201 protein-coding genes, 1 pseudogene and 1 riboswitch (1 of these 203 cut by a window edge) are annotated in these 230,686 nt (G+C 45.4%); of the genes and pseudogenes, 103 read left to right on the top strand and 99 right to left on the bottom strand.

The genetic code is table 11. The features are described from left to right. Window positions 1-44: 44 nt before the first annotated feature. Window positions 45-1,676 (top strand): ABC transporter ATP-binding protein, encoded by a 1,632-nt coding sequence (locus KI742_RS07255; protein ID WP_213907562.1) that lies wholly within the window; start codon window positions 45-47, stop codon window positions 1,674-1,676. Window positions 1,677-1,918: 242 nt separating this feature from the next. Here KI742_RS07255 and KI742_RS07250 read toward each other — a convergent pair whose 3' ends face one another. Continuing rightward, a complete protein-coding gene (locus KI742_RS07250; RefSeq protein WP_213910485.1) occupies window positions 1,919-3,952 on the bottom strand; it encodes a prolyl oligopeptidase family protein in 2,034 nt (677 codons plus the stop codon). A 120-nt stretch (window positions 3,953-4,072) separates the two neighbouring features. Beyond that, entirely contained in the window at window positions 4,073-4,972 is a 900-nt protein-coding gene (locus KI742_RS07245; protein WP_005375112.1) for a LysR family transcriptional regulator, read from the bottom strand. Window positions 4,973-5,134: 162 nt separating this feature from the next. On the opposite strand from KI742_RS07245, the gene KI742_RS07240 reads away from it, so the two are divergent. Together KI742_RS07240 and lldD are read left to right on the top strand one after the other, a co-directional pair. After that, window positions 5,135-6,826 (top strand): L-lactate permease, encoded by a 1,692-nt coding sequence (locus KI742_RS07240; RefSeq protein WP_005375111.1) that lies wholly within the window; start codon window positions 5,135-5,137, stop codon window positions 6,824-6,826. 315 nt (window positions 6,827-7,141) lie between these two features. Further along, window positions 7,142-8,281: an FMN-dependent L-lactate dehydrogenase LldD gene (gene lldD, locus KI742_RS07235; protein ID WP_005383962.1), complete on the top strand. Its 1,140-nt coding sequence runs from the start codon at window positions 7,142-7,144 to the stop codon at window positions 8,279-8,281. Between the two features lie 90 nt (window positions 8,282-8,371). Here the strand turns inward: lldD and KI742_RS07230 are convergent, their stop codons facing one another. Then, a complete protein-coding gene (locus tag KI742_RS07230) occupies window positions 8,372-8,719 on the bottom strand; it encodes a helix-turn-helix transcriptional regulator (protein WP_005375109.1) in 348 nt (115 codons plus the stop codon). A gap of 301 nt (window positions 8,720-9,020) precedes the next feature. On the opposite strand from KI742_RS07230, the gene KI742_RS07225 reads away from it, so the two are divergent. Continuing rightward, the gene (locus KI742_RS07225; RefSeq protein ID WP_262631418.1) at window positions 9,021-10,124 is read left to right on the top strand and encodes a mechanosensitive ion channel family protein; all 1,104 of its coding nucleotides are present in this window, start codon (window positions 9,021-9,023) and stop codon (window positions 10,122-10,124) included. Window positions 10,125-10,196: 72 nt separating this feature from the next. On the opposite strand, the gene KI742_RS07220 is transcribed toward KI742_RS07225, so the two are convergent. From KI742_RS07220 to KI742_RS07170, 11 genes are all read right to left on the bottom strand, one after another. After that, on the bottom strand, window positions 10,197-10,916 hold the full coding sequence (locus KI742_RS07220; protein WP_213885291.1) for a carbonic anhydrase: 720 nt from the start codon (window positions 10,914-10,916) through the stop codon (window positions 10,197-10,199). Window positions 10,917-11,057: 141 nt separating this feature from the next. Continuing rightward, window positions 11,058-12,026: a spore coat protein U domain-containing protein gene (locus KI742_RS07215; RefSeq protein WP_213893269.1), complete on the bottom strand. Its 969-nt coding sequence runs from the start codon at window positions 12,024-12,026 to the stop codon at window positions 11,058-11,060. Beyond that, the gene (locus KI742_RS07210; RefSeq protein ID WP_373417452.1) at window positions 12,023-14,449 is read right to left on the bottom strand and encodes a fimbria/pilus outer membrane usher protein; all 2,427 of its coding nucleotides are present in this window, start codon (window positions 14,447-14,449) and stop codon (window positions 12,023-12,025) included. The genes KI742_RS07215 and KI742_RS07210 overlap by 4 nt, the downstream gene beginning before the upstream one ends. Further along, the gene (locus KI742_RS07205) at window positions 14,449-15,204 is read right to left on the bottom strand and encodes a molecular chaperone (RefSeq protein ID WP_054579350.1); all 756 of its coding nucleotides are present in this window, start codon (window positions 15,202-15,204) and stop codon (window positions 14,449-14,451) included. Before KI742_RS07205 ends, KI742_RS07210 begins: the two co-directional genes overlap by 1 nt. 20 nt (window positions 15,205-15,224) lie before the next feature. Further along, window positions 15,225-15,722, bottom strand: a complete 498-nt coding sequence (locus KI742_RS07200) for a spore coat U domain-containing protein (RefSeq protein WP_306309089.1) — start codon at window positions 15,720-15,722, stop codon at window positions 15,225-15,227. 39 nt (window positions 15,723-15,761) lie between these two features. Continuing rightward, window positions 15,762-16,307 carry a spore coat U domain-containing protein gene (locus tag KI742_RS07195; RefSeq protein ID WP_005375099.1) on the bottom strand — a complete coding sequence of 182 codons (546 nt, stop codon included), beginning with the start codon at window positions 16,305-16,307 and terminating at the stop codon, window positions 15,762-15,764. Between the two features lie 396 nt (window positions 16,308-16,703). Beyond that, window positions 16,704-17,735, bottom strand: a complete 1,032-nt coding sequence (tdh, locus tag KI742_RS07190; protein WP_005383983.1) for an L-threonine 3-dehydrogenase — start codon at window positions 17,733-17,735, stop codon at window positions 16,704-16,706. Window positions 17,736-17,779: 44 nt separating this feature from the next. Next, window positions 17,780-18,973 carry a glycine C-acetyltransferase gene (locus KI742_RS07185; protein ID WP_005375095.1) on the bottom strand — a complete coding sequence of 398 codons (1,194 nt, stop codon included), beginning with the start codon at window positions 18,971-18,973 and terminating at the stop codon, window positions 17,780-17,782. Window positions 18,974-19,185: 212 nt separating this feature from the next. Then, window positions 19,186-21,516: a bifunctional diguanylate cyclase/phosphodiesterase gene (locus tag KI742_RS07180; protein ID WP_064369624.1), complete on the bottom strand. Its 2,331-nt coding sequence runs from the start codon at window positions 21,514-21,516 to the stop codon at window positions 19,186-19,188. After that, window positions 21,513-22,445, bottom strand: coding sequence for a transporter substrate-binding domain-containing protein (locus KI742_RS07175; RefSeq protein ID WP_005375093.1), 933 nt, complete (start codon window positions 22,443-22,445; stop codon window positions 21,513-21,515). The genes KI742_RS07180 and KI742_RS07175 overlap by 4 nt, the downstream gene beginning before the upstream one ends. A gap of 62 nt (window positions 22,446-22,507) precedes the next feature. Next, the gene (locus KI742_RS07170) at window positions 22,508-23,917 is read right to left on the bottom strand and encodes an aminotransferase class V-fold PLP-dependent enzyme (RefSeq protein ID WP_238843709.1); all 1,410 of its coding nucleotides are present in this window, start codon (window positions 23,915-23,917) and stop codon (window positions 22,508-22,510) included. A 541-nt stretch (window positions 23,918-24,458) separates the two neighbouring features. On the opposite strand from KI742_RS07170, the gene KI742_RS07165 reads away from it, so the two are divergent. Further along, window positions 24,459-24,974 (top strand): superoxide dismutase family protein, encoded by a 516-nt coding sequence (locus KI742_RS07165; protein WP_104976434.1) that lies wholly within the window; start codon window positions 24,459-24,461, stop codon window positions 24,972-24,974. A 27-nt stretch (window positions 24,975-25,001) separates the two neighbouring features. Here the strand turns inward: KI742_RS07165 and KI742_RS07160 are convergent, their stop codons facing one another. From KI742_RS07160 to KI742_RS07145, 4 genes are all read right to left on the bottom strand, one after another. Next, window positions 25,002-26,375 carry a sensor histidine kinase KdpD gene (locus KI742_RS07160; protein ID WP_285385254.1) on the bottom strand — a complete coding sequence of 458 codons (1,374 nt, stop codon included), beginning with the start codon at window positions 26,373-26,375 and terminating at the stop codon, window positions 25,002-25,004. Window positions 26,376-26,490: 115 nt separating this feature from the next. Next, window positions 26,491-27,222 carry a response regulator transcription factor gene (locus tag KI742_RS07155; protein ID WP_285385255.1) on the bottom strand — a complete coding sequence of 244 codons (732 nt, stop codon included), beginning with the start codon at window positions 27,220-27,222 and terminating at the stop codon, window positions 26,491-26,493. A 146-nt stretch (window positions 27,223-27,368) separates the two neighbouring features. Continuing rightward, window positions 27,369-28,064 (bottom strand): spondin domain-containing protein, encoded by a 696-nt coding sequence (locus tag KI742_RS07150; protein WP_005383999.1) that lies wholly within the window; start codon window positions 28,062-28,064, stop codon window positions 27,369-27,371. Between the two features lie 9 nt (window positions 28,065-28,073). Further along, a complete protein-coding gene (locus tag KI742_RS07145; protein ID WP_005384002.1) occupies window positions 28,074-28,757 on the bottom strand; it encodes a spondin domain-containing protein in 684 nt (227 codons plus the stop codon). Window positions 28,758-29,032: 275 nt separating this feature from the next. Here KI742_RS07145 and KI742_RS07140 point away from each other — a divergent pair, with 275 nt between their 5' ends. The 3 genes from KI742_RS07140 to KI742_RS07130 all read left to right on the top strand — a co-directional run bounded on the left by KI742_RS07140 (window position 29,033) and on the right by KI742_RS07130 (window position 30,908). After that, a complete protein-coding gene (locus KI742_RS07140) occupies window positions 29,033-29,506 on the top strand; it encodes a hypothetical protein (protein ID WP_285385256.1) in 474 nt (157 codons plus the stop codon). Between the two features lie 77 nt (window positions 29,507-29,583). Further along, window positions 29,584-30,513, top strand: a complete 930-nt coding sequence (locus KI742_RS07135; protein WP_042601221.1) for a LysR family transcriptional regulator — start codon at window positions 29,584-29,586, stop codon at window positions 30,511-30,513. An 11-nt stretch (window positions 30,514-30,524) separates the two neighbouring features. Continuing rightward, entirely contained in the window at window positions 30,525-30,908 is a 384-nt protein-coding gene (locus tag KI742_RS07130; RefSeq protein WP_009704980.1) for a VOC family protein, read from the top strand. Between the two features lie 51 nt (window positions 30,909-30,959). On the opposite strand, the gene KI742_RS07125 is transcribed toward KI742_RS07130, so the two are convergent. The 6 genes from KI742_RS07125 to KI742_RS07100 form a co-directional block, all read right to left on the bottom strand. Then, window positions 30,960-32,399, bottom strand: a complete 1,440-nt coding sequence (locus tag KI742_RS07125) for a PepSY domain-containing protein (protein ID WP_285385260.1) — start codon at window positions 32,397-32,399, stop codon at window positions 30,960-30,962. A gap of 153 nt (window positions 32,400-32,552) precedes the next feature. After that, on the bottom strand, window positions 32,553-32,912 hold the full coding sequence (locus tag KI742_RS07120) for a hypothetical protein (RefSeq protein ID WP_285385261.1): 360 nt from the start codon (window positions 32,910-32,912) through the stop codon (window positions 32,553-32,555). Window positions 32,913-33,131: 219 nt separating this feature from the next. Then, window positions 33,132-33,521 (bottom strand): cytochrome b562, encoded by a 390-nt coding sequence (locus tag KI742_RS07115; protein WP_021035869.1) that lies wholly within the window; start codon window positions 33,519-33,521, stop codon window positions 33,132-33,134. 156 nt (window positions 33,522-33,677) lie between these two features. Beyond that, entirely contained in the window at window positions 33,678-34,430 is a 753-nt protein-coding gene (locus KI742_RS07110) for a phosphatase (RefSeq protein ID WP_005375066.1), read from the bottom strand. Between the two features lie 83 nt (window positions 34,431-34,513). Continuing rightward, complete coding sequence (locus KI742_RS07105) at window positions 34,514-34,960, bottom strand: SRPBCC domain-containing protein (protein WP_005375065.1); 447 nt, start codon at window positions 34,958-34,960, stop codon at window positions 34,514-34,516. 99 nt (window positions 34,961-35,059) lie between these two features. After that, window positions 35,060-35,983 (bottom strand): DMT family transporter, encoded by a 924-nt coding sequence (locus KI742_RS07100; RefSeq protein WP_213973105.1) that lies wholly within the window; start codon window positions 35,981-35,983, stop codon window positions 35,060-35,062. A 128-nt stretch (window positions 35,984-36,111) separates the two neighbouring features. Between KI742_RS07100 and KI742_RS07095 the strand changes: the two genes are divergently transcribed. Together KI742_RS07095 and KI742_RS07090 are read left to right on the top strand one after the other, a co-directional pair. Further along, a complete protein-coding gene (locus KI742_RS07095; protein ID WP_053307935.1) occupies window positions 36,112-37,005 on the top strand; it encodes a LysR substrate-binding domain-containing protein in 894 nt (297 codons plus the stop codon). A 73-nt stretch (window positions 37,006-37,078) separates the two neighbouring features. After that, window positions 37,079-38,137, top strand: coding sequence for a trypsin-like serine protease (locus KI742_RS07090; RefSeq protein WP_213875865.1), 1,059 nt, complete (start codon window positions 37,079-37,081; stop codon window positions 38,135-38,137). A 16-nt stretch (window positions 38,138-38,153) separates the two neighbouring features. Here KI742_RS07090 and fliJ read toward each other — a convergent pair whose 3' ends face one another. Genes fliJ through KI742_RS07050 form a run of 8 tightly spaced genes read right to left on the bottom strand, consistent with a single transcriptional unit; the run spans window position 38,154 to window position 46,177 of the window. Continuing rightward, on the bottom strand, window positions 38,154-38,594 hold the full coding sequence (gene fliJ, locus KI742_RS07085; protein ID WP_005384016.1) for a flagellar export protein FliJ: 441 nt from the start codon (window positions 38,592-38,594) through the stop codon (window positions 38,154-38,156). Window positions 38,595-38,618: 24 nt separating this feature from the next. Then, window positions 38,619-39,965: a flagellar protein export ATPase FliI gene (fliI, locus tag KI742_RS07080; protein WP_253657571.1), complete on the bottom strand. Its 1,347-nt coding sequence runs from the start codon at window positions 39,963-39,965 to the stop codon at window positions 38,619-38,621. Further along, entirely contained in the window at window positions 39,958-40,713 is a 756-nt protein-coding gene (gene fliH / locus KI742_RS07075) for a flagellar assembly protein FliH (protein WP_005375050.1), read from the bottom strand. Before fliH ends, fliI begins: the two co-directional genes overlap by 8 nt. A gap of 4 nt (window positions 40,714-40,717) precedes the next feature. Beyond that, window positions 40,718-41,731, bottom strand: coding sequence for a flagellar motor switch protein FliG (locus tag KI742_RS07070; protein WP_005375048.1), 1,014 nt, complete (start codon window positions 41,729-41,731; stop codon window positions 40,718-40,720). Then, the gene (fliF, locus tag KI742_RS07065; RefSeq protein WP_213973104.1) at window positions 41,700-43,451 is read right to left on the bottom strand and encodes a flagellar basal-body MS-ring/collar protein FliF; all 1,752 of its coding nucleotides are present in this window, start codon (window positions 43,449-43,451) and stop codon (window positions 41,700-41,702) included. Before fliF ends, KI742_RS07070 begins: the two co-directional genes overlap by 32 nt. Window positions 43,452-43,454: 3 nt before the next feature. Continuing rightward, on the bottom strand, window positions 43,455-43,811 hold the full coding sequence (fliE, locus tag KI742_RS07060) for a flagellar hook-basal body complex protein FliE (protein ID WP_005375045.1): 357 nt from the start codon (window positions 43,809-43,811) through the stop codon (window positions 43,455-43,457). 15 nt (window positions 43,812-43,826) lie between these two features. Further along, window positions 43,827-45,158, bottom strand: a complete 1,332-nt coding sequence (locus KI742_RS07055) for a sigma-54-dependent Fis family transcriptional regulator (RefSeq protein WP_031778880.1) — start codon at window positions 45,156-45,158, stop codon at window positions 43,827-43,829. Further along, entirely contained in the window at window positions 45,158-46,177 is a 1,020-nt protein-coding gene (locus KI742_RS07050) for an OmpA family protein (RefSeq protein WP_285385263.1), read from the bottom strand. The genes KI742_RS07055 and KI742_RS07050 overlap by 1 nt, the downstream gene beginning before the upstream one ends. 379 nt (window positions 46,178-46,556) lie before the next feature. Here KI742_RS07050 and KI742_RS07045 point away from each other — a divergent pair, with 379 nt between their 5' ends. From KI742_RS07045 to lafA, 9 genes are all read left to right on the top strand, one after another. Continuing rightward, window positions 46,557-47,375 carry a FliM/FliN family flagellar motor switch protein gene (locus KI742_RS07045; RefSeq protein WP_258509054.1) on the top strand — a complete coding sequence of 273 codons (819 nt, stop codon included), beginning with the start codon at window positions 46,557-46,559 and terminating at the stop codon, window positions 47,373-47,375. Beyond that, window positions 47,372-47,743, top strand: a complete 372-nt coding sequence (fliN, locus tag KI742_RS07040; protein WP_005375038.1) for a flagellar motor switch protein FliN — start codon at window positions 47,372-47,374, stop codon at window positions 47,741-47,743. Before KI742_RS07045 ends, fliN begins: the two co-directional genes overlap by 4 nt. Before the next feature lie 18 nt (window positions 47,744-47,761). Next, a complete protein-coding gene (gene fliP, locus KI742_RS07035; RefSeq protein WP_005375037.1) occupies window positions 47,762-48,520 on the top strand; it encodes a flagellar type III secretion system pore protein FliP in 759 nt (252 codons plus the stop codon). 12 nt (window positions 48,521-48,532) lie between these two features. Then, window positions 48,533-48,802: a flagellar biosynthesis protein FliQ gene (fliQ, locus tag KI742_RS07030; RefSeq protein ID WP_005375036.1), complete on the top strand. Its 270-nt coding sequence runs from the start codon at window positions 48,533-48,535 to the stop codon at window positions 48,800-48,802. Then, complete coding sequence (gene fliR, locus KI742_RS07025; RefSeq protein ID WP_285385264.1) at window positions 48,802-49,578, top strand: flagellar biosynthetic protein FliR; 777 nt, start codon at window positions 48,802-48,804, stop codon at window positions 49,576-49,578. The genes fliQ and fliR overlap by 1 nt, the downstream gene beginning before the upstream one ends. Further along, entirely contained in the window at window positions 49,575-50,702 is a 1,128-nt protein-coding gene (gene flhB, locus KI742_RS07020) for a flagellar biosynthesis protein FlhB (RefSeq protein WP_005375025.1), read from the top strand. Before fliR ends, flhB begins: the two co-directional genes overlap by 4 nt. A gap of 31 nt (window positions 50,703-50,733) precedes the next feature. Further along, a complete protein-coding gene (flhA, locus tag KI742_RS07015; RefSeq protein ID WP_005375024.1) occupies window positions 50,734-52,824 on the top strand; it encodes a flagellar biosynthesis protein FlhA in 2,091 nt (696 codons plus the stop codon). A 19-nt stretch (window positions 52,825-52,843) separates the two neighbouring features. Continuing rightward, complete coding sequence (locus tag KI742_RS07010) at window positions 52,844-53,614, top strand: EAL domain-containing protein (protein ID WP_005375023.1); 771 nt, start codon at window positions 52,844-52,846, stop codon at window positions 53,612-53,614. A gap of 301 nt (window positions 53,615-53,915) precedes the next feature. After that, complete coding sequence (gene lafA, locus KI742_RS07005) at window positions 53,916-54,767, top strand: lateral flagellin LafA (protein ID WP_005375019.1); 852 nt, start codon at window positions 53,916-53,918, stop codon at window positions 54,765-54,767. 70 nt (window positions 54,768-54,837) lie between these two features. On the opposite strand, the gene KI742_RS07000 is transcribed toward lafA, so the two are convergent. Further along, the gene (locus KI742_RS07000) at window positions 54,838-55,125 is read right to left on the bottom strand and encodes a hypothetical protein (protein ID WP_025768597.1); all 288 of its coding nucleotides are present in this window, start codon (window positions 55,123-55,125) and stop codon (window positions 54,838-54,840) included. A 416-nt stretch (window positions 55,126-55,541) separates the two neighbouring features. Between KI742_RS07000 and fliD the strand changes: the two genes are divergently transcribed. From fliD to KI742_RS06955, 9 genes are all read left to right on the top strand, one after another. After that, a complete protein-coding gene (fliD, locus tag KI742_RS06995) occupies window positions 55,542-56,888 on the top strand; it encodes a flagellar filament capping protein FliD (RefSeq protein WP_005375015.1) in 1,347 nt (448 codons plus the stop codon). A 32-nt stretch (window positions 56,889-56,920) separates the two neighbouring features. Beyond that, window positions 56,921-57,307 (top strand): flagellar export chaperone FliS, encoded by a 387-nt coding sequence (fliS, locus tag KI742_RS06990; protein WP_005375014.1) that lies wholly within the window; start codon window positions 56,921-56,923, stop codon window positions 57,305-57,307. Then, a complete protein-coding gene (locus KI742_RS06985) occupies window positions 57,291-57,611 on the top strand; it encodes a hypothetical protein (RefSeq protein ID WP_005375013.1) in 321 nt (106 codons plus the stop codon). Before fliS ends, KI742_RS06985 begins: the two co-directional genes overlap by 17 nt. Beyond that, on the top strand, window positions 57,608-58,681 hold the full coding sequence (locus KI742_RS06980; RefSeq protein WP_065275489.1) for a flagellar hook-length control protein FliK: 1,074 nt from the start codon (window positions 57,608-57,610) through the stop codon (window positions 58,679-58,681). Before KI742_RS06985 ends, KI742_RS06980 begins: the two co-directional genes overlap by 4 nt. Before the next feature lie 22 nt (window positions 58,682-58,703). Next, window positions 58,704-59,204, top strand: a complete 501-nt coding sequence (gene fliL, locus KI742_RS06975) for a flagellar basal body-associated protein FliL (protein ID WP_005375011.1) — start codon at window positions 58,704-58,706, stop codon at window positions 59,202-59,204. Window positions 59,205-59,216: 12 nt separating this feature from the next. Then, window positions 59,217-59,945 (top strand): FliA/WhiG family RNA polymerase sigma factor, encoded by a 729-nt coding sequence (locus tag KI742_RS06970; RefSeq protein ID WP_005375008.1) that lies wholly within the window; start codon window positions 59,217-59,219, stop codon window positions 59,943-59,945. A gap of 10 nt (window positions 59,946-59,955) precedes the next feature. Further along, window positions 59,956-60,813: a flagellar motor stator protein MotA gene (gene motA / locus KI742_RS06965; protein ID WP_005375006.1), complete on the top strand. Its 858-nt coding sequence runs from the start codon at window positions 59,956-59,958 to the stop codon at window positions 60,811-60,813. After that, window positions 60,813-61,808, top strand: coding sequence for a flagellar motor protein MotB (locus tag KI742_RS06960; RefSeq protein WP_115386813.1), 996 nt, complete (start codon window positions 60,813-60,815; stop codon window positions 61,806-61,808). The genes motA and KI742_RS06960 overlap by 1 nt, the downstream gene beginning before the upstream one ends. A 77-nt stretch (window positions 61,809-61,885) precedes the next feature. Then, on the top strand, window positions 61,886-62,173 hold the full coding sequence (locus KI742_RS06955) for a hypothetical protein (RefSeq protein WP_005375002.1): 288 nt from the start codon (window positions 61,886-61,888) through the stop codon (window positions 62,171-62,173). Here the strand turns inward: KI742_RS06955 and KI742_RS06950 are convergent. From KI742_RS06950 to KI742_RS06935, 4 genes are all read right to left on the bottom strand, one after another. Next, on the bottom strand, window positions 62,170-62,388 hold the full coding sequence (locus tag KI742_RS06950) for a DUF6500 family protein (protein WP_017634431.1): 219 nt from the start codon (window positions 62,386-62,388) through the stop codon (window positions 62,170-62,172). The two genes, KI742_RS06955 and KI742_RS06950, sit on opposite strands and share 4 nt — an antisense overlap. A 10-nt stretch (window positions 62,389-62,398) precedes the next feature. Continuing rightward, on the bottom strand, window positions 62,399-62,776 hold the full coding sequence (locus tag KI742_RS06945; RefSeq protein WP_005386881.1) for a PH domain-containing protein: 378 nt from the start codon (window positions 62,774-62,776) through the stop codon (window positions 62,399-62,401). A 112-nt stretch (window positions 62,777-62,888) separates the two neighbouring features. Continuing rightward, window positions 62,889-63,104 carry a TIGR02450 family Trp-rich protein gene (locus KI742_RS06940; RefSeq protein WP_005374999.1) on the bottom strand — a complete coding sequence of 72 codons (216 nt, stop codon included), beginning with the start codon at window positions 63,102-63,104 and terminating at the stop codon, window positions 62,889-62,891. A gap of 138 nt (window positions 63,105-63,242) precedes the next feature. Continuing rightward, window positions 63,243-63,716: an HPP family protein gene (locus KI742_RS06935; protein WP_285385265.1), complete on the bottom strand. Its 474-nt coding sequence runs from the start codon at window positions 63,714-63,716 to the stop codon at window positions 63,243-63,245. Window positions 63,717-63,814: 98 nt separating this feature from the next. On the opposite strand from KI742_RS06935, the gene KI742_RS06930 reads away from it, so the two are divergent. Beyond that, window positions 63,815-64,360 carry a TetR/AcrR family transcriptional regulator gene (locus tag KI742_RS06930; RefSeq protein ID WP_054574902.1) on the top strand — a complete coding sequence of 182 codons (546 nt, stop codon included), beginning with the start codon at window positions 63,815-63,817 and terminating at the stop codon, window positions 64,358-64,360. Between the two features lie 84 nt (window positions 64,361-64,444). Here the strand turns inward: KI742_RS06930 and KI742_RS06925 are convergent, their stop codons facing one another. Further along, window positions 64,445-66,868, bottom strand: a complete 2,424-nt coding sequence (locus KI742_RS06925; RefSeq protein ID WP_213897515.1) for a formate C-acetyltransferase/glycerol dehydratase family glycyl radical enzyme — start codon at window positions 66,866-66,868, stop codon at window positions 64,445-64,447. Window positions 66,869-66,870: 2 nt separating this feature from the next. Next, window positions 66,871-67,812, bottom strand: coding sequence for a glycyl-radical enzyme activating protein (locus KI742_RS06920; RefSeq protein ID WP_285385266.1), 942 nt, complete (start codon window positions 67,810-67,812; stop codon window positions 66,871-66,873). 254 nt (window positions 67,813-68,066) lie between these two features. Here KI742_RS06920 and KI742_RS06915 point away from each other — a divergent pair, with 254 nt between their 5' ends. Next, on the top strand, window positions 68,067-68,741 hold the full coding sequence (locus KI742_RS06915; protein WP_285385267.1) for a fructose-6-phosphate aldolase: 675 nt from the start codon (window positions 68,067-68,069) through the stop codon (window positions 68,739-68,741). Between the two features lie 506 nt (window positions 68,742-69,247). Here KI742_RS06915 and KI742_RS06910 read toward each other — a convergent pair. From KI742_RS06910 to KI742_RS06895, 4 genes are all read right to left on the bottom strand, one after another. Then, complete coding sequence (locus KI742_RS06910) at window positions 69,248-69,676, bottom strand: DUF2809 domain-containing protein (RefSeq protein ID WP_285385268.1); 429 nt, start codon at window positions 69,674-69,676, stop codon at window positions 69,248-69,250. Beyond that, complete coding sequence (gene creD, locus KI742_RS06905) at window positions 69,663-71,003, bottom strand: cell envelope integrity protein CreD (protein WP_285385269.1); 1,341 nt, start codon at window positions 71,001-71,003, stop codon at window positions 69,663-69,665. Before creD ends, KI742_RS06910 begins: the two co-directional genes overlap by 14 nt. 75 nt (window positions 71,004-71,078) lie before the next feature. Beyond that, a complete protein-coding gene (gene creC / locus KI742_RS06900; RefSeq protein WP_285385415.1) occupies window positions 71,079-72,521 on the bottom strand; it encodes a two-component system sensor histidine kinase CreC in 1,443 nt (480 codons plus the stop codon). Further along, window positions 72,521-73,231: a response regulator gene (locus KI742_RS06895; protein ID WP_086047228.1), complete on the bottom strand. Its 711-nt coding sequence runs from the start codon at window positions 73,229-73,231 to the stop codon at window positions 72,521-72,523. The genes creC and KI742_RS06895 overlap by 1 nt, the downstream gene beginning before the upstream one ends. A gap of 259 nt (window positions 73,232-73,490) precedes the next feature. On the opposite strand from KI742_RS06895, the gene KI742_RS06890 reads away from it, so the two are divergent. Beyond that, on the top strand, window positions 73,491-74,003 hold the full coding sequence (locus tag KI742_RS06890) for a DUF2799 domain-containing protein (RefSeq protein ID WP_005374970.1): 513 nt from the start codon (window positions 73,491-73,493) through the stop codon (window positions 74,001-74,003). Between the two features lie 34 nt (window positions 74,004-74,037). On the opposite strand, the gene KI742_RS06885 is transcribed toward KI742_RS06890, so the two are convergent. The 3 genes from KI742_RS06885 to KI742_RS06875 form a co-directional block, all read right to left on the bottom strand. Further along, entirely contained in the window at window positions 74,038-74,496 is a 459-nt protein-coding gene (locus tag KI742_RS06885) for a GNAT family N-acetyltransferase (RefSeq protein WP_285385270.1), read from the bottom strand. A 184-nt stretch (window positions 74,497-74,680) separates the two neighbouring features. Beyond that, window positions 74,681-75,763, bottom strand: a complete 1,083-nt coding sequence (locus KI742_RS06880; RefSeq protein WP_053303885.1) for a type I restriction endonuclease — start codon at window positions 75,761-75,763, stop codon at window positions 74,681-74,683. Window positions 75,764-75,881: 118 nt separating this feature from the next. After that, complete coding sequence (locus KI742_RS06875) at window positions 75,882-76,352, bottom strand: GNAT family N-acetyltransferase (RefSeq protein ID WP_285385271.1); 471 nt, start codon at window positions 76,350-76,352, stop codon at window positions 75,882-75,884. 132 nt (window positions 76,353-76,484) lie between these two features. Here KI742_RS06875 and KI742_RS06870 point away from each other — a divergent pair, with 132 nt between their 5' ends. The 10 genes from KI742_RS06870 to KI742_RS06825 all read left to right on the top strand — a co-directional run bounded on the left by KI742_RS06870 (window position 76,485) and on the right by KI742_RS06825 (window position 87,687). Continuing rightward, window positions 76,485-77,675, top strand: a complete 1,191-nt coding sequence (locus KI742_RS06870) for an MFS transporter (RefSeq protein ID WP_285385273.1) — start codon at window positions 76,485-76,487, stop codon at window positions 77,673-77,675. Then, on the top strand, window positions 77,650-78,618 hold the full coding sequence (gene yidZ, locus KI742_RS06865) for an HTH-type transcriptional regulator YidZ (protein ID WP_171345523.1): 969 nt from the start codon (window positions 77,650-77,652) through the stop codon (window positions 78,616-78,618). Before KI742_RS06870 ends, yidZ begins: the two co-directional genes overlap by 26 nt. 141 nt (window positions 78,619-78,759) lie before the next feature. After that, complete coding sequence (locus KI742_RS06860) at window positions 78,760-79,629, top strand: DMT family transporter (RefSeq protein ID WP_285385275.1); 870 nt, start codon at window positions 78,760-78,762, stop codon at window positions 79,627-79,629. A 388-nt stretch (window positions 79,630-80,017) separates the two neighbouring features. After that, on the top strand, window positions 80,018-82,195 hold the full coding sequence (locus KI742_RS06855; RefSeq protein ID WP_285385276.1) for an FUSC family protein: 2,178 nt from the start codon (window positions 80,018-80,020) through the stop codon (window positions 82,193-82,195). Window positions 82,196-82,205: 10 nt separating this feature from the next. Beyond that, the gene (locus tag KI742_RS06850; RefSeq protein ID WP_285385278.1) at window positions 82,206-83,849 is read left to right on the top strand and encodes a TolC family protein; all 1,644 of its coding nucleotides are present in this window, start codon (window positions 82,206-82,208) and stop codon (window positions 83,847-83,849) included. After that, window positions 83,849-84,052 carry a DUF1656 domain-containing protein gene (locus KI742_RS06845; protein ID WP_285385280.1) on the top strand — a complete coding sequence of 68 codons (204 nt, stop codon included), beginning with the start codon at window positions 83,849-83,851 and terminating at the stop codon, window positions 84,050-84,052. The genes KI742_RS06850 and KI742_RS06845 overlap by 1 nt, the downstream gene beginning before the upstream one ends. Window positions 84,053-84,064: 12 nt before the next feature. Continuing rightward, a complete protein-coding gene (locus KI742_RS06840; RefSeq protein WP_285385281.1) occupies window positions 84,065-84,955 on the top strand; it encodes an HlyD family secretion protein in 891 nt (296 codons plus the stop codon). Window positions 84,956-84,971: 16 nt separating this feature from the next. After that, entirely contained in the window at window positions 84,972-85,658 is a 687-nt protein-coding gene (locus KI742_RS06835) for a potassium channel family protein (RefSeq protein WP_047102392.1), read from the top strand. Continuing rightward, window positions 85,651-86,799 (top strand): AI-2E family transporter, encoded by a 1,149-nt coding sequence (locus KI742_RS06830; protein ID WP_285385283.1) that lies wholly within the window; start codon window positions 85,651-85,653, stop codon window positions 86,797-86,799. The genes KI742_RS06835 and KI742_RS06830 overlap by 8 nt, the downstream gene beginning before the upstream one ends. A 216-nt stretch (window positions 86,800-87,015) precedes the next feature. Continuing rightward, window positions 87,016-87,687: a DUF2057 domain-containing protein gene (locus KI742_RS06825; protein ID WP_017634411.1), complete on the top strand. Its 672-nt coding sequence runs from the start codon at window positions 87,016-87,018 to the stop codon at window positions 87,685-87,687. A 60-nt stretch (window positions 87,688-87,747) separates the two neighbouring features. Here KI742_RS06825 and KI742_RS06820 read toward each other — a convergent pair whose 3' ends face one another. Together KI742_RS06820 and KI742_RS06815 are read right to left on the bottom strand one after the other, a co-directional pair. Next, a complete protein-coding gene (locus KI742_RS06820) occupies window positions 87,748-88,194 on the bottom strand; it encodes an RDD family protein (protein ID WP_025768614.1) in 447 nt (148 codons plus the stop codon). Window positions 88,195-88,374: 180 nt separating this feature from the next. Next, window positions 88,375-89,139, bottom strand: coding sequence for a ferredoxin--NADP reductase (locus KI742_RS06815; RefSeq protein ID WP_005374935.1), 765 nt, complete (start codon window positions 89,137-89,139; stop codon window positions 88,375-88,377). A 210-nt stretch (window positions 89,140-89,349) separates the two neighbouring features. Here KI742_RS06815 and KI742_RS06810 point away from each other — a divergent pair, with 210 nt between their 5' ends. Then, complete coding sequence (locus KI742_RS06810; RefSeq protein WP_005374933.1) at window positions 89,350-89,802, top strand: thioesterase family protein; 453 nt, start codon at window positions 89,350-89,352, stop codon at window positions 89,800-89,802. 795 nt (window positions 89,803-90,597) lie between these two features. Here KI742_RS06810 and KI742_RS06805 read toward each other — a convergent pair. After that, entirely contained in the window at window positions 90,598-90,816 is a 219-nt protein-coding gene (locus KI742_RS06805) for a VF530 family DNA-binding protein (RefSeq protein ID WP_005396617.1), read from the bottom strand. Window positions 90,817-90,966: 150 nt separating this feature from the next. Here KI742_RS06805 and KI742_RS06800 point away from each other — a divergent pair, with 150 nt between their 5' ends. Then, window positions 90,967-91,890: a LysR family transcriptional regulator gene (locus tag KI742_RS06800; protein ID WP_140355243.1), complete on the top strand. Its 924-nt coding sequence runs from the start codon at window positions 90,967-90,969 to the stop codon at window positions 91,888-91,890. Here the strand turns inward: KI742_RS06800 and KI742_RS06795 are convergent. Next, a complete protein-coding gene (locus KI742_RS06795; protein WP_005499915.1) occupies window positions 91,887-92,177 on the bottom strand; it encodes a putative quinol monooxygenase in 291 nt (96 codons plus the stop codon). The genes KI742_RS06800 and KI742_RS06795 overlap by 4 nt on opposite strands. Window positions 92,178-92,246: 69 nt before the next feature. After that, entirely contained in the window at window positions 92,247-92,900 is a 654-nt protein-coding gene (locus KI742_RS06790; protein WP_005480118.1) for an oxygen-insensitive NAD(P)H-dependent nitroreductase NfsB, read from the bottom strand. A gap of 167 nt (window positions 92,901-93,067) precedes the next feature. Between KI742_RS06790 and KI742_RS06785 the strand changes: the two genes are divergently transcribed. Together KI742_RS06785 and KI742_RS06780 are read left to right on the top strand one after the other, a co-directional pair. Further along, window positions 93,068-94,531 carry an AraC family transcriptional regulator gene (locus KI742_RS06785; RefSeq protein WP_285385284.1) on the top strand — a complete coding sequence of 488 codons (1,464 nt, stop codon included), beginning with the start codon at window positions 93,068-93,070 and terminating at the stop codon, window positions 94,529-94,531. Between the two features lie 129 nt (window positions 94,532-94,660). Then, window positions 94,661-97,318, top strand: coding sequence for an alpha-amylase family glycosyl hydrolase (locus KI742_RS06780; RefSeq protein WP_285385286.1), 2,658 nt, complete (start codon window positions 94,661-94,663; stop codon window positions 97,316-97,318). 66 nt (window positions 97,319-97,384) lie between these two features. On the opposite strand, the gene KI742_RS06775 is transcribed toward KI742_RS06780, so the two are convergent. Beyond that, window positions 97,385-98,542, bottom strand: a complete 1,158-nt coding sequence (locus KI742_RS06775; RefSeq protein ID WP_285385288.1) for a D-alanyl-D-alanine carboxypeptidase family protein — start codon at window positions 98,540-98,542, stop codon at window positions 97,385-97,387. Between the two features lie 210 nt (window positions 98,543-98,752). On the opposite strand from KI742_RS06775, the gene KI742_RS06770 reads away from it, so the two are divergent. Beyond that, entirely contained in the window at window positions 98,753-100,048 is a 1,296-nt protein-coding gene (locus KI742_RS06770; protein WP_285385289.1) for an alpha/beta fold hydrolase, read from the top strand. A gap of 463 nt (window positions 100,049-100,511) precedes the next feature. Then, window positions 100,512-101,492, top strand: coding sequence for a rhodanese-related sulfurtransferase (locus KI742_RS06765; RefSeq protein WP_017634441.1), 981 nt, complete (start codon window positions 100,512-100,514; stop codon window positions 101,490-101,492). Between the two features lie 68 nt (window positions 101,493-101,560). Here the strand turns inward: KI742_RS06765 and KI742_RS06760 are convergent, their stop codons facing one another. After that, entirely contained in the window at window positions 101,561-101,866 is a 306-nt protein-coding gene (locus tag KI742_RS06760) for a DUF6482 family protein (protein WP_005374898.1), read from the bottom strand. 108 nt (window positions 101,867-101,974) lie between these two features. Here KI742_RS06760 and KI742_RS06755 point away from each other — a divergent pair, with 108 nt between their 5' ends. The 3 genes from KI742_RS06755 to gbpA all read left to right on the top strand — a co-directional run bounded on the left by KI742_RS06755 (window position 101,975) and on the right by gbpA (window position 105,967). Next, window positions 101,975-103,456 carry a cryptochrome/deoxyribodipyrimidine photo-lyase family protein gene (locus KI742_RS06755; RefSeq protein WP_248486121.1) on the top strand — a complete coding sequence of 494 codons (1,482 nt, stop codon included), beginning with the start codon at window positions 101,975-101,977 and terminating at the stop codon, window positions 103,454-103,456. An 80-nt stretch (window positions 103,457-103,536) separates the two neighbouring features. Continuing rightward, window positions 103,537-104,037: a fasciclin domain-containing protein gene (locus KI742_RS06750; RefSeq protein WP_005374896.1), complete on the top strand. Its 501-nt coding sequence runs from the start codon at window positions 103,537-103,539 to the stop codon at window positions 104,035-104,037. Between the two features lie 268 nt (window positions 104,038-104,305). Then, a riboswitch (cyclic di-GMP riboswitch) is annotated at window positions 104,306-104,406 on the top strand. Between the two features lie 97 nt (window positions 104,407-104,503). Beyond that, window positions 104,504-105,967 carry an N-acetylglucosamine-binding protein GbpA gene (gene gbpA / locus KI742_RS06745; RefSeq protein ID WP_285385291.1) on the top strand — a complete coding sequence of 488 codons (1,464 nt, stop codon included), beginning with the start codon at window positions 104,504-104,506 and terminating at the stop codon, window positions 105,965-105,967. A 53-nt stretch (window positions 105,968-106,020) separates the two neighbouring features. Here gbpA and KI742_RS06740 read toward each other — a convergent pair whose 3' ends face one another. Both KI742_RS06740 and KI742_RS06735 read right to left on the bottom strand, forming a co-directional pair. Continuing rightward, window positions 106,021-106,893 carry a patatin family protein gene (locus tag KI742_RS06740; RefSeq protein WP_285385294.1) on the bottom strand — a complete coding sequence of 291 codons (873 nt, stop codon included), beginning with the start codon at window positions 106,891-106,893 and terminating at the stop codon, window positions 106,021-106,023. Window positions 106,894-107,083: 190 nt separating this feature from the next. Further along, on the bottom strand, window positions 107,084-107,725 hold the full coding sequence (locus KI742_RS06735; protein ID WP_005374889.1) for a MarC family protein: 642 nt from the start codon (window positions 107,723-107,725) through the stop codon (window positions 107,084-107,086). A gap of 195 nt (window positions 107,726-107,920) precedes the next feature. On the opposite strand from KI742_RS06735, the gene nfsA reads away from it, so the two are divergent. After that, window positions 107,921-108,643 carry an oxygen-insensitive NADPH nitroreductase gene (gene nfsA / locus KI742_RS06730; protein ID WP_054728823.1) on the top strand — a complete coding sequence of 241 codons (723 nt, stop codon included), beginning with the start codon at window positions 107,921-107,923 and terminating at the stop codon, window positions 108,641-108,643. A gap of 69 nt (window positions 108,644-108,712) precedes the next feature. Here the strand turns inward: nfsA and KI742_RS06725 are convergent, their stop codons facing one another. Continuing rightward, a complete protein-coding gene (locus tag KI742_RS06725) occupies window positions 108,713-109,606 on the bottom strand; it encodes a hypothetical protein (RefSeq protein WP_047102404.1) in 894 nt (297 codons plus the stop codon). Window positions 109,607-110,064: 458 nt separating this feature from the next. Here KI742_RS06725 and KI742_RS06720 point away from each other — a divergent pair, with 458 nt between their 5' ends. The 3 genes from KI742_RS06720 to KI742_RS06710 all read left to right on the top strand — a co-directional run bounded on the left by KI742_RS06720 (window position 110,065) and on the right by KI742_RS06710 (window position 113,973). After that, entirely contained in the window at window positions 110,065-111,183 is a 1,119-nt protein-coding gene (locus KI742_RS06720) for a polysaccharide export protein (RefSeq protein WP_285385297.1), read from the top strand. A gap of 129 nt (window positions 111,184-111,312) precedes the next feature. Continuing rightward, the gene (locus tag KI742_RS06715; RefSeq protein ID WP_031780905.1) at window positions 111,313-111,753 is read left to right on the top strand and encodes a phosphotyrosine protein phosphatase; all 441 of its coding nucleotides are present in this window, start codon (window positions 111,313-111,315) and stop codon (window positions 111,751-111,753) included. A 51-nt stretch (window positions 111,754-111,804) separates the two neighbouring features. Next, complete coding sequence (locus tag KI742_RS06710; RefSeq protein WP_005374875.1) at window positions 111,805-113,973, top strand: polysaccharide biosynthesis tyrosine autokinase; 2,169 nt, start codon at window positions 111,805-111,807, stop codon at window positions 113,971-113,973. A 65-nt stretch (window positions 113,974-114,038) separates the two neighbouring features. Here KI742_RS06710 and KI742_RS06705 read toward each other — a convergent pair. Together KI742_RS06705 and KI742_RS06700 are read right to left on the bottom strand one after the other, a co-directional pair. Next, window positions 114,039-114,409, bottom strand: a pseudogene (locus KI742_RS06705) (hypothetical protein). Between the two features lie 7 nt (window positions 114,410-114,416). After that, window positions 114,417-114,725, bottom strand: a complete 309-nt coding sequence (locus KI742_RS06700; RefSeq protein WP_005374871.1) for a monooxygenase — start codon at window positions 114,723-114,725, stop codon at window positions 114,417-114,419. A gap of 109 nt (window positions 114,726-114,834) precedes the next feature. Here KI742_RS06700 and KI742_RS06695 point away from each other — a divergent pair, with 109 nt between their 5' ends. The 3 genes from KI742_RS06695 (at window position 114,835) to KI742_RS06685 (ending at window position 118,965) form a co-directional block, all read left to right on the top strand. Continuing rightward, window positions 114,835-115,725, top strand: a complete 891-nt coding sequence (locus tag KI742_RS06695; RefSeq protein WP_140132167.1) for a LysR family transcriptional regulator — start codon at window positions 114,835-114,837, stop codon at window positions 115,723-115,725. A 280-nt stretch (window positions 115,726-116,005) separates the two neighbouring features. Then, window positions 116,006-117,271, top strand: coding sequence for a DUF1835 domain-containing protein (locus tag KI742_RS06690; RefSeq protein ID WP_262661870.1), 1,266 nt, complete (start codon window positions 116,006-116,008; stop codon window positions 117,269-117,271). 389 nt (window positions 117,272-117,660) lie between these two features. Then, complete coding sequence (locus tag KI742_RS06685; RefSeq protein ID WP_017820133.1) at window positions 117,661-118,965, top strand: dicarboxylate/amino acid:cation symporter; 1,305 nt, start codon at window positions 117,661-117,663, stop codon at window positions 118,963-118,965. A gap of 104 nt (window positions 118,966-119,069) precedes the next feature. Here KI742_RS06685 and KI742_RS06680 read toward each other — a convergent pair whose 3' ends face one another. From KI742_RS06680 to KI742_RS06665, 4 genes are all read right to left on the bottom strand, one after another. Continuing rightward, window positions 119,070-119,444 carry a YkvA family protein gene (locus KI742_RS06680; protein WP_005458336.1) on the bottom strand — a complete coding sequence of 125 codons (375 nt, stop codon included), beginning with the start codon at window positions 119,442-119,444 and terminating at the stop codon, window positions 119,070-119,072. 211 nt (window positions 119,445-119,655) lie between these two features. Then, window positions 119,656-120,780: a M20 family metallopeptidase gene (locus tag KI742_RS06675; protein ID WP_285385302.1), complete on the bottom strand. Its 1,125-nt coding sequence runs from the start codon at window positions 120,778-120,780 to the stop codon at window positions 119,656-119,658. 9 nt (window positions 120,781-120,789) lie between these two features. Beyond that, window positions 120,790-121,257 carry a YjiG family protein gene (locus tag KI742_RS06670; protein WP_005374849.1) on the bottom strand — a complete coding sequence of 156 codons (468 nt, stop codon included), beginning with the start codon at window positions 121,255-121,257 and terminating at the stop codon, window positions 120,790-120,792. After that, window positions 121,257-121,994, bottom strand: coding sequence for a nucleoside recognition domain-containing protein (locus KI742_RS06665; protein ID WP_285385303.1), 738 nt, complete (start codon window positions 121,992-121,994; stop codon window positions 121,257-121,259). The genes KI742_RS06670 and KI742_RS06665 overlap by 1 nt, the downstream gene beginning before the upstream one ends. Window positions 121,995-122,442: 448 nt before the next feature. Here KI742_RS06665 and KI742_RS06660 point away from each other — a divergent pair, with 448 nt between their 5' ends. Beyond that, a complete protein-coding gene (locus KI742_RS06660; protein WP_049872671.1) occupies window positions 122,443-122,730 on the top strand; it encodes a hypothetical protein in 288 nt (95 codons plus the stop codon). Window positions 122,731-122,826: 96 nt separating this feature from the next. Then, window positions 122,827-123,543 carry a DsbA family protein gene (locus KI742_RS06655; RefSeq protein WP_285385304.1) on the top strand — a complete coding sequence of 239 codons (717 nt, stop codon included), beginning with the start codon at window positions 122,827-122,829 and terminating at the stop codon, window positions 123,541-123,543. 67 nt (window positions 123,544-123,610) lie between these two features. Here the strand turns inward: KI742_RS06655 and KI742_RS06650 are convergent, their stop codons facing one another. The 5 genes from KI742_RS06650 to KI742_RS06630 all read right to left on the bottom strand — a co-directional run bounded on the left by KI742_RS06650 (window position 123,611) and on the right by KI742_RS06630 (window position 133,908). After that, on the bottom strand, window positions 123,611-125,671 hold the full coding sequence (locus KI742_RS06650) for an alpha-amylase (RefSeq protein WP_262639556.1): 2,061 nt from the start codon (window positions 125,669-125,671) through the stop codon (window positions 123,611-123,613). A 180-nt stretch (window positions 125,672-125,851) separates the two neighbouring features. Then, the gene (gene mtgA, locus KI742_RS06645; protein ID WP_151515271.1) at window positions 125,852-126,529 is read right to left on the bottom strand and encodes a monofunctional biosynthetic peptidoglycan transglycosylase; all 678 of its coding nucleotides are present in this window, start codon (window positions 126,527-126,529) and stop codon (window positions 125,852-125,854) included. 151 nt (window positions 126,530-126,680) lie between these two features. Next, window positions 126,681-128,873 carry a 1,4-alpha-glucan branching protein GlgB gene (gene glgB, locus KI742_RS06640; protein WP_285385305.1) on the bottom strand — a complete coding sequence of 731 codons (2,193 nt, stop codon included), beginning with the start codon at window positions 128,871-128,873 and terminating at the stop codon, window positions 126,681-126,683. A 283-nt stretch (window positions 128,874-129,156) separates the two neighbouring features. Then, complete coding sequence (gene malQ, locus KI742_RS06635) at window positions 129,157-131,337, bottom strand: 4-alpha-glucanotransferase (RefSeq protein WP_005374838.1); 2,181 nt, start codon at window positions 131,335-131,337, stop codon at window positions 129,157-129,159. Between the two features lie 117 nt (window positions 131,338-131,454). After that, window positions 131,455-133,908: a glycogen/starch/alpha-glucan phosphorylase gene (locus tag KI742_RS06630; RefSeq protein ID WP_005374836.1), complete on the bottom strand. Its 2,454-nt coding sequence runs from the start codon at window positions 133,906-133,908 to the stop codon at window positions 131,455-131,457. Window positions 133,909-134,642: 734 nt separating this feature from the next. On the opposite strand from KI742_RS06630, the gene malT reads away from it, so the two are divergent. The 7 genes from malT to sstT all read left to right on the top strand — a co-directional run bounded on the left by malT (window position 134,643) and on the right by sstT (window position 143,365). Continuing rightward, on the top strand, window positions 134,643-137,351 hold the full coding sequence (gene malT / locus KI742_RS06625) for an HTH-type transcriptional regulator MalT (protein WP_005374834.1): 2,709 nt from the start codon (window positions 134,643-134,645) through the stop codon (window positions 137,349-137,351). A gap of 578 nt (window positions 137,352-137,929) precedes the next feature. After that, entirely contained in the window at window positions 137,930-138,847 is a 918-nt protein-coding gene (locus tag KI742_RS06620) for a DUF368 domain-containing protein (RefSeq protein WP_017820124.1), read from the top strand. 244 nt (window positions 138,848-139,091) lie between these two features. Then, on the top strand, window positions 139,092-139,517 hold the full coding sequence (locus tag KI742_RS06615; RefSeq protein WP_285385306.1) for a hypothetical protein: 426 nt from the start codon (window positions 139,092-139,094) through the stop codon (window positions 139,515-139,517). A 9-nt stretch (window positions 139,518-139,526) separates the two neighbouring features. Further along, window positions 139,527-140,141 (top strand): SCO family protein, encoded by a 615-nt coding sequence (locus KI742_RS06610; protein WP_285385307.1) that lies wholly within the window; start codon window positions 139,527-139,529, stop codon window positions 140,139-140,141. Continuing rightward, window positions 140,131-140,439 carry a PTS transporter subunit EIIB gene (locus KI742_RS06605; RefSeq protein WP_285385308.1) on the top strand — a complete coding sequence of 103 codons (309 nt, stop codon included), beginning with the start codon at window positions 140,131-140,133 and terminating at the stop codon, window positions 140,437-140,439. Before KI742_RS06610 ends, KI742_RS06605 begins: the two co-directional genes overlap by 11 nt. Before the next feature lie 275 nt (window positions 140,440-140,714). Then, window positions 140,715-141,791: a ribosome small subunit-dependent GTPase A gene (gene rsgA / locus KI742_RS06600; protein WP_285385309.1), complete on the top strand. Its 1,077-nt coding sequence runs from the start codon at window positions 140,715-140,717 to the stop codon at window positions 141,789-141,791. Between the two features lie 356 nt (window positions 141,792-142,147). Beyond that, window positions 142,148-143,365, top strand: coding sequence for a serine/threonine transporter SstT (sstT, locus tag KI742_RS06595; protein WP_005374821.1), 1,218 nt, complete (start codon window positions 142,148-142,150; stop codon window positions 143,363-143,365). Between the two features lie 65 nt (window positions 143,366-143,430). Here the strand turns inward: sstT and pdxY are convergent, their stop codons facing one another. The 6 genes from pdxY to KI742_RS06565 all read right to left on the bottom strand — a co-directional run bounded on the left by pdxY (window position 143,431) and on the right by KI742_RS06565 (window position 150,881). Further along, the gene (pdxY, locus tag KI742_RS06590; protein ID WP_137282992.1) at window positions 143,431-144,300 is read right to left on the bottom strand and encodes a pyridoxal kinase PdxY; all 870 of its coding nucleotides are present in this window, start codon (window positions 144,298-144,300) and stop codon (window positions 143,431-143,433) included. Window positions 144,301-144,401: 101 nt separating this feature from the next. Then, entirely contained in the window at window positions 144,402-144,590 is a 189-nt protein-coding gene (locus tag KI742_RS06585; RefSeq protein ID WP_017634469.1) for an AbrB/MazE/SpoVT family DNA-binding domain-containing protein, read from the bottom strand. Between the two features lie 147 nt (window positions 144,591-144,737). After that, window positions 144,738-146,048, bottom strand: a complete 1,311-nt coding sequence (gene potE, locus KI742_RS06580) for a putrescine-ornithine antiporter (RefSeq protein ID WP_053307967.1) — start codon at window positions 146,046-146,048, stop codon at window positions 144,738-144,740. Window positions 146,049-146,109: 61 nt separating this feature from the next. After that, the gene (gene speF / locus KI742_RS06575; protein WP_033906657.1) at window positions 146,110-148,290 is read right to left on the bottom strand and encodes an ornithine decarboxylase SpeF; all 2,181 of its coding nucleotides are present in this window, start codon (window positions 148,288-148,290) and stop codon (window positions 146,110-146,112) included. Window positions 148,291-148,700: 410 nt separating this feature from the next. Further along, on the bottom strand, window positions 148,701-149,147 hold the full coding sequence (locus KI742_RS06570; RefSeq protein ID WP_005374797.1) for a helix-turn-helix transcriptional regulator: 447 nt from the start codon (window positions 149,145-149,147) through the stop codon (window positions 148,701-148,703). Between the two features lie 537 nt (window positions 149,148-149,684). Further along, complete coding sequence (locus KI742_RS06565; RefSeq protein WP_132936243.1) at window positions 149,685-150,881, bottom strand: tetratricopeptide repeat protein; 1,197 nt, start codon at window positions 150,879-150,881, stop codon at window positions 149,685-149,687. 546 nt (window positions 150,882-151,427) lie between these two features. Between KI742_RS06565 and pulA the strand changes: the two genes are divergently transcribed. Further along, window positions 151,428-155,417, top strand: a complete 3,990-nt coding sequence (gene pulA, locus KI742_RS06560) for a pullulanase-type alpha-1,6-glucosidase (RefSeq protein ID WP_285385312.1) — start codon at window positions 151,428-151,430, stop codon at window positions 155,415-155,417. A 99-nt stretch (window positions 155,418-155,516) separates the two neighbouring features. Here the strand turns inward: pulA and KI742_RS06555 are convergent, their stop codons facing one another. The 5 genes from KI742_RS06555 to KI742_RS06535 form a co-directional block, all read right to left on the bottom strand. After that, entirely contained in the window at window positions 155,517-157,133 is a 1,617-nt protein-coding gene (locus KI742_RS06555; protein WP_285385313.1) for an endonuclease, read from the bottom strand. Window positions 157,134-157,464: 331 nt separating this feature from the next. Then, window positions 157,465-159,078 carry an alpha-amylase family glycosyl hydrolase gene (locus KI742_RS06550; RefSeq protein WP_213967509.1) on the bottom strand — a complete coding sequence of 538 codons (1,614 nt, stop codon included), beginning with the start codon at window positions 159,076-159,078 and terminating at the stop codon, window positions 157,465-157,467. A 120-nt stretch (window positions 159,079-159,198) separates the two neighbouring features. Then, window positions 159,199-159,705 carry a hypothetical protein gene (locus KI742_RS06545; RefSeq protein ID WP_005374788.1) on the bottom strand — a complete coding sequence of 169 codons (507 nt, stop codon included), beginning with the start codon at window positions 159,703-159,705 and terminating at the stop codon, window positions 159,199-159,201. Window positions 159,706-160,021: 316 nt separating this feature from the next. Then, window positions 160,022-160,831 carry a MalM family protein gene (locus tag KI742_RS06540; protein ID WP_005374786.1) on the bottom strand — a complete coding sequence of 270 codons (810 nt, stop codon included), beginning with the start codon at window positions 160,829-160,831 and terminating at the stop codon, window positions 160,022-160,024. A 100-nt stretch (window positions 160,832-160,931) separates the two neighbouring features. Further along, entirely contained in the window at window positions 160,932-162,203 is a 1,272-nt protein-coding gene (locus KI742_RS06535) for a maltoporin (RefSeq protein WP_005374784.1), read from the bottom strand. A 446-nt stretch (window positions 162,204-162,649) separates the two neighbouring features. Between KI742_RS06535 and glgX the strand changes: the two genes are divergently transcribed. Next, a complete protein-coding gene (gene glgX / locus KI742_RS06530) occupies window positions 162,650-164,641 on the top strand; it encodes a glycogen debranching protein GlgX (RefSeq protein ID WP_065275519.1) in 1,992 nt (663 codons plus the stop codon). Window positions 164,642-164,719: 78 nt separating this feature from the next. Here glgX and KI742_RS06525 read toward each other — a convergent pair whose 3' ends face one another. Beyond that, on the bottom strand, window positions 164,720-166,090 hold the full coding sequence (locus KI742_RS06525) for an L-serine ammonia-lyase (protein WP_213873737.1): 1,371 nt from the start codon (window positions 166,088-166,090) through the stop codon (window positions 164,720-164,722). A gap of 11 nt (window positions 166,091-166,101) precedes the next feature. Continuing rightward, window positions 166,102-167,643: a sodium:solute symporter gene (locus tag KI742_RS06520; protein WP_285385315.1), complete on the bottom strand. Its 1,542-nt coding sequence runs from the start codon at window positions 167,641-167,643 to the stop codon at window positions 166,102-166,104. Window positions 167,644-167,982: 339 nt separating this feature from the next. Here KI742_RS06520 and KI742_RS06515 point away from each other — a divergent pair, with 339 nt between their 5' ends. From KI742_RS06515 to KI742_RS06505, 3 genes are all read left to right on the top strand, one after another. Next, window positions 167,983-169,278 carry an MFS transporter gene (locus tag KI742_RS06515; protein ID WP_053307975.1) on the top strand — a complete coding sequence of 432 codons (1,296 nt, stop codon included), beginning with the start codon at window positions 167,983-167,985 and terminating at the stop codon, window positions 169,276-169,278. Window positions 169,279-169,379: 101 nt separating this feature from the next. After that, complete coding sequence (locus tag KI742_RS06510; RefSeq protein WP_005374772.1) at window positions 169,380-170,396, top strand: nuclear transport factor 2 family protein; 1,017 nt, start codon at window positions 169,380-169,382, stop codon at window positions 170,394-170,396. A 177-nt stretch (window positions 170,397-170,573) separates the two neighbouring features. Continuing rightward, entirely contained in the window at window positions 170,574-171,659 is a 1,086-nt protein-coding gene (locus KI742_RS06505) for a porin (protein WP_062730895.1), read from the top strand. A gap of 63 nt (window positions 171,660-171,722) precedes the next feature. Here KI742_RS06505 and KI742_RS06500 read toward each other — a convergent pair whose 3' ends face one another. The 4 genes from KI742_RS06500 to hisD all read right to left on the bottom strand — a co-directional run bounded on the left by KI742_RS06500 (window position 171,723) and on the right by hisD (window position 175,596). Next, complete coding sequence (locus tag KI742_RS06500) at window positions 171,723-172,442, bottom strand: alpha/beta fold hydrolase (protein WP_053350176.1); 720 nt, start codon at window positions 172,440-172,442, stop codon at window positions 171,723-171,725. Window position 172,443: 1 nt separating this feature from the next. Further along, window positions 172,444-173,448, bottom strand: coding sequence for a cupin domain-containing protein (locus tag KI742_RS06495; RefSeq protein ID WP_285385318.1), 1,005 nt, complete (start codon window positions 173,446-173,448; stop codon window positions 172,444-172,446). 119 nt (window positions 173,449-173,567) lie between these two features. Beyond that, a complete protein-coding gene (locus KI742_RS06490; protein WP_025768659.1) occupies window positions 173,568-174,302 on the bottom strand; it encodes an SDR family NAD(P)-dependent oxidoreductase in 735 nt (244 codons plus the stop codon). Window position 174,303: 1 nt separating this feature from the next. Then, entirely contained in the window at window positions 174,304-175,596 is a 1,293-nt protein-coding gene (hisD, locus tag KI742_RS06485; RefSeq protein ID WP_285385319.1) for a histidinol dehydrogenase, read from the bottom strand. Between the two features lie 289 nt (window positions 175,597-175,885). On the opposite strand from hisD, the gene KI742_RS06480 reads away from it, so the two are divergent. From KI742_RS06480 to KI742_RS06425, 12 genes are all read left to right on the top strand, one after another. Further along, entirely contained in the window at window positions 175,886-176,635 is a 750-nt protein-coding gene (locus KI742_RS06480) for an HpcH/HpaI aldolase/citrate lyase family protein (protein ID WP_285385320.1), read from the top strand. Window positions 176,636-176,785: 150 nt separating this feature from the next. Then, window positions 176,786-177,742 (top strand): LacI family DNA-binding transcriptional regulator, encoded by a 957-nt coding sequence (locus KI742_RS06475; RefSeq protein WP_005383428.1) that lies wholly within the window; start codon window positions 176,786-176,788, stop codon window positions 177,740-177,742. 267 nt (window positions 177,743-178,009) lie between these two features. Further along, window positions 178,010-179,005 (top strand): TRAP transporter substrate-binding protein, encoded by a 996-nt coding sequence (locus KI742_RS06470; protein ID WP_285385322.1) that lies wholly within the window; start codon window positions 178,010-178,012, stop codon window positions 179,003-179,005. A 58-nt stretch (window positions 179,006-179,063) separates the two neighbouring features. After that, window positions 179,064-179,627 (top strand): TRAP transporter small permease, encoded by a 564-nt coding sequence (locus KI742_RS06465; protein WP_213960563.1) that lies wholly within the window; start codon window positions 179,064-179,066, stop codon window positions 179,625-179,627. Beyond that, complete coding sequence (locus KI742_RS06460; protein ID WP_017634488.1) at window positions 179,624-180,904, top strand: TRAP transporter large permease; 1,281 nt, start codon at window positions 179,624-179,626, stop codon at window positions 180,902-180,904. Before KI742_RS06465 ends, KI742_RS06460 begins: the two co-directional genes overlap by 4 nt. A gap of 513 nt (window positions 180,905-181,417) precedes the next feature. Continuing rightward, on the top strand, window positions 181,418-182,392 hold the full coding sequence (locus tag KI742_RS06455) for an ester cyclase (protein ID WP_054574863.1): 975 nt from the start codon (window positions 181,418-181,420) through the stop codon (window positions 182,390-182,392). 49 nt (window positions 182,393-182,441) lie between these two features. Continuing rightward, entirely contained in the window at window positions 182,442-183,437 is a 996-nt protein-coding gene (locus tag KI742_RS06450; protein WP_285385324.1) for an ester cyclase, read from the top strand. Further along, window positions 183,430-185,163 carry a sodium/solute symporter gene (locus KI742_RS06445; RefSeq protein WP_005383442.1) on the top strand — a complete coding sequence of 578 codons (1,734 nt, stop codon included), beginning with the start codon at window positions 183,430-183,432 and terminating at the stop codon, window positions 185,161-185,163. Before KI742_RS06450 ends, KI742_RS06445 begins: the two co-directional genes overlap by 8 nt. A 217-nt stretch (window positions 185,164-185,380) precedes the next feature. Continuing rightward, entirely contained in the window at window positions 185,381-186,388 is a 1,008-nt protein-coding gene (locus KI742_RS06440) for a LacI family DNA-binding transcriptional regulator (protein ID WP_285385326.1), read from the top strand. Window positions 186,389-186,535: 147 nt separating this feature from the next. Continuing rightward, on the top strand, window positions 186,536-187,180 hold the full coding sequence (locus tag KI742_RS06435) for a recombinase family protein (RefSeq protein ID WP_262627939.1): 645 nt from the start codon (window positions 186,536-186,538) through the stop codon (window positions 187,178-187,180). Further along, entirely contained in the window at window positions 187,177-188,361 is a 1,185-nt protein-coding gene (locus KI742_RS06430) for a multidrug effflux MFS transporter (protein ID WP_213973071.1), read from the top strand. The genes KI742_RS06435 and KI742_RS06430 overlap by 4 nt, the downstream gene beginning before the upstream one ends. A gap of 77 nt (window positions 188,362-188,438) precedes the next feature. Further along, the gene (locus KI742_RS06425; protein WP_213866681.1) at window positions 188,439-189,083 is read left to right on the top strand and encodes an START domain-containing protein; all 645 of its coding nucleotides are present in this window, start codon (window positions 188,439-188,441) and stop codon (window positions 189,081-189,083) included. A gap of 80 nt (window positions 189,084-189,163) precedes the next feature. Here KI742_RS06425 and KI742_RS06420 read toward each other — a convergent pair whose 3' ends face one another. Continuing rightward, window positions 189,164-190,918, bottom strand: a complete 1,755-nt coding sequence (locus KI742_RS06420; RefSeq protein WP_174844535.1) for a hypothetical protein — start codon at window positions 190,916-190,918, stop codon at window positions 189,164-189,166. 427 nt (window positions 190,919-191,345) lie between these two features. On the opposite strand from KI742_RS06420, the gene KI742_RS06415 reads away from it, so the two are divergent. Then, entirely contained in the window at window positions 191,346-192,299 is a 954-nt protein-coding gene (locus tag KI742_RS06415; protein ID WP_005374721.1) for a M23 family metallopeptidase, read from the top strand. Then, window positions 192,203-192,655 (top strand): polymer-forming cytoskeletal protein, encoded by a 453-nt coding sequence (locus KI742_RS06410; RefSeq protein ID WP_080276973.1) that lies wholly within the window; start codon window positions 192,203-192,205, stop codon window positions 192,653-192,655. Before KI742_RS06415 ends, KI742_RS06410 begins: the two co-directional genes overlap by 97 nt. Window positions 192,656-192,741: 86 nt before the next feature. Here the strand turns inward: KI742_RS06410 and KI742_RS06405 are convergent, their stop codons facing one another. Further along, entirely contained in the window at window positions 192,742-195,492 is a 2,751-nt protein-coding gene (locus KI742_RS06405; RefSeq protein WP_285385328.1) for a pitrilysin family protein, read from the bottom strand. Window positions 195,493-195,855: 363 nt separating this feature from the next. Here KI742_RS06405 and KI742_RS06400 point away from each other — a divergent pair, with 363 nt between their 5' ends. Beyond that, on the top strand, window positions 195,856-197,742 hold the full coding sequence (locus KI742_RS06400) for a methyl-accepting chemotaxis protein (RefSeq protein WP_285385330.1): 1,887 nt from the start codon (window positions 195,856-195,858) through the stop codon (window positions 197,740-197,742). A 118-nt stretch (window positions 197,743-197,860) separates the two neighbouring features. Here the strand turns inward: KI742_RS06400 and fecE are convergent, their stop codons facing one another. From fecE to KI742_RS06370, 6 genes are all read right to left on the bottom strand, one after another. Next, window positions 197,861-198,625, bottom strand: coding sequence for a Fe(3+) dicitrate ABC transporter ATP-binding protein FecE (gene fecE / locus KI742_RS06395; protein WP_262628621.1), 765 nt, complete (start codon window positions 198,623-198,625; stop codon window positions 197,861-197,863). A gap of 2 nt (window positions 198,626-198,627) precedes the next feature. Beyond that, entirely contained in the window at window positions 198,628-199,599 is a 972-nt protein-coding gene (locus tag KI742_RS06390; protein WP_047102431.1) for an iron ABC transporter permease, read from the bottom strand. After that, a complete protein-coding gene (locus KI742_RS06385) occupies window positions 199,596-200,555 on the bottom strand; it encodes a FecCD family ABC transporter permease (RefSeq protein WP_373417454.1) in 960 nt (319 codons plus the stop codon). Before KI742_RS06385 ends, KI742_RS06390 begins: the two co-directional genes overlap by 4 nt. 74 nt (window positions 200,556-200,629) lie before the next feature. Further along, the gene (locus tag KI742_RS06380) at window positions 200,630-201,553 is read right to left on the bottom strand and encodes a Fe(3+) dicitrate ABC transporter substrate-binding protein FecB (RefSeq protein WP_169628466.1); all 924 of its coding nucleotides are present in this window, start codon (window positions 201,551-201,553) and stop codon (window positions 200,630-200,632) included. A 101-nt stretch (window positions 201,554-201,654) separates the two neighbouring features. Continuing rightward, window positions 201,655-203,793 (bottom strand): TonB-dependent siderophore vibrioferrin receptor PvuA, encoded by a 2,139-nt coding sequence (gene pvuA, locus KI742_RS06375; RefSeq protein ID WP_025768677.1) that lies wholly within the window; start codon window positions 203,791-203,793, stop codon window positions 201,655-201,657. 120 nt (window positions 203,794-203,913) lie between these two features. Continuing rightward, a complete protein-coding gene (locus KI742_RS06370; RefSeq protein WP_005383467.1) occupies window positions 203,914-205,950 on the bottom strand; it encodes a TonB-dependent siderophore receptor in 2,037 nt (678 codons plus the stop codon). 250 nt (window positions 205,951-206,200) lie between these two features. Here KI742_RS06370 and KI742_RS06365 point away from each other — a divergent pair, with 250 nt between their 5' ends. The 5 genes from KI742_RS06365 to KI742_RS06345 are packed head-to-tail and all read left to right on the top strand — an operon-like array spanning window position 206,201 to window position 213,449. Further along, window positions 206,201-207,412: an acetyl-CoA carboxylase biotin carboxylase subunit family protein gene (locus KI742_RS06365; RefSeq protein WP_205391323.1), complete on the top strand. Its 1,212-nt coding sequence runs from the start codon at window positions 206,201-206,203 to the stop codon at window positions 207,410-207,412. Next, window positions 207,409-209,241, top strand: coding sequence for an IucA/IucC family protein (locus tag KI742_RS06360; protein WP_285385337.1), 1,833 nt, complete (start codon window positions 207,409-207,411; stop codon window positions 209,239-209,241). Before KI742_RS06365 ends, KI742_RS06360 begins: the two co-directional genes overlap by 4 nt. A gap of 6 nt (window positions 209,242-209,247) precedes the next feature. Continuing rightward, window positions 209,248-210,453, top strand: coding sequence for an MFS transporter (locus KI742_RS06355; RefSeq protein WP_285385339.1), 1,206 nt, complete (start codon window positions 209,248-209,250; stop codon window positions 210,451-210,453). Continuing rightward, window positions 210,425-212,254 (top strand): IucA/IucC family siderophore biosynthesis protein, encoded by a 1,830-nt coding sequence (locus tag KI742_RS06350; RefSeq protein ID WP_285385341.1) that lies wholly within the window; start codon window positions 210,425-210,427, stop codon window positions 212,252-212,254. The genes KI742_RS06355 and KI742_RS06350 overlap by 29 nt, the downstream gene beginning before the upstream one ends. Next, window positions 212,247-213,449, top strand: a complete 1,203-nt coding sequence (locus KI742_RS06345; RefSeq protein WP_285385342.1) for a type III PLP-dependent enzyme — start codon at window positions 212,247-212,249, stop codon at window positions 213,447-213,449. Before KI742_RS06350 ends, KI742_RS06345 begins: the two co-directional genes overlap by 8 nt. Before the next feature lie 82 nt (window positions 213,450-213,531). On the opposite strand, the gene KI742_RS06340 is transcribed toward KI742_RS06345, so the two are convergent. After that, window positions 213,532-213,978, bottom strand: coding sequence for a DUF302 domain-containing protein (locus tag KI742_RS06340; RefSeq protein ID WP_285385343.1), 447 nt, complete (start codon window positions 213,976-213,978; stop codon window positions 213,532-213,534). A gap of 232 nt (window positions 213,979-214,210) precedes the next feature. On the opposite strand from KI742_RS06340, the gene KI742_RS06335 reads away from it, so the two are divergent. The 9 genes from KI742_RS06335 to KI742_RS06295 all read left to right on the top strand — a co-directional run bounded on the left by KI742_RS06335 (window position 214,211) and on the right by KI742_RS06295 (window position 222,445). Then, a complete protein-coding gene (locus KI742_RS06335) occupies window positions 214,211-216,202 on the top strand; it encodes a U32 family peptidase (RefSeq protein ID WP_285385344.1) in 1,992 nt (663 codons plus the stop codon). Window positions 216,203-216,244: 42 nt separating this feature from the next. Then, window positions 216,245-216,631: a hypothetical protein gene (locus KI742_RS06330; protein WP_213886405.1), complete on the top strand. Its 387-nt coding sequence runs from the start codon at window positions 216,245-216,247 to the stop codon at window positions 216,629-216,631. A gap of 519 nt (window positions 216,632-217,150) precedes the next feature. Further along, the gene (locus tag KI742_RS06325) at window positions 217,151-217,891 is read left to right on the top strand and encodes a hypothetical protein (RefSeq protein ID WP_246542880.1); all 741 of its coding nucleotides are present in this window, start codon (window positions 217,151-217,153) and stop codon (window positions 217,889-217,891) included. Next, a complete protein-coding gene (locus KI742_RS06320) occupies window positions 217,833-218,360 on the top strand; it encodes a hypothetical protein (RefSeq protein WP_285385345.1) in 528 nt (175 codons plus the stop codon). The genes KI742_RS06325 and KI742_RS06320 overlap by 59 nt, the downstream gene beginning before the upstream one ends. Next, window positions 218,320-218,973: a hypothetical protein gene (locus KI742_RS06315; RefSeq protein WP_285385346.1), complete on the top strand. Its 654-nt coding sequence runs from the start codon at window positions 218,320-218,322 to the stop codon at window positions 218,971-218,973. The genes KI742_RS06320 and KI742_RS06315 overlap by 41 nt, the downstream gene beginning before the upstream one ends. Continuing rightward, the gene (locus KI742_RS06310; RefSeq protein ID WP_373417453.1) at window positions 218,921-219,355 is read left to right on the top strand and encodes a hypothetical protein; all 435 of its coding nucleotides are present in this window, start codon (window positions 218,921-218,923) and stop codon (window positions 219,353-219,355) included. The genes KI742_RS06315 and KI742_RS06310 overlap by 53 nt, the downstream gene beginning before the upstream one ends. Before the next feature lie 168 nt (window positions 219,356-219,523). Continuing rightward, the gene (locus KI742_RS06305; protein WP_285385348.1) at window positions 219,524-220,477 is read left to right on the top strand and encodes a lysylphosphatidylglycerol synthase transmembrane domain-containing protein; all 954 of its coding nucleotides are present in this window, start codon (window positions 219,524-219,526) and stop codon (window positions 220,475-220,477) included. A gap of 23 nt (window positions 220,478-220,500) precedes the next feature. Continuing rightward, the gene (locus KI742_RS06300; protein WP_213886403.1) at window positions 220,501-221,307 is read left to right on the top strand and encodes a class I SAM-dependent methyltransferase; all 807 of its coding nucleotides are present in this window, start codon (window positions 220,501-220,503) and stop codon (window positions 221,305-221,307) included. After that, on the top strand, window positions 221,291-222,445 hold the full coding sequence (locus KI742_RS06295) for a glycosyltransferase (RefSeq protein ID WP_285385349.1): 1,155 nt from the start codon (window positions 221,291-221,293) through the stop codon (window positions 222,443-222,445). The genes KI742_RS06300 and KI742_RS06295 overlap by 17 nt, the downstream gene beginning before the upstream one ends. Here the strand turns inward: KI742_RS06295 and KI742_RS06290 are convergent. From KI742_RS06290 to KI742_RS06265, 6 genes are all read right to left on the bottom strand, one after another. After that, entirely contained in the window at window positions 222,436-223,449 is a 1,014-nt protein-coding gene (locus KI742_RS06290; RefSeq protein ID WP_285385350.1) for a glycosyltransferase family 2 protein, read from the bottom strand. The two genes, KI742_RS06295 and KI742_RS06290, sit on opposite strands and share 10 nt — an antisense overlap. A 30-nt stretch (window positions 223,450-223,479) precedes the next feature. Then, window positions 223,480-225,246 carry a glycosyltransferase family 39 protein gene (locus KI742_RS06285; protein ID WP_285385351.1) on the bottom strand — a complete coding sequence of 589 codons (1,767 nt, stop codon included), beginning with the start codon at window positions 225,244-225,246 and terminating at the stop codon, window positions 223,480-223,482. A gap of 218 nt (window positions 225,247-225,464) precedes the next feature. After that, window positions 225,465-226,430, bottom strand: a complete 966-nt coding sequence (locus KI742_RS06280) for an aldo/keto reductase (RefSeq protein ID WP_285385352.1) — start codon at window positions 226,428-226,430, stop codon at window positions 225,465-225,467. Between the two features lie 178 nt (window positions 226,431-226,608). Further along, entirely contained in the window at window positions 226,609-226,911 is a 303-nt protein-coding gene (locus tag KI742_RS06275) for a hypothetical protein (protein WP_038894661.1), read from the bottom strand. A gap of 50 nt (window positions 226,912-226,961) precedes the next feature. Further along, the gene (locus KI742_RS06270; RefSeq protein ID WP_285385353.1) at window positions 226,962-227,630 is read right to left on the bottom strand and encodes an NAD(P)H-dependent oxidoreductase; all 669 of its coding nucleotides are present in this window, start codon (window positions 227,628-227,630) and stop codon (window positions 226,962-226,964) included. Beyond that, window positions 227,630-228,577, bottom strand: coding sequence for an ankyrin repeat domain-containing protein (locus tag KI742_RS06265; protein ID WP_285385354.1), 948 nt, complete (start codon window positions 228,575-228,577; stop codon window positions 227,630-227,632). The genes KI742_RS06270 and KI742_RS06265 overlap by 1 nt, the downstream gene beginning before the upstream one ends. Window positions 228,578-228,682: 105 nt before the next feature. Between KI742_RS06265 and KI742_RS06260 the strand changes: the two genes are divergently transcribed. The 3 genes from KI742_RS06260 to KI742_RS06250 form a co-directional block, all read left to right on the top strand. Continuing rightward, the gene (locus KI742_RS06260) at window positions 228,683-229,585 is read left to right on the top strand and encodes a LysR family transcriptional regulator (protein WP_285385355.1); all 903 of its coding nucleotides are present in this window, start codon (window positions 228,683-228,685) and stop codon (window positions 229,583-229,585) included. A gap of 95 nt (window positions 229,586-229,680) precedes the next feature. Then, the gene (locus tag KI742_RS06255) at window positions 229,681-229,926 is read left to right on the top strand and encodes a DUF3297 family protein (protein WP_005383498.1); all 246 of its coding nucleotides are present in this window, start codon (window positions 229,681-229,683) and stop codon (window positions 229,924-229,926) included. A gap of 226 nt (window positions 229,927-230,152) precedes the next feature. After that, window positions 230,153-230,686, top strand: partial view of an ABC transporter ATP-binding protein gene (locus tag KI742_RS06250; protein WP_130545675.1) — the 5' portion only. 177 nt of this gene lie beyond the right edge of the window; 534 of the gene's 711 nt are visible here — the first part of the coding sequence; the start codon lies at window positions 230,153-230,155; the stop codon falls past the right edge of the window.

Here is a 230,686-nt window from a genome sequence, read left to right as displayed (position 1 = left end):
CATTGCTTGAGTATCATTTGCTTTATCAACCACAAGGATCTGTGATGTCTTCTAAAACCATTCTTTCGGTGAACAACCTATCAGTCAGCTTTACGACAAACGATGGGATCGTCGATGCAGTAAAGAATGTTAGCTTCGATTTAAAAGCAGGCGAGACGCTGTCCATCGTTGGCGAATCTGGCTCTGGCAAGTCAGTATCAACCAATGCACTGATGAAACTACTGCCAGACAACGCTATTTTGCATGAAAGCTCATCCATCATGTTTGAGGGTAGCTCCATCTTGGATAAAACAGAGCGTGAAATGCAAAGTATTCGCGGTGATCGCATTGGCATGATTTTTCAAGAGCCGATGACCTCACTAAACCCGTACATGCGGGTGGGTATCCAAGTCGCTGAGGCCATCATGTGTCACCGCCCGGTCGACAGACGAACAGCAAAAGCAAAGGTGTTAGAGCTGTTTGAATTGGTTCATATGCCAAACCCAGAAAAAGCGTACAACAAGTACCCACACGAATTTTCTGGTGGTCAATTGCAACGCATCATGATTGCGATGGCACTGATTAACGAGCCCGATATTTTGATCGCCGACGAACCTACAACAGCGTTGGATGTCACAGTTCAAGCAGAAGTGTTGCACCTGATTAAAGAAATTCAGGCTCAGATGGGCATGGCAATCCTATTTATTACTCATGACTTAGGCGTCGTAAAACACTTTGCAGACCGCATCATTGTGATGTGTAAAGGAGAAGTCGTCGAAGAAGGCGAAACGCAAATACTCTTCGAGGACCCAAAGCACGAATATACACGTATGCTAATCAACTCGATTCCTAAAGGCAGTAAGGAGCCTATTAGCGAAAGTGCTACACAGCTTTTAAAGGCCGACGATATACGAGTCAAATTCTTGGTAAAGTCGCATTTTATTGCGAGCAAGAATGAGTACTTCGAAGCGGTAAAAGGCATTTCTCTTGAGCTTAAACAAGGAGAGACCCTCGGGATCGTTGGGGAGTCCGGTTCAGGTAAGTCTACACTCGGCCGAGCTTTGATAGGTCTACTGCCCTCAACTGGCAAAATAGAATACAAAGGCCAAGATATGGCCTTGCTGACAAACAAAGAACGTTTTGAGCTGAAAAAAGACGTTCAGATGGTATTCCAAGACCCTTATGGTTCGCTTTCTCCTCGTATGACTATCGGCGAGATCATCACAGAAGGATTAACTGTCCACCAACCAATGTTGAGTAAAAAAGAACGTATGCAGAAAGCGCGCAACGTGCTCCGTGAGGTCCGCTTAGATCCCGCGTCCATCAACCGTTATCCGCACGAGTTTTCAGGAGGCCAGCGTCAGCGTATTGCTATCGCGCGAGCACTGATCCTTGAACCTTCGTTTATTCTGCTTGATGAGCCAACCTCTGCATTAGACCGCTCGGTGCAACTGACAGTGATTGACCTTCTGAAAGATTTGCAGAAAAAACACAATATTGGCTACTTGTTTATTAGCCACGATCTATCAGTAGTTAAAGCACTCTCTGATCGTGTTCTAGTCATGCAAAAGGGCGAGGTCATGGAACAAGGTACGGCCGAAAAGATTTTCCAAAACCCTAAAAATGACTACACGAAAAAACTGATAGATGCCTCATTTGATCTTGAAAACAGTGAAAATCAGCACAATGCGGCTTAGGTTCATCACAGTTTCATATTCATAAACTAGGATTAAGAAAAGGTGATGAATTCATCTTGTCTTAAGAATGGCGTAGCTGCCTTTCGGTTTGGCCGCCGAGACTGGTTGGTTCAAGAGTCAGACTTAGTCAACCTGGCTCAAATACTGGCAAACAGTATGAATTGAGTTCCCCCAACCATGAAAAATGCCGCGACACTGTCGCGGCATTTTTTTATTCTCAGAAGCTTCGAACAACTAGGGCATTAAATCGACTCAATACCCATATTATGTAACGTAAATGCATACACGTCTGTGGTGAGGTCAATTTGCTTACTCAGCGGCATTCCTGCACCATGACCGGCATTAACATCAATGCGTATCAATACTGGATTAGCGCCTTGCTGTTTGTCTTGCAGCTCCGCAATAAATTTGTACGAATGTGCTGGCACAACTCGGTCGTCGTGATCAGCAGTTGTCACCAAGGTAGCAGGATATTGCACGCCTTCTTTTACATTGTGAACAGGAGAGTAACCAAGCAAGTATTGGAACATCGCTTCACTTTGCTCCGACGTGCCATAGTCATACTTCCAGCCTTCTCCAGAAGTAAACGTGTGATAACGCAGCATATCAAGCACGCCAACCGCAGGCAGCGCGACTTTGAATAGTTCAGGGCGTTGCGTCATACACGCTCCAACTAACAAACCACCATTAGAACCACCGCGAATCGCTAGGCGATCCGAGCTAGTGTAGTCGTTTTCAATCAGGTATTCCGCCGCCGCAATAAAGTCATCAAACACGTTTTGCTTTTGCTGCTGAGTGCCTGCGTTGTGCCAGGCTTTACCGTATTCACCGCCGCCTCGCATGTTGGCGACAGCGTATATACCACCCAACTCTAGCCAGTTGGCTACATTGCCAGAAAACATTGGAGTAAGGCTGATGTTAAAACCGCCGTAACCATACAACATGGTTGGTGCTCTACCATCAAGTGCAATGCCCTTCTTGTATGAAATGATCATCGGAACTTGCGTGCCGTCTTTTGAGGTGTAAAACACCTGTTTTGATTCATACTCATTACGATCGAACGGTGCCTTTGATTCCTGAAACAGTGTCGATTCACCAGATTCGACATCAAATGAGAAGATCGTCGGAGGCGTCACGTAGTTAGTGAATGTGTAATAAAGTGTGGTTTCTTCTTTTTTACCCGCCAGACCATAAGCCGTGCCTTCTCCCAGCAATTGTACATCTCGAATCCACTCACCTTGGTAGTTAAACTGCTGCACTTTAGAAAGCACATCTACCATATAAGTCGCAAACAGATAACCGCCACCTTTGCTGATTTCTAACGGCTGTTCTTGTTCAGCAATCACGTCAGCCCATTGTTCTGTCTGAGTGTTGTAGCTGACAACTTTGCCGTTCGGCGCATCTAGGTTGGTGTAAAGCAGCAAGGTCTCGTCTTGACTATCAATCAAGTAGGTGTCGCCTTGCGTTGTATCGCGCAGCGTCACAATTGCTTGGGAGTCAGACTGTAAATCGATATAAAACAGACGATTACCCGATGTAGATTCTGCGCCAGAGATAATAAGGAAGCGATCATCTGTCGTCGTCGTACCAGACACATAACGATGAACTTGCGTATCCAACTCACCAAAAATCACTTTATCTTCAGATTGAGGGGTACCAAGTTCATGATAATAAAGCTTGTGATGCTCAGTTCGAGCAGACAACTCGCTGCCTTGCGGCTTATCGTAGCTTGAGTAATAGAAGCCTTTGCTGCCCAGCCAAGAAATCGACGTAAACTTCGCATCAACAATCTCAGGCTCTAACTGTTCTTTGGTTTCCGTATCAATGACAAAGATCTTACGCCAATCACTACCCCCTTCTGAGATGGAATACGCGACCAAACGGTAGTCTTTAGAGAAGCTGACTTCGCCAAGAGAGGTCGTGCCCTCTTCGGAGAAAGCATTTGGATCAAGGAAAACCTCGGCTTCTCCCTCGCCTTTACGTCGATACAATACGCTTTGGTTTTGCAAACCGTCGTTTTTGTAGAAGTAGGTGTAGTCACCACGTACAAATGGCTGGGAATATTTTTCGTAGTTTTGACTGTTCGCCACTAAGTCACGGATTTGTTGGCGGTACGGTATCTGACCAAGGAAATCGAAGGTGACCGAATTTTGACCCGAAACCCATTGTGCGGTTTCTTCACTGCGATCATCTTCTAACCAGCGATAAGGGTCGGCAATGTCGTGACCAAAATAAGTGTCCACGACAGAATCTTTACGTGTTTTTGGGTAATGCATAACGTCCGTGTTACTCCGTTGTTTTTATTAAGTTGTTTATCTTCAATCGTTTTATTGCGGTGATTACCTTAGAGCACCCAATTTTGATTTCAACGACATTGTTTTAAATCTATGAAGAACCTAGAAATAATGAGATATCGTTAAGTACCGGTCACGAATGTGCTCAATAAGCAGCTTCACTTTGTTCGGTGGTTGACGAGTAAACGGATACACCGCGTAGATACCCAACTTTTTACCTACTAATTCAGGAAAAATATCCACCAGTTGACCATTACGAATATCGTGATACACCAAGCAGCGCGGGACGTAAGCAATACCATGGCCGCCCAGAGCGGCTTTACGTAATGCGGTCGCGTTATCAGTAGAAAAGCAGCCCGATACTTTGACGATGTAATTGCCATCTTCTCCTTTAAACTCCCAATCCGTTGCACCTGTGGTTTGGTAAGCGTATTGCAGACAATTGTGCGTGGTGAGATCAATCGGCTCGATCGGTTTCCCATTTTTAGCGATATATGAAGGGGACGCGCATACCACCCATTGGGAATCGAGAATATGTCGTGCGATCAAACTGGAGTCGGCTAGGTAGCCAGTTCGAATGACTAAGTCGTAACCATCAGCCACTAAATCGACAAAGCGGTTATCCAATGACATGTCCACGGTCAGACCCGGATGAAGGTTACAAAACTCGGCAACAGCATCAGCAAGTATCAAATCTCCAGAGATACACGGCACGGACATTTTTATATGACCGCTCACATTCTCTCCAAAGCCTGCAACAGCATCCATAGCCTCCTGAGTGGCCTGCTTCACATTTTTAGCACTGTGGAGTAACACCTTACCTGCCTCGGTCAAGGTTAATTTGCGCGTTGTTCGATATAATAGCTGAGCCCCTATTTCTTCCTCCAACCTCGCCATTCTTTTGCTAACTACCGAATTTGTAAGGTTATTTGCCTCTGCAACCTTACTAAAGCTGCCAAGTTCGATTACTTGAGAAAATAGGATTAAGTCGTCTGCTCTCATACCATTATGTCACTTTTGGAATTAATTATTTTCATTATTTCCCTATATCAACAAAAAATAAAGGAGTAAATTCACGCCAAATTAACAAAACCATTACAACAAAAAGTCACCTCTACAGCGGATTGACACCGTTCGAGAAGTCAGCGTACGAAGGATGTACAAATGAGTGAAACCCTACTTGCCCTAGTGGCATTTTCGCCAATTGTTGTTGCCGCCATCTTATTGGTTGGTCTCAACTGGCCTGCTAAAAAAGCCATGCCTGTTGCGTTCGGTCTAACCGTCGCTATCGCACTTATGTTTTGGGATATGTCAGCCAATCGCGTACTGGCTTCCGTATTCCAAGGACTCGGCATTACTGTCTCTGTTCTATGGATCGTGTTTGGTGCCATCTTCTTGCTCAACACTTTAAAACACACTGGAGCGATCACCACAATCCGTAATGGATTTACCGATATTTCGGCTGACCGCCGTGTACAAGCCATCATCATTGCTTGGTGCTTTGGCTCGTTCATTGAAGGCGCATCTGGGTTCGGTACCCCGGCAGCAATCGCTGCACCACTGCTGGTTGCAATCGGCTTCCCTGCGCTAGCCGCTGTCCTAATGGGCATGATGATTCAGTCTACGCCTGTTTCATTCGGCGCGGTAGGCACGCCTATCATCGTAGGTGTAAACAAAGGTTTAGACACCCATAACATCAGTGAGTCGTTGGCCGCACAAGGTGCAACGTGGGAAATGTACCTGCAAGATATCACAGCGCACGTTGCTGTCATTCACGCAGTCGTAGGTACGATGATCCCAGTATTAATGGCGATGATGTTAACACGCTTTTTCGGCAAGAACAGAAGCTGGAGTGAAGGCCTGGATATTCTACCATTTGCGCTATTCGCTGGTGTCTCTTTCACCGTTCCATACGCGTTAACCGGCGTATTCTTGGGCGCAGAGTTTCCTTCACTTATCGGTGGTTTGGTTGGTCTGTCTATCGTTGTTACCGCAGCGAAAAAAGGCTTCTTAGTACCAAAGACTAAGTGGGATTTCGAAAGCGAAGACAAATGGCCTGCAGAGTGGTTAGGCTCGCTAAAAGTCGATCTAAACGACAATCCGGGCAAGCCAATGAGCATCGTAAAAGCTTGGGTTCCATATGTAATGCTGGCAGTTATTCTCGTCGCAAGCCGCGTTAGCCCTGAGCTGAAAGGCTTTGTACAAAGCGTAAGTTTGTCGTTCAGCAACATTCTTGGTGAGACTGGCGTTAGCGCTGCGATTCAGCCGTTATACCTTCCTGGTGGCATTCTGGTGTTTGTCGCACTACTTGCTGCAATGTTACAAAGCGGTAGTGTAAAGCCATTGCGTGAAGCGTTTGGCGAGTCAAGCAAAACACTGATTGGGGCGGGTTTTGTCTTGGTATTTACCATTCCGATGGTTCGTATCTTTATCAACTCAGGCATCAACGGTGCTGACCTAGCAAGTATGCCCGTCACAACCGCAAACTTCGCCTCTGACCTTGTTGGTTCTGCGTTCCCAGCGCTGAGTGCCACCGTTGGTGCACTGGGTGCGTTCATCGCTGGCTCAAACACGGTATCAAATATGATGTTCAGCCAGTTCCAATTCGAAGTGGCACAAACGTTGTCTATTTCGAGTGTGATTGTTGTATCACTCCAGGCCGTCGGTGCTGCTGCAGGTAACATGATTGCGATTCACAACGTTGTTGCCGCATCAGCCACGGTAGGTTTGCTTGGTCGAGAAGGCGCAACATTGCGTAAGACGATTATCCCTACGTTCTACTACATTGTAATGACAGGCATTATTGGATTGGTGCTGATTTATGGCTTCCAAATGACAGATGTCTTAATGAAGTAACGCGAAACGCAGGGTTTACAACCCTGCCTAATTTGACACAGCTGTCTGCACTACTACCCCGACATGTTGATTTAGCTTGCTACATCAATTCCCCCGACAGCTGTGTCATCCTTTCCAGTTTGCATAACTGATTGAGTGATTTAATAAAATTTTTCAACCAATTATGTAAATGGGTTACCAACATCACCGGTTCAAACGTAAGTGAACCATAGGTAACTATACTCATTTTGATGTCTTCACTGCTTTGCGATGAAGACTCAACGAAAGAGCAAATTGCTCCACAACTTTGCTTAGAATAACCGCTAGGACACCATTATGATTATCTCAGCTTCTACTGACTACCGCGCTGCCGCGAAAGCCAAGCTTCCCCCGTTTCTATTCCATTATATTGATGGCGGCTCTTACGACGAACGCACGCTGAAGCGTAATACTGACGATTTAGGTGATGTCGCTCTTCGCCAACGCGTCCTACGCGATATGACAGATTTGAGCCTCGAAACCGAGATCTTCGGTGAGAAACTGGCAATGCCAATCGCGCTAGCTCCTGTTGGTCTAACTGGTATGTACGCGCGCCGAGGCGAGGTGCAAGCAGCAAAAGCAGCCGAGAAAAAAGGCATCCCATTTACTATGTCGACTGTTTCGGTTTGTCCGATTGAAGAAGTCGCACCTGCAATTGAACGTCCAATGTGGTTCCAGCTTTACGTGCTTAAAGACCGTGGCTTTATGAAAAACGTACTTGAGCGTGCAAAAGCAGCAGGCGTAACAACGCTGGTGTTTACCGTTGATATGCCAGTTCCTGGCGCACGTTACCGTGACATGCACTCAGGTATGAGTGGTCCTAACGCAGCCATGCGTCGTGTATTCCAGGCGATGCGCCACCCAAGCTGGGCGCTGGATGTGGGTCTACTTGGTAAACCGCACGACTTAGGTAACATCTCAACTTATCGTGGCGAACCAACAAAGCTAGAAGATTACATCGGCTGGTTAGGCGCAAACTTCGACCCTTCTATCTCCTGGAAAGATCTTGAGTGGATTCGTGATTTTTGGGATGGCCCAATGGTTATCAAAGGCATTCTAGATGAAGAAGACGCGAAAGATGCGGTACGTTTCGGCGCAGATGGCATTGTGGTATCTAACCATGGTGGCCGTCAGTTAGATGGCGTACTTTCAAGTGCTAAAGCACTACCAAGCATTGCGGATGCGGTAAAAGGTGATCTTAAGATCTTCGTAGACTCTGGTATTCGTACTGGTCTTGATGTCGTTCGTATGCTCGCACTTGGTGCAGACTGTACGCTTCTTGGCCGTTCATTTGTGTACGCATTGGCAGCACAAGGCGGAGCAGGCGTTGAAAACCTACTGGATCTGTACGATAAAGAAATGCGTGTAGCAATGACGCTGACTGGCGCTAAGTCTATCGCGGATCTTTCACGCGATTCGCTAGTGAAAATCCCATAATCTTTGCAATCGAGCAAAACAGAAACGAAAAAACGAGCCAACAGTGGCTCGTTTTTTATTGCTCTTCAACCCGATAATTTGACGAGCAAGCTAGCTAACTTGGTGAACGTACTCGATCACGACTTGGTTTCCGTCGATAAACACGTTACTGATATCGCCATCCACCGTCACACGATTTTGTAAATAAACGGTACCAGATGCAGATAGATCACGCTCCGTCAAAGACGGAATCACCTGACCAGGACGTACATGTAGCTGCTCGCATAGCTGTTTTACAAAACCTAGCGTCAGTGGAGAATTACCACGTAACAAGCCAGAAAACTCGTGTAGACTCAAACCAAGGCGCTTCGCCATTTCCATTTGAGTGATGTGCATTTTGGCTTTTTGTGACATCCAGATGTCGTAGAGCGCGTTTCGATCCAGCTCTGTAAATTCCATATCTGCCTCCGCTAATTCAAGAGCCAATACACTCTCACACTTACTTAAGATAAATGTTAGCGATAAGTCAGAGAAGTTATAATTGATCGTCCAAATATCAACCCTCAATCATTGTTAGCATACCTCTGAACGTGCATGAGGCGGTAGCTCAACAGAACATTGAGGTGACTCTCTTGTCATCGGAAGGAAAAGTCCATCTCGGACGGTTTAGACATAAGTAAATGATTTAAAGGAAATCACTGGGGTGAAGGAGTAATATCTGCTACCTTTCCTTCCATGGTTCACTAGAAATAAGTTACATATGCCACAGTGGTTTACCGAATTACAAAGCTACATTGAAACGTCTCATCAAAATTGGAGTGGGAGCGTCCTTTTCATTACGCTCGCTAGCTTTATAGCTTGGATAGCTTGGCGGCTGATCCGCTCTCGCCTCGCTGCGCTCGTAGAGAAAACGCCCTTCCACTGGGATGATATGTTGCTTGATGCGCTAAAAGCGCCAGTCAGTACACTCATTTGGTGTTGGCCAGCAACCGTCTCTATCGGCATCATATTGGAGAGCGAGCTCAACGATAAAATAAACTGGTTAAGTACGCTGAAACTGATTTTAATCATCAGCATCTTCGTATGGACCGTTATGCGGCTCATTACCAATGTTGAAGAGCATGTTCTCGAACAAAAGAACCGAGATGAAACAACGGTACAAGCGATAGCTAAGGTCGCGCGCCTGTTCTTTATTACCGTCGGAATTCTAACCGTAATGCAGGCATTTGGTCTGTCACTATCGGGCCTACTTACCTTCGGTGGTGTTGGTGGTTTGATCGTCGGTTTAGCGGCGAAGGATTTGCTGTCTAACTTTTTTGGAGGTCTTATGATCTACTTCGATCGTCCATTTAAAGTTGGCGATTGGATCCGTTCTCCAGACCGACAAATAGAGGGGACAGTAGAACGCATTGGCTGGCGCATGACCATTATCCGAACTTTCGATAAGCGTCCACTGTATGTACCAAACTCAGTGTTTAGCAGCATTGTCGTAGAAAACCCATCTCGCATGCTGAACCGGCGCATCTACGAAAAAATTGGACTTCGTTACGACGATGCAGAAAAAATGCCGCAAATTATCGCCGCGGTAAAAGAAATGCTGAAAAATCACAAAGACATTGATGCACGCCAAACACTAATCGTCAACTTCGATACATTCGGTCCATCATCGTTGCACTTCTTTATCTATACCTTTACTAAAACCGTGAATTGGGTGAGATACCATGAGGTTAAGCAGGACATACTGCTTAAGGTAATCAACATCATTAAAGAGCACGATGCAGATATCGCGTTCCCTACTCAGACGCTTAAGCTCGACCCTATACAAATGGTAAAATCGGAAGAGCAAGAAGATCACGGCTTCTAGTTCTCACCAATACCCCAATAATCAAGCCCGCTGTGTTTAAGCGGGCTTTTTATTTTTCTTCGCATGAAGTGGTTATTGTTGCGTTAACACCATACGTGCATTCAGCGGTTGGATTGGGCGATTGTTTTTCCCCATTACTTCCGAAAAAGATTTTATCTGCTCAGGAGAAATAGTTTGTGCTTCTTTCATCACCAACCAACGCACACCTTCAGAGCATGGTGGTGTCGTTAGTGAGCCGTTAAAGCGGTAGTAGTCTTTATCACTTGGGATAAGGGCATCCGCATCAAATGGAACCTTGATGGTAACATCTTGATCTTTAGTTGGAATGTTAGCTAGCATCTTAGCTAAATCTGGGTTCGCGTCACCCAGTTTAAAGAACACCGCGACAACAGCTAGATGACCTACTTTGTCGGCATGCACAAAGTGTACTTCTAGTGGGTATTCTTTACCATCCACATGGTTTTCAGATGGCGTATGGAAGTGGAACTGTTTCAACGTAAACTCTTTACCATCAATGGTGAGTGTGTTTTTACCTTCTAAACCAGTCTGTAAAGTGTGACCGTTGTTCAGCAGTGAAATTGCCTTACCTTCGTAGTCGAAATTCAATTTTTCTAGCTTCGCTTCGGTCGCCGATTCAATGTTGATTGGGCTCTGGTTTTGACCTTTCGCGCACTCAGATGCAAACTCACCCCAATGAGCTGGCCCATGGTTTCCCTCGTAGCCCCAGCTTGCTGCATAAGCTGTTCCTGTAAATACCAGTGCCAAACCTAATGTTGTTAGTGACTTCTTCATCATTTTCCTTATTTCTGAAAGTTAAATTCCGTGAGAATAAAGCCATACTAATCTCACAAAATTAAGCAGTGACAGAGTGAAAACTATGATTACAAAAAATTTTTGGAATAGAAGCCTCTAATGATGTAATTGACATGATGCTCAAAATTGAACGTCAACGATTATTGAATCGGTGTAAGTACCTGCAGGAGGGGTCGTTTGGCTGGTTAGTATCTGCGCGCGATAATTATAATTCTGTGGAGTGATACCATCCGGAATGGAGCCGCCAGTATCGACGTCACCGTGTTCACGACGTTCAGAACTGGTGCCTCCCCAGCGCTCCATCGTTGATGACTTATAGATTTCATATTCCAAATAGTGACCACTAGAAATCATTCGCCGCTGACCACCGGACGCATTTAGGCCGTCATTCAAGCCAATGGAGAAGGAACTATTCTTGGTACAAGTTAACGATATAACCTGACTGACTGGTTCAAAACCGGCCACTAATGGGGACGAACCAAAATCAATATCTGGCGCTGTGATCATACAATCAGGGGTCACTTCCAACTCAACCGTAATCACGCTTTGAGCGCTGCCATTGGCGCGGCCAATGCATACCCCTAGAACCCCGATACCCTTACAGTAATCCCAAATCCAGGATACGGTGATTTGGTCTTTGTAAGTCCCAGCGGAAAGATTACTACCCACTCCCGTCCGAGCATAGAGCGGAAACTCGGCTTGAGTGCCAAACAACCCGAGTAAATCGAGTAACCCGATTTCAAAAAAATTGTAAGTTTGGCCGAATACATACTCTTGTGAAAGACCTGGATCGCCAAAAATCTGATAGCTGAGCTCCGAACTCGGATCATCCTCATTTAATAGCAAACCATTATTTATACTGTTAAACGTTGCTGATACGTAGTCGCCACTTAACAAAGACACAAGTGTAGAAAAGTCACACGTAATCCCCGCATGAGGCTGAGCTGAGCTTTGCTGCTGAGAGCTTGAAACAGTAAACGAAGAAACATTGCCAAACAAGATTAAAGGTGCTGCCGCCGTGAGCTGACAAGCCATTGTCGAGCACGAGAAAAAGAGAAGTAGGCTAGCAAACCAGCTGCGCAAAATCATAGTGCGGTCTCTTCTTCGGCTTTGATACAAACCTGCTCAGGCAATGTTTGTATTTTTTGACTGTCACGCTGATACAACCCCTCAATAAACACTTTACATGGCGACTGTCCTTGAGGATAAAACTGAATATAGCGGCCTGGGTCAACGCCTTCAAAGTACGTAAAACCATCCCAACCAATTTGGCTTGTTAAGCCCGTTTCTGAGCGGCCATATGTACCAATCGGAAGGAACAAATGATTTTCGTCTACCACCGTCATGCTCAGTGCAATTTGTAGCTCTATTGGGAACTCTAACAGGTAGCCGTAGCCCGAATGTATCGAAGCAAACTGCTCTGTTGCGGAAAACGCAGCATTGGCAGGTAAATTAAGTGGATCGATTTCATATTTGGCGGTGTAATACGCCGTAGCCCAAGGAACAAGTAAGTAACCTTCATCATCTGTCACTCCGACAATTTGATTTTCATATTTAACCGGAATACCTTCAAAACCACTGGTGCTCACCACAGCGAAGCTGTCATACACTTCATTCGCTGGGAATATTTCTCCATCCAACGTAGAGACCGAACCTGCCATTTCCGCAAAATAATCATAGTCGCCACTGGTGCCATTTAACCCCGCTCTGAACTGCGCCCATGACGCACGGTAGGTCAAATCAGCCTGTTTACGGTTTTCTGGGTGTTCGTTAATATCATGCGCTAAATTGACGCCCCATCCACCTCGTATTGGCGCAAGGCGGCTGTAACCCACTCGCCCTCGCACATCGCCATCGTCCTCTCTTTTCAGCGTTAGCCCCGAACTTCCCCCCAAAGAACTGAAAGGTAGAGAGAATTGAGCCAACGTAACACTCTGACCACCAATACTATGGTTGTAAGAAAGGGACATATTGATATTAAAAGGCAGAGCGTAGCTATAAGTAAGATTTAGGGTACGTGAATCTGAGTCGGATTGTTGAATATCAAAGTACCCACCAGAAAGTGAGCCCCAATCTCCCAAACGGACTCCCATATTGATTTGTGATAGATGGCGCGACGCGAGTGAAGCGTCCTTGCCTTCATCGAGCATTTCGTAATTTGGTAAATGAGATAAGGTATAAAAGTCGGCTTGTTCTACTTGAGTTCGAGCAGCGAAGCTAAACAACCGAGACTGATAACTATAACCTAGCGCATATGAGGTAGATTGATCCTGAAAATTACTCACACGAAACGAGGCATCCACCGTACCTAAGTTGAAAGCATTAGTGACAAAGCCCAGCCCCGCAACGATCAGGTCATCTTTTGCTTCAGCTTGAGCTTCTAATGTTAACCAATCAGTCATGCCATGACGCAGAGCGGTAACCACGCCACTGTCTCCATAGTCGTTAGATGCATTACCGAAATATTCTCTGATCGCACCAATACTCGCACTGTAAGATGTAAATCCGGTCTTCAGTAGATCGGAAGAGAGAAAAAATGGGCTGGTCATGACCGTTTGCTTACCTTGAGCATCCGTTGCAATTACCGTTGCTTCCCCAGCCCCAGAGAGCATTGGAATATCGTTAATAATGAAAGGACCGGGCCCAACATTCATTGAGTCAGTTTTAAAGCCATTGATAAACAAATCTAACGTAGTGGGCGCTGTGACCTCACCATAAAATGCAGGTAACGGCGTCGTCACGACATCCGGACGCATAGAGAAATCATGTGACAACTGAATACCCGCCAGTCTTACTGGTTGGCTCCAAGATAAAGGGCGAACAATATAGTCCCCTACCTCCATACGAATTCGCTTCTCTTGATTGACGTACTCGTAACTCGTATCAAAACGAGTGTACTGGCTGCTTTGCTGGGACTGAACATCGCGATGAAAGTTAGATTTAAATATCCCGGTAGTAGAAAAAACGCCAAACTCAGAAAAGGCTCTGACTTCATGATTTATAGAAACCTCCTTTTGTCGGCTTTCGTTCTCGTACACACCAAATACGTTGTAGTTAAGCAGGCCACCACGCCCAAACTGAGCCGGGGAAAATCGCCCCATATCCTGCGCTGATAAGCTCTGCATCGGTAACCAATTAGGCGGTACGTCAATTGCAAGTTGCAATGACGATTGCAAGTAACGCACGTTAACACCTGGGATAGACGTAACCTCAAGTCTCTCTTCGGTTCCAGGCAACGACTTGGCGGTAACCCCAACTGAAATGAGGTCCTCCCGGAGCAAAAAGAACTGATCGCCAACTCGCTCAACTTTCGCAACAAGCCCGGTTGCTCTTTGATTGATCACCAACTCCAGATTGAGGCTAATATTCTCAAACTTTTCTAAAGAGAAATTTTCAGGACTCGGTAGCTCAGAGAAGTGGTTTGCTGAATTTGCACAAAGACCAATACTGCTCCACGTTACGCTAAGTAATACCAACCAAAAGAAAGCATTCATTGTATTAAATCTATTCATTATTGCTTCAATGGTATTTGGTAACGTTTACCTCCAATATTCGCGCTCAAACTCAAGGGTCTGACATTACTATGGGGAATAGACCAAACCTTATACTGTTCAGGAAGAATATAGCCAGCTAGTCCATCGGAAACAACGACAGGATCTTTATTTGGTAGATTCAACTGTAAATTCACTAAGCGAACATGGTGTTTTCCTGAATTTTTAATGTGAACAAAACGCTGATTATTTTTCTTAATAAACTGTGCCTGTAAATCACCCCATAATTCACTGTCACGGTTTGGTTTTTGAGTATCAGTCAGCCCTTTCCCGTAAATAAACAAAGGTATCGAGTAACGCATTCGGACTTTTACAGCGAGTTCATTTTCCGCCAATTCTGTTTGAGGGTTTTGAGTTGGCGGTAATTCATCTATGATCACTCGGTATGCATACTCCTTACCCGCAGAGGCCTCATCTTGGTTGATGATGCGGATTAACTGCTTTTCACCTGGTTCAATTTTGACAAACGGAGGGGTTGCAATTAACTGGCTTTGACTTGAATAACTATCTTCTCCTTCGTTTTGTTCCCACTTAAAAATTCTCACTTGCAAATAAGAATCAGCACTGCCTTTATTTACCATCCAAAGTGATGTTGCATTACTCTCCTCTGATATTTTGGGGTAAATCGGCCAAATTAATAATGAGTTAGCATTGGCATTTGAGAAAAAAACAAAAAGGAAGGTTATTAATAATAGTTTTTTGAGTATGAATTCCATTTCACCCCTCCAAAGTTCACTTACCACTCTAATGTCAGCGTAAGCGTATCCATATAAATTCCAGCCATTTCATTCCCATTTATTGTCGCCTTTGCCCAGATAGGAAACTGAATATTATCTGGGTCTTGGTCGGTATCGACGGAATATTGCGTGTCAATATCAAGCACCTGCGTATAATTTAGATCCTGAAACAAAAAGTAATCTACCGTTGTCGCTTCTTCACTGTGCTTTAGCTTACGTACACCGTCCGATTCATTCATCCCGCCATTTACGGAAACATTCATCGTAATACCCGGAGTACAACTTAATGTGAGTGATGAACTGTAAGTGATGCTGCCTTGTACTTCCGTCGCGTAAACTGAAGAATGCTCACCAAAATCTAACGTACCTATTTGCCCGGCTTGGGTTGGGCTTTCTTCTTGTACTGAGCCGTTAATCAAACAACCTGTATCTACGATGGCAGACACCTGAAAAGTTTGTGTCGCATCAGCCAGCACAGTTAAAGAACACAAACTCATCGCGACAAGTGAAAAGCTCCTAACAACCAGCGTCACGTTTTACCAGCTTAGCGTCACACTGATGGTATCGGAGTATGTACCGGCAATGCTGCTCGTACCGTAAGCTTTCGCAAAAAGCTCAATAGTTTGCGATGTTGCACTAGTAAATTCAGACAGAGCTACCGTCCCGCCTTGTATAATTTGTGTGCTTCGGTCTGAGTCGGTAAACAACGTATAATCAATAAATTGCGCGCCATTTGACATCGCATAGGTACCAACGGTCGCACTTGCATCATACAATCCGGTGCCCAATGTAAACGTCGGTGTCACACCGTTACTACAAAGCACTTCAATACCCGTCGCACTACCACCATTTACCACACCATCTTGTTCACTGAAGATTGCAGGCACGTCTCCAAAGGCGAGTGAGCCAAAGCCAACGCCAGAAGCTGCATCTACCGCATTATTTCCATTAATCACACAACCTTGTACAAGGTTAATTGAAACATCAATCGTACCGCTCACTGACGCTCCACTCGCTTGCCAACTAAATGAGGTTAAGAGCAGAGGCATCATCAGATAAAATCTTTTCATATAAAGCTCCATTTTTACATTCCACTGTATACTGTATATCGGTAACCTTTTTATTAGTTATAGCTCAATTATGACAAACCAAATGCATATAAAATGTAAAACAATAAAAAGAAGCAGGATAAGGATAAAGACGAACAGCAAATAAAAACATTAAACTTAAAAATTACGCTTTTTAAGCATATGATGCTGAAAAATAACCACCAAAAACAAATGGTTATTATCTTGTTCCAAATACAGAATCGACAATGAGTTAGAAGGTAGGGTGAAGTTGAGTGGAAAAAATCTAAAAAAAGTAGCAGAACGATACGAGAAGTTTAGAAAAGATTGGCGACCATTTCTTCCCGAAACAAGAATCTTCATGAAACAAAAATGCGCCCCAAAAAGGAGCGCATTTCTTACTTGAATAAGTTATTCCCAATCAAGAATAACCTTGCCTGACATGCCGCTGCGCATTACGTCGAAGCCTTCTTGGAAGTCATCAATCTTGTAGTGGTGCGTGATGATTGGCGATAGATCCAGACCAGATTGGATCAGTGAAGCCATCTTGTACCAAGTTTCGAACATTTCGCGACCGTAGATACCTTTGATCACCAAGCCTTTGAAGATAACTTGGTTCCAGTCGATACCCATGTCTGACGGTGGAATACCTAGTAGTGCAATGCGACCACCGTGGTTCATTGTGGTTAGCATTGAGTTGAATGCTGCTGGGTTACCAGACATTTCTAGACCAACGTCGAAGCCTTCTGTCATGCCTAGCTCAGCCATTACGTCTTCTAGCTTCTCTTCAGCCACGTTTACTGCGCGTGTTACACCCATCTTACGAGCAAGTTCTAGACGGTATTCGTTCACGTCTGTGATCACTACGTGGCGAGCACCAACGTGCTTTGCTACTGCCGCTGCCATGATACCGATTGGGCCAGCACCTGTGATAAGCACGTCTTCGCCTACTAGGTCGAAAGAAAGTGCTGTGTGTACTGCGTTACCAAACGGGTCAAAGATAGACGCTAGATCGTCAGAGATGCCTTCAGGGATCTTGAACGCGTTGAACGCTGGGATCACTAGGTATTCTGCGAATGCACCTTCGCGGTTAACGCCCACACCAATCGTGTTACGACATAGGTGAGTACGGCCGCCACGACAGTTACGACAATGACCACACGTGATGTGACCTTCGCCAGATACGCGGTCACCGATTTCAAAGCCACGAACTTCCTGACCAATCGCAACCACTTCACCCACGTATTCGTGACCGACAACCATAGGCACTGGAATTGTCTTTTGTGACCATTCGTCCCAATTGTAGATGTGTACGTCTGTACCACAGATAGCGGTTTTCTTAATTTTGATCAGAATGTCGTTATGGCCAACTTCAGGTTTATCAACCTCAGTCATCCAGATGCCTTCTTCAGGCTTTAGCTTTGATAATGCTTTAATTTTCATAATGTAACCTTAATTAAAGGCCCTATTGTCTAAGGCCTAGAATCTTAAATAAGACCCATGTCCTTACCAACTTGGATGAACGCGTCGATTGCACGGTCTAGTTGCTCGCGAGAGTGCGCCGCAGACATTTGAGTACGGATACGTGCTTGACCTTTTGGTACTACAGGGAATGAGAAGCCGATTACGTAGATGCCTTTCTCCAGCGCACGCTCTGCAAATTCTGCTGCTACTTTTGCGTCGCCAAGCATGATTGGGATGATTGCGTGGTCAGCACCACCCATTGTGAAACCCGCGTCTTCCATACGAGTACGGAAGTGTGCTGCGTTTTCCCATAGACGATCACGTAGGTCACCGCTCTCTTCTAGTAGATCTAGAACGCGGATAGAAGCGCTTACGATTGCTGGTGCAACAGAGTTAGAGAATAGGTATGGACGAGAACGCTGACGTAGCCAGTCAATCACTTCCGCTTTACCAGATGTGTAACCGCCTGAAGCGCCGCCCATTGCTTTGCCTAGCGTACCAGTGATGATGTCGATACGGTCAACCACGTTGTGGTGCTCGTGCGTACCTGCACCTGTTTTGCCCATGAAGCCAACAGCGTGAGAGTCATCAACCATAGTCAATGCGCCGTACTTCTCTGCTAGGTCACAGATAGCCGGAAGGTTTGCTACTACGCCGTCCATTGAGAACACACCGTCCGTTACGATAAGAATGTGGCGAGCACCTGCTTCTTTCGCAGCGATCAGTTGTTGCTCTAGCTCTTCCATGTTGTTGTTTGAGTAGCGGAAACGCATTGCTTTACATAGACGAACACCGTCGATGATTGACGCGTGGTTTAAAGCGTCAGAGATGATTGCGTCTTCTTTGCCTAGAATAGTTTCAAATAGGCCCGCGTTTGCGTCGAAACATGATGTGTAAAGAATCGTATCTTCTTTACCTAGGAACTTAGAAAGCTTCTGCTCAAGCTCTTTGTGGATGTCTTGCGTACCACAGATAAAACGTACTGAAGCCATACCAAAGCCGTGCTCGTCCATGCCTGCTTTACCCGCTTCGATAAGTGCCGGGTGGTTAGCAAGACCAAGGTAGTTGTTCGCACAGAAGTTTAGTACTTCTTCACCAGTAGAGATTTTAACAGCCGCTTGCTGTTGAGACGTGATGACACGCTCTGATTTGTAAAGGCCTTCCGCCTTTACTTCTTCGATTTGCTGCTGAATCTGTTGGTAGAATGCAGAAGACATTTGAAATTCCTTCCTAGTTATTTTGGCGAGTATTTACTCGTTTAGAATTAGGCTTAGCCTTTATGTGACGGGCGTCACGGGCTATCACTCATCAATTAATTGTAGTGTAATTCAAGGAAGGAGGAAGGATTATACCTTAAGGTGGAAAAGCATTAATGAATCCTAGGCACAAATTCAATTAATGCTTTTCTATGAGGTTGTTATAAAAGGAATTATAGCCAGGTAGGCTTAGCCAAAAGTGCTTCAAAGTCCTTAGCAGGTAATGGTCGGCTATAGTGGAAACCTTGTCCGAACTCACAGTTTAGGTTTTTCAGGTAATCCACATGACGCTGTTCTTCGATGCCTTCTGCGACGATCTTAAGATCCAGCGCTTTCGCCATTGCTATGATTACGTTGACAAGCTCGCGGTCTGAGTCGTTCTCGAACATATTTTGCATAAAGCTACGATCAATCTTTAAGCGGTCGAACGGAAACTTCTGCAAGTAACTCAGCGCAGAATAACCAGTACCAAAATCATCAATAGTAAGTTTGGTGCCTAACGCTCGTAAGTTATTAAGCATGTCTAATAGCTCAGAATCGTGATTGAAGAGGAGACTTTCTGTCACTTCAATATCGAACTTATTTGACGGAAGACCAGACTCCTCAAGGCTGTGTTTAATAAACGTAAGTAAGCGCTCGCAGTACCTAAATTGAACACTAGAAAAGTTTACAGAAACAAACAACGGAGTCAGACTTTGCCATTGTGCCGCTTGTCGACACGCTTGTTGAATAGCAAACTCACCAATTTGATGAATTAAACCATTTTTCTCTGCAATAGAGATAAACTCTTCAGGGTTTACAAATCCGTACTTGTCATCATTCCAACGCATTAGCGCTTCTGCACCTACGATTTTACCACTACTCAGCTCAATAATTGGCTGATAATACAGCTCTAATAACTGATTGGAGATCGCACTTCTCAGACGATTTTCCAGATCCAAATAGCGTTGCAAATCTTGGTTCATATTATGGTTATAAAAACAAAAGCCATCACGCCCATCTTGTTTCGCCCGATACATTGCCATATCAGCACATGCAAGGAGCTGCTCAGCGTTGTCTCCGTCATCCGGGAACACAGACATTCCGACGCTGCTACTCAAGAAGAATTCATGGTTGTTCCAAACAAACGGATCGTTAAACGCCGAAAGTACACTTGAAGCAACTCGCTTTGCAGTATCATTATCAGGCAAATCAGGGATGACGAGTAAAAACTCATCCCCACCAATTCTCGCCAATAAGTCTGTTTTTCTCGCGACTTGATACAGTCGCTGAGCACTGAGTTTAAGGATTTCATCCCCAACAAAGTGTCCCATTGAATCGTTAATCTGCTTAAAGTGGTCTAAGTCGATGAACATCACCAAAACTTTAGACCCACTACGCGATGCCCTAATTAACTCCAAAGCCAATCGCTCGGAACCATAACTACGATTAGGTAAATTGGTTAATGTGTCATATTTAGCTTGGAAGGCGAGTTCTTTTTCAGACGCTTTTCGACGTTCAATTTCGTTCGTTAATTTTTTATTCTGTTGAGAAAGAATATCTTTACGCTTTTTTTCTTCCTCAAGCTTAATTTTCAATTCAATCCTATTATTGTTCGTGATGAATGCATAACATAAAGCAATGACGATCATAACGGCCAGAATACTCAAACCAATAATAAAGAGCCGTGATGTAAATATATCTCGTTCACTCAAAGGCTCGAACCACGCCATCAATTTGAAGTGATGTTTATCCACAGGCACTTCAAAGTAAATTTTTCCGTCTACAGCCTCAGAAACGAAATAATTCTCATCCTTATTGTGAGAAGGTGTTTTATTTATGGTATCCCATACAACCATTTCCACGTCTTTTATTTTTAGCACCATTCGGCTATAACTATCTTCATGTTCTTGGTTAGTAAGTTGGTCAATAACAATATTCTTATTAAGATCGGCAATTAAAAAGGCAACAGGCTTTCCGGAGAACTTAACTTGCTTAATGACTTGAATGCGAACGTCATCATTGTATCGCGTCGCACAAACCTCTTCGGGATGCCCGTGTTGAGTCATTAAGGTTTGTATGTCCATTTTGTGCTCGGCAAGGTTTTCAGATCCAGTGGTGACAATGGTGACTCCATCACTGCCTACCAGCGTGAGCTTCTTATAGATTTGGCTGCTATTAATTAGCTTACTGTCTATCTTCTCATCGAAGCGACGCTTTAAATTAATTAGACTGGCACCTAATCCATACTCCATTGACATTCCAGAAGCTAAATTACCAAAGAATGTTTGTATTGTTTTATCTGTAGCTAGATTATCAACATCTTCACTCGCTATGGTAAATAAATTATCGAGTGTGCTTGCATAACTTTTAACTTTTAAATCTAGTTCTCTGTATTGAGATTCTTTTAATTTATTTTGACCTACGCTAGTCACAGTAATAAGCATAGCTAGGTAAATTGAAACTAATATTGCGCTTATTGTAATAAATCTTTTACTGGAAAATTTTTTAACGGCCTTATTCATCGGACTTTCTTTTTATCTTCTATAAAGTAATCGTTATAAAAGTAGTAAATAGATGGATAGTATTTTTTTACTAATTTTTCGTATGAACCGTCTTTTTTTATCGAGTCTAAATAACGATCAAATGCTTTGCGTAATTCAGGGGAATTTTTACGGAATGCAACAGCCATTTTTTGATTTTCAGATATAGGGCCAATGACTTTTATTTCGCCCGGCCATTTTTCGAGGGCAATTAGCGTATCCGCAACATCTAATAATGTGCTTTCCGCATCATTTTTCATTATCGCTGGAACCATCTCATTAAGGAGACGCGCCCCATCAGGTAATATAACTTTTGCACCTGTGTCATATAAGTCATAAAGGTTAGGATCCAAGCAAGAATGTTCTAAAGCTAACACTTCGCGACCATCGATCAGCTGCTTGACGTTTTTAACATCTTCATCGACCGACCCACTTGGTTTAATCGGGCTCAGACTAGAGTCGGATCTGGAAACCAACCATACACCTGAAGGAAAATAATCTTGTGAAAAATCGACAACCTCAGAGCGCCAATCAAGAATAGTAACGCCATTTGCGATCAAGTCGCCTTCAATTGGAACACTTTCTCCGACAACAGCCTGCTTGTTGTGATATTGCACATTTTGCCCTGTCAACTTACCAACCACGTCGCTCCACTGTGCTGGAACATACTGGTACTGAACACCTAACGACTTGGCAAAACCTTTTATTATCTCTACATCCAAGCCAGTCAAAGTTTCCACTTCACCTTGTTCAATATAGGAGACAAAGTTAGCGTACGGGACACCAATGTGACGCAGTACACCGCGTTCACGGATTTGTTGTAAATCGTCTGACCAAGCGGCAGACGACGCAACAGAGGTAACCATGAGCGCCACCGTCGCTAAAGTTCTTTTGAATGTTATGACTGACATAATAATATCCTTACCTTTCACAAAGCGCCCAATAATGGGCGCTTGAGTGATAAACAACGATGTTAGAACGACGAGTAATACAAATTCGTCATCGCCACTACGAGCCCTTCCACATCTTGTTCGTCATGGAACAAATGCGTAGAGATACGCAGCGCGTAAGTATCAAAGTCATCATCCTTATGCAGCTTAAAGCTAGTCGTACGGATGATGTAACCATACTCTTCACGTAAACGATCTCGGAATTCCGTCAGTATCTCTTCATTAGTTACATCGGAGAACGGGTTAACCGTCGTTAAGCCACTGGTTAAGCCTTCCACGTTTGGTGAATACATTTTGGCTTGTGGTAAGTACTCTTGAAGCAAGGTTTTACATAAACTACCAAGGCTTACAACTCGCTCTTCGATACGGTCTCGACCAATCTCATCCCACATTTTGCAACTATCAACTAGTGCTTGTTTCGCAGGATAGTTATCGTTACCAATGTATTGCATTTGCAGCTGTTTACCCAGGTAATCAGCATGAGAAAGTGAGGAGTTGATCAACCATAACGGGTTCTCTCGGTCACTCCAATACTCATTCAAACGGTTACCGTTATCACGAACATACAGAATACCCGTCGCGCCCGGACCACACTGCCACTTATGACCAGATCCTGCATAGAAATCACAATCCATATCGTGGAAATCAAGGTCAAACATACCGACCGTATGCGCGCCATCAACAAGAGTAGGTACACCATACTCTTTTGCTAAAGCACAAATGGCTTTTGCTGGTAGCGCGGTTCCTGTTTTGTATGTGATATGAGAGAAAACAATTAGGCGAACGTTTTGATTCGCATCAAGCGCGTCTCGGAACGCTTGAATGTAATCTTGCTCAGAAACGTTTTCGGTACCAGTAAATACTGGTAGTTGAATTTCTACCACATCCACACCAAAACGATGTTTCGCTACGTTCATAGGTGATGTTGCAGCAATATGTTCATGGTGTGTCGTTAGAATCACATCACCTGGTTCAAAGTGTAAGCCATTAATGATCGAGCATAAGCCATCAGTAGTGTTGCGGCTGAGAATGATCTCTTCTGGGTTAGCACCAAAACCTGGTGCGACGTCTTTAACCATCTCAGAAACATACGGCCAAGAGCCAAATTTGCCTTTCATATCCCAAGGGTATTTAGCCACCAGCTTGTTGTTATGCTCGTAATCTTCAAGAACATGTTTTGGCATTGAACCTGTTGTACCAATGTTCATGTAAGTGGTTCGTTTATCCAAAACGAACTGTCTTTGCACTTTACGCCAGAAGCGCTTATCGTGTTTTCTACCTAGCCCGCGGCTGCTCCAATCAATTTTCTGTTCTCGTGCTTGAGCTACGCCTGAGAAAGCGGAAGCACTCACACCAGCAACAACAGCTCCTGTTGCGCCTTTCAGAAAATTACGGCGGCTGCTATTAGTCTGAATAGATTCCTTGTCTTTCATCTTTTTCAATCCTTGTCGGAAATTAGCCATATTATTAATTTTAAGTGCGTAACTATCTGTTACTAAAACATTATTACCCATTACAATCAGAGTTTAATTTTTTCCTCTGCCATTAAGTGACTTTAGTTCCAATTTTTTATCTTATTTGATGATATAAGCAACAGTTTGACCACAAATCTATAAACAACAATGTTCACATTAATATATTCGTTAATTTGATTATTCTTTATTGCGGACAATTCCACCAAATTCTTTATAAAACAATTATGAGCTTTGTTATAAAGTCATTAAAAATTTAACTTTGCGTTAATTTAAAAATATTCAGGCTATTTTAAGATTGGCGTCTATTCTTTTTATATCTTAACGATCTCAACATGTTAAGACTAAATAAAAGAAAGCTGATTTCGGATCGAGATATCAGTTTAAGACCATAAAGTGATACACATCACTCTATGACATAAACTCACCGCTCAACATACATAAGTAAAACAGGTTTTCACTAATATGTGCTTGAGCGTACACCCTAAAAGAAGGAGGTCCCATGTTAAAAGGATTGCTATGCATTTCAGTTGCATCCGCTCTTGTCGCCGCCCCTAACGTGCTAGCAAAAACGGTAGAAATGACTGCTCTCAACACCAATGAGAGTGCGGGTACCATTGAGATTTCACAAAGTGATTATGGCGTTGTTTTTACGCCTCAATTATCAGGTTTGTCAGCAGGTGTGCACGGTTTCCATGTTCACACTAATCCATCTTGCGATAGCATAGAAAAGGATGACAAAACCGTATTAGGCGGCGCAGCAGGTGGCCATTATGATCCTAACAACACAGGGAAGCATGGCTATCCTTGGACCGATGACAATCATTTAGGCGACTTGCCTCCACTCTATGTGGACATGGACGGCAATGCCAATCAGCCCGTTGTCGCGCCTCGCCTAAAATTATCGGATTTAAAAGGTCGAGCGTTAATGATCCATGCAGGTGGTGACAATCACTCCGATCACCCAAGTAAGCTAGGTGGTGGCGGCGCTCGCGTCGTATGTGGTGTTATTGAATAAACATTAACTTATGTCTCACACTTCTCTTTAGATTGCGAGAAGTGTGAACTTCTGTTGATACTTAGAGGATGTCGCATTGGTCTCAAGGTAGCTGTGGTGAAGCATTAAGATCGATTGGACAATCTTCGTCCCGATCCCCAAAGAACCGCCCCCCGCTTCTTCCTCGATGTGATTGACGAAGGTAAAGTGGATACGCGACTTATCTTCACTCAAATGCGCTTGGCAATGCACTTCTGAGCCGATTGGGCTGTGGCGCAATGCATTTTCAAGCAGGTTCAATACCAACCGCTCTAAGAGTCCTTTATCACCCACGGTTTGGATTTCACTATCGATATCCACTTTCAACACCACTTCTTTACGAGAAAACTGGCTCTGCATCGTTTCAGCACATTCTGCCATCAACGCGCCAAGATCTACGGGGCGGTACTCGTAGTTTGGCATTGGAGCTTCTTTGCGCGCGGCGTCTAACAAAGAATGCAATTGAGTTGAGAGCTTCTCACAATTTCGGAAAGCGACGTCAATCAAAGGATCAGATTCCGGATGTTGCAAACGCCACGTTTCCAAATAGCCCAGCACGCTCGATAACGGCGTTTTTAAATCATGACTAAGCTGCAACAAGCTTTGACGACGATGAGACGATTGATACTCCAACTGTAAAAACTGTTGCTGAATGTGCTTCGCCATCATCTGATAAGAGTGCGCAATCGGCACGAGCTCCGGCACTTGGTGAGTAAAATCAGGTTGCAGGCGGAAATCATGTTCAGCTTGCTGTTGAAGTTGCTTGGTCACACGCTCAATCGGGTTCAATAGGCTACGTTTGACCAGCACATAAGCTCCAAGAGCAAAGCCTAAAATGGAAACTAAGACCAATCCTGCCAGCGCGATGTAAGGAGTATCGACTTGAGCATTGGCAATGGCGTCATGTCGGGTACTACCAATCACCACGTAGAGATAACCGACCGTAGAGCCTAATTCCTCTATCGCGGCGACAGAAAAGACTTTGTGTTCACCACGATTACGTGGGTCTTCACCCAGAATAGGAAAAGGCTGGTCATTTAAGAATTGCTTAATGGGATTGAGATCCACCTTCCCCATGATCTCCGCCCCTTCCGGTGCTGCATGGGTGGTGATATTGCCTTGGCTATCGAGGAAGTAGATTTCAAAATCAGGGCCAATCAGCATGAGCGTGTGAAAGATCGACTTAAGTGCTTTAGGGTTGTAATCCGTCCCGATCATCAGCGGATTATCGTCACGCATATGACTTGCCAGCTCTTTATGCAGGCTTTGCTTAGTGCGTAACTCAATGGTTTCTTTTTGCCAATTGTAAGTCAGTGCAATCACTACCGCCGCGAGGCAGAACCACAAGCTAGTAAATACTACCAAGCGAGATTTGAAGCTCATCCTATCGCCTCCTTAAACAGCGGTGTTTTTGCAACACCCGTGATGATTGAAAAATGACGGTGAAAACAACTACCGACTTACTGTCTGGCTTGATGTTTTGACTTACTTTCTTGCATTAGTGTCTTGGCTGAAACTTATATCCAACACCCCACACGGTTTGAATGAAGTGATGATCAGAGTCAGACGACGACAACTTGCTGCGTAAACGATTTATGGTGCTACACACCGTGTGGTGATAACCAGAATGACTGGTGTTCCAAACGTGATCGAGCAATTCATCTTTACTGTAGACTCTGCCCGGACGAGTCGCGAGAAACTGCAGCAAAGTAAACTCTGTCGCGGTGAGCGTGACATCCTTGTCGTTTAGGGATACTTGGTGCAACTCCGGAATAATTCTCAGCGGGCCAAAATCCATCGCATCGTCGAGGACTTCATTTGCTACTTTGGCTTCTACGGTTTGGTTGACTCTGCGCAGCACGTTTCGCACTCGTGCTTGGAATTCTAATACGCTAAATGGCTTAGTGATGTAGTCATCAACGCCTGCTTCTAAGCCGTCAACCTTGTCCATTTCACCGTCTCTGGCTGTCAGCATGAGCACTGGGCTCCAATCTTGTTGCTGACGCAAATAATGGCAGATGTCTAGACCATCGCCATCTGGTAAACCTCGGTCAAGGATCAATAAATCAAAGGGTTGTTGCTGATATTGCGTTTTAGCATCGGAGACATTTGTGGCTCGCAATACTTGATGTCCTTGAAACTTGAGATGCATCTGAACCAGTTCTGCCAAATCATCGTCATCTTCCACCAACAAGATGTTCGCGACTAAATTGATTGCCTGTTGTTCCATGGTCCTTTCCTTGCCTTCGAGTATCCTCACTTTGCACATGACCGGAACAAATTAGAAATTCTTTCAAAAAAGGTTCCGATGACGCCATGAGGGATAAAGCGCTCGGCTACAAGCGCTTTGGAAAGGAGACGTCATCGGAGCCTGTGTTACTCGACTCGAGTGATGGTGACTTTCGCACCTGGGTTCAAGAAACGATGGTTCGCAGAAAGTGCTGAGTTTGCTAATCCGTCATCTTGGCTAACAACACCCGCATGGAATGCAACAACGTCATTGCTGTCATTACGCGCGGCATTGAAACCCTCACCGCCACCTGCTGGGCCCGGAATGGTTGCAGCAAGTTCATCGTTCAGTTCTGTGCCAGAGTCCCAAACGTTCATGCTCATTTCATAGCTTTCACCTACTGCGAGCGATTTGAGCGATAACCCCGTTTCGCCAACAAAGGCATCATTGGTATTCACAAACATAGACGCCACAGACAAGTAACCGTAACGACTAGGGTCAACCGTGATGGTGACTTCGTCCGATGCACCCGGCAACACCAATCCATTGCCCGAAATACCTTGGTAAACACTGTCATTGCTGTTCATCAACTCAATCAGCTCAGCGTTACTACCGCCTTCGGCAAGATGCTCAAGTTCAACAGATGCAGCTTGGCCAATTTCAAACAGTTGGTAGTCACCATTGTGAGTAAGTACCGCAAGCGGAGACATAGGTTGATTCGCAGTCAAGTTCGCAACGTTGACGGTGTAGCGGTACGATTTCACTACATCGTTATCATCATCGCTTGGACAACCGGCGAGCAAGCCGACTGAAGCTGCTACTAGTAAGATTCTGTATTTCATACATCCCCCTTACTTCACAACGATTGTGATGGTTGCGACTGGGTTTAACCAACGATGGCTGCTGCTGTCTAAGTCACTGATGCCGCCAGTTGGATCGCTATCACCAAGGTTACCCGGATGCACGTGAACTTTGTCGTTAGTTACCGTTGCTTCAACGCCTGTGCCGCCAGTACCAAAGGTAATGAAAGGTGGGTTTGGCATGCTAGACGCAAGTTCATCGTTCGCTTCTGTACCGGCATCGTAACTTCTTAACGTTGCTCGGTATGTACCCGCTTCCGTTGGAATCTTCCAGCTATCTAGACCGACAAAACCGTCATTGGTTGGCAGCAACATCGCGCTCAGAGAAAGATAACCGTGGTCGCCACTGTCCAAGGTGAAGGTGGTTGCAACACCCGGATTCAAAATACCACCAGCAGGGTTCTCAACCACCGCACCACCAGCGTTACCAATCACACTCGCAAGACCAGAGATATCACCGCCTTCTGCCATTGCTTCTAGTTCTGGAGTCGCTGCTTGACCCGTTCTGAACATTTGAAGGTCGGAGCCATGTGCGGCAACAATAAGTGGCGTAAAGTAGATGCCTTTGGTTGCGTTTGTCACGGTGATTTCCAATTCCGCCGCATTCACTGATGCAGAGCCTAGTGCCATAGCTACTGAAGTCATGACGAGTCCGAGTTGGGTACGTTTTTTCATTGTGATTCCATCCTTTAATGAGGGTTGAACTACCCAAGCCCATGTGTACGGCTTTACTTCATTGTTCGTGACTTGAGTAGGTTAAGCATTACGTTTCGAACGTTTTGCGTTCTTGCCTCTAAGAATGACGAGCAAATCTATCAGCAACTTCATCGAATTCTCATAAAATTCTCACAAGTTCTGTTCGAATTCTGTCAACAGCACTTTTTGTATTTACACGTCGCGCTTTCCCCTCCTAAAATGCAGTATTCCCTGTTTAAATCACGATTCTCACCATGATTCATAACGTACTGGCTGCCTACCATGGCGAAATCTACGGCAACGCTTTTTTCAACCACTACTTGAGCCATTACGCCCAAAGTGAACAACAAACGCTGTGGCAAACCTTGATTGAAGTGGAAGAACTCACCGCAGAAAAGCTCAAACCTGTACTGCTGACAAATGGCATGGATATCGAAAGTCGATACCAAGAGATGCTAGATAAAGGCTTGGCAGATGCAACCAAGTGGATTGGTTTACCATGGCAAGAGTTGGTGGCGACTCTTCTGAAGTGGGTAGAACCTTATGAGGTCAAATATCGAGAATGGCATGAAGAAGTGAAAGCTTCACAGCATTATTCAATCGCTGAGCGAGAAGCTATCGAGTTGATTGCAGACCATGAAACGGCCATTTATCACTGTTGGCAGCAATACCATACTGGTGAGTCTGGCTTGCCTGCACTCAATGCATTTTTGGCAAAATATAGTTAAAGCGAGACGGTGATACTTGAACCTCGTGAAACCGTACCAGACAATATCGTTATTCCGCTGCGCAGAACTGAACAATTATGGTTAATCCAAAACTCATAGCCCTACTTCCTGATCTTGCTTCGTTTATCTTGGTGGTAAACGAAGGCAGTTTTACCGCTGCAGCCAAACAACTCGGCGTAACGCCATCGGCTTTAAGTAAGTTGATCACACGGTTGGAACAAGCCCTCTCGGTCAAACTGTTTGAACGCACAACTCGTAAGTTGATCATCACTCAAGCAGGGCAAAAGGTTTACGACCAAAGCATCGCAATGGTGAATGCCGCGCAGCAAGCCGTTGAGCTATCTGCGGAAGATCATGCTGAGCCAACAGGCGCACTCACAGTGGCAGCCCCCGAAGCGTTTCTTAATTCGGTGCTTCAGCCATTTGTGTTGCCATTCCTAGAACGGTATCCAAATATTCAGCTTAAGCTGCGTGCAGCAGATGGTGAGATCGATTTGTTCCGCCAAGGAATTGATGTCGCCTTTAAGCTCACCGACAAACCCGATGAGAATCTGGTACTTAAAGAGATCAGCAAGACCAATCTCGTTTTATGTGCTTCTCCAGATTACCTCACCAAACACGGTATGCCTGAGCACCCCACTGAACTTGAGCAGCACGACTGTATTTACCTTGCCGAGAACGACAAAGACAACATCTGGTCGTTCTTTAAAGAGGAAGCCTTTCATTCGATTGCCGTAAGTGGACGCTACGCCGTCAACCATTCTCAAATGCGCTTGAACGGGGTTAAGTCTGGCTTGGGAATTGGGATCTTCCATGACTTCGTGATCAAAGACGCGTTAGAGCAAGGTGAAGTGGTGGAGGTACTACCGGATTGGATGATTAAGAGTAACTACCACGGCGCTATCGCGATGCAGTATGCGCAAACCAAATACATGCCTGCTCGTCTGCGCGTGTTTATCGACTTCGTTAAGGAGCATTTAGTCTCCGAGGACACTAACCATGCTTGAAGAGGCTAACCATGTTTAATGCCATTCATCACGTCGCGATCATTTGCAGCGATTACCCAAGGTCAAAACGCTTTTACACTGAAGTGTTGGGATTAAAAGTCATTGCTGAAAACTATCGTGAAGCCAGAGACTCATACAAGCTTGACCTCGCTTTACCTGACGGCAGCCAAGTGGAACTGTTTAGCTTTCCGGGCGCACCAGAGAGACCGAGCTTTCCTGAAGCACAAGGGCTACGACATCTCGCATTTTTGGTTGATGATGTTGAACAGGTGAAAGCCTACCTAGAATCGAATGACGTTGAAGTTGAGCCAATTCGTATTGACGAATTCACAGGTAAAGCCTTTACCTTCTTCCAAGACCCAGATGGCTTGCCGCTGGAGATTTACCAGAAATAAAAAGAGCCAGCACGTCGCTGGCTCTTTTACTATTCCATTCTTTGTCTGTTACTAATTCAACGCCGTTTTCAGCTTCTCGACGCGGTTAAACAACAGCCAATCCAGTGCGAGAACCGTAACAATCGCCAAACCGCCCATCGGGAACGCGAGACACAATATCACTAACGTTACTAAACCAAGCTTCCAAATACTGTCTTGCTGAAACTTAGGTGGCGCGCCCAATGCGGCACTGCGACTTGGTCTACGAATCCACCACATCACAACTCCAGTGATTGAGATCAAAATGAACGCTAAACAGAACACTACGTTGAGCACTTTGTTAAGCACACTAACATCACCTTGGTGCAATGACACACCTGCCGCCATGAACTTGGCAAATAGGCTGTAATCTTGCCACGTTACATCCACCAACAAGCGACCGGAATATTGGTCAAAGTGACTGGTGCGATCTTGTCTTGGGTCGGCAATATCGCCGCCCATAGTGTTAGCTGCAACGGTATAAACGCCCGTCTCAGAGCGCGGCAAAAACAGCTTATAACCAGTGAAGCCCATCATTTCAGCCTTGAGGATGATATCATCAATGGAGAGCGCATCATGACTGCCTGCGTATGCCATCTCTTCCTTCATATTGGCATGATCATGAGCGGGCTTATCTTTCGATTCTGGCACAGCAGCGAGCTCTAAGTTCCATGGCATCTCTTCTGAAGCACCGTGGTTAAGATCTTTATGTGTCAGTGTAGATTCCGGTTTCTCACCCCATGTGTAATAGGTTGGGAAGGTATTCCAAGCTTGCACCATTTTCGCACCCCAGATCCCTGCCCAAGATAAACCTGAAATCAAAAAGAACAACAGAACAATTGATAGCACACCACCTAAATTCGCATGCAGATCTCGCATCAAAATACGAGTTCCACTGCCAAAACGAATTTTCAAAAAGCCAGCACGGCTTGCGTTGTCTCTTGGTAACCACAGGTACAAACCAGACACCAACAGTAAAATGCCTAAACTGGCGGCGATTTCAATTAAACGGTCGCCTAAGTCTCCGATGAGCAACGTACCGTGAATGCTGTTCATCAGTTCATAGATGCTATCACCACGATTAATGGTGCCTTGTACGTCTCCTGTATAAGGATTTACTGCAACAATCAGTGAGCGGCCTTCTTGGTTTTGAATCGAGAAGCGGTTGGCAATATCGGCCGTTTTAGCAGGTACAAATTGAGTGACATTAAAATCGGGGCAGGCCTGCTTTACGGTTTCTAATTGTACAGAGACGGGAACCATTTGCTCTTGTGGTGAAACTTGTAATGTCGCTTCGTATCGAGCCAATTCGATTTCGTCATCAAACAACATCACCAACCCCGTGAGGGAAAGCATGAGCATAAATGGAATGACGAACAAACCTGCGTAAAAGTGCCATCGCCACGTCATAAAGTAGATGGATTTTAAGCGTGAGGCTTCCTTGAGTTGAGGCTTTGCCGAGTTTCTCAACATGTGTATTTTCCTTTTTCATTGTTGAACCCCCAAATTCAGCCAAACGCATCCTGCACATACGTATTCGTATGCGGCGTTATTTGACTTAGATTTGGGAGTACCACTGCTCGAAGTGGCAGTGTTGTTGGCTTTATTTACTTGTAATTGTTTTTGTTATGAGAAAAAGGAAACTGGCGGCGCTCGAGGAACTGGTGTTTCAAATCGCACACTTAGAGCCAAATAAGCGTAGCTGTCAGAAATCACCAAGGTCAGTCTTGAAAGTATCGGTGTCGTTGGAAGTGTATCGTGATGAAAAGTCGAGAAGTGGCTAAACGGACAAGGCTTGCCTTTGTGACTGACCGAATTGTCGCCCTCTTCTATTTGAACCAACTCAAAACCGTTAAGCGTACATAGCGTCGCCCACACGCCCATGCTGTTACCATGAGCATTGATAACAGGCATCAGCGTCACTAGCACCCAACTGAGAGCACTAGCAAATAACATCGAGCGGTAAAAAGGAATTAATCTACGCATAACGGTGACTTAACAAATTTCACACAGCGTAACCAATTTTGAGTGATAGCTCAAAAAACAGTATCAATAAGTGGTTGCTACCTCACAGGTTTTCTTGAATGCATCGATTGACAGGCGCAAAAAAGCCCGCCGAAATGGCAGGCTGATAATGTGTTCATTCATTACTTAGAGATAACGCGTAACCCACTGCCACGAGCAAATGCTCCGCTCAGTAGATAATTAGCCGAACAACTTGCTCCAAATGCTTGGATTGCGCTTGTCGTGGTACTCTTCACGAAGACTATCGATTTCACGCAGTTGAGCTTTTGCTTCTTGTAGCTTGCCCGCATCAAGATCCGCTTCAATCTTATCTAGCGTTACCGTCAGCTTGTTAAAGCCTTCTAAGTAAGTATCAAACTTCTCTGGTGGGTAATTACCACGCTTAGATTGTTCAACGATCGCTTGCAAGCTATCAATCGCAGATTTCATGGTTTCAACATCAGACGCTTCCGCCGCCTGTTTGAATTCCATCTTCATCTGTTTCATGTTTTGTTTTAAATCAACCGCTTCTGCCATTGCGTATGTTGAGCCAAACGCAATCGCACACCCTAGGACTAAAGGACGTAACATTTTTCACTTCTCCATTTATAGTGCCGAATTCTGTGTCGGCTTTATTCACCCAAATAACCTACGCCATAAGAGGCGAAAAACCAGCTTAGTTGAGTATTTCCGGGTCGCAGTGTAAAGCAATCTGGCGTCGGGTGCATACCTTAAATGTAATCAAGTTTATGCGTTGAGAATGCTGTCATATTCTGCAATTGGTTTACGGCCTCTCAAAGCTAAGAAAGACAAAAACTGCTGAGCGGTGTGAGTAATCACTTTCTTGCTATCAATACCCACTTTGTCCATTAACTCTCCAACCAAATCCAGATTACCAACATCGTGACAGAAATGCGCGTCACTGCCCGTGGTGAAGAAAACACCGAGATCTTTCCCGATTTGTGCAATCTCGTGGCAACGGTCTACGCTGCCTACTCGGCTGTTGCCTTTCAGCGTGGTGTTATTAATTTCAATCGCGACATTGTGCTCTTTCGCGCACGCTAAAACGGTCTGAAAATCAAAGTCGAAATTTGGATTACCAAGATGACCGAGCGCATCAATACGACCACTCTGAATGACATTAACAAGTGCTTCCGTGTGAGTTTGCTTGTTTGCAGGACGAAAAACGGGTTCATGAAAACTCGCGATCACCCAATCTAAGTTGCGGTCTACACTCAGCGGAATATCAATGTCGCCTTCGGTATTCATAATGTTAGATTCAACGCCGCGAATAATCGCAACGCCTTCAAGAAAGCGAGGCAGAATTTTCTGGTTAGAGAAGAACCAGTAATGAGGCGCACCCGGCATTGATTCTGCGTGATCGGTCGTGCAGAACATATCCAGCCCGTTCTCTTTTGCCAACTTTGCATTTTCAATCAAGGTACTGTACGCGTGACCACTGGCGTACGTATGTGTATGGGTATCAACTTTAAATTCCATCATCCACTCTCTTAGGTGCGCTATCTTGCGTGCTATTGTATACCTTCAGGCAACGCATCGTCAGCCCAAGATAAGCAAGAACCCTAAGCTTGCTCTTCACTAATGGCTTTTATCAAGGGTAAGGCTTTTTCCCATCCGTGATTAAACATGGAAACAAAGTCATTGTGAGTATGAATGGTAACATTGAGTAGTAAACGATCGTTGTTGGTATCGATCTGGTAGATCTCTCGCGATCCGATCCACCTAGATGCTAGGTCAGCATCGAGTTGTTGACGATTATCCGGATTAAAAATGGCAACATGATGAAATTCAAGTTTTTGAAGGGGTAGCACCGTATCTATGATTGCCCTTGTCCCGCCCATATCTGGATCAAAAAAAGTGATGCCACCTCCTTCTTCCCAAGCTCCTTCAAATTGAGACTGCGGTGAAAAGGCTTGTGCCCAACGTTTATACAACTCAACATCGGTTAGCACTTCCCACACTCGTTGCGGTGTCGCCGAAATTTCGACGTAATAATTTAGCGTAAGCATGATTTCTCTCCCTGAACCTTTCTTGACGCTAGCCCATACTCAAGAAAAATCAAACCACACGACCAATTTATCTACCTGCCCCCTTCATTTTCCGACAGACTAAGAAGTTCTCGCTTGTAAACCGCCACTGCGATGCGCCGTAAAGCGAACCCAACATGTGTTCAGTATGATTGCGAGCACTATTAAACTCATCCCAACAATTTGACTTTGACTCATTCGGTCTTCAAAAAACAGGCTCTGCCAAACCGCAGTGAACAATAAGTTAGTAAAAATGAGTGGCGCAAGTTGAGAGCCACTGCTTGCCAGTTTATATGCTTTGGAGCGAAAAACTTGGGTGTTAATGATCATCAGAGACATCATACCGATCCACAGCGTATTTGAAGAAATCTCAGGCGTCATAACACTCATATTAAGTAACGCGTCGAAGTCATTAAACAAAGTTAGCGGCAACAGAAATACGGCAGCAAAACCAAACGCCCAAAAGTTGATTTCTAGCGGCGACATATTTGTTTTACTCACTTTATATAACGTAAGCTGAGAACCAGAATTGAAGAGTCCACCAGCCAAGCCGAGCAATAAATCCGCTCGCCATGTAATCTCACTTCCACCGCCCGCCAACATAACCACACCGGTGAACGCCATTGCTAAAGCCGCCAATGTTGAAACACGAATGCGCCCCCTCATGAACAGCTTTTCAACCAAGGGAATAAATAATGGGCCAGTAGCAAACAAAACGACCCCCTCAACGAGCGTTAACGTTTGTAATGACGCGATAAAGCAAAGTTGTGACAAACCGATACAAAGAGCACGCAATAAAATAGGCTTTAGCGTGCCCGCTTTAGGAAAGGTAAGGTTTTTCACACGAAGTAAGATAAGCAAGATAAGCGCAGGCACCAAAAAACGTAAGAAGCTAAATAGTGTGACGGAAAGTTCGCCTGACAACTGCTTTGCTAACAGTCCAGTAACAGATAAGCTTAACGTAGACATTAACATGAAAAGGATAGATTTATTTACAGCATTCATTCAATACTCCTTAATATATGGAGAATTTTAAAAGACATCACTTATAGTAAATAGCGAGTAATATTAACCATTGATGTAAGAAAAACTTACAGTTTAACTTATCTATCACCAGCTACGGTTTTTAAATTATGCGGAAACTAGTCCCCTTAAAGTCCATCTACGCATTTGTTGCAGTAGCTGAGTCTGGCAGCATGACAGAAGCAGCACAGATATTAAGTGTGAGCCACTCAGCCGTAAGTCAGGCGATTAAATCGCTGGAGAGTCAAGTCAACAAGCCTTTGTTTGATCGCATAGGCAGACAAGTTCAACTCAATGCGGACGGTAAAAAGTATTACCGAAAGGTGGCACCCGCTTTAGAGCAAATTGTCGATGCAACGGAAGCACTCATCCAAGATCAGAACTTGCAACGTGTTACGCTCAATATGGTGAATTCATTGGCTCTTCACTGGTGGATTCCTCGAATGTCAGATTTACAAGGGTTTGCTCCTCAATTAGACGTTCGTTTATCAAACCTGTCTGGCAGATTCAATTTAGAACAAGAAGGTATCGACGCGGCCTTGGTGCATGGAAATCCCGAAGAATGGCAGGATTACTACTGCGAAAAGCTCAGTGAAGATGAACTGGTTTTGGTGTGCAGTCCTGAATTGATAGCGAAGACAAAGGACTCAAACATCACTCAACTCTTAAAGCAATATCCCATCATTGAAGTTACTAACGAGCGAAGAAAAAATGACTGGAACGTGTGGCAGGACGCGACGGGTATCCAGCGACCTAAAAATAAAAAACCAATCACTTTTAACATGTCGATACAAGCCGTCCAGGCCACAACTCGTCGTTTGGGGTTATTGGTCACTCATCGCTTGTTTGTGAAGGATGACATCAAATATGGTCAGCTAATCGAGCTGGGTGAACCCGTCATTAATCCTCATCAACAGCTTTACTTTGTATGTCCGCCACACAAGCTAAAGCTTGAATCGTTTCATCTGTTGCGATCTTGGCTACAACAATCATTCAACTATTAGAAACTTTTGTTAAGCACATTCACTGAAAAACTAGTATAAAGTTAGAAGAGCACTTTTCATCCAAGGATGGTTTATGAAGCAGTATCAAATATGGCTAAGCGCACTCTGTTTTGCAGTATCTTTGAGTGCGACCGCAGAAGCAGAAAATGATAACCGCCTTTCAGAACAAGGGATCTCCACGGCAATTATTGGGGGGCAGCAGGCGACCCAAAACCAACTTCCTTTTTTTGCACGTCTTATTCTACATAAAACTGGCGCTAATCAGTTTGCCAATATTTGTGGGGGAACCATTGTAAACGACCGCTTCATTTTAACTGCGGCTCACTGCGTAGAACCAAGCGTTTTCACTGACGGGTGGACAATCAACGATCTACGAGTGCTAGTCAAAAACCCTACGATGAATGACGTGTTTGTTGAAGAATTCAAAGATGTTCGCTCTATCACGATTCATCCTGATTATGTGCCTAGCGATTTATGGATTAATGACATCGCTGTCCTTGAATTGACTCGCCCTATTACCGATAACGTTCAATCCATCACTTTACCGCAAGACTTTGGAGACTACAGCAGCAAGACGGTTTATCAGATATTCGGTTTAGGTCAGACCTCGACTAGTGATGAAAACGGGCCAAACTATTTGCGCTGGGCAGAAGTGAAACCCCTTACCGACACCCAATGCGCTTCGCTGGTAACAGGGTTTAATGCTCAGGAAAGTTTGTGTGCGAATGGATTTCCTGAGCGAAGCTACACTGGTATCTGCCGCGGTGACTCAGGCGGTCCCCTCACTTATCAAGACAATAATGGCATGTATCAGCAAATCGGTATTGTTAGCTATGGTTCTTCTGTTTGTGAATCTGCTGCGATTCCGAGTGTGTTTACTGAGGTTCTAAATTATACAACGTGGATTGAAGCCCAAACCAGTTCGGGAGTGAAAACTCGTTATAACGCCCTCTTAGCAAGTACAGAAGATTATCATAGTGAAGGCGATTCCGGCTTTGAACCAGAAGATACTAACACGTCGGGCTTTGACGATAACGGCAGCGACGGCGGCGGTGCTCTCGGATCAGGGTTGATCATGCTTGGAGGCTGGTTTGGTTGGCTAAGACACCGCAGAAATGATTCGCGCTCCTAGTTGCGTCAACAAGACATCATAATATCTTGCGCTTAACGCGAGAGTTAATGATGTCTTCAATCATCTTTTGCTCTTTTTTCGCTTTTTCATAGTTCTGCTTAGTACGCCAACGCTCAAGCACTTTTTCTAACCCTTGAACGCGTGCGTGCTTGTGTTCTAGCGTTTTCTGTACAGATGCACATTCCGCTTGCATAACGGCTTGCTCTTGCTCGTGGTGACGAAGCATTCTTTGTAGCATTTGGTCAACACGATTAAAGTTCATCAAAGCCGCGCTCGTCAGCGTCGGGCCGGTTCGGGTTGATTGTCCAGCGTGGCCTTTCAACGCCGATAACTGTTCCAATTGCATTGAAAGATGGGAGTGACGCTGACGCATGGCATCAAGTTGTTGACCCACACGATCACGCTGTTTTTCTTCCATTTGCTGTAACTTGCCTACGGCTTTTAACTTGGATTTCATTTCAGCCTTGTCACTCCCATTTGATTAAGCACTTTGAAAAAGCTGAGCGAGCTCGGTCAAACTGGTTGGGTAATCTACAGACTCATTGGCAGCTTGTTGTAGATATGCACGCAAGTTTGGATACATAGCAACAGATTGATCTAACTCAGGATCTTGTCCTGGTTGATAACCCCCTAATGGCAGTAACTCTTTAACCTGAAGGTAGTTGGAGTACATTTGACGGAAGTTATTCGCAATCGTGCTGTGTGCGTCCTGCGTACAAGTATTCATACAACGGCTAATAGACGCGTTGATATCTATCGCGGGATAATGCCCTTGCTCAGCCAGTTGACGCGATAAAACAACATGCCCATCTAAGATGGCGCGCGCGGAATCCACGACAGGATCTTGTTGGTCGTCCCCTTCTGCCAATACGGTGTAAATTGCCGTTAAGCTACCATATTGATTTTCACTGTTACCCGCTCGCTCTAGGAGTTGAGGTAACACGCTGAAGACAGAAGGCGGATAACCACGAGAAGCTGGAGGCTCACCGAGCGAAAGAGCAATTTCGCGCTGTGCCATGGCGTATCGGGTTAGAGAGTCCATCAGAAGTAGAACGTCTTTGCCTTGGTCTCGGAAATACTCTGAAACGCGATGACAAAGTAGTGTCGCTCTTAACCTCATTAGCGGGGATTCATCAGCAGGAGCCGCGATAATGATCGCTTTCTTGCGCGCTTCTGGGGTTAAGTTTCTCTCAATGAACTCACGTACTTCTCTGCCTCGCTCACCGATAAGCCCGACCACAATTACATCGGCCTCCGTGTTTTTGGTGATCATCCCCATTAACACACTTTTACCGACGCCACTGCCAGCCATCAAACCAATACGTTGGCCTTTGCCTACCGTCAATAGTCCATTAATCGCTCGCACGCCTACGTTGAGTGGTGTATCAACTGGGCGTCGCTTCAGTGGGTTAATCGGTTTTGGTTCAAGTGAAACTCGATCTCCCCCCTTAAGCGGTGCCCCATCATCTAACGGCTCACCTAAACCATTCAGTACGCGTCCTAACCACTGAGAGCTTAGCTGTACGGTACTGTCACCATCAAGAGGGATGACTTTTGCACCTGCAAACAGGCCGCCTAAACGGCGAATAGGCATGAGGTAAGCAATGGTATGTTCAAAGCCCACAACTTGCGCTTCGATCATATCGCCTTCCGCGGTTTCTACGAGACAACGCTGCTCAAGCTTAAACCGACACCCTACGGCTTGTAACATTAAGCCGTTTACTTTTATCAATCGCCCTGTTACGCGAGCAACAGGGATTGAATCGAGCGAAGCCAAGGCTTCGCTCAAACGCTCACTTAATAGTTCATGGCTTAGGGTATTACTCATGCTCAGACTCTACCTGTGGAATACTGACTTCATCCAAAAGGTGTTGCTTTACATTGTCCATACAGGCTTCCAAACGAGAGTCGCAGCTCGCATCCGCTTCTGCGTCATCAGTCACTAACTGACAGCCACCAATAGGAAGCTCCGTATTAGGGACCAGTTTCCAAGATTGCGGCAAATCAGCATTGATGTGAGTAATGCGCTCTAAATCTTGCGGATTTAAATGCACAGTTACTGTTTCCGCTTTACCAGGCATGGCAGACAATGTCTCGTCCACCAAAGCTAGGATCTGCTGAGGCATTAGAGTGAGCTCGGCACGAATCACTTGCTGAGCAACCTTTTGTACCAGTTCACAAATCATATGGCGTTGTTGCTGTTCTTTTTCATCTTGCCAACGAGAAAGGGCGTGAAAAAGTTCATTGACAGGCTTCGCCGCCTCCAAAAAGCCTTGCTTTCCAGACTGCTCACCGGAAACAAAGCCTTTTTGGAAACCTTCTTTTTGGCCTTCCAACAGACCTTGTTGCTTGCCCTGTTCGATACCTTGGCGTAAGCCTTCCTCATGTCCTTGTTGCAAACCTTGTTGAAAACCTTCTTCAAGTTGCTGTTGGATATCTATTTGAGGTTCTTGCCAGCCTTGGTTATCTAGCCCGAATTCGTCTTCGATAGTCTTAGGTTGCGCTAAAGGAGGAAAACGGTGTAAACGATACCCGCTCGGAGGCAATCGCATAGTACTTGATTTTGTCTCTAGCATGACCTTACTCCACCGTTGGCTCTTCATAGAGAAGCAGCTGAACTTCACCAGATTCATCCAGCTCACGTACCATTTGCATGATGTCTTGACGTGCTTTTTGAACTCGACTTAACGCAACAGCGCCGCGTGCGTCCATGTCATCTTCTAGCGCTTTCACCATACGTTGCGGCATTGAACGCTTAATAGCTTGTTGTAAGGTAATATCGGAACCTTTTAGCGCGACTGCCCACAACTCTAGCGGAATCTGCTGCACCAACATGTCCATAGTTTCTTCGCGTTGTCGGCCAAGAACCATAAAGTCGAACATGTTTTCTTCAATTGCATTAACAACATCTTCATCATGCAACTTCAGCATTTCCATCAATGAACCACGGTCACCTTCAAAGCGGTTAATGATATCTGCTGCTTGCTTAACACCTGATAACGGCGTGCTTTGACTTGCGGATACTTTTTCGATGCAACGCTCAACGAGTTCATGCAAATCAACGGCAACTTGATGATCGATATCTTGCAATTGAGCAATACGGAACAAGATTTCGTCATGGTAATCTTGTGGCAAGTGCTTCAATACCGCTGAAGAGCTGTCTGCTGGCAAATACGCTAGAAAAATTGCTTGCATTTGTGGGTGCTCGTTCACAATGAAACGAGCGAGAGTTTCTGCTTCCACCCACTGTAAGCGCTGCATATTGTTGCGAATTTCATCGCCATATAAGGTATTTAATAACCCTTTTGCCAAATCGTTACCCAATGCTTTACGCAATGTATTAGATAGGTATTCCTTAGAGGCTCCTCGAATACCGCTGTGCTCACGGAAATCTTCAAAAAAAGTTTGAATAACACCACGAGCAGAATCGCTCTTAATGCCATTTAACTTCGCCATTGCACGAGTCACACGCTGGGTTTCATCACGGCTAAAGTGTTGCAAAACCTTCGCTGCGGCATCCTCGCCCATGCCTAATAGCACGAGCGCGGTTTGTTCAACATAACTAAGCGTCTGCTTTGATAGAACTGTGTTCATTGATGTTTACCCATTGTTTCAGTATTTCGGCTACGCGCTCTGGCTCTTCATTAGCAATAAGCTGTAGGTGTTTCAATTGAATTTCTAATGGCGAACCTGCTGGTGGTAGCATGTCGCTGTTTACATCTAAACCTGAAGAGGCTGAGATGCCTTTTTCAGATAGGCGGCGATCAAGTACTTCTTCATGCTCGCGCTCTTCACGCGTTTGCAAGTTTTCGTAGTCAGGTTCTTCCTGAGGCTCAGCAAAATTTAGCTCAGGCACAGGTTTATCAACGCCAGTTAGGTGCATGATTAATGGACGCAGTACGAAGAAGATCATCGCCAAGCCTAACAAGCCACCAATAACGTAGCGTATTGGCTGCTGTACTGTAGGGTCTTGCCACCACGGCAGTGCAGGAGGAGCATCAATTTCAATTGGGGTGAAGTTGAAACTCATTAAACTTAAGCTGTCACCACGTGTGGCAGAGATACCAACAGCATCCATGATCATGTTTGAGATTTGCTCTTTATCGGCTTCACTCCACGCCACACCATCTGGCGAAGCTTTGGAGTTCAACAGAACCGATACACTAAGCTTTTCTATTTGGCCTTGTTGGTATTGAGTACGACGAACACTGCTCCCTACAGCGTATTGACGATTCACTTCAGATCGCGCATTCGTGTTTTGGCTATCGTTCGTTTCCACTTCACCAGATCCTGTCACTGGCGGTTGGTTACTTAGAGAACCAGGAACACCCAACGCAATTTGATCAACCGAGTTGTTATGAATGGTGTGCTCATTACGCACAACCGGTGCGTTATCCAAAATTTCTTGTGTTTCTTCAACTTGGCTAAAGTCCAGATCGGCAGCGACTTGTACGCGGAAGTTACTCGGCCCCACAATCGGCGTAAGCATGTCTGCTGCGCGTTGGATGATCTGTTTTTCAACACTCTTCTGGTATTCAAGATATTTCGCGTTTACTTTACCGGCTTCCGCAGAAGCGACATCCGCACTAAGAAGACGGCCATACTGGTCAATGACAGAAACAAATTCTGGCTTCATTGCCGTGACACTGCCGACCACTAGGTTAATGATCGCTTCAACTTGTTCAGGCTTTAAGTCTTCACCAGGTTTGAGCTCAAGCATGACAGATGCTGAAGGATTCTCACTGTTTTGGCGGACGAATAGAGTTTGACGAGGTATTGCTAAATGAACACGCGCGTTCGCTACTGAGTTCAAAGACATGATAGTACGTACTAACTCACCTTCTAAACCATGACGATAACGCGCCGTTTCCATAAATTGGCTCGTACCAAGAGAGCTATCTTCCTTGAGCGAATCCAAACCTGTCGGCAGCTTAGCTTTAACACCTTTTGATGCAAGCAACATGCGCACCTTCGCAACCTCACCTTCTGGTACAAGAACTTGTCCATTTTGCTCTTGCATGCGGTAGCTTACGCCTTCGCTTTCTAATACCGACACAATTTCGCCGATATCAAAACGCTCTTGTTGGCTATATAGCGGACGAAAGCTCTGCGAGGAACTCCATAGTGCAACCACAATAATCGCTGCAACAATCGCAGCTAACACCGCAGATAGCACTAAGTTTCTCTGACTGCTAGACCAGATTTGCTTCAGCTTCGTTGTCACATCGTCTATGCCGTTGGCAGTAGAAAATGTCTGTGCTGTGCCGGTAGCCATAGCTGTGTTTCCGGCGACTTGGGGGGTTAGTTCTGACATGAATTACACCGGCATCTTCATAATATCTTCAAATGAGGTCACGACTTTGTTGCGCACTTGCATCAAAGCATTAAAGGACAAGCTGGCTTTTTGGCTCGCGACCATTGCACCAACTAGGTCATCACTTTTTCCTGTTTCTACGGCCGTCATTTTTTGACTAGCCACTGATTGATGTTGATTCACTGTATCCAACACATTTGTCATCGCTTGTGAGAACGATAAAGGTGCGTTTAGTGATTGTTGATCTAAAGGATTTGCACTCACGATAAACTCTGGCGGCTGCACTTGTGCCTGCATCGCCTGCATTTTTGACAACATAAGTTGCTCTGCCGAGACCGCATGAGTAGGTTGACTTGCCATCTATTTTTTCTCCTATTAGGCAGCCGAGCCTAGTGCCGACTGTAAATCAATACCATGTTCTCGCATTGCTGCGAGCTTGTAGCGTAGCGCTCGAGTAGAGACTCCAAGCGCGTTTGCGGTTTTCGTTCGGTTTCCACCAAACTGACGTAACTTTTCCAAAATAAACTGATATTCAGCTTGCTTCTTCGCTTCTACATGACCAAAACTTGAAGTTGGCTCTGCTGTAGGAACTGACGCAACAAGCTCAATAGGCAGCATCAGGTCATGGGCTGTAATGTAATCACCATGACGCATGACCAAAGCGCGTTGAATGACATTTTCCAACTCACGAATATTGCCCGGCCAGTGATACTGACTCAGCGCACTAATCGCATCTTGGGATAGGTGACAGCGGCTGCTATCTTGATACTTTTCAATAAAGAATTGGCTAATCGGTAGAATGTCCTCTTTTCTTTCACGCAAAGGCGGCCAGTGCAGAGGCAGCACATCTAATCGATAATAAAGATCTTCACGGAACGTGCCTTTTTGAACTTCCTCACGTAAGTCTTTGTTGGTTGCCGCAATAACACGAATATCGAGCTGAACGGCTTTATGGCTACCAACACGTTCTACTTCACGCTCTTGAAGGACGCGTAACAATTTCGCTTGAACCGCAGGTGACATTTCACCAATCTCGTCAAGCAGAATCGTCCCGCCATTTGCTTCTTCAAACTTACCGCTTTGAGAATTTGTCGCTCCGGTGAACGCGCCTTTTACATGACCGAATAGCACAGCCTCTAACATTGACTCTGGAATGGCGGCACAGTTAACCGCCACAAATGGACCATTGATACGCGGAGAGTGCTCATGCACATATCGCGCCAGCACTTCTTTACCCGTTCCCGATTCACCTGTAATAAGCACACTCGCGTTAGTACATGCTGCACGATGCGCCAATTGCAGAACTTGTTTGCTTCTCCAAGACTCCGCAACAATGTTGGCCATTGGCTTACCTAGCGCTTCAACACGTTTAAGCAGATTAACCAACTGATTAGATTCAAATGGGCGTAATAGATAATCAGTAGCGCCCGCTTTCATCGTCTCAGCAGCCAAGATGCCTTGCTCTTGGTCGACAATCGCAATAACAACACCCGAATTTCGCTGCTTTTGGTGACACGCGACAAACTCACGAACGCACATATCCGGCAGCGTAGAGCTCACTAAAGTGATTTCTGCTCGCTCTTCAAGCAAAGCGCCTCGACCAGTACGAGTGTGTTTCGCGGTGTAACCTGCATTTTGCAACACATCCAATACTGGTTGAGCAAGAGCTTCATTTGGCTCAACCAACAAAATTTTCGTTTTCGTCATCATTGAACCTTAACTTTCGTTTGTTGATTTTGTGATTGTAGATCTGGGTGGTGTTTCGCAGCCGTATACTCGTTGTCCCTCACTAAACGCAGGGTGACACGTCGGTTTTTTGCTTGGCCATTAACCGAGTTATTGCTGGCAATTGGGTAACGTGAACCATGAGCTCGTGTTTCGATCATCGACTCGTCGACCCCAAGATCAATCAAAGCATTGGTGACTTGCTCTGCTCGAGTACGTGACACAGAAAGGTTCGTTAAACTTGAACCAACGTTATCGGTGTGACCGTCGATGAGGATTTTGGTCACTCGATCATCCACAGATACATAGCTATACAGCGCTTCTAGTGTTGCTTTCTGTCCACGACTTAACGTCTTCTGACCAAACTCAAATGAGAGCGCCATATCCCTTGCCTCTGAAAAAGACAATTTAGGCAATCGCGCGCGACACGCATTAAATGATTTCAATGCGTTTTGAATTTGAAGAGTAGGAATCACAATCTCTGAAACAGAGGAAGCATTACTTCCTTTAAGTGACAGCGTCACCCAACTACCCGAAGCAATTGAATCCATGAATTCTTCAGCGCCTTTATTAAAGATGAAACGCTGAGACGGCTTAGTAAATTCAAGGGAGCCAAATTCTTTTCTATAAAGCTCATCACTCCAAGGAGCATTTTGAGTTGTTAAAGCAATCGTTTTCCATTTATTGTTTTCATATTCTATATCGGAAATAAAATAGAATTTATTATTAGGTTCCGCTAGGAAATAAAACTTCCCATAGTCATTATTTGATTGCAACAAGTTGCATTTGAATTTATTTCCCTCATATGTCCATTCAGAGAGGTCCATAGGGATTGTTAAGACTTCTTCTGAATATGACACTTTTGAAAAAATAAAACTGATAACAATAATTGTGTTACAAATTATCAAACGGACATGATTCATGTATATCTTACATTCCCATGACTTAAACCGTTTAATTAAATATGCCACCAAGCCGAGAGAACTGGCATAGCTAATCATTTTAATTACCTATTCTGAATATTAAAATTGTTTACAAAACGCTCAAGAGAGCACGCTTAGCCTCCGTCGGAAGCTTTAAGCATAAAAAACAGTATCTTATAATTTATTTATTTGAAGTTATTGTTACGCCATAAAGGCAATTTAAAAAATCCATAACAACTAAAACGCTCAACATTGTTATTTTATTTATTAAGCGATTTATAAAGAAAACTAACTCTTTTTAAATTTCATTAAAAGATTATGACTATATGAACAAAGCAACATGTGAACTAAAGTCACAATCTTAGAGTTTGGAGCTAAAAGATCATTAAAATTTCTGTGTAGACTACACGCCATTAAGTTAAAACACTTTCGATTGTTAACGCACGGTAAAATATAAATGGAAAATAGAGTTAGCGAGCCTATTTCTGATAGTCAACTACTTGATGTAGAATTATTAGGCAAACCTATTCATATCATTCGTGAGAAGCTCGATAATTTAATTTCAGAATCTTGCTCAAACCTTACGACTGAATTACAAAATTGGCTCAGCACAGGAAAAGTGGAAGCTAGCTTAACCTCAGTAGACTTGCACCGCTTTACATCGGTTGAGATGGACAAAGAGCAAACGTCGACCTATCAACATCAGGAAGGCGGCATGGTATTCATCCATGGTAACCCCCACACGCTAATAAAGTTGGCTGATAGATTTTATGGTGCAAGTGCAGAGCGTTCAGCCGCTACTCTGACGGCCAGTGACTTACGTTTACAAGAGCGCATCAGTCGAATCATCATCGGTTGGCTTGCTCCTGGTGAAATGTGGGACACGGGTGAGTATGAGCCCCCTAGAGGTATTGGCATTAACGTTCAATTAAACATTGCATTTGACGATCATCAAGGCTCAATTCATCTCAAGCTAGATGGTCATCTTATTCAAACGCTGATCGAGCAGCTTGAACTGCAGCCTGATACCGATTTGTTTCAACCTTTCTGTCGTTCTTTAGAGACGACCCCCGTTCGACTGAACGTTGTTCTAAGTAAAAAGAAGATGCCTTTAAGTGATGTGGTTGGCTTACAACCCAACGATATTTTACCTATTGAGCTTCTTAACACGGTTCCAGTAAGCATTGGCAACCAATCTCTATTTACAGGTCGTATTGCCGAGCAAGACGGCCAACTTGTTTTGATCTTTAACCCTGATAAGGAACCGCAGCGATGAGCGAAGCGCTAGAAACTAATGCATTCGACGCAGAAGAACTGAACTTTGATGATTTTCAATTAGAAGACTTTGAAGCCGAAGATACGCTCCAACAAGAACCAGCCACTGCGGAACGTGACCTTAGCTTTTTCAAAAGCATTCCTGTCACAGTCACGCTGGAAGTTGCGAGTAAGGAGATCCCACTTGGGGACTTAATGAAAGCGGGTGAAGGCACGGTTATCGAGTTGGAAAAGCTCAATGGCGAGCCTTTAGACGTGAAAGTAAACGGTTCTCTTATGGGCCACGCTGAAGTTGTCGTTGTCAATGATAAGTATGGACTTCGTCTGATCGATGTACATGACTCTGCATTGAGTGGCGTTGGTCAATAATCTTAGGTAGGCATCACAATGAAAAATCTGAGCGCTTGGCACCGTTGGTTACCTCTTTTGGTATTGGTGTCACTTTTGTTTGCTTTCCCAACAATGGCGGCTGACAACGGCTTAACTATCTTGTCCGTTTCTGATGGCGACACACAACAAGAATACAGCGTTAAACTGCAAATTCTGTTGTTGATGACGGCGCTCAGTTTTCTTCCAGCATTTATTTTGATGGCGACGAGCTTTACTCGAATTGTCGTTGTCCTTGCGATTTTGCGCCAAGCTCTTGGTCTTCAACAAAGCCCACCTAACAGAGTGTTGGTCGGGATCGCTCTCGCATTGACGTTACTGATTATGCGCCCTGTCTGGAGCGATATTTATGAAAATGCGTTTCAGCCATACGACAACGGCGAAATCACGCTAATACAGGCTTTTTCTGTTGCAGAGAAACCAGTGAGAGAGTTCATGCTGGCACAGACGCACCAAAGCTCTCTTGAACAAATGTTACGTATTGCCAATGAGCCTCTCGACCAAAACGTTGAGGATATTTCATTTGCCGTTGTCTTGCCTGCATTTGTCATTAGTGAACTAAAAACCGCCTTCCAAATTGGTTTTATGCTTTTCATCCCGTTTTTGGTCATCGACTTGGTTGTCGCCAGTGTCCTGATGGCAATGGGTATGATGATGCTATCACCTTTAATTGTCTCACTTCCCTTTAAGTTGGTGGTATTTGTACTCGTGGATGGTTGGGCAATGACAGTTGGCACCTTATCTGCCAGCTTCGGTTAACTAGGAGCAGTTATGACCCCAGAACTAACCGTAACGTTATTTTCCGATGCAGTATGGCTGATCATTTTGATGGTTGCCGTATTGGTTGTTCCAGGCTTAATTGTCGGTTTGTGTATCGCCGTATTTCAGGCTGCCACACAAATCAACGAGCAAACACTCAGCTTTTTGCCACGTTTGCTCGTTACCTTATTAATGGTGATTTTTGCAGGTCACTGGATGCTCCGTAAGATCATGGAACTGTTTGATTTCTTGTTCCACAACATACCAGGGATGATTGGCTAATGGCCATCACATTTGCAGAGCTCTCGGCGATACTCGGTCAACTCTGGTGGCCGTTTTTTCGTGTGGGAGCCGTATTTATTTCAATGCCTTTCTTTGGTGATGCGATTATTCCAGTTTGGGTTCGTACTTTACTGGCCCTCTCGATCGTTGTCATTACTGGACCGTTAATGCCACCCATGCCACAAGTCGAGTTATTCTCTATGACTTCCCTGTTCCTTGCTTTTGAGCAAGCTATTTGGGGGGTAATGTTTGGGTTAATTTTGCACATGCTCTTTAACGTTTTCACCATGCTTGGTCAGGTGATTTCTCTGCAAATGGGCTTAGGTATGGCGATGATGAATGATCCTATTAACGGGCTTTCTGTCGCCATTTTGGGACGCATATTTCTGATTTTCTCAACCTTGTTGTTTCTTGCGCTAGAAGGACACTTACTCGTCATAGATATCGTGATTCAAAGCTTTGTTGTTTGGCCAGTCGGATCTGGTATCACATCGCTTTCTCTGCAAGGTGTTGTCAATATTTTCGGTTGGATGTTTGCCTCTTCACTAGCTTTGGCTTTGCCCGCTATTATTTCCATGCTTCTAGCCAACATCAGTTTTGGTGTAATGAACCGAGCCGCACCATCACTTAATGTCTATGCGTTAGGTTTTCCTATGACGATGCTACTGGGTCTATTCAGCGTATTAATCTCAGTTTCTGGTGTTCCTGGTCGCTACACGGCGCTCGTTCACGACACCATTAGACACTTGAGTAACTTTATGTTGGGGGGAGCATGAGCGATCAATCTTCTCAAGACAAAACTGAAAAAGCCTCACCGCAGAAGGTAAAGAAAGCCCGTCAGGAAGGACAAATTCCTCGCGCGAAAGAGTTTACTACTGCGGTGATATTTCTGGCGGTGGCGCTCTACTTTTACTCTCAGCTTAATAGTATTTGGGAAAGCATGTCGGGTATCTTTCGCTACAACATGATGCTGACGCGAGCCGACCTAGAAAATCCTAAACAACTTGTCGAGCAATTGGGACAAAGTTTAGCGGTCATCATCGACATGCTATTACCATTGTTTACCGTCATTATTATCGTGACCTGTGGTAGTAGCCTTGTGTTAGGCGGTTGGATGTTCCGTCCAGCGAACGTGATGCCAAAGCTGAGCAAAATTAATCCTTTGAGCGGGATAAAGCGCATTTTTTCGACCCGTTCAGTGGTTGAGCTCTTAAAGTCGACGTTCAAAGTAGCCGTGATCTTCGGCATCTTATATGGCTACTTAGACAACCACTTACAGCCATTACTTGGCATGCAAAATCTCCCGCTCAGCCAAGGTTTTTCTCTAGTAATGTCAATTCTGTTTGAAGGCTTACTCTTAATGGGCTTTGCATTGTTGTTATTTGGGGTTATCGACATTCCTTATCAGCGTTGGGAACACCTAAAAGAACTCCGCATGACGAAACAAGAATTGAAAGAGGAATTTAAAAATAATGAAGGTCGTCCGGAAGTAAAGCAACGTATTCGTCAAATACAGCAACAGTTTGCGCGCCGTAAGATCGATAAAATGGTGCCGACGGCTGACGTGATCATCACAAACCCAACGCACTACGCAGTCGCACTGAAATATGAGCCTTCGCTTTCTGACGCGCCCTTTGTCGTCGCAAAAGGCGTAGACGAAACTGCTATGCACATTCAACGTATCGCCCGAGAAAACAAAGTGGAAATCATTAACTCCCCGCCACTTACCCGTTCGATTTATCACACGACGGCGATTGAACAAGCAATCCCAAGCCAACTGTACATCGCAGTGGCACATATTCTTACTTACGTTTTGCAATTGAAAGCCTTTCGTAAAGGTGAGGGAAAAGAGCCAATTCCTTTACCTCATTTTTCGATTCCAAAACATTTGCAGCACTGATTAACCCGCGTTTATCCAAGGACACGAAAGTATGCTTAACCGGTTAAAACAACTTCAAACATCAACCAAAGGCTACGTTGGCATTCCAATCGTCTTGCTAATGATATTAGCAATGGTGATTCTTCCTTTGCCTCCTCTGCTACTGGATGCGCTGTTTACCTTTAATATCGTCTTAGCAATCCTAGTATTGCTGGTCAGCACAACCGCAAAGCGACCATTAGATTTCTCTGTTTTTCCAACTATTTTGCTGGTCGCAACATTATTACGTCTCACATTGAACGTGGCTTCTACGCGAATTGTACTCCTAGAAGGACATAATGGTGGTGACGCAGCGGGTAAGGTCATTCAAGCATTCGGTGAAGTCGTCATTGGCGGTAACTACGTCGTTGGTATGGTGGTGTTCGTCATCTTGATGATCATCAACTTCGTCGTAATCACCAAAGGTGGTGAACGTATTTCTGAGGTTTCAGCCCGCTTTACGTTGGATGCTTTACCAGGCAAACAAATGGCAATTGATGCCGACTTAAACGCTGGCCTTATCGATCAGGAAACGGCTCGCTTACGCCGTAAAGAAGTCGCCAACGAAGCCGATTTTCATGGTTCGATGGATGGTGCATCAAAGTTTGTGCGTGGCGATGCCATCGCAGGTTTGTTGATTCTGTTTATCAATATCATTGGTGGTATCAGTATTGGTGTCTTCGAGCATGGACTCGCTGCGTCTGACGCCTTTAAAACTTATGCCCTACTCACAATCGGTGATGGTCTAGTTGCTCAAATTCCTTCACTACTATTGGCAACGGCTGCCGCGATTATCGTTACGCGAATTAATGATAGCGATAATGGCATGTCGGAAACCATGCAAAAGCAATTACTGGCAACTCCTGCAACGCTATTTACTGTCGCAGGTATTATGGCGGTAATCGGTATGGTACCGGGTATGCCACACCTAGCCTTTTTTGCGTTTGCTGGCGCATTAGCGTTCGCAGGGTGGCGTCAAACCAAGAAGCCAGTGCAAGACTCCCAGATTGAAGAGGTCGAAGCACTTTCACAAGCAATGCAAGACGATGATACACCGCTGACATGGGATGATATTCCTCACGTCCAAACATTATCACTTGCGCTTGGTTATCGACTCGTCCATCTAGTCAACAAAGAACAAGGGGCTCCTTTATCACAACGTATCCGCGGTGTGCGTCGAAACCTTTCTGAACAAGTTGGCTTTTTATTACCTGAAGTTCGTATTCGTGACAACCTGAGCCTCAAGCCAAACCAATACACAATTTCTCTAAATGGCGAAGTCATTGAGCAAGGTTTTATTGAACCAGAGCGTTTAATGGCGATAGCGGTTGGCGAAACTTACGGTGAGGTAGATGGCATTTTGGGTAGCGATCCTGCTTATCAGTTGCCAGCTGTGTGGATTGAGCATCAAGATAAAGCAAAAGCACTTAATATGGGTTACCAAGTTGTCGATGATGGCACTGTTATTGCCACTCATATTAGTAAAATCATGAAGACAAACCTTGCAGAATTGTTTACGCACGACGATGTGGAAGCAATAACCCAGCGTTTGACACAACAAGCCCCGAAACTAGCAGAAGCATTAGCAGCAGCACTTAATCCAGCGCAGCAGCTGAAAGTATATCGTCAGCTTTTATTGGACCAAGTGCCACTAAAAGATATTCGCACGATTGCCAACACAATGTTGGAATCCGCGGAAAATACAAAGGACCCGATCCTACTTGCATCTGATGTACGCTGTGCACTAAAGCGTACGCTTGTTAACTTAATTGCAGGACAAAAGAACGAGTTAAATGTCTACGCACTGTCTGATGAGCTAGAACAAATGCTACTAACTTCACTGCAACAAGCACAATCTTCTGGTACGGTAACACTAGATAGCTTCCCAATTGAGCCAAACATTCTTGGTCAGTTCCAACAAAACTTGCCATTGATCAGACAACAGCTTAAGCAACAGGGGCTACCTCCGATCCTTCTCGTTATGCCACAGCTGCGCCCTCTTCTAGCGCGTTACGCTCGTACATTTACACAAGGGCTGGCAGTATTGTCTTACAACGAAATCCCAGAAAACAAACAAATCAATGTGGTAGGAAACCTTGGTTAATCTTATTTCAACACATGCGATGTACGAACATTTGGTTGGTCTCGCAGTACAACATATCGTCACGGATGACGATCAATTAGTCTTTGATGCTTTAAAACACAATGATGTCCAACACGCATGCCAAGCAATTAGGGAAGCTCAATCAGGGGAAGTAGAATTCCAACACCTGACGTTGAGATTTGGTATGCGTGGAGAACAAAGTGTCTATCAATTCAAACTCTCTGAACAAATGCAGTACTGCCTGGATTTGTTCAGTCTTTACCTTGCACTAAGACAAACACAATTTCAGTTAGAAGCCTTTCACCACGACTTGATTAGTAATGTTGTCGTGCCGATTCGCGTTGATGCATTACTGTGGGAGCCTGGGGTTTATTTTCTCGAACAGACGATTCAATTCCACTCTTCTGCTTTTCAACATGTGATTCCTTCTCTTCAAGCTGATGAAACGTTATGTGATCGTGATAAAGTCGCCACACTCACCAAAAAGTTAAAAGAGAATGCATATTCACTTTGGTTTGAAGTCGCGACATCGCAAGTGAACTTCGAGCGCGTCGCAGACTTTAGTCCCGATATGATCAAATTGTCAGTCACACTAGAAGATAAAGAAGAAAGACACGCTTTCCTACCTATTGCTAAGTTCTTAAGAAAGCATAAATATACTTGGGTTGCCGGACGTGTAGCGAGTCAAACGGAACTTAACCGTTATCGTTTATTGGGTGCCAGTTATTATTTTGGTTATTTCAGCGATATCCCAACCTCTCTCTCCTTTCAGTCTTTTGATGAGGAATAGTTGAAACTCAACCATTTATATTTAAAACAGCACGATTTATTCGTGCTGTTTTTTTATTTATAACGGATAACCACAAGATCATTGGGCAATAGTTTCTTTAACTTAACTAAAAAATTTAGGCTTATATGATGATTTCCCCGGTTTTCATGGAATACAAATCACTAAAAATCATCAATTTTTATCTTTTTTAGAAATTTTTTAATTTTCAAATTAATCATTAAAGCCGACCGACCGCCTCTAGTTAGTGACAAGGGAATATCCCGAGGCCTGAAAGATATAGTGACTAACTAAGGAGACTAAGATGGCTTTATCAATGCACACTAACTACGCTTCGCTTGTAACTCAAAACACAATGAACACAACAAGCGGACTTCTAAACACAGCAATGGAACGTCTAAGCACAGGCTACCGTGTGAACTCAGCTGCTGATGACGCTGCTGGTCTTCAAATTGCTAACCGTCTAGAAGCGCAAACACGCGGCATGTCAGTAGCAATGCGTAACGCACAAGACGGCATCTCTATGATGCAAACTGCTGAAGGTGCGATGGATGAAATGACAAACATCGTTTACCGTATGAACGACCTTGCTACACAATCGTTGAACGGTTCAAACAGTGCAACAGACCGTGCGTCTCTTAACAAAGAGTTCACACAGCTTACTGCAGAACTAAACAACATCGTAGACAACACTAAGTTCGGTGGTCAAAACCTTCTTAAAGGCGGCGGCTTCGGTGCAGGTGACGTAACATTCCAAATCGGTGCATCTTCTGCTGAAACATTGACTGTAAGCGCAAGCGCAGGTATCGGTGAAATCACTACTATCCTTGCTGATGCAGCAATTACAGATGGTATCGATGACGCGACTAAAGCAAAAGCAGCACTAGACAAAATCAGCGGCGCTGACGGTCTAGTAGAAAAAATTGGTAGCTCTCGTGCAGACTTCGGTGCGAACATCAACCGTCTTGAGCACACTATGGCTAACCTTGGTAACATGGTAGAAAACGTTACAGCATCTAAAGGTCGTATCATGGATACAGACTTTGCAGTAGAGTCTTCAAACATGACTAAGAACCAAATGTTGATGCAAGCAGGTACAACTGTTCTGTCTCAAACTAACCAGCTTCCAAGCATGGCAATGTCACTACTACGCTAATTACTTAGTTAATAGTGCGCTTAATTTAAATCGTCTTAATTATAAAGCCTTCCTATGGAAGGCTTTATTTTTATCTACGAATATAAATAGAGCTCGTATTATCTTTGTGAGGTTCAGGCACTCTGAATCCGAACTTCAACATAATATTGAATAAAACCTTATTAAACAGTTCTAATTCTATCGTCTCTAATTTACTTCCTATTTTACTATCTCTAAGTTCAGGAAAATTGAACTTAGCTTCCTTTAAGATACTAGCTATCTCATCAGAATTGATGCTCTGTTTACTTAATAGTTTTTTGTTAATGAACTCTTCATATGCACGAGCACATTTCATCAATCGTAACGCAAATTCATTCATAACTGACATTCTTTGAAACGTAAAAAATTTAATTTTTAGTGAGAACACTTGCACATCGCACTATCAAAAATAATATCAGAACGCAATTAATGCACTCTGTAAGAATTATCTGAATCAAGCTGAAGTAAAGGCTGAATATAACGTCTAATTAAAACATCTCTCCTAATTAGAACCGTCAATACAATTAAATATTTTCTTTGTTTAGGTCGCCTTTTCTTATAAGGAAATTACTTTTTCCATGGAGGAAGGCGGAACAAACAAGGTGGAAACACCACTTCCTCCCAAGAAAACAAAATAGCTTTAAACCTTTGTTTTAATTGAATTTAATATACGGCACGCATCTTGCCACTGATAATTAAACTAAGGCGTAGCATTCAAAGTATTCAAGCCAATAAGAGATGAGAGGAGCACACCTCATGAGTTCTTTAGACCCAGTAAAAATGGCAACCCAATTCGCACAATTGGACACAAACCCATTCAAAAACCGTTACCAAGCGCAAGCTAATGTGTACCAGTCACAACTGTCAGCTTTTAATAAAGTTGAAAGCGCACTACGTGATTTTCGTACTGCAATGAAAGAGATGAATAACAGCACAAACAGCATCATCAAAAACAGTGCGACACTCTCTCAAGAAGGTAACTTTACTGCAAACGCGGATGCTAAAGCGCTAACGGGTAACTATCAGATTTTTGTAGAAAAAGTGGCAACGGCGCATCAAGTATCTACAGGAATGCCTGCAGACCTTGAGGCGACGACAGAAGTACCAACAACTGGATCTTTAGAATTCACCATCAACGGTGAAACAATGACTCTAGACTTGTCCTCCGTTGATGTTAATGGTGACGGCACTGCAACGATCAGTGATTTAGCCAGTGCGATTAACAATCACACGGATAACCCTGGCGTTAACGCCACTCTAGTTCGCTCGAATGGTCAAACACACTTTATGCTATCGAGCACTGAGACTGGTGTCGAAAATAAGATCAACGTATCTGCATCGGGTACTGGCCAAGCGTGGTTTGAAGACGCCTTCACCAACCTCAAGCAAATCAACGCTCCGCAAGATGCGGTTATGTGGCTAGGTGCAAAAGACTCAGGCCTGAAACTAACCAACGCAAGTAATACTTTTGAAGGTGTCATCGACGGTGTTGACATTACCGTATCTAAACCGCAAGCCGCGGGAGATTCGCCAATCGGTTTAAAAATTGGAGCTGATAGCGAAGGCACTAAAGAACAACTAGATAAGTTTGTGGAAACCTACAATGCCCTTGTTTCGACTATCGATCAGTACACCCAAATTGGCGGTGAAGATCAGAAACGCGGCGTGCTCGCTAGCGACTCGACATTGCGTTCTATTGAGAGTCAGTTAACGGGGTTAATCCGAGGTGAACACAATGGTATGCGCCTAAGCGAAATCGGCGTGAGCCTAGACCGCAACGGTAAAATGAAAGTTGATCAAGAAAAGTTCAAAGAAGCTCAACAAACAAACAGCGCAGGCTTAGAGGCGTTGTTTAATGGGGATGACGCTTTGCTAGATTCTCTTGACGCGATGGTAGAGCCTTTCTTGAAGTTCTCATCAGGAACCTTCAGCACGCGTAAAGACGCAATACAGTCAAGCTTAGACCGAATCAAAGATAAACAAACCAATTTAGAGCGTAAGTACGAAATGTCGTACAACCGCTATCTCAAACAATTCACTCAAATGAATTCAATTATGACCCAAATGAACCAAACCATGTCCATGTTTAATGCTCAAAAATAAGACATTTGGTTCCAAATTTAGGAGAAATATTCATGCTTATGGATTCTGGTTACGATTCGTACCAACAAGTCGATCTCGACGCTCAAGCGGCAGCAGCAAATCCACACCAATTGGTCATCATGTTAATCGATGGCCTACTCGATGAAGTTGAACGTATTCGCGGCCACCTAGCCGCAAATCGTTTGGCCGAGAAAGGGAATGGAATCAACAAATGCATGAACATCTTGATTGGACTAACAAGTGCTTTAGATGATGAAAACGGCGGTGAAATTGCGGAAAACCTACGCCAGCTGTATGACTTCTGCCAAGTCGAACTTTATTACGCTAGCGTGCAAAACGATGCAAATCGCTTGGTTAACGTTGAGCGTGTAATGGGTAACATTCGTGAAGGTTGGATGAATTTTGGACAACAAGCATAAAGTATCGCCAGAGCGATTCCGTCATTTATCTCAGCTCATCCAGTTCGCCGCAAAAACGGCCGATTGGCATGCGCTCAAGCGGTACGACTTGCAGTTGCGAGAGCTTTTGATCAGTCACAAGCCTTTTTTGAAAGATCCTAAGCTTGCACCTGAAATCCAGCGAGCGAAAACAGTGCACGCTAATGCCTTCGCAGTATTAGAGAAGTCGACCAACGAGTTGAAAAAAGAGATGAACATGGTCAATGACCATCAAGAACGCGCTATGGCCTATCAATTAGCAATGACCATGGAGCTAACTCAATGATCATACCTTCTTCAACTCAGCACTCGGGTAATTCGCCAGCTAACAATGAGGGTCACATCAAGCAAGCGAACTCGGTACACGGCTTTTCTCATGGTTTTAAATCAGGGAACAAGCAGAATGGTGAGCAAGACTTTAACTCTGCGTCAGCGGTACCGAGTTTTCACCTTACGGCCTCTACTTTGAACAGCGCAAACAAAGTACAAAGTCATGGTTTTGATACTGATGACCGCTCAGCTTCAGATCCGGATGCCAACTTGACCAGTACACCAGGGTTAACAGAATCGACTGATCTTGCAGCGCAAGCTCAAGCTTTAACCCAGGGTATGATTACCATGGCAGAGAAGCAGGCTGAGAAACTAGGAAAAGCGTCATCTTTAATGACTGCGAGCGAAGTTAAGTCTGTTACTCAAGATTCGTCTAACGCTATGTTAAACACATCATCAAAACAAGATGTGAAGCAAAGTCTGCCGACTTCATCGAGTTCGCGTTTGCCTATCTCCGGTGCTGAGTTTCAAACTCTTTTGAATCAACCTGTTCAAGGCCAACCAACCGCATCTCTACTTCAAGCACAAGCTCCTACAACACAACCTGCACATTCACCGGTTGCGACGAGTCATGTTCAAGCTCAAGGCTCTGAGTGGGCAGCGGTGCGTGTTGATACCACTGCCGGAAAGTGGGGGGAGCAAATGATGCAAGTTTTACATGATCGCGTGACGCTCCAAGCTCAACAAAATGTACAAGAAGCAAAAATCCGCCTAGACCCACCAGACTTGGGGAAACTGGATTTACTTGTACGTGTTGAAGGTGACCGATTGAGTGTCCACATCAACGCCAATGCCGCAGCAACACGAGAAGCTTTAATGCAAGTTTCGGAACGATTGCGTACTGAGTTACAAGAGCAAAACTTCGTTCATGTCGATGTCAATGTTGGCTCTGATCAAAACCAAGGTCGAAATGACCCACATGCAAACGAAGAAGACGCCAATATTTTCGCCGCACGAGAATCTGGTGCATTCCAAACCACGACAACAACTAACTATTCAGAACACTGGCTAAGCACTCAAGCTTAGTGAATCTTCGAGGAAAAAGGTTATGACCAAACAACAAATGATCGCCCTGTTTATCGCCATGATCATCACCAGTGCCCTCGTTTCGGCCGTCACAATTATGGGCGGAATCTGGTACTTAAACAAACACGCTCAAGAGTCACCTGACTCTGGTTCACTGATCGAAGACTCTCCACTGTCTTTTTTGGTCACAGAACAACCGACAAGTAAAGGTCCTAGCTTCCATCCTTTGGACAAAGTCGTTTTGACCGTTAAAGGCAAGAAACAGACTCACTTTGTGATGCTAGAACTGGCAATTGAGACACGCCGTCCAGAGCGTATCAAAGAGATCGATGAATACATGCCTATGGTACAAAACTCTCTATTAAAACTGTTTAGCGACAAAACGTTTGATCAATTACAGCAAGCGGGTGCCATCGATATTCTGCAAGACGAAGTGAAGCAAACGCTTCTACTCGCTTTTGCTAAAACAGACATCGTCCGAGAAATCGACGATGTTTTGTTGACTAAATATGTTGTGCAATAACGGAGCACAACCATGTTAGACATGAATGTACAAGACACTTACACCACAGAAGAGGAAGTGACAACACCGTCACGACCAATTGATGAAAACGCATTGCTACAACGTCATCAGGTCATGGTAAAACGCGTAGTTAACCAGCTGCGCGTTCATGCCACTTCTCACTGTAGTATTGAAGATATGCAGCAGATAGGCCTTATCGCTCTAGTCGAGGCTGGACGCCGATATGGCGATGTTGACGATCCTCACTTTCCTGCTTTCGCCGTTTGTCGAGTTCGGGGAGCTATTTTAGACGAATTACGCCGACTAGATTGGCGTTCACGTAAGACTCGTCAACAAGCCCACGAGCTCAACGACGTGACTCGAGATCTCACTCGAACGTTAGGTCGAATGCCAACGGATGCCGAAATCATCCAGGCTTTAGGGACGAATGAGCAAGATTATTACAACCGCCAAAATGCCGCTCTCGCAGGCGAGATGCAAAGCCTTGACCAACTGATGGAGAGCAGCGGTGATAGCTACATTGGCGGGCAATACGATGGCATGGAACATGAACATATTCGTCGTAGTTTAGACAGTGCTTTGGGTAAATTACCTAAGCGCGATCAACTGCTCCTGACTCTGTTCTATCAACATGAACTCAACTTACACGAAATAGCTCTGGTATTGGATCTGACACCACCTCGTATATGTCAGCTTCACAAACAAGCGCTGAAACAACTCAACCAATTAATGTCCTCTTAGGAGTCACAAGATGCAAAAGTTTTTTGGAGTGCTCACTATCCTGGTGTGCGTCTTCGGTGGATATATGTGGGCCGGTGGTAGCTTAGGTGCTATCTGGCAGCCAGCCGAATTCCTTATCATTATTGGCGCCGCTGCTGGTTCTTTGATCATCGGTAATCCGCCTCATGTACTAAAAGAAATGCGTCGCCAAGTGCCAGCGACCATTAAAGGTCCAACAGAAGAGCATGAGTACTACATGGAATTAATGGCACTACTCAACAACTTGCTAGAGACAGCGAGAAACCGCGGATACAAGTTTCTGGATTCTCATATTGAGGCTCCGGAGCAAAGCTCTATGTTCCTCGCTTACCCAACGATCGCAGAAGATCATCGCCTAATTTCTTTCATTACTGACAATTTACGTTTAATGGCAATGGGACAGATGTCGCCTCATGAATTAGAGGGACTGCTAGAGCAAGAAATCGAAGCAATACAGAACGAAATGCTTTTACCTTCACGCTCACTACAGCGTACAGCTGAAGCACTACCTGGCTTCGGTATTCTTGCAGCAGTTGGTGGCATCATTATCACCATGCAAGCTATTGATGGCTCAATCGCTATGATTGGTTATCACGTTGCGGCAGCTCTCGTTGGTACATTCATTGGTATTTTCGGTTGTTACTGTGGCTTAGATCCACTAAGTAACGCCATGGCTCAGCGAGTAAAACGTAATATGACTGCTTTTGAGTGCGTTCGTGCAACCTTGGTTGCCTACGTAGCGAAAAAGCCGACATTGCTCGCCATTGACGCTGGTCGTAAACATATTCAGCTAGACATCAAACCAACATTCAACCAAATGGAGAAGTGGTTAGCTGAACAGGAGGGATAATGCAAAAACAAGAGCATGTAGTGTTCAAACGTGCCAAAGTATACAGCCATGATGAGTCGTCTCATGGCGGCGCGTGGAAAGTCGCGTTTGCTGACTTCATGATCGCCCTAATGGCGCTGTTTCTTGTACTTTGGGTTATGCAGGTGGTAGACAAAGAAGAGCGTAAAGCGATTGTTGCCCACTTGCATAGTTCAAGCGTATTCGACAAGAGTTACGGCAACCCATTTGATACGTCACAAAGTATTTCTCCTATCGACTTGGCACAGGACTCTTCTGTGCCAAGTAAACACAACTCCAACCATGTAGTAAGCTCTTACTTTAAAGGTGATGGGGATGGACCAGAAATTGATTCTTTGATTCCTGGTAACTTCGATACTCAAGAGCAACTTGCCGCACTAGCGAAAGTAATTGAGCAAATGACTGCCCAAATTAATGCGCAGGGAAATGTAAACGTCACGGTGACACCACAAGGTTTGCGTATCGTCCTTCAAGATGATTACAAACAGCATATGTTCAGCCGTGGTGGTGCAGAACTTACTCCTTTTTTTGAAGATTTACTGCTCGCACTAGCACCTGTATTTCATCGTGTTAACAACCCTCTGATCATCAGCGGACACACAGATGCAATTCCATTTAAAAAGCGTTTTGGTCGTCAATCTAACTGGGCGTTATCAGCCTCTCGAGCAGACGTAGCAAGAAATACGTTAGTTGAAGGCGGTATGCCGGATGATAGAGTAATGCAGGTAACGGGTATGTCAGATAGAGCGCTGCTTAATCCTGATGAGCCAGATTCTAGCGAAAACCGTCGTATTGAGCTGTTTGTTTTAACGACTCCTGCCGCTAAAGTGCTTGAGACCCTTTTTGGCAACCACCAAGAAAGCGAACTGCAAAAAGCGAAAGAGAAGGCTGAATTCAACCAACCAGTCATTCGTCAAGAAGTCATCAATTACTCCGGCGATACCGCCACCAGCGAAGTAAAAATTCAAGAATTATAATCTTAAAAGGTCACCACTCTGATGGTGACCTCTCTAACCAAAGCCTCTGTTACTGTGACTTTTTAGTTGAGTTCTATATGCACATAACATCATCCGAAAAAAGAAAAAGCGACTTACTAAAGAAAGCCTTTTTATGGCTCATTGTCTTCGATTACCTTTTATTGGCGTTTTTCTTAACTCAGCTATCAAGTATGACACTAAACAGCGGAACCATGATCAGCTTGTTACTTGTTGTTTATAACGTCTTACTTGTTTCGCTATGTTTTCAACGAACCAACAAGCAGGACTCTTACATTATCTACCCTGTTTTGTCCGCAACGTTATTAGCATTTGTCTGCTTTCTTTACTTCTTTTTTTTAATTTAGCTCCCCGACTCGACCATTGATTTTATTTTTACTGCTTTTTCGAAGTGGTCGAGCTGATGAGTCTGAATCCACCACGTAGCCGCTTCCATCAACAGCTCTGGGTCGTCATTTTTATTAGCGAAAAACGCATAAAATGAGAGACCAACCAATTCACCTTTACTCGCGATCTTTTTGTCACAGACCTCTATAATTTTGTCTCTCAGCGAAGCTCTCATTTCTAATCCCTTAACCTAGTACATACTCACTAACCATACGGTTGAAAGAAATCAAATCAAACGAGCCTTTAATTTCAAAACGCACTCTTCCCACCTCACTCATGAAGAACTCGATTTCACAATCCAAATCAAAAGTACCAGAGGTCTCGATAGAAAATGCATTGATCTTACTGTAAGGCAAAGAAGTGTAATCCACTTTTGAGCCGGTAATCCCTTGCACATTTGCCGCTATCACTCGCTTGTTCGTAAACACCACTTGGTCACGAACTGTTTTAAAAGCAGCGAAAATAGTCTCACCATCAATCAAGAACTTAAGGAAGTCTTCTCTGGCATTAGAAACGTCAATCGGCTTAAGCTTAAATACAGAGGAATTGTCGAAATCAATCATAATTAATCCTTTGAGTGGGCGTTAGAACGAATTATCAACGTATCAGATAGCACCACTTTTGCCTACTCGCAACGCACGTTTCTGCTTGATTCGCCCAACAACGAAGCGTCACTCACTTCCACCCTTGCATCCATTGCTCAGAGTCTTTTAGGTCTTGCCAGTTCATCTCTCGGTCGCGTTTACTCATGACTGCCTCGATGACACATCTCACAACGTTACCATCTTCATCTAGTTCCATTTCCGTCACAACAAAATGCTTCTCTTTGTTTTTAGGTGAAATTGCCGTCCATTTACTGTGCAATAGTTTCTTAGGGTGGATTCTGTTCATCGCATTGTACCAATTTAACTACCATGTTGATGTATACGACTGAATACCAAGAGAGAATCAGATTTTGTTTTTGCAAACCGACAAAAGATAAAACCGCAAAAGAGATCACTCCCTTTCGCGGCTCTAACTACAATCCGACTAGGTCTTCTGACCATTCAATCGAGGGTTTAAGTACTGACTTTGTAGCAACTGTAACCCTTTACCGACCAGAACAATCACTATCGCGCCAATCAGGACAGGCGTGAAGAGAAAACTCCATCCCTGCCCAGACGCCATGATCAAAATTGGATTTGCACCCGCAGGTGGATGAGTGGTCTTCGTAATCAGCATCGCAGACACACCTAGCCCCGTCGCAATCGCTAGCGTGACCGGCGTGACGTCAACATACTGGCTAAACGCAATACCGATAGAGGCCGTGATGAAGTGACCAATGATCACGTTTTTGGGTTGAGCAAGAGGGCTGCCTGGCACCCCAAACACCAGTACTGCGGTAGCACCAAATGGTGCCATCAGGAGTACAACCTCCGTCAGTGATACCTCAACGTAGGACAATACGCCAATAGCCAACGTAGCGCCAAGCCCGGCAACCAACGATAAAATTAAATTATTCATAAACACCTCAAAGTAGACCAAATTGTCTACAAAATAAAATAGACAAATCTGTCTACCTTTGTCAATATGTGTTTATGGAACTTTTTGAGGACATAGTTATGAACAAAAAGAAACAGTTATTGATCGACACAGCTTTGTCACTGTTTTACAAACAAGGCATCAACTCTATTGGCATCAATGAAGTTCTCAATGTTTCAGGCGTGGCTAAACGCACGCTATATAACCATTTTGAGAGCAAAGAAGCGCTTATCATCGCCGCATTAGAACAACGCCACCAAGTATTTATGGAATGGTTGGAGGAAAAGCTTTCTTCAGCACAAACGTGCGCGGAGGTGATCGATCAGTTATTTACAGCACTCAACGGCTGGTTTCATGGCTCTGAAGAAAAGCTGGGCGAGTTTCGCGGTTGCTTTTTCATCAATACGTCCGCGGAATTCAGTGACGACAGTGGCGAGATCGCAACGTATTGCCGCTACCATAAGCAGCAAGTCAGAGAGCTAATTCAACGCTATCTCAAATCAGACAACGCTTCATTACTCGATGCCATTTGCATCATGAAAGAGGGCGCGATCACTACCGCTTACATGACGAAAGAATACGACAACGTCACGAAGAAATGCGTGACCATTTTGCACAAGCTGTAATGCGGTCAGGTATAGTCATTCGCGAATTAAGTATTCAAACCAAAGGCACCTATCGGTGCCTTTTGTTTTACTTAGTGAGTGTACTTACAGCTCGTGCTCAGTACGTGCGATGATGTCATCTTGCGCATCTGGTGATAGTGCGGTGAAGAAGGCCGAGTAGCCTGCGACTCGCACAACAAGATCACGATATTGTTCAGGGTTCTTCTTCGCAGCTAGCAAGGTCTCACGAGAGACGATGTTGTACTGCACGTGCCAACCTTTGTGGTGGTTGAAGAAGGTACGAATCAACATAGAAAGTTTGAGCTTATCCCCTTCAGACTCAACCGCTGCCGGGCTTAATTTCTGGTTAAGCAGCACGCCACCAAGAATCTTGTTCGCTTGGATCTTACCGACCGAGTTGTACACAGCTGTTGGACCTAAACGGTCTGAGCCAGAGGATGGGCTTGCACCTTCTGCCAATGGCGTTTTCGCTTTACGACCGTCTGGCGTTGCCATAGTTGAAGCGCCAAATGGGACGTTTGCCGAGATACTTGATGTACCTGCGTAGTAACCTCCGCCAATTGGACCACGCCCATGACGCGTATTAACGAACTGCTCTAGCTCATCAATGTACACTTGGTAAGCGTCTGCCAGTAGTTGGTCTACTGCGTCATCATCATTACCGTATTTTGGTGCAAAGTTGATAAGACGTTGGCGAAGCTGTTCGTTCTCCATGCCATCGAAATCTTCTGCCAATGCTTTTGCTAGCTCAGGCTGAGTAATCTGCGCGTCATCGAAAACAAGGTGCTTGATGACGGCTAGGCTGTTACCCAAGTTCGCGATACCGACTTGCAAGCCAGATACCCAATCGTATTTCGCGCCACCTTCTTTCACGGTTTTACCGCGAGCCAAACAGTCATCCACCAGCGTTGAACAGAAGATGTCTTGAGCTTGCTGTTCAAGTACGCTGTCGACTACCGTATCAATCTCAATCGATTTACGGGTGTAGTAGCGGATTTGCTCTGCCCAAGAAGCTGTCACTTGCTCAAAGTTCTCAAAGTTACCTTTTGCTAATGACTTATCGTGTGGCAAGAAGGCTTTACCCGTTGTTGCATCCACACCTTCGTTCAATGAAGCGAGCAGGATACGAGCGAAGTTAATGAAGCTCATGCCCGTACAACGGTAACCCCATTTGCCCGGAACCGCCGTCTCGATACAGCCGATAGATGCGTAGTTGTAAGCGTCTTCTTTCTCTACGCCAAGCTTGATGAATTCAGGAATAACAATCTCATCGTTGTTGAACGCTGGCATACCGAAGCCGCATTTAATCACTTCGATACAGCCCATTAAGAACTCTTGGTTCAAACCTTCGTGGTAACGCACACTCAAGTTAGGTTGCGTCGAACGCAACTGACCACAAGATTCCAGAATCGCCCAAGAAAGAGGATTCACTGCGTCTTCAGGCTCACCCTTTTCATTCAACTTCTGACCGCCGATACAGACGTTTTGATACAACGGAGAACCTGCGGAGGCTTTTGAGTGTGCGCCAGAGCGAATCTTGTTTACTTCAAGCAGCTTCAACCAGCAGCTTTGTAAAAGCTCTAGTGCAAAGTCTTTTTCAATCGCGCTGTTTTCGATATCGCGAACATAAAATTCGTTTAGGAATTGGTCCATACGACCGAAAGAAACCGAGTGACCGTTCGATTCGATTTGTAACATCAACTGAACGAAGTAGCTCAATTGCAGTGCTTGCCAGAAGTTTTCTGGTGCGTGGCTTGCTACATGACGACAGTTTGCCGCAATACTTTCTAACTCAGCTTTGCGCAGCGGGCGTGTCTCTTCTAGCGCCATTTTTGCCGCCAATTCAGCGTAGCTTAATATGTGATCTTGAATCGCAAGCAGTACGATTTCGACCGATTTGTAGAACTGCTCTTTCTTCAAGCCTTCAAAGGTCGAAACATCATTGTTAGCACGGTGCTGACGAACATCCTCTAACAAACCGTTCATGCCTAGCTTAAGGATTTTCTCGTTATCCACCGCAAGGTGCGCATCACCCGAAGTCATGTTGCCTTCAGCTTTAATGATGGTGCTGGCTAAGATTTCTTGCTGCTCATCAGTAAACAAGCCATAACAACGGTCTTGAACGGTTTTACCGCGCCAGTACGGTGTGATGCTGTGGATGCTTTGCTTATCTTCTTCAGTGACCGCAAAGCCTGCACCAGGGCGGTCGGCTAGCTCATCAATTTCCGCTTCAATCCAACGTACAGTGTATTCTGGGAAAATAGGCGCAGCGCGCACTTTGCTCGCTTGGTTACCGACGATTAGCTCATCGTGTTTAATCCAAATCGTACGAGTGCGTAAGTGCTCTTGCAGTGCTAGCGCACGTTGGACAATCACAGGTTTGTCTTCGTTTGCTTGATAAGCACGAGTGTATGCCTCTGCACGCTCGGTACAGACAGGTGGCGTTACGATATTTACCAGTGCCGATTTGTGCGCTTTGATACGCTCAGGAAGGTAATTTAGGTCCATAGTTAACCTCTTACAATCACGTTAAGTTGGGTGTTTTCGCTTGCGTATTGCATGGCGCTTTCTAGCAGTTCTGGTTTGTTTAATGGCTTGTCAGAACACTCGTAAGGCATATCGAGCAAACGGTATTTATTGATGCCGAGCGTGTGGTACGGCAGCAAGTGAAGTTCTTGGCAGCTTTCTAGTGAAGCCGCAAAATCGATGATGTCTTTCAACTCTTCGATGGTGTCATTGAACCCCGGCACCACGGGAACGCGAATCACAATGCGTTTCGCGATAGGTGCCAGTTTTCGGAAATTGTCTTTGATGCGTTTTAGTGAACCTTTCGCCCAGTTAAGAAACTTTTCTTCATCGGTGTGTTTTAAATCCGCCAACCAACAACCAATATGCGGCGCGGCTTTTTCGACGTTCTTCCACGGCACATGCATACACGATTCAATGGCGGTAGAGACTTGGTTGTCATGCAGACGCTGTGCGAGTTCTGCCACCAAATCCGCTTGCATGAGTGGCTCACCACCGGAGAAGGTCACGCCACCTTGGCTTTGGTCGTAGAAAGGTTTGTCTTTCATTAAGGTGTCGAACAGCATGTCTGATTTCGCCTCTTCACCACAGACGGTCAGTGCTTGCGTAGGACAGACATTGCGCAGCGCGATCAGTTGGTCTTCTTTGATGGCTTTGCGATTGATGATGATCTGGTTGTCGATGCGTTGAATACCATAGCTCACCGTTTCACTACCCGCAGTAGATTGAGTTGTAGCTTGATAAGCAGAAACGCACAGCTGGCAATCTTCCATGCAGCTTCGCTGATCAAACAACAGTGAATGCTTTTCGCTGCGGCTTTCTGGGTTTTGACACCAAGGGCAAGACAAGCTGCATCCTTTAAGAAAAAGAATGGAACGAATGCCATCGCCATCATGGGTAGAGAATCGTTGAATATTGAAATACATCTCTGCTTGCCTCTTGGTCTGTGCTACCGCTGTGTACTTAATCCGTTTCTTGCTGGTTAAGTCTTATCAACGGCTTTTCTTTGTTCGAACTGAAAGCTTCATTTGAGCGTTTACAAGTTTCACTTAACTTTCATTTAATGAAATTATTATAGTTTCAAATGAAATTTCAATTGATCGAGGTCAAGATCTCGTTCGATTGTCAGATCTATAGTGATCCCATCATCAAAACGAAGATTTTGTTTAAGGTAGAAACCATGATTGAACTTTATTTAGATACTGCTGATGTGGCAGAAGTAAAACGCTTTAACCAATGCCTACCGCTAAAAGGCGTGACGACAAACCCAAGCATTTTGGCGAAGTCAAAACAGGGACTGAATGAAACCCTAGCAGGCATGCAAGAAGCACTTGGCGGTACACCTCGCTTTCACGCTCAAGTCGTGAGTTCAACCGTCGAAGGTATGGTGGCAGAAGCACGCCAACTGAATGAATTGCCTTACGACATGGTGGTAAAAGTGCCAGCAAAAGAAACCGGCTTAGCAGCAATTAAGCTAATGAAAAAAGAGGGAATTCAGGTTCTTGCCACCGCTATCTATTCAGCTCAACAAGGTTTCCTTGCAGCACTGTGCGGTGCAGACTATCTAGCACCTTACGTAAACCGCATTGATGCGATGAACGGCAACGGTGTTGAAGTGGTCGCAGATCTTCAATTGTTGCTCGATCAAAACCAACTACCAACGAAGATTTTGGCAGCCAGTTTCAAGAACACTCAACAAGCGATGGAGGTGATGAAACTGGGCATCGAAGCCATTACATTGCCAACTGATGTGACGGCACAAATGTTCGCACATCCAGCAGTAAAACCGGCGGTTGAGCAGTTCGATAAAGACTGGAAAGAGACGTTCGGCGAGAAGCTTTCATTTGAAAGCTAATTAAAAATAGCAGCTAGATGTCTTAGTTAGGGTCTATTGAACTTTCATGGTTAAATTTTGTTCGAGATAAAAGCGTTTTAATCGCGGCGAGAGGTTTGCCGCCTAGTCATTCTAAGCAATTACCTCTCAACAAAGAGTAAAACGCTTTTAGCCGAATCCTTCGGGCAGCGTTTGTGGTTCATTTTTACTTCATTACCGGCTTGTCAGTTACACCAACTACATTTCAGATGTCTCTACCTCATATAAATTACCCACAAATAGCTGCAAAAATCAGCTTGAAAGCTCAATAGACCCGATTAATAAGGGAATCTTAACTCACCCTGTGCGCCGGTGAACTTAAAGTTCCCTTTTGTATTTCATATAAACAGGTGAGGTTTACAGCAGTTCTCTATTGGTCAGTGACCAAAGGTACACGCGCTTTAGTAAACAGATTTTGATCCTTTTACGAATACCTCGTTTGGAATGGCGGAGTCGGTTTGGTAGCACAATGGCTTTCATCTCGTTTTTCATTTCTTTTCCATCCACCAACACAGTAGACCTCCGATGCAGTAAGCCAGCAGATCTTTCCAATCAAATGTGGTGCCCCAAATTACAGCCAGCGGTGATGAAGGTTCGATACCAAGCCAAGCTGCGACCTGTAACAGTTGCCCTAACTCAACAGCAAACGCAATCAACACCACCAGTGAAACCAGCCAGTTAACGGGCATGGAGAACAAGCTTGCAAGAAAGTAGTAAAGCCAAACCACAACCAGAACATCACCAAATGTCGGTCGAATAAAGCTGTCTCGAACATAGAGCGCAATAACGACCAATGCGATAAAACACACCAAGCTTTTCAGTCCATTTTTTGCAGAAAATCGCAGGAGGATAGCGCACGTTTCTTCCACCATATCGCTTGGCTGACCAGTAAGAGTGACTCGTTTAAACATCTTCATGATTCGCCTTTGCACTTTCTTCTGCTTTCTTATTTCGTGCGTACCAGTCGATGTTGCGTGTAATAACCATCGTGAAGCTCAAAATCGCGAAACACAGCAATGTCCCCATAACCAATGCGTAGCTTTCTGCTTGTAGCAAGCCAAACAGTAATCCGTAGAGAGTAAGTAAACACGCTCCGAATATCGCGCCGTGTTTGGTGTTGCTCAACATACCGCTCACGTACACACTTAATAGCCCAGTCGATGCGACTGCCGACACCACATACGCCCAGTTGAAGCCGAGGTGTTCACTCATCGAAATCAGCAACAGATAGAAAAGCGCTAAAGCCAGACCAATAAAACCGTATTGTACTGGGTGAACCGGACGCGCTTGGAACAGCTCCAGCAAGAAGAAACTCGCAAATACTAATGTGATAACCAACAGTGAATAGTTCACTGCTCGGTGAGATTTCAGATAGTGGTCCACGGGATCAATCAAATCTACGCCCATTTGTCGCTGTTCAAGCTCATGACACGCGTGATTCGATGACAAACAGCTTTGGAACAGTTGCGCGATATTGGTAGAGAAGTTGTTGCTCGCCCATTGTGCATTAAATCCATCTTCAGAGACTTCTGATGACACCGGTAAGTAATCACCAATAAAGCTTGGATGTGCCCAAGTTGAAGAAAGTTCAACCGTTGTTTGACTGCCGATTGGTGTGACTTGAAGCTGCCCCATCCCTTGCAGCAAGAAGTTAAGATCGAATGCCAAAGGTTGTTCTGCGTTTAGGTCTGCGAGTATCAGAGCACTGTGGAAGCCTTGTGGTAACTGATCTAACCCCGTTCCCGGTGCGACTTCGATTTCAGAGCTCGCCATGGTCATGTCATCCAAACGAATCAATCCACGGCTGTCTTCAATACCAACCACTAGGCTCATGTTTTCAATATCAAGCCCCTGCAATGCCGTGAGATCGTCTGCATCAAAAGTGCCTTTCAGCGCCACTTGTGCTTTGTATAAACGCGCGCGGTAAATGCCTCGGTACTTTTCAAAACTGTCCAGATTTGCGTTCATATCAAAAGTGCTGGGTAGGAGGAATTTACGACGCTCTTTAATCTGTACTTTGTCATCTCGGTAACTGGTTTCGGTGTAGTTAACCATGATGAATGGACCAATGATGCGCTGTTCGCCGCTGCTGCTGCGTGCGATGTCGTTTCTGACTTCATCTTGGCGATATGAGCGCTCTGAGATCAACCCTGTGACCATTGAAAGCGGGATTTGCAGTAAGACAAACAAAAACAGCACGAAAGCGAACTTCGTGCCGAGTTGGTTATTGAGGATCTTTTTCATATTTCATTCTCCATTTGCTGATGGAAGTAATCTAGATCAGCAATTTGGAGAACGAATGGAGCTAATGTGGAGTTTCTATGGAGTTGGTAAGATCAGGGTCACTTTCACACCAGAATCGACGTTTTCGACTTGCAACTTACCTTTGTGCAGCTTGACCACTTGCTCAACAAAATTAAGCCCAAGCCCAGTACTCTTAACACCATTTTCCCGAGCTAGGGAGTAGAAGCGCTCGGTCAAACGAGGCATCGCGTAGTCGGGAATGTGAGGACCTGAATTGAAAATCGATAGGCACAGCTTCTCTTTCGTGACCTCAGCCTTCCATTCAATACGTCCCTCTGAATGAACAAAATCCAGCGCATTATCCATCAGGTTAAAAACGGCTTGCTTCAGTAAGAAGGCATCACCAAGCACGGCGAGATGGTCATCAATTTGGATGTTGGCAATCACCGACTTAGCACTCAAACGCGCATCCGCCGATTCAACCACTTCATTGACCATTTGTTTTAGCGAGATAGCTTCGACTTGTTCTAGCTCAGGACGCTTTTCAAGACGAGCCAGTTCGAGCAACTTATCAATCAATGACTGCATGCGGTCGCTCTCTCGCTCAATGTTGCCAGCAAAGCGCGTAACCTTTTCTTCAGGCAACGGCATTTGCAATATTTCACTCGCGCCTTTAATCGCTGACAACGGGCTTTTCAGCTCATGAGTCAGCGTCTGTACGTACTCTTCCACATACTGTTTACCATCAAGCTGGTTGCGCATTTTCTCCAATGCGTCGCTTAGCGTGCCGTACTCATAAAAGATACGAAATGTTGGCTTAGAAACCTTTTCGCCCTCACCCATTTTGGTCGCGTAGTCTTCTAGCTTGTTCAGTGCCGAGTGAATTCGCCAAGCAAACAATGCCCCTGCCAATAGCACTAAACCACTCATCCACACCATCCAAAACAATACATTGCGTTTAGAAAGATCGATGAAGGGTTGTACTGAGCGATTAGATTTTGCCACCGTCACGCTGCCAATGATTTCGCCTTTGTGGTAGATGGGCGCAGCAACGTGCATGACGGTTGAAAGCGGATCTTTCGGGTCTTCGATGGTACTGCGCGCGCCGTATTGACCGCGCAACGTGAGATACACATCATTCCATTGTGAGTAGTCTTTGCCAACGTCTTGCTGCCAAGAATCCGCAATCACAATCCCTTGTTTATCGGTGATGTAAATTCGATGATTAATCGCTTTTTTGCCAATTTCCCAAATGCGCGCTTGAGGTTCTCGCTGCCCATAAGCCGCTAGCAGTTTGGAGAAGCGACTCTCAGACAACTTTCCGTTTGCAACGTCCTCTTCTGCCAATACCGCGAGCAAGTTCGCCATATCCACCAGCGTCTCTTCAGTGGTTTGACGCACGGTTGGCTTAAGTTCTTGGACAACGGTTTTGCTCACCATGTAAGCCGTCATTCCGACTAAGATGAAGTAGAGAAAAAACAGTCTGAGTCCAAGCGGGATCTTCGGCCAGCGATTCATCATTCACCTTTAATGCAGTAAAAGTAACCAAAGCCACGTTTGGTACAGATGCGTTCAGACATCTCAAACGGCTTCAACTTATGGCGAATGGCTTTGATGTGGGTATCGATATTGCGCTCGTATGCAGCCTCTGGCGCCATGCCTGCCGCGACCATGAGCTGCTCTCGGCTCAATACATTGGAAGAGACGGAAATCAGCTTATCGAGAATCTTAAATTCGACCGCAGTTAACCCAAGCATTTGCCCGCCAACACCGTAGTCAAAGTTTTGCGCAACCAAATCATGGCTCAATTGAGATTGTTCTGGAACAGCAACAGGCTCTGGTTTGTGCTCCATCATTGGCGCTTTAGCTTTGATTCGAAGTTTAATGCGCGCCAGCATTTCTCGCGGGCTAAATGGCTTAGTTACGTAATCATCTGCGCCAATCTCCAAGCCCACTACACGGTCAATTTCATCGCTTCTTGCGGTGAGAAAGATAATGGGAATATCAGAAAACTCACGGATGGTTTTGCACAATTCAAAACCATTGCCATCCGGTAAGCCTACGTCTAACACAAGTAACGATGCTGAGTTATGCTGCAAAAAGGCTAAGCCCTCTCCTGCTGTTGCAAACCACTCTGCGTGGTAGCCATCCATCTCTAATACATGAATCAGGTTCTCTGCGATAGCAGATTCATCCTCGATAATAAGGACGGTGGGTTGTTCGCTCAATGTCTTAGCCTCATTGACGGTGTTTATCTTTATGTTGGTATTATCACTTAATTTGGAGCCAAGGCTAGTGGATTGATGCAGCAAAGGCGCAGTTCGTGGATAATACTAATCAAACACACTTCTATTCAGCATAATAAATTTATCACTTAGATTAATGGGTCACCACAATTGTGAATACAATGATTTCAACCATTGATATGAACAGTGTTCATTTTAAACTCAAGTTATCAATTCGATTTTATTTAAAGGATAGTCACTGATGAAAAGAGCGCTAATCCCCCTGGCTTTACTGACTTTGCTCTCAGGTTGCGCCAGCATGTCTCCGGATGAGTGCAAAACGGCAAACTGGTACAACGTAGGTTATCAAGATGGCCGAGATGGCAACGATCCAAACATTATCAATAGCTATACCGAAGACTGTGGTGAAGCGGGTGTGACACCCGACCGAGCGAAATGGAAAGAAGGCTTTGATAAAGGCACTATCCAATATTGCTCACCAGACAATGGGTACACTGTCGGTATCGAAGGCAAAGAATATTACGGTGTATGCAGCAGCAAAGAGTTTATTGAGAACTACCAGTTAGGTCATCAAGAATATCAACGCCAGCAACGCATCCAACAAATCGATACTGAAATCTCGGTCATCGATAATCAGCTTGATGGCAATCCAGACAAAGATAATGCCAAGAGACTGAAAGAGAAGAGAAAGCGATTGGCTGACGAGCGTTCAAGCCTCTTGTCGCCAACCATCAACTTGAATCTGAATTTCTAAATCGATTGGATTTAGCTTCTAAAAATTCATGGCCCTAACTCAGTTCTAGGGTCATGAATTGACTGTTCGGATCGAGTTCGTAATCCCCGAACGGCTCGCAGTACACAAAGCCATGCTTTTCATACAACAGGCGCGCTGGTTTAAAAAACTCCATCGAGCCCGTTTCTAAACTCAAGCGCTGCAAACCTTTTTGCTTCGCTTGCTCAATCACATGAATCAATAATTGAGATGCCACACCTTGGTTTCTTGCCGTAAGCGTGGTGCGCATGGATTTCAGCTCCGCGTGTTGGTCATCCAACTCTTTAATCGCCGCACACCCAAGCAGTTGCTCACCTTTCCATCCGGTCCAAAATGTCACTTCTGGCGCTTTGAGCTTATCTAAATCTAACGCATGCACGCTTTCTGGTGGTGACGTGGCGTACATGTCCTGTAAATGTCCTTCCAACAGCGCTATCACTTGCGACCGTTCTAAATTGTCGATTTCAATCCTCATCTTTCCATCCTTGGTTTTTAACTATCTAAGTCACCTTAAGTATATGTTTTAAAATTAAATGTCCATCCCAAAACTCAAAGATACCTAGGTTTGTACAAAACTAAGGCGATTGAATAATAGAAAAGCCCCAGCACAGATATCAAAACATCATGTGTTGGAGCTTCATTTGCATTTCTATGTAAGCCTATTCGTAAAGTTCTGGCGTACTTTGTAACTGTTCACTAAATTTGAAAATATCGTCAATCGAGTCGATTGGATGGCGGGTTTCTGTTTTAGCTTCATCAAAGAGGCCAATGTACTTTTGTTTGGTATTGAACCAAAGGCGACATAATGGCTTCCGATTGTTGTCATCAAGCAGGATACCAAAATAACTTTGCGTATCACGGGCGCACACTCGCTGTACATCAACTTGTTGTCGCAATATCGCCTTAACTACATTAAAACCCTCGATCTCTTCATCTGTCGTTTGAACTTTGGGCTTATCTTGAGCAGGTTCGACGGATTCTTCAAAGGTGTTAACGCTATCGTCTACCTTGATCGGTGCTTTATCATCTCCACCAATTGCAGATTTCAATCGAGCATTAATGCTGTCGTTCAAGAATTGTTTTAGAGCCTTCGTTGTAATATCCATGAACTGTGCTTTGACTTTTGCGGTTTGGACGCCATCGTACACTTTTGAAGTAAAGAATTTTACAAACTCCTCTTCAGGGTTCTGAAACTGTTCATGAAGTGCTTTTTTAATTTGATTGAGGTACTTGAGCTCACCGGCAGCATCAACTACAGACTCAACATCAAAAGAAGACTTGGTAAGCTTTTTCACTTCGGGAATTACGTGCTCATCAAGATTGGCAAGATCCAAAGTCAAAAACGGCTTTTCATCCATTTTATTTGGAGCGTCTAAGTCCGTAAAAAACTGATATTCAGATCCATTAGTTAAAATCGCAATACGAGCATTGGTTACTGAAAAATACCGAAACAATTGATTAGCATGTTTAGTGGCCAATGGCTCACCAAATTTTTTACACTCGATAAGAATTTGTACAACCCCATCTTTAATGAGTGCGTAATCTACTTTTTCTCCCTTCTTCGTAGCAATGTCAGCAGTAAACTCAGGGATAACCTCATTTGGATTAAAGACATCATAACCTAATACAGAGTGCAAAAATGGCATTACTAATGCGTTTTTTGTTGCTTCTTCTGTAGCTAAACTCGCTGATACTTGCGGAATTTTTTTGGAAAGAGCTTGAACTCGTTCTATAAAATCCATAAGACACTCCATCATATTGTTCATTTAAACACTTAAAGTATATATGACACTGGTATCTTAAAATGTTGTGTAGTTAAAAGTTTGAATGCCATATGCAAACACTCACCCAACAGCGAACTTAAAGCGATTGTCTCATAATGTGCTGCGGTCCAACGGGGCCGCCGTGGTAAAGCTCATTGATATCTTCAAACCCTGATTTTAAATAGCACTGATAAGCGGGTATGTTGCGGCAATTCACGGTGAGATAAAGCGCATCAAACTCGGGATAATGGCGTTTGGCGAAATCGGCAAACTGTTGAATGGCTTGCTTGGCGATGCCTTTGCCTTGATGACGGTGATCCACCAGCAAAGCACGCACGCCTAAACTGTTTTTCGGGCAAAAATCGTATTTCTCGCTGTAAGCTGCATCAAATAGAAAAAAGCCAACCACGTCATCGTCTGCCAAAATCAGATGCGGAAGTTCTGTAGGTTCAAGACATGTAAGCATTTCACCCACATCCGCGACCGTAAACTGCGATTGCTCTTCTAGCACGCTAAGTTCGCAAGTTTGTTTATGTCGCTCAGGCGAATACTTTTCAATAGTAATCATAATCTTCCTTGTTGTTTTTATGCTCAATTCATACAGGGTATGTCGTAAATAGAAATACCTAGTGTCGTATTTCCCACTCGCAGGCAAACGTTTAGCACTCTATTATCCTCACCATTCGATAGAGAGGTTTCCATGTCCCGTTTTTTACTTTGTAGTTTTGCACTCGTTTTACTCTACCCTACTGCCATTGATTTGTATCTTGTTGGTTTGCCTCAAATTGCGTCAGATCTCAATGCCAGTGAATCTCAGTTGCATATTGCGTTTTCGATCTATTTAGCTGGCATGGCTACCACCATGTTATTCGCGGGGAAAATTGCAGACTCTGTGGGACGAAAACCTGTTGCCGTCGTCGGCGCGATGATCTTCGTGCTCGCATCCTTTCTCGGCGGGATGGCTGAGCACCCAAACACTTTTTTGATTGCTCGCTTTTGCCAAGGCATCGGGGCTGGATCTTGCTATGTCGTCGCATTCGCGATTTTACGCGACACGTTAGACGATGAACGCCGCGCGAAAGTATTGTCGATGCTCAATGGCATCACCTGTATCATTCCAGTGATCACCCCCGTGATTGGTCACTTGATTATGCTGAAATTTCCTTGGCCGAGTTTGTTTACCACGATGGCAGGAATGGGCATTCTCGTCAGTGTATTGGCCATTTTTGTTCTCAAGGAATCACTACCCAGCCAACAACGTGAAGAACAGACAGCGCCAGAGAGCCATCAAGAGACTTTCTTCGAGCGATTTTTTATCAGTAGGCTGATCATTACTGCGCTTGGAGTGACCACCATTCTGACCTTTGTTAACGCTTCACCAATTGTCGTGATGAGCATGCTTGGTTTTGATCGCGGCGGCTATTCTTCCATCATGGCAGGGACTGCGACGATCAGTATGTTGATTTCGTTCTCGGCGCCATTGGCATTGGGGATTTTTAAGCAGCGAACCTTAATGATCACCTCTCAAGTATTGCTCGCTTGCGCAGCCATCGTGCTCAGTGCTGCCCATTTCCATGATGGACAATCTCTTTACTATGTATTCGGACTTGGGCTGATTTGCGCTGGCTTCGCTTGTGGCTTTGGCGTGGCCATGAGCCAAGCGCTCAGCCCATTCTCTCAACAAGCTGGCGTGGCGAGCTCGTTACTGGGCATTGCTCAAGTTTGTAGTTCAGCGTTCTATATTTGGTTTATGGGTTTCATCGGCGTTAGTGCTCTGAATATGTTGGTGTTTATCTTAGTGTTAGGTAGCGTAATCAGCCTTGCTCTAATACTATTGATTCCAAAGCCTGTTCACGATACCCATTATGAAGAAATCCCTAGCGCGACTTGACTTAAACTTACTGTTCACTCTGCAATTATTGCTGCAAGAACAAAGCGTCTCGAAAGCCTCAAAAAAGCTGAACGTTACGCCCTCTACCGTAAGTAAGTCGCTCAACAAACTTCGTCATTGGTTCGATGATCCTTTGTTTGTCAAAACACCTAAAGGTCTTGCGCCAACGCCTTTGGCACAAAGCATGGAGCAAGATCTTGCAGAATGGCTGCAAATTGGCAGCCAGATTGCAGAAAAACGCAGCGATATTACGCCTAAAGGAGTGCGTTTTGATATCACGATTGAGTCGCCATTAGTGCTCACAGTGCTGGACAGACTCATCGTCGCTATCCACCAGCGATACCCTGAAGCGAAAGTAAAAACCAGTAACTGGGATTACGATTCACTCGACGCCATCATTCGGGGCGAGGCGGATATCGGTTTTACCGGCCGAGAGAGTCACCCGAGATCGAAAGAGTCGTTGGATCTTCTGCCTTATTTCTTGGATTTTGAGATTCTATTTTATGACCTGCCGATGGTGTATTTACATAAAGATCATCCGGCATTACAGCAAGAGTGGAATCTCGAGACCTTTCTGAGCTACCAACACATCAATATTGTTTGGGAAAAAAGTGAAACTTGGGCGTTGGATGAAGTATTAACGGAACTAGGGCTACAGCGCTCTATCGGGCTGACGATGTCCAACTTTGAGCAATCTCTTTTTATGGCAGCGCAGCCGACGCATGACATGATCACCACCGCGCCGCACTATTGCAAAAGTTACACAGAAAAGCTGCATCTCGATTTGGTGTGCTTGCCAATTCCGTTAGACAAAACTCAACAAGACAAGTTACTGATTCCATTTACCATGATTTGGCATAAACGCAATGCGTACAACCCCAAATTGCTATGGTTGAAAAACACCATTAAGTCATTGTACAAACAACCTTCCCAACCACAGTAAGACTCAGGCTAAGGTCAGGTTTTCTCTGGTTATTTTTAATGACTTTCTTGCTCTGATAGCTATAACTAATCACTTTATCAACTAATAAAAATGTTCTTTTGGATCTACACTAGCTGTTCATTTACACGCTAAGGATCAAGGATGTCGACCTTCTTACTCACTGCTATTGCAATGCTGGCGTTCGCTGCCAATTCATTATTGTGCCGACTTGCCTTGGCAGAAGGGTTAATTGATGCGGGAAGCTTCACGCTCGTTCGATTGATATCTGGCGCGATTACCTTAATCACAATGCTTGTCGTGAGAGGTCAGTGGAAAACCGATCGGCCAACTTCTCGCTTTCGCTTTTTTGCTGGCGTGGCGTTATTTGGTTACGCAGCCCTTTTCTCTTTCGCGTACTTACAACTGGCGACAGGAACTGGTGCTTTGCTTTTGTTTGGTGCCGTGCAACTTACATTACTGGCGATCTATTGGTTGCAAGGTGAGCGCTTTCAGTTTCTCGAAATCATCGGTATCGGCCTTTCAATTGTTGGATTTGTTTGGTTGATGTTGCCATCTGCCACTCGCCCCGATATTAGCTCTGCACTTCTTATGTTGATTTCTGGCGTTTGTTGGGCTGCGTTTACTGCGCTCGGTAAACAAGCACCTTCTCCAAGTAGTGGCATCACGTGGGGATTCATCGCTGCATCAATAATTGGCGTGCTCCTTTCGCCATTAATCTTGTCCTCAATCCACCTTTCTTGGAGCGGAGTGTTGCTCGCTATCGCATCTGGTGCCATTGCCTCTGGCCTTGGTTATACACTTTGGTACCAAGTCGTACGTAAGCTCTCTTTACTTCAAGCCGCCGTCAGCCAACTTTCCGTGCCAGCCATTGCTTTGCTACTCGGCACCGTCGTACTCCACGAGCCTCTTTCACTGCATATTCTTTTAACCAGCGGCATCATTCTTGGTGGCATCGCTTTGGTTTTTTTATCTCGATCCAAAAAAACAAACGAACAATCGGCAAGCCGATAAAAAGTAATAACTTTCCCTCTCAAGTACCCATTCATCATCTATGCTTTTTAAAGCAGTAAAGCTCATTGCAGATGGTACAAGTGGTCTGCTTTGGTACCAGGCGAAGAATATAAGGTGAGAATTGGCTCACACAATGCAGCGATTTTGTTTCAAAAGTGAGAATCATCACAGATCGCGAATTTGCTCGTTTTAGGCGTTTCACCAATAACGCCAAGGGCTAGCACGAGATCAAGCCAAATACGCACTTTTTGTTTTGACAAAGGGTTTACAAAGCACACTTTTTCACCCGCTATATTCCGCCCCCCGAATTTATTCAGAACAAGAGTCTGATTATTCATATAAGAAATTCATCAACTTATAACGATAAGCCTGAGCAAACTTTGACACTATGAACGACAAAATAAAATTCGCTATTAAAGTATCGCTTAGCCTAACTCTGGCTTATCTGATCCCGTTTGCCATGGGTTGGCCGCAAGCATCGACGGCCGCAACCACAGTGATGCTGATTGCATCCACAGGCAGTCGTCGTGAATCCCTCGCCAAAGGTACCTTACGCGTGTTAGGTACATTGGTTGGTGCCGTGGTTGGCTTGTTACTGGTGGGGTTGTTTGCTCAAGACCGCTTGCTGTACATGCTGAGCGTGTCGGTTGTGGTCTCATTCATTTTTTACTTCCGTAATGCCTATCAAAAAGATCCTACGCTACTCATGCTGACCGGTGTGATGACACTGATGATGTCCAATGGCGGTGACGCAGAAGGTGCGTTCCTTTATGGCGTTGACCGCGCCTATATGACGGTGTTTGGGGTGGTGGTTTACACACTCGTGGGAACTTTCTTATTCCCGACCAAAACAGAACAAAACCTAAGACAGCTCATCGAACAACTCAACCAAGCACAACGCGCGTTGTTCACCGCTATCTTGCAAAATTTCGAGCAAAAATCGGCAGGGCAAATCTCTCCTCAAGAAGGCGGAGAAGAAAATCCAGAAGCGGAAGAGCCACAACCTCCTAGCGTGGACACTCTCATCGAACAGATGTTTGCCGCTCAAAATGCGCTCGAACAGCGTTTTTCCACGGTCAGTGTGGAATGCAGTGACGTGTCGGCCTACATGAAAGAGTGGCGCTTGGCAGTTCATTTGAACAAGCAGGTAACGCAACAATTGACCGTCGCGGCGCACAGCCACTTTAGCCACCAGCAAGACCGTGAAAGCATCAGCAACTTTGATCAAGCCGTGGCGGAAATTGACGCGCTATTTGATACCAGCCAACAAGTCTGGGACGAAAAAGAACCCGCTTATCGTGCTCAGGAATTCAAAGTCAAATACAACCAAGCGTTGCTAGAAGACGCAGCGCACCTAGAGAAAGGCTCTGCGCTTACGCTTGGTCACCTGTTGGAACTGATGCATCAAAATTTGTCGCGTTTAGCGGAGAGCATTAGCTGTATTGACTCTGTGACGAACAATGTCTCCTTTGACGTGCCACTGCCGAAACCGAAAGGCAAGTTTCTATGGTGGGACGCAGAAAACTTTAAAACTGCGGTCAAAACCTTTGTTACCTATTGGGTTGCAGGACTGATTTGGATTTACTTCAATCCACCAGGCGGCTACTCATTCGTGGTCTTCTCGACCATGTTTATGTCTTTGCTGTCGTTCGTGCCTGTGCACCCAATTTTGTTGCTTGTGCTGTTCACTTTCGGCTTCTTGTTCGCGGTACCTTCTTACGTCTTCATCCTTCCGCAATTGGATCTCGGATTAGAACTTGGCCTGTTTATCTTTATCTACACCTTTATCGGTTTTTATCTGTTTAACGGGCCAGTGACGATTTTCTATATGATTGGCTTGTTTGTTCTTGGTTTAGACAACAACATGTTTTATCACTTCGGGATCCTCATGACGATCATGCTGTTGTTCTACATGGTGGTGTTCATGATTATTTTCGCGCACTACTTCCCGTTTAGCTCACGACCAGAACACCTCTTTTTGACCATAAAAGAACGCTACTTCCGACATACCCGAGAGCTGTTCACTACCTATAAACAGCAGTCCAGCTCGGTTATTACGCCGCTCAAACGGGCCTTGCACTTGGTGACGCTCAATGTCTCATCGAAAAAGCTCAAAGTCTGGGGTTCGAAAATCAACCACAAACACTTTGATAAAACCACGCCAGAAGCGATTGGCGCGTTTAGCAAAGCGTGTGATGTACTCAGTAATCACATCAACATCTTAATGGCCGCCGAGAAAAAGTTGATGACCAATCCGCTGATTACTCAACTTCGCCAACAACACCGCGATTCCATCATTCCTTTGATGGCGGGCGCTTTAGCCAGCCACCAAGCAACACAAGAACTCGACTCCGTATTCGACCAATACAGTCAGGATTACCAAACATTCGAAGATAAACTGGAAGATTTTTTTAGTGAGTTGGATTTATCTGACTACGCTTATTCTGAGATAGCCGGTTTTTATATCTTGCTGAATTTAAAACGGAACGTGTTCGAAGCAATCAAGCATTGCAAGCAAACCTACGAGGATATCGATTGGGTGAACTTACAACAGAAGCGGTTTTAAAGGTGGGGATATGATGCTTCCAAAACTAACCAAACCAAGCCTCGCCATACTTTCCCTGCTCGGGCTCAGTGCGTGTACCACTGTGGGGCCAGACTATGTCCACCCACCGCAAACGCCATTGCCAAGCGATTGGTCGTTGCAAAAAGCCGCCAAAGATACGCAGCAATCCGAGCAACAATTACAACAGTGGTGGCAGCAGTTTAACGACCCGACGCTCAATCAATTAGTCGAGTTGGCGAATGAGCAAAACCTAGACATCGAAGCCGCAGGGCTACGAATTGTCCAAGCACGTTCATTGCTTGGTATTTCGACTGGCTTGCAATACCCACAAGTTCAAACCGTGTCAGGAAACCTAGCGCGTGCCTACGTAAATGATCAGGGCGTGAATAACGCCACTTTGTCGTTTGATGCTGCTTGGGAAATGGATGTTTGGGGCAAATACGCTCGTGGTATCGAATCTGCAGAAGCTGGTTATTACGCATCCATCGCGTCGTATCACGACATCATGGTCACCATAACCGCCGAAGTGGCGCGCAATTACATCAACTATCGCACATTCCAAGAACGTATTTTGCTGTCTCGCCGCAACATAGAGATTCAAGAGCGTGTCGTACGTATTACTCAGGTGCAGTTCGACTCTGGCAACGTTACAGAATTGGACGTTCAACAAGCTAAAAACCAACTCTACACCACCAAAGCAGCGTTACCGAGCCTCGAAGTGGCAATGAAGCAATCACGTACTGTGTTGGCTTTGCTACTGGGTCTGTTACCAGAAGAAGTAGATCGACTGCTACAGTCGGATGGGATGCACAAGCAAATCGCTGAGTACGAAGCCCAGTTCAAATCGACGGGCAGAAAATCGGCGCTATCGGGCACCGACGAGCGTTCCATTGTGCCACGTCCACCGCTTTTGGATACGCAAGTGGATGCTAACTTAGTGATGCGACGTCCGGATTTGCAAGTCTCTGAGATGCAAGCTCGCGCGCAAAGTGCGCAGATTGGCGTGGCAGAAACCGCTCTGTACCCAAGCTTTTCGTTGTTCGGTTCCATCGGTATCGACAGTACGGTTCCCGATGGCAGCAGTTTCAGTTTTAGCGATTCGCTCACCATGGTGGTTGGCCCAACGTTCAGTTGGAACATTTTCCAATACGGACGCGTGAAAAATAACATTCGTTTCGAAGATGCTCGCTTCCAAGAAACGCTGACGAACTACAACAAAAAGGTACTGCAAGCCGTTAATGAAGTCACCAATGCAATCGAAGCGTATGACCTGTATTTGCAACAAAAAGATTTACGCTTGCAATCGGTCAACTCTTCCATTCGTGCGTTCAACATATCCATGACACAGTACGAAAACGGACAAATTTCATTCGAACGTCTGCTTAACTCGGTAGAAAAAATGACCCGTGCGGAAGACAGCTACGCAACGATCAAAGGGAACGTGGCGAACCAAGTTGTTGCACTCTATAAAGCCCTCGGTGGAGGCTGGCAAACCCAAACAGGCAAACCCTTCCTCAGTGAATCTATTGCCAAGCAAATGACAGAACGAACTGACTGGGATGGTTATTTAAATGAAGAAAACCGCGTATTGCCGCCTTTGCGCCTCGAAACTCCGGCTGAGACCAGTGATGAAAACAAAACGGAGGATCTCTAATGCCTCATGAACTTTCTTGGGGAGACGTTTACTTTTCTCCCACGTTACTGGTGCTCTTTCTCGCCGTCACGGCCACGTGGATAACGGTGATGATATTGAACAAGACACGTTTGTCTCGCTTCATCACTTTTCCGTCTCTGACGTTTATTGCCATCATGGTCGGTTATGTGGTGGCCATCGACAGCTTTTATATTCAATTTTAGGTGCCAAACAAGATGAAAAAACTATTCGTAATCGCACTCAATCTTGTCATTCTTGGTGGCGCAGCTTGGCTCGGCTATCAAAAGTTTGAGGAATACTTTAATAACCCATGGACACGAGATGGACAAGTGCGTGCTAACGTCATCAAAGTGGCTCCTCGCGTTTCAGGCCCAATTGTAAATGTCGCGGTGCAAGACAACCAAGAAGTAAAAACGGGGGATTTACTGTTTGAAATCGACCCTGCTACTTACCAGGTTGCGTTATCTCAAGCCGAAGTAGCACTGGATCGCTCCATTGTTAGCTCTCGCGGTAAAAAAATCGAATATGACCGCCTAAAAGACATTCGTGCCAAAGACCGTGGCGCGGTTTCTCACAAGGATCTGATTCGTCGTGAAATCGCTTACGAAGAATCGCTACTGCAAATCAAATCTGCAGAAGAACAACTAAAATCAGCACGCCTAAACCTCAGCTTTACCAAAGTTTATGCGACCGTCGATGGTTTTGTATCTAACCTCGATATTAGAAACGGTACGCAAGCGGTCGCAAACCAACCACTGCTCGCACTGATCGACAAAAACAGCTTTTGGGTATTTGGTTTCTTCCGTGAAAACCAACTTGCGCAAATCGAACCTGGCAGCCAAGCGCGTGTCACTTTGATGTCTCACCCAGACACGCCAATTGACGCGACGGTTGACTCGATTGGTTGGGGTATTGCGCCCAAAGACGGCACGGTCGGCTACAACCTTCTTCCAAACGTAAACCCTGTTTTTCAGTGGATTCGCCTAGCACAACGTATTCCGGTGCGAATCTCCCTACAAGAACTTCCTGAAGATGTTGATCTTCGATTCGGGCTTTCTGCGTCCATCATGGTGATGAAAGAGTCATCCGCAGAAAGTGAACAATAACTAAGTGAGAAGAGCCATGGTCATTGGTAAAAACCTCAAAAACATTAATGAAGAAAACAACTTCTTCTATCTAACCTTAGCGCTAGTGATTTTGTTGTTAGGAAGTGCGATGGCACAAGTCGTAGGTGAAGGGACGATTGAACACATACTTCAGGCTTTCACGGTTCTGACGTTTATCGTCTGTTTTGCGAGCCTTCGCTTTGACAAAACCTGGTCTCGTTTCCTCTATAGCCTGTTTGGTGTTTGGGTTCTTGTGATTGTGATCAAGACCGTTTTCAACATCAGAGAGATGAATGTGGTGATGCTTGCCCTCACCTTTGCGTTCTTTTTCGGCACTTTTAAATCCATCGCAAGACAGATTCTTTTCACCGGCCATGTCAACAGCAACAAAGTCATTGGCTCGGTAGCGCTTTTCTTGCTACTTGGTCTGATGTGGGCGATTGCCTACCTCATTCTGCTTGAGTTTTCGCCTGAAGCCTTTACCGGTATGGAAGCGATTTCTTGGGGGCAGAACTTCTCCAATGCAGCGTATTTCAGTTTCGTTACCTTAACCACGCTCGGTTATGGCGACATTAGTCCTCTAACACCACTGGCTCAAGTCGTGGTGTATTTAGAGGCCATCACAGGTGTTTTTTATATGGCGATTGTTGTTTCAAGTCTCGTCAGTTCTAACATTGATCATCAGGTAAACAAAAATGGATAAACAATCGGTAAAAATCGACAGTAAGCTTTTCATCAGTAATATGGTGGAATCAGCAATACGCATTGGCTTGATCTTTGTCTTGCTGATGTTTACGTACGACATCATCAAACCCTTCATACTTCCGGTTATTTGGGGCGCTATTATAGCCGTCGCTTTAATGCCGCTTACCCAAAAATTGCAGCGTGTATATGGTGGTCGCAGAGGTCTGGCAGCCACAACCATTGCTTTACTTGGTATTGCCCTCCTTGTCACGCCACTTGTTATGGTATCAGGCTCCATTGTGGATGGTGCAACGCACGCGCTTGAAGTACTACAAAATGGTCAAGTGAAAATACCAGGGCCAAAACCTTCCGTAGCGGATTGGCCTATCGTGGGTGATAAGCTCTACGAAGTGTGGACCCTATTCGCTACTAATCTTGAGCAAGCGATTCAAACCTTTATGCCACAAATAAAGGCAGGACTCACATCTTTACTGGGTACACTGGGGGGCGTATTGGGAAGTTTACTGCTTTCAATCTTGTCACTTGCGATTGCAGCAGGTTTCATGACGTACTCTGAATCTGCGGCATCAGGCCTAAGAACCATCGCGATTCGTACCGCTGGTGAAAACGCAAAAAGCTGGACCACGCTTATCGCTGCGACAATTAAAAGCGTACTGCTTGGCGTAGTCGGTGTAGCGGCGATTCAAGCACTGTTGATCGGTGCTGGTTTCTTCGTATTTGGCGTTCCGGCAGCAGGTTTACTCACACTGCTTCTAATGATCTTATGTATCGCTCAGCTCCCGGCGTTGCTCGCAGTGCTACCTGTGATTGGCTTCATGTACATGACCCAAGACACCTCAACAGCAACCATGTTTACTGTTTGGGTCGTAGTTGCGGCTCTTTCTGAAAACCTGTTCAAACCAATGTTAATGGGACGTGGCGTCGACGTGCCAATGCCTGTGATTCTGCTCGGTGCCATCGGTGGTATGCTTTTCTACGGCATCGTTGGTCTGTTCTTAGGTGCCGTTATCCTAGCAATTTGGTATGAGTTATTTGTTTGGTGGTTGAGCATTGAGAAAGCACAACAGCAAGAAGAAATGGCAGAACAACAAGGCGCTTCTGATGACCAATCAGAACCTGGACACGGTGCTGGTATTTAATAAATCAATAAGTTAGAAAGAAATTCAATCTATAACTTATGATATCAAACCGCTGCATTTCAGCGGTTTGATTCTATTTGGATCACAGTTTCGTCGTAATAAATGCGATAAAAATGACGTTCTTGTTAAATTTTCATACTTATTACACTTGGGAGTTGCAATCGGGCAATGAACGATGCACTCTCGATGACCACTAATTTGCTTAGGATAAAAACAATGAAATTGATCAAGCCTTTAACTTGTGCGCTTGCTCTCGCAATGAGTGGCATGGCATTCGCAGATGTAACCGTGAGTGTTCCTGACAACGTTTCAGTATTGGCGGCTAACGGTGAAAAAGCAGATCTTTCGGGTGGTTTTTTCGCCTCTGAAAGAACACTGACGTTACCTGATGGCCTTAACCAAGTCGTATTTCGTTTCGCCCCTTACTTCAACCAAGGTAATGACCGTTTAAGTGTTGAAAGCGATGTTATCGTTACACGATTTGACGCGACCAATGCCGAACTCACTCTACAAATGCCAGAATACCGCAACCTACGTGATGCGGAAGAGAAGATCAAAGACTTAGATTGGAAACTGGTTGATGATTCAGGCAACGCAATCGCGGTTGACCAGGACAAGTTGCTCAAACCGGGTATGCAAATCGGTCGTGATTACGTACGTGAAATCGAAGATTATAACCAAGCTGGCGGTGCAGCAGCCGTGGCTTTTGCTGGCGCAGCGACCATGCAGCCAGTCACGCTTCCTGCAAAGGTTCCTGCGGATATGAAGCAAGTGAGAGCAACTGCGGTTAAAGCGGATTCGACAGCTGAAGAGATGCTGCACTTCTGGTACCAAAAAGCAGACGCAGAAACCAAAGCTCGCTTTAAGAAATATGTTAATCAACAGTAAATCTGGTTAACTTTATCGATATTAAAAAAGCCACTTCACGTGGCTTTTTCGATCAAAAAATTAGGAAACTTGGACAACTTTAGTATTGGCGATCAAGTCATGCAACAAACGTCGCTCCGGATGAAAGAACAACAATGCCAAATTTACCAACGGGATCCCCGGAATGAGCATCTCCAGTAAGTAGCTAATAACAAGCCTTAACCCTGCTGTAACTTTCGTTGCCTTACTATCATTTTTCATTACAACTTTAATACCAATCATGCGCATACCAATGGTTTGCCCATGACTCAATGCATTCCAGTTGATCATTAAAACCGTTGGTAAAGAAAGCAAGTAAAACGCCTGAGTTTCACGAACAAGCGTGAGGTTATCTGCTAAAGAGAGCTGAAAGTCGTTAAGAAAAGAGTTAATACTCAATGCGATGATTAACACGACCACCATCGTAAAGAGCAGGTCGATAAAACCAGCAATGATTCTCTGTTGCTTGCTCGCGATAAAAGCATACATGGACTTCAGTCACCTCAATGTAATTGGTTAAGCGAGAATGACTGAGTGTACAGACGCGCAATGGTGAGCGCAGTTTAGGTATTGCCAACATAATATTCAACTAAGAACATACTAAATCGCGGTCGTATCTCAAAAGTAATCATTACATCTTGAGCATAACCGTATCAATTTAACAAAATGCTACCAGTAACGTTCGTAAATGATATTTCCCCCAGTTTGATGGCGATACTTTTCCAAGCCTAGCTCTTGTAAAACGGGCACGGTATCTTTGATCATTTGTGGATTCCCACACATCATGACAAAGCTACGCTGAGCTGAGAATGGCGCATCAGCGGCGTTGGACAGTAAACCCGATTCGATGAGTTCAGGAATTCGGCCTTGTAATTTACCATCAACCACTTCCCTGCTAACTATCGGTATATACTTTAATCTGCCTTCATATCGTTGCTGAAGCTGTTCAATTAGGTATTTATAAACCAGATCTTTTTCGAAACGAACGGCATGAACCAGCACAATGCGCTCATTGTGAGGCGGTAAGTTTATATCATCCAGCAGCGACAAAAACGGTCCAATCCCCGTACCTGTAGATAGCAGCCACAGGTCATGAGCCTGTTTAGGAATAGAATCATGGATTAAATCGCCATGTGCGGTGGCACCGACATAAATGCTATCACCAGATTTAAGCTTTTGGAGCCGTGGAGAAAGTTGTCCTTGAGGGTCGGCTACTATTAGAAATTCCAACCAATCGAATTGCTCGCTTGGCGCATTAACCACAGAGTAAGCACGGCTGATCGGCTTACCTTCATCATCAAGCAAAGCAAGCTTGGTGAATTGGCCAGCTTTAAAGGAAAGAGGCGCGCCAGATATTCTCAAACTGAACAGCTCACCTGTCCAATCAATGCGTTTCTCAACTCTTGCGAGGTTGAAACCTTTGAGTTCAATCATGAGACACCTCCTATCTGGTTACTCTTAGTTAAACTTACGCCTTCAACTCGATTATGTAAAGTTTCTAGTTTACATAATCAAACCACTATTTCATTTCACATTTTAAAAACAATTTTATTACATATTAAATGATTACATCTAGAATAAATGCTCAAAGTGATAAGTCGCGTCGCAATTTGTGGCAAAGCAGATGAAAAAGGAGCAATAAAAATGGACACACTGTTAAAGGACTTTCCCGTTATCACAGAGATAAAAGTCGCATGGGGTGAAATGGATGCTCTGCAACACGTTAATAACGTGGTCTATTTTCGCTACTTCGAGACCGCACGTTTAGATTACTTCAACAAAATTAACCTGCTGGTCGACCTGCAGACCTCGCAAATTGGGCCAGTACTGAGCGAGACTCAATGCCGCTACAAATTGCCTGTTACTTACCCAGACACGCTATTAGTCGGTTCTCGCGTAATCGACATGCAAGAAGATCGCATCACAATGGAGTACCAAGTGCTGAGTAAGAAGTGGGGTAAAATTGCGACCATCGCGACCGCCACTGGTGTGATGTTCGATTTTAAGAACAACGTTAAAGCTGCGATTCCAGATCACGTTCGCCAGTCGATTTTAGACTTGGAAGGAACCGTGGGTAGTACGCATCATTTGGAGTAGCAAGAAACGAGAGATTAAAGGCGAGGTTCCCGACTGCGCTTCTTCATCGCTATCGGGAATGATGCTGAGGTACCATTCCAACTTACGCAATAAGAAAACTAGCGTCATTCTAATGAGCCTAAAGTGAATCATTCGAAACCTCGCTAAACGTAACAGTAGAGCGACTCTTTCAGCCTACGCGATAAGAAAAGCTACGTCATTCTAGCGAGCCAAAGTGAGACTAAGAATCTACTTACCGCTTGCTGCAGACCATAAAGCCATGAATAAACTCAATACAATCTGAGAGTAGATTCTGAATCACGCTCGTTCCTCGCGGTTCAGAATGACGGTTCGAGTTTGGCTCTGACCTCTACAAAACCATCTAAAAAAGCGATTCCAGATAAGCCTAAGTGACCATCCGGAAAATCGCTTTAGGCGTATCAGTAGAGCGACTCTTTCAGCCTACGCGATAAGAAAAGCTGCGTCATTCTAGCGAGCCATAGCGAGACTAAGAATCTGCTTGCCGCTTGCTGCAGACCATAAAGCCATGAATAAACTCAATACAATCTGAGGGTAGATTCTGAATCACGCTCGTTCCTCGCGGTTCAGAATGACGGTTCGAGTTTGGCTCTGACCTCTACAAAACCATCTAAAAAAGCGATTCCAGAAGAACCTAAGTGAGTCACTCGGAATCTCGCTTTAAACGTATCAGTAGAGCGACTCTTCTAGCCTACGCGATAAGAAAAGCTACGTCATTCTAGCGAGCCATAGCGAGACTAAGAATCTGCTTGCCGCTTGCTGCAGACCATAGAGCGGTTAGCAGAATGTCTCGATGTACAGCGCTTCCACCTTATCTCTGGCCCATTGCGTTTTACGCAAAAACTTCAGAGAAGATTTGATCGACGGATCTTTCTTAAAACAGTTCACTCGAACGCGCTCATACAGGCCATTCCAACCAAAGTGTTCAACTAGTCGGGTGACGATTTTTTCTAAACTCAACCCATGCAGAGGGTTATTCGGCTGTTCGTTGCTCATGTTGTTAATCCAGTAACGATGTAAGTGGCGGGCTAATCTAACTCAAAGTGACCACTTAACCTAATGTTTTCACCTTCAAAGGCGTTTAGCTTGAATTACTTTGCTCATCTCCCCTATAGTAGCTCAAACTTCACAAACATCCTTTTCACGATGAAAGCCCTCAACGACCTCAATATTTTTGTCGAAACCGCGCGCCAAGGCAGCTTTTCAAAAGCCGCTAACAGCATGGACATGACACCTGCCGCCATTAGCGCATCGATTAAGCGTCTTGAAGGGCAAATCGGTTTCCCGTTGTTTGTGCGTTCCACTCGAAGCCTGCGTTTAACCTCAGAAGGCGAACTGTTTTTAGACAAAACCACGCAAGCGTTGGCAACATTGCAAGAGGGGTTGGATCAGATCTCAAGTGCGCGTGGCGAGTTATCTGGTCAACTGCACATTACTGCGCCCTCCGATTTTGGTCGCAATATGTTGCTCGATTGGGTGGATGAGTTCATCGTTCTCTACCCAAATGTTTCCATAAAACTAGAGCTGTCCGATAGCTTGACGGATATGTACACCAAGCCTGTCGATATTGCGATTCGCTACGGCGAGCCGGCCGACTCTAATCTGGTCGTGTTGGCATTGTGTGGGGCAAACGAACGGATCTTATGTGCATCGCCAGAGTACGTAGCCACACATCCAGAACTCACCTCTCCTGCCGATTTAACGCAACACAATTGCTTGTGCTACATGGTCGCGGATTCGGTCTACAACAAATGGACGCTCACGCGTGACGGCGAGAAAGAACAAGTCGTGGTCAGCGGTAACTTGATGAGCAACGATAGTGACTTGCCACATCGGTTAGCGATCAAAGGCAAAGGCATTGCGAATAAATCGTTGATGGACATCAGCCGAGACTTAATCGAGGGAAGATTGGTGCGAGTGTTACCAGAGTGGGATTGCGGCCCAGTACCGCTCTACATGGTGTGCGCCGATCGTCGCTTACTGACGCCAACGATTCGGACTTTCCGCGACTTTATCCAACAAAAATGCTGCCAACAACGCGCCAACGTGCTGGCAACCTTCTGTCATTAGGCGATAAATCGAAGAGGACGAATCTGGGTATACTCAACCCAATCGTTCTCTTCCAATGTTTCAAGAAACGCCGCCATGTGCGGGCTTTGCAAATGCTTATCCAAGGCCTCTTGCGATGCCCAAATTTCTTGGAACATAAATAGGCCATCAACTTTTTCGTCGAGATACAACTCGTATTGGCAACAGCCTTCTTCTTGACGAGTTGGCTCTAGTAAACCAGCAAGCAAATTCACCACCTGATCCTTGCTGTCTGGATAGGCTTTCACTTCTGCAACTAAGTGGATCATCGTTTTATCACTCTTTTGCGATTTATATATTGATTACAGGGTTCTACGTAACCTGCAAGTAAGCTCGAATTAGATCTCGGTGAATACGGTTTCTGCGTCCCAGCGAGACTTTGGCGTTTTCGCGTTGAAGTCATCTTCCGCGTGGTAGCCAAGCGGCACGATCACAACGCTGGTGTAACCTTTTTCACGCAAGCCAAATTCTTCATCCAGCACTTTGGGATCAAACCCTTCAATTGGCACTGCATCAATTTCTAGCGTCGAAGCACCCAACAACAACGTACCCACGTTGAGGTAAACTTGTTTCTCCATCCAATGATTCGCATCTTTCAGATCAAAGCGGTGCATGTTCACAAAGTAGCTACGACCACCACGCACAGCCGCTTTCGCTTCTTCGGTTGGGAATCGGCCATCTTTTTCTTCTTGCGCCATTAGCGCTTCAATGTAGTCGTTATCAATGCCTGTTTTCGCACAAAACACCAATACGTGAGAAGCGTTGAGAATCTTCGCCGCGTTAAACGCGTAGTTCTCTTGCGCCGCTTTAGCGATGCGCTGTTTGCCTTCTTCTGTGCTTGCCAGAATGAAATGCCAAGGCTGGGAGTTCACACTCGATGGACTAAAACGAATCAGCTCTTTAACTGCGTCGATTTTTTCTTGAGGTAGCTTGCGCGTTGGGTCAAACACTTTCGTTGAGTAACGAGATTTTGCAGCTTGTACGATATCCATGAGGTTCTCCAATTAATGAACTTAAGCTGTGTAACAGCATAACCTCATGAGATAAAGGGAAAAACCGATTTCGATTAAAAACATTTTCAAAATAAATTTGAAAATAAAACGATAAGAAAGGCTTTGAGCGTTCTCACTGAACTTCTTCATCTTTTGGGCAATAATGCATGTTTGCTCGCAACCAAACTCAACTCATGCTGCCTCAAGATAACGTTATTACATCCTTTCTGTGCAAAAAGCTCGGTCACAATCATCTGAGAATTGCCGGCGAATATTGGCACATTGAGAAGTTGGTTGCCTTGCAATGCATGATGTTGAAAGAAGCGCCTAACCTCCAAGAAGGGCTGCTTTGGTGGAGTAAAAGTGTTTCATTATTCGACCGCCGTTTGTACGTCACATTTCAACATGGTGATGCCCAAATCCATCTGCAAGTCGAATGCAGAACGGCCGATATGCCAAATTGGGCAGAGTCGGTGTTTGGCTTGCTCAAAATGCAATTGGAAATGCTTGAGCTAAGCGAATCAATACAGGTACAAGTTCCAGCCAGCAATCCACTCGCGGCCGATATTTTTCTAGGGGAAACGCGAGATTCTAAAACGAGCTCAAGTGTGTTTGACTTGGTGAAACATGTTTATTTGCTGCTTTCTCACCAACCAATTGAACAACCAGAATTGCTGAGTGTTTTGAACGCATTGTTCATCAAAAACAGCAATTACGCGCTCAAGTTAGAGCAAGCGGCAAGGCAACTGGGCGTCTCCAAACGCACCTTGCAACGTCGACTGCAAGAAAAGCAAATGAGCTACTCTCAATGCGTTGATTTCGCGAAAAGAAAGCAAGCACTCACTTTGCTTGCCGACACCCAACTCACGACGCAGCAAATCGCCTATCAACTTGGTTACGAAGAACCATCGAACTTTCACCGCACTTTTCGTCGTTGGTATCCGTTTTCCCCCATGCAGTATCGCCAACAATGTTTGGATAACCGAACTCAACTAAATCAACAACCGATCCGCTTGTACTACGCCAAAGCCAATACCTTCGACGATAACCACATCGACCAACCTGTCGGCAAAATCTGGATGGAAGTGGACAATATTGCGTTTGAAAAAGTGGTCTCGGTAGAATGCCGTGACCGTGATGGCGCATGGCGGCGCTACCCCGCCTTCTTCGAGCGTTTTTTAAGTCATGGCACCGAACTCTGGGCAACGACCGAACTTCCGGTGGCGCATCCCCTTACCTTTCGCCTGTGTTATGAAGTCGATGGAGAGCGTTACATTGAGAACAACCACCAGCGTGATTATGTGGTTTCTAAAGGGCTTTTAATTGGCGCAGCGGAATATATTGTCCCGACTCGGCAACTTATTAACATTGGGGCGCAATATACGCTCTTTATCGAACTGGCATGCCGACTTGAAAACGTTGCGAGGATTGACTGTTACGCCGATGATGACCCCACACCTCACGCAATGCGCTTGACCCAACACTCGCTACATTATGCTTGTTGGGTGCTGCAATTATCGCTCACTCAAACTGCAAAGCAGTGCCGTTTCCGCCTTTATGATGAATCCGGCAACGAGCTCGCGAAAGAGCATTACCCGATACAATATCCTATTGTGCAACCGCTCAATTAAAACTGTCGGTCAGATCAAAATCGTCTCTTCGTGACATCATTTCACGTCTTTTTTGGCGTGAAATGACACTCTCCATTTCAAACCTTTGCTTTATCGTTTCTGCATTACTGCATAACGGAGGCAGAAACTGTGTTTGAAACTCTACCTAACCCAATGAATAAAATAAAAATACTTCCTTTAGCGATCGCTCTTGCTCTCTCTGGCTGTGGAAGCGACGAAACCACACCAATCGATACAGGCAGCCACGTGGCATCTCCTGATTGGCAAGACCAGATCATTTACTTCTTGATGATCGACCGTTTTAACGACGGCGACAACACGCTTAACGATCAAGGTCAGAATGAATACGATCCTACCTCAGACAAGAAATTCAGTGGTGGAGACCTGGTTGGTGTAAGTGACAAACTGGGCTACATCGAAGACCTAGGCGCTACCTCTATCTGGATTACACCGCCAGTGGCAAACCAATGGTGGGATGCAGAACAAAACTATGGTGGCTACCACGGTTACTGGGCGCGTGACTTCCAAAAAGTGGATGAGCACTTTGGTGACATGGAAAGCTACCAAGCGTTAGCGCGAGAAGTGCACGCTCGTAACATGTTCTTGATTCAAGACATCGTGACCAACCACGTAGGTAACTTCTTCACTTACGATGACCCATACAATTACGATCCTAGCCTACCTTGCCAAGGTTTCCGTTTGATTGAAAATGCGCTACCAGCAGGACAAGAACTGCCTTACCCGCTCAACAAGAATGAGTGTAAAGAAGATGGCACAGGCAGCTACCACTGGACGCCAACCATCACCGACCACAACGATCCGGTACAAGAAAAAACCTGGCAACTCTCTGATTTGGATGACCTTAATACGTCCGATCCTGAAGTACGCGCTTATCTAAAAGAGAGCTACCGAAAATGGATTCGCGAAGTCGGCGTCGACGGATTCCGTATCGATACGGTGAAGTTTGTTGAACACGATTTCTGGAACGATTTCCTATACGCCGACGATGGTGTGATGACGCAAGCGGTTGATACCGGTCGTGACAACTTCCTCACTTTTGGTGAAGTATTCGAAACATCTACGCCTTACCACACCGAAGGCGAAGAGAAGATGCTGACTTACATCGGTGAAAGTGGCTCGCCGAAACAGCTAACCTCGGTACTGAACTTCCCATTGCAATCGACCATGACGCGCGTATTTGCATCAGGGCAACCGACCGACTATTTGCGTTTCCGTCTTGAGAAAATGATGGAGATGTTCCCGAATCCATACATCATGCCGAACTTCATTGATAATCACGACATGCCGCGCTTTCTGTCGCAAGGTAGCGTGAATGACATGAAACAAGCATTGATCACCATGATGAGCGTACCGGGTATTCCTGTGATTTACCAAGGTACAGAGCAAGCAATGTCAGCAGCGCGCGATGCGATGTTCGCCGGAGGGTATCGTGAAGATGGCAACTACGTAGACTCATTCGACCAAAACAGTGAGATGTACTTGTTTATTCAAGAACTTGCCAAGCTACGCACTGAAAACAAAGTCATGACACGCGGCGAAATGAAAGTGATTGGCAGCGATAAAGCGGGTGCGGGCGTGTTCGCCTTTACCCGAACGTTGGATAACGACGAAGTCTTGGTTGTGATGAACACATCCAACTCGCCGATGTTGATGAACCAACTCGATGTAGAACAAGTTGGCGGCACCGTCTTCCAACAACAAATCATGTCGAACTGGGCAGAAGCTCCAGAACAGTTAATCGCAGATGAAAATGGTCACGTAACCCTTGAGCTACCAGCCAAGTCTGCAGTGATTTACTCAAAAACAAGCAGCAATCAATCTGTAGATACGCCAGACCTCAACATCCAACTAGCGCAGGATTGGGAAGGACAAACCATCACTGGTGATATTGTTATCGCGGGTAGTGCGAACGCCAACGAGAAGTTGAACCTCGTCGTCGATGGTAACTTGGAAACAGCGCAAACCATTACTGTAGGCGATGATGGTCAGTTTAGTGTCACGCTGTCGACTCGTCATTTTGCGATTGGCGAGCAACAGCACCGCTTCGCGATTTATTCCACCGAGAAAAAAGCAGGCATCGAGGACGTGAATTTTGTCTCCAACCTAAGCTGGTCAAGCTCGCCGGATGACACCATTGATGATGCGGGCGATGCACAAGACGGCATGGGCGGTCCAAACGGTAACTACTCATTACCAACCGATCCAACGTTCGACAAAGACAACAGCCAACTCGCAATCAACAAGGCAGAAGTGTTTACCGTTGGCAGTAACGTACGTTTGACCTTCACTATGGACAAAATCACCGACACTTGGTTGCCACCAAACGGCTTCGACCACGTGGGTTTCACCATCTTTATTGATTTACCTGAAGAAACCGCAACCAACTTGTCTGAGCTACCGAAGATCAACGCTTCTATGCCAAACGGAACCTGGAGTCGCAATGCGGTTGTTTTTGGCTGGCAAAGCTCGATTTACAACACCAAAGGAGCAAATGCGACGACATGGGGAGAAGCCGTAACGCCAGCACCAATGGTCACGGTAGACAAAGCCAACAACACCATTTCGATGGACTTTGCTAGCGATGCACTAGGCCGCCCAGATTCGCTCGATGGTATCCGCTTCTATGTCACGACTTGGGACTTAGACGGCCTTTCGGCAACTTACCGTCCGCTAGAACAAGACAAAGGCCCTTGGAACTTCTCCGGTGGCGCATCGGATGAAAGTAAGATTTGGGACGATTTACCAATCATCACCTTGTCGGAATAAACGGTTAAATAAAACACCGCCCAGCGTTTAGCTGGGCGGTCATCAACAAAAAAGCTCGTTTTTATTCTAGTTAAAGAACGATTTCACCCACAACACCAGACTGTCCCAAAGCTGACCGAACCACGAGCCCTCTTCTACCGCTTGGCTGCTGACCAAGGGATAACTCGCCACGGTACTGTCATCGCTTTTCCAAACGACCTTACCAATCTCATCTCCTTGCGCGATCGGCGCAATCAACGGTTCATTTAACACCACACTCTTATCAAGCCCAGCCGTCATTGAACGAGGCAGAGTGAGATAGGCATCTTTAGCAAAGATCGCCTCAACTTGATTAGCATTTCCCTTCCAAACGCGAACTTTAGACTCAACTTCCCCCTGTTTAGCAACTTGCTTGGTGTCATAAAAGCGAAAACCATAGCTGAGTAGATTCTTCGATTGGCTGATCCGAGCCTGTTTACTTGGCGTACCCATCACCACCGAGATAAGGCGCATTCTTCCTTCTTTGGCCGAGCTCACCAAGCTGTATCCGGCATTGCTGGTGTAGCCGGTTTTTCCCCCGTCGACATCAATGGAATTGTCCCACAACAACTTATTGCGGTTGTACTGCGTAATGTCGTTCCACTTGAAGACTTTCTCACTGTATAGCGCGTACACATCAGGAACATCGCTGATGATCGACTGCATGAGTCTTGCCATATCGGTTGGTGAGGTTTGGATGCCATCACTATCAAGACCATGGGAGTTCACAAAATAGGTGTCTTGCAGTCCTAATTTCTCCGCCCAACCATTCATCAAGGCAACAAAGCCGCGTTCACTGCCTGCAACATGCTCAGCCAGTGCAACGCACGCGTCATTTCCTGATTGGATGATCACGCCGCGCATTAAGTTCGCAACACTAATTTCATCTTTCGGTTTGATGAACATTTTAGAAGAACCGGGAAACTTGGCCGACCACGCGTTTTCGCTCACGGTGACAACATCATCCCATTTCAAACGCCCCGCTTTGATTTCTTGTCCAACTACATAAGCGGTCATCAACTTGGTTAAACTCGCCGGAGCAAGGCCTGCTCGCCCGTTATACTCGGCAATAATGGCACCGGATTGAAAGTCCATTAATACGTAGCCTTTTGCCTGTAACTGAGGTGGGTTGGGCGTAACAACGGCAAAAGTAGGTACGCTTATTAAACAAGTCACAATTGTCCATCGAGCCAGTGACACTTTCATCCGACTTCCTCCATGCTCTTACTTTGTCGCAACTCTATTGAGCATAGCTCACTCAACCAGTTGCACCAGTCGCTAATCGTTTCATTTTCTTGAACTTACATTGATTTGACCAAGGTATAGAACTGAAGAGGCAATTGGGAAATAGCGTTGGTTCTTCGCGCCATTCGCAGTAAAGTAGCGCTACCCCTCAATAAGGAAATAAAGATAACAATGAACGCTCAATCATTTATCGACGCAGGATTGCATTACACTCCCCACAGTTTTACCGTTCCTCTGGATTACCAAGACGCAAGCAAAGGCACCATTAGAGTCTTCGCCCGTTCGGTTTGCCTAGTTGGCGATGAAGAATCGACCAAACCTTGGTTGGTTTACTTTCAGGGCGGGCCTGGCTTTCCCTCTCCACGTCAAAACGGCAATAATGGCTGGGTAAAACGCGCCCTGCAAGAGTACCGAGTTTTGCTTCTCGACCAGCGCGGTACGGGCAACAGCAGCGTAATTAATCACCAGACGCTTGCTCACCTCACGCCAGAGCAACAAGCAGACTACTTGAGCCACTTCCGAGCGGATAACATCGTGCGCGACGCGGAATACATTCGTGAGCAATTTGGCGTCGAAAAATGGGCGATCTTAGGTCAAAGCTTTGGTGGGTTTTGCTCCCTCACCTATTTGTCTTTGTTCCCAGACAGCTTGCTACAAAGCTACATCACAGGTGGCGTGCCATCAGTCTCACGTCATGCCGACGATGTGTATGAAGCCACTTTCAAACGCACCATGGAGAAAAACCAAGCGTTCTTCCAACAATTTCCAAGTGCGCAACAACTTTGCCAAAACATTGCGAATCACTTGCTAGAAAATGAAGAGTACCTACCAAATGGTCAACGCTTCACGGTGGAACAATTTCAACAAATCGGCATCAACTTTGGTGTGAGTGATACTTTCTTACCAACTTACTATTGGCTAGAAAGCGCGTTGATTGAAGTGAACGGCAAACCACAACTTCGTTATGAGTTCTTAAACGATATGTTGGCGCAGCAAAACTTCCAAACCAACCCGATCTACGCCATTTTACATGAATCGATTTACTGCCAAAGCTTCGCGTCGAATTGGAGTGCGCACCGCGTTCGCCAAACCCGACCAGAGTTTAATTATGAATCTGGCAAGCCATTTTACTTTACGGGGGAAATGGTCTTCCCATGGATGTTCGACCAATACGTTAACCTCAAGCCACTAAAAGACGCCGCAGAAATATTAGCCGCGAAACAAGATTGGGCTGCGCTGTACGATCAAACTCAACTGGCTCAAAATAAAGTGCCTGTCAGTTGCGCCGTTTACGCCGATGATATGTTTGTTGAAATGGATATCAGCCGAGAGACGCTCGCGTTAATCCCAAATTCAAAAGCGTGGTTCACCAACGAGTACGAGCACAACGGTTTGCGTGCCGACGGTGAACGTATTCTCGATAGGCTCATAGCCATGGGCAAACAGACCGCAGCTACGTTGAAATAAGCACGGCAGACGTTAGAAAAACGCCTTTTCAGTATGTGGTGAAAAGGCGTTTATAGCGGTTTATGAACAATGGCGATCAGTCATTCACTCTTTGTCCCTAAACCTTTATCCCTCACCACCTCATGTATAAAACTGCGACATGTCCTTTCCTTGTCAATGACTCCGGTGATTATTTGGTGCTTCTTGCGCCTAACTTTTTTGAAGGGCCTAAAACAGAATAACAACATAAATTTAAACCAAAAGTATCGGCCCCAACCTACCTGACTCACTATAATTAATGCTTATAATTTGAACACATAGCGGCTTCACCTGCGGACATGCACCCCCTATCAAAGACCGCCAGGCCCCGCCTACTCATAATATCCGTATAATTTGTCCGTATTTCCGACTAGTTTAGTCAGGTATACTTCGTGCCGCTAAAATTTTAAGGTCGTTGACCACCTGTATTTTTAAAGGAAACCTCATGAGTCAGTATGTAGTTTGTGCGCTGTACAAGTTTGTTGAGCTGAATAACTATCAAGAGCTACGCGAGCCATTACTTGCGTTGATGGAAAAACACCATATTCGCGGAACATTACTACTGGCAAGTGAAGGTATCAACGGTACTGTTGCATCTGATCGTGCAGGTATTGATACGCTACTGGAGTGGCTAAACAACGAACCTCGTTTGACTGGCACCGTATACAAAGAGTCGTATTCTGAGACCCAGCCATTCAATCGCACCAAAGTGAAATTGAAAAAAGAGATCGTAACATTAGGTGTTGAAGGTATAGACCCTCGCCACGTAGTGGGGACTTACGTGAAACCTCAAGAGTGGAACGATCTTATTGCTGATCCTGAAGTGTTTGTTGTCGATACACGTAATGATTACGAAATCGAGATCGGGACATTCAAAGGCGCTGTAAACCCAAATACTGAAACCTTTCGTGAATTCCCAGACTATGTAAAAGAAAACATGGACCCGGCAAAACACAAGAAAGTTGCGATGTTCTGTACCGGTGGTATCCGCTGCGAAAAATCAACTGCTTACATGAAAGAACAGGGCTTTGATGAGGTCTACCACCTAGAAGGCGGCATTCTTAAATATCTTGAAGAAGTTCCTCAAGAAGAGAGCATGTGGGAAGGCGATTGTTACGTATTTGACGGTCGTGTTGCCGTGAACCACCAGCTAGAAAAAGCAGATTACGATTTATGTAACGCTTGTCGTCTACCGATCACTGAAGAAGACAAACAGTCAGAATTGTTCGAGCAAGGCGTGAGCTGTCCAAAATGTCACGGCACACACTCAGAAGAACAAATTGCTCGATTCCGCGAGCGTGAAAAACAAATTGTTCTTGCAGAGCAGCGAGGCGAGCAGCATGTTGGTGGTGAAAGTGCCAAGCAAAGAGAAGCCCGACGTGCCGCTAAGTACGCGCAAAAAGAAGCGCAGCGTAAACAAGACTAAGCCCAACTCTCCTTATATTTAGCGAGCTGCCGTATGGTGGCTCGCTTTTACTACGCACCAATACTCTTTCAATACAATTTTGTATCCCTCACCAATACCTCTAGTTGATTGTCTCTTTTGCCTTCGGGTAGCCCCACCATTTCATCATAAGCACTTTGATGCACTAGAACCTGCTTATTTGCTTTGATATTCCTGCACTTCTTTTGCATCTCGATCAGGGAATGAGCCCTCAAAAAGATACCGTTGTCATCAGTGATAAATTGCGCTTCTCCATCAATCACGACAGATGCCTGGTACAATGCGAGATCAAGCGAATGAATGACCAATTTGTCTACATAGAAGTATTTTTGTAACTTACTCAATGGTATTGCCATGTGTCACCTCCCTGAAAGTTACCTCTACGTTTTGTAGAATAAAACCGATCATTGGATGAGATTTCTTCGGTTTACTTGCGTACAACATCGGAAACAAAGAGGATTCCGATGCAAACAATCAATGTCGTGTGGTTAAAGCGAGATTTGAGGCTGACTGACCATCAACCACTAACTCAAGCATTATCAACAAAGCACCCAACTGTGCTTTTGTATATTGTTGAACCATTGCTATTGAACAACCCACACTATTCTGAGCGCCACTGGCGATTTGTTTGGCAATCACTGCAAGACATGGATGAAACGCTCAAAGCGTATGGGCATCGAATCACGGTGCTGTTTGACGATGCCTTAGCATGTTTCCAATCAATTCAAGCGCAATATCAAATCAACGCTGTTTTTTCTCACCAAGAAATAGGACTCAACTGCACCTTTGAACGAGACCGACAAGTTGCCGCTTGGCTGTATGAGCAGAACATCGACTGGTTTGAGTTCGAACACGGTGCTGTTATCAGAGGTGCAAAAAACCGGCAAGGTTGGGACAAACATTGGGACTCTGTCATGAGAGCCTCAATAAGCCCTATTGAGATCCAAACCGACTTATTGCATTCATTGGATGCAGAAGCTCTCGGCTGTTCGTTTTCGCCACCATCATCCTGGCTATCAAAATGCAAAGGAATGCAAACGGGAGGAAGCCGGCTCGCTTGGAAAACACTAGAGGACTTTTTTCATCGTCGAGGTCGTGATTACTATCGAAGCATTTCTAGTCCCACAGCCTCACGCACAGCCTGTACTCGACTTTCTCCATACCTCGCTTGGGGTAACATATCCTTGCGTGAAGTTTATCAATACCTTTTGAAACACTGGCAAGTCGCTGGATTTCGTCGCAGCTTAATTGCATTGTCTTCACGGCTTCATTGGCACTGTCACTTCATCCAAAAATTCGAATCGGAATACGACATGGAGTTTTACTGCGTTAATCGGGCTTACGAACCATTGATTAGACAAAGTAGTACTTTCGATGAAGAAAAGTTAGCAGCATGGAAATCCGGGCATACTGGCGTACCTTTGATTGATGCCTGCATGCGCTGTTTGCACCACACTGGTTACATTAACTTTCGCATGCGTGCCATGCTGGTTAGCTTTCTTACTCACCACATGAACATGGATTGGCGAGTAGGTGTAACGCATTTAGCGCAACTATTTCTCGACTTTGAGCCTGGAATTCATTACCCACAATTCCAAATGCAAGCAGGAGTAACCGGGACTAACACAATCCGTATTTATAATCCGATCAAGCAAGCCCAAGAACATGATCCTAACGGTACGTTCATCTACAAGTGGGTGCCTGAGTTACAAATGGTTCCTCCCCCTCTTTTATTCGAGCCCTGGACAATGACCCAGATGGAAGCTGTCATGTATCAATTGCAGCCAGATAGCCGTTACCTTGCACCTATTATCGCACCAGACAACGCAGCTAAGGCAGCAAGAGAGCGCTTATGGACGTGGCGGAAACGAGCTGATGTGAAACAAGAAGGCAGACGAATTCTTGCGCGACATGTTAGACCCTCAAAAGAAAGTAGGACGCGATGATCATCTTTCAATCACGATGCGTACAAATGCAAACACACTCCAGGGAATCCGTTGTACCCTCAACTAGTAAGGAACACATTATGTTCAAACGTATCTTAGTTATCGCGGCGACACTGATGGCGACATTATCTTTTATGCTTCCCGTTCAGGCTCATGAGCATGGCATGATGAAAGCCGATATTGTCGACGTTGCCGCTGAAAATGGCTCTTTCAATACGCTTGTTGCTGCGGTGAAAGCAGCGGGCCTGGTTGACACTCTCAAAGGGGAAGGCCCTTTTACTGTTTTTGCACCAACGGATGACGCTTTTGCAAAACTGCCAGACGGCACAGTCGACATGCTCTTAATGCCGGAAAACAAAGACAAGTTAGTATCTGTTTTGACTTATCACGTCGTCCCAGGGAAAGTGATGGCTGCCGATGTTGTTAAGCTAGACAAAGCGACTACGGTTCAGGGGCAAGATGTCATGATTAAAACCATGGGCGATAAAGTCATGGTTAACGATGCAAATGTCATTGCAACCGATGTGAAAGCTAAAAACGGTGTCATTCACGTGATTGATACTGTCATCATGCCGAAATAACACCATTCAGAGGGCGGTACAATCCGCCCTTTAGACAGAACTTCTTCCACCCTTAGCACGATTCCTCTCCACTTATCCCCAATCCCCACTCATTCACCATGACTATAAAAAGGATAAAAACAAAATTAAAATCAATACCTTGCAATACGACACTGCACAATATTGACGAGGTTAAGATATCGTTATCTTTCAATTTGAGAACAGGATTCCATGTCAGTGACGTTTACTTTTCCACATGTAAATTCTTAAGCTAAATTTTGGCTGCTCAATCACATTTCGGCAAACCATTCGAAAGGGTGGGACGCAAAGCTTCCGGTCTGTCAGCATTTAAAAATCTAAAAGAATGCTCATGATAGCGGGGTTACCATAACGCAGTGTTACGAAGTCCAATTGCTGTAGCGTTGCTTTATGCTCAGCATGCGCCGGGGTGTGACATTAGTTTGTCAGCCATAACAGAGGACATGTGATGAAATCATTTCCAACCAAATCCGTACTCGCGTTAGCACTTGCGAGCATTAGCTCAGGTGCTGCGGCTCACGGTTATGTATCAGAAACCAATGGTGGTGTCGCTGCAAGTCGCTCGGCACTATGTAAGTATCCAACGCCAGATACTAACGAAAAAAATAATAACTGCGGTGCGATTCAATATGAACCGCAAAGCGTTGAAGGCCCTGATGGCTTTCCCGAAACAGGGCCTCGCGATGGTAAAATAGCGAGTGCCGAAACCGCTTTAGCAGCTGCCCTTGATGAGCAAACTGCCGACCGTTGGGTAAAACGCCCTATTCAAGCAGGTACACAAACTTTTGAATGGACATTTACCGCTAACCACGTGACGCGCGACTGGAAATATTACATCACCAAGCCTGATTGGAACCCAAACGCTTCACTATCACGAGACTCTTTTGATCTAACTCCTTTCTGTGTCGTCGACGGCAATATGGTTCAACCCCCGAAACAGGTAAGCCATCAATGTAATGTGCCTACTCGCGAGGGATACCATGTCATCCTGGCAGTATGGGATGTTGGCGACACTGCAGCCTCATTTTATAACGTGATCGATGTGAAATTTGATGGTGACAGTCCCGTTATTCCAGGTTGGAAGCAAGGCGGTCAAATTATTCCTACAATGGATTTAAATATTGGGGATTCGGTTTATACACGCGTATTTGATCAAGCAGGTGAAAACGTGGCGTATAGAACTGAACTAGAAATTACCGATGCAGCAATGGGCCAAGCGAAAAACTGGTCTTACGCACTCGCGACTAAGCTAAACCAAGAACAAGCAAAACTGCAAGCCGGGCAGTATGCAGAGGATAAATTCACTCCTGTTTATGGTACTAATCCGGTGTATCTGCAAGCAAATAGCGGCCTTGAGCGAGTAGAGATCGGCTATAACATTGAAACTCCTGTCCCAGAATACTCACTCACAGTAGATGGCTTAGCAGACGAGTATATCATTGAGTCAACACCGACAACGTTGGATCTGACACTAACTGCTGAAGGCGATTTAAATGCAGAACTCACCGTTTACAATCACCATCGCGAACCACTTGCAAGTTGGGCAAACGAAATGAAAGACGGCTCGGTAGAGGCGATATCGCTCGCTTTAAGTAAATCAGAGCCGGGGCACCATATGCTCGTGACACGTATTAAGGACAAAGATGGCAACTTGGTGGATCAGCAAACACTCGACTTTCACTTAAAAGAAGAGTCAGTTATTCCACCACCATCTGGTGAGTACGATTTTGTCTTCCCTGAAGGACTATCTAGCTACACTGCGGGCACAAAAGTGCTTGCCAGCGACGGGGGCATTTATCAATGTAAACCTTTCCCATACTCTGGTTACTGTATGCAGTGGAAAGAAAGCGCAAACCATTACGAGCCTGGAATAGGTTCACACTGGGAGATGGCTTGGGATAAAGTCAACTAAATCACCCTTCGAACGTTAAGTAAAAAGAGCCTCACTATGAGGCTCTTTTATAATCAAACGCAAAAATGACAATTTTCCCGGTCTAAACCATGAACACCAGATAAACTAGTGAGATGCGCTCGCCCCTCAATCAGTCCCATTTCATACCCTTCTAGTAAAACGGATTGTCGCATTGATAAGCGCTGAACATGAAAATTATCTGGTGGGGCAATTACCCTAACATGTGTTCCTGGTGGAGGGTTACGAATAAACTCTAATGATTGATTATAGTTATCTGCACGTCTTAACATCGCATCCGCCATTTTGGGGTGCTCCGCAAACAGTTTCTTCATCAGCCATGTGGTCTTAACTGGCTTTTTGGCATAATTCAGCGGGTGAGAGAGTACTACGGTTATGTCGCGAGCCCCTCGACGATAAGCTTCACGCACTGGGATAGAATCAGCGACCCCACCATCGGTATAACAACCACCAGAAAAACAAGGGGTATGCTTGTAGGCAATCGGTAATGCTGTTGTCGCTTCAATCGCATGGTGAAAATTATCACGTGTCACGCGATAGTAATCTGCCTGCCCTGTATCTACATTTGTTGTCGCTGCGAAAAAAGGAACGCCATTAAACAGTTTATTTTCATCGACGGGATACAAGCGATTAGATTCTTCAAACAGCCACTTCACATCGATGAGGTCCCCACCTTTAACGAAGCGAGTCGGGTCAAAAAAGCGTTTGCTTGTGGCCAGCTTAGTAATGACGTTAATACTGCGATGCGGGTAGTCGGTCAAATACCCAATCAAATTTGATGCACCAGCAGATACACCGATTGCAAAATCAAACGGTTTATAACTCTGCTCTAAAAACGCATCTAACACTCCGCTTGCGAAGACGCCTCGCATCGCGCCACCTTCTACTACAATTGCTTTTGTTGCCATATTTCCCCCATTCTCCTTGCCAAAAGAGTAATGAAATTCGTGCAATCACAACAATTGAATATTCTTATTATTGAAATAGGTGAAGTCTATTTATTTCTCTCTTAGAAAATGAAAACTAAAGTTCAAAAAATCCGTACCCGTTAGAAATGTAATTGCGGGCTTAACCAAGGTGGCAAGGTCCAAGAGAAATCTAGGAGAAAACCGTTTTATAGGCTTCGCCCGCGCCATCAATAAACATTTGAGTACCAATAACCGCTAGAATTAAGCCCATCATTTTAGTCACAACATTTAGAGCACTTGGTCCAACCGCTTTGACCAATTTGTCTCCAAACAAAAACAGTACATAGGTGATCACACAAAGGACAGCGAAAGAAACGATAGTAATAATGGTTTGATCGAAACCACCCGCTGTCGCAAAGTTCATCGCGGTAGCAATCGTTCCGGGCCCAGCTAATATTGGCATCGCCAATGGAGACACTGCAATACTCAATGCCGCCCGTTGCTGAGCTGGTGAATACGCCTTCTCTTTGGTTTTCTGATGCGTCGAATCACCTTGAAGCATGTTAAAACCTATCAAAAACACCAAAATACCGCCTGTTATTCGCAATGCATAAAGCGTGATACCAAACAAATCAAAAATTAACTTACCTGCAATAGAAAATATCGCGATGATAATAAATGCAATAAAGACTGAGCGGAGCGCAATGGAACGGATGGTTTCTTTATCTTCATCAGCAGTTAAACTCAAAAAGATGGGGATATTGGCGATAGGGTTCATGATGGCAAAGAAGCCCATAAACACCGTAACTGTATGAACAATGAGTTCTTTCATATTTTCCACTGCATTTAAATTATTGATTCTAAAAACAGTATATACGCTCTCAAACAGAAAGAGTGGTGTATTCTCGATTCGCCTTCACACTTATGCGCCAAGCATTGTTTTTCTTTTGAGATAGTTTACCGACTCATCAAATGTCGCTAAGGTGAGTCTTCAGCCTTTACACGTAACAGGGGATGTTAAGTCACCATGAACAGCACGATTCAAACAATTCTCAATCACCGCTCAATTCGAAAATTCACCTCACAACCGATTGAGAGCGAACAATTAGATGCCATTCTTCAAGCCGGCCTTGCGGCGTCCTCATCAAGCATGTTGCAAGTCGTTTCAATTATCCGCGTGACCGACAAAGAAAAACGTACACTATTAGCTCAATATGCCGGAAATCAAGGGTACGTTGAAAGCGCGGCTGAGTTTTTGGTGTTTTGTATTGATTACCAGCGCCACGCCAGTATCAACCCAGATGTTCAAGCTGACTTTACCGAGTTAACGCTAATAGGCGCTGTAGACTCGGGTATCATGGCACAAAATTGCTTGCTAGCGGCGGAGTCGATGGGACTAGGAGGTGTGTATATTGGTGGTTTACGAAACAATGCCCAAAAAGTAGACGAATTATTAGGTTTACCTAAAAATACTGCCATTTTGTTTGGTATGTGTCTTGGTCATCCAGATCAAGCCCCTGAAGTAAAACCTCGCCTACCTAAGCATGTCGTGGTGCATGAGAATCAGTATCAATATCTAAACTTGGATGATATTCAGACGTATGACCAAACTATGCGAAACTACTATGCAAACCGTTCGAGCAATCAAAAACAGAGTACTTGGTCACAAGAAGTCACCAGTAAACTGGCTGGCGAATCACGTCCGCACATCCTGCCTTACTTAAACAGAAAAGGGCTCACTAAAAGGTGATGACTACAATACGATAGGATCAAAAAAGGCCTCTGAAGAGGCCTTTAGAATTTATCAGCAAAAACTTGCTTAGTTACCGCCTGAACCGCCTGATGGTGGAGCAACCGGATCAACTGGCTTACCAGGCTTCGCATCTGGAACTGGTGGAACGGTAGGTTTGATTTGGTCTACAGGCTTACCTGCAGCAATGTCTTTTTCAACCTGCTCAACAACGTTCTTCGTATCTTCTTCAGAGATTTCTACGTAAATCACTTCTTCAGAATCCGCGCCTGCTTTAGGGTAATGCGGGTATTTCGCAATCACTTCTTCTGCCATTGATTTTGCAGCTACAGCTACGGCTTCAGGTGCAGCTGTTGGGTTCGCTTTAATGATATCAGACACGATATTTGCCGTAGCAACTAGCTTCGTAGCAAGTTCGCTATTGCCGCCTTCACTTTGAAGGTTAGCAACTACAGACTCTGTATCACGAAGGATTTCGTCAACTGTTTTACCACTTGCATTGATATCGATACCTAAATTGGCAAATACTTTTTCAGCAGTATCTGATGAGTATACCTCTCCGTCATCTAGAGAGTTAGCTACCAACGTTGTAAATGGAGAACCTGTAACTAAAGAGTCAGCTTGGGCAAGACCTTTAGGAATCTTGTAATCAGACGTAATAGGTTTTCCGTTAGATGCATCTACACTCTTATCAGTATGCTTCAATGTGAAAGTACATTCACCTGGTGCACTCACTACGTCGATATGGCTAATGCGAGCTTTACCAACCATGCCTTCATAGTTTGTTGTTAGCTCATCAGCCTGACCTTTTAAGTCTCCACCACAGTCATAAGATACTTCCATGCCGATAACAGCTGGGTCATAAGCCTGTACTGAGTATGTTTTTACCTCAGGATCGCTGTCACTACCACAACCTGCTAGTAGAACAGCAGCCACACTTGCCGTTAAAAGTTTGATTTTCAAAATTAGCTCCAATATTTGTTGTTATATCCGACCGCAACACGAAGCATAACGGCAGTTGCATATAGTGTAAATAGGATGCATACAACTTTGGCATGAGTTTTTTCACATTACTGCCTGTTTGCTTGTGCAAAATCATGCATTCATCTCAATAACGCTAAATAGACACAATTTTGTCATGTATTCGTCAGTATTTTTTCGAGTAACTTGTTGCCTTTATTGCAACCAGATGGATAATAGTTGACTATTTTTTGTGGGTCGGATTTTCACACCTTCATTAATAAAACTAAGAGCTCTAAGTCGCTAGCAGCCATTTGGAGTGTTTATTACACAAATAATTCTGAATGGACTCGCTTTCTAAAGGCTTAAAACTGCAGTAAATCGTCAATATTGATGAAACTCAGTTCAATTAGAATGAATCAATTTCAGTCGGCAAACTTTCTTTCGGTAGTTATAAACCAATGAACACATTTAATAAATTTTTGGGGATATCAGTACTTCCAATCCTTCTTACAGGGTGTACTTTGCCTGGTAGCCACCTTTCGGTCAGTGACAAAACAGTCATGAGCACTGAATCGAGTGATATAGAGTCTCAGGTTACCGTTTATCCCTTAACTTTGGAGCGCGTAACGTCTTTAAATTCAGTGGACCCTTTTTCAAAACCAAACCCAGAGTTAGATATTGAAATCGCAAAATATGAATACGAAGTAGGACCTGGCGATATCCTAAATATCACTATTTGGGATCACCCAGAGCTAACGATCCCAGCGGGCTCATACCGAAGCTCAGCCGAAGCGGGTAACTGGGTGCATTCGGATGGCACGATCTTCTACCCTTACATAGGTGTCGTACATGTTGAAGGCAAAAACGTACGTCAGATTCGTGCAGACATTGCAAGCCGCCTTGCAAAATACATTGAGAGCCCACAGGTCGATGTAAGCGTTGCGGCATTTCGCTCTAAAAAGACTTATGTAACTGGCGAAGTTAACAAGCCAGGACAACAACCAATTACAAACATCCCCCTTACACTTCTAGATGCTGTGAATAGAGCTGGCGGACTGGCTGCCGAGGCTGATTGGCGTAATGCGACACTGACACGCAATGGCGTTGTTGAAAACGTCTCTTTGTATGCTCTGATGCAACAAGGCGATTTAACTCAAAACCGCCTTCTAAAGCCTGGTGATATTGTTCATATTCCTCGAAACGATGCGCAAAAAGTATTTGTTATGGGCGAGGTTAACGATCCGAAATTACTCAAAATTGATCGTAGCGGCATGAGCCTTACTGAGGCTCTTAGCAACGTTGGTGGTATCAGTGAAATCTCCGCAGATGCTACCGGTGTGTTTGTCATCAGACGTTCAAAAGAAGAAGCTAAAATGGCGGACATTTATCAGCTAGATGTTTCTGACGCTTCTGCTTTGGTGATTGGTACTGAGTTTGATCTCAACCCTTACGACATAGTCTATGTGACGGCTGCACCTGTTAGTCGTTGGAATCGTGTGATTGCTCAGCTCGTTCCAACCATTTCCGGCTTTAATGAACTAACTGAAGGTGTACTACGAGTACGCACTTGGCCGTAAAACAACGTGCCGCAAGAAAATTATCTCTTGCGGCACGTAATCGATAGCTACTCAGCTCAATTGCGCAATATAAAGAAGCCAGCAATTCAGTTGAGATCATAAGCATACAACTTAAAGTAGGGTAAGCATTTGTTTTCTAATATTCTTGTCGTCTGTGTCGGTAATATTTGCCGCTCTCCAACAGGAGAGCGGCTTTTGCAGTCTTTACTACCAAACAAACATGTCGCATCAGCAGGAATCGCAGTAGATAAGAGCCATCTAACGGGAAAAGCTGCTGACGAGATGGCAACCACTATCGCGAACGAACATAGCGTAAGCTTAGATGGACACGAAGCACGACAATTAACACCTGAGCTTTGCGCTCAATACGATCTGATATTGGTTATGGAAAAAGGTCATTTAGAAGCCTTAACCAAAATCGCTCCTGAGGCACGAGGTAAAACGATGCTGTTTGGACAGTGGATAAATGAACAAAACATCCCTGATCCATACAGACAAAGTAGAGAAGCTTTCGAACATGCATATACGCTTATAGAAAAAGCAGCAAAAGCGTGGTCTCAAAAACTATAAGCCGCAAGGCTAAATAAACGCCAATGGCAAGGTATTTAAGAAGTTAAAGTAATGACAACACAAACTATTAAGCAATCACGTCAAGCCGACGATGAGATCGATTTGGGAAAGTTATTTGGGATCATTCTCGATGCCAAATGGCTCATTCTATGTACCGTAGTCCTATTTTCGATTATAGGCGTCGGCGTTGCCATTCTATCAACACCTATCTATAAAGCTGACGCTCTTATCCAAATCGAAAGTAAGAGTTCAGGTGGTATTTCAGCGATGGTTGGTGATATGGGAGAGCTGTTTTCAGCAGAATCATCAGCGACAACAGAAATAGAGATCATCAAATCTCGTATGATCTTGGGCGGTACTGTTGATAAGTTCAACTTAACGACTGTCGTTTCTCCAAACTACATGCCAATTATTGGTAAAGGCCTAGCTCGACTACAAGGTGAGCAAATCAGTCTGAGCGTTTCACGATTTAATGCTCCTTCTTACGCAGTTGGCGTTCCTTTAACTCTTGAAGTTATTGATTCTGAAAAACAGACGTTCAGGCTCTTAGAAGATGACAATAACGTCATTCTAGAAGGTAAAGTTGGTGAACTGCTTGAGAAGAATGGATACCAGTTTTTGGCGACTGAACTTGTGGCTCAAACTGGTGACTCATTCACGGTCAGCAAAATCAGTAAATTAGATGCAATTAATAAACTTCAAGAAAACTTATCGATTAGCGAACGTGGTAAGCAAACCGGGATTATATCTTTAAGCTTCTCTGGTGAAGACCGCGCTAAGATTCAAGATATCTTGAACGACATTAGCCAAAACTACTTCTTACAAAACGTTCAAAGAAATTCTGCAGAGGCAGAGCAAAGCCTCGAGTTCTTGAAAGGTCACCTCCCAGACATCAAAACAAAACTGACCGCTTCTGAAGACGTTTTAAATCGATTCCGTCAAGAAAATGAATCTATCGATTTAGGCCTTGAAGCTCAGTCAACGCTGAAAGTAATGGTTGAGTTAGAAGCACAGCTAAATGAGCTTACATTCAAAGAAAGTGAGATCAGCCAACGCTTCACACAGGATCACCCAGCTTATAAGTCGCTACTTGATAAACGTGAAACACTACTAAAAGAGAAAGAACGTCTTAATAAACAAGTTCAAAAGTTACCGAAAACACAGCGTGAAGTTCTACGTATGACACGCGATGTAGAAGTAAACCAACAAATCTACATCCAGCTATTGAACAAGGTTCAAGAGCTCAACATTATTAAAGCCGGAACAGTTGGCAACGTTCGAATCTTAGATAACGCTCAATCTTTCTCTAAGCCAATTAAGCCGAAAAAAGCGCTTATCGTTGTGCTAGCAACACTGCTTGGCGGTATGGCAGGCGTTGCTTTCGTATTAATTCGTGCAGCATTCCACCGTGGTGTGGAAACACCAGATCAAATTGAACAGATTGGCATGCCAGTTTACGCAAGCGTTCCAAAATCTATTCAACAACTGGAATTTGCAAACAAGCTTAAGCGCAACAAAGGCAGCAACAATGAGCTAGTCCTTCTAGCGGAAGCTAATCCAGCCGATCTTTCCATTGAGGCTCTACGTAGTCTTCGCACTAGCTTGCACTTTGCAATGATGGAAGCGAAGAATAACGTTCTTATGATTTCAGGTCCTGCACCATCTATCGGCAAAACATTTGTATCGACCAACTTTGCGGCCGTCGCTGCGAAAACCGGTCAGAAAGTGCTGCTTATTGATGCGGATATGCGTAAAGGTTATTTGCAGCAATGCTTCGGTCTACGCTGGGACAACGGTCTTTCTGATTACTTGAGCGGTAAGACATCCCTTAGCAACATCATTAAATCTACATCCATTGATAATTTAGATGTTGTGACTCGCGGCCAAGTACCACCAAATCCGTCAGAACTTCTTATGCACCCTCGCTTCAAGAGCTTTGTTGACGAGATGTCTGCACAATACGATCTAGTCATCATCGATACGCCGCCTGTACTCGCAGTTACCGACCCAAGCATTGTTGGCGCGCTTGCAGGAACAACTCTGATGGTCGCTCGTTTTGATCAAACGACTTTGAAGGAGATTGAAGTCGCGCAAGGTCGCTTCGAGCAATCAGGCGTTGAAGTTAAAGGTGTGATTCTCAATGCAGTTGAGAAAAAAGCATCTAACTCATACGGCTATGGATACGGCTACTATAACTACGCGTACAAAAGCGAATCATAACTTGAATTTAGATCGCTAATTAAACCAAATATGACAAAGCCCTGCTAGAAACAGCAGGGCTTTTTCTATTGCACTCTTAATTGCTTGTACGTAATCAAACTAAGCAAGACAAAGAATATTGGGTCACTCCAACCAAAACCGACAAATACTCCGATAATGCCGGCATAGGTAGTAATCACTGCCCCTAAGCCATTAGTGATCAATAATGCTTTAAACAGCTGTTTCGCAGTATGCCCTGATTCCACATTACGTAACATCAAACTCACCGCAGCGATTCCACCTAAAAAGATCGAAGTATGCTGCGATAAAAACAGCGCGTACTGGTCGTTAATTTGTACTCCATAGATCGGCCACATTATGGTTGGTACAAAAACAACGCAAAAGCGAATACCGTATATACGACACCATGAACGGTTAGAAAAGTGCGGTTGGTCATCATCTCCTTATCCTCTAATAGGCCCTTGATTGAGCGTAGTTAACGGCACATTGATATCGAAAATTTGACCTCGTACTTCGACTACGCCCATTTTTCGTAAGCGTGCGGCATGCATTTCGAGATAAGCTTGCGCCGTGGCTTCATCTTCAAAAAGATAGATACCACCACCGAGTTTGTCTTTTTCGCTTTCAGTCCAGATTTTCCAAATCATGCCCGGCTCTTGGTTAATCGACTTAGCTAAGTCGACCAGAGCATTCGACATCTCGTCACCAAACGGACCATGAAATTCAAAATCAACTTGCAATAATTTCGCCATCTTGAGTCTCCTCTTCTTATTGACTCGTTTTCGATGACAAGATTATTACCTTTATAAAACTGACAGAAAAGTTCATAATTTCGCCATTAACTGTCTAAAAAATTGACTCATGAGACTAAAAACGACCTTAGAACAATGGCAAACGCTACAAGCGATTAATCAAGAAGGCAGCATTCAATCCGCAGCTTTACTGCTCAACAAGAGCCATACCACATTGATCTACTCGGTGAGGAAGTTAGAAGACCAACTTGGTATTCAACTTATCGAAGTACGAGGGCGCAAAGCAGGTTTGACTGAGCACGGCAAAACCATACTGCGTCGTGCACAATCCATGCTTGAACAAGCGCGGGAACTGGAAGTCATCAGCGAGCAGTTAAAAAGTGGGGTGGAATCTCAAATCACGGTCGCAATAGATCATCTTTGTGACCCTTGTTGGCTTTATGCACCACTCAGTCAATTTTTGGAGGACAACAACACGACCTCCGTTCAAGTGGTTGAAACGTCACTGAGCAAAACAACCGAAATGGTCGTAAATGAGCTCGCTGACATCGCAATCATCAACTTACCGATAACCAACTACCCTGCCGAAGCATTTGGCGTAACAACCATGCTGCCTGTAATCGCAGCACACCATCCACTCGCTAAAAAGCCGCATGTTTCCATCGACGATTTTGCAACCACCAGCCAAATTGTCATCCGTGACTTAGGCAATTCAGACAAAACGAAAAGAGATGTGGGTTGGTTACGCGCACGTCAGCGTATTACCGTCGATAACTTCGACCACGCTTTTCACGCCGTAGAGCAAGGCGCTGGATTTTGTCGGCTACCAGCGCACTTAGTCGCAGCCCGCAAGAGCGATAAAATTAAAGTATTGGAGATCGAACACTCCCATCAATATCAAGTTGCGCTGCACCTCACTTTGCCCAAAGGAGCCAAAAGTGGTCCTGCGACTCAAGCGCTTTATCGTACTTTACTCAAAAGTGTAGAAACTCGAGCCTAGCGACAGTGGTATTGAGTTGAATCGCTAGTGTTATCGCCTATTGATTCTCCCTAAATATAGAGAAACGGCCATTTTGTGACGCTACACTCTCACAAAAGGTTGCACGAAGGATAGCGACCACCTACTATCACTATGCTCATGCCTAAAGCACCCAACACTCGCGGAAAGAACTCGGTTCACGGCAATATCCTCACCTGCTTGGTTTAGCAGGCACAATCTGTTTTTACCTTCTTTTTAGCTTCTATTTAGGCGAGTGTGGAAGAAATAAGAAAGGTGAAATATGAACTCTACAAATAGCTTCTCGATCAATATCAATCAGCAAAAATCCATTGCTAAAAAAAGGCTCAAAGCTATCCGCCTATACGATGACGCTACGTTGGAGTTAGTTAAGCGATGTCACTCCAAACCAGAGTCATTGACTCCCAATACAATTCAATTGGCTGACGTTCAACATGCACTCGCAAGAGAACTGGGCTTATCCAGTTGGAGTAAACTAAAAGCTCATGTCGAAGAGCTAGAAGCGCACAAACGAGCCATCAAAGAACAAAAACCGCCCCTAGATGCGAAAGTAAAAACGCTACACGTTCGTTGTGGCCACGACATTCAACAACAACTTAAAGCCAGCGGATTTGAAGGGACATTTTTAGCCCTGATCGATCCGCTTTCTATTGGCCCCATACCAGCAACACCACAGAACTTCCTTGCCATTCGTGCCCAATATGTCGTAGAGACTCTGCTGCCTGTGATGAAGCGTGAAGACTCGGTTCAAGATATAGTCACATTGGAACAATCAAACCTCGATCTGTTGCAAAGTGATGTATTTGAACGAATCGTCTTTTGGGTCGAACATGACAGCTATGATCAATTGATGCTAATTCGTGCTCTAACACTGTTAGAGAATGTAGAGAACAAAGTGATAGAGATCATTGAGTTGAACCAGTTTCCGGGTACTGAGCGATTCATCGGCTTTGGGCAGTTGCCTGAAGAAGCTATTCGTTCTTGTTGGCGATATCGTAAACCCGTATCTGCTAAGTTATTGAGCCAAGCAAAGCAGTGTTGGCAAGCAGTGTCATGTTCCTCACCAAAAGCTATCGTCAGTTTGATAGAGCAACATCAACTGGATTGCTTACCCAATATACTCGACGTGCTTAAACGCCATTTGCAAGAGTTACCTAATTCACAAACTGGATTGAGCTTGACACAACACCTCGCACTAAAGGTTTTGAACTCGCAAAATCGTTCAATTCCCATCAAAGATTGGTTTGAGCAATATCAACAACTAGAACCTCTTCCTTACCTAGGAGACGTGATGTTTTACGCGTTACTCCTCCCTCTAGCACAGTGTCAAACACCTTTGATCACGATTGAGTCACGTGAAAGGCACTGGTGGGAACAAAGCGTCCGTATCACTGAGGCTGGCAAGCAGTGTTTGGAGGGTTTAATACGAGCGAAACAATGCTATTGGGTTGGAGGGATTAAAAATACCAGTCAAAGTTATTGGAGCTGGGATCACCTCCAACTAACTACACTTGCCAACCATCATTGAGTTGACAAATATGAAAGCATAAAAGGTTCGTTGGCTCTGATGAACACTCAATACTAAAGTATCGCTAAAGAAGCGACCGCTAGTCTGAATACAACTTAAATAGTTATGCAGAAATGCATCCACTCAAAGAGAGTATGCACTCTATCTCTTATTAAAATTTATTGTAAATCCTCTTTGTTATCGGTTGTATATTCGATAAAAGTGTTAAAATACAAACTTTTAATCCGGCTAATTCGTTAATATTTGGTTAAAATCCCATTTTTATTAGTGATAAAGTTCACATCTATTAACCATTTAGAGGATTATTCTTTCGTATTTTCTCACTCCGCTGCTAATCTGCTCGCCGCTTTGAAGTGAACTCAAGGTGCATAACTATAAGGAGTGTTCTCATGAATACCAAGAAACCGATGTCGCTTACCAGCCGCGTAATTTTAGGTATGGTTGCGGGTATCTTGACAGGATTTGCAATTCGCACACTTTTTGCCGACAACGGATTTGTCGACGCATACATTGTTAATGGATTATTCGAAGTTGGTGGACAGATCTTCGTTGCCAGCTTAAAAATGCTTGTTGTACCGCTAGTATTTGTTTCGTTAGTTTGTGGTACTAGCTCTCTCAAAGACCTCTCTACACTGGGTCGCATGGGCGGTAAAACCCTCGCTTTCTACGTTACGACAACGGCTATCGCGATTACGCTTGCTCTAACTATGGGTACTCTATTCCAGCCAGGGGCAGGGGCAGATCTAACGGCAGCAAGTTCATTCAAATCAGCCGAAGCGCCATCTTTAGGTCAGGTGATCATCGATATGTTCCCGACCAACCCAATCAGCGCAATGGCAGAAGGTAAAACTCTGCAAGTTATCGTGTTCGCCGTGCTATTCGGTATCGCGATCAGTGCAGCGGGTAAACCAGGCGAACGCATCGCAGCATTCTTCTCTGATCTGAATGAAGTGATCATGAAACTGGTCGCGATTTTGATGAACTTGGCGCCTTATGGGGTATTCTTCTTAATGGCGAAGCTATTTACTGGTCTTGGTCTGGGCGCGATCGTCAATCTGGCAGAGTACTTCTTAGTACTGGCTGGTACGCTTGTCCTACACGGTCTAGTTACTTACAGCTTAATGTTAAAAGGTTTCACAGGTCTAAACCCAATTACGTTCCTACGTAAGATGGAAGACGCGATCATGTTTGCTTTTTCTACAGCATCATCGAACGCGACGATTCCAGTGACAATGGAAACAGCAAAGCACCGCATGGGTGTTGAGAACCGTGTATCATCGTTCACAGTACCACTTGGTGCAACCGTGAACATGGACGGTACGGCGATCATGCAGGGCGTAGCAACTGCGTTTATTGCTCAAGCTTTCAATATTGATTTAACTATGGGCGATTACCTAATGGTTATCATGACGGCAACATTGGCGTCTATCGGTACCGCAGGTGTTCCTGGTGTGGGTCTTGTCATGCTTGCTATGGTATTGAACCAAGTTGGTCTGCCGCTTGAAGGTATCGCGCTCATCATGGGTGTTGACCGTCTTCTTGATATGATTCGTACCGCGGTAAATATCACTGGTGACAGTGCTGTAACCGTCATCGTTGCAAAATCAGAGGGTGCATTGGATGAAGCTCGCTTCAACGACCCAATGGCAGGCGTAGCCGAAGAAGAAGTGCATCTTAAACGCGCTGACGCCTAAATCGTTCTACGATTACCATTCTGAAATTATATAGTCCTGTCTAAAAGAAAGCCCCGATGGAAACATCGGGGCTTTTGTTTTCTCCGCGTCTAGAAATACTCTTTCTAATCCGCCATCGAATTCAGTTTTTCTCTGGCTTGTGCTTCGTGTTCTTTAGTGATGGCATTACCGACTGAGTTCGCGGCTAAGGTAAGTGCCGCCATATCATCGGTAAAACCGACGCCAGCTAGTACGTCTGGCACCATATCTGTTGGTAGGACGAAGTAAGCCAGCGCGCCACCTAGTATAGCCTTGTGGCGAACGGCGGTGTTGGAATCTGTCATCGCGAGCCATGATTTAATGCCCATTACGGCAATTTCTTCACCCGCTTTCTTAACCGACCCTTTCATTTTTCGCCAGAATGTTTTCTCATCTGGCGCTTGCATCGTTTGATCTTTGGCGTCTTTCGGCGCCGATTTTACAGACATTGTTGTGGTCATCGTTGCCTCCGAAATTTATGACTATGTCCAACATATTAATAAATCGAACCTGAACGCAAGATTAATAACAAGAAATGATAGTAAAGTGAAACACAGACAGAAAAATCCCCAAACCGAAGTCCGGGGATTATTGCCTTGGAAACAAAAAGTCTTGCAAACCAAAAGGTTGAAGCCAAAAGCTTTGGGAACCAAGCTTTAAAAGCAGAATGCCCTATTGAGCAATCTTCTCCAATACACGCATCAGCATTTTGATACGTGGTTCGATAGACTCAAGCAACAAGTACTCTTGGTCACTGTGGAAACCTGCACCGATAGGCCCTAGACCATCCAAAGTTGGAACGCCAAGAATCGCCGTGTTGTTTGCATCAGAGCCGCCACCCACTTCCTTCCAATTGATGTCGATCGCCAGTTCACTTGCCGCTTCTTCAACTAGCATCATCAGGCTTTCTGTTTGTGGGCTTGGCACCATAGAAGGCTTATAAGCTTCACGAACCAATTCGATACTCACACCATCAACGAACGGTGTTTCCAGCGTACCGTTTAGCTTGCTGTCGACATCATCGTATTCTTCGTTGCTCCAGAAACGCACATCCACGATCGCTTCAGCGTGCTTAGGGACGATGTTCGCACCGTTACCGCCAGAAACAATACCGACATTCAGCGTGGTACCAGATTCAAAGTTGGTCATTGCGTTGACTGCTAGAATCCAATTCGCCATCTCAGTGATTGCGCTGCGACCATTTTCTGGCTCGTTACCTGCGTGAGCTGCAACGCCATTAAAGGTCATTTTGTAGCGAGCCATGCCTTTGCGCGCTTTCACTAAACCGCCGTCTGCACGTGCTGCTTCTGCAACCAGTACATTCTTTGCGTTTTTCGCTACTGATTGAATCCAATCCACAGAGTCCAGAGAACCCGTTTCTTCATCTGGGTTCATGCAGATAGCGATAGACAGCTTATCCAACACCGCTTGGTCTAGATTGCGCATCGCGTATACGATGTTCAGCAAGCCAGATTTCATGTCCGAGACGCCCGGACCGTAAGCTTTCTCTGCATCTTGAGACATTGGACGAAGCTCAGCAGTACCCACAGGGAACACGGTATCCATATGACCAATCAGCATCACATCGATTTGCTCAGCTTCCGGCTTATTTCGAACTTCGAGACCGATGCCCGCTCTGCCACAGTCGATGCGTTTTACGCTCCAATCTGACATCGCTTGGTACTTCTCTTCAAATTGAGAAGCGATAAACTCGATACCATCAGTAGTGTAAGTGCCACAATCCACATTAATTAGGGGACGTAGCTCTTCTAGATATTCATTTAGAGAGAATTGCATGACTCACTCCTAGACAAACAGATTCATCACCAGCATTGCGCCAAACGCGTTCAATACTGAGATTGCAATCATAACTGGGATGTAACGACCTTCAGTACCAATTGGCCCCATGATACGACCCATGTACTGAACTTGAGAGCCCATTAGGTAGATAGCAGGCGCAAGAATCGCAATGTGCGTGCCGTTCAGGATACCTTGGTCAAACAGCGTGATAACCACACCCACTGCGCCACCCATCGACATCCAAGCACCGATCAATACCGCTGCAGCTTCACCCGGAAGACCAAACACCGCCATGATTGGAGAGAACACCGTGCCCATCAGATCCAGCGCGCCAGTGATTTGTAGCGCCTTGATGATAACAAATGCCATCAATACGTTAGGCACCGTAGAGGTAGTCGCAATCACCCAACCTTTCTTAGCACCTTCGACGAAGATATCCGTCACCATTGGTTTTTTCGCTTTAACGTCACCCATTATGCCGTCTCCTCTTTTAAGTTCTCTGATTTGTTTTGGTCTTGCTTGTCTTCTTTACCTTCCGTCATGTTCAGGTAGATACGGAACAGGTTCGCGCCGATGATCTTAAATGCGAACATCACCACAACTGCTAAACCAATAGAAGACGTTACTGCTAGAGAGCCGTCAGCCATCGTCAGTGTGAACAGCACAGCACCCGATGAGAAGAAGTTCACGATGGTTGCACCTGCAGTGAACTGGAACATGGTAAATACGTCCGTTTCACGCTTAGTTAGGTGACCTTCATCTTTTAGCTGACGCGTCATTGCCGCACCTGCATCGGTACTTTGTAGAGAAGCAATTAAAGCCAGACCAGAGTTACCAGGGATGCCCATTAGAGGACGTAGAAGAGGAGTAAGAAGCTTACGAGCTGCTTCAAGTGCACCGTAGTGCTCAAGTACGTTGATCATACCTAAGGCGAACATAACAGTTGGAATCAAAGTAAGTGCGAAAATGAAACCGTCGCGAGCACCGCTACCACCATTACCGCGAAGCGACGTTGTTGCAACTTGCACACCGTCAGCCGTTTCGGTGACACCATACGCCACCTTGCCGAAAGAGCCATTGAGCGTTGTAAAATCGAATACACCGTACCATTCGCTAGATTGCATCAGGCCAGAAAAGAACACAACCGCAAACGCCAGAGCAACGTAGCACCCCAGTGTAACTTTACGCTCAGTTTGAACAGGAATTTTCATAACATTACCTACACATGTGGAACTTAACACATATGTTCACCTGAATAATGTGCTAGAGAGATGATCAAAATCAATCCGCCTGCCGAACATTATCGCGACTCAGTTATGAAGTTTTGTTTTATGATTCCAATCACAATTGAAAGATAATAAAAATTTGTGCCAACAATTAGGTATTTTAATCTATATCGATAGCTCACGACTTCTTCATCAACTCAACAAATGATTCTGACGAATATTGCTTTCTACAACATTCATGACGTACTTCATACTTTGGCATTGAGGCAATATCGATTAACTCGAAAGTAACATTCAGCCACGAAATTTAGGTTAGGATGGCCCGGTCATATGTAAACGGCATAAACCAGAATTAACAGGACTATACGACCCATTGTTACGCTCACAATATAAAATAGCCAAATGGATACTCGCCCTCGTGCTTTGGGTGGTGATGATATGCTTAAGCCAAAATTCTGGTTTCTCGAAAAGCTGCCCGAAGGCTCACCAAATACAGAGTCAGCAAGATGAGAGTGTGAATTTATCACCATCTTGCGACCTTTCAGAAAAGCTGGTTCAAGCGTACCAACATCAGTTTGATCATATTCTTATTCCATTTTTTCTGTTTGCTTTGATTGTGGCGCTGCCGATGACAACCACAGCAATTCGTTATCTGGAATACACAGAACCGATACCGGAAAAGTATCGGGTTCACCTAAAACTTTGCGTGTTTAGAGAATAAAGCCAGCAAGGCGAGAGACCTTTCTGCCTGACTTTTGTACATATTTTATTCACTTCACATAACAAACAACGAAATTTAAAAGTTTTAGGAAATATTATGACATTCACTCGTACACTTTTGGCGTTAACGATGGCTATCGTATCTGCCGTATCTTTCGCATCAGAAAAGGCCGCAGAACAAAAGCTAGAGGAAGTTAATCAGATACTAAAAGATAACCCTCAAATTCTTGATTCATTGCACCAAAACCTTCAAGAGTACATTGCGTATCAACAGTCATTTGGCGACACCTTGAAGGAGGTTCGTCAATATCTAAGTGATGGCAAACATTCCTCTTTTGGTGCTGAAAACCCTGAGTTAACCATTATTAACGTAACAGACTACAGCTGCCCTTTTTGTAAACGTTTAGAAGGAGAGCTGGTCAAAGTTGGTAAGGAATATCCGCAGGTAAAAGTGCTTAACCTCAATGTCTCTTTTAAAGAACAATACGAGAAAAACGGCTACAACTCGGCAAGTTACGCATTAAATGTTTGGCAAAACCAGCGAGATAAGTACGAACAAGTGCATGAGTTATTGGTGAAAAAACCGGGCGCACATGACGCACGTTCCTTAAATCAAATCGCGAAAAAAACGGGGACAGAAGCGCAGCTTGTCGACGACAAAGAGACCAAGGCGTTGCTTGATAAAAACTATCAGTATTTCACGCAACTTGGTTTACGCGGCACGCCTGCGTTGATCATTAATGATCAAGTCATTCCTGGCTATGTGCCGTTTGACGAGCTAGAAAAAGTCATCGACCAAGAACTGGCGAACTAAAACAACAAAGCCCTTCCCTGATAACTCAAGGAAGGGCTTTTTATTTATCGACATAAAGAGCGTTTAGTTACTTATCACGTCCTACAAACGCCACAACGACTTTGTCATTGCCAAGCGAGCGAGAGAACACGTACGCGCCTTCTTGTTCAATTACTTGATGCTGACCCGCACCAATCGCTGGGTGCGCTTTACGGAACTGACCAAGAGTTTGCCAGTGTTTGAGCAGCGCTTGCTTCTCATCAGATAGCTTCCATACCATGTCAGAACGAGTGCCTTGGTGGAAATCGTCCGCGTAAGGACCAATGTTACGACCAACTTCATCACCATAGTAAACCTGAACAGCACCAGGGCTCAGAAGCAGTGCATTCGCGGCGTTACGCTGCATGCCGTAATCTTTGAAGCGAGAGAAGAACAGCTCGGTATCGTGAGAAGACATGTAGCTCACTGGGTTGAAGTCTTTTTCATTGGCGATAGTATCTGCGTAACTTTGGTAGGTGTCTGCCATTTGGCTGAAACACGCCGCGCCTTTGTCTAACTTCTTCTGCATGTCGAAGTTAATCAACGCATCAAAGCCATCGTCAAAGTAAGGACTGCGATATGCGGTATGTCCCCATACTTCACCCATCATCCAGAATGGCTGACCTGACTTACCATTCTCTTTGCGCCACTGCTCAAGACTGCTTGAAGCCTCTTCTTTCAAGCGTTTCCACACATCGCCTTCAACGTGCTTCACCGTATCGACACGGTAACCATCAATGCCAAAGCGTTTCACCCAATCAGTTTGCCACTCAATTAGGTAGTCCGAGACGGTGTAATTGTCGCGCGCCTCTACGCGAGTACCAGGGTTATCCAATAGCCACTGCGCGGGCTTCACGGCTTTGTCTGATTCGGTGATAAAGTCAGGTAAACCCGCCAATGACATAGTGATATCACTGCTGCCCGGAGCTGGGTATCCCGGTAGACCTGTTCTTACCCAGTCACCGCCCCACCATTTCGACCAGTTTGGACTCTGGTAATCAATATTCTGGTGATAGCTATGCCAATTTTCACCCGCTTTTGGTTGCCAGTCACCCCACTTATTCGGTAAATCAGCGTTTGGTTTTAACACCTCAATACCGTCAAATTGCAAATCGGCTAACGTTGAGTAACCGGTGTGGTTGATTACTGCGTCCATCAAGACTTTAAGGCCACGTTTGTGTGCCTCTTCCACCAGCTTTTTCAGGTCATCTTCGTTACCGAAGTTCTCATCAATCTTGGTGAAATCACGCGTCCAGTAACCGTGGTAAGCGTAGAATGGGAATGAGCCGCTATCGCCGCCACCCACAAAACCGTGTACTTGCTCAACGATTGGCGATAACCAAATCGCATCGGTACCTAGGCTATTGATGTAATCTAGCTTTTCGATCACGCCTTTTAGGTCACCGCCGTGGAAGGTGCCGATCTCTTCTTTGCCGTCTTTCTTACGCCCATAGCTGTTGTCATTGCTGGTATCGGCGTTGTTGAAACGGTCAACCATCACGAAGTAAATGTTGGCATTGCGGTAATCAAACGGCACTGCTTCTTTGGTTTTCTTCACTGGCTCTAGTAGCACCAAACCGCCGGAATCTTTGCTCGGCGTCAGCGATACTTGCTGATCTTTTACTTCGACCATCTGCCCAGAGTAAGCATCACGCAACTTGGTGCCATCGGGGAAACTGTCACCCAGCGCAATGGTGACTTCGCCGCCTTGATAAACCTCACATTGCACTTGTGGGATTGGGCGTTTGAATTCTGTCTTGGCGGCTTTCTTAGGTTCACGCTTGAAGCGCAATGTTTTCGCTTCCGCATCAAAAGCAAAAGAGTAATCGCCAGTAAAGCGGATTTTTAATGGCAGTTCTGTTGGCTTTCCACAGTTCAGCGCGATAGGTTTGTTGAATTTGACCTTTTGACCGTCAGGCGCGACACAGTCGCCTTCAACACCCGTGATTTTGAGCGTATAGCCATCTTTGGTTAATGGCACAACCAAAGGCTGCTCTGCACTTAACGGAAAGTCACGGCTGTTGGTCGTGGTAGAAATGGTGATGTTTGGCTCGGCGATGGCACTTGCCGATGCAAGCAATAAGGTAGTCGTAATCAGATTCAGTTTCATCGTTCAGTCCATTGGTTGCGCATAGGCGCAGTATTCGTGTTGTATTTTTATTCACACTAATAGTAAATGGATGAAAAACTGAGCACATCATTCTGAAAGGCTACGCCCTAAAGCTTGTGACGCTTCACATTTTATTGATATAGGGGCGTAGTTCTATTTAAGTGCAATAGATTGAGGGAGTTAAAGTTGCACGCTGCCAAGATTGCTCATTTGATTCATCGCCCATCTTGTGCGGCGAGCAGTGTACTCACTTTGTGGGTAGACTTTGATTCGATATGGGTTTGGCAACACCACGGCTAAACGCGCTGCTTGCCACTTCGAGAGTTGCTTTGCACTGACACCAAAATAATTCTGCGCCGCCGCTTCAGCGCCGTAAATACCGGGACCAAATTCAACCACATTTAGATACACTTCTAGAATACGCTCTTTACTCCACATCAGCTCCATCAGTAAGGCAAAGTAAAGCTCGTAAGCCTTGCGAACGTAGGAGTGAGAAGGAAACAAAAACACATTTTTCGCAGCCTGTTGGGTAATAGTGCTCGCGCCTCTCGACGGACCATTATCACCAGCCTCGGAAATCACGTCGAATAGCGATTCGAAATCGACACCATAATGATGAGGGAATTTTTGATCTTCGGTCGCAATCACCGCTAACTGCATATTTTTTGAAATGCGCGACAAGGATACCCATTCGTGTTGACTATTGTCTGGATAGTTCTTTGGTGGCGCAACAATGCGGCTTAACTTCCATCCCCATATTGGTGGATCGACATATTTCACCAAACCAACCAAAACGACTGGGGCGATCAGCAATATCAACACCATTTTAAATAGAAATGACTTAAGCCTTTTCAACATGTGTGGTTCCCCAATGCATTAGCGATTGATGATAAACAAACCCGTGAGCTTGCCTGATTCAATCAAGAACAACAAGTTTTAGAGGTAAAAAATAGGTCAAAAAAAGCCCGATTTACAATGTAAAACGGGCTTAGAATTTGATTAGACTAAATTATTTGTGCAGCTTGTAGAACACGGTTGAAAGTGGAGGCAAGCGAAGCTCAAGTGATTGAGGCAGTGATTCACTTTCAACTTTTTCCGTTTTCACAATGGTCAGCACTTTAAAATCGCTGCCGCCGTATTTGCTGTCGTCCGTGTTCAGCAGCAGTTCGTATTGACCTGCATTTGGAACACCTAAACGGAAACGCTCGTGTGGTACGGGCGTAAAGTTGGTGATGATGAGAATACGCTCACCCTCTTTACTGATACGCTCGTGCGCTAGGATGCTTGCATCCGCTTCGTCTTGTAGACGCCACTCAAAACCAGCAGGAACACAATCTTGATCGTGCATCGCCGCTTCATTTCGGTACAAGTGGTTCAAATCTCGCATCAGCTTTTGGACACCTTGATGACGCTCATATTCCAGCAAGAACCATTGCAACTGATCATCGTGGTTCCACTCCGCCGTTTGGCCGATTTCCGCGCCCATGAAGTTCAGCTTTTTGCCCGGTTGACCATACATGTAACCGTAGTATGCACGTAGGTTTGCAGTTTGCTGCCATTCATCACCCGGCATCTTGTTATGGATAGAGCCTTTGCCGTACACCACCTCATCGTGAGAGAGAGACAAGACGTAGTTCTCGCTGTGCGCATAAACCAGCGGGAAGGTGATGGTATTGTGGTGGTATTTGCGGTGAACAGGATCTTCTTTGATGTATGAAAGACTGTCGTGCATCCACCCCATATTCCACTTGAAGCCAAAACCTAAACCACCCATAAAGGTTGGCGCAGACACCCCCGGAAACGCCGTTGACTCTTCCGCAATCGTCATCGCATTCGGGAAGTGCTTGTACACTTCTTCGTTCATCCATTTTAAGGTTGCGATTGCGTCGTAGTTTTCGTTGCCACCATCGACGTTTGGTACCCACTGGTCGTGGCTACGTGAGTAGTCGAGGTAAAGCATCGATGCGACTGCGTCCACGCGAATGCCATCAATATGGAATTGTTCAAACCAGTACAGCGCATTCGATACAAGGAAGCGACGCACATGTTCACGGCCTAAATCATAGATGTATGAGTTCCAATCTTGGTGCCAACCGCGACGTGGGTCCGGGTCGTGGAACAGCGGTGTGCCGTCAAAGTTTGCTAAACCGTGGCCATCCGATGGGAAATGCGCCGGAACCCAATCCAGCACCACACCGATACCAGCTTGGTGACACGCATCCACGAAGAATTTGAAATCATCAGGTGAGCCGTAACGGCTAGTTGGCGCAAATAAGCCAACGGGTTGATAGCCCCATGAGCCATAGAATGGATGCTCAGACACAGGCATCAGCTCAACGTGGGTGTAGCCCATATCCACAAGGTATGGCACCAACTGCTCCGCGAGTTCGCGGTAGTTCAGGAAATCACCTTTCTCGTCGCGCTTCCATGATCCAGCATGCAGCTCGTAAAACGATAACGCTTCATCACGCTTTTGTGTCACTGCGCGATTTTGCCATTTCGCATCTTGCCATTGGTAACGCTTGTGATCGTAAGTAATGGATGCGAACGATGGGTATTGCTCAGAGTAGAAACCCCAAGGGTCTTGTTTGTGTGGCAGCCCTTCCCCATTTGGCCCTTTGAGCTCAAATTTGTACTGAACGCCTTCTTCTAAGCCAGGAATGAATAGGCCCCAGATACCGTAGTCTAGGCGTTGCATTGGATGACGACGGCCATCCCATTGGTTGAAGCAACCCACAAGGCTAACAGCAGATGCATGTGGTGCATAAACAAGGAAACGCACACCAGAGATGTTTTCACCGCCACGTTCTAGCGTGACAAAGTGCGCGCCCATGTAGTGATACATATCTTTTGGCGTATGCAGATGCTCGTATTCTTGGTAAATATTGTGGTACTGATACGGATCATCAATAATTTGTTCAACACCATTCCAATCAACTGCCAAACGGTAGTGAGTCAGGTGTAAATCGCGTTGCTCTTTTAAGATGAAGCCGCTGTCGCCATCACGCTCAAGCGCCACGCGAGGCTCACCATTAACAAGCAGTTCAACCTTGTTTGCGCCCGGCATCCAAACTCTCAGCGAAGCTTCGTCGTCAATGAATGGACCCAGCGCCGCAAATGGATCTGAGTAAGCCGCCTCAGCAAGCAGTTCGTATGCGCGTTCGTGTTGTTTCTTTATTTTCTTGGTTTTGGTGGTTTTCAAATCTTTCTCCCTAGAGCCAACATCCTTTTCAAGACCAGAGATCTGAATCAAACATCGGTTTCTCCACAGCCAACGTTGTGAACTCACAAAAAGACTCCGCTTCTCACGTTCGTTGCGTAAACGGCGTCAAAATACAAAAATGCCCGCTATTGTCGCGGGCATAATAACGGTACTTCATCCTAACGGATTGTGTTTTAGGAATGAGTGACCTAGACGGAACTTTCGTACCTCTGAGCTAACAAAATTGGTAATCAGCTCGTCCATCTACACCACTCTAGGCATCTTACTTACTCGCCTGTGCACGAACTTCAGTAAGGCGTTTAGAAATACGATTCACATCTTCACGGCTGAAGATTTCATCTAGGTTCATCGACAATTTACGACGCCAGTTTGGATACTCATCCACCGTACCAGGAATATTGACCGGTTGATCCATTTCTAGCCAGTCTTCAAGCTGAACACTAAGCAGTGCAGAGTCACCCGCGGCTACGTGCAGTTGCAGCGCTTCGCTTAGGTATGAATCCATTGGCACATACTGAGCATCATGACCAATGCCTTCTGGCAAATAGCCATGCCAGCGAACGCTGTCTAGAATGCCTTGTTTGCACTTCAAGCGATCAGCGAATAGGCCTTCCAACTGCTGTTCATCAGGGTACAGACCAATCTCACGCCCCATCTTCAAGTCATCACAGTGCCAGAAACCGCGTAGTGTTGGCATATCGTGCGTACACAGTGCAGCCATAGACTGCTCAGCGTAGTGCTTCGGAGAAATAAAGCCACCGTCGTCTTTTGATGTTTCGAAGAAGAAGACTTTGTACGAATGCACACCCGCATCACGAAGGATATCAACGATTTCATCAGGTACAGTACCCAAGTCTTCACCGATTACAGAACACTGATGGCGGTGAGATTCCAACGCTAGGATTGCTAGCATGTCTTCAACTGGGTAGTACAGGTATGCGCCTTCTGTCGCTTTCTCGCCTTTTGGAATCCACCAAAGGCGAAGCAGGCCAAGTACGTGGTCGATACGCAATGCACCACAATGCTTCATGTTAGCACGTAGCAATTTGATGTAAGCGTCGTAGCCAGTCGCTTCTAAAACCTGAGGGTTAAGCGGAGGCAGACCCCAGTTTTGGCCTAGTGGACCAAGTACATCTGGTGGCGCACCGATGCTTGCATCCAATACTAGCGCGCCTTCGTCAGCCCATGTTTCGCTGCCTGAATCTGCAACACCAACCGCAAGGTCACGGTACAAACCCACAGCCATGCCTTTTTCTTCGGCTAGCGCTTGCGCTTCTTTGATTTGATCGTCTGCGATCCATTGCAGGTACATGTACAAGTGAACACGATCTTGGTTGTCCTTAATGTACTTCTGAGTACCAGCTGCGTCGAATGTGCGGTATTTCTCAGGGAATACTGGCCAGCCCCACATGTTTGCATCTTCTGCATGTAAATCAGCATGAAGTGCATCGAATGCAGCTTGGTGTAGCAAGCTGTCGCCGCCTTTTTCAACAAAGTCCAAGAAGGCACGAGCGCGATCGGTGTTCTTGTCTAAATGGCGAGCTTTAAACTCACTGAATAGCAGCGGAAGAACGCTCATTTTTAGTTGCGAAACTTCGGTGTAATTCACCCAATGAGAGTCTCGCGCTTTTTGTAGACGTTGTTGGAACTCTGCACTACCCACTCGCTGTTGTGCTTCTGCACTTAGCGCGAATTCAGGTACAGAGCTTACGTCGATGTACATGATGTTCAACCAACGACGAGAAGACGGGCTGTATGGGCTTGCCCCTTCTGGATTCGCAGGGAACAGCGAGTGAATAGGGTTCAAGCCAATGAAGTCACCGCCACGAGAGGCAATATCACTCACCAGTTGTTTTAGGTCGCCAAAATCACCGATGCCCCAGTTATGCTGAGTACGCAGTGTGTAAAGCTGGATACTAGGACCCCATAGCTTTTTGTGTTGGTTTAGATCGTCTTGTTTGAAACACGCTTTCGGCGTAATGATCAATGACATCTCGTAAGGTGTTTTACGACGCTTACGACTGATGATCAGTTTGTGATAACCCCAAGCCAAGTTCTTTGGCAATGCAAACACTAGAGGGCCACCCTCAGCACGCTCATCACGAACAATTTGGGACTGAAGATAGCCTTCAAGTACCTCTCCTTGTTCTGTTTCTAAACGCCAGCTGAATTCACTCTCACGAGCACTCGTACCTAGGTTTAGTTCCACTTCGACTGGTTCGCCGTCGCGTAAAACAAGAACAGGGGCTAGTACGTCTTTTTTATGTTTCTTTTCAGCAGAGGCCAGTAGTTTTTCATCACTGCTAGTATCGTAGCCAAGCGAAGCGAGCAAGCGGCGTAGCGTCTCCTCAGACACTTTAGCCTCATCTCCCCAAGCACTGACATAGCTATCAGCCAATCTCGCCATTTCCGCGACTTTCTTTAATGCTGTTTGTTCTTTCATCGCTTTCTCCGAAGGTAATACCAACACCTTCCATGTAGGGTTTTATTGTTATCAATAACTTCTTTTGGAAAATGACCAAAGGTAGCGCTTGGCTACCTTGGTCTTAACTAGGTTCTATTAGCGTTTCACCGCTTCAAGTTTCCAGATATTGTTCACGTAGTCGCGGATTGAGCGGTCTGACGTGAACTTGCCAACAAGGGCGGTATTAAGAATGGCCTTCTTCGCCCAGCCAGCTTGATCTTTATATTGTTCGCTCATGTCTTCGTGCGCTTTCACGTAAGATGCAAAGTCCGCAAGACATAAGTACGGGTCACCGCCGTCTAGTAGGCTGTCATACGTTGCACGCAGTAAGCCTGGTTGACCTGGTGTGAACTCTTCACCCAGTAGTAGGTCCATGGACGCTTTGAGTAGGTGATCCGCGTTGTAGTAGTCAAATGGGTTATAACCTTGAGCTTTTAGCGCTTTCACACCTTCAACATCTAGACCGAAGATGTAGATGTTCTCATCGCCTACTTCCTCACGAATCTCAACGTTTGCACCATCCATTGTACCGATAGTTAGCGCACCGTTTAGCGCCATCTTCATGTTACCTGTACCTGATGCTTCTTTACCCGCTAGCGAGATTTGTTGAGAAACGTCAGCCGCAGGGATAATGATTTCAGCCATGCTCACGCGGTAGTCAGGGATGAATACCACTTTCAGCTTGTTACCGATGCGAGGATCGTTGTTCACCTTGTCTGCAATCTTGTTGATTGCGAAGATGATTTCTTTCGCTAGGTGGTAACCCGGTGCTGCTTTTGCTGCGAAGAACACAACGCGTGGCGTACACTCAAAACCTGGTTCATTAAGAATACGGTGGTACAGAGACAGTACGTGTAGCAAGTCTAGATGCTGACGTTTGTACTCGTGCAGACGCTTGATTTGGACATCGAAGATTGCATTAGTATCGAGCTCGATACCCATGTTCTCTTTCACCCAAGTTGCTAGGCGTTCTTTGTTCTCTTTCTTCACTGCCATGAATTCTTTTTGGAATGTCGCGTCAGTAGCGTACTTCGCAATACCTTCAAGTTGCTCTAGTTTCGCTGGCCATTCTGGGCCGACTTTCTCAGTGATAAGCTGAGACAGACCTGGGTTACAGAACTTCAACCAGCGACGTGGCGTAATACCGTTCGTTACGTTGTGTAGACGTGTCGGGTACATTTCGTGGAACTCTGGGAATAGGTCTTTCTTAACCAATTCAGAGTGAAGTGCTGCTACACCGTTTACTGCGTAAGAGCCGATTACACATAGGTTTGCCATGCGAACCATGCGGTGGAAACCTTCTTCGATGATAGAAAGCTTCTGTTGTTTCGCGACATCACCCGGCCACATTGCACGTACGTCTTGTAGGAAGCGGTGGTTGATCTCGTAAATGATCTCCATGTGACGTGGTAGCAGGTGCTGGATTAGCGACTCTGGCCATGTCTCTAGTGCTTCTGGAAGTAGCGTGTGGTTGGTGTACGCAAATGTCTTAGAGCTGATTTCCCAAGCCGCTTCCCAAGCTAAACCTTTTTCATCCATCAGGATGCGCATTAGTTCAGGAATCGCAATCGTTGGGTGTGTATCGTTAAGCTGGATAGTCTCTTGCTTAGGTAGATCCGCTAGCGAGTAGCCCGCAGCTTCGTGGCGACGTAGGATGTCACGTACAGACGCTGCTGAGTGGAAGTACTGCTGCATTAGACGCAGTGTTTTACCTTTCTCGTGGTTGTCATTCGGGTAAAGCACTTTAGTGATGTTACCTGCGTCGATCAGTGCGTGCTGAGCTTCGAAGTAATCACCATTGTTAAAGCTTGCTAGTGAGAATGGTGCAATCGCCTGACATTCCCAAAGACGTAGCGGGTAAACCGTGTCTGATTCGTAACCCACAATTGGAAGATCCCAAGGCATTGCTCTTACTGTCATGCCTGGTACCCATTTGCGAACCTCTTTACCGTTCTCGTTAATCACTTCAACGTGACCGTAGAAACCGATCTCTTGCGCAAGTTCTGGACGCGCAATTTCCCAAGGGTAGCCTTCTACACCGCGCCATGCGTCAGGTGCTTCTTGCTGGCGACCATCTTTGAACGACTGCTTAAATAGACCGTATTCGTAATGTAAACCATAGCCGACAGTTGGGAATTCTTGTGCCGCACATGAATCCATGAAACACGCAGCCAGACGACCAAGGCCACCATTACCCAATGATGGGTCGCGCTCTTCTTCTAGCAGATCAGTTAGGTTGTAACCCAGTTCAGCCATTGCTTCTGTTACTTGTTCGTACAGACCCATGCTGATTAGGTTGTTACCAGTCAAACGACCGATAAGGAATTCTAGCGAAAGGTAGTTAACGCTCTTCGCACTTTTAATGCGTGGATCTTCTTCTGTCGCAAGCAAATCTAGAGTAGTAAATTCAGCCAGAGCATGCCCCATTGCTAGGTACCATGCGCGGCTGTCTGCGTTTTCAATCGTATGAGCGTAAGTTACAGATAGGTGTTTCTTTACGCTTTCTTGGAACGACTTCTTGTCAAATTGTTTTTGTTGAGTAGGTTTCATTACGAAATTCTCACGTCTTTTGGTAATTCATCTGCCATACATCGTGCATTTACCTCTGTGAATAAACATCCTCCTAATTCTCATCCTTTGAAGGAGGAGGGCTGAGGGCGTAGAGGGGGTACCATTGCTAGGTTAGTGATCCAAATCTCAACAAAGTGAACTTTGCACCAGTTCTTAGTGATTTTGATCACAATGGAATGTGAGAAAGGTTAAAACCCGTTCATGACGCTTTTTATAGTCCACTCATCTGATGATGTGAAAATTGTAATATCGGTCACATTAACTCGGTCAGCGTAGAAGAACTTTTCGTAATCTATGTGCAACGCGATCTTAACGCTAACGAAACAAACGATATTTAAGTGACGACAATCACAAATAAAGGGCGTAGTTGATGGTAAATCCATCAACCCTTGAGAATTAGGAAGTGGATCAAAGTAACGAACATTTCTGATGTCGTAACATCCCACTCAGCTCACAGGATTGTACGCTTTTTATACAAACTAGAATTAGGCGATGTGAGTTATTTCTAGTTTTCGCTAGCTTTTATATCTAAGTGACCGTATGGAATGGTTTTTCAGACGGACGCAAGCCCCAACAGTAGCGACATTATCTGGCATTCAAACAGTGTTTTTGATGCTGATGACATCATTCAGTAAGACGGCTTTCAAGGGGGCTTTACTAGAATGAACACGTTGCAGTCATTTGGGTATACATAAATAAGGACATAACTACTAATGTGGATTCCATCTAAGCTTACTCGACCAGGACGCCTGCACAATGCCATCGTGCGCCCACGAGTGTTGGACTTACTACAGCAAGCGCCTTACTACAAATTGGTTTTATTCCGATCCCCAGCAGGTTACGGAAAAACGACAATGGCAGCGCAGTGGCTATCCGATAAGCCAAACGTCGGTTGGTACAGCATTGATGACAGCGATAACGACGGCTTTCGCTTTGTAAACTATCTGCTTCAAGCATTAAACAAAGCCACCAACTTCAGTTGCGCTAACGCACAAAAACTGGCGGAAAAACGTCAGATCTCGTCTTTACGCTCCCTATTTAGCGAAGTATTCGCTGAAATGGCTGACTTTCATCAAGAGTGCTACGTGGTACTTGATGACTACCATTTAATCACGAATGATGAAATCCATGAATCCATGCGTTTCTTTTTAAAGCACATGCCAGACAACCTCACCGTTGTGGTAACCAGTCGCGCAGCGCCGCCTCTGGGCACTGCAAACTTACGTGTTCGTGATTTAATGATCGAAATCGGCAACGAGATGTTGGCGTTTGATACCGAAGAAACCACTCGCTTCTTTAACCAGCGTATCGCCGATGGTATTGATGAAGACATGGCGAACAGTCTAAGAACCTATGTTGAAGGTTGGCCATCGGCGATGCAGTTGATCGCATTGCAAGCCCAACATCAAAACCGCACATTGGCACAAACCGTAGAGTCGGTATCGCAGTTCAATCACGCGCATTTGTGGGATTACCTAGTCGAAGAAGTGTTTGACTTACTCGATCACGAAACTCGTCACTTTTTAATGCAAGTATCCGTGCTTGACCACTTCAATGATGAGTTAGTGTTTGCCCTTACCCAACGCGAAGACGCACTGGGAATGATTGAATCGCTTAACCGTTACGGCTTATTCATTTACCCGCTCGAAGGGGAACAGAACTGGTTCCGGTTCCATAACTTATTTGGCGAGTTTTTATCTCATGAGCGCCAAGCTCGTATTCCTCAGCAAGAAAAAGATCTCCACCGCAATGCTGCTATCGCTTGGTTACAACAAAAAGCACCACACCAAGCGATTCATCATGCACAAAAATCGAATGATAAGGACTTAGTGGTAGAGATCCTAAACGAATTCGGCTGGAAGATGTTTAACCAAGGCGAACTCAGCACACTGGAAAGCTCAATTAACAAGTTGGACGATGATCTGTTGTTCAGCCACCCAAAACTTACGATGCTCCGAGCATGGTTGGCTCAAAGTCAGCATCGTTATAACCAAGTGGGCCACCTGCTTGAAGAAGCGGAAGAGGAGCACAAAAAGCGTAACATTGCGTTAGATATTCATTATCAAGGTCAAGCAAACGCGTTGCTTGCTCAAGTGGCTATCAACAGTAACCAGCCAGAAAAAGCTCTCGAATTAGCGGAGTTAGCGCTTAGCCAACTTGATAACACAATTTACCGTAGCCGAATTGTGGCGACTTCGGTTGTTGGTGAAGTTAACCACGTGCTAGGTAAACTAGACCGTGCTTTGCCGATGATGCAACAAACTGAAAAGCTAGCTCGTCAGTATCAGGTATATCACCAAGCGTTATGGGCAATATTGCAGCAAAGCGAGATTTTAATTGCACAAGGTTACGTGCAAGCTGCCTTTGAACTACAAGATTCCGCATTCCGTCTGATTGAAGATCAGCAGCTTCAGCATGTTCCTCTTCATGAATTTTTGCTGCGTATTCGCGCGCAAGTACTTTGGTGCTGGAACCGACTTGATGAAGCGGAAGAATGCGCGTACAAAGGTCTGCAAATTCTCGAAAACCATTCACCAAGCAAGCACTTACATAGCTATTCGATGTTGGCGCGTATTGCGATTGGACGCGGTGAATTAGACAAAGCCGGTAAATTCATTGAGCATATACAGCACTTGATGAAACAGTCGACTTACCACGTAGATTGGACAGCAAACGCCTCACTATCGTTGATTCTATTTTGGCAAGCGCGCGGGAATACCGATGCAATGCAAGAATGGCTCAACACTGCGGTTCGTCCTGAATCGGCATGCAACCACTTTTCTCAATTGCAATGGCGTAACATTGCCCGCGCCCACATTAACTTAGGCCAATATACCGACGCTCGTGCTGCGTTAGATTTCCTCCAAGGTGAAGCTCGTCGCACTAACCTAATCACAGATACTAATCGCAACTTAGTGGTTGAAGCGGTCCTTTCTGCTCGCCAAAAAGATGAGGAGCAAGCCAAGGCTCTGTTAAAAGAAGCATTAGTAATGACGAACCAAACTGGCATGGTCGGAAACTTCCTGATTGATGGTGCAACCATTGGCGGTCTGCTGGAGAAGTTGAGCCTCCGCCATGAACTGGGCGATCTTGAGCGTCACCGTGCTCAGCAGTTAATGAAGGACATTTCATCGAATCAACGTAGCCGGTCGATTCACTTTGATGAAGACTTTATTGAAAAGTTGGTGAATCACCCTAATGTGCCAGAGCTAGTACGTACTAGCCCATTAACACAACGCGAATGGCAGGTTCTGGGGCTGATTTATTCAGGCTTTAGTAACGAGCAAATCGCACAAGAGCTGGATGTGGCAGGTACGACAATTAAAACCCACATTCGCAACCTGTACCAAAAGCTTAATATTGCTAATCGTAAAGAAGCCATTGTGACAGCTGAAAATTTGCTGCAGTTGATGGGATACTGAACTGCTCGATAAACGGGTTAAAACGTAAAGTAAAACACAAGGGTTGGCGTAACACGTCAGCCCTTTTTTATGACTGACAGTAAGAGAAGTGCAATTTGCAAAGCACGTAAGTAACGTTGTTCATATAAAAAAATAGCCAACCGCAATAATCGCGATTGGCTTATATTTAGTGTGAACAAATTGTATTCACTAACAACGTCAGTTGGCTAGGTGACCCTCGGCTTAAGAAGGGTCGAGCAGTATTATGCATTAATCATGCCAAAATGCAAAGACTTATTTTTGGGCACAAGATCTCATATAAGCTGGATTTATTCACGCGTAAATTATCAAAATGCAATTTTATAATGCAAATTGCAATTGCACAATGCAACCAAGATTGATAATTGATAGTAGAGTTAATCATCTCAAAAATGTAAACCAAGCATTAAAAGCTCGTTACGGCGGCATTGTCTCTTGGCGGGTAATAAATATAGGCAACAGATTGGATATAAAACCAAGTAGTTACAGCACTATTTCATACTTTTTTCATCGCAATGTTTGTATACTCTCTGCCATCGAAACGACTTAGCATTAGAGCAATGAACTACTTAATTACTTTCTTCAAGGGAATCGCCATGGGTGCAGCAGATGTTGTACCTGGTGTATCTGGCGGCACCATCGCGTTTATCACTGGTATTTACGATACGCTGCTTGAAAGCATTCGACGCATTAACCCCTCACTTTTCTCTATCTGGCGAAAAGAAGGGTTTAAAGCCGCGTTTAATCACATCAACGGATTCTTCCTAATCGCTCTGTTTGCCGGCATTTTCACCAGTATTGCAACGCTAGCAAAGTTGATTACTTGGCTTCTTGACACACACCCGATCCCACTTTGGTCATTTTTCTTTGGTCTAATTTTGGTCTCTGTGTATCACATTATTCGTCAGGTTGAGCAACGCGATCTTGTCCGCTTTGTCATTCTGCTCGTTGGTGTCGGGTTTGCTTATAGTATTACTGTGCTCAAACCTTTACACATGGAACCAACGGCCATTAACACCTTATTCGCTGGAGCTATCGCGATTTGTGCGATGATCTTGCCGGGTATCTCTGGCAGTTTTATTTTGCTGCTGATTGGCATGTATGCTCCTGTATTAGCCGCAGTGAAAGGTTTTCAAGTCGATACATTAGCGCTATTTTTGTCTGGCTGCGTGATCGGTTTACTGTCCTTCTCTCACTTATTGTCGTGGTTACTACGCAAGTTCCGTGATTTCACCCTGATGTTTTTGACTGGATTAATGATTGGTACGTTGCCAAAGATTTGGCCATGGAAAGAAACCATCACTTGGCGCACCAATTCGAAGGGCGAACAAGTGCCATTGCTACAGCACAACCTATCACCATTTGAATTTGAACACGTGACATCACAACCTTCTCAGTTAGTACTTGCTGTCGTAATGATGCTTGCAGCCATTGCTCTGGTTTTGGGTCTAGAGAAATTCGCAGATTCAGATAAATAACTTTGGTATCAAACACATACTGAACCAAATAAAAACGGAGCCAATTGGCTCCGTTTTTATCTATTGGCTAAGGGCAAAAACATCTCAATTGAAAACTCTGCTGTATTTGATGCAATAAAGTCCGTCGCATTACTAAGAAGCTGGTCACCGAGGTATAACGCACAATTTACCGAGGTCACGAGTTGGCGAGCGGCGCATCTGTGCTACGATGCTCGTAATGTTAAGTGATAAATGCTGAACCTTAATGAAACTGTTACAAATCGCCGCTGTTTCAGCCGCATTAGTTGCGGGATTTTATGCCCCGACTCTAATAAAAAGCTTTTCTTCTTCCACTCAAAGCAAGTCAATAGATGAATACTGCTTTCTCTCTACAACCTCTTGCGTCCAAGAAAATGTTACGATGACGCTAAACTCAGAAACTGCTCAACCCTTGGTTCCTACCACTCTAAATGTTGAGTGGCATACAAGCTATGCTAAGCAACTCATCCTAAGTCTTTCAGGAAGAGAAATGGAGATGGGTGAGCCTAAGTTTTTGCTGAAGCAAATCGCTCCTGGCCAATATCAAGGTGACATCATTCTCCCGGTTTGCACGGAGGATGCAATGACTTGGGTTGGTGAACTCAGTGATGGAGAGAATACCGTTTACCCTGCTATAAAAATGCAAAGATAAGGAATCGTTATGAGCCGCAATTGGTCCCTATTTCTCGTAGCTGCTTTCGCACTCGGGTTTGGCGTAAAGAGCTATTTAGATAACCAGAAAACGAAGCCAGAGCAAGTGGACAGTTCCACCTCTCAACAAACGGTATTGTTTGGGGAAAATAACCAAGCCGTCAATATCTTCGATGTGAATGACCCTCGCATCCGAGTCGTCTATTTTGGCTTTACTCGCTGCCCAGACGTTTGCCCAACTTCTCTTGCAATGCTGGCAGGAGCACTGACTCAAATTGACGACGCGCAAAAAGCACAACTACGCCCGATGTTCATTTCTTTAGACCCAGAGCGTGATGAGGCCGATGCATCAGCAAAATATGCCCATTACTTCCATCCAATGATTGAAGGCCTATCGGCACCACTTGATGTAACGACACCTTTGGCACACAACTATGGTGTCATTTTCCGCAAGACAGAATTGGAAGGCTCGGAACTAAAGTACACGCTGGATCATAGCTCTTACTTTTACTTCTTGAAGCCGGATGGCACGTTAATCACTAAAGTACCGCATACGCTCTCGCCGGCACCGATTGTTGAAGCCATTTCAAAACTAACGACCGAAGGCTCTTCAAATGACGGTTAAGTCAGTGCTGAAGCAATTTTTCAATTTCCTAACTCATACCACCCCCAATGTCGAACAAGACGTCGATACGATCATTGACGCCATTGGGGGCATAGAGAACCTGCTAGAAACTGGTGCATGTGCGACTCGGCTGCGTCTTACCCTCAGAGCGACGTCCGTCATCGATAAGAACGCACTCAAAAATCATGGCGCGCATGGCGTCGTGATATTGGATGATCGTCATGTCCAAATCATATACGGCTTAAAAGCCAACACGTATTCGCAGATTATGGAAGAGCGCATCACAAAACAAAGTTAATATTTTTGCAGTATAGCTACCCTCTTTAAAAAAGGGCAGCTATACTCTTTTGGCTTAATTAACTCACTTATTTATTAACCAACGAAGAGGACACAAGATGATTGTATTGAATAACACTAACTGGGCATCGCAAGGGTAATCCTAACAGCACCAACTCTGTGGCATAACCACAACTCCCCTTTTCTGCCCGGTCTTCACCGGGGTCAACTCTATCCGAATTAGACCCTAATGCGATTTGTATTAAGGCGCTTTGTTGCGTCTGGGATAATTCAATAATGAATCAAACACATACTTTTTGTGACACATTAGTTTCAACTTCAAACCCTCTAAAACAATTGGGTTGGAAACCATTTTTTCAGCAACAACTGACATTAGACGATTACGACAACACTATCTTTGCTCGTGTAATTGCGCACCACCGAAGTGGTTATTTATTGGCAACAGAAACTGGGCAAGTTCATCTTAATGCCCACCATTCTTTACCCAACATGACCGTCGGAGACTGGGTAATCTTAAATGAAGATCAGCAATTTGTTCGCTTACTGGATCGCTTGAGCCTCTTTAGCCGCAAAGCCGCTGGCAGCAAAGTGGCAGAGCAACTCATCACAGCCAATGTGGATACAGTGTTTATCGTCTGTTCCCTTAACGACGACTTCAATTTAAGTCGTATTGAACGCTATCTTGCCTTGGCTCATGAAGCCGAAGTCGAACCCGTCATCGTGCTTTCCAAAGCCGATTTGTGTGACAATACTGATGAACTAAAAAGCCAAGTACAGAAGCTCGACCCTCTATTAGCTATAGAGACAGTCAACGGCTTAGAAATAGAGAGTGCTTCTAAACTCATGACCTGGTGCAAAGAAGGACAAACCCTCGCTTTTATCGGTTCTTCAGGCGTTGGCAAATCAACTCTTGTTAATGCATTACTCGGGCAACAAGAACAGGCAACTGGGCATATTCGTGAAGACGATAGCAAAGGTCGACATACAACTACATCGCGCTCTATCCATCTATTACCTGATGGCGGCATCTTGATTGATACTCCGGGAATGCGCGAGCTTCAACTAGCAGATTGTGAATCGGGGGTCAGTGAGGCATTTTCTGACATTGAGGCTCTCGCTCAGCGTTGTCGCTTTGGTGATTGCCAGCATCAAACTGAGCCGGGTTGCGCAATTCAAACTGCGATTGAAAATGGCAAACTGGAAGTTCGTCGTTTCAATAACTATCAAAAACTATCGCGAGAACAAGCCTTTAACGGTGCGACTTTGGCAGAGCAACGAGCACAAAGTCGACGATTCGGTAAACTTGCTCGCAATGCCATGAGTGATAAGCGCAGGCGCCAACAAAGTTATTAATTTGTTGCGTTTGAGTTGTCAATAAAATCAAAGGAGACGAAAGTCTCCTTTTTAACAACTTTATTAAAAACCATTACTCATAACTAATGATAATTTTCAACATAAAAATCTTATTTAAATAACATTGAGCAAACATTTAATCCAAAAACAAACTAAAACTAGACACAAAATATTACCAAGCTAAGATATGTGATATTCAGCAAGAAAATGGCTGAATTTATAAAAACAGGATAATTGATAATCATGTGTCTTAGTGACCAGAAGCAATGCTCACCCCTTGTAATATAAGGGCATTATCGCCGTGTAATGATGGACTATTGCCCTGCCACTCTGGCATAAAATTGCAGGAATGATGTATGCAACACAACAGCCTCGTTGCCCGATATGCTCGTGGTAACCTCGTCGTCCAGATCCTTGTCGGTATCGTCTTTGGTATTTTGCTCGCGACAATTTCTCCAAGCCATGCCGAAAGCGCGGGATTAATTGGTAGCCTTTTTGTCGGTGCGCTTAAAGCGATCGCGCCAATTCTTGTGTTTATTTTGGTTGCCGCTTCAATTGCAAACCAAAAGAAAAACCAACACACTTACATGCGCCCAATCGTTGTACTGTACCTGATGGGTACATTCTTCGCGGCGCTATCAGCAGTGGTTCTAAGCTTCCTTTTCCCGACCAATTTAACGCTTGTCACCGGCGCTGAAGGTGCAACGCCTCCTCAAGGTATTGCTGAAATTCTACGCACATTGTTGTTTAAACTGGTCGACAACCCAGTAAATGCACTAGTAGAAGCAAACTACATCGGCATTCTTGCTTGGGGTGTGGGTCTGGGTCTTGCACTACACCACGCATCGGCAACAACGAAGGCCGTATTTGAAGATCTAAGCCACAGCGTGTCTCACATTGTGCGCTTTATCATTCGTCTTGCACCATTTGGTATCTTTGGCTTGGTTGCTTCAACGTTTGCGACAACGGGCTTTAGCGCACTAGCAAGCTACGCACACCTTCTGGCGGTTCTTCTTGGCGCAATGATGATCATCGCACTCGTTGTAAACCCAGCGATCGTGTTCGTTAAAACCAAACAAAACCCTTACCCACTTGTATTCCGTTGTCTACGTGAAAGTGGTGTAACTGCGTTCTTCACTCGTTCAAGTGCGGCGAATATTCCAGTAAACATGGCACTATGTGAGAAGCTAAAACTGGACGAGGATACATACTCAGTATCTATCCCTCTAGGTGCGACCATCAACATGGCTGGTGCTGCAATCACTATCACAACACTAACGCTTGCAGCTGTGCACACTATGGGTATCGAAGTTGATCTACTGACTGCGCTACTTCTAAGTATTGTAGCTGCGGTTTCTGCATGCGGCGCATCAGGTGTTGCAGGTGGCTCTCTACTACTTATCCCACTTGCGTGTGGCCTGTTTGGTATCTCAAACGACGTAGCAATGCAGGTTGTAGCGGTTGGCTTCATCATCGGCGTGATTCAAGACTCTGCTGAAACTGCACTAAACAGCTCAACAGACGTTGTCTTTACGGCAGCAGTTTGTAAATCAGAGCAGCAAAAAGCTCAGTAAGACTGACAGAACAAATAGAAAGGGGAGCCGATGATGGCTCCCCTTTTTTGTTTAATTGCGCTCAATTATGCGGTGACCAGAGCCACTTCTTCAATCGGGAAGTTTTTGCTTGGCTCAACAAACTCTTGCTGCGCCGCAATAGTTTGCAGCTCCCATTCGCCTGCATGGTACGTTGCACTTAACACCCCGTAGCATGCGTCATGACAATGTTGGAAAGCTTGCTTAGGAGACCAGTCTTTTAAGAGTCCCGCGGTAAAGATAGCTGAAATAAGATCGCCCACGCCAACAGGTTGTTTAGCAAACTCAAATTGAGGACGCTTCGCAAGGTAAATGCCTTCTTGCGTAGCCAATAGCATGTTAAAGCTGCCATTTTCTAGGCAGTAAAGGTGCTTAACTAGCACCACTTTTGGACCTTTCTCTAGCGCACGTTGGCATGCGGTGATCGCATCGTCTAGTGAGTGGATTTCCATCTCAGCAAATTGACTTAGCTCGAATTGGTTCGGAACGATCACGTCCGCCATTGGCATCAAACGCGTTAGAAGATTTTCAGCAATGCCCGGAGCCACAATGCAGCCTTTGTCTGGCGCGCCCATCACAGGGTCGCAAACGTAAAGTGCGTTCGGGTTTGCTTGTTTCACTTTCGTCACGGTATCTTCAACAGCAAGGCACTGCTCTGCGCTACCTTGGTAGCCCGTCAATACCGCTTGGCACTTTTCCAGCGCGTCGATGTTACCAAGTCCACGAACTAACTCGCTGATGTCTTCAGCCGCAAACGCTCGCCCAGTCCAGCCTTCTTGATACTGCGTGTGGTTAGAAAATTGAACGGTATGAATCGGCCATACTTCGAAACCCATGCGTTGCATTGGGAAAACGGCACTGCTGTTACCAGCATGACCAAAAGAAACATGAGATTGTATAGAGAGGATACCTTGCATAGTACCTTACCTCTTATTGTAGTTATCGATAGTTCAAAGACAGCGGCAAGCGCCAGTTTTGCGAAACCAGTAGTGTATCCGACAAACCAAGATTCTCTAACTCAATTCTCCTCAATATCTTCAGAGTAAGTTGGCGCGCTGGTTTTCAACACCATCTTCTTAATTTCCATTTTGTCTTTATTCAGTGCGATTTCTAGGGTATCTCCTTCCCTTATCCCGAGCTGAGCCAGGATTACGCTTGGAATGACTACGGCGGTGTCGTCACCGATTTTAACAGGTTGACTTATCATCTTTCGTCCTCCAAATGTCGAAAATGAGTTTTCACGTCATTGGATGTCTAGCCTCAAATACATTAAGCTGACTTGGATTTGGCGTAAATGCCTAAAAGCAAAGAGCCTTCCACACCGCGTTTGGGAAGGCTCTTTCAGTATTATTTTTTAATTTGCTAAAGGCTCATGCTTCGCAGCAATCAGACCGTAAGCACTCCAGCCTAGGAAGGTTACGATAGAGCCCCACATCATCGCTTCGTAGCCGGAGCCGTAAAGCGCATAGAAGCTGTACAGAGAGCCAATCAGAGCGATAACGTTGGTGGTTTTCATCTCGCGCTCTGGCACGTGCGCCACTTGCTGCATAATAAAGATTGCGCCCATACATAAGATGTAAGGAATAACGTTTGTTACTACCGCTAGGTTAACCAGTGCTTCGAACTGCTCGTTCAGCGTTGGAGAAATCGTCATTAGAGACAATACTGATTGGATGATAGTAATCGCGATCATACCTTTGATCGGTGTGCCGCGTTTGTCCACTTGAGAGAACAATTTAGGGAAGAAGCCCGCGTCAGAAGACGATTTGAACACTGACGCGATAGTGAATTGCCAACCCAATAGAGAGCCCGCACAAGCCAATACCGCCATACCCGCAACCACTTTACCAGCAGCAGAACCTAGCATCACTGTCCATACGGTTGAGAATGGCGCTGTAGATGCAGCAAGCTCAGAGTTTGCAACGATACCAGAACAGATGTTTGTCGATACAATGTAAACCACAGCCGCGATTAGCGTACCACCTAGCACTGCGATTGGTACGTTCTTCTCTGGGTTTTCTACCGCTTCAGAGTTCGCACAAGCTGATTCAAGACCAAGGAATGCCCATAGAGTCATCGCAATAGAAGCACTCACAGCTTCACCAAATGGTAGGTGGTGTGGGTTCCAAGCTTCGATGTACATGGTTGGGTTAAACCAGAACCAACCAACAATACCTAGCGAACATACCGGTAGGATCACACCCCATACCGTGAAGGTACCGATTTGACCTGTGATTTTCGCGCCACCGAAGTTAGCGAAAGTACAAATCCAAAGAATGGCGATAGTGTACAAACAGGTTTCGACCGGAGATAGGGTCACTTCAAAGAATGCGGAGCCGTAACCCACACAAGTAATCGCGATCGCAATGTTCGCAATAAGGAGTGACAAACCGTAAGTCCAGCCCGCCATAAATGCACCCGATTTACCAAATGCATAAGACGCGTAACCGTTCATACCGCCGTCACGTTTACTAAAGCGACCACATTTTGCGAACACGTAAGCCAACGCTAAAGAGCCCGCTGCCGTGATCAGCCAAGACAACACAGAAATGGTGCCCACTTGCGCCAGTTTACTTGGCAGCATGATGATGCCGGAGCCGGCCATGTTGATGAATGTCAGAATGGTTAACTGCACCACCGACATTTTTTTAGTTTCAGTACTCATAAATTATTCTCCACGAATAAGCGGTTCGCACCGACGCCGGAGCGTGGTGCGAACGGGTAGATTAATCTTTTAGGACATAACAATGTGCGGTAGTGCGACCGTTAACATCTTCAAGGTACACACCTTGAATTTCTGGCGCGAAGCCTGGGAAGCGGTTAATGCCTTCTTCTAGAGATAGGAAGTAATCCACCACCTGTTGAGTCCAGACTTCACCAGTGATCACACAGATAATACCTGGAGGGTAAGGAAGTGCACCTTCAGCGGCTACGCGGCCCACGGCCTCTTTAAGTGGTAGGTAATTGCATTCACCACGGAAGTATTTGCGTGTTGCTACGTCAGGTTTGTGAACCATTTGTGGGAAGTACTCGCTGCGGAACATCGCTTTTTGTAACTGTTTCACGTTCAGCTCTTTGTACATGTCATGCATTTCCTGACATAGCTGACGGATGGTGTAGCCACGGTAGCGTTCTTTATTCGCTTCGTAGACGCTTGGAAGTACGATACTTAAAGGGGCATCATCACGGATGAATTTTTCGAATCGGTTAATTTGAGCCACAAGGTGACGGATCTTACCCATATCTTCCGCAGGAGTGAGTAGGAACAAGATAGAGTTCAAGTCGCACTTTTCAGGGATGATGCCATTTTCACGAAGGAAGTTCGCTAAAAGCGTTGCAGGAATACCAAAGTCTGCGTAGCTGCCATCTTCAGCAATACCTGCTGTGGTTAGTAGCAATTTACATGGGTCAACGAAGTATTGACCTTCACCGTACCCCTCGAATTTGTGCCAGCTTGCGTTTGGCTCAAACATGAAGAATTTCTTGTTCGTTGCGATCACGTCAGTGTCGTAGCTGCCCCAAGGTTGGCCTTCGACTTCATCTGGAATGAACGGACGAATCAATTCACAACTCTTAAGGATTTCTTTACGCGCTTCGATACCTGTCTTAACCGCATCGCGCCATAAACGCAGACCTGCTTCGCCGTCGTGGATCTTCGCGTTCACATCAAGCGCAGAGAACAGTGCGTAGAATGGTGAAGTCGATGCGTGCATCATAAACGCGTTGTTAAAGCGTTTGTGGTTACAGTAACGAGCTTGACCTTTGATATGGCGGTCTTTTTTGTGGATTTGCGATGTTTGAGAGAAGCCAGCTTGTTGTTTGTGAACAGACTGAGTCACGATCACACCTGCGTCTTCTGGTTTCAAATCCAGCAGCAGTGGTGAACAGTCTTTCATCATAGGGATGAACTGCTCATAACCAACCCATGCAGAGTCAAACAGGATGTAGTCACAAAGGTGACCTATCTTGTCCATTACGTAGCGAGCGTTGTAGATAGTACCGTCATAAGTACCAAGTTGGATAATAGCAAGACGGAAAGGACGTTCATCGCGTGCACGTTCTGGGTCCACTTTCGCGATTTGAGCACGAATGTATTCTTCATCGAAACAGTGTTCATCCATGCCACCGATAAAGCCCCAAGGGTTACGCGCCGTTTCTAAGTAAACTGGCATACCACCCGCTTGGATTAACGCACCGTGGTGGTTCGATTTGTGGTTGTTACGGTCGAACAGTACCAAATCACCTTCAGTTACCAGCGCGTTACAGACTACTTTGTTTGAAGCAGAAGTGCCGTTAAGTACGAAGTAAGTTTTGTCCGCGTTAAATACTTTTGCAGCGTGCGCTTGCGCTTGGTGTGCAGAACCTTCGTGGATCAGCAAGTCACCTAAATCCACGTCCGCATTACACAAGTCACTACGGAACAGGTTTTCGCCGAAGAAATCGTAGAATTGTTTACCCGCTGGGTGTTTTTTGAAGAACTGACCACCTTGGTGTCCCGGACAGTCAAACGCTGAGTTACCCATCTCAACATAGTGCGTTAATTGCTTGAAGAAAGGAGGAAGCAGACGACATTCGTACTTGGTTACTGCTTCGTTGATTTGACGACAGTAGTACTCAATAGATTGTCTTTCTAAATCGATAACGCCAGTTAGCCAAACGTAATCTTCTGCCGAAACCGGGTTTTCATCTGTGACTAAGAAAACTGGAATACCGTAACCCGTTTCAGAAATCATTTTATGCAGACCTGCTTTAATGTCTGCTGAAGTAATAATAGCCGCACCAACGTCGGTTAATTCAACTTGCTCTAAAGGTTGTAAATGACGATTAAATTGTTCATCTAAAGATTCAGCTAATAAACTGAAGTCTTCTGGCATGTAATTACTAACACCTATAATTAAACGTTTCATTTGGAATATCTCTTTTTTGTTCTTTAAAATTGACAGGTACAGATATTACAAACGAAAACGATATTTAAAATTCAAAAAACAAATTTCGTGATTAAATTTTCATATTTAAAAGTCTTATTTTCTCGAATTAAAATTTCGCGATCTTCATCACTTTCCAATTGATAGGCCAATGATATTGAAACCAGGCTTAAAAGGAAAAATAATTAAAAATTGTGTGAACACAGCCATTGTTGTTAGAAATAAAATATCAAGAAAATAATTTTTTGAGATTTCCATCACTATATAATTATTAGGACTATATTATTGGGAATGATAAATATTTTAATTTTAACTAAATTTAAACACATAATAAAAAAGCCATCAACACATGTATTGATGGCTTTTTACTTTAGGTGCAAAGGAAACACAATTCAATTAAATAAATGACTATCTAGTTTGACTCCATCATTCGACCATTGCTGATAACGTTTTACAGACATGCCTGACGAGTACATAGTGTGTTTACAATCCATGCACTCGACAAAATACAAGCCACTCATGCCAGCCATAACGTGCAGTCTACGGCTATCGCAACGCTTACAGGACAAGCGTTTTACTTTGGTATTGACGTCAATACGACGAGCAAAGTTTAACGTTTCATGAGAGCATAAAGCATCAACAGCACTATCTTTAAATGGATGTTCACTCAACAAGTAATTAATGGCGTAATCATACACCGGGGGGATTGAAGATTTTCCACTTTCAATATTACTTATTTTAGCGACGGAAACACCTAATAAAGAAGCGAACTCAGCCTTACTGTACTCTAAGATAAACCTTGAAGAGATAAATTTATCTGCACTAATGATTCTCAACATACACAAATCTCTAATATAAATAAAAACAGGGATAAAAAATTACCTCTATTTATTATGAAACATGTAATGAAAAAGTTACTTCCTAGTGTAATTCTGCATATTAACTATGCTATTTTATTTTTACGTTATCTTGCGCCTAATTAATCATAAAATCAATAATCGACACCTAAATATAAAAGAACAATTTAAGATTTATAATACATTTTTTAATTTACATTATTAGATAAAGTAATGAGTACTATTCACCTATAAATCGGGGCATCAAGCATTGCTCTTCAATCATTATTACTATCAATTGAAAAGGCTTGATCTAAGCCCAATAGCGGAAGTAAATAAAGAGGGAAAAACCTCTTTTTTAAGGTACACAGATCCCATCTTAGTTAAGTACTAAAAATATGTTGAAAAATCGCATAAATAGTATGCACATCAGTAAAATGACTGCTTAAGTAAGTTTACATTCTGTTGTCGTGACTGATAGAGATACTGGCAAAAGAGCAAAAGAAAAGCCTCACTCTTGAGGCTTCTGGATAAGATAGGTTATGGTTGAAGGAAGTTTTGAGTGAAATCGAGCGCCTCTTTAGAAAGTTTTTTTTCGTTGGGCGATGTGCTTGCCTGGTCTTCTGCTGTTACCGTTGTCATGTTAGGCTGAAAATCTAGTGTTGATGCCTCCTCCCAAGCTTCGGAGGCGTCTTTATTCTCATCATTCAACACCGCATTGAGCTCCTCTTCCGCAGGAAAATACGCTTCGCGTTTGTACACTTTGTTAAGGGCTCGAATAATAGAGTGCTTTCTCACCATTCCTGAGGCCAGCTTTCTTTGCAACGGCTTCGCTATGGACTGCAATCCAACGACAACATCAACACCAATATTGGTTGCCACTTCATCACGTAACGTACGCGCAGGTTGGTAGCCCATATTGGCAGCAAGAAACAGCCAAACGTAAGCAATTGCATTACCCGTTTTACCTTTATCCTTCCACGCTTCGCCAGCATGATACATCGCTTTAGCACTGCCACCTTCCGCGGCCCGTTCCAGCCAGTAGCAACCTTTAACCATGCTTTTTTCTGTACCAATGCCATTTAGGTAACATAAGCCGACTTGGATCTTGCCATCTGCACTGTCTTTTTCCGCCGCTTTCATAAACCAGTAAAGCGCATCTGCACTGCGTCCTGCACTATTGTCTGGTGAAAGCTGCCATTCCCCCATATAAATCATGGCATCAATGCAGCCTTCTTCGGCGGCAGTTTCAATCAGTTGGTTACCTTTTGGGATATTTTTTTCAGTTCCTCGACCAAAGACCAAGGCCTTGCCCGTCGAAAATTTCGCTTCGGTATCCCCTTCCATTCCCGCAATTGCGGTACGCCAGAAGTTTGCCTGCTCTTTTAAAATCACATCTTCGCGCATGCGTTCACTTAAGCGAACAATGCCGTACATCCCCGTCACATTGTCCAGTTTAGCGGCTTTATCATACCAATACAGCGCTTGACGAATGTTGTCCTTTTCGGCTTCTTTCGCTAGAAATAAAATGGTGGGGATATGCCCGGTTTCTGCTTTGAACTCTCGCTCTTTACGCTCTTGCTCTCGCGCTTTATGCATCGCCTTTCGATAAGCGGCTTCGCGAGCTTTCCTCTCTGCCTCGAGTCTCTGTTTCCGCATCGACAACGAGATCATCCACACAAATATCAGGACGAGTGAAAGGCCAGTTGCCGCAATGGCAATGCCCATACTACTCATAAATAGCCTCTTTTGGTTTCAGGGCCCAATTCAACTCCCTTTCAGGGAAATCTTATGATTACGCGCCGACATAACGCCGACTACCTTCATTATATAACGACCACTTAGCGAAAATCTGAAGCTTGCGAAGACTTAATGGCGGTATTTTATTCAACATCACTGCAACTTATTTTTAAAAGAAAAATATAGCACTCATTTTTATAGAACTTAATCACGGTTTTGGGGCTGAGGCATTCTCATCCCCTATCATCCCCCCTTACTCATCCCATAAAAATTTACATTTTAATGATGTGCAGAATCTCTCACTATGCGCCTGTTTTATTATTTAATTTGTGAACAAAATCGACTGTGACAGAAAATTTGCATCTGTAAAAAACTTAACAGCCTGCTCTCACATTTTGCTGATGATTCAGTGTATTAGCATCTAATTGAACATTTCCTTTTTTGGCATCTGCCTTTCTAGCGTGTGCAAAACCTTCTTGATGATTGAGTCAGCGAAGGCAGCGCGCAGCTCAATATCAATTCAATAACAATGGATTTGTAAACGTGGACAATAAGACATTTAAATTATCAACAATTGCCAAAACCGTACTGCCTTTGATTTCCGTCGCGGTAATCAGCGGTTGTGGTAGTGATAGCACGAACGAAGATACGACGAACCCTGGCTCAGGCTTGTACCCTGCGGGAGAGAACGAAGTCGTCATTTATTACAAACGTGATGTAGCATCAGCTTCAACAGCAAGCGACTACGAAGGTTGGGGCTTGCACCTATGGAACGGTGAGGGCTGTACCAGCACAGATTTAGACGCAATGGGCATTCCGGGAACAGGAACGGATTGGTCTGCGCCACACCCATTCGATGGCATCAACGACACCTACGGTGCTTACTACGTACTGAAAGTGAACCCAGATGCCTCTGACCCACACGAATGCATGAACTTCATTCTGCACAAAGGTGATGAGAAAGCATTCGGCAGTGCAAACTCAAAAGTGGAGCTGACGAAAATCGGCGAATCTAAAGGGTTGTTTGGCTTCCACGGCAGCAGTGAGCTTTACTACGAGCCAATCGAAGAACGCCCTGTTGATATTGATGGTCAAAAAGCGCATTGGCTAGATGCCAACACCATCGCGTGGGAAGCGGCGGCCAATGCGGATTCCATGAAGCTGTTCTACAGCCTTAGCAATGACATCAAAATGGATGAAGATAAGCAAATCTCTGGCGGTACAGCGGTTGAGCTGACAAAGGCTGGTGAGTTGTCTGATGGTCTGAAATCACGCTTCCGTCACCTTGCTAGCCTTCAAGCTGCGGGTATCGATGTCGATGACGCGACCTTGCGTACGATCCTGAAGTCACAAATCGTTATGGTGGCTTACAACGCAAATGGTGACGTCATTTCTGCAACTGAAGTGCAAAAACCGGGCGTTTTGGATGCGGTGTTTGCCGATTCCAAGACAGGTAACGCGATCGGTCAAGAACTCGGTGCGATTGTGGAAGGCGGTGCCGCAACCTTCAAACTATGGGCACCAACTGCCCAAGATGTTGATCTGATAATCTACGATGAAAACTTAGCAGAAGAAGCGACCGTTGCCATGACGGAAGACCCAGCAACAGGTATCTGGGTTTCTGAGGCACAAAGCAACGTTGTCAACAAATACTATCGCTACCAAGTTAAGGTATACCACCCAACAACTGGCGTCGTTGAAACGCGTTTGGTAACAGACCCATATTCAATGAGCTTGTCTAAGAACTCACGATACTCGCAAGTGGTTGATTTAGATGATCCAAGCTTAATGCCTCAAGATTGGAAAAACTACGCACGCCCAACGGTTAAAAAAGACGAAGACCACGTCCTTTACGAGTCACACATTCGTGATTTCAGCTTTAACGACAGCAAAGGCACACCAAGTCTTGATGGCAAATATCTGGCGCTTACAGAACCTGAGCGTGAGTCTGTATCTCACTTACAAGCTTTAAAAGATGCTGGCCTAACAACGCTACATATCTTGCCAGCATTTGATATTGCAACCGTGGATGAAGACGCTGACCAGCGAGTCGATATCACCGACACCGTGGGTAAACTTTGTGGCATCAAGCCAGAAGCCTCCATTTGTGAGACCGAAGATGACGGCAAAGTAATTGAAGAGGTATTAAATAGCTACGACCCAACAACGGGCAAAGCACAAGCGTTGATGAACGATCTTCGCATGCTAGACAGCTTCAACTGGGGTTACGACCCTTACCACTACACCGTGCCGGAAGGCAGTTATGCGACCGATCCTAACGGGTCTAAGCGTATTCTTGAGTTCCGCGAAATGGTTCAAGCGACGCATAAAATGGATCTGAAACTGGTCATGGACGTCGTGTACAACCACACAAATGCATCTGGTGTGAACGAAAAATCAGTACTGGATAAGATTGTCCCTGGGTACTACCACCGCCTAAACGTCAACACTGGCGGCGTCGAAAACTCAACCTGTTGTGATAACACCGCAACCGAGAACTTGATGATGGGTAAACTAATGGTTGACTCATTGATGGTATGGGCGGATGACTATAAAGTCGATGGTTTCCGTTTTGACCTTATGGGCCACCAGCCGAAAGATGTGATGGTTTACGCACTTGAAAAAGTCCGTGAAATTGACCCGAATACCTTGTTCTACGGCGAAGGTTGGGACTTTGGTGAAGTCGCGCAAAACGCTCGCTTCGATCAGGCGACACAAGTCAACATGGCGGGGACAGAAATCGGTACTTTCTCTGATCGTCTGCGTGACGCAGTTCGTGGCGGAAGCCCATTTGATGGCGGTGTAGATTCTGAAGGTAAGCACCCACTTCGCTTTAACCAAGGCTTTGGTAACGCCGCTTATCCTAACGAAGAAACCAAAACTGACGCAGAGTCGGTGAATGGTCGTTTACACAACCAAGATCTGGTTCGTCTAGGTATGGCTGGTAACTTGGCTGATTACATCCTTCTTGATTACAAAGGCGAAACCAAACTGGGTAAGAACGTTGATTACAATGGTGCGCCTGCAGGCTACACAAAAGTGCCATCAGAGAACATCTCTTACGTGTCTAAGCACGACAACCAAACATTGTGGGATAACAACGCCTACAAGATTGCGACAGGCACTTCATCTGCCGAGCGTGCACGTATGCAGTCTGTGTCCCTATCAACGGTGATGCTTGGTCAAGGCATTCCATTCATCCACATGGGTTCTGAGCTATTGCGCTCTAAATCTATGCAGCGCGACTCGTACGATTCTGGTGACTGGTTCAACCGTGTATTCTTCGACGGAAGCGACAATAACTGGAACGTTGGTCTACCACGTGAAGACAAAGACGGTGCAAACTGGGAGCTGATCAAAACCATCGTTGGTGACAGCACGGCGAAACCAGATTCAACCGACATCGAGCTGACTAAGCAACAATTCCTAGAGCTACTTAAAATCCGTAGCACAAGCGAACTGTTCCGCCTAGATACCGCGCAAGAAGTGATGAACCGTGTGGACTTCCGCAACGTAGGGAAAGACCAAGTGGAAGGCTTGATTGTGATGTCTATCGACGATGGTACATCAGCGGGTGCCGATTTGGATTCGGACTACGATGCTGTCGTGGCCGTTGTGAACTCAACATCAACTGAGAAGTCTTTCAAAGTTGCTGGCGCAACTGGTTTCGAGTTACATGAAGTTCAACAAAACTCTGCGGATGACATCGTGAAAGGTGCAAGCTTCACCAATGAAACGTTCACAGTACCAGCACTGACAACAGCGGTATTCGTGCAGCCACAAAACGGCGCACAAGGTGCTGGCCTACCAGTAAACACGGATAACAAAGACGTATCGAGTATTCCTCCTTACGGCGAAACCGTTGTTTACGTGAAAGGCACGATGAACGAGTGGTCTGATAGCAGTGATTGGGCGATGACCTTTATTGGCAACGGTATGTACTCTGTAACTGGCGTTCTTGAAGCTGGTGAACACGAGTTCAAATTCGCGGACTCTGGTTGGGCAAATCCAAACATCGGTTGTGATGCTGCGAATATAGCTTCTGGTTCACTAGAATTAGGTTCAGAAGGTAACTGTAAGCTGTCTGTTGCTGAAACAGGTAAGTACAACTTCACTCTGAACGCGCTACATGTTCAAGATGAAAGCGTAGAAAAACCGGTCGTGTCAGTGACCAAGTCAGCAGATGCACCAACATTCGGTGAAACAGCACTTTACTTACGTGGCACTATCACTACATGGGATGCTCCAGCACAAGACTCAACAGCGAAGTTCAGCTATGTTGCAAATGACGTTTATTCGCTAGACATTGACCTAGCGGCGGGCAACTACGAGATGAAAGTTGCGAGCGCAGACTGGGCAGCAGACACCAACTTCGGTGGCGAAGGCAGTGTTGAGCTTGGTAAAGCGCTAACGATGGAAGTCGGTGGCGGTAGTGCAAACCTGAAAATTGCGATTGCAGAAGCAGGAAATTACAACTTCCACTTCAACGCGGCTGACAAGTCGGCGCCAATCGTGACGGTAACGAAAAACTAGTTTCATTTAAAAACATCCGTAATGAAAAAGGGGAAGCATCACGCTTCCCCTTTGTTTTGTTGGCGTCACTAAATGGTGGATACCAAAATCAAAAAGGTGTTAGTTTCCCCAAATCTGTTCAACAAACTCAGGATGATCAATGAATGGATTACGATTGCCCTGAAAATCAAACACTTGTTGATTGCGGTTTCGTTCTTTTTCACTAACGGGATCATTTTTGTGCCAACGTTTCAGCATGTTTAACATCCAAGGTTCAAAAACCGTTGAACTTGAACCATCAAGGACAGCATCCGCATTGCTTGAATTGCCTTCCCAGTTACCTACAATATTTTCATAGCGGGTTGCCATGTAGAAATAGGCACGAGCAAAATCGCCTTTAAACTCATCGATCGGCTCAAACACCGTACCGGAGTAGCCCAGACTAGTGCTTGCTTGGCCAAGTTTAGAGCCATTACTAGACACGTAGGTCGCGGTGCCCACTTCACCAAATGGCCAATTACTGCGCTTCGCGTTTACATAACCATCAGTTGCAAACAAGTGATGACCGTCTGAGTTCATCGGCTCAACCTTACCGCCAAACCAGCTTTTCGGAAAAGAGTGCTCACGGTTGTAGCAATCCCCTTCCGTTTTGTATTGGCCACATTGGTCTGTGACTTTGGTAAAGCTTACCGTATCGCTAGCAGATGGCTTTTCAGAGTACATATCGAGAATAGAGCCATCATTTTCATAATAACGATCAATATCGGCATCTTTTACCAAGGTCCAGACCGCAGAATAGCCTCGGCTGGAGTGATTATTGATAATGTTAAACAACGCTGTTTTTAGAGCGTATCCCGTCTTACCAGATGCCGCTTGATAATAACCATCAACCACTGGTGGGGTCGTCGTTGTGTCACCTAAGTTAAAATCGGTGGTTTCACTTTTAGAGAATTCAGCGCCAGAAGCAAGAGTCTTATCTCCCTCAGTCAGCGTGTACGACCCCGCGCCGCTGCCACAACAAATACCGTCACCATACTCGTCTTGAATCGTGAATTGGTAGTTACCGTCAGCTAGGCACATACTCTTTTCAATGGTGGTTGCTGACTCATATCCCTGACCAGAAAACAGTACTTCGGCTTGGTTGTTTTTTAACGTCCAGCTAGTTTCTGAACCATAATTATCTGTTGTGAGAGTCAAGACCACTTGGTGATCACTACAACTTTCTACAGGAGGTTGTGTACTCGTCTCAGTCGGTTGAAAATTATCGACGTAGACAACTTCTGAGCCATCAAAACTGGCTTCATCGTAAAAACGCAAACCGACGTTGATGGTCTTGTTCGAGCTCGCTGTGTAGTTGTGCGCGAGCTCTTGCCACTGGTTTATCTGTTGTGGGTTCGAGTAATTGTGATAACCATCAACCACCAGACGTGCTTTTACATTTCCTTCGGTATGATAAACCGAGACAGAAAACGGATAGGTTTTCCCTTGCTCCACATTAATGGTTTGCAAAAAGTCGGTGTTGCTTTGGGTACCTGTATTCACGACGACCTGGGCAGCCAGACCACCCGATTTGATTTGCTCGCTGCTTGGCGACACTGCAATGCCAGCGTCAATCTCTGACCACTGCGTAGGTACATTGCCATTCCACTGTTCAAAGTCACCGTTGATAATTTGGCTATATGCAAACGGCGAGCTAACAGCAGCAAGGAGACAGAGGGAGTTCGTTATGGATTTCATTATACTTTTCCATTAGTTATATAAATCCCAAACACGATAAACATATTAGCGGGGCATAAGTAATCCTTCAGTCACATTTTTACGTTGCACAAGTGTTAATTTACTTTTTAATGTGCAGCTTATCTCACAAATATCCATCTGCTGAAAACAAATGCCAATACAAAAAGCGAAGCAACTTGTTGGCTACATCGTCGTAAAACCATTAAGGGAAAAGTAAAACAGACAGAAACAAGCCAAGTGTGAGCCTATGGAGGTCAGCAACAACACTTGGCTTGTTTATAAGAAAGCTTGTGGTCAGCTCAACTGGTGAGCATCAATTCTGGATAATTCCTTAAGGTTTTACCGCAAAGAATCGTCCTTGTAGTGGCGACATCAGAATCTGATATTGACCATTACTCGGAGTAATTTTTTCATTCGTGAGCAAATCCACCAACTCACCAGTACCAACACTCTCCTGAGTAAGAGTGACGCTTCTAGCGCTCTCTAAGGTATTTAGCGCAAACAAGACTTTGTCCGAACCAGATTGTTTCAAGTCCACATAACTGCCGTTACTCGCAACTAAATTCGTGCGTGACCCTTGATAAAGTGCAGGATGCGCATCGCGCATTGTCATCAGCGATGTCACATAAGATTTGAGATCGGCTTGGTTTGCATCAAGCGTCGCCGTCACGCCTTCAATTTTCGCACTACTGCGCGCAACGTGATCATCGCACAAACCTTGAATGGCGCAGGTGCTGTTGTCTTCTTTTGCGGCAAAACCATCCACTTGATCCCCGATTTCATCACCGTAGTACAACGTGATTGGCCCGGTGTACGCCGCTTGGAAAGCAAACGCGGCTTTATGGCGTAACCAATATTCTGCATCATTCACATCCGCCAAGTTTCCGCGCTGTAACAAGTCACCAAAGCGCACTAAATCATGGTTGCCGATCATCAAATTCGGCTGCGCATGTGTTGGATATTGGTTGTGTGTGCTGTAGCCGTTGTCTAACCAATCCGCACCGCGACCACCCACGCCGCTCTCATTCACGGCCAAAGTTTCAACGATGCGATATCGCATAGGGAAGTCAAACGCAGAGCACAATGCTGGATCGCTGTTCGATCCATACGCCTCATTCGCGATTTCAGACTCCCCTTTCCAAATCTCTGCCACCATATAGCCCAACGGATTCACTTGTTCGCCTTTGCTATTGGTGTACGTCACACTTTGTGAGGCTTCATCGACGGCTTTACGAAGTTGTGTCCAAGCGTCTGTCGGAACTTGATAGGCTTGATCTAAACGCCAGCCGTCAATCTTCAGTTCTTTGATCCAATACGTTGCCACTTCTTTGTAGAAATCGAGACTGGCCGGGTAATCAACGGGATTGCTCGATCCCGATGGCAACAAACCGGAAGGAGATGGTTTGATCAAACCATCTTTGTGATGACCAAATACACCATCAAAAAACACGTATAAGCCGCGTTTGTGTGCTTCCTCGACCAAGGTTCTCGCCGTTTCTAAATCACCAAAACGTGGATCAATGGTGAAGTAATCCGTTGCAAAGTAGCCCGTGGCATCCAGACGATCGGCCCAGTGTTCTTGGCCCGCTATCGCTTCCGATTCAAAAACTGGCGTCAACCAAATCGCGTTCATCCCTAAATCTTGGATGTAATCGAGTGAATCAATCACTCCTTGCAAATCGCCGTTATGATGGCTGGTGCCATAACCTGTACCGTGACCAATGCTCGCATCACCATCCACAAAACTCTCTACCATGATTTGATAAGTACGAAGTTGGTTACTTTGCGCCATGACATTGGCTTGGCAAGCATAACTGGTATCCGGTAGCGGAGTGCTGCTATTAGTGTCGCCACCACCAGAAGAATTACACGCAGATAAAGCACCAATCACACTTAACGCAAGCAACGATCGAGGCAGGCGATGGTTACGTAGGATATTACGCATTTTATTCTCCCTAACTTACTCAAATAAACTACGGAAATTTGAGTAATAAAATTAACCCCGACATGTGTTTCATGCAGGGGTTAATAAATAAAAATAGATTTTAAATAACTGAATGGAATATTATTGGCACTTATTTACCATGACATGAACAGGTTTGCCTTTTCCTTCAAACTGAAGACTCCATACATATTTACCATCTTCTTTAATATCAACCGAAGTGTCCGTACCGTAACCACCAAATGTTAATGGTGTTAATTCACCAACGTTCATTCTATTACCTTTTGCGGTAAATTGTGGGAACCACAACTCGGTCGCGTACTGCATTTTGTAGGAGCCTACTTTTTCTTGAACCACGGCTTGGTAGAAATTATTCCCTTTGTAGGTGTATTGACGCTGAGGCACGTGTTTCCAATCGGAATCCGCAAAAGTACCCACCACAAATAGTGGTTTAGAAATAGGTCCTTTCGCTGTGCTATCTGGGTTGTCACACGCTTTCATGAAAGCAACCACTTCGTCTTGAGACATATTAACAACAGGCTCTGCGGCCGCTTCTGGTTCTGCAGTCGATTGACAACCCACTAAGGCAACAAGTAGAGCAGCAGCAAGAGAGGTCTTCATCATGTTCATTTCACGTAATTCCTTTTTAGTATATCCAAAGTAAAATAAACTCAACGGTTAAAAGAAATATTAATCGTTATTAAAATGGAAATATCAAACGACAAATAAATATCGTCAGATTGTGAATTTAAATCACTTCGAGAAGTTTGTTTATTTCCTAAGTACAAAAAATAAATTAGGAACTGCCATTAATTATTGATCCAACCTATATAAAAAACAAAGTAATAAAAATAATTATGTGAATAAGGTAACTCTATGTAGGGGTATTTTTATTGGTTTATTTTCTATGAAAAAGGTCAGCATTTCGCTGACCTTTTTTATCTGATTATTTTCTATTTACGGCTTTCACAAACACTTGTTGCGCACCTTCGATACCCAGTTCTTTTGCTTCATCAAGCAAAGTGAGCGCTTTCGGAATATCATTCGCTGCGACTGCCGCTTCAATTGAGCTGTAGTAGTAGCTAGTAAGGTCCGTACCTTGGGGAATGTTGTCGTTTTTCGCAACAATCTTAGTATTCACAATATCATTCGCGGATACCGAAAAGCGGAACTGACCGAGTGGGCTATGTTTCGCTAGAGGGTCTGCAATATCTGGCGGCTGAGTGTGACGCGCCATGGCGAAGGCTTTTGCAGGGTGTAAAACTTGTGTACTTCCTTTTAGATCGGCGGAAGTCGTGTAAACCAACACATGCAGATCGTTACCTGTCATGTCTGGAATCACATTGAGATCAAGTACGAATTTATCGTTGTCCAACAGTTTTGCTGGTTCATACTTAAACTTTGAAAAATCTGCTTGGTAAATGGTTTCTCCTGCCGAGTTCATCACTGCGACATTAGGAGCATAAAATTGAAGTTCTTTACTTACGAATGTCTCTAATTTGATATCGAGACTGCCACGGTTACCTGGAAGAGCAAACGCTGCAATAGCGCCAGCACTGTTACCATCCAACAACATTTGGCTTTTATCAGTCAAAGCGAATTCAGTAACCACAGGCACGTTAAGCGGTACCCATTGAATATCACCCGATTGCGTGATCACTTGTTGCTGACCTTTTGGACTCATCTCTACTTGTTCTACAGACGCACAACCAGTAGCCAACATGCCCAGCAGTACGGGAGCAAGCCATTTTTTCATTACTGTCTACCTCGACTCTTTATTGTTTTTTAAATAAATACAGCCAGATAAGTTCTGGCTGTATCATTCTAGGACAATTTAGGACTTAGTGGTTAGATGATTACCACCAAGCTTCAGCTTGTACACCGAACTGGAACGTATCGTCTGAACGACCGTTGTCAAATGTGTTTGAGTTGTCTTCTTTGTCAGCCGTTAGGTAAGAAGCGTAAACACGGATTTCAGGACGAGCCCAGAAGCTAGAGCCAGCAGACCATGCTTGAGCAACAGTTAGCTTACCGTATTTGTTTTCTTCGCCGTCGTTATCGTCGATAGCGTAACCAGCTTCGAAAATAGTTTTGTGGTTGTCATCCCATTTGTACATTGGACGAACAACAACAGACATTGTTTCCCACTTGTCTTGGCCAGCCCACATGTCTTCACCAACACCGTACACTAACTGGTGACCCATTTCCCAGCTGTCGCCCATGCCGATTACACCCCAGTTGATTAGGCGGTAACCAGATGCACCGTTGTCAGCTTCTGCGCCGTACCAGCTACCGTCGCCGTAGAATGCCATTGTTTTAGAGTAACCTTCAGTACCGTACTGAAGCACTGTTTTGTTGAAACCAGCGTCTAGACCTTGAGTCAATTCTGCTGTGAACATTACGCCGTTTTTCGCATCTTTAGTGCCGTTTGGCGCAGCGTCAGTTTCGTTAAGAATTGCGTAGTTCAAGCCCATTTCTAGAGAGCCGTTGTCCCATAGAGGAAGACCTGCGTAACGTACGTCTAGAGTGTTTACGTTTGTTGCGCCACCATCGTTGCCTGGGTCTGCGATATCGCCGCGGTCGTTACGAACCCAAGCGAAAGAAACTTTACCAGGACCAGCTTCGATACCTTCAACACCAGCGCCCGCGCCAGAGATGTTCCAGTAGTAGAAGTCAGAGATATGAATGTCGTGACGTTGGTAGTAGCGTTTACCTGCCCAAAGCGTTGCTTCAGGAGCAAAGTTTAGTAGGCCTTTAGCTTGAACGTTGAACTGACGTAGTGCGAATTGTGCATCGTCTACACATTTCACTTCGCCGTTATCCAAACCACAGTTAGCAGAAGTGCTTTCCCAGTCGTTTGAACCATTAGAAGTCATTGCAACCATAGAGTCTACGTAGAACGTTTTGCCGTTGTTGTTGTAAACTTCTTTACCTAGTTGAATCTCGCCGTAGATATCGCTTTCATTACCTAGACGACCGATCTTGTTCTTTTCGAATGTTAATTGTTGACCACCGTCAGCGTTCACGCCAACGCCAGCACGCATGTAACCGTGGAAATCCACTGCGAATGCAGAACCAGCAGCTAAAGTTGCAGCTACAGCAGCAGCAATTGCACTTACTTTTTTCATTCTTAACTCCATTAAGGGTATTTATAATTCTGTCTTCCCTGCTCACTCTTTTAGGTGAATATAGGCAGTAAAAACACACCTAAAGAAAGAGAGGTAAGATGGGAACGAATCCCCGTTTGTTTCAACAGTTGTGAGATTACCCGAGGCGTACAAGGATGACTTCCTCCGCCCTAAACTAATTTAAGGGGGATGAGAAGGGAGTAGAAAATTTACCGAATGGTGTTTTTTCGAGTCAGATCACCAATCTAGGGAGGAATTAGTAAGTTTGTTCGGTTTTGAGCCGCTACAAAGTGATAGCCATTTCATATTTTTGACTCTAAGCCGTCACATAAAGTAATTAAATTACACGAATATTTTTATATTTAGGGTGGTTGACCTTAGTAAGACAAAGTTTTTAACTTATAGTTTCCTAAAGGTAGCAATAAATATTAAATAAAGTATCTCCGATGACACGACTTCTCTCTCGCCCCTACCCCCTGGGCGCAACATTGAATAAAGAAGGCTGTAACTTCTCTATTCATGCTCCGGGCGTAAAAGACATTCAACTGGCATTGTTTGCAGACGATGGCAGCTACGAGCTTCGCGGTTTACCGAATGAATACGCTGGCATACGTCATACTTTTATTCCAGATATTAAGCCGGGGCAAAAATACGGTTATCTTGTCTCCCACAAGGACGAGCCACTGTTAATTTCTGATCCGTACGCAAAATCAATAGATAAAGCCCTCCACTATCATCCTCCCTACTCTCCAGCCAAAAGTTTCGATATGCCGAAGTGCGTCGTTATCGAAGATGATTTTGACTGGCAAAACACGGATCACCCGCGTATACCCAGAGAAGAGATGGTGTTGTTTGAGACGCACGTCAAAGGGATTACCCAACGCCACCCAGAGGTTGAGGACAAGCTGAGGGGGCGCTATTTAGGTCTTGCATCACCTGAAATGCTGGCCTTTTACAAACAGCAAAACATCAACACGCTGCAATTGCTACCTGTCGCAGCATGCATGCATGAGCCTCACCTACTAGAGATGGAAAAGGTCAATTATTGGGGATACAACCCTTATCTCTTTATGGTGCCCGATCCGCGCTACGCAGAACAAGACGCCGTTACGGAATTAAAAACAACAATTCGCGAATTGCATAAAAACGGTATCGAAGTGATTCTCGACGTGGTTTACAACCACACTGCTGAAGGTGGTGAAGGGCCTACAATTTTCAACCTGAAGGCCCTCGATTCCTGTTTTTACATCAAACATGGCAACCACTTCGCCAATTACACTGGCTGCGGAAATACAGTGGATCTCACCTACCAACCAGCCTTAAACCTTGTGATGGATACATTGCGCTACTGGGTTAGCGAATTTAAAGTCGATGGCTTCCGTTTTGACTTGGCTGCAACGTTAGGTCGACAGGGCGATGATTACAACCCAGAAGCAGCTTTCTTTAAAGCCGTTGCGCAAGACCCAATTTTGCGTGAAACCAAATTGATTGCCGAACCTTGGGATATTGGTCCAAATGGCTACCAAGTGGGTAACTTTCCATTTGGTTGGAACGAATGTAATGACAAACTGCGTGATATTTCCCGCAGTTTTTGGCGCGGTGATCAAGGCTATTTAAAAGAGTTTGCCACTCGATTAATGGGCTCTCGTGACATTTACAGTGCAGCGAACTGGCCATACAAACTCACCGTAAATTACATCACGTATCACGATGGCTTCACACTGCAAGATTTAGTGTCTTACAAGCACAAACATAACGAAGCCAATGGCGAAGAAAATCGCGACGGTCACGGTGACAATCGTTCAGAAAACTACGGTGTTGAAGGCGAGACCGAAAATCTGATGATCATCGCCACGCGTGAGAAGCAAAAACGCAACCTTATTGCTAGCTTGCTGTTTGCCTTCGGTATCCCACACATTCTCACTGCTGATGTTCTGTCTCACACCCAAGGCGGTAACAATAATGCCTATTGCCAAGATAACGAAACCAGTTGGCTGAACTGGGAAGAGACAGAACGTAAGCAACATTTCAAAGCATGGATGTCACAAATGGTCGCCAACCGAAATCAATACATGGTGCCATTTATCCGAGCTTTCAGTGGCGAGAATCGCAATAACAACCGTATTTTCTGGCGCCGTACAGACGGTCGCTTAATGGAGCACGATGATTGGAACCGTTTAAGCTCTGTCGCACTTCACCTTGGTATCGGTAAAGAAGGGCAAGAGCTGGTCTACCTCATCAACCAAACTAACGCCACAGCTCGCTTTAAGCTCCCCAATGAGCGAAAGCAAGAATGGGTGACGATCTGTGATACAAACGTACGTAATCTCAACCCAGGACATGCTGAAGGCGAAGTCTTGCTGTCACCCACCTCGATGGTGATTTTGCACTATCAACCAAACCAAAGCACACCAAAAGGTGAGCAAACGCATAGCTAAGTTATAAACGCTCCAAAAAAGGAAAGCCGATGCATCTCAGTGCTTCGGCTTTTTTGTTGGTTAGATGTGCCTAACTCATTATTCGCAAGGCGGCGCTAGGTGAATCAAAGCTAACCCACCCAGTGACGTCTCGCGGTATTTCTTGTTCATGTCCTTGCCCGTTTGGTACATGGTTTCAATCACCTTATCCAACGAGATCAAACATTTACTATTACGCTTTAGTGCCATGCGAGATGCATTGATCGCTTTCATTGCACCCATTGCATTACGCTCAATACACGGTACTTGCACTAAGCCACCAATTGGGTCACAAGTCATGCCTAGTGAGTGCTCCATGGCGATCTCGGCCGCAATACAAATTTGTTCATTGCTGCCACCACGTAGCGCGGTCAAGCCAGCTGCCGCCATAGAAGAAGAAACACCGACTTCGCCCTGACAACCCACTTCGGCACCCGAGATAGACGCATTAGTTTTGTACAAAATGCCAATCGCACCGGATACAGCAAGGAAGTCTTTAAGCTGTTTAGTATCGAGCTCTTTGATGAAGCGATGGTAGTACATCAATACCGCTGGAATCACACCCGCCGCACCATTAGTTGGCGACGTTACGACTTGTCCACCAGCCGCGTTTTCTTCACTCACAGCAAAAGCAAACAGGTTAATCCAATCCATGATTTCCATTGGATCGTTTTCAATCGCTGCATTTGCTTCAAGCTTCTTCAACAAGTTAGGCGCACGGCGGGTCACGTTCAAGCCACCATCCAAGATACCTTCTGTCTCGAAACCGCGCTCCATGCAACGCGTCATCACACGCCAGATCTGTTCTGCGCGTTGATTGATGGCTTCCATATTCTGAAACGCTTGTTCGTTTTTCAGAATCATGCCGCCGAGGCTCATGCCGTTCTTCTCTGCTTGTGCCAACATTTCGTCCGCACTGGAGAATGGAAACTCAACTTCTACAGGAGCAGTCGCACTGCCATTTTGCAGTTCATCTGCCGTTGCGATAAAACCGCCACCGATAGAGTAGTAAGTTTCAAACCCAACCTGATTGCCGTGCGCATCTAAGGCAGTGATCGTCATACCATTCTCATGCAGAGGAAGGTTCTCTTCGTGGAACAACATATCCGTTTTGTAGTTGAATTCGATTTCATGACGGCCATCGACAGACATCATGCCCTCTTCAATCGCCTTGCGCATCGCTTTGTTCGCAGAAGCGATTTTGATGGTATCTGGTTTATTACCCAACAGACCCAAAATCGTTGCACGGTCAGTATGGTGACCAATCCCCGTTAACGAAAGTGAGCCGTATAAATCGACTTGAATACGAACCACTTTAGCCAAGTTCGATTCAATCAAACGAGTGAAATGGTAACCCGCGATCATTGGACCATTGGTGTGAGAGCTAGAAGGGCCCACACCAATCTTGTAAATATCAAAGATGGACAGCATAAACTTACCTATTACGACAATGCAGCATAAAGCCAATCAGGGAGAACCATACAAGCGGCGATGGTCGCCACAGCGAACACCAATAGCCCGTAATGGCTTGCGGTTGGCTTTGCAAAAAGATGTTTTTGATTATTGATAAAGATTTGTTGCTCGGCAGTCACAGCGCCCCAACGACGGCTCACTAACACACCAAACAAAAGGAAGACGAACGTACCAATTGGCGCGAACCACGGCCAAGCCACGTCGAGATACATCGCAGTAAACACCGCAATCACACTCATGATACTGCCAACGATCACGCCTTTCTCATTGGCTTTTGCCCAGAATAAGCCAAGCACGAATGAACCAAGACGGATACCAACAAAGATGGAAGTCAAGCTAGCGATGGTTTTGAGTACCGATTCATTCGATACCGCCAGTAGAGCTGGCACTACCACCATAGCCGCAGCAAGCAAACTCATCTTTCTTGCGACTTTTTCGTAGTGCTCATCATCGGCACTTTTACGAACGAAACGCTTATAGATATCGAACGTCGCGACGGTGGCCATCGAGTTGTAGGTCGAGTCCAAGGTCGACATTGCGGCCGCTGCCAATGCGGAAATGATCAAACCAACCACAATTGGGTTAGTGTGGTTGAAAACGAAATCCAAAATCACTTCGTTACTGTTTTCAAACGATTGATCTTGATAGAAAACACTCAGAAGAACACCGAGTACCGCGAAGAATAAGTACACAAAAAACGCACCGTAACCACACAACAGCATTGACTTCTGCGCCGTCTTTTCACATCTCGTCGCTAACGTGCGTTGGATGATCAATTGGTTGGTGCCGTACACACTCAAATGCAAAAAACTCACGGCAACCACGCCAGCCCAGAGTGTGGTATCTACGCCCAAATCAAAGTCTAAGTTGATGATATTCAGGTGATCACGAGAAAGGTAATCTGCCGTATTAATCTCCTTCATTAGAATGGCAAAGATAGCGATGCTGCCCGCCACCAATACAGCAGATTGCAACATATCGGTCCAGATCACCGTGGAAATCCCACCCGCATAGGTATAGCAAGCGGTGAAAATACTAATGTAGATAATAGCTTCAGAAATACTGATAGGCAGAACTTGCACTAAGATTAGCGCCACGGCATACAAAATCACACCCGCAGAGATACATTGAACCACAATGAACACAATCGAGTTGATGGTTCTTGCATACACCCCAAAGCGGTGCTCAAGGTATTCATAAATCGAAGTCAAGCCCAGCTTATAGAAGACAGGCACAAAGAAAATGACGGTGAAAAAGATAACGATGGGATAGTTAAGGTGAATACTCATCGCTTCCATGCCAGAGCTATAAACCCAACCAGGCATCCCTACAAACGTCATCGCACTAATGTAAGTCGCAAGTATCGAAACACCCGCCGTAAACCAACCAAATTGCTTTCCACCCGTGGAAAAGTCGCCACCATTGCTGTAGCGCTTATTCACTAAATAGCTGATTAGTATGGTAATTGCTACATATAACGCAATCACCACAAAACTTGAGTACGTAACCATTTCAGGGTTTCCATAATTCTGGGTGCTAATTATTTGTGCTTGGATATTACTTTAAAAAAGCATATCTAAACGATAATCCCGCCATAACTGTGACTATAATCACCAATATAGACGGTTATATATTCAAAAATGCCAAAAAGACCGATTTAATGAGACTCCCATCACTAAAAACCACCAATTGGGTACGCATTCATTTTAAAATTGATATTGATCACGGATCTAATGACCTTAAAAAAACTATGATTCACCACGACACGAAATCGAAGATGATCCCAATAAGATCGTGTTCTTTAAGTTTGAATAGCAACAAATCCTAAGTGAAATAGAGGTTTATCGGTCATGAATGCCAAAAGACACATGAGCGAAGTTCCTATGATTCAAAGGGTAGCTGCCTATCTAGCGATACTGGTTGGTTACTTTTTCTATTGTTATAACTTTGTAATTATTGACTACGTACGCCCATACATCGTTGAAGCGTATGATGGTATTAGCCTGTCAGACACTGCCCAGTTCTATACATGGCAGTCGGTTGGTGCACTTATCGGTGCATTGAGCTGTGCTTGGTTCGCAACAAAATTTGGTAAGAAATCCACTCTTATTACCATCACAGCCCTAAACGGTGGCGCAACGATCATCAATATGATGTTCACCGACTACACAACATGGGCAGCAATGCGTTTCATCATTGGTTTGTCACTGGGTGGTTACTTCACCGTGGCAGTAAGCTTGATGATCGGCCTATTTACGCCAACGGTACGTGGTAAGTTGACGGCATTCGCGTCTTCTATGTTCTCTGTAGCACTGATGGTAATGGGTGCGTATGCAGCATTTATTGCAAGCATTGATGCACCATGGGAAAGCCTAATGCTTGTAGGTGGTATCCCACCATTGGCAGCGGCTGTTGTCATGATCTTTGTACTACCTAGCGACAGCAAAGTGATCGCTTACGGTGAAGAAGAGCAAGCAAAAGCAGAAGAATCAAATGCACCAGCGAAAAAAGGCTCTTGGGGCGAAATGCTAAGCAAGCCTTACCGTAAGATCACTCTAACGTGTCTATTACTGGCTGGCCTTAACTTCTACGGTTTCCAATTCTTTGGTGGCTTCGTAACCACTTACCTACGTGATGTACGTATGTTCGACGGTGCAACCATCGGTCTCATCTTCTCTATCTCAGCATTTGGTTCACTGTTTGGTGCGTGGTTCTGGGGTTGGGTAGCTGACAAATTCGGTCGTAAGGTGAACGCATTTGGCTTCATCCTAGCGGGCATCATGGTTTCAATCTTCTTTGTTGCACCTGGCGACATGGTGATTGGCGGCCTAAACATGCTGGCTCTACTTGGCCTGATTTACAACTTCGGTCTGTCTTCTTCAGCGGTATGGGGTGGTTACTTCTCAGAACTGTTCCCAGCACACCTACGTAGCTACGGCGCGGCGCTATTCCACGGCGGTCGTATCCTCGGTATGTGGGCACCAATGGTACTTATCTTCATCCAAGAGCGTACCGACCTACAAACCGCAATGTGGGGTTCACCAATCGTATGGATCCTTGCTGGTCTTCTATGGCTATCACTGCCAGAGACACTAAAAGGCGGCGTGCTCGATAAGAGCAAAAAAGCCGAAGCAGCAAAAGCGTAACTGAATTTCAAAAACTCCGGCTGGCTCCCCGGCCGGATGAAAAAACTTAATTTCGAGTCCTGTTCCCAAAGCCGACTCGACAGCAAATAAGAGAGTTTATTATGTCTAAATATCAAGAAGCGAAACGCGTTGTACGTGAATACTTCAGCGCAATGGAAAACGCAACTCACGAGAACGTGGCAGAAGTACTAAAAGCACACACTTCAGAAGATTACCTATGGCGTGGTGTTTACCCATTCCGTGAGCAACAAGGCGCTCAAGCAGCGGCTGACGTTTTCTGGGCTCCTTTGATGAAATCAATGACTCGCATGCAGCGTCGTCAAGACATCTTCATCGGTGGTGAGAACGAAGTAACATCAGGTGAAATCTGGGTAATGAGCATGGGTCACTTCATGGGTCTATTCGACGCTGAATACCTAGGCATGCGCCCAACTGGCAAAATCATGAACATCCGCTACGCAGAATTTAACTGTGTTGAAAACGGCAAGATCACTAAGACTGGCCTATTCCTAGACCTTCTAGGCGCGATGGACCAAGCGGGTTGTTACCCACTACCACCATCAACAGGTAAGCACTTCGTATACCCTGGTCCTCGTAACCACGATGGTCTACTGTTCGAAGACGCAGCACCAGAAGAAGGCGTAGCAACACTAGCACTAGTGAACAAGATGGTTGATGACCTATCTGCACTAAACGACAGTGGCGCTATGGGTTGCCCACCAGAAGTTCTTGAGAAGAGCTGGTCTAAAGACATGATCTGGTACGGTCCATGTGGTATCGGTGCGTCTTACACAATCCCTCGTTACCAACAGCAGCACCAATTGCCGTTCCGTAACAACCTGAAAGACAAGAAGTTTAACGGCCACGTATGTCGTTTCGCAGAAGGTAACTTCTCTTGTTTCTTCGGCTGGCCAAACCTATCTAACACGCCAATCGGTGGTTTCCTAGGTATGACAGGTGGTGAAGTACGTGCAGACATGCAAGTGGTTGACGTTTACTACCGTGATGGCGACAAGCTATCTGAGAACTGGGTACTGATCGACCTACCTTACTGGCTAAAACAGCAAGGTCTAGACGTGTTCGAGCGTACTCAACAGATCCTAAACCCTTCTCTATAAGAAGTCCTAGGGGCGGATTGTCAACCCGCCTTTATGTTGCCTGAATCCCCTCTCGGTTCAGGCGACATGCTCCCAACTCGTGCCTCAAGGATGGGGCACAACCTCAAGATAGACCCCTTATTCAAAACGGGCATGAACGCACGGTGGCTTTCTGCGCCCTGAATAATGAGATTGATGATGAAAAAGTCGACCCTTTCTGCAGTGATTTTAGCAGCGCTTACTTCTAGCTCAGCCTTTGCTGCACACACTTTTGTTAATGACGCAGGCGACAGCCTAACCATCGATGGCCGTTTCGATCTTCGCTACCAAGACCGTGGCGGTGATGACAACGGCGAATGGAACAGCGGCAGCTCACGTTTCGGTTTGAAAGGCCAAATGGGTCTGGATAACGGCTGGACTGGTTTCGGTCACGCGGAATGGGGCTACAACTCTGGCGCGAACGGCGACAACATTTACGACCGCTTGCTATACGCAGGTGTTGATCACGAAAAATACGGCAAGATTGCTGCGGGTACTAAGCAGTGGTCTACCTTCTACGACGTAGCATGGTACACCGATTTAGGTCGTGTATTCGGTACTCGTGGCTCAGGTGTTTACAACCTAGCTGACTGGGGTATCGCATCCGGTGCTGGTCGTGCGGAAAACTCAATTACGTACCGTAATTCAATTAATGAAAAAGTGAGCTACGGCTTTACTTACCAAACCACGCGTGAAGATGTTGCTCTAGCAAGCAATGCGACAGCCTCACTGAAAAACGGCATGGGTGCGTCTATCACTTACAAACCCGTTGATGGCGTAACACTTGGTGCGGCTTACCATCAAAATGAAGTTGCGGATCTAGACGCAAGCGTGGTTGGCGTAGAAAACGGCGACAACATGCGCATCATGCTATTGGGCGCAAACTACAGCAACGGTGGCTTCTACGCAGGTGCGACTTTCCACGTTGGTGAAAACTGGGAAGCAGTGAGCCAAGGCGGTACGGACGTAATGTTCGATACCCTAGGTGGCGAAATCTACACTTACTACCACTTCGACAACGGCCTACGCCCAACGTTGAACTACAACTACATGGAAGATCGCGGTGACGAGACGCAAGGTTACGAGCGTAACTTGCTGATTCCTGGTGTTGAATACCACTTCCAGAAGAACAAATTCCTAGTTTGGACTGAATACCAATTCGACCTAGGTAAAGATCAGTACGATGGCAGCAAATTCGAAAATCGTGATGATCAATTCGCGGCAGGTATTCGCTACTACTTCTGATAATACTCATCGCTCACCACCTATACCCAAGTAGCCTTAAGGTGGTGAGTGATGAAGTTCTTATCAACACAAAGCAAAGTTATCTTGAAGCCAAGTAGTCATCACTTCACTAACCATTAAAGGCTGCTCCAGCGTAGATAGATGCCCACACTCAGGGATAACATGAAGCGTGACGTTTGGGATGCATCTCTCCATGAGCAGGTGATTGTCTAGCGGACAAAGCTTATCTTCTTTACCTGTTATCACCAACGTAGGAACTTGAATGTCCGCCAATAAAGGTCGAGCATCCGGGCGAGTTGCTAACGCTTTAGCATGCGCTTCAAATGCCTCCAAACCTACATTGACCGCCATGCCTTCAATACGCTCTGTCAACACTTTGTCTTGCAAACGGCTGGGATGAATCAGCACAGGCATCAGAGTGTCAGGCGTAATGCGTTCAAACTCACCACTTAACGCACGGCTAACCAGTGCATCACGCTTTTGTGTCACCTCTGGCTTTTCATCTGCTGCATTGGTATCCATGAGGATCAAGCCTTTGACTCTGTTTGGCGCTTGACGGTACACCTCAAAGGCAAGAATCCCACCCATTGATAAGCCACCCAAGACAAACTCCTGCGGTGCGTCTTGCAACACTCTCTGCGCCAGCTGTTCCATTGACGGCAATGAAGCCAGCGTCGGGCATGAAGGCTCAACCCAACTTGGCAACGCTCGGTTGACTTCCTCAAACAATGTGCCATCACAAAGTAGTCCGGGTAGCCAAACTAACGAGGTGGGTTGCGTCATTTTATTCTCCTGCCAGCGGCTTTGGTTGATCAGACCCAAGAATGCAATACGTCAAACTATTACCACGCAAGTTCGTCAGTGAATAAGACGCACCTTCTGGAACATTCAGCACATCACCGCGCGTTAAAACAACACTCGCTTGTTCGCCTTGATGCGTGAGGACCACTTCAGTATCGCCATCAAAGTTGATAAGCACTTGTTTTTCTTCTCGGCAGTGTTGAGGAATCGAGCCACCTTCAGAAAGCTCATAAGCCATGATGCTCGCTTCATCTTCACTCTTTACTTGGAAGTCATAACTCGCCAAAGGATGACCCGTTAAGGCGTATTGTTTCACGTTGCTTCCGCCGAAATCGCCTTTGATTTCACGATAATCTTTTTGCAGAGCGACAAATGGCATCATCTCTTCTGCGGTGTAGGTATCGAAGGTCGCGAGCTCTTCTTCGGTAAGCAGCGGCATCAATTCTGATTCTTGTGGCACCGGGTCGCCATTAATGGTGTCCACGAGTGTGCCATCGGCTTTGAGGTATAAACCATAACCTTGACTGTCTTTAATAACGTTTGGATGCCAAATAACGCCACCACCTGAATCGTCGCCGCCAAGTACCGAGAACATAAAGCCGTAATCGCGGCCAACCACTTCAAATCCACGGAAGAGATTGGTTGGAATCGAGATGACGTCACCGTGAGACAACACCGCCTCATGCTCTCCATCGTTCCCCCAATAAAAACGGAACTGACCTTTGAACACCAAGAAAAGCTCAGCGGTGCGATGAGAATGTAACGAATTTTTGATGCCCGGCGGTTGGCCTGCGGCACCAATATTAAAGCCCGCCGTATCGCGAATATGAACATGCTGACGACTGCTCTCTGCCACCCCTTCACCGATAATACAAAAGTTATCTTTGAGATCACTGCCTGGCGTGCGCGCATCAATAAACGCACTCGTACCCGGAATCAGTTCCATGTAGCGGACCAGGTTATTATTCATTTTAGATTGTAGAGTCATTGTAAATCCTTGTTGTCTTTGTTTGGACCTAGCCTTTGAATTGTTAGTTACAAACCTAAAGTTAGTTACAGACCTAAAGTTAGTTACAGACCTAAAGTTAGTTACAGACCGAAAGTGTGTTACAGACCTAAAGGTCGCCCACCATCAACCGCGATGGTATTGCCTGTCGAGAAGGTCAGAAGATCTGCCGCGGCGTACACGGCTTGAGCGACTTCTTCATCATTGGCTAAACGCTTAAGCGGTGTGGATTGTTCTTGTTGATTACGCCATGCGTCATCCAAGCCTTTGACAAACTCAGTGTCGACAAGCCCTGGAGCAACAGCCAAAACGCGAACCTCGGGAGACAGAGCGCGAGCTAAAGAACGGGTCATGTTCTCCGCGGCAGATTTACTTGCACAGTAAGCAATGTTGCTCCCCATCGCAGTCTGTGCCGCGATAGAAGTAATGTTCACCACACAACCATTGGCTTGCTTAAGCCAAGGCTCAAACGCTCGAACCATGGCAAAAGGCGCACGAACATTCACTTGGAATATTTGGTCAAACAGCTGGTCATCTAAGCTTTGCAAATCAGAGTGCGCGACGAATTTCGTCATCCCCGCACAGTTGACCAACAGATCCAGCTTGTCGCTTATTTCACTGACTTGATGTTTAAGCTGTTCAATCGCACTAGAATCTGCCACGTTCAATTTGAATGCTAGATGCTCGTTACGTGGCAGCGAGGAAAGCACATCCTCGGCCGCTTTCTGATTACTGTTGTAAGTCAGAATTACGCGATATCCCGATTCAGCTAGCTTGCGACAAATGGCGGCACCCAGTCCGCCACTGCCGCCTGTGACTAAGGCAAGTTTCGACATATTACGCCTCTTCTACTTTGCCTTTGTAACGGCGCACACGAATATCCGCTTGCTCTTTGTGGCCAGCAAAACCTTCGAGTGCACACAAGCGAGAGCAGTACTCACCGACTTTTAGCGACGCAGCTTCCGTTACACGCTGGTAAGTACAGGTCTTGATAAATTTACCTACCCAAAGACCACCGGTGTATCGCGCCGCTTTCTTCGTTGGCAGTGTATGGTTGGTACCAATACATTTATCGCCGTAAGAAACGTTGGTTTCACGACCTAGGAACAAGGCACCGTAGTTGGCCATGTTATCTAGGAAGTATTTAGGATCTTCGGTCATAATTTGAACGTGTTCAGACGCAATATCGTCTGCCACTTCCACCATTTCTTCGTAGCTATCGCATACGATCACTTGTCCGTAATCTGCCCACGCTTTACCCGCAACTTCAGCCGTAGGGAGAATGGTTAACTGACGTTCAATCTCTTTGATGGTTTCTTGCGCAAATGTTTCGCTATTGGTCAACAATACAGCGGGAGAGTTGTAACCATGCTCAGCCTGACCAAGCAAGTCTGCCGCTGCCAATTCCGGGTCACAGCCTTTCTCATCAGCAATGACCAAGGTTTCCGTTGGCCCTGCAAACAAATCGATACCAACGCGACCAAACAACTGACGTTTTGCCTCTGCTACAAATGCGTTACCCGGCCCTACAATCATATCGACTGGCGCAATAGTCTCCGTGCCCAATGCCATAGCTCCTACCGCTTGAACACCACCGAAGCAGTAGATTTCATCCGCACCCGCCATTGCCATCGCAGCGACAATCGCGACGTTCGGCTGGCCGTTAAACGGAGGCGCACAAGCAATAACACGTTTTACGCCCGCGACTTTCGCCGTCAGTACACTCATGTGAGCGGATGCAACCAATGGGTATTTTCCACCAGGGATGTAACAACCCACGCTGTTTACTGGAATATTTTTATGCCCCAGTACCACACCAGGCATGGTTTCTACTTCGACGTCTTTCATTGAGTCACGTTGAATTTGAGCAAAGTTTCGAACTTGTTGCTGAGCGAACTCGATATCATGACGAGTCGATTCATCAAGCGCATCCACACAGGCTTGGATTTGCTCTTCTGACAGGCGGAATTGCTCCGGCGACCAGTTATCAAACTTTTCAGACAACTCACGTACAGCGCTATCACCTTTCGATTCAATATCAGCAAGAATGTTTTCAACAATCTGACGCACTTTTGCGTCGTTTGATGCTGATGCTTCTTCAGTGATTCCGTTTTTTAAAATGCGTGCCATTGGGTTTCTCCTTGAACATTGAGGCTGACGAACGGTTATTTTTATGTTTTTGGATACGAATGCAAAATCAGATTAAACACTTAATTAACATTTGACAAGTTAAGTCAACAAACCAAAAAAACCACCCTTAAGCCTTTGTATTGATTAATTTAAACAAATAAAAGTAAGTAATAAGGACCTTGATCGAGTTTAATTTTTAATCAAAAATGAGTTTTAGATCACATCATTTTTACTCATCATTTACATTTCACCGTGTTAGTTTTTGCATACCTTTGCAAAGGAGAGAATTATGAGCAATTTTAAGCAACGTCTGACTAAAGAAACGCTATTAGGTACATTTGTTAAAACCCCTCATCCTCACATTATCGAGGTATTGGCACTGGCAGAGTTGCCTTTTGTGGTACTGGATGCAGAGCACGCACCTTTCGATCGTTCCTCGCTTGATCTGTGCATCATGGCGGCCAGAGCGAATGACCTCGCGTGCGTGGTACGAGTACAAGACAGCGCCCCTTCAACCATTTTGAACGCGCTTGACTGTGGCGCGGCGGGTGTACAAATTCCCCATGTTTGTACTGCTGAGCAAGCGACGCAACTGGCGAAAATCTGCCATTACGGCGAAGGTGGCCGAGGGTATGCTGGTTCCAGTCGAGCAGCGCAATACGCCACTAAGCCCATGGTTGAACACTTAAAAGACAGCCGTGCGAATACGATTGTCATTGCACAAATTGAAGACCCTCAAGGGGTCGAAAATGTTGAAGCGATTGCCAATGTTGAAGGTATTGATGCGCTCTTCATTGGCCAAGTTGATCTCACTGTCGCTTATGGTGCTGATAGCGTTCATGATGACAAAGTCGCACAAGCAAGTATGCGAGTAATCGAAGCGGCCAGAGCCGCCAATAAACCTGTTGGCATGTTTGTCGCGACGGCTCAACAAGCTCGGGAATGGCGTGAACTCGGCGTTAGCTTCTTTTGTGTTGGGTCTGAGCACAAAATGATCATTGATGGCTTCAAACAAGAGAGAAATGTGATGAATTCTTGAGTTTTCTCTGATATTTACGCCTTATCAATGTAATGCTCTAGACACAGAAATCCCCTAGCCCATACACTCAGCACGTATGAGAAGGTTCAATGGCCTTAAATAAGGAGTATCACCATTAAAGCGAAAGTAACTTCGATCGACGTCGCGAAGATGCTCGGCGTCTCTCAATCGACGGTATCTAGAGCATTCAGCCCGACTGCGAGTATTAGCGAGAAGAAACGCAAAATGGTGATGGATGCCGCAGCTAAGCTCGGATACACACCGAATGCCATCGCCCGAGGTCTGATTTCGAATCGTTCAGGCTTAGTGGCGATTGCGTTAGATAGCGAATCAAACCCAATGTACGACATGCAATCTCGTGCTTTGGCTGTCGAAATTCAAAAGCGTGGCGGACAAGTTGTGCTTTGCCCTATCGACAAGGACGACCTCGATCTCGCCATTTCACGCGCCATTGAATACCAAGTGGACGGACTCGTTATCGCCACCAGCCGTTTAACCTCACGCGCGTTTGCCCAATGCGAAAAGTTTGGCGTTCACTTAAGCTTGATCAACCGCTACGCCGAAGGCATTAATGCCAACAGCTCTGGTATTGATAACCGCTTGGCGGGCCAACAAGCTGCGGAGTATTTAGCGCATAAAGGCGCAAAACAGTGTGCTTATATCAGTGGCGATGCTGGCTCCATGACCAGTGAAGAGCGTTGGCTGGGTTTCTCTTCAAAATTGCAAGAACTCGGCTCCCCGTCACCAACCTTTATCCAAGCCAAGTACAGCTTTGAAGCAGGCTTAGAAGCGGCGAAAGCGATCTTGTCGCACACTAGCAAACCCGATGCAATTTTTTGTGCAAACGACATCCTCGCCATGGGTGTGATGGATGGCTTGCGACAAGCCGGAGCAAAGATCCCCCAAGACTTCTCTGTGATGGGTGTAGATAACATTCCGATGTCTGCATGGCCGAGCTATGATTTGACCACCATTGCTCAACCAGTCGACAAAATTGTTAAACGAGCGGTTGAAGACTTGATGAATCGAATCAATGGCAACCTGGATGCAACTGGCGAATACCTTTTCGAGCAAGGCACCTTGATCGAACGTAGTAGCACCATTTAATAAATCCATTTTTATTCATTCTTCATAAAAAAAATGCCTTGCTTTCGAGTAAGGCATTTTCTGTGATCACGATTAAATTTTCACCAATCGTTATTTAATTCCTCATCAATTCATCAATCTTGTTATTGACTTGTTACTTTAATGTTTTATTTTGGATTCGTATGCAAAATGGATATGAATTGCTCAACTAATTTATAAAAACATAAAAAGTTGTGTGACTTGCCGACGAATGCCCATGGCAGGTCATACCAAAAACAAGGAAGAACGATGAAGAAAGCAATCCTTACTTCACTTACCGCACTGGGGCTTGCATTTAGCAGTATGAATACGTTTGCAACCAGTGTTATTCGTCTTGCTCATGACAGTCAAGAAACCTCTCCCGTACACAAAGCAATGCTCTATTTCGAACAAGAAGTGGAAGCTCGCTCAAACGGTGAGATAGAAGTTGAAATCTACCCGGCGAGACAACTGGGCGATGTGCGCGAAACCACTGAACTCGTACAGCAAGGCAACTTACAAATGACGTTTGGTGCGTCAGTTTTACTCTCTCCCTACGTCCCAGAGTTTAACGTGCTCGACGTGTTCTACCTTTTTGATAGCGAAGAGCAAGCACACAAAGCGCTCGACAGTGAGAAGATCGGACAACCATTGTTGAATGCTATGGAATCAAAAGGCTTTCATGGACTTGGCTTTATGGAGGTCGGCTTTCGTAGCGTGACTAACAACAAACAGCCAATTGATAGTATTGAGGACCTGAAAGGGCTAAAGATTCGCTCGGCATCTAACCCCACTCAAATAAGCGCGTGGAAATCTATTGGTACTGCGCCAACACCTCTGTCTTGGGGAGAAATTTTCACCTCGTTACAACAAGGCCTGATTAACGCTCAAGAAAGTGCTATCTACTCTATTTATGCCGAACGTTTTTACGAGGCACAAAAGTACCTCTCTTTGACTAACCACATTTACACCAACTACGTGTTGTTCATGAACAAATCGTTTTGGGATTCACTGCCGGCCGAACAACAAACGCTGATCAGTGAAGTAAGCAAAGAAACCATCGCAAAACAGCGTGAGCTCGCCGCGCAGCAAAACCAAGAAGTAATCAAAGAGCTCGAAGCAAAAGGCATGACGGTTAACATCGTCCCAGACGAGGTACGCAGCATCATGAAAGAGAAAATGAATGCGTCCGTGCACCAGGACTTGCGCAGTAAAACGGGTAAAGACTTGTTTGACAACGTGATGGCCGAGATAGAACGCCTATAACTCCCACTCTTTTGCACGATCTGGCAACAGGTCGTGCTTTCTCGTTTTGGAGGTGAACATGAAGTGGTTTCGCTTACTAGACAAATACCTAGAACCTACCCTTATCGTTATCGCGATCTCGACGATGACAACTTTACTGTGCTTGCAAATCGCACTACGCCTATTTGACGCAACGATCGCGTGGGCTGAAGAGCTGGCACGTTATTTATTCGTATGGGCGATGTACCTGAGCATCAGCTATTGTATCCGAGATGATCGACACATCCGCATTCGTGTGTTCATCAATAAACTTCCGGGCAATTGGACGCAATTCAGTTTGATTGTTTCTGATCTTATCTACCTTGCCTTTAGTGCCACTGTCGCCTGGTTTGGATTTAAGGTGATCAATCGCAGCCTGCAACTCGGTCAGATTGCACCCGCAATGGAAATTCCTATTGCGTGTTTGTATGCCTCTGTTTTAGTTTGCGCACTATTAAGCTGCGCGCGCCTAGTGACAAGCATTTATCAACGTGTGAACGCGTGCTCCACCAGCAATGAACGAGTTCGCTTTTCTCGCCAACGCTATCGCCATATCAAAGCAAAGTACCGTACTTCTAACCGACTATTGGAGTTTAACGCATGACGTCTGCACTTTTGTTTGGCAGCTTTGGTCTGCTTCTGCTCATTGGCGTTCCGGTCGGTATTGCCCTGGCGGCAGCCAGTATGGTCGCGATACTCAGTCTGCCGTTTCTTAACATCGAGTTTTTAGTCCAAGGAATGGTAACAGGGCTCGACTCCTTCCCTCTCCTCGCCGTCGTTCTATTTACCTTGGCAGGTAACCTTATGAGCCAAGGAGGGATCTCAAAACGATTATTACACGTGGCGGAGGTCTTCTTTGGCCACTTTACTGGTGGGCTTGGTATCGTGGCCATTGTGGCGTGTATGTTCTTCGCATCCATCTCTGGTACAGGGTCTGCCACTGTTGCCGCTATCGGCCTGACGATGATTCCCTCGATGGTGAAGAAAGGCTACGACCGCAGCTTTGCAGGTGCTTTAATCGCTTCCTCCGGCGGAATTGGCGTCATTATTCCACCCTCTGTGGTGATGATCGTCTACGCGATCACTGCTGAAGTCTCCGTCACTAAGATGTTCATGGCGGGCATCATTCCTGGCTTGGTCGTCGGTATGGTTTTGATCGGCTACTGTCTAATTGTCTCCAAAATGCGGGGCTACACCGGTAACGAGCACAGAGCGACTTGGGCAGAGCGTCTTGATGCGTTAAAAGAAGCCAGTTGGGCAATGCTACTACCCGTTATCATTCTCGGTGGCATCTATTCCGGAATCTTCACGCCTACCGAATCAGCCGCCATTGGTGTGCTCTATGGCTTGTTCTTTGGCATGTTTGTTTATAAAGAGCTCAAACCAGCGCAAGTTGTGAAAATCATTCTAGAGTCGTCAGTGTTAGTTGGCGCAGTGCTCGTTATTGTGGGTGCGTCCGTGACGTTTGGCCGCATATTGACCCTAGAACGTCTACCGACCGAGATTGCTCAGTTCATTCTATCGATTACCGAAAACAAACTTCTGATACTGCTTTGCATCAATGTTCTGTTGTTGCTCGTCGGTACCTTTATGGAAACGCTGGCGGCCATTGTTATTCTCACGCCAATTCTGTTACCCATTACGTCAGCACTCGGCATGGATCCCGTTCATTTTGGTATCGTGATGATCGTGAACTTGGCCATTGGCTTTGTTACGCCTCCTCTGGGTGCCAACCTGTTTATGGCAAGTCAGGTAGGCAAAGTACCGATAGAGTCGCTCTCTAAAGCCATCATGGGTTGGATTGGTGCAATGATAGTGGCGTTGATGTTGATTACCTTCATCCCTGCCATCTCGCTATCGTTACCTGCGCTTTTATCCTGATCGTTGCACTCATAGAGCGCTTATGACTGTTATAGCCACTAGATAAACACCTTTCTAGTGGCTTATTCGTTATTTACTTCCGATTTAATAAAAAAGCCTTTAAGCATTCGTATGCAAAAGGAAAATTTGAAAGATATAAGGATAATTGACACCAAAATAGCTGAATATTAGCGATAAAGTCTATTTGGGTGCCTTGATCTGCATGATTATCAGTTTTGGCTTAATCATTTGTTTCCATTCAAACAGATAAAAATAAATTAAGCGATTAAAAAACAATAAGATATTAGGAAATTCATACAAAAAACTTTGACCTCCTTTCTTATTAACACGTCTCGATAAGAGATAGCTTCCATCTCTCCTGTACTTTTTTAGTTTATTTTCCGCTCAATTGTTAAAAATCTGATCATCAGCACGCTATTTAAACAATCGAAAAACAATCCGTTGACAAAATGGCAACATGATATATTTTGAATACGTAATCAAAACATAATTATTCAATTACGGAGGTGATTTATGGCCATGGTTGGCTTCGATGAAAAGTGGCGTGATTTTCCCGACTACATTCTTGGTATCACAAAAGAGATTTGGGAAGACCGAGGTTTAAACACCTTAGAACACTACTACTCTCCCGACATTGTTGTGCGTACTCCACTCTCTATCGTTCAAGGAAACGAAGGGGTGATCAGTGCAACAATGGCGACACTGGCCGAGTTTCCCGATCGCACGCTATATGGCGAAGACGTCATTTGGTCAGGCACCCCGGAACAAGGCATGCTTTCTTCTCATCGAATCATCTCTACTGCAACACACAGTGGCAACGGCTTCTACGGGCAAGCCTCGAACCGCAAACTTCGTTTCCGTATTATCGCAGATTGCCACGCTATCAATAACCAAATCAATGACGAATGGTTGGTTCGCGATCAAGCCGATATCGCGAAACAACTGGGTATGACGTCAGAAGAGTTTGCACGCCAACAAATCGAATTTGAAGGTGGCGTGGAATCAAGCCCATTTCCGTTCACACCTGAAGTCGACATTCCTGGACCTTATTTGGGCGTAGGCAACGACAACGAATATGGTCAGCGCTATGAAGCAATTCTCAGAAGCCTTATGAATGCCGAGTTCTCTATAGTACCGAAAGAGTACGACCGCGCTTGCATCGGCGAATACACTGGCGGTCAAAATGCCCTATCACACTCGGAAGTCGATCATTTTTGGATGGCACTTCGTGCGTCTTTCCCAAATGCTCAATTTACCGTTCACCATCGTATTGGCCGGGATGACGACATGATGTCACCACGCGCTGCAATTCGATGGTCTTTGCACGGTAAGCATGAGGGATACGGGATGTTTGGTAAGCCTTCAGGAAAAGAGGTTTACATCATGGGGATCAGCCACGCTGAGTTTGGCCCTTGGGGTCTTCGTCGCGAATTCACTTTGTTTGACGAGACCGCAATCTGGAAGCAAATCCTGCTACAGCAAGGCTAACGGCTGACTAAACACTATTTATTAAAATCACAGACAGTAAGGAAGCAACATGTCACTCAACATCATCGAACAGTTCTACCAGAACTACTTCAAAGCCGCAGACATCGAGCAAAAACAGGCCGCTCTGCAAGCTTTGAACCCTGACGTAAAATGGTGCGTGGCGCACCCTGTGAACGATCTTAATGGCCCAGATGCAACCCACAAATCTTTCCTCTCACCACTTGTTAATGCTTTGCCTGACGCCGAGCGCCGACCAATAATTGTGATGCACGGCGAATACGAAGGCCGCACTTGGTACAACTCTACCGGCTACTTTATCGGTACATTTGAACAACCACTATTTGGCATACCAGCAACAGGGAAAACGCTCTACTTGCGTTACACCGAAATGGTGTGTGTGGAGAACGACCAAATCACCGAATCTTACATGATCCCAGACTTCATCGACGCGATGAATCAAGCAGGCTGCAACCCTCTTCGTAAAAGCTTAGGTCACGATGGCTTGGTTCCTTCTCCTGCGACGTCAAACGGTATCCAACAATCTGTTGTGTCTTTGGAAGAAAGTGAAAAGAGCGCCCAGCTGGTTGAAGATATGCTGTCTTGCTTGGGTCGTTTTGATGGCAAAGATCTTTTCTCGATGGATCTTGAAAACTACTGGCACAATGACTTCATGTGGTACGGCCCTGCTGGTATTGGTACTACGCGCGGTATCAAAGGTTTCCGTAACCACCATCAAGCGCCATTTGTGTTTGCGTTCCCAGATCGAAGTGTCGATATTGAGGTCAATTTTTTGGCCAAAAATGACTACGTATCCACAGGTGGTTGGCCACATATGCATGGTACTCACACTGGTTACAGTGGCTGGCTCGGTCTTGCCCCAACCGGAAAACACATCGAACTTCGCGTTATGGACATTTGGCGACGCGAAGGCGATTTACTGAAGGAAAACTGGGTGGCGATCGACATCGTTCATATCCTGCTGCAACTTGGCTATGACGTGTTTGCACAAATGAAAGAACAGTTAGAAGGACCTAATTATGCATGAGTTTGGCGCACTTAACTGGAGCATCCTTGGGGGATACATCGCCCTCACGCTAGTACTGGGGGCGGTAATTGGAAAGCGAGTCACTTCAGCTAGCCAATTCGCCTTGGGTGATAAGAGCATCCCTTGGTGGGCGATCGGTATTTCTGTCGTTTGTACTTACGTGAGTGCCATGTCGTTCCTTGGCGGGCCAGCTTGGTCTTACAAAGAAGGCCTGTCGGTTATCGCGATTCACCTCAATTATCCGCTGGTGATCTTCTTCATCGTGGCTGTATTTATGCCATTTTTCTACAACAACGGTTTAACCTCTATCTACGAGTATCAAGAACGACGCTTCGGCAAGGCTTCACGACTGACTTTGTCGTTTATCTTCCTTATCAAACAAGCATTGAGTTCGGCAGCCGTACTCTACGCGACAGCAATGATTTTAGAGTTCATTACTGGTATCGACGTGATGTACTGCATCATGATCGTCACTGCAATTGCCCTTATCTACACCGTAATGGGCGGTATCGCGGCTGTCATTTGGACCGATGTGATTCAAGCAGTAATCTTATTTATTGGCGCATTCATCATCATTGAAGCCGTTTGGAATGGCATGCCTGCTCCAATGACGGAGGTCATGGCAGAACTCAAAGCGAAAGGAATGACCGATGCCCTACAAACAAGTTTTGACCTAAGCCAAGTAACGACGGTATGGGCCGGCGTTATCGCAATGACGATGTTCCACACCACCGTGTATGGCGGTAACCAGATGATGGTACAACGCTGTATGGCCGCGAAAAACATGGGCGATGCGAAAAAGGCAATGTTGATGATGGGCTACGTGGCCTTCTTTATTTACTTTGTCTTTATCTTGCTTGGCGTACTGTTCAACGCTTATTACGACGGTAAAGAGTTTGAAAACGGCAACACCATCATTCTTCATTATGCGAGTGAATATGGAATGCCAGGCTTGATGGGCATCATTGCCGCTGCGATTCTGGCGGCAAGTATGTCGAGTCTCGATTCCGCCTTTAACTCAATGGCGACCGTTTCTGTGGCTGACTTTTACAAACGCTTCTACAAGCAAAACGAGTCGGAAGAGCACTACTTAAAGGTATCGCGTTTCTTCACGGTGGCGTGGGCGATTTTGGTCATCATTCCAGCGATCATGTTTGCCACCAGCACAGGCTCGGTACTGGAAGTGCTGAGTAAGGCAGGCTCTTACTTTGTCGGTGCGAGCTTCTGTATGTTCGTCCTTGGTTTCTACTCAAAACACATTACGGAAAAAGGCTTGTTAATTGGCGTTGCTGCTAGCTTCTTGGTGATTTGGTATGTAGCCGTTGCGACCGATATTGCGTGGCCTTGGTATTGCGTGATTGGAGTCCTTGTGAATGCCGTTGTCGCTTACATTGCTAGCCTTCTCCTGACGGGTAAACAAGATGAAATGCATCTTTACACAGTGAAAGGCCAGCAAGCGGAATATGCTCGTCTAAATAAACCAATCAAGGAAGATGGTTGGTATGTCGTTCCCGGCAAAATCGATGCTCCATGTTATGGCTTACTAGTGATGTTTGTATTCTCTCTCGTGATGCTTTGGGGGATCAACGCGTTTACCGACAACGCTCCTATGCTGATTAACTTTATGCGTGGCTGCTCTATTCTTGTCGCTACCGCTTGCATCGGATACATGGGGTATTCACTCCTCTCCCCAAAACGTAAAGTTGCAGTCAAACAAGCAAATTAATGTTCTTTACGCAGATACTGTACGTCCAACAAACGGACAGTATCTACGCTCTAGATCTAGTGCTAGCTCAAAGCAAACCAAATGGGTTAACCCACATTTTGCTTTTTAACACTCCAAAGCCATTATTCTACTTAGGATACCCCGTCAGAACATTTATGAATACGTACCTATTTATGCTAGTCTTATGACCTCAATTACTGGCAACTAAGTTTTATTCATGAAATCAATTAAACACGTAGTCACATCAAAAGATGTGGCAAAGATGGCAGGCGTCTCTCAATCTACTGTATCGCGCGTGTTTGTTCCGGGTAGCTCAGTATCCGAAAAGACCAAGCAAAAAGTCTTTGAAGCGGCTAAAGCCCTTAACTACCGCCCTAACGCCTTTGCACGTAGCCTGACCACAAACGAATCGAAATTGATAGGTTTGGTGTTTCCTGATGCGGATTACCCTATCCATATGAAAACACTGCAATTAATTTCCAGTGAGTTACAGAAAAAAGGTTATTCTGCCGTATTGATTCCATGGCAAGTGGATGAAGAAGAGGTCCACTCAATCCCAAATATCTTCCAGTATCGCGTCGATGGTGTCATTGCCGCTTCCGCAACCTTCAATAAGTCCCTTTATGAAGAATGTGAAGAGTTTAATATCCCAATTGTTCAATACGCACGAGTTGTTGAAGGTACTAGGAGTAGCTACGTTATCAGTGACAACTACGAAGCAGGCCAACAAGCCGCGCAACTTCTGCACAAAAGTGGCGTGAAGAACGCGGTTTATTTGACGGGAGAAGTACCAACCTTTACGAATGACGAACGTCAAAGCGGCTTCTGCTCTGAATTTGAAGACCTAACCGGCAAGACGCCACGCATCATTGAAGCCAGCTATGACTACGCGAGCTCACTTGATAAAGTCCGTGCCATACTGGCAGACAAAAATCGGCCTGAAGCGGTGTTCTGTGCAACCGATAACCTTGCTATGGCGGTCATGGATATCGCCCGTATAGAATACGGGTTGAGCATTCCTCAGGACTTACAAGTCATTGGCTTTGATAATATTCCTCAGACAGAATGGTTGAGCTATCAATTAACCACATTCCGCCAGGATTTCCGTCGCCTCGCTCGCGAATGCGTGAAGATCATTGTTGATCAAATTAATACGAAAAACGGAAGCCTAGTAAAAATGATGGTGCCAGTGAAGTTAATCGAGCGACAGACAACAAAAGCTTAACATAGCTATAGCCAGCCATTCGGTTGGCTTTTTTATGTGCCTCTGACTCCCAAACGGCTCATTTAGTGTTGTCAGTATTAATGAACCCATGTATATTTATGAGCTATTACACTATATGAACCAAAAGAAAAGAGGCTCATAATCCTTATGACCACGTATCTTTACACTCGTTATTCGCCAAAAAATCGAGCTTACCAAGAGCACCTTAATACTCTAAAAGCTTTTGCGCCCGAAGCTCAGCATTTTGAGGATAAGGTTCGTGGTTGCATGCCTCCAACCGAGAGAGAGGCATTCTTACACCTGCTCGATTCCGTCAGAACTGGGGATACGATTGTGCTCTGGTGGCTGACCGCATTTGGTCGCGACTTTAGTCAAGCATTGAACACAATAAAAATGCTACTCGATAAAGGGGTAACATTGAAAACCGTATGTGAATCAATAACTTTTGAGCCAGGTTCTGTTCAAACTCAAACACTACTCACAGTGTTATCTGGATATGGGAAAGTGCAGACTGAACATCGCCTGTTTGCCGCAGAGCAAGGGCGACAGGCCATTAAAGAGCAGCCAGAATTATGGAAACAGAAGTTTCGCGGCCGCCCCGCAAACAAAACCAAACACCAACAGATCGCAACGTTACTGCTAGAAGGCTACACATTGCAAAACGTAGCAGAGCAATGCGAAGTCAGTCTATCGACTGTGAAGCGGGTCAAAGCAAAGCTAAATGAAGTGGATGACGAAGGCGGCTTAAGATCACGACGCCAAAAAGGTTGTTTGAATGGAGACCAGTCATGAGTCGCCCAATCAACTTTCATACTATACTACTCGCCTGTCTTATTATTAGCGTTGGCCAGTTGAGCATGGGGTTAGTCATGCCCTCTTTGCCATGGATAGCAAAAGACTTTTCCATCTCCCTCGACCAAGCTCAACTACTTGTGAGTATTTATTTGCTCGGCTTTGGCCCCTCTCAATTTATCTACGGGCCAGTGTCAGATGCTTTAGGACGAAAAAGAGTATTACTTACCGGTTTACTCATTGCGATGTCTGGTCTGCTGATGATTATTTTCTTCAGCGACACATTTACAGGGATGGTGATGGGGCGCTTTTTACAAGGGTTAGGTACAGGATGCTGCGCGGTACTCGCGAGGGCGTCGACTCGAGATAGATTTAGCGGGGATGAACTCCCAGTGGCAATGTCTTACATCGCCATGGCGGCTTCAATCACGCCACTTATTGCACCTGTGATTGGCGGCTTTATCAACTTCCACTTCGGTTGGAGTATGGTGTTTATTTCTCTGTTGGGCTATGTCTCGCTGGCCTGGGTAATCATCGCCTTTAAGTTCACAGAAACCATCGCAAAACGTTCTGTCATTCCGTCACCCCGAAACATGTTGCTCCAATACAAGAGCTTACTTACGTCTCGTTACTTTATGAGTTTCGCCAGTATCAGTTGGTTAAACTTCAGCTTAATGATTACGACAGTCTCTGTGATGCCATTTATCATGCAAGATCAAATTGGCATGACCTCCGCTCAATACGCGATGTGGGCGCTCATTCCCGCTTTGGGTATGTTATGTGGTACCACGATTTGTAACCGAGTAAGGCCAATTATTGGCAATAAAAAAATGCTGCTTTGCACCCCATTTCTTCACCTCGCTGCCGCAATATGGTTATTTTTCTGCCCTGTTGAGCCTCTATTTCTGATGCTAGGACAGCTATTAATGATCTTGGGTAATGGTATTGCCCTACCTTGTGCACAAGCGATGGTAATGCAACCTTATAAAAAGCAAGCAGGTGCCGCAGCGGCAATGTCTGGTGGTGGACAAATGGTCGTCTCCTCATTGGTCAGCTTAACTCTGGTGCAGCTTGGATTGAGTCAAGCATGGCATCTAGCGATCGTTATCGTAATATTTGCATCGCTTACCTTCACCAACATTCAACGTGGCTTCAGTGCTGAGCAACCTTCAGAACAATAACAAAAAACATACTATTGTCCTTATAGCTACAACAAATCGTATAAACTTAAATTTAGGAAAAGTTGGCGGATACTAACATGATGTTGCATATAAGAATTGGCGCCTTAACACTCGCCACATTGATATCCGCTGGTACTGACGCGAGCGCCAACGAGAACTGGCAGTTCGAGCGTGACAAGAATGGAATCACAATTTACTCCCGAGAACATAGTGACGGTTTAGTTGAGATCCGTGCCCGGATGTTCACACCCACCAGCTATGGTGCATTTTTAACGCTACTGGAAGACAGTGACAATATCCCGAACTGGATTGACAATGCCAGTCATAGCCGGGTTTTAAATCAGATATCGGCCACCGAGAACATCGTTTACACCCAGTTTAAAGCACCATGGCCTGCCAAAAATCGGGATATGGTCACCTACTCAAAGTACTGGGTCGATGAGCTGGGATTCACCATAGAAATCAAAAGCGCACCTGACTCATATCTTGCTGAACAAAATGGTTATGTTCGAATTCGCTCGGTTGATGCGACTTGGGAGTTACAAAAACTCACAAACGATACAACACTCGTGGAATACAAGGCGTTTGCTGACCCCGGAGGTCTATTGCCAAACTGGCTGATCAACAAACTCTCAAAAGAAAGTGCATGGGCGACATTTAGTAATTTAAGAAAAGAGTTACCTGAATATCAGCAATACTCTCATCCTCAAATAGATGAGTAAGCGTCGCTCTTCCCACTCGCTTTTTAATACGGTACATAATAACAAAAGGCGGCATATGCCGCCTTTTTCTACTCAATGTGTTACTGTTGTGCAACCGTTACAGGTTTAGTTGCACCACGGTAATCAAACTCAAAACCAATACCTTGGTCTGTCACGTCCATCGTCATACCACCAACAAGCTCGCCTTGTAAGCTTTTGACAACATCATCCGGAACCGGCTCCCCAGTGATTGACGACGCACTCTCTAGCACTTCCAAAATACGCTCTGAATCAAAATCAAAGCTGAACAAGCCATTTGGAGAAAGTGATTGCGCCATCACTTCTTTGCTTGCTTCCGCAGCACTATCACCACTGTAAAGAGTGAAATGGTTTTCGTTTAGACGAGCAAACACGTCCACCTTCATGCCAGTATGCATTTCTAATAGGTCACTGACATTAACAGGTTGGTTATCCGGTTGAATTTGCAATTGAGCAAGTTCAGGAACGAACATTTGCGCAGTTTGAATAAGCATCATTGGATCATTGGCAGAAAGAGACAACATACCATCTAGCTGGCTAAATACTTCACCATGCTGAGCATTAGTATCTACTTTGATATCAAACATTTGTAGGCTTAAGCCTTTGAGGCCGTTAACCATGCCTGACCCCATGCTTACAGCGGCTGCTGGATTCTGGCCGCCCATCTCTTGCTGCATTTGTGTCAATAAAGAGCATTGATATTGAGGCTGGGTCAAGTCAGCCCAAATCTGACCAATCGATGGCGCTAGCGTATTAATGTCTAAACCAAGCGCCATACTAAAGAAACTCTTATCACTTTTAGACTCTGCCAATACACCACGAATCGACTTGAGCGCATCTAGAATCACTTTATTGTTGGACTCAACAACAAAAGAACCTTTAATGAACGCCTGATCGCCTTTCATCTTGTATTCTGCAAACGCGACGGACTGAGGCCAGTTTTCTGCAACTTGAGTGAGCTCAGTATGGCAGGCTGGTGAACGCATTTCCTCAATAGTTGGTTCAGGATCTATTGCATCCAACGTGCTGATTTGACGAGCAAACATATTGCCATCTTTCGTCGTCAAACCTTTAATCACTTCGCGATGATCAAAGTAACCAAAAGAGTTGTTGTTTTCACCGTATTTGGCTTGTAACGCCTCAAGACGTCCACTCTCAGCAATATTTTGACTTGGTGCTTCAAGCCCTAATGCCATTTTAATCGGGTTTTGAACGCCCAGTTGCGGAACATCAACCGTTAACGTAAGCACGTTATCAACCACGGCTACAACCAAGCCAATACCGTCCTGCGGGTCAATTGAATCAGTCATCTCGTAACGACGATACTCGACGTCACCAAGCTTAACCAACTCATGCTTAGCGCCGCTCATCTGCTCTTCATGATCCAGTGTTTTCCATAACGCGGCAGGGTCTTCAATATCCACTTTGTACACCGGTACCATACCAATTGTGTACAACACAGGATTAATGTTTTCCCCGGTGCCCAAATAAGCTTTTAATGTTTCTGGCGACGCAGCACTCTCTAGGTACCCATCGAATAAGTTAACTGCAAACTGCTGTTGTGGAGACAGTGGTTCATCGGCAAAAAGTTCTGCAATCGAGCCTTGATTCGCCGTACCGAATGCGTTCATGTATTTATAATGGTTAAAAGGTTCTGTCTGATACGTCACCATAAGTGAATCTGCAGGAACTTGCGTTAACAGTGAGCCTGCATCACTCGCGGTAGTATTGTTTTGGTACAGGTAGCCAGCGCCCCCTGCTGCTGCGACCACTGCTGTAGCCAATAGTAGTTTTTTCACGACCAACTCCGTTGTCATAGTTATGTGTTCCTAAACGAAATGTAACGCTTAGGTTTAAAGCCAATGAATAGTGCTTTATATCAACCGCTATCATAAACAAGTTATCGATGTAATGAATGTCGGTTTGATAAATTATCCAACATTTATAAGGCAAACCGTGAAGTAAGTTGAATTGCGTGCGGATGCTATTGGCAATATTCACAATCCAATTTCTCGGATAACCGCCTTAAAAATCATAATATTCAGTTAAATGAAGCGATTTGGAGTAATTACGACCAAAATCAGCAGAATATTAAATCTTTATTGAGTCTTTTATCTAATATCTGAAAACGCCTCACGACCTGACACTTCTTTCCAATTTGCCTCTGGCAGTCCCTACTCGTTTTCCTTACATTCCTACTAACTCAGTGACGAGACGTATACCAAATACGAGCAATAGAAGACGATGAAAGACCAGTTGACGATCTCTATATCAACTATCAATGGCTCAAGACATTGGTACTTCAGTAAAAGGATGCAACGCAACATAAAAACGTTTTTCGTTTTTTTTGTTGTTGCTCTGGCCGCGACCGTAATCTTAATTCATCACTTGTACACTCGCGTTGATAATGCAGCGTTAAAACAAGCTGAATTGACAGAGCATTCACGCACCATGGGTGAAGAGCTCAGCACACTGAAAACACTTAAATCAGAGCTAGAAAATGACCTTTCAGAACGGGAAGAACGGGTACAACTTGTTTCGGAACGTTTGGGTGAATTAGAGAAAGTGCTTGGGGTTGGAGAACATACCTCGACAAATAACTTGGATGCTAGGCTCGATGCAGCGGCGATAACCTCAAACGTTCGCATGGTGTTATTAAACCAAATACCAAGTGGCTCTCCAGTCGGCAACGTACGGCTATCTTCCGGATTCGGTAAGCGTATCCATCCGGTGACAAAAGTTGCCAAAATGCATCGTGGGCTCGATTTTGCCGTAAATATCGGTACCAAAATTTATGCCCCTGCCGATGGGGTAGTGGAAGTTACCCGCCGCAGTAATAAAGGCTCTGGTAACTTCCTCAGGCTACAACATTCTTTCGGTTTTTCGAGTTCTTATTCGCACTTGAAAGCGTTCAAAGTAAAAAGTGGTCAGTTCGTCAAAAAAGGGCAGCTGATTGCAATTTCCGGCAACAGTGGGCTCTCTTCTGGCCCTCACCTGCATTACGAGGTGCGATTTGTTGGGCGAGCACTGAATCCGAAACCATTTGTCGATTGGAGCCTTAATGATTTCGAAGACATTTTTACTAAGGAGCGAAGAATACGATGGGAATCTTTAATCAAAACAGTGGAACAACGAGTAGCTCAGCAGCTTCAACTCTCATCGCCAAAGGCTGTTCTCTTAGCGGAGAACTCAAAGTAGAAAACGATGTCCAGATTGATGGCATCGTCGATGGTCAAATTAACGTGGAAGGCACTCTCGTTGTCGCAGAAAGCGGGCGAGTAAACGGTGAAATTTACGCTAAACAGCTGATCATTAACGGCATGATGGACGGAAACTGTCACGCAGAACACATTCAAGTGCTTGCCAAGGGACGCGTAAGCGGTAGGATCTGGAGCAATAACCTCAGCATTGAACCTGGTGGCAAATTCTTTGGTGAAGCAGCCGAATTACCTGAAAAGGAAGTGGTAACGTTAAAGGGTAAGGCTCAAGACAGTGCGATCACAAAAGAAAACAACACCAACAATGAAAAGCGACTTTCGCGTAAATCAGCATAAAAGCTTTGATTAAAGTGCTTAAAAAAGACGGCTTTCACGCCGTCTTTTTATTACTATTGCCACGATTTTCGTCAGAAACTACGTGATTATTCGGCCGGATTTAAAACCATCACCGAGCGTTTTGCTTGTGGACCAAAAGCTGATTTTGCATGCGCTTTCACTTCATCTAACGTCACACTTTTAGCCACTTTCTCAACGTCAAGTAACACATCGACGCCGTAATCATGCACCAAATAACGAGTATATGCCCATGATCTCTGTGCTGGGTTATCATCCAATCCTTGCATCGCGACTGCCAGTTGTTTCGCGGCCGTATCCACTTCTTCTTGGGTAATATTTGACGCTAAATCATCAAACACTTTGCCCAGTTTACTCTCTAAAAGAGCCACGTCTTCGGGCTCGACTTGAGACTCCAAGAGCCAATCAGAGATGGGTTCGCGATCTTGTGTCATGGTGTAAATGCTCGGGCTGTAATCAAGGCTAGACTCTTCTCGCACAATATCCAAAACACGCGCATTACTAATACGTTGCAAAATATCTTCGATAACCGTGTCTCTTGCCGTACGTTGGTAATCGCTCGTATTAGTCAAACGCATTACATACAACGATGAAGGTTCATGCCCATCCGCAACCACAGTTCGCTCCGGCACTTCCGGGTTAAACGCAACGCGATAATCAATCGAACGACTAGGTTTCATTTCGATAGAGGCCACATACTTACGCAAAAGTGGTGTAATTTCTTCCGGCTCTACGTTTGCAACAATAACCATCTTAAAACCATCATTGGTTTTGAAAAGTTGCTCATGCACCGCTAGTATCTGCTCAGAAGTCACTTGTTCAACATCATCACTGGACACTATACGATGACGACTACCCGGCAAATAAGAATTGCCGTTTGCTTTTTGAATCAGTTTTCCCATCGGTGATTCAAAAAAAGCGCCGCTCTGCTGTTTAAACTCTTGCTTCGCTGCTGCCATCTGGCGCTCGTCGACTTTAATCTCCGTCGCTAGGTTGTATAGTCCATTCAAAGCATCAGTTAGGTGCGTATTTGGCGCCGTAATTTGTGCTCCGTGACTGGTCGCATCAAGCATCGCGCCAAGCGCAATGTTGTTTTTGCGTAAGTAGCTATCTAGCTCTGAACCAGAAAATGCCCCTAACCCACTGCGTATTGCCGTTGTTGCTGCGATTTCATAAGCGGCATACAACGTCGGATCAACAGCGGCTTTACCACCTTGGCTCGCATAGTAAATATACGCTCGACCACCCGCTTTAGTATCTTTTTGGAACCACACTTCGACACCGTTTGATAGCGTATAGACTTGAAAACCACCCGCTTCCTGACGCATGCTCGTGATGCTGCCTTCCTGGGTAGGCTTTAAGAATCCATCCACTTTGTCATACATCTCTAACGGTTTTTCGCCAGTTTGAAGATAGGCACTGTTTAGAGCGGCAAATACACCATTGAACTGTTCTGACGTTTCGCTTTTCCCCAAACCAATAAAAAAGCTTGGCTGCTGAGATAACAAAGCCGTCAATTGTGTGTTAATGCTCTCTAAATTCTCGTTGTTGATGAATTCTGCCAAACTCTGGGCATAATTCTCTTTTGATTGGCTGACACTGTCTTGTCCAATTTGAAAAACACGTGCTTCTGCGTAACTGTTTGGCTTGCGCTGACTCCAATCTGAATCAATATTTGCAAGTTCACCTTGCCAATTTGACATAACGCTATCTAACTCGGATTGAGTCGCACCATAATCTCTCAACGACGCCAAGGTACGAATAAAAGTCTGGTGCATTTGTTCGCGGCGATCTGGTGCAAACGAAATCCCTGCCGACGTCATACGCTGATAGTTAGAGTAATAGGGCTCTGCATAAGCGTATTGAAAAGGTTCAGCGGCATCACTGAGTACACGGATCAAACGCTGTTGAATGAGTTGTGTTGCTACTTCATCACGCCACACTTCATGTTGTTGCTCAATCGTCGTGCCGCCACTTAGACCACGCTCAATCACTAAATGAAGACTTGGTGATTCCATCGTGTTACTTGGCAAGATTCTGTTTTCGTTGTTCACTCGAATATCACGGCGCTTCTCTATTAGCGTATCCGAGGTACTTTCCCAGTTCGAGAACTTGCTTTTGATAATCTTGGACAGTGAATCTACGTCGATATTACCAGTCACAATCAACTCGGCATTTTGTGGCTGGTACCATTTGTCGTAAAACGCCTTTAACTTACTCGAGGAAGCATTTTGAATCGCTTCGCGAGTACCTATTGGGTCATGCTCACCATACATAGTGCCTTCAATCGAGGCTTGGTAAGCATGCATAGAAAAGGACTTATCATCCGGATTAGCACGTCGCCATTCCCCGAGAATCACCCCTTTTTCTTTCTCTACTTGCTCAGGAGCAAACTCAAGTCCGTTACCGATATCTCTCATCCACTTCAGGGCATCTTCTAGCTTCGTATTATTCGCAAGGTCAAGTTGGTAAGACGTTTGCTGATAACTGGTAAAAGCGTTGATATCAGCGCCAAAGCTACCACCAGATTGCTCGAAAAGTTTAACAACGTCGTTACCGGTAAAATGCTCACTACCATTAAACGCCATATGCTCAACAAAGTGAGCGTAACCCTTTTGAGAAGATGTTTCTTGGAATGAGCCGATATTCATCACCAAACGGACCGAGACTTCTTGGTCTTCTGTTGGATAAAGATGGTATTTCATACCGTTCGATAACTGGTCCACGTGCCAGTTGGCGTCAGGTTGAATCGGCGTCGACTGTTGTATCAGAGCACACCCTGACACTAATAACGCGGGGACTAACAATATACTGCGCATAACGATTGCCCATAACAATGATTAAGCTAATCAATATATATCCGGTGCTATAACCTTCACATTTTTAATGGATTATCAGACGCGCAAATGTGATAAAGATCACCTTTTATTGAAATCAATTCTCATTTACAAAAATCGACAAATCCTTACTTTACAAATACATAAATAATATCGTTCAAATCCTTTTGCTTATTTGATGTAAAACTCAAATTCGCGACATGGAGTCAGTATTTATTTTGAGCAATAAAATATAATTATTGAACAGATTCGAATCTAACTTTCTGCTGCATATTCAACAGCGCAGAGAGCACTGATGAGAATAAAAACACAACAACTATTATTCAAAGATCTATTATTCGCTTTATGTTCAAAAATCTATCATTAAAAAACAAACTGGCAATCTCTGCCAGTGCCGCCATCATTCTAGGGGGAGTGCTGGTAGAGGGGCTGTCTTTTCGAGATTCATTAAATAGGCTCGATGTCGAAGTCGCACAGCGACTAGAAAGCACTAGCGCATCTTACAATCAATACGTAAAGGACTGGCTACTCTCTAAAGAGCGCGCACTAACTTCACTCTCTTCTGATTCAGAGAAACGTTCTCTGGTTACGCATTTGAAACAAGTCCGAGACTCTGGCGCGTTCGATAACGTTTTCCTCGCTTACCCGGACGGGTCACAAGACAACGCTAATGGGGTGGTTTTGCCACCAGGTAATAACGATCCTCGCAAGTGGGGCTGGTACACCAACGCCATTGCCAATCCATCGAAAGTCTTTATGGATAACCCGACCGTTGCTGCTGCAACTGGTGCGAATGTGGTGTCGCTCGGTAAAGCCCTGCAATTGCATGGTCAAACCGTCGTTCTGGGTGCTGACGTAGAGATCGGTGATATCCTGAACAGTCTGAACCAAGTGATCCTACCGGGTGCAGGTTATATGTTTATTGCCAATGAACAGGGCAATATTTTCACTCATAACAACGGTAAACTGCTGAATCAACCGGTTAGCAAGCTAGGCCTCAACAACAACGACATTACGTCTGCCGCACGTTCAGGTACAGAGCGTCGCGTCTCTATTAACGGCACCGAATATGTGATTTACGCGCGCCACATAGAGGGTACCCAGCTCACAACAGTGACGGTGTTAGATCAAAACTCGTTGGTTGCCCCACTCTACGATGCTGTTTGGGATCAGATCATCGCAACCACCATCGTCGTCGTTATCTGTGTAGCTTTGTTTAATCTGCTATGTAACATCTTGTTCCGTCCGCTCTACAACGTTTCGAATGCGCTTGCACAAATCGCAAACGGTAGCGGCGACCTAACTCAACGCATCAAAGTAGAAAACCGTGACGAAGTTGGTGAGCTGGCTGAAAACTTCAACCAGTTCGTTGAAAGTTTGCAGCAACTTATTGGTCACATTCGTCACCAAGCGGAAGAACTGAGCCAACAATCGGAGCTGAGCACGACTCGCGCGAATCAATCGGTTTCCGATCTGAACCATCAGCAACAAGAAATCACTATGGTGGCGACCGCTGTGACTGAAATGGCATCGGCAACGCAAGAGATTGCAGCACATGCAGAGCAGACGGCTAAAGCCGCTCAAGACTCTTCAGCAAGCACACAAAATGGTCATGAGTTAGTGATCAACTCCAAGTCATCCATCAACAATTTGTCTTCTGAAGTCAACCAAGCGAGCGTTGTCATCGGCGAGCTCAACCAGCACGCGCAAGACATCTCAACCGTACTATCAACGATTCGAGACATCGCAGAACAAACCAACTTACTGGCTCTGAATGCGGCGATTGAAGCGGCGCGTGCAGGTGAACAAGGTCGCGGTTTTGCCGTTGTTGCAGACGAGGTTCGCGTGCTATCACAACGCACACACACCTCAACCGAAGAGATTCGCTCGACGATCGAGACTTTGCAGCAAACCACACAACGCGCTGTGACCATCATGGATACAAGCTCTCAGCTCGCGCAAGGTTCGGTGGAAGATGCAGATCACGCAGCACTGGCTCTGGATGAAATCAACGCGGCCGTTGCGCTGATCAGCGATATGGCAACGCAAATCGCGACCGCCGCCGAAGAGCAAACGCACGTAACCAATGAAATCACGCAAAACGTCACGTCCATTAAAGATGTGACCGATCACTTGGTAGTTGGTGCCGAAGAATCGATGAATCAATCTGCTGAGCTGAAATCGCAAGCTGAGGATCTCAACTCGAAAGTGGCGACGTTTAAACTGGCTTAAACGCCACATTAAGGACGCTCTTAAAAACAATACCCCCCCGCTAGCAACTTTGTTACTAGCGGGGTTTGTTTTTATGGATCGACGTTTTTATTGCAGATAGCTTTCGAAAGACGTAAACCTACACCGCCACACACATCGGCGTGCCTGAGATTGGGTCGTTAAATACTCTCGCTTGTAAATCAAACACCGATGCCAACATACCTTCTGTCAGTACCTCTTGCGGTGTTCCCTGCGTGACTAACTGACCTTTTTCCAACACCACCAAATGATCGCAGTAACGGCACGCTTGGTTTAGATCGTGCAGCACTACGACCACTGTTTTGCCTTTGTCGTTCATCTGCCTCATGAGTTTCATCAGCTCAACTTGGTGAGAGAGATCCAAGTAAGTGGTTGGCTCATCAAGCATCACTACGTCGGTATCTTGCGCCATTACCATCGCAATCCACGCCCTTTGCCTTTGACCGCCAGACAGAGATTCAACTGACTTGTCAGCAAACTCAATCACGCCAGTATCTTGCATTGCTTGCTCGACCAAGGTCTTGTCTTGTTGACTTAACCGGCCCCAATGAGAGAGATAAGGCGAGCGGCCATATTCGACCAGTTTTCTGACGGTAATACCTTCAGGACTGACAAGAATCTGCGGCAGCAAAGACAACGAACGCGCCAAGCGTTTATCACCGTAGCTGCTTAGTGGTTTGTCGTCATACAACACTTGGCCAGAAGCGGGTTTATTGATGCGTACCAAGGTTTTTAATAGTGTCGATTTACCGCAACCATTTGGACCAACTAGTGCGGTAATTTTACCTTGAGGAATCGACAAAGAGAGATCTGGAATGATGGTCTGTTTGCCGTACGCGACGGATAAGTTCTGCGTTCGTAACATGCTTACCAACCTCTATAACGATACAAAAGAAAAATGAAATATGGTGCGCCAATAACAGATGTCAGCACTCCCGCTGGTAGCTCAATTGGCGGCTGTAAGCCTCTCGCTAAACCATCGGCGCAAATCACCAACAAAGCGCCAAGGGTTGCAGCGGCTGGAATCAACAACTTGTGGTTGTGGCCAAACAGCAAACGCGCAAGATGCGGCGCAAGCAGGCCAACAAAGCTGATCGTGCCTGCCACAGACACACTGATACTCGCCAATAGCACGGCAGCAATCAACGCAATAATTTGGATCTGTCTTGGTTTCGTGCCAAGTGTAGTGGCGCTTTCTTCTCCCAGTCCCATAACATCTAGCCGCCAAGCCAGCCAAAACGCCAATGGTAGTAGCAGCAATAAAGCACTCCAAATAAACGGCACTTGTTGCCAGTTTCGTCCCCACAAACTGCCGGTTAGCCATACCATCGCCGTGTTGATTTCAATAGGGTGCACAATCAGAAGAAAATCGATACCGCTGGCTAAAAATGCGCTGACAGCAACACCAATCAGCGCCAAACGTGCTGGTGTTGGTTTCGACCAGTAAGCCAGCACAGCAATAAAGCCAGCAGCAAGCAAGCCTCCCGCCATGGCGACCATCGGCAACATTGCCACTGGCGCATTCGGATACAGCACCAAACAAGCGGTAGCCGCCAGTCCTGCTCCGGCGCTTATCCCCATTAAATCTGGTGAGGCAAGTGGATTACGGATGACGCCTTGAACTAAAACGCCTGACAGCCCCAACCCAGCGCCCACGCCAATGGCGAGCAACATTCTCGGTAATCGATATTGGTGAATCACAAAGTCTGAGTCAGAGAAAGAAAACAGTAATGCAAAAACCTGTTGAGCCGACATGTTCGCCGCGCCAACAAACAGCGTGAGAGAAGACGCAATCAGCAACAATCCAACTAATGCAAACAGTTTGGTTTGATTCATCATGATGATTTCCTCATTGCAATCGCGATAAAGCAAGGTGTGCCCAACAGCGCGGTAATCACGCCCACTGGCGTTTCAGCCGGAAAAGCAATCGCTCGTGATAAAGCATCTGACCACGTCACCAATGCCGCGCCACACAAGGCGGAAACCGGAATGAGAATGTGATAGTTGTGACCAACAATCGGGCGTACCAAGTGCGGCACTAACAACCCGACAAAGCCAATTGGCCCAGCAATCGCTACGCTAGTTCCTGCCAACAGCACAACCGCTAAACCACTGATAAATCGCGTAAGACGAATGTTACCACCTAGCCCAACAGCAACTTCGTCCCCCAACGCGAGTAAATTTAAGTTTCGCGCTAAGCCCATGGCGAGCACCAAACCTAAAGTCGCAAAAGGCCACAGTTGCTGCCACTGCTCAGAATCTACCGCGGAGAGTGAACCCGTTAACCAATGCAACACGCTGTAAGCCATGTCATCCGCCAAAATTACCGACGCACGAGTTAACCCTATCAGCAGTGCACTGATGGCAATGCCCGCTAGCACTAAACGCAATGGGTGAGAACGCGCGGAGAAAAAACCGCCCAACAACATGACCGCACCACCACTTAGTAGCGCGCCGAGTACTGCGTTGATGATTGGGTTCAATTGACTAAAGAATGGTACGCCGATAGACGCCAAGGCCATAAAACAAGCCGCACCAGCATTAATGCCGAGAATGGATGGCGACGCCAAAGGGTTACGAGTTAATCCTTGCATCAGCACTCCAGATACCGCAAGCGAAGCGCCAATTAGTAACCCAGCATAGGTACGAGGCGCACGCAGCGTCTCGAGGATTTGATGCAGCATATTACCCTCATCAAACGCAAACCAATAGCTTGTCAGATCATTAACGCTCAAAGAAAAGTTGGACCAGCCAATCATTGAGGCTGCATAGGCTGAGAGCGTACACAACGCCATAGCACAGACAAACAAGCTCGCTTTCCAATGCGATTTGCTAACCGAAGACGCGCTTTCCGAGCTTATCGCCGCACTCATGAGCGCTCCAATAACGCTTCAAGATTGCGGGCAATTTCTTCCGCAGCCAACATGCCGCGATTTAACGACCACAGTTCAGGAGAGACCTCAACAAGTTGCTGTTTTTTCGCAGCTGTTAGCAGCTTAAATAATGGGTTTTTGCGCCACTCATCCACAATATTTGGTTGAGAGTAAAGTCCAACTAACAACCAATCAGGGTTGGTTTTTAGTAAAAGTTCGAAACTGGTTGGGATATACGCTTTTTGCTCAGATGGAGCCAGCGGGCTTTGGATGCCCAGCGTACTCAAAACGCCCCCAGCGTAAGAAACCGGGCTATGCAGCCACATCCCTTTGTCAGAAACCACACCAAACTGAATGGTTTCTTGTGTTGCAAAATGCTGTTTGAACTCCGCCATTGTCTGTTTGTGCTGCTCAATTCGTTGTGTCATTTTCGCTTGTTTGCCAATTGCCACGCCGATTTTGTGTGCGGATTCGAGATTTTCTTGATATGTCTCACCACGGCTTTTTAACAGCAAAGTTGGCGCAATTCGCTGCAAATCCTGATAAATAGCGCGATGGCGTTCTGCATCAGCAATGATCAAGTCAGGCTTGAGCACCGCAATCGCCTCTAAACTCGGTTGTGAACGCATGCCGACCGATCGCCAAGGTTCAATCTTAGCGCGAACAGCAGGGATAACTCGTGTGGCATCGTTGTCATCGGCGACGCCTACCGGTGAGACATCGACTGCCGCTAATGCATCGACAAACGAAAACTCTAAAACCACAATACGTTGAGGTATCGCTTCTAGCTCAAACGTGCCTTGCTCATCTTGCACGCTGCGCGCCTGAGAAAATGCGCTAAATGACATCAAAGCTGAGCTCAGTAGCATCAGCAAAACGGTTGAAAAGTGTTTGATCGTAAATTGTTTTTTATTTTTCATCTTGCTTTTTTCCAGTGCTAAGAGTTTTCCATTACCTAAGATCGGCAAAGTCGCCAAGGTAAATTGGCGACTTTTCTTTTCAAACTCGGTGAACGAAACGCTTAAAACTGATAGTTCAGATCCAGTGTGTAAGAGCGTCCCGGAGCTGGGTACCGACCAACTGGGCTTGTATCAATCCCGCGGAAGTAATACTCCTCGTCAAACAAGTTGTTCACCGCAACATTCATGCGTAACTTGCCTTTGTCGTCTTTGTATAAATCCGTCCCCAAATTGAAATTCCACACCATGTAAGATGGTACTTTACCCGTTGCGCCTGTTGCATCTTCGGCACTGGTGTTGGCGTTATCGGTATACGAGTCACTGAAGTAGAAACCCGATAGCGTGGTGTCCATGCCGTAAAATGCGTAGGTTGCATCCCAACCAAGCTGATGCTTAGAGGTGTAAGGCAGTTGATTACCTTTATTCGCGCCTTCTTCTTCAAGCGTAGCGTCTAGATAGTTGTAGCTTGCGCCTAAACTCAGTGCAGGTAGTGCTTCAGGCACGTAACGAGCAGAAAGCTCTATGCCTTGGTGAAGTGTTTTTCCGATGTTATCGAAGGTCTGCGTTGAGCTTTGCCATTGCAATTGATCCTCAAAGTCGATGCGATAAAGTGCAGCGTTAAAGCTGGTCGCATCTTGGGTGTAACGCGCGCCGACTTCGTAGTTCCAAGCCAGTTCGCTACCTTCTTCACCCAAACCTCGGATGTAGGCAATTTGTGGCGCACGAAGTGATTTTTGCGCGTTCGCATACGTCACCCACTGGTCAGTTAAGTTGTATGCCACCGTCAAACCTGGCAACCATTCCGTCACGGTGTTGTCTGCCGTTTGTTTTTTACCACGATCGGTAAACGTCATTCGAACCGACTCAACACGCAACCCAGGCGTTACCTTCAATGTATCATTGAACAAACCAATTTCGTTGCTAACGTATCCAGCAAACGCGTCCGTATCTAGATGCCAATCACGCGGAACGCTGGTTGCACCACCGGCGATTGGAGTCTGAGTGAGTTTGTAGTCAATGTCTTCATTAACATAACGGGTACCCACGATCCAGTTTTGAGTAACGGATTTACCTTCGCCAAAGTACATCGCCATTTTTGGCTCTATACCATACACGGTAAATTCACGTGGAGAGGTACGAACGTCCGTCGCTGGCAGAGCCGGATCCGCCCAATGGCCACCCGCGCTGTTAAAGCCCCACTTGAAAAGACGCTCTGACTTATGGCCAAACGTTAGCACTTCTAGCTCGGCACTGTCGGCAAATGGCAAATCGTGGATGTACTTAACACTCCAGCGCGTCGACTTACCTTCATAATCATCGTAAGGACGTTTCGATTGGTGACGATCTTGTTCGTAGTCTTGTGGCGAAAGTGCGCCCGGCATTTGCGTTTCAGCATCGTAACGTTGCAGGAATGCTTGAATCTCTTGAGTGTCACTCAGTAGCCACTGTGCTTTGGCTTGGAAGTTCTTCACGTCCGTATCGGAATGTTCACGGAAGCTTTCACCTTTTAGGAAGTTACCTTCCAACTGTAGTGCAAATGTGTCGCTTAACCAGCCGCCCGTGCGCAGGTAAAAATCATTCAGCGGCGCATCACCGCCATCAAACACGGTAAGGCGGTTACTGATTTCAGTTTGCCACGTGTGTGGAATCGGTTTGGTCACTAAGTTGATCACACCACCGACGTTGTTTGGGCCGTACTGTACTGCGGCACCACCGCGTACAATGTCAATACGATCAAGCATCGACAGTGTTGCTGGGAAGATAGACTGACCAGTGTGACCATATGGCGCAAGTGTTAGCGGTACACCATCCATCAAAAACTGAGCATGACCACTACGGCTTGCTTTCAAACCACGTACGGAAATGTTAGGCAATACGCCCGTTCCGCTTTCATCCTGAACTTTAATACCCGGCACGCGCTGCAGCGCGTTATCAATCGAACCTGCGGCGGTTTTCTCAATTTGATCACGGGTAATGACGGTACGAGCACCAGGGTACTCTTTGACGTCTTCAATTTCAGATTTACCAATCACGCTACCAGTGACAACGACAGTTTCCATCGCGGTAGTTTGTTCTGTTTTAGCAGGAGCGGCAACCGCGCTCATGGATGTGGCAGAAGCGATTGCAATCGCAAGCACACTGTAAGTGGTAGACAAACCAGCACGTACACGCACTTTACCATCCAAATTCTGGTAAGACATTAAGATCTCCTTTGCGAGAAATTGAGCCTCGGGCAGAATACATCCCGTAAGCTCTCGGGGCTAAACATCCTCAATATGAGGTAAAAATTGGCTAACAGGCGCTAACTACGCACAAAAAGCCTAGAACTGATATCCGTAGCTGAGCATAAACTCGGCTGGTGCGCCGTAGCCAATCTGGTTTAAGCCAGACGTGCCGTTTGTTGCGCCAAGAATGTATTTCTCATCCAAAATGTTGTAAGCGTTCGCTTGGATTTTATGACGACCAGTGGTGTACGCCGCCATCAAATCCACCGTTGTGTAATCGCCAAGTGCGACGGCTTCGTCGTTACCTGCGTAACGGTCGCCCACGTACTTCACACCACCGCCTAAACGCCAGTTGTCATCCAATTGGTAAGTGCTCCAAAGAGAGAACAAGTGGTCTGATACATCGTTAGGCTTTTTGCCTGTGGCTTTGTCTTCCGCATCTAAGTAGCTGTAACCCACAGAGATGTCCCACTGTTTGGTGATTTGGCCGCGAGCCTCTAATTCAATGCCTTGGTGACGCACTTCAATTTTATCGATCACATCGCCGTCCACGTTAGTTTGTGGTTGCTCTTGATCAATCTGGAACAGTGCCGCATTCAACATTAATGCGTTATCCAAAAGGTACGCTTTCGCACCCACCTCTTTTAAGTCGGTGTGGAAGAATTCCGCCAATTTTGGATTGATGTAGATACCAGCGTACGGTAACTGCCAAGAGCGCGCTAAACTGGCGTATACGGATGTGTCGGAATTGATGCGGTATACCAAACCAGCACGGTAGCTGACTTTGTCATCATCCAATTTTTCCTTATCTGAGCCCGCTTTTTGTTGTTCTAGCTCCATCGAGTCGTAACGCACGTTACCGATCAAAGAAAGGTCACCCCACGTATAGACGTCTTGCACATACAAACCTGTCGTGGTGGTGGTATTGTCACGAAATGGCTTAAAGCCCGGATCAGGCGTTGGACCAACGACTGGGTCGTAGATATTTTGCGGAGGAAGCGTTTTGTCACTTGCCAACGTTAGGTCGATATCGATCTGGTTGAAATCTGCACCCACCATCAATTGATTGTCCCTGGTTTCCCAAACCAACTCAGATTGTAAAGTGGTCGTAGTACGTGGATCGTAACCAAAGTTGTTAACGGTTTGAGACACTTCATTACCCGTCACTTTGCCCTGACGCGTGCCTTTTTGCTCAAGTTCGATATGGTTGAACGCCGCTCGGTTATTCCATACCCATTGATCATTCAGACGCCATTCGTAATCCACCGCAATACGGAGACTGTCTGACTCCTGATAGTCGTTTGTGCCGCCAAAGTAAGTGCTTACTGGCAAATCAACTGGCTTGCCATTTTTTGATGGCACACCACGATACGGCACTAGTTCTTGATGGGCGTATTCCACGTCAATATCAATGGTGTGACCTTCCGCTGGTAACACACGAATGGTCGGTGCAATGAAGAAATCGTTTGAATCAACATGATCAACGTACGAGTCGGCTTGACGGTATTCCAAGTTAATACGCCCGTTGACCTTATCTGTAAACGCCATTGAGCTGTCGACCTGACCAACATACTGGTTGTTGCTGCCTACACTACCGTTTACGTGAGTAAAATTCTCACCGTTAGCGCGTTTCGTCACCAAGTTGATGATGCCCCCAGCCGAACCACGGCCATACAAAGCACCCGCAGGGCCTTTCACAATTTCAACGCGTTCAACGTTCGCTAAGCTGCGGTAAGACTGCAACGTACCGTCATCTCGCAAGCCATCACGGTACATATCGTTGAGTGAATCAAAACCACGTATCATGAACTGATCGCGGCTGCCTTCGCCCAAGGTGTTATTGACCCCGGCTACCCCATCTAGCGCATCCACTAAGCGCACCGCGCCTCGGTCTTGCATTTCTGTTTTCGTTACTACGGATACCGCTTGTGGCACATCAAGCCATTCCACATCGGTTTTGGTGCCTGATTGAGGCATGTGTTCAGCATAACCTTCGTACTGATGACCGAAGACTTGAATCGTTTCAGTTGCTGATGGGGTTGAGTTCGTCTCTTCTGAAGCCACTGCGCTTGGTGCTACTAATGAAGAACCAATCGCGACCGCCAAGGGGGTCAGGGTCAATAATTTATTCATTCCATAATTCCGTTTAGTTGTTATAAAGCCAACGGATGGAAATAAGAACAAATATTATTTCTATTTGCAATATTAATTTTATGCTCTATATTTATTTACCCTAAAAACACAACTAACAACAAAAAAAATCAAACATCATAACAATAAACACTAAAACTTCTGCCCTCCGTCTCGAGAGAGGCACATTGGAAGACGACCGTGAGCGACTTTATCAACGTTAGAAGAAAATGTTAGAAAATTAGGAAAGCTCATGAAATCTACGATGATTATCGTAAGTCATGTCGTTAACGATGCAGTCACTCACGGGTTTGTGCCTGCAGCTAAAGCGATGGACCTTCACGTCGTTCTTATCACCGACCACAAGCTAAGCCATTTAGAGCTGGCGAGTCGTGATAGTCACTTTAATCCGGATACCATTCTAGAATGTGATGTCTTCAACCCATTAGAACTCATCGAAACCATCACGGAGCATGAATTAAAGCCAGACGCTATTTTTAGCAATAGTGATCACTTACAAACTTCCACCGCCATCTGCGCGCAATTTTTTGGCCTCCCATCCAAAGATTGGTCTGTCACGTTAAAGGCCAAAAACAAACACTTAACTCGACAAGTGTTAAATGAAAAATCCTTACCCAACACACAAAGCTGTTTGCTGCATCGCCATTCGAATGTGGCATTAGGCATGGCCTTCCCTGTCGTAGCAAAACCCAAAGAAGGCGTGGCAAGTTTAGATGTACAGCGCTGTGACTCCCAAAGCGAGCTCGATGCTTACTGCGAGGCGTTTTGGCAAAAGCACCCAAACGCCGCCATTCTGGTGGAGCAGTTTCTTCAAGGACCGTTGGTTACGCTCGAAACTTTAGGAGACGGTAACCAACTTATCGCCGTGGGCGGTTTTGATGTGTCGCTCTCTGAGCCGCCTTACTTCATCGAAACCGCCGCAGACTGGAACGGACCAAACGGCATTGCTCACCGAGAAGCTTGCTTGGCTCAACTGAAAGCGTTCGGCGTTGGTTTTGGAGTTTGCCACAGCGAATTTATCATTACGGAAAATGGCCCGATTCTGGTGGAAATCAACTACCGCAGTATTGGAGATGGCCGCGAATTCTTGCTCAACAATCTCGCTCACTTTGGTTGGTTTAGCACAATTTTGGGTCTGCATTTGGGTCGAAGATTGGACGGCGATTACCAAATTCATGGGTCAGCGCACGTGCACTACGTAGTTGCGGAACACAGCGGTGTGATCGACGGAGGTTCGACGTCGTTCATCCAACACGATGACGATATCATCACCCAGCAACAGGTACTAAAAACCGCTGGAGAACACTTCCAACAGAGTTATTCCAATAAGGATTATCTCGCCCGAATTTCGATTGTCTCACCATCAGGGCGAAACCTCGACCAAGCGCTGCAGAACGCGCTTAGCAATTTCGATCTCGCTCCGACTCGTGAGGTGGCAGCATGAATGACAACGCTTTGTATCTAACGCAACGATTGATCCACACTTGCTTACGCGAAGACATGTTTGGCATTTTGTCGAAGGCCAAGTTCAGTAGAGACGCGCCAAAAGGGGTAATTGTTCCTCAAGACGAGCAAGTCTGGCTGATATTTGCCAACTCTGATTTCACGTTGTATTTACCTGTTGCGCCAACGTATTACATGCAGCACTGGCGCTACGGTCACGCCAATGACGAAACACCACCAGGTTGGTGGGTGGAGAAAAATGGCCAAGTCGAGCATCAACAGCATTACAAAGAGTGGATTGCGCTACTAACGACACTGGCGCATGAGAGCTCTCACGAGTTGCTGGCGGGATACCTTCAAGAACTGGAATGTGCAGAGAAACACAAAGCGCTGTGTGACCAAGCGTTTCATCATCACGCAGACCACATTTCTCAACCAATATCCGAGCTTGGTTCTTGGCATCAAAAACTGCTGCTAGCCGACCAGATCGCTTCTTACCTTGACCATCCGTACTATCCAACTGCGCGGGCGAAGTTTGGTCTGAGCGATGAAGACCTTGCTAAGTACGCGCCCGAGTTTGCACCAAGCTTTGCTCTGCATTGGATTGCGATTGAAAAATCACTGGTGACATTAACCAGCGAACAACCTGATTGCTGGCCGACCATGGAGCAAGTTGGGCTTCCTGCTGATTTTGCACTGAGCCACGTTCTGTTCCCTGCACATCCGCTCACCCTGCGATCTTTAGAAGCCTTACCCGAAGGTGTGATAGAAGCGCCTTTAACGTATCTAGACGTGACGCCAACGCTTTCCGTTCGTACTGTGGTCGTCAACGAGGCACCGCACATTCACATCAAGGTTCCGCTGATCATGCGATCGCTAGGCACGAAAAATATTCGCTTAATCAAGCCTTCAACACTGTATGACGGCCACTGGTTTGAACGCCTACTCAGCCACCTTGAACAAACGGACGCCGATTTAAACAGTCGCTTGTTCCATTGCAACGAAAAACACGGTGGACACGTCGGCGAGGATAAAACCTTCGCGTACATCGTACGTGAGTACCCACTTACTCATTGCGAAGACAAAGCGTTAGTTCCGGTTGCAGCACTAGCAAGCCCAATGCCTGACGACCGCTTGTTCTTAGAACATTTGGCAGAACATTACTATCAACAAGATACGCTGGCGTGGTTCCAAGATTACGTCGACCTATTATGCCAAGTGCACCTCACCTTGTGGCTTCGTTATGGCATCGCATTGGAGTCCAACCAGCAAAACGCCATCATTGCATTTGATCAACAGGGCAAAATGACGCTCGCGATGAAAGACAACGACGCGGCGCGGATTTGGCCAGAGCGCTTCCACTTTGCAACAGAGCATGCAGCCCAAAAACACGGCGCAAAACTACTTCCAGTGGATTGCGATGAACTGCTCGATCAACGCATCAAAGTCGACAATGAATTGGCGCTCGGTCAGATGTTTACCACCATCACATTACAATTGGATATCGCAGCGATTGTAGAAGCCATGGCAGCGAAGGGCATTGCCTCTTCAGCATCGCTTTATGCCATCGTGGCCAAAAGCATTGCAGAGCAACTCAACCGATTGGAAGGCGAAGGGTTAGAGACAAAACTGGCACGCGAGTTACTGCAAGAAGCACCTGATTTGCACGCCAAATACTTGTTGAGCTCTGGCAGTTTGCTCTCGAAAGAAGCCTCCGGCGCGAGTGACATCAATAAGTTCTATGGTTTGTCGGCTCCGAACTTCTTGCTGCTTTCTAGCGAAGAAGCGCAACGCGCCTACTTAGAAGCCATCAAAAAAAGCGTACGTTAAACGATTATGACCAAACTCATCTACAGTGTGTTGTTGTGCCACTTTATCGCTGCGTTTGCCGCGTTAGGTATGCCGCTATTTCTACCCGTCGTGTTGCCAACGTTAGGCGCAAGCATTGATGCGGACTGGGCAGGGGTATTGTTTATCCTACCTACGTTTTGTACTGCGTTGGCAGCGCGATTTTGGGGCAACTTTGCCGATCGCTACGGTCGCCGCCGCTCACTCTTGCGTGCGCAACTTGGCCTTGCAGCAGGGTTTGCGCTGTGCGGCTTGGCAGACAACCTCGCCATGTTTGTGTTTGGTCTTATTGTTCAAGGAACCTTTGGCGGCACCATGGCCGCCTCGAACAGCTACTTATCTAGTCAAATTAAAGAAGCCAAAACACTCGGCAAGTCACTCAATAAAACCCAACTATCTGCTCGCTTGGCGCTGATCGTTGCGCCTATTGGGCTCGGCTGGAGCTTGTCAGAGACCAACCCGCTCAACGCGTACCTTTGGTTATGCGTTTTGCCTTTGATTGCGATGGGCATCACGCTAACACTGCCAGTGGATAAACCCGCCGACCAAAACCTCGAAAAGCCAAACTCAGAACCTCAGCAAGAAAAACCGGTTGCACAGAAAAACGCAATGCATGCCATTCGTTGGATCTTCTTTGCTCAATTCGGGTTTGCGTTTTCTATGGTGGTGACCTTTCCTTATTTCTCGCCGTTTGTGCAGCAATATGGCATCACTAACCACGCATGGATCGGTTTTTTGTACGCACTGCCGCATGGCGTCTATCTGTTGCTGGCAGGAAAAATTCACGTGTTGTCAGATGGGTTGAATCGCCATCAACCGCTGCGCACGTTGTGGCTTGGGTTTGCATTGCTTGCCGTGAGCTCTGCCTTGCATTTGATTGCGTCCGAAACCGCACTCATTGCTGCGAGAATTATCTTCGGCATCGCGATGGTGTGTTGTTATCACGGATTGCATCAGCATCTTGCGAGCAATCTGGATCGCAAACTCAGTGGCAAAGTATTTTCTCGCTTTGATGCCATGTCCAAATGGGGTGGCGTGGCAGCGGGATTTTGCGCTTCTTTCATTTCTAGCTTGGGGCTACTTGAGGTTCCTTTCCTACTTTCTGCGATAGTCAGCGTAATCACCTTGATCGCGCTGGTTCTCCACTCAAAATTTGGAAATCAACATGTTACAAACTCAATCCTCTCAGACTAGCGAGTTGCGCGCGCATGAGGTGCAGCTCAACCGTGAGAAAGCCCAACTCAACACGATAATGGGTGTTCTTAATTGTTACTTACGTGAATTTGCGCTACCGAATCAACAAGTGGAATGGCACTACCAATCGACATCGCTACCCCAAACGTTAAAACGCAACTATCCCGCTAAACAGCGGATAGCCGTTCATCTTTCTCAACAAAATGGCGTGTTGGTTTTGCCGATTCACTACGCGAGCAAACTGGGCAAAATCAAATTGGCAGAACTGCCTTGGGCGAAAATGCCGGGATCTGGTTGGGCGAAATTGGATGCCACGCAAACTCTTACGCTTTTGCTTAACTATCTCAAGCAGGTGTTGGCGATCCCATTTAACCATGAGCTGATCGAACAACTGGAAAATAGCGTGCTGGTTACCGAGCAGTTTCTCAACGTCGCGCCCAAATCGCATCACAACGAATTTATCGCTTCGGAACAATCTCTGATTTGGGGGCATACTTTCCATCCGACCCCGAAAAGTCGTTCGGGCGTCACCATGGATGATCTCTTGGCGTTTTCTCCAGAAGTCGGCGCGCAAGTCCCGCTGTACTGGTTTGAAGTGGATACGTCCTTACTTGATGTGCTGAGTTCCGACGGAGAAGCTAACCCTGCGCAGCACATGCTACAACAGCTCGCGCCACAACACACCACCAGCAATGGGAAGACCCTCTACCCTTGCCATCCTTGGGAAAGCTACACCATTTTGAGCAACCCAAGCGTGAAGCGCTCCATTGAACAAGGCAAAATCACGCCACTGGGTTTAGGTGGTGAAAAGATGCAGCCGACCTCTTCAGTTCGTACCCTCTACCACCCAGATATGGACTGGTTTGCGAAATTCTCCATCAACGTACGATTAACCAATTGCGTGCGCAAAAACGCGTGGTACGAACTCGACAGCGCCGTGCAGCTCACGTCGATTCTCAAACCGATTCGAGAAAACGAACAGCTGCACAACCCTGTATTTAAAGTGATGACAGAGCCTTACGCCACCACATTAAATCTAGAAAGTGTCGCTGAGCGTAATTGGGATGACAACACCAAAGCGCGCGAATCGTTTGGGATTTTGTATCGCGAAAATTTCTCGCTGAGCGAAGTCGACATCTTAAAACCAACCCTCGCTGGCGCTCTGTTTGCTTACGACAAAAACGGCGACAGTTGTATTGCTCAACGCCTTAAAAACAAAGCGCGTACTACGCAAAATCGCTATTCCGACATCGCGACATTGTGGTTTGAACGCTATTTGCATTGCCTGATCCCGGGCGTGTTTAATTACTACTTCAAACACGGGGTGGCGTTTGAGCCGCATTTGCAAAACACCTTGATTGGCTTTGAGCAAGAGATGCCGTGTTGTGTTTGGATTCGTGATTTGGAAGGCACTAAATTACTGCCGGAGTTCTGGCCAGCAGAAACATTAACTGATTTGTCTGAACGCGCGCGACAATCGGTTTACTACAGTCGCGAACAAGGCTGGAATCGCATCGGATACTGCACCTTTATCAACAACATCAGCGAAGCGATTTTCTTCATCGCAGAAGGTGATGAGCCACTAGAGCAAACGCTATGGAATGCGGTGCAAAGTGCCATTGTGCGTTGGCAATCAGTGAATGGAAAACAGCCGGAACTAGAAGCGTTGCTGAATGGCGGTCACTTCCCGAGCAAAAATAATTTCACCACGCGTTTGATGCAAAAAGCCGATAAGGAGTCGGGCTATACCCAAGTCGCCACGCCTTGGCAGCAACACGAAAAAGGAGCGCAACATGTCTAATTCCCTCTCTCTACCGACACTCGTTTGCCAACAAGTTCACACACTCGCACAGGAGCAAAGTCAACCCTTGTGCGCATACGTGTATGACCTAAGCGCCTTAGAAGAACACATCAAACAACTGCGTCACGTTTTGCCGAGAAATGTCGAGCTATTTTACGCAGCCAAAGCCAATCCATCGGGCCCGATTCTTAAAACGCTCGCGCCGTATGTCGATGGTTTTGAAGCGGCATCTGGCGGGGAGTTGACACACCTCCACCAGCAACAACTCGATAAGCCATTGATCTTCGGTGGCCCCGGAAAAATGCTAAGTGAATTGCAACGAGCGATTGAGCTTGATGTTGATGCAATTCATGTCGAAAGCCTCACCGAGCTACAACGCATTGGAGCACTAACCGAGCGCCTCAACCGCCCTGCTTCGATCTTTTTGCGTATGAACATCGATATTGGCGACATCACGCTCAGCAAGTTGGCGATGGGTGGCAAGCCGACTCCATTTGGCTTGGACGAGTCCGAGCTGAGTAATGCTTTGATGTTGCTGCGCGATTTCCCGCAAGTGTCACTCAAAGGCTTCCATTTTCACTTGATGTCGCATCAGCTCGATGTTGAACGTCACTTAGCGTTAATGCAGCGCTATTTCCAAGTCGTGAAAACGTGGCAGCAGGAGTTCGAACTCAGTGAGCTGATGATCAACTTGGGCGGCGGCATGGGGATTAACTACCAAAACCCTGAGCAACACTTTCCGTGGATGGAGTTTTGCGACAAGTTGGAATTCCTCATCGCCAAAGAGCAAGTGCAAGACTGGACACTGCGTTTTGAATGCGGACGTTTCATCACGGCGGCATGCGGTTATTACGTGATGGAAGTACTGGATATTAAGCAAAATCTTGGCGAAAACTTTGTCATCGCGCGCGGAGGAACTCACCACTTCCGCACGCCAGCGGCGCAGAGCCATGATCATCCATTCGTCATCCTGAAAAGCGAGCAACACCATGAGATTTCTCATCCAATTCAGCATGCACAAGCGACCTTTGTCGGCCAGCTTTGTACGCCCAAAGATGTGCTGGCACGCAATCAACACGTCGCCCACGTCGATATTGGTGATTACGTTGTGTTTACCTTAGCGGGCGCCTATGCGTGGAACATCTCCCATCAAAACTTCTTGATGCATGAAGCGCCGATCTTCCACTATTTTTAAACGGCATACTTCGCTTCATTCAAGCCCCAATCATTGGGGCTTTTTTATTCTTCAACATAACAAGCAGCCCTAATACTGCACCCTACTTCGCCGCCGCGTTGGTTAAATTGCCCAGCACGCCGCTGATTTTGTTCAATACCTCGTCACAGCCTTCAATATGATGGCGCTGCTTTAAATACATAGGATCGTTATAAGCTAACCACGTTTTGCCTTCAGCATCTTCATACACCAACACTTTTTGGGGTAAATCGAGCGCCACTTCCTGCGCACAGATCATCAGTAGCGTGCCCACTTTAGGGTTCCCAAACACGATAACTTCAGTTGGTCGCAACGTCATATCGACTTTCACGGCGTTCTCTTGATGGTTAATGCGCGCAAAGACGTTCAACCCTTTTTCTTGCGCGATAGCGACAAATTTATCCGCCGTATCTTTTGCCGAATGCGTGCTAGCAACGGTTACCACGCCCTCACCAGCCAACGCACTCAATGACGTCAACGCCACGACCAACCCGATGATTACTTTTTTCATTTGTCGTCCCTTCCTCTCTTATCTGAGTCGAAAACTGTAAATATAGAAAAACCAAGTGTAGGAAAACTATAGAAGTCAAATTCCGCTCTCGCGAATTGCACTCTACCCACTCAAGAGTCGACCGTGTAACACGGATTAATTGATTCAGATTAATAAAGCGTTAACTAGCTGAGCATCAAAAGCGTGAAATACGTAACATTTGCAGCCTATTTTAATAAGAAAGAGAAAAGTAGTGACACGCGATCAATTTGAGTTATTAGCACCCGGTGGTGACTTAGATTCCATCAAAGCCGCCATTGCCGCTGGCGCCGATGCAATTTACTGTGGGCTCGACCGCTTCAATGCTCGTAATCGAGCGACCAACCTCACCTTAGATAACTTAAATGGCGTGTTAACGTTGGCCCATCAGCACAGCTGTAAGATTTTCCTAACGTTGAATGTGCTGATTTTAGAAAGTGAAATTCCAGCGATTGTTCGCTTGCTCAGCCAACTGAACACCACCAAAATCGATGGCGTGATCGTACAAGATCTCGGTCTGGCCTACATTCTCAAACATCACTTTCCCGATTTGGATGTGCACGCTTCAACGCAACTGAACACGCATAACGAAGGCCAAATCCTCTTTCTCAACCAGCTCACCGCAAGCCGAGTAAACTTATCTCGCGAACTTAACATCAGTGAGATAAAACATCTGGCGCAATTTGGTCGCGAGCACAACGTAATGATGGAAGTGTTTGTCCACGGCTCATACTGCATCGGATTCTCCGGAATTTGCTACATCAGTTCCGCTCGCAATGGCGCATCAGGTAACCGTGGACGCTGTAGCCAACCTTGTCGCGAACAGTACGAAACGACCAAAACAGGCAACAACTACCCACTCAATATGAAAGACAACTCCGCCTTTGGGGACTTGGAAGCGCTTGCCGATGCTGGCGTGTATTCATTAAAAGTGGAAGGGCGAATCAAGAAATCGCACTACGTCTATACCGTGGTCGACAATTGGCGCCAGCAAATCGATCGCTTGTGCAAGGGTTTGGAACTCTCTGAAGACACCACAGAGTTATACACGGTGTTCAACCGTGATTTCTCCAACGCATTTTTGCAAGGTGATTTCGGCAAGGCGATGTACATCGACAACCCGCGCGACCACGCTGTAAAACATTTTTCGAAGGTTTATCAATGCCAATCTGCTGATGATCTGCAAGCAGTGAAAAAGAAACTCTACGATAACAAAACCGCGATCATTGAGAAAGTGGCAGAGCAAACTAAGTCGTTCGATGTCACTTCGACACAAGTATCCGGCAGCAGCTTGAAAGGGTCGATTGATGTGCCAACTCTGCCAGCATTACCTCAACCAGAACCTCGCCAAGGTGCGCCAAAATTATCGGTTCTGATCTCGTCAGCACAAGAAGCCATGCTGTGCGAATACCGCGACATTGATGTTTACTATCAACTGCCAATGGGATTGTCTGGTGAACTGAGCGCGATGATTGAGTTGTTCCAAGCCAATCCAATGCTCAAACCTTGGTTCCCAGCCATTTTGATTGACGAAGACTACCACGCCGTGCGCGTATTTTTGGAAACCATCCAACCTGAGTTGTTGATCACCAACAACTCAGGCGTCGGCATGATCGCAAAAGAGCTCGGCTTAGGCTGGGTGGCAGGCCCACAAATGAACACGGTGAACTCATACGCGTTTAAATGCCTTCAAGACGAGTTCGCGGCAAGTGGCGCGTTTGTTTCTAACGAGCTGAATATGAAGCAGATGCGTCACATAAAGCGTCCGAAAAACATGCGCAGCTTCTACAGCATTTATCATCCAAATACCCTACTCACGAGCCGCCAATGTTTGTTCCAACAAACCGAAGGATGCCGTAAGTTGAAGGTCAACAAAGGTTGTTTGAAACGCTGTGATAAACGCACGTCTATCATCAACTTAAAAGACAATCCTTACGTGGTACAAAAACAAAAAGGCAGCCACAATTCAATCTACAGCGAGCACAACGTATTGAACCTGCAAGTGCTGCACGATCTGCCGCAATTGTTTACCGATGTGTTGATCGATCTGCGTGATATCCAAACAGAAACCAAAATCACGATGACCAAACCTGAATTGATCGATGCCTTTACCGCTCTGCTGAATGAACACAATGAGCAGCATGCTGAAGCTCTTATTACCGTGATTCACCCAACGGCAAACGCTCAATACTTGAAAGGCTTGTAACAAAATCTCATCAGATTCGACTGCAAAATTTATGGAAGACTTATGCGCCCAATGAAGCAAGAAACACTGAGCTACTTTGATGATTTGAACTACAGCGTTATGGCTCAAATGGAGGAGGTTGATGAGCTCAAACAAAACCGTACGGGTTCAACCGTTGAGCTTAACTTTTCAGTGCTTGGTAAAGGCGAATTACCCGCAGAAAGCGAACAAAGAACCGATAAGAAGCTGTATTTCATTGATATTGAAGACATTGAGCGCATTGGGTTTGAAGCACTCGAACCGTTCGTGGCTGGGCTTGGTGAACATTGCTCTATGGTGGTGTTTGAAGAAGAATTCTTTGAACAAAGCATGAAAGAGGTGTGGATGTTCCTATCGAACGATCCGCATGATCGTGACGTCTTCAACGACAGTAAGTTTTATCGCGCTTAACCCTCTCAAGGCGATTTTGCTCTTGATTTTTATCTCTTGGATGGCCGTTTTGAACACCAAAATCGCCATCCAATTTATCACTTTATCCCGCTTATTCTGACTCTGTACCAGCCTATTTTTGGGCTCAAGATCTACTTTTCTGATCGTATTAGCAATTCATTTTATTCGCCCCAACAATGCTCTCCCACCCAACCAAAAGTATTAATCAAGTAAATAATCTAGCCACCAACAATTGACATCAATATTCATCTCAATCAATAAATTAGCTCAATTTATAAACCTAAGCGCATATGGTGATTGTTTTCTGAATCGGCCTTCAAATTTTGAGTTGTTTCTTTTCATTTGTAACTGGATGTAAGCAAAAAATATGAGTGATTTCGGCAGTGGTTAGATCAAGGGGCTTCCCTCTCTTTGTGACGTTTGCTTAGTGTTTGAAGTCCTCGCCGGAAATCCCCCACGAATAGAAAATCAACAAGGACAGTCACTTAGCTTTTTAAAGCAAGTGATGAGGATTCAACAATGAAGAAAACAACAATCAGTTTGATGGTAACCGCGGTGCTCATGGGTTCCCCAATCATGGCCACCTCCACACTCGGCGCAACACAAGAAAACATCATAACGGCCGCTCAAAGCGAGTCGGTCTCTGCCACGATAACCGTGCCACAGGTTGACCAGTGGTACTCACAAGCGCAGGTCGATTTGAAGAATATCTCGGGTCAGCAATTAGACTTGGCGGACGCAGAGGTTTGGGTAACCTCAGACAAAGACGCAACGGTGAATAGCTCATGGGGCGCACCTTTTAACGTCAGCAACCCTGCTCCCAACACGTTTGTCTTTACTCATGACAGCACGTCAGAAATTCTAAACGATGGCCAAACGGCTCAAATCTTCTTTGGTCTCAATGGTGATTACATCGATGGAAACGACGTACACGTCGAGAAGGTGATCATCAAGAATGATCCTGCACTTCAAGGCAAAATCACCCTTCAAGCACCAAGTGCACCACACGCCAGCCTAGCCGCGGCCTCGATTTTGGTCGAGGGTGAGAACTATAGTGAGACCGTATCTGTACCGTGGGGAAGCAGCTTTGTTCTGGAGCACCTCCAAGATAGCGAGTATCAAGTCACCGCACAAGATGTAACGAGCGAAATGGGGATTGCCCACGCCTCCTCGCCAACCTCAACCGTGACTGTGGATAGCGATGCAACACAGCCTAGTAGTGCCATTTGGCGGCAAGATCGACATCAGCAAACTGCTTGATAACGACAAATACGATCTCTCCTACTCACCTATTACGGTAAACAACGTGCTTTACCAACCGAGCGACAACCTCGATGTCTTGGTCAACAAAGACAAAGCGACAGAAATCAGCACTAACATCGTTGAAACACCTATCGTAAGTGACGACTTCACTACCGTTCAAGCAAGCACTGTCGACGTACCTCAAGAAGCGATGCCAATTGTGCTCAACCTTGTCGCGAAAGATGGCTCTAGCCGCTACAACTACGAGATGACTAGCTCGCCATTCACCTTACCTGACGACGTTAAGCCGGATGAGTACGATATCCAAATCGATTCGGTGTTTGCTGGAGACACGCGTTACGTCTATGACGGGGATGAATCTGTCTCTATCACCCAAAGCGATGCTCCGTTGTTACTAACGCTGCCATTCCGTGAAGCGATGATCCTTGCAGTCAAAGGCTTCCCAGACAGACGACCAATCTGCTGACAAAGGCAAAGAAGTGGCGAACTTCGTAAACTCGCTGGATGTTTACACTGGTACTTACCAACCAGATTACATTGTGTTCGATAAGTATGAGCGCGACGGTTTCGGCTCAGAAGCGATCGCGAACTACGCGTACAACGCCACCAACTGGACGCGTTATCTATCGTATGTGAAAACCATCAGTGATGGCGTTGAGTCTCCGGCCATGATTTGGCAAATCCCAGGTGGTCACATGCCGACTCAAGATGAAGGCAATACACTGATCAACGTAGAGCATGAGGCGCCTGGCGGCTCTTACTTTATGGGTGATGCACGCATCGGAACGGACATCAACAACGTACGTACTGGCCTACTCGACAAGCAGCTCAATCCAACCACTTACAACGGTGCGAGTAACGTTCGCGAATTGCTAGAAAAAGACGCGGGGCTACGACTGGTCTCATGTGGCTATCCAAGATCTACCAAAAAGCAACGTGTTTGGTTGACAACGATTGTGACGGCTCAATTTGGGACGGTGACGGCGGCGATAAGCCACCAGTCGATAATAATCCACCAGCGTCTCACTGTCTCCGAACTATCAGGTAAACAGCGGCGAAAGCGTAACCATCACAGCTAACGCTTCGGATCCGGATGGCGATGTGATTAGCTATCAATGGGAGGTTTCTTCTGACCTGACAGTTGTCGGCGACACCAATAGCGATACGCTAGTGGTAACGGCTACGGCCACAGACCCAGACCTCACTTTCTCGATTTCAGTGCAGGTTTCTGATGGCGAGCTGAATGCCTCAGATTCAACTTTATTGAAAGTCGTTGATGATAACAGCGGTGGCGGTGATGGCATTTGTGCCGACATCCCAGAGTTCGAGCAAAGACAGTACCAATCGGGCGAACAAGTGACCTACCAAGGCAGCTTGTATGAAGCCGACCGTTGGACAGACTCGACGCTGACCCCGGCTGACCCATACTCAGGCTGGACGTTGATTGATAGCTGCTCGTAACCGTCTGATTAATCAGCGCTAGCCATCCAAACTCATAACATTTGATACCGTCTTGATAGGCGGTATCTTTTTGTTTGATTTCATTTATCACAAGGCCACTCTAAATCTCACATTCTGTTCTAGACTAATAGAAAGCCGTGTAACACCTTGTAAGGTAGAACTTTTACAATGTCAGTAGTTAGAAAAGAAATTAAGAACAACCAATCAAGTAAGTATCTTAAAATAGGGCTAGCATACGGCATACCTCTACTTTTTTTTACTTGGGCTTTCCATTACATCAATACGCACCCCCAAGATTTTCTTAAGCTTTTCTCATTACCGCTTACATCTTTACTTTTATTGGTTTTAATACAAATACTTTCGGTATGGGTATCAAGTCTTTTTACCTATGTAATGGTCAAACCCTATGGCATAAAGTTAAACTTCCATGAATACTTTGGAATCACCACCATTGCACGTAGCCTAAATATTATTCTTCCTATGAAGGGCGGAGCAGCTGTGAGAGGAATCTACCTAAAAAAAAAACACGGCTTATCTTTCACCCACTTCTCGGCGATATTCGCCGGACAAACTTTACTAACGCTAGCTGTGGCCTCTTTATTAGGGCTAATAGGGATAATCTGGCTTTACTTACAAACGGGCGAGATTGATAAATTTGGGCTAAGCACATTTAGCTTCACTTCACTATTTTTTTTTAGCGTTATCGTCTGGTCACCAAAGCTAAAAACATATAACAACAAAGTTATCCAAACACTAAAAAACGTGTTGGACAGTTGGGCTCTATTACGCAAAGATAGAATTGTTATTTTTAATATTATTGTAATTTCAATTCTCAATACTTTTTTATCTTCAGTCTCAATCGCTCTCATCTTTCATGCTATAGATACCCCTCAACCTTTGGGAACACTCATATTTTTAGGCGGAACTCAAGATTTAATGTATCAAGTGAGCCTAACCCCTGGAGCATTGGGAATCGTAGAAGCCAGTACAGTATTCTTTGGCAGTAACATATCTATCAGCGTGAGCGATGCGTTACTGGTTGCTTTAGTCAATCGAACATCAATCTTACTAGTCTCAGGGATTTTAAGCCCAATCTATTTTTACCACTTATTTAATAAATAGAAATAAATATGGGGAATGTGGATGTGAAAAATAATATACGAGATGACAATGACTACGGGGCTTCTATAGATCGAATCTGGGTCCCCGCTCCACGATTTGCAATGCGCCGTAGGCGTATTCTCGATTTACTTAATGGGTACCCAGTAGGAAAGTTAATAGAGATTGGACCTGGTGCTGGTGCGTTATTAAGAGATCTAACTCAAAAAGGATTTATGTGCACAGGATACGACACATCGCCTTCAGCGTTAAAAATAGCTAAGCTGATGGTGGGTGAGTTTCCAAATGCAGAGATCTCCCATTCTCCTACTTCAAGTTGGGCATCAAGTTTCGACTACCTTCTTTCGTGCGAGGTGTTGGAACATATTGAAGAAGACGAAAAAGCATTAAATGACTGGCTTACCTACTTGAAAAGTGGAGGGTTCGCGATTATTGCAGTACCATCACATAAGGCTAAATTTGGACCATTAGATGAATGGGCAGGGCATTATAGGAGATATGACAAACTAGAGTTCGTCACTCTATTAAAGAACTCTGGATTGGAGATCATTCATTTTGAATCGTATGGTTACCCTCTAGCTAACATAACCTCTTTTTTCAGAAATATCATTATAGATAGATCTGGTCATATGACTATGGCAAAAGATAAAAAGACAGACACAGCTCGCAGTGGAATCGAGCGAGATGTAGAAAGTAAACTATACCGTTTCCAAAAAAACTTTTTAGGTAGAGCAATTATGCGCGTGGCATTTAAAATTCAATACCTATTTAGAAATACTGAACTAGGGGACGGCTTCATTGTAATAGCGAAAAAAAATGAAGAAAGACAATAAAATCATATTTTGGGGTACTTATGATATTGGTAAGCCTCGTGTTAGACTATTAGTAGAAGCAGCACAAAGTCTTGGCTATCAAACGGAACAGATCCATTACCATGTATGGAAAGGTGTTGACGATAAAAGTCAAATAGATAGCTGGAGACGAAGAATAAACATTATTTTTCGTTTATTTTTGGCTTACCCTATTTTAATTATTGAATACTGCCGGACGCCAAAACATAAGAGCATAATAGTACCTTACTTAGGTCCTTTGGATGTAATAGTTCTTTGGCCTTTCGCGAAATTAAGGAGGGCAGAAATCCATTGGGATGTGTTTTTGTCACTTTACGATACCGTCGTTAATGACAGAAAAATGTTTTCTAGCCACCACCCAATAGCTAAGTTTATTTACTGGATTGAGTATTTAGCTAGTAGGCTTTCTACTTCTTGCTTTCTTGATACACTTGCTCATGCAAACTACTTTAAAGAAATCTATAGACTCACAAATAAAAAAATCAATTGGGTTCCAGTTGGAGTGGAAAAAAATAATTTTCACCGTAGCAAAGCTCTCCCAATCGTAAACTTAAGCAGAATAAAAGTACTTTTTTATGGACAATTCATACCTCTACACGGTTTAGATACTATCATTGACTCTGCAAAGATCGATCTAAACAGGGATAAACGTATTGATTGGTTAATCGTAGGTAAAGGGCAATTATCTAGTCACATCGACGAGAGAATAGCTAAAGAAAACATTTTATCTATTAAGCGCTTAGAGTGGATTAATTACGCATGCCTAAATGATTTAATCCTAAATAGCGACATTTGCCTAGGTATATTTGGCACTTCGAATAAAGCTAAGTGTGTAGTTCCAAATAAAATTTACCAAATAATGGCTACTGGAAAACCATTCGTAACTGCCAAAACTGTCGCTTTAGAACCTTTAAATTTAGAAAATAACATTGCCGTAAGACTAGTGAAAGTGGGAAGCCCTGAAGACCTTTTACAGGGGATTTACACTCTAGCAGAAGAGATCTCTGAACATCCAGATGCATTATTTGAGGCAGCTCAAACGATGCCAATCATCGACGTGACAGTCGTGGCAACCCACTTAGATAGAATATTAACCCTTCATAACGCGGACTATTCATAATTTCCCCCCGAGCGCTTTCTCCGGCGCTCGAATTCGTTTTCCTCTTTGGTGTGTTCTTGCTTCTCTAACTTCTCTTCCAAAACTTCAATTCGGTGCAATACCTTTTCCGTCAGCTTCCGGTTGAAACCAATTAAATCAGCAACTAACCCCATTAATAGCGTGATGAAGCCAAGAATCAATAACGTTGAACCAAGCACCAAAGACTGCACATGACCATCGCCTGCTCCATGAAAGAAAAAGTACAAGAAGCGCATAATAGGAATCACACCACAGACCATGGCCACAAGGCCAATAAACAAGAACACCTGCAATGGTCGATACATAGTGTAGACACGCACTAACGTCGATACCGACATTTTTAAGAACTGAGGAATACTCTTAAATAGGCGAGACTCTCGAGTCTTCTCATTGGTTCGAATCGGAACAGAAACCACATTCAAACGCTTGGCGCTGGCCTGAATCAGCATCTCGATGGTGTAGCTGAAGTCTGAGACAATATTGATTTGCTGCGCTGCACTTCGACTAATAGCACGAAAGCCACTCACCGCATCACTGACTGGTAATGCGGTTGCTTTAGCAATCACAAAGCTGCCAAACACTTGCAAACAACGCTTAAAAAAAGAAAAGTGTTTATTGCTGTATCCACCGCGATCGCCCACCACAATCTCAGCTTGCTGCTCTAAGATGGGCTTGACCAACAACGCAATATCTTCCCCGTTGTATTGGTTGTCACCATCGGTATTCACGATAATGTCCGCGTGCTGGCGTAAACATTCTTCCAGCCCTTTACGAAAGGTGTGCGCTAGCCCTTTGTTACTGTGGTTAATCACTATGTGATCGACGCCCAACGCTTTGGCAACCTCTGCAGTACCATCTGTCGAACCGTCATCAATGATAAGAATTTCCACCTTATCAATACCTTCAATCTCTCGCGGTATGGTATGGATAACCGCGGCAATATTGTCCGCTTCGTTATAGCAAGGTATCTGGACTATCAGCTTCATCAAATCACCTTCTTTCTCTTAGAGCGAGGGTCAGAACCCTGTGAACAACGCTTTTGATTGGGAAACATTCTCTGGTCGGTATAAATGATCACCCCAGCGCATCACTACCTCGCCAGCGGATGGCGAACTTACTTGGTATGAACCTTTCGATAGATAACGAGCTTGGTCACTTTTCCATATTTGGCCATCGAGCAAAATATTGAGCTCTCCCTCAAGGGTGTATTCACCTTCAATGTGAATTTGAATCACTTGCAGCTCATCTTCCTGAGTAAAATGCAGCACTTTTCCGGCAACAAAGAGATCTTGCCAGTGATGAATGTAATTCGATTTCAGCGCCTCACCATCTTGCTCGAGTAACCAATCTTTTGATGCCGAACTGCCATGTTCATCTTCTTTAGATTGATTAACGTTAAGCGCATTTACACCAAGCACATCTAAATAGTGCGTATTGGCCACGACAAACACGGGATTCGCATTTTCTATCGCAGATTGAATCACAGGGGTGCCTCTTGCCTGATAATCCTCATAGCCCCAAGTACTCATAAAGAAGCCCTGCTTTGAATAGCTGGAAATCATGGAGCAGCGATCAATGTAGGCGACAGGTTGAGGAAAGATCTTATGAATCTCTTCGATAAAGTTGCGTTGGTAATCCAGCGTACTTTTCGTCGGAAAAATAAAACCATTTACCACAATGGAAACGGCAAATAGGCTCGGAATAATAATGGAGAAAAAGCGGCTGGCTTTATCACTTAGATAATGCTGTGCCCCATCCCATGCGACGGCGAACAACGCACACACCGGCGCTAACATAAAAGCGTAGTAATAAGGAAAGGCGTTTCGATACAACAACAAAGTGCCGAGCAAGAGTACCAAACTCAGTAACTTCAGAGACGCAGTACGGTTGATGTGAACTTGATTAAAGCAAGAGAAGACCGCAAAGGCGATACCGAGCAGTAGAGCTATCCAATATCCAAAGTCCGTCACCAATGAATGCTGAAAATAAAACCATCGTGGAAAGAACTCTCTTTGATTCATGGTTTTATCCGCTGCACTCAACATAGAGCCCGCGTCTGCTCCACTACTCAAACTACTAATGGTGAAATAATGCCAACTGTAGAGAATCGCAAATGACACCAATATCGAGCAGCCATAAATCAAAATTTGCTTGGCGTATCCCACTCGATCTTGTGTCCAATAAAAACAAACCAACACCGTCATTAAAAAGGGGGGAATATACAAAGAAGTCTTAAGTGTGATGAGTAAAGCAACGGCGGTAAGCACTCCACAGACAACCGAAGCGCGCCAAGTAAGCTGGTCCCGAAAGACATAGAACAAAGAGATCATGACGAGGAAGGTCGCAATAGGATCCGTTCTAAAGCTCGCCCCCATTCGGACGTTGAATGAGAAAGCAAAGTAAGCAAGTACCGCAAACAAAGCCCCCGAGACACTGCACTGAAGTCGGCAAAGCTTATAAATGCACAGCCCTGTTCCCAACTGAAAGACGATCATAACTAATCTAGCGGCAATGATTTGATCGACTTCATTGCTAGAGACATGCTGTAGCCAAGTGAAGAAGTGGATATGAAAGGTTTGAAAGCTATTGATTGCCTCACCGTTAATCAATTGGTGTACAAAAGAAAGGTAATAAAATTCATCCCAATTGACTTCGTAGCGGAATGCCACATAAAAACGAGCAACCACAGCGGTAAAAAGCAACGCCCCCAATATAAGTGCGGAACGAGGCAGAACCTTGGCTCCTGACTGACTGTACTTATCTATCTGCTCGGTTGTTTCCATAGGCACACTTTCCTTGTTAACCTACTTGTCATCCATAGCCTTGGCATAAGACTCTGTTTTCCTTTAAGACTCTTTGTGTTTGAACAATTTGAACAAACTCGTAGTCAGTATAGTTCTTACCCATCAGTTGTGCGGAATTGTTGTCTAGGAGACAAAAAACAAAAAGCCCATCACTCGTTCAACAAGTGATGGGATAAATGCGGGACACAGTAAAAGACTTAAACCAGTGTCGCGCCTTTGAAAGCGCCAATCGGAGCAATTTCATCAAGCTTCGCAAGGGTTTCTTGGCTCAAAGTGACGTTTAGAGCACCCAAGTTTTCATCAATGCGAGATGTTTTACGACTACCCGGAATTGGGATGATGTTATCGCCTTGCGCGACCAACCATGCCAAAGCAAGTTGTGCTGGAGTGATGTCATACTCAGCGGCAATACTCTTGATCTCTTCTAGGCGCGCTAAATTGCTTGTGAAGTTATCGCCCTGCATTTTTGGGTTGTTGTTTCGGAAGTCATTTTCGTCCAACTCTTTGACCTGACCAGTCAGAAAACCAGCACCAAGTGGCGACCAACAAACCAGCGCAGCACCGATTTGGTTTACCGCAGGTAGGAGGTCCGTTTCCGCTTCACGACGGAACAGTGAGTATTCGTATTGCACCGCCGAGATTGGGTGGATTTCATTAGCGCGCAACACTTGCTCCGCTGTAACGTTAGACAGACCAATCGCTTTTACTTTCCCTGCTTTCACAGCGTCTGCCATTGCAGCGACCGTTTCTTCGAGCGGAATTTGTGGATCTAGGTAGTGTGCGTAAAGTAGGTCAATTTGTTCCACACCCAAACGCTCTAGACTGTTATCAATCGCACGAGCAACATACTCTTTAGTACCATTGATGGTTAAAGGGAATCCCCAACCAGTATCTAGTGTGCTACCTGTTTGGCCTTCTTCAAACACGATGCCAAATTTGGTCGCAATAAACGCTTTTTGATTGGTTTGTGCGATGGCTTTTTTGATCAAATCTTCGTTGTGCCCTGCACCGTAAGCGTCAGCCGTGTCGATCATCATGCCTTGTTCAATAGCATGAACCAGAGTTTGCACCGCCACTGCGTCATCACTCTCACCGTAATAGCCCTCAAGACCCATTGCGCCGTAACCGATTTGTTTGATTGCTGCAAAGTTGCTATTTGACATGATTCTTCTCCAATTCTCTTGCTGCTGACCTCAGCAACAAAACGCGATTTGTATGTGTTTCGAGTCGCCCCGATTGCTTGGTAATAAGATTAGCAACGCATGGAGAAGGAGGATTGAAGATTGTTGCCCGAAGATTTGTACTTTATTGCACAGCGATAATACAAACCTTCAGGCCAGATTAGATACACAACATACTACGAATGATTCGGTGTGCTTCTGCTAAGTCGTCAAGACTGCCAGATGCGATCACTTCTAATGGCTTTCTGCCTTCAAAGAACACGCTTTTGCTTGCGCTGTTCATAAAGGTTTTGCGTGCTTCTGGTTGACGAAAAAGTAGCTGCAAACACTCTTCAATTGCCAAGATATGCTGCTCACGTTGCAGCGCTTCTTGTTCGTCCATATCGCTTGGTAAAATCTTGGCGATTTGGTTCTTATTCGCACCCCACATGATCAGGGTTTGATGTGTTTTTTCTGAGTTCATAGTGGACTCCCAACTAAGTTGAAAAAGCCGACTTCCTTGTGCAGAAGGAATTAGTACTGACCAATCTTGATCGAAGGTTCTTTAAAGATAGACGTGAGTCGCTGCGCGTAATTGTCTAACTCAGCTTTGCGTTCGTCTTCCGTTTTTCTTGCTGGGCCAAACACCTTATGCGGTTCAAGCACAGAGAAACCATTGAACTCAAACACACCGCGATGAATTGGGCGAAGAATCGCATCTAAATCACCATTCCAACCGTCTTTAACATACAACTCTTCTGGGCCCCCCATGGTGACACTGACCATGGCTTTTTTGCCTTTGTAAACGCCATTTTCATAGAAGCGACCGCCGCCATAGGTGCGCCCCATTGCAAACACGCGATCAACCCAACCTTTGAGCATGGCTGGCATCCCAAACCACCAAAGTGGGAATTGGAAGATCACCAGATCACACCATTCGAGCTTTTGAATTTCAGTCTCAATCTCGGGGGCGAAACCATCGTTATCGGTCGCGTACATCTCTTCTAACTGCTGTTTGAAGAACTCCGGATCGTTGGTCGTCGTGAAGTTATGGCGACCCGAAACAGGATCAAAGTTCATCGCGTGTAAGTCCGATGTTTTGACCTTATGTCCTGCATCTTCTAACACTTCAATTGCTGTTTGGAACATTGCGCCGTTAAAGCTCTTAGGTTCTGGATGCCAATAAACAACAAGTACATTCATTATTTGTTCTCCAATAATTCAACAATCTCGGCGTAGTGGTATTCTTTCGCGAGCTCGAGTGGTGTTTTGCCGTCAAAGCCTTTTAATGCCAACTCTGCTCCCGCTTCAATAAGGGCTTTCGCCGCATCAGTGTGTCCGTGCCAAACCGCGTCATGCAAAGGGGTGTAGCCGTTATTTGGCCCCTGTGCGTTTAACGTTTCATGGAATCCAGCGTAGTTAGCCAACACTCGAATCACATCAGCACGACCGTTGTAGGCAGCTTTATGCAGTGGGATCGCCTTCATGTAATGATCGGGAATGGTTTGGTCACCCCCTTTTTCCATCAATATACGTAAGCTCTGGGTATGGCCATCACGTGCGGCAACCATTACTGCCGTGTGTTCGTCATTTCCCGATGCATTGACTGGTGATGCTACATTGAGTGTCGACCAATCCTGTAAAGCGTCAAGCGCCGCTGCCATTTGCTCATCGCTAGATTGCACGTCTGTCACTACTTGATAAGCAGACAATTGGGCTTGTTTCGCTGCGAATGTTCGTTGGTAGTCGGCAAATATGTCCCCCATGTCTTTGGCTTGTTGCTGACCAAAAACATCACCTCGGCTCGCGCCAAAGTCGACGAGTTGGGCAGCTTTTGCTCCGAAGGTAGAGACAATCTCGATGTTCACATCTGTTTGCGCGAGCAGCACTTTAACTATGTCTGGTTTACGATGCCAAACCGCCACCATCAAAGGTGTCACGCCATGCTTTGGTGTTTGAAGATTGATAAACGCGCCCGATTCCAACAACTTGCTTACCCACTGCGTTGAGCTTTGTTGCGCGGCAATGTGCAGTGGTGCGTTCCCCACCACAGGATCGAGTTGGTTTACGTCTGCCCCCTGCTCAATCAATCCAACAAACTGCTCATAGTGATTATCGACAATACTTTGATGTAACGCTGGTAAGTTCATGATGACCCCGTTGCTGCTGCGCTTTGCTTCAATGGGGATAGTATTGAACAAAATTTCATTAACCTGTAGATTGCAAATGGTTACTCTTAAGATGAGTAAAAGTTAATGAAATCACTTCCATCCCAACTTCCTATCTTCATTCAAGTCGCAAAAAACGGCAGCTTTGCCAAAGCAGCCCGAGCGCTGGGGATCTCCGCACCGGCGGTCAGTAAAGCGATCACCAAGCTCGAAGATGAGTGGCAAGTGAAACTGTTTTTTCGCTCATCTCACTCATTGAGTTTGACGCAAACAGGCCAACAACTTTTCGATGAGTTAACCCCTTCTTTGGAAGCGATTCAAAGCACCATTACACAGCTTTCCGATACTGAGCAAAGTTCCGGCGGAACAGTAAAAGTGAATCTACCCGCAAGCTCAATAGGGCGAGAACATATCTTGCCACTGGTAATCGAATTCATGGAAATCTACCCAGACGTGACCTGTGAGCTGCATTTTGATGATAGGAATGTTGATTTGGTTGAGCATGGTTTTGACCTCGGTATTGGCACAGCCATAAACCAAGATTCACGCTTGATTGCTCGTCCTTTGCTTACTCAAGATGTCGGTATCTATGCCTCTCCAGATTATTTGCAAAAGTACGGAGAGCCAAAGAGCATAGAGGCGTTAAGCCACCACAAGTGTTTACCTATTCGCTCACTCACAACTGGACGTTTCCATTACTGGCGAATCAACGAAGGGGGCAACGCAAAGCTCTATGAGCCCAGTGGTAAGCTGATCATGAATAACTTCGCCGCAGCAAAACAAGCCGCGCTGGCGGGAGCAGGGATCACCATGCTAGGCAGCTGGTTATTTAAAGAGGAATTGCGCCAGCGGACCATCGTCCCTATCTTGCAGCCTTATTGGGGAGAACCTGCCACCATTTGGGTCTATTATTCTTCAAGGCAGTACTTACCCAATCGAGTTCGTTTGCTTATTGACTACTTGATCGAAAACATACACCGTGTTGCCTAAGGAAGGATGTCATTAAACGCGATGAGAATCCTTGAACACTCGCCTTGCACTGACTACAATGGCGCACTTTTTTTAATGACTTCAAGGTCACAAACATGACAGATACAGCTAAACCAGCTCTACCAGATCGCCTAGCGGGTAACCCACGTAGCCCATTCTTCATCAAAGAATGTTTCGATCACCAAATCGGTATCCGTTTCAACGGCAAAGAGCGCACAGACGTAGAAGAATACTGCGTGAGCGAAGGTTGGGTGAAAATTGCTTCTCCTAAAGCAAAAGACCGTTTCGGTAACCCAATGCTAATCAAACTTAAAGGCGAAGTTGAAGCGTACTACGTGTAAGCTGACCACGCTGAATATCTTTGAAAGCTCGAGTTTGACTCGGGCTTTTTTAATGCCTGTCATATCCCTTCCTCATTTAATCTCTTCCCTCTTATTTTCAGTACAAGTTATTAAGAAATCGATGTAAATCGCTGTTTTTATCTAATTGTTGTCTAAAGTTTCTAAAGAACGAACTGCAACAGCGATTGCCAAAAGAAACGACACCTTTTGAATACACGGAGAGGAAATGGAAAGCCCACTTGTTACACTCAAACACGCCAGCAAAAGCTTTGTTGATGGCAAAGAGACACATCGAGTGTTAGAAGGCGTCGACTTTACGTTGAACACAGGAGCGAGTGTTGCCCTGACAGGCGCAAGTGGCAGCGGCAAAAGTACTTTACTCAATGTCATCGCTGGCTTTGAGCCACTTTCCGAAGGTGAGTTGTGGTTAGATGGCGATAACACAGCGGCTTGGAAAGACCCACAATGGAGCCAATTTCGACACCAAAAACTCGGTGTTATCTTTCAGCAATTCAATCTATTAACGCCGCTCAACGTGCAGCAAAACATCGCCTTCCCTCTGCATTTGAATCAGCAGAAATGGAACGACTGGTGCGATTATTTGGTCGAGACTCTGGGCATCAGCCAACTGCTCGATAGACATGTTTCTACCCTTTCCGGTGGTCAACAACAACGAGTCGCTATTGCGCGCGCCTTAGCACACAAACCTAAACTGCTACTTGCTGATGAACCCACAGGTAACCTTGACCAAAAAGCAGGG

Source organism: Vibrio sp. D417a (genome assembly GCF_030248595.1).
Taxonomy (GTDB): Bacteria; Pseudomonadota; Gammaproteobacteria; order Enterobacterales; family Vibrionaceae; genus Vibrio; species Vibrio alginolyticus.
Note: the sequence above shows the minus strand (reverse complement) of the source record. Positions and strands in the feature narration are given on the sequence as shown.

Coding starts and splice junctions, on each gene's coding strand:
- KI742_RS07255 (WP_213907562.1), top strand. CDS start 45: ATGTCTTCTAAAACCATTCTTTCGGTGAACAACCTATCAGTCAGCTTT.
- KI742_RS07250 (WP_213910485.1), bottom strand. CDS start 3,952: ATGCATTACCCAAAAACACGTAAAGATTCTGTCGTGGACACTTATTTT.
- KI742_RS07245 (WP_005375112.1), bottom strand. CDS start 4,972: ATGAGAGCAGACGACTTAATCCTATTTTCTCAAGTAATCGAACTTGGC.
- KI742_RS07240 (WP_005375111.1), top strand. CDS start 5,135: ATGAGTGAAACCCTACTTGCCCTAGTGGCATTTTCGCCAATTGTTGTT.
- lldD (WP_005383962.1), top strand. CDS start 7,142: ATGATTATCTCAGCTTCTACTGACTACCGCGCTGCCGCGAAAGCCAAG.
- KI742_RS07230 (WP_005375109.1), bottom strand. CDS start 8,719: ATGGAATTTACAGAGCTGGATCGAAACGCGCTCTACGACATCTGGATG.
- KI742_RS07225 (WP_262631418.1), top strand. CDS start 9,021: ATGCCACAGTGGTTTACCGAATTACAAAGCTACATTGAAACGTCTCAT.
- KI742_RS07220 (WP_213885291.1), bottom strand. CDS start 10,916: ATGAAGAAGTCACTAACAACATTAGGTTTGGCACTGGTATTTACAGGA.
- KI742_RS07215 (WP_213893269.1), bottom strand. CDS start 12,026: ATGATTTTGCGCAGCTGGTTTGCTAGCCTACTTCTCTTTTTCTCGTGC.
- KI742_RS07210 (WP_373417452.1), bottom strand. CDS start 14,449: ATGAATAGATTTAATACAATGAATGCTTTCTTTTGGTTGGTATTACTT.
- KI742_RS07205 (WP_054579350.1), bottom strand. CDS start 15,204: ATGGAATTCATACTCAAAAAACTATTATTAATAACCTTCCTTTTTGTT.
- KI742_RS07200 (WP_306309089.1), bottom strand. CDS start 15,722: ATGAGTTTGTGTTCTTTAACTGTGCTGGCTGATGCGACACAAACTTTT.
- KI742_RS07195 (WP_005375099.1), bottom strand. CDS start 16,307: ATGGAGCTTTATATGAAAAGATTTTATCTGATGATGCCTCTGCTCTTA.
- tdh (WP_005383983.1), bottom strand. CDS start 17,735: ATGAAAATTAAAGCATTATCAAAGCTAAAGCCTGAAGAAGGCATCTGG.
- KI742_RS07185 (WP_005375095.1), bottom strand. CDS start 18,973: ATGTCTTCTGCATTCTACCAACAGATTCAGCAGCAAATCGAAGAAGTA.
- KI742_RS07180 (WP_064369624.1), bottom strand. CDS start 21,516: ATGAATAAGGCCGTTAAAAAATTTTCCAGTAAAAGATTTATTACAATA.
- KI742_RS07175 (WP_005375093.1), bottom strand. CDS start 22,445: ATGTCAGTCATAACATTCAAAAGAACTTTAGCGACGGTGGCGCTCATG.
- KI742_RS07170 (WP_238843709.1), bottom strand. CDS start 23,917: ATGAAAGACAAGGAATCTATTCAGACTAATAGCAGCCGCCGTAATTTT.
- KI742_RS07165 (WP_104976434.1), top strand. CDS start 24,459: ATGTTAAAAGGATTGCTATGCATTTCAGTTGCATCCGCTCTTGTCGCC.
- KI742_RS07160 (WP_285385254.1), bottom strand. CDS start 26,375: ATGAGCTTCAAATCTCGCTTGGTAGTATTTACTAGCTTGTGGTTCTGC.
- KI742_RS07155 (WP_285385255.1), bottom strand. CDS start 27,222: ATGGAACAACAGGCAATCAATTTAGTCGCGAACATCTTGTTGGTGGAA.
- KI742_RS07150 (WP_005383999.1), bottom strand. CDS start 28,064: ATGAAATACAGAATCTTACTAGTAGCAGCTTCAGTCGGCTTGCTCGCC.
- KI742_RS07145 (WP_005384002.1), bottom strand. CDS start 28,757: ATGAAAAAACGTACCCAACTCGGACTCGTCATGACTTCAGTAGCTATG.
- KI742_RS07140 (WP_285385256.1), top strand. CDS start 29,033: ATGATTCATAACGTACTGGCTGCCTACCATGGCGAAATCTACGGCAAC.
- KI742_RS07135 (WP_042601221.1), top strand. CDS start 29,584: ATGGTTAATCCAAAACTCATAGCCCTACTTCCTGATCTTGCTTCGTTT.
- KI742_RS07130 (WP_009704980.1), top strand. CDS start 30,525: ATGTTTAATGCCATTCATCACGTCGCGATCATTTGCAGCGATTACCCA.
- KI742_RS07125 (WP_285385260.1), bottom strand. CDS start 32,399: ATGTTGAGAAACTCGGCAAAGCCTCAACTCAAGGAAGCCTCACGCTTA.
- KI742_RS07120 (WP_285385261.1), bottom strand. CDS start 32,912: ATGCGTAGATTAATTCCTTTTTACCGCTCGATGTTATTTGCTAGTGCT.
- KI742_RS07115 (WP_021035869.1), bottom strand. CDS start 33,521: ATGTTACGTCCTTTAGTCCTAGGGTGTGCGATTGCGTTTGGCTCAACA.
- KI742_RS07110 (WP_005375066.1), bottom strand. CDS start 34,430: ATGGAATTTAAAGTTGATACCCATACACATACGTACGCCAGTGGTCAC.
- KI742_RS07105 (WP_005375065.1), bottom strand. CDS start 34,960: ATGCTTACGCTAAATTATTACGTCGAAATTTCGGCGACACCGCAACGA.
- KI742_RS07100 (WP_213973105.1), bottom strand. CDS start 35,983: ATGAATGCTGTAAATAAATCTATCCTTTTCATGTTAATGTCTACGTTA.
- KI742_RS07095 (WP_053307935.1), top strand. CDS start 36,112: ATGCGGAAACTAGTCCCCTTAAAGTCCATCTACGCATTTGTTGCAGTA.
- KI742_RS07090 (WP_213875865.1), top strand. CDS start 37,079: ATGAAGCAGTATCAAATATGGCTAAGCGCACTCTGTTTTGCAGTATCT.
- fliJ (WP_005384016.1), bottom strand. CDS start 38,594: ATGAAATCCAAGTTAAAAGCCGTAGGCAAGTTACAGCAAATGGAAGAA.
- fliI (WP_253657571.1), bottom strand. CDS start 39,965: ATGAGTAATACCCTAAGCCATGAACTATTAAGTGAGCGTTTGAGCGAA.
- fliH (WP_005375050.1), bottom strand. CDS start 40,713: ATGCTAGAGACAAAATCAAGTACTATGCGATTGCCTCCGAGCGGGTAT.
- KI742_RS07070 (WP_005375048.1), bottom strand. CDS start 41,731: ATGAACACAGTTCTATCAAAGCAGACGCTTAGTTATGTTGAACAAACC.
- fliF (WP_213973104.1), bottom strand. CDS start 43,451: ATGTCAGAACTAACCCCCCAAGTCGCCGGAAACACAGCTATGGCTACC.
- fliE (WP_005375045.1), bottom strand. CDS start 43,811: ATGGCAAGTCAACCTACTCATGCGGTCTCGGCAGAGCAACTTATGTTG.
- KI742_RS07055 (WP_031778880.1), bottom strand. CDS start 45,158: ATGACGAAAACGAAAATTTTGTTGGTTGAGCCAAATGAAGCTCTTGCT.
- KI742_RS07050 (WP_285385263.1), bottom strand. CDS start 46,177: ATGATTAGCTATGCCAGTTCTCTCGGCTTGGTGGCATATTTAATTAAA.
- KI742_RS07045 (WP_258509054.1), top strand. CDS start 46,557: ATGGAAAATAGAGTTAGCGAGCCTATTTCTGATAGTCAACTACTTGAT.
- fliN (WP_005375038.1), top strand. CDS start 47,372: ATGAGCGAAGCGCTAGAAACTAATGCATTCGACGCAGAAGAACTGAAC.
- fliP (WP_005375037.1), top strand. CDS start 47,762: ATGAAAAATCTGAGCGCTTGGCACCGTTGGTTACCTCTTTTGGTATTG.
- fliQ (WP_005375036.1), top strand. CDS start 48,533: ATGACCCCAGAACTAACCGTAACGTTATTTTCCGATGCAGTATGGCTG.
- fliR (WP_285385264.1), top strand. CDS start 48,802: ATGGCCATCACATTTGCAGAGCTCTCGGCGATACTCGGTCAACTCTGG.
- flhB (WP_005375025.1), top strand. CDS start 49,575: ATGAGCGATCAATCTTCTCAAGACAAAACTGAAAAAGCCTCACCGCAG.
- flhA (WP_005375024.1), top strand. CDS start 50,734: ATGCTTAACCGGTTAAAACAACTTCAAACATCAACCAAAGGCTACGTT.
- KI742_RS07010 (WP_005375023.1), top strand. CDS start 52,844: ATGTACGAACATTTGGTTGGTCTCGCAGTACAACATATCGTCACGGAT.
- lafA (WP_005375019.1), top strand. CDS start 53,916: ATGGCTTTATCAATGCACACTAACTACGCTTCGCTTGTAACTCAAAAC.
- KI742_RS07000 (WP_025768597.1), bottom strand. CDS start 55,125: ATGAATGAATTTGCGTTACGATTGATGAAATGTGCTCGTGCATATGAA.
- fliD (WP_005375015.1), top strand. CDS start 55,542: ATGAGTTCTTTAGACCCAGTAAAAATGGCAACCCAATTCGCACAATTG.
- fliS (WP_005375014.1), top strand. CDS start 56,921: ATGCTTATGGATTCTGGTTACGATTCGTACCAACAAGTCGATCTCGAC.
- KI742_RS06980 (WP_065275489.1), top strand. CDS start 57,608: ATGATCATACCTTCTTCAACTCAGCACTCGGGTAATTCGCCAGCTAAC.
- fliL (WP_005375011.1), top strand. CDS start 58,704: ATGACCAAACAACAAATGATCGCCCTGTTTATCGCCATGATCATCACC.
- KI742_RS06970 (WP_005375008.1), top strand. CDS start 59,217: ATGTTAGACATGAATGTACAAGACACTTACACCACAGAAGAGGAAGTG.
- motA (WP_005375006.1), top strand. CDS start 59,956: ATGCAAAAGTTTTTTGGAGTGCTCACTATCCTGGTGTGCGTCTTCGGT.
- KI742_RS06960 (WP_115386813.1), top strand. CDS start 60,813: ATGCAAAAACAAGAGCATGTAGTGTTCAAACGTGCCAAAGTATACAGC.
- KI742_RS06955 (WP_005375002.1), top strand. CDS start 61,886: ATGCACATAACATCATCCGAAAAAAGAAAAAGCGACTTACTAAAGAAA.
- KI742_RS06950 (WP_017634431.1), bottom strand. CDS start 62,388: ATGAGAGCTTCGCTGAGAGACAAAATTATAGAGGTCTGTGACAAAAAG.
- KI742_RS06945 (WP_005386881.1), bottom strand. CDS start 62,776: ATGATTGATTTCGACAATTCCTCTGTATTTAAGCTTAAGCCGATTGAC.
- KI742_RS06940 (WP_005374999.1), bottom strand. CDS start 63,104: ATGAACAGAATCCACCCTAAGAAACTATTGCACAGTAAATGGACGGCA.
- KI742_RS06935 (WP_285385265.1), bottom strand. CDS start 63,716: ATGAATAATTTAATTTTATCGTTGGTTGCCGGGCTTGGCGCTACGTTG.
- KI742_RS06930 (WP_054574902.1), top strand. CDS start 63,815: ATGAACAAAAAGAAACAGTTATTGATCGACACAGCTTTGTCACTGTTT.
- KI742_RS06925 (WP_213897515.1), bottom strand. CDS start 66,868: ATGGACCTAAATTACCTTCCTGAGCGTATCAAAGCGCACAAATCGGCA.
- KI742_RS06920 (WP_285385266.1), bottom strand. CDS start 67,812: ATGTATTTCAATATTCAACGATTCTCTACCCATGATGGCGATGGCATT.
- KI742_RS06915 (WP_285385267.1), top strand. CDS start 68,067: ATGATTGAACTTTATTTAGATACTGCTGATGTGGCAGAAGTAAAACGC.
- KI742_RS06910 (WP_285385268.1), bottom strand. CDS start 69,676: ATGAAGATGTTTAAACGAGTCACTCTTACTGGTCAGCCAAGCGATATG.
- creD (WP_285385269.1), bottom strand. CDS start 71,003: ATGAAAAAGATCCTCAATAACCAACTCGGCACGAAGTTCGCTTTCGTG.
- creC (WP_285385415.1), bottom strand. CDS start 72,521: ATGAATCGCTGGCCGAAGATCCCGCTTGGACTCAGACTGTTTTTTCTC.
- KI742_RS06890 (WP_005374970.1), top strand. CDS start 73,491: ATGAAAAGAGCGCTAATCCCCCTGGCTTTACTGACTTTGCTCTCAGGT.
- KI742_RS06885 (WP_285385270.1), bottom strand. CDS start 74,496: ATGAGGATTGAAATCGACAATTTAGAACGGTCGCAAGTGATAGCGCTG.
- KI742_RS06880 (WP_053303885.1), bottom strand. CDS start 75,763: ATGGATTTTATAGAACGAGTTCAAGCTCTTTCCAAAAAAATTCCGCAA.
- KI742_RS06875 (WP_285385271.1), bottom strand. CDS start 76,352: ATGATTACTATTGAAAAGTATTCGCCTGAGCGACATAAACAAACTTGC.
- KI742_RS06870 (WP_285385273.1), top strand. CDS start 76,485: ATGTCCCGTTTTTTACTTTGTAGTTTTGCACTCGTTTTACTCTACCCT.
- yidZ (WP_171345523.1), top strand. CDS start 77,650: ATGAAGAAATCCCTAGCGCGACTTGACTTAAACTTACTGTTCACTCTG.
- KI742_RS06860 (WP_285385275.1), top strand. CDS start 78,760: ATGTCGACCTTCTTACTCACTGCTATTGCAATGCTGGCGTTCGCTGCC.
- KI742_RS06855 (WP_285385276.1), top strand. CDS start 80,018: ATGAACGACAAAATAAAATTCGCTATTAAAGTATCGCTTAGCCTAACT.
- KI742_RS06850 (WP_285385278.1), top strand. CDS start 82,206: ATGATGCTTCCAAAACTAACCAAACCAAGCCTCGCCATACTTTCCCTG.
- KI742_RS06845 (WP_285385280.1), top strand. CDS start 83,849: ATGCCTCATGAACTTTCTTGGGGAGACGTTTACTTTTCTCCCACGTTA.
- KI742_RS06840 (WP_285385281.1), top strand. CDS start 84,065: ATGAAAAAACTATTCGTAATCGCACTCAATCTTGTCATTCTTGGTGGC.
- KI742_RS06835 (WP_047102392.1), top strand. CDS start 84,972: ATGGTCATTGGTAAAAACCTCAAAAACATTAATGAAGAAAACAACTTC.
- KI742_RS06830 (WP_285385283.1), top strand. CDS start 85,651: ATGGATAAACAATCGGTAAAAATCGACAGTAAGCTTTTCATCAGTAAT.
- KI742_RS06825 (WP_017634411.1), top strand. CDS start 87,016: ATGAAATTGATCAAGCCTTTAACTTGTGCGCTTGCTCTCGCAATGAGT.
- KI742_RS06820 (WP_025768614.1), bottom strand. CDS start 88,194: ATGTATGCTTTTATCGCGAGCAAGCAACAGAGAATCATTGCTGGTTTT.
- KI742_RS06815 (WP_005374935.1), bottom strand. CDS start 89,139: ATGATTGAACTCAAAGGTTTCAACCTCGCAAGAGTTGAGAAACGCATT.
- KI742_RS06810 (WP_005374933.1), top strand. CDS start 89,350: ATGGACACACTGTTAAAGGACTTTCCCGTTATCACAGAGATAAAAGTC.
- KI742_RS06805 (WP_005396617.1), bottom strand. CDS start 90,816: ATGAGCAACGAACAGCCGAATAACCCTCTGCATGGGTTGAGTTTAGAA.
- KI742_RS06800 (WP_140355243.1), top strand. CDS start 90,967: ATGAAAGCCCTCAACGACCTCAATATTTTTGTCGAAACCGCGCGCCAA.
- KI742_RS06795 (WP_005499915.1), bottom strand. CDS start 92,177: ATGATCCACTTAGTTGCAGAAGTGAAAGCCTATCCAGACAGCAAGGAT.
- KI742_RS06790 (WP_005480118.1), bottom strand. CDS start 92,900: ATGGATATCGTACAAGCTGCAAAATCTCGTTACTCAACGAAAGTGTTT.
- KI742_RS06785 (WP_285385284.1), top strand. CDS start 93,068: ATGTTTGCTCGCAACCAAACTCAACTCATGCTGCCTCAAGATAACGTT.
- KI742_RS06775 (WP_285385288.1), bottom strand. CDS start 98,542: ATGAAAGTGTCACTGGCTCGATGGACAATTGTGACTTGTTTAATAAGC.
- KI742_RS06770 (WP_285385289.1), top strand. CDS start 98,753: ATGAACGCTCAATCATTTATCGACGCAGGATTGCATTACACTCCCCAC.
- KI742_RS06765 (WP_017634441.1), top strand. CDS start 100,512: ATGAGTCAGTATGTAGTTTGTGCGCTGTACAAGTTTGTTGAGCTGAAT.
- KI742_RS06760 (WP_005374898.1), bottom strand. CDS start 101,866: ATGGCAATACCATTGAGTAAGTTACAAAAATACTTCTATGTAGACAAA.
- KI742_RS06755 (WP_248486121.1), top strand. CDS start 101,975: ATGCAAACAATCAATGTCGTGTGGTTAAAGCGAGATTTGAGGCTGACT.
- KI742_RS06750 (WP_005374896.1), top strand. CDS start 103,537: ATGTTCAAACGTATCTTAGTTATCGCGGCGACACTGATGGCGACATTA.
- gbpA (WP_285385291.1), top strand. CDS start 104,504: ATGAAATCATTTCCAACCAAATCCGTACTCGCGTTAGCACTTGCGAGC.
- KI742_RS06740 (WP_285385294.1), bottom strand. CDS start 106,893: ATGGCAACAAAAGCAATTGTAGTAGAAGGTGGCGCGATGCGAGGCGTC.
- KI742_RS06735 (WP_005374889.1), bottom strand. CDS start 107,725: ATGAAAGAACTCATTGTTCATACAGTTACGGTGTTTATGGGCTTCTTT.
- nfsA (WP_054728823.1), top strand. CDS start 107,921: ATGAACAGCACGATTCAAACAATTCTCAATCACCGCTCAATTCGAAAA.
- KI742_RS06720 (WP_285385297.1), top strand. CDS start 110,065: ATGAACACATTTAATAAATTTTTGGGGATATCAGTACTTCCAATCCTT.
- KI742_RS06710 (WP_005374875.1), top strand. CDS start 111,805: ATGACAACACAAACTATTAAGCAATCACGTCAAGCCGACGATGAGATC.
- KI742_RS06700 (WP_005374871.1), bottom strand. CDS start 114,725: ATGGCGAAATTATTGCAAGTTGATTTTGAATTTCATGGTCCGTTTGGT.
- KI742_RS06695 (WP_140132167.1), top strand. CDS start 114,835: ATGAGACTAAAAACGACCTTAGAACAATGGCAAACGCTACAAGCGATT.
- KI742_RS06690 (WP_262661870.1), top strand. CDS start 116,006: ATGAACTCTACAAATAGCTTCTCGATCAATATCAATCAGCAAAAATCC.
- KI742_RS06685 (WP_017820133.1), top strand. CDS start 117,661: ATGAATACCAAGAAACCGATGTCGCTTACCAGCCGCGTAATTTTAGGT.
- KI742_RS06680 (WP_005458336.1), bottom strand. CDS start 119,444: ATGACCACAACAATGTCTGTAAAATCGGCGCCGAAAGACGCCAAAGAT.
- KI742_RS06675 (WP_285385302.1), bottom strand. CDS start 120,780: ATGCAATTCTCTCTAAATGAATATCTAGAAGAGCTACGTCCCCTAATT.
- KI742_RS06670 (WP_005374849.1), bottom strand. CDS start 121,257: ATGGGTGACGTTAAAGCGAAAAAACCAATGGTGACGGATATCTTCGTC.
- KI742_RS06665 (WP_285385303.1), bottom strand. CDS start 121,994: ATGAAAATTCCTGTTCAAACTGAGCGTAAAGTTACACTGGGGTGCTAC.
- KI742_RS06660 (WP_049872671.1), top strand. CDS start 122,443: ATGATATGCTTAAGCCAAAATTCTGGTTTCTCGAAAAGCTGCCCGAAG.
- KI742_RS06655 (WP_285385304.1), top strand. CDS start 122,827: ATGACATTCACTCGTACACTTTTGGCGTTAACGATGGCTATCGTATCT.
- KI742_RS06650 (WP_262639556.1), bottom strand. CDS start 125,671: ATGAAACTGAATCTGATTACGACTACCTTATTGCTTGCATCGGCAAGT.
- mtgA (WP_151515271.1), bottom strand. CDS start 126,529: ATGTTGAAAAGGCTTAAGTCATTTCTATTTAAAATGGTGTTGATATTG.
- malQ (WP_005374838.1), bottom strand. CDS start 131,337: ATGAAAGAACAAACAGCATTAAAGAAAGTCGCGGAAATGGCGAGATTG.
- KI742_RS06630 (WP_005374836.1), bottom strand. CDS start 133,908: ATGAAACCTACTCAACAAAAACAATTTGACAAGAAGTCGTTCCAAGAA.
- malT (WP_005374834.1), top strand. CDS start 134,643: ATGTGGATTCCATCTAAGCTTACTCGACCAGGACGCCTGCACAATGCC.
- KI742_RS06620 (WP_017820124.1), top strand. CDS start 137,930: ATGAACTACTTAATTACTTTCTTCAAGGGAATCGCCATGGGTGCAGCA.
- KI742_RS06615 (WP_285385306.1), top strand. CDS start 139,092: ATGAAACTGTTACAAATCGCCGCTGTTTCAGCCGCATTAGTTGCGGGA.
- KI742_RS06610 (WP_285385307.1), top strand. CDS start 139,527: ATGAGCCGCAATTGGTCCCTATTTCTCGTAGCTGCTTTCGCACTCGGG.
- KI742_RS06605 (WP_285385308.1), top strand. CDS start 140,131: ATGACGGTTAAGTCAGTGCTGAAGCAATTTTTCAATTTCCTAACTCAT.
- rsgA (WP_285385309.1), top strand. CDS start 140,715: ATGAATCAAACACATACTTTTTGTGACACATTAGTTTCAACTTCAAAC.
- sstT (WP_005374821.1), top strand. CDS start 142,148: ATGCAACACAACAGCCTCGTTGCCCGATATGCTCGTGGTAACCTCGTC.
- pdxY (WP_137282992.1), bottom strand. CDS start 144,300: ATGCAAGGTATCCTCTCTATACAATCTCATGTTTCTTTTGGTCATGCT.
- KI742_RS06585 (WP_017634469.1), bottom strand. CDS start 144,590: ATGATAAGTCAACCTGTTAAAATCGGTGACGACACCGCCGTAGTCATT.
- potE (WP_053307967.1), bottom strand. CDS start 146,048: ATGAGTACTGAAACTAAAAAAATGTCGGTGGTGCAGTTAACCATTCTG.
- speF (WP_033906657.1), bottom strand. CDS start 148,290: ATGAAACGTTTAATTATAGGTGTTAGTAATTACATGCCAGAAGACTTC.
- KI742_RS06570 (WP_005374797.1), bottom strand. CDS start 149,147: ATGTTGAGAATCATTAGTGCAGATAAATTTATCTCTTCAAGGTTTATC.
- KI742_RS06565 (WP_132936243.1), bottom strand. CDS start 150,881: ATGAGTAGTATGGGCATTGCCATTGCGGCAACTGGCCTTTCACTCGTC.
- KI742_RS06555 (WP_285385313.1), bottom strand. CDS start 157,133: ATGAAATCCATAACGAACTCCCTCTGTCTCCTTGCTGCTGTTAGCTCG.
- KI742_RS06550 (WP_213967509.1), bottom strand. CDS start 159,078: ATGCGTAATATCCTACGTAACCATCGCCTGCCTCGATCGTTGCTTGCG.
- KI742_RS06545 (WP_005374788.1), bottom strand. CDS start 159,705: ATGAACATGATGAAGACCTCTCTTGCTGCTGCTCTACTTGTTGCCTTA.
- KI742_RS06540 (WP_005374786.1), bottom strand. CDS start 160,831: ATGAAAAAATGGCTTGCTCCCGTACTGCTGGGCATGTTGGCTACTGGT.
- KI742_RS06535 (WP_005374784.1), bottom strand. CDS start 162,203: ATGAAAAAAGTAAGTGCAATTGCTGCTGCTGTAGCTGCAACTTTAGCT.
- glgX (WP_065275519.1), top strand. CDS start 162,650: ATGACACGACTTCTCTCTCGCCCCTACCCCCTGGGCGCAACATTGAAT.
- KI742_RS06525 (WP_213873737.1), bottom strand. CDS start 166,090: ATGCTGTCCATCTTTGATATTTACAAGATTGGTGTGGGCCCTTCTAGC.
- KI742_RS06520 (WP_285385315.1), bottom strand. CDS start 167,643: ATGGTTACGTACTCAAGTTTTGTGGTGATTGCGTTATATGTAGCAATT.
- KI742_RS06515 (WP_053307975.1), top strand. CDS start 167,983: ATGAATGCCAAAAGACACATGAGCGAAGTTCCTATGATTCAAAGGGTA.
- KI742_RS06510 (WP_005374772.1), top strand. CDS start 169,380: ATGTCTAAATATCAAGAAGCGAAACGCGTTGTACGTGAATACTTCAGC.
- KI742_RS06505 (WP_062730895.1), top strand. CDS start 170,574: ATGAAAAAGTCGACCCTTTCTGCAGTGATTTTAGCAGCGCTTACTTCT.
- KI742_RS06500 (WP_053350176.1), bottom strand. CDS start 172,442: ATGACGCAACCCACCTCGTTAGTTTGGCTACCCGGACTACTTTGTGAT.
- KI742_RS06495 (WP_285385318.1), bottom strand. CDS start 173,448: ATGACTCTACAATCTAAAATGAATAATAACCTGGTCCGCTACATGGAA.
- KI742_RS06490 (WP_025768659.1), bottom strand. CDS start 174,302: ATGTCGAAACTTGCCTTAGTCACAGGCGGCAGTGGCGGACTGGGTGCC.
- hisD (WP_285385319.1), bottom strand. CDS start 175,596: ATGGCACGCATTTTAAAAAACGGAATCACTGAAGAAGCATCAGCATCA.
- KI742_RS06480 (WP_285385320.1), top strand. CDS start 175,886: ATGAGCAATTTTAAGCAACGTCTGACTAAAGAAACGCTATTAGGTACA.
- KI742_RS06475 (WP_005383428.1), top strand. CDS start 176,786: ATGCTCGGCGTCTCTCAATCGACGGTATCTAGAGCATTCAGCCCGACT.
- KI742_RS06470 (WP_285385322.1), top strand. CDS start 178,010: ATGAAGAAAGCAATCCTTACTTCACTTACCGCACTGGGGCTTGCATTT.
- KI742_RS06465 (WP_213960563.1), top strand. CDS start 179,064: ATGAAGTGGTTTCGCTTACTAGACAAATACCTAGAACCTACCCTTATC.
- KI742_RS06460 (WP_017634488.1), top strand. CDS start 179,624: ATGACGTCTGCACTTTTGTTTGGCAGCTTTGGTCTGCTTCTGCTCATT.
- KI742_RS06455 (WP_054574863.1), top strand. CDS start 181,418: ATGGCCATGGTTGGCTTCGATGAAAAGTGGCGTGATTTTCCCGACTAC.
- KI742_RS06450 (WP_285385324.1), top strand. CDS start 182,442: ATGTCACTCAACATCATCGAACAGTTCTACCAGAACTACTTCAAAGCC.
- KI742_RS06445 (WP_005383442.1), top strand. CDS start 183,430: ATGCATGAGTTTGGCGCACTTAACTGGAGCATCCTTGGGGGATACATC.
- KI742_RS06440 (WP_285385326.1), top strand. CDS start 185,381: ATGAAATCAATTAAACACGTAGTCACATCAAAAGATGTGGCAAAGATG.
- KI742_RS06435 (WP_262627939.1), top strand. CDS start 186,536: ATGACCACGTATCTTTACACTCGTTATTCGCCAAAAAATCGAGCTTAC.
- KI742_RS06430 (WP_213973071.1), top strand. CDS start 187,177: ATGAGTCGCCCAATCAACTTTCATACTATACTACTCGCCTGTCTTATT.
- KI742_RS06425 (WP_213866681.1), top strand. CDS start 188,439: ATGATGTTGCATATAAGAATTGGCGCCTTAACACTCGCCACATTGATA.
- KI742_RS06420 (WP_174844535.1), bottom strand. CDS start 190,918: ATGACAACGGAGTTGGTCGTGAAAAAACTACTATTGGCTACAGCAGTG.
- KI742_RS06415 (WP_005374721.1), top strand. CDS start 191,346: ATGAAAGACCAGTTGACGATCTCTATATCAACTATCAATGGCTCAAGA.
- KI742_RS06410 (WP_080276973.1), top strand. CDS start 192,203: ATGGGAATCTTTAATCAAAACAGTGGAACAACGAGTAGCTCAGCAGCT.
- KI742_RS06405 (WP_285385328.1), bottom strand. CDS start 195,492: ATGCGCAGTATATTGTTAGTCCCCGCGTTATTAGTGTCAGGGTGTGCT.
- KI742_RS06400 (WP_285385330.1), top strand. CDS start 195,856: ATGTTCAAAAATCTATCATTAAAAAACAAACTGGCAATCTCTGCCAGT.
- fecE (WP_262628621.1), bottom strand. CDS start 198,625: ATGTTACGAACGCAGAACTTATCCGTCGCGTACGGCAAACAGACCATC.
- KI742_RS06390 (WP_047102431.1), bottom strand. CDS start 199,599: ATGATGAATCAAACCAAACTGTTTGCATTAGTTGGATTGTTGCTGATT.
- KI742_RS06385 (WP_373417454.1), bottom strand. CDS start 200,555: ATGGCGTTGTGTACGCTCTCAGCCTATGCAGCCTCAATGATTGGCTGG.
- KI742_RS06380 (WP_169628466.1), bottom strand. CDS start 201,553: ATGAAAAATAAAAAACAATTTACGATCAAACACTTTTCAACCGTTTTG.
- pvuA (WP_025768677.1), bottom strand. CDS start 203,793: ATGTCTTACCAGAATTTGGATGGTAAAGTGCGTGTACGTGCTGGTTTG.
- KI742_RS06370 (WP_005383467.1), bottom strand. CDS start 205,950: ATGAATAAATTATTGACCCTGACCCCCTTGGCGGTCGCGATTGGTTCT.
- KI742_RS06365 (WP_205391323.1), top strand. CDS start 206,201: ATGAAATCTACGATGATTATCGTAAGTCATGTCGTTAACGATGCAGTC.
- KI742_RS06360 (WP_285385337.1), top strand. CDS start 207,409: ATGAATGACAACGCTTTGTATCTAACGCAACGATTGATCCACACTTGC.
- KI742_RS06355 (WP_285385339.1), top strand. CDS start 209,248: ATGACCAAACTCATCTACAGTGTGTTGTTGTGCCACTTTATCGCTGCG.
- KI742_RS06350 (WP_285385341.1), top strand. CDS start 210,425: ATGTTACAAACTCAATCCTCTCAGACTAGCGAGTTGCGCGCGCATGAG.
- KI742_RS06345 (WP_285385342.1), top strand. CDS start 212,247: ATGTCTAATTCCCTCTCTCTACCGACACTCGTTTGCCAACAAGTTCAC.
- KI742_RS06340 (WP_285385343.1), bottom strand. CDS start 213,978: ATGAAAAAAGTAATCATCGGGTTGGTCGTGGCGTTGACGTCATTGAGT.
- KI742_RS06330 (WP_213886405.1), top strand. CDS start 216,245: ATGCGCCCAATGAAGCAAGAAACACTGAGCTACTTTGATGATTTGAAC.
- KI742_RS06325 (WP_246542880.1), top strand. CDS start 217,151: ATGAAGAAAACAACAATCAGTTTGATGGTAACCGCGGTGCTCATGGGT.
- KI742_RS06320 (WP_285385345.1), top strand. CDS start 217,833: ATGCAACACAGCCTAGTAGTGCCATTTGGCGGCAAGATCGACATCAGC.
- KI742_RS06305 (WP_285385348.1), top strand. CDS start 219,524: ATGTCAGTAGTTAGAAAAGAAATTAAGAACAACCAATCAAGTAAGTAT.
- KI742_RS06295 (WP_285385349.1), top strand. CDS start 221,291: ATGAAGAAAGACAATAAAATCATATTTTGGGGTACTTATGATATTGGT.
- KI742_RS06290 (WP_285385350.1), bottom strand. CDS start 223,449: ATGAAGCTGATAGTCCAGATACCTTGCTATAACGAAGCGGACAATATT.
- KI742_RS06285 (WP_285385351.1), bottom strand. CDS start 225,246: ATGGAAACAACCGAGCAGATAGATAAGTACAGTCAGTCAGGAGCCAAG.
- KI742_RS06280 (WP_285385352.1), bottom strand. CDS start 226,430: ATGTCAAATAGCAACTTTGCAGCAATCAAACAAATCGGTTACGGCGCA.
- KI742_RS06275 (WP_038894661.1), bottom strand. CDS start 226,911: ATGAACTCAGAAAAAACACATCAAACCCTGATCATGTGGGGTGCGAAT.
- KI742_RS06270 (WP_285385353.1), bottom strand. CDS start 227,630: ATGAATGTACTTGTTGTTTATTGGCATCCAGAACCTAAGAGCTTTAAC.
- KI742_RS06265 (WP_285385354.1), bottom strand. CDS start 228,577: ATGAACTTACCAGCGTTACATCAAAGTATTGTCGATAATCACTATGAG.
- KI742_RS06260 (WP_285385355.1), top strand. CDS start 228,683: ATGAAATCACTTCCATCCCAACTTCCTATCTTCATTCAAGTCGCAAAA.
- KI742_RS06255 (WP_005383498.1), top strand. CDS start 229,681: ATGACAGATACAGCTAAACCAGCTCTACCAGATCGCCTAGCGGGTAAC.